The organism is Galenea microaerophila (assembly GCF_054657255.1).
The window spans coordinates 287,556-518,241 of the sequence record NZ_BAAHWZ010000001.1; the positions used below are offsets into that span (position 1 = coordinate 287,556).

Sequence of the window (230,686 nt, forward strand, 5' to 3'; positions counted from 1 at the left end):
GCAGGGGGAATATAGGGCTCAGGCACTTTAAACAGTTCAAAGCCATATTTATTGTTATAGCGATTGGCCAAATCTCGCGTCAGCTCTAAATGCTGCTTTTGATCAGCGCCCACCGGTACCATTTCTGTTTGATAAAGCAGGATATCGGCCGCCATTAAGACTGGGTAATCGAATAGGCCAACATTAATATTCTGTGCATGTTTTTGTGATTTATCTTTAAATTGCGTCATTCGACTGAGTTCCCCCATATAGGTGCCGCAATTGAGCACCCATTGCAGTTCTGCATGTTGGGGGACATGAGATTGGATAAAGACGGTGCTTTTTTCAGGGTCAATGCCTGCCGCCAAATAGAGGGCGACAAAATCCAAGCTACGGCGGGCAAGTTCTGCTGGGTCTTGCTCGACGGTAATGGCGTGCATATTGACTAAAGAGAAGAGGCACTCATAGTCATCTTGCATGGTGACCCAATTTTTAATGGAACCAATATAGTTGCCAATCATTAGATCGCCAGAAGGTTGAATGCCGCTAAAAAGAATCGGTTTGCTCATGGGAAGTCTCATTTCGTTTAAGTTGGCGCCTATTTTCGCATTTTACGCTTAGAAAATAAATGGCACGATTTTGGCTGTGCGCTGTTGATAGTCTCGATAACAGGGGATTTTGTCGACCAATAGCCGTTCTTCATAGTGTAATTTAAGCAGCATATTGACTGTTAACAACAGCATTAAGAGCCAGACAATAGAGGTGAGCGGTTGTGTGTAAACCATAGGCCAAAAAAAGAGTAAGATGGAGGTGTACATCGGGTGCCGAATCCAGCGATAAGGTCCATGATCCACTAGCTGACACGCTTCGTGCGGATCAGGGATCACATTAAAGCCAACCTTTCTCATAGTCCATACCCCCCAGAGCCCTAAGCCAATAGCGGCTACCATAAAGAGGAGCGTTGCGAGCGTTAAACGTTGCCAATCCATAAATAGCATCAAAAGTGTAGCCAATAAAAACTGGAAAAAGACCAAACTACGAGACAGAAGAGGCGAACGAATAGCGGTTTTGCGGTTTATTTTCATCAGTGTAGCTGTTCTTTAGAGAAAAAGCGGTTAAAATATCCCTCTATTTTAACAACCTAATGTATCTATGCAGCGAATAATTCGAAAGGTCACGTCTCTTTTTTCCAAACGAACCGGCCAGAATGAAAATTTAGAGCTGGCAGAATCCGGTTCAGAATCCCAACACCATACCCCTATGATTATTCCCAGACGGGAACACGGCATTTCCCGCAAAGAGATCGATAAGAGTGCTTTAGATGTCTTATATGGTTTGAAGCGCGGAGGCTATGAAGCGTATCTGGTCGGTGGCGCCATTCGCGATTTACTCCTTGGTATCTCTCCTAAAGATTTTGATGTGGTGACCGATGCGAGACCGGAAGAGGTTAAAAAAATCTTCAAAGCGCGCTGTCGTTTAATTGGACGCCGCTTTCGATTGGCGCATGTTCGCTTTGGACGGGAGATTATCGAGGTCGCCACTTTCAGAGGCCAAGCTGAAGCCAATACGAAGCAGGATGAAAAGTTAAAACTGCCCTTTGCGCGCCGCAAAAAAAACCGTTCCATTGAGGGACGAGAGGTAGATGAGCATGGGCGCCTGATTCGGGATAATGTCTATGGCACTATTGATGAAGACGTTTGGCGTCGAGATTTTACCATTAATGCCCTTTACTACAATATTCGGAATTTCTCGATTGTCGATTATGTCGGCGGTGTGGCAGATATTCAAGCGCGGTTGATCTGTTTGATTGGAGAGCCTGAGCAGCGTTATCGAGAAGATCCGGTGCGCATGATTCGCGCCATCCGTTTTTCAGCGAAATTAGATTTTGAAATTGAGGAAGAGACCAAGGCACCGATTGCAAAATTGGCCCCTTTGCTGCAAGAAGTGTCACATGCTCGCATGTTTGAAGAGGTGTTGAAACTTTTTCATAGTGGGGTGGCGGTGAAGATTTATCATCAGCTACAAACCTATGGTCTGTTTCCCTATCTTTTCCCTTTAACGGCGGCGTTGATCGAAGCGGAAAAATCGGGTGAAGCAAACGAGGCGGTGACGGAAAAAATTGTATTGGAAGCGTTAAAAAGCACCGATGTGCGTATTAAAGAAGGGAAACCGGTAAATCCCGCCTTTTTGTTTACCGCCATGCTTTATCAGCCAATGTTGATGCGGCAAGCCCTTCTGCAGGAGGAGGGCGTCACTCCGCAAGATGCTTTTTATGCGGCGGCGAATGAGGTGCTAGAGAAACAGAATATTGCCACAGCGATTCCTAAGCGTTTCCAAGGACAGATTAAAGAGATTTGGAACTTACAACATCGTTTGCATAATCGTCGGGGGGAACGCGCCCATCGGTTGCGTGAGCATCCGCGTTTTCGTGCAGCTTATGACTTTTTGGGGATTCGTGTCGCTGCGGGGGATGAATCGGTTAAGGCGCTTTTTGATTGGTGGACCCATTATCAAACTTTAGAACCGTTGGATCAGGTCGCTTTTGCCAATGAAGTGACGAATACCAAGTCGCGTAAACGGCGCAAGCCAAGAAAAAACCGCAACTTCTATCGTCGTAAGGCCCAACAATCAGCGCAGAACAGCGAATCGTGACGCTTGAGTTAACGCACAAAACCGCCTATATCGGCTTGGGCAGTAATTTAGAGGAGCCGGTCAAAAAACTGCAACAGAGCTTAGCATTATTGGATTCTGAGACAACGCAGTTAAGAGCAGTGTCTACTTTTTATGTGTCAAAACCACAAGGTCCGCAAGATCAGCCGGACTATGTGAATGCGGTGGCGAAAATTGAAACACAACGTTCACCTGAAGCATTGCTACTCTATTTGCAGGAAATAGAGCAGCAGCTGGGTAAGGTCAAAAAGCGCCATTGGGGAGAGCGTTGCATTGATTTAGATCTTTTACTGTACGGGGATGAAACGCCAGCCGGGTTTAAAGAACAGTCGCTGAATTTACCTCATCTTCAACTGCCCCATCCGATGATGACTCAGCGAGATTTTGTCCTCTTACCTTTGCAAGAACTGGCGCCGACGATAGAATTGAGTGATTCTTCAGGTAAACGGCAACCCATTACCGGATGGCTTGAACAGCTCACAGAACGCTTTGTCGAATTTTCGGAATAAGGAAGTAGGGATGATCTCACTGTCACAACTGCAAAAGATGAAACAAAAGGGCGAAAAGATTGCCTGTTTAACTGCCTATGATGCCACCCTAGCGCACTGGGTTGCCGAAGCGGGATGTGAAGTGATTTTAGTCGGTGACTCCTTAGGGATGGTGGTGCAGGGGCATTGCACCACGCTACCGGTGACTGTCGACGAGATGGTTTATCACACGCAGATGGTGCAAAGAGGCAATAGTCATGCTTGGTGTATCGCCGATCTCCCTTTTATGTCAGATGCAGATTTACCCACACTGCTGCAAAGTGCCAGCCGTTTGTTGAAAGAGGGCGGCGCAAATATGGTCAAACTTGAAGGCGCGGAGCGTGTGCTGCCAATGATTGTGGCACTATCTGATCTAGGGGTGCCTGTTTGTGGTCATTTGGGACTTCTGCCGCAATCGGTATTAAAAAATGGTTATAGAGTCACTGGACGAGATGAAGCGTCTGCACAAATTTTATTGGAGCAAGCGTTGGCGGTTGAAGCTGCAGGCGCAGAGATGTTGGTGTTGGAGTGCGTGCCATCGGCTTTAGCCGCTAAAATTACAGAAGCGCTCAGCATTCCCGTTATTGGCATTGGTTCTGGTGCGCAAACCGATGGACAAGTCTTAGTCTTGACAGATATGTTGGGGTTGACGGTGGGCAAAGCGCCCAAATTCAGTAAAAATTTCCTTGCTGAAGCTAATTCTATTCAAGACGCGCTGCAAGCCTATGTTTCTGCTGTGAAAGATGTCAAATTTCCCAGTCCTGAATACGAGGTTTAGGCGTTATGCTACACTTTTCGGAGATTTTACCGTTGCAGCAGCAGGTTTTGGCCTGGAAAAAACAGGGGGCTAAGGTCGGATTTGTACCGACCATGGGGAATTTGCATGAGGGGCATCTCAGTTTAGTGGAAAGGGCAAAACAGCAGGCCGATAAAATAGTGGCCAGTGTGTTTGTGAATCCTTTGCAGTTCGGACCTAATGAAGATTTTGACCAATATCCGCGAACGCTCGATGCGGATGCGGAAAAGCTGCAGCAAATCGGTTGTGATGCACTGTTTGCCCCGAGTGTGCAAGAGATGTATCCCGAAGGTGATTTGCAAACGCGTGTTTGTGCCGCACCGAGCTTGGCCAATCGATTAGAGGGGGCGCTACGCCCAGGGCATTTTGATGGCGTGACCACTGTGGTGGCCAAGCTGTTTCATATTGTGCAGCCAGATTTAGCCGTGTTTGGACAGAAAGATTTCCAACAGTATTTAGTGATTGAGAAGATGGTGTCCGATTTAAGTTTTCCCATCCAATTGATCAGGGCGCCGATTGCAAGAGCAGCAGATGGCTTGGCCTTAAGTTCGCGTAATCAATATTTAACACCGGAGCAGAGAGCCATCGCGCCGAAGCTGTATCAAACTTTGCAAGCCTTAAGCGCGCGTTTAAAGGGATTGAAATCTTTTGACGAAGACATGATCGAAAAGCAGCTGCAAGCTGCACAGCAAGCTTTATTAACAGCCGGTTTTGATCAGGTTGATTATCTTCAGCTATTAGATGCAAAAACCTTAGAACCCTGTGAATCGCTTACTCAAGGCGCCGTTTTGCTCGCGGTAGCGCGTCTTGGAAAGACGCGGTTGTTAGATAATATTTTGATTAATATTGATTAGCTGACTTCTTTCAGTTGCGTAGCAATGGTGTTGCGTGTATGCGTAATTTGGTTTTGTGCATTAAAGTAGAGCAGCGTCGGCTTGAAGTTTTCCGCCTCTTTTTCATCCATACTGGCATAGGTAGCGATAATCAGTAGATCACCAGGATTCGCTTTATGTGCTGCTGCGCCATTAACAGAAATAATGCCGCTGTGATCTTCGGCACGAATCGCATAGGTGGTGAAACGTTCACCATTATTGATATTATAAATGTGAATCTGTTCGTACTCACGAATGCCAGCCGTGTCCAGCAGGTGTCCATCGATTGCACAAGAACCTTCATAGTCGAGTTCTGAATGCGTTGTCGTGACACGATGTAATTTTGATTTGAGAAGAGTGATTTGCATAAGCAGCTTTTCCTGGTACTAAAAGAGACCTTTGCACGAGATGGTTCTACGGCTAAAAATGGCTAAAATTTCCCCTATCGTCGTTGGAAAATTTGGCAATAGCTGGCTATTCCCTGCATTTTCCGCCTAGATATGGAAAATTTTTTCTCATTTTTAGCTCGCATCCCACTCATGCAAAGGTCTCTGTAAATCAATAGGGCACTTATTATACGCTTTTTTTATGACTGCCACAAATCGGGCAGTCATAGGTTAACTCGCGCTTTTAGCCTGTATTACGCATCCCAGCCGCAATTGCATTAATGCTATTGAGAAGGGGCGGTAACCATTTTTCGCGCTCTTCTTCAGGCAGATCGCTATTTTTGTAGCGCTTGAGTAAGACAATCTGGATATTGTTTAAAGGCTCCAAATATGGATTGCGTCGAGAAAGCGATAGGGCTAAAGTCGGTGTATCTTGCATCAGATACTCATTACCGCTTATTTCTAAGCTGCCATCCACCGTGCGATGGTATTCAGTCGCAATCATATTGTAAATCTTTTCGGCGACCTCTTTATTTTTGGCCAATTGGGCATAGCTATGGCCAATTTTTAGGTCGGTTTTATAGAGAGCCATCTGTATGTTGCTGATTAAGGCGCGGAAGAAGGGCCAGTTTTGGTACATCTCTTTTAAGGCTTCATCACTGTGCGCTTCAATCCATTTTTGCAGTGCATAACCTGTCCCGTACCAAGCGGGGAAGGTGAGACGTGCTTGTGCCCAGCCAAACACCCAAGGGATGGCACGAATTGAGGATTTTGAGAGGTTGCCCACTTTGCGATGAGAAGGACGAGAACCAATATTGAGCAAACCAATCTCGGTCACAGGGGTTGCTTGATAGAAGAAATCAAAGAATCCAGGTGTGTGGTCGGTCAAGCGACGGTATTCATATTCACCATCTTTGGCCAACACTTTCATGGTTTCTAGGTATTCTTCTTTGTCCTTAGGCACCTCTTTAATTAAGCATAGGCTGGCTTTCATTAAACCGGTCACGCCCAAAGAGAGTTCGTAAGCAGCTGTTTCAGCATTGCTATATTTATAAGAGAGCACCTCACCTTGTTCGGTAAATTTAATGGAACCGCGTACAGTGCCGGTGGGTTGAGAAAGAATGGCAAAGTGGGTAGGACCGCCCCCACGACCGACGGTTCCACCACGACCATGGAAGAGGCGCACTTCAATGCCATAATCATCGGCCAGTTTCATAATGTTTTCTTGTGCTTGATAGAGGCTCCAAGCTGAAGAGAGGTTACCCCCATCCTTAGCAGAGTCAGAATAACCCAGCATAATTTCTTGTAAGTTGCCCGCAGATTTTAATAGGGCATGATAGGTTGGGTTATCAAATAGCGCAGTGGTAACAGGAACAATATGTTCTAAATCTTCAATGGTTTCAAATAGGGGAGAGACACTGATGTCGCAGTAGGGTTCTCCAGCATTGTAGCCTGCCAAACCGGTTTGATGCGCTAAGAAGAGCACTTCTAAAATATGGCTCGCCTGGTGTGTCATCGAGATGACATAGTTATTGAAGGCTTTAGGGCTAATCTCTTTGCGCATTTCGCGAATGACATTAAATACTTCCAGCACTTCTCGTGTCATTTTATCCAGTGCGAGATGCTGAGTATCGATAATGGTGGCGCTGGAGATGTGTTGTGAGAGTAATTCTAAGCGCTCTTGTTCATTCAGTGCATGGTAATCAATATTAATATGGCGTAATAAATCCGCTACAGCATCGGTGTGTACAGTGGATTCTTGACGAATGTCTAAGCGCATGAGATAAAAACCAAAAGTTTCCACCAGCTTGAGTAAGTCTTTGAGATCTGCATCGGCCACATTTTTATCCCCATGGCCGCAGAGTGAATCGTAGATTAGCTGTAAGTCAGCTTTAAGTTCATCTTCAGATTGATAAGCAAAACGGCTTTTTTCAATGGGGTTGTCATAGAGCTGAGCTTCTATGTAGTTAATGTTTTGCTGTAAACGGCCATGGATGAGATATAAAAAACGACGGTAGGGTTCATCTTTAAATCGCTCAGAGCGTTTATGGAACACTTTTTCCAGTAGGTCTGCATCGACAATGGTGACCTTATTGATCAACTCTTGTTTGATGTCACATAAATGACGTGAGTGGGTGAGAATGCTGGAGAGTTCAAAAATACGCTTTTGATATTCATAAAGCACTGCGCGAGATTGAAGATAGAGCGCATGAACCGTGGTGTCATGGGTGACAAATGGGTTGCCATCTCGGTCGCCGCCAATCCAGGAGCCAAAAGTAAAGAAGTTTGGCGTTTCAATCTCAGCTTCAGGGTAATGGCGCGCTAAAGCGCGTTCCATATAGCGATAGACGGTGGGCACTGCTTTGAATAGGGATTGACGGAAATAGTAGATCCCATTGCGGATCTCGTCTTCGACCGTCGGTTTTTGGCGACGGACTTCATCCGTTTTCCATAGCACTTGAATTTGATAGCGCAGTTTCTTCAGAATAACCTCTTGAGAATAAGGGTTATTATAGGCTTCTGCTTCATTCAGTTCATCCAGCGTCAAGAAAATACGACGCAAGTTTTCCATTACTGCACGGCGCTTGGATTCTGTCGGGTGTGCGGTGAAAACGGGGATATAGTTGAGTTTTTGTAATAGGGTTTCAACCTGTTCAGCAGAAAGCCCTTCTTTTTTGAATTCTTTAATGGTATCTAGCACAGAGCCGGTCCACAGAGGGCCATCTGATCGGAGTTGACTTTGACGTTCGTGATGTTGATGCTCTTCTTCGGCCAGGTTGACTAAGCTGAAATAGAGATTAAAAGCACGGATAATCAGGGTCAGTTCATCAGCGTTAAGGGACTCAATATATTGAAGGAGTTCTTGTCGGAGTTGTGGGTCTTCTTCTTTACGCAGTTTGATATAACCTTTTCTCAACTTCTCCACGCCATCGTAAATCTCTTTTCCTGCTTGAGATTCTATGACTTCTCCAAGAATATTGCCTAATAATTTCACTCGACTACGAAGCTTCTTATCTCTTTTTTCCATCGACATCATTGGGTCTCTATAAAAATAAATGAGGTGTATTATAGCAGAGACCTTTGCATGAGTGGGATGCGAGCTAAAAATGAGGAAAAATTTTCCATATCTAGACGGGAAATGCAGTCAATAGCCAGCTATTGCCAAGTTTTCCAATGACGATTAGGGGAATTTTAGCCATTTTGAGCCGTAGAACCATCTCATGCAAAGCTCTCATAGATTTTATGCCGCCATAAAAAAGCACAGCGAGTGCTGTGCTTCTTTTTTGGGCTCAATAATGAGCTCTGCTTATTTTTGGTAGGCTTTTACACCATTTAAAATTTCTTCTCGTGCTGCATCCGCATCGCCCCAGCCTTCAACTTTCACCCACTTACCGGGTTCAATATCTTTGTAGTGGCTGAAGAAAAGTTCAATTTGTTCTTTCAATAGAGGAATATCTTCCACTTTTTCAATGTTTTTATAGATGGGCGTTAATTTATCAACCGGTACAGCGATCACTTTTGCATCTTTACCGCCATCATCTTCCATATAGAAAATGCCAATTGGACGGCAGCGAATAACAGAGCCAGTTAATAAAGGATGAGGGGTTACAACTAAGACGTCGACAGGGTCTCCATCATCGGAAAGTGTCTGGTTAATATAGCCATAGTTGGCTGGATAAGACATGGTTGCGCCTTGAAGACGGTCTACCCAGATAAGATCGGTCTCTTTATCGACTTCATATTTAATTGGGGGTGCAAAAGCGGGGATTTCAATAATGACATTGACATCATTGGGTACTTCTTTACCTGCAGGTACAGCGTTATATCCCATGGTTATTTTCCTCAAATTTAAATTTATAATGAAAAACACCCGCTGAGGGCGGGCGTTTATTGATGTTAATTGTGTAAGTGATTAGTTTTCATAGTAGGCCATCATTGTGGCCACTTCTTTTTTAGAACCAAGCACAACCGGTACGCGGTCATGAATGCCTTTAGGCTCAACATCTAAAATGTGCTCACGACCATTTGTGGCCAAACCACCGGCTTGTTCAACAATCATCGCCATCGGGTTACCTTCATACATGAGACGAAGTTTACCAGCGCGTTCAGGTTCGCGACTATCCCATGGGTACATAAAGATGCCTCCACGCACTAAAATACGGTGAACTTCAGCCACCATAGAGGCAACCCAACGCATATTGTAACGCTTGCCTAGAGGACCTTCTTCTCCAAGTAGGCAGTCATCGATATATTGACGTACTTCAGGTTCCCAGAAGCGTCGGTTTGACATATTGATGGCAAATTCAGAGGTTTCTTCTGGAATTTTAACCTGTTCTTTAGTCAGAATGTATTCACCAATGTGGCGATCAAGCGTAAAGAAGTTGACCCCTTTACCGGTGGTCAAAACTAAAATCGTAGAAGGTCCGTAGAGAACATAACCTGCAGCGACTTGATTGCGTCCAGTTTGCAAGAATAACGCTTGATTATCTCCAGAACCGGGTTCTTTGGCTTCTAGGATTGAGAAGATGGTTCCGACAGAAAGGTTGACATCGATATTGGATGAACCATCTAATGGATCAAAAGTGACTAGATATTTACCATCTTCAAATCCAGCAACGGTGTAATCTTCTTCTTCAGAACCAATACCACGTACATTTTTGTCTTCGGTCAGGATCTTTTTCAAAAGTTCATTTGAGATGACATCCAACTGTTTTTGGGTTTCACCTTGCACATTTTCTGCTTCAGTGGAACCTAGGATTCCTGCCAATTCCCCTTGCCCAAGTTTATGGGATATATCTTTACAGGCGACTAAAGTATGGTTAATCACTTGTTGAAGATCAAAAGGAACTTCATCTCTGACTAAGACATCATGCAATCTTTTCATAAGCGTACTCTCATTTTGTTAGAGACCTTTGCATGAGTGGGATGCGAACTAAAAATTTTAGCCATTTTTAGCCGTAGAATCTCCTCATGCAAAGGTCTCTGTTAGTTAAAATAAAATTTCTTTTGGAATGATAACACGCAGAGAAAGCCTTAACCAAGTATTACAGCGGAAAAAAGTCTAATCCGTTAAAATGAGCCCCACAACAAACGCTTGGAAAAGGATAAAAATGAAATTTGTGGTTAAGTTATTCCCAGAAATTATGGTCAAGGGCAATGCGGTTAAGAAAAAAATGGTGGCCCAATTGCATCATAACTTGCGCACTTTACTCAATCGAGTGGATGAGCAGATTGAGGTCAAGCGCTTCTGGGATAAGATTGAAGTCCAGTGTGACGCCTCTTTTCACGCCCCCGTTGCAAAAGTGTTGCGGCAGACCCCCGGTGTGGATCAGGTGTTAGAGGTGTTGGAATTTCCTTTTACCACTCAAGAAGAGATTGCAGAGATTGTGGTGCAACAGATGGTGGAGCGCATTGAAGATAAAACCTTTGTGGTGCGTGTTAAGCGTTCAGGTGAGCATGATTTTACCTCTAATGAGTTGGAGCGTTTTGTGGGAGCAGCCCTTTATCGAGCTGGCAATCCCAAAGGCGTGGATATTAAACATGCGGAGGTGGTTGTGCAGTTGGAGGTGACCCATCAGCAGCTGTATATTGTTACTGATCGTTATCCTGGATTGGGGGGGTTCCCTTTAGGGATGCAAGGAGATGTGCTGTCACTGATGTCCGGCGGTTTTGATTCAACGGTGGCGAGCTTTTTGACGATTAAACGCGGTATGAAAACTCATTTTATTTTCTTTAACTTAGGCGGTGATGCGCATGAGATTGGGGTAAAGCAGGTGGCGTTTTATCTGTGGCGTCAATATGCAGCTTCACACCGGGTACAGTTTATTACCCTTCCTTTTGAAAAAGTGATTGCAGAGATGTTTAACAGCATTCATGAGAGTTACTTGGGGGTGATGCTCAAGCGTTTAATGCTTAAGGCGGCAGAACAAGTCGCGGATGAAATGGGGATTGATGCTTTAGTGACCGGAGAGAGTGTCGCTCAGGTCTCCAGTCAAACCTTACGCAATTTGGCTTTAATAGATGAGGCGACTTCCAAGCTGGTATTACGTCCGCTGGTGACAATGAATAAAAATGAGATTATTCAGATTGCAGAGGAGATCGGTACACGCCATTTTGCGGAAAATATGCCGGAGTATTGCGGCGTGATCTCTAAAAACCCGGTGACCCATGGCTCTTTTAAACGTTTGCCACGAGAGGAAGCGCGGTTTGATTTTTCAGTGCTGGAAGAGGCGGTGGCGAACCGCTCTGTGGTTCCGGTAGATCAAATTATCACAGAGATTAATCAAAAAGCGGCCGTTCCGATTGTCAATCAAGTAACGGATGAGGTGGTGATTGATATTCGTTCGGAATCGGAAAAAGCGCAATCCCCTTTGGACTTAGCGTCTGAAACCATCGAGATCCCTTTTTATGAGCTAAACCAAAAATTTAAACAGTTGGATCAGGATAAACAATATCTACTTTACTGTGAAAAAGGGGTGATGAGTCAATTGCATGCACAGTATTTGATTGATCAAGGATTCAACAACCTTAAGGTTTATAGGCCTGAAGCGTAGTCAGCGCTTTTTTCATCAGGGATAGACGTACGTTTCATTTTGGCCAAAGCTTTTTTCATTTCAATGCTACGAGACATTTGCAGCGCAATCTGAAATTTGCGAATATTGGCGACATAATTGACGGTTTCCAGGCCAATTTTTTGTCGGGCAATGAGTTCCACATTGTAGAACCATTTATAAGGATTTAACCCCCGTTTTTTGGCCAAGCGTTGATAGTAGCGGATTTTCGTAATGCCGGCATTGTAAGCAGCTAAGGCAAAGTTGATTTGATCTTCTGGTGTGTAAAGTTTTGGATCGGAAAAGTAATGATCCCGCAAGTAAGCCAAATATTTCACACCCGCTTCAATATTGTTTTCGAGTTTTTTGATATGATGGATGTTGATCGGTTTGTGTCGAGCCGTTTCCGGCTTGATTTGCATAATCCCCATCGCGCCTTTAGGACTGACTTTTTTATTGTTGAAGCGAGATTCTTGATAGGCTTGAGCCGCGATCAGCGTCCAATCAATGTCATATAGATCCCCATAAATTTGAAAATAGTATATTAAGCAGGGAATGCGCTTGAGTAAGGAGTAGTTAGGCTGCTGGATCCAGTAATCATCCTTAAAATATTTTTTAAACAAGCTGTTGCCGAGCAGTTTTCCGGGTTTTGCCTGAGTGTGGATAAAATGATTTAAAGAGCGCTTTAATTCGGGGGTGTTGTGACGAAGGCCCCAAGCGATTTTACCATTGTGATGAAAGATCATTTTAGATTGAAGCTGAAGATGCGTGAATTTGGTTTGCCAAAGTTGCGCAATATGGCTGTCTGCTACTGTATAGTCAATAATGCTATCATTGACCATTTCTAATAAATCTTCAATGCCGATGAGTCCTGGCGCTTGGCGAATTTCCATCGGCGGCAGTCCCAGTTTTCCAAGGGTTTGGTTGATTTTGATCAGATGGATTATGTAGCTGCTATTGGCAACGACCACTAAGGTTTTTCCAGAAAGGTCTTCCATTCTTTGAATCGGTTCAGCCCCTTGATGGCTGATCAGGATTTCATTGATGTCGGTGATATAGGGATCGGTAAAGTCAATCAGCGCTTTGCGTTCAGGCGTCACCGTCAGTCCAGCTGCGGCAATGTCCCCATAGCCTAAACGGAGTTTGGGGATGATTTCTTTAAAAGGGTTAGGTAAAAAAATCAGCTGGGTTTGATAGCGCTCTTTGCGCGGACCTCGATTGAGATAGTGCTCATAAGCTTTCAGTAGCTCATATTCAATGCCTCGGAACCCTTTATGCGTGATAAAGTAGTTTGTCCGGCTATAGGTGGTTAACACACGAATGACACGCCGTTTTCTCAGCGCTTCTAAATCGCCAAAAAAAGGTTGGTAGATTCGAATCAGAAGAGAGGTAGGAATTTTTTCTTTGGACGCATTTTGGGCTTGAGAAAAAGGGGTTGGAAGAAAAAATAATAAGAGTAGCAGCAGACACCCGAGAGCGTATCCATAGGCTCTAAAAAGGAGTGAGGAACAATAAACGCTACAAAACAAAAGCCATCCCCATATTATAAATGTCACAAAAATGACTCGTTATTTTACTGTGAAAAAAATAAAATAGGAACAAAGAACTAAGTGAGGAGAAAGAAAATGAGAAAAATTAAAGTCGCCATTTTAGGCGCTGGAACGGCCGGATTAACCGCGATGAGTCAGATAAGAAAGCAGACAGAGGATTTTGTTATCATTGATGGCGGCACCTTAGGCACGACTTGCGCGCGCATTGGTTGTATGCCTTCAAAGGCTTTAATTCATTCGGCCAATCACTATTTTGAACGCAACCATTTTGCAGACATTGGCATTCATGGTGCGGAGCAGCTCTCTGTGAATCAAGGTGAAGTCTTACAGCGTGTACGCGCCTTAAGAGATCGTTTTGCCGGCGGTGTCGCGCAAAATATGTTGGACAGTCTTAAGCCAGAACAGTTTATCAAAGGTTATGCGAAATTTCTCTCTCCCAATCAATTAGAGGTGAATGGGGAGAAGATCGAGGCGGAGCGAATCATTATTGCGACCGGCTCACGCCCTGTGGTGCCAGCATCATGGCAGGCATTCGGTCAGCAGGTTTTGACCAGTGATGAGATTTTTGAGTTAGAACAGTTTCCAGCATCGGTGGCGGTAGTGGGTTTAGGCGCGATCGGTATTGAATTAGGGCAAGCGATGGCGCGCTTGGGCGTTAAGGTGATTGGCTTTGAAATGCTGAATACGGTCGCTGGTTTGTCTTCACCCAAAGCTATTGAGTCAATGGTGAGCCTGATCTCAAAAGAGTTTCCGCTCTATCTGGGTGAGGCGGCCAATGTTGAAGAAGGCAGTGCAGGGAAATTGCGCATTTCTAATTCAGCGGGCTCTTTTGAAGTGGATGCCGTGCTGGCCGCATTGGGGCGTCGCCCGAATGTTGATCAGCTTGGTTTAGAGAATCTTGGTGTAGAACTGGATCGTTTCGGACTGCCACAATTTGATCCTGAAACCTTACAAATTGAGAACCTTCCTATCTTTATCGCTGGCGATGCCAACCGCTACCGTCCAATTTTGCATGAAGCGGGCTATGAGGGCAAAATTGCAGGGGTAAATGCGATGCAGTATCCACAAGTCCACCGTTATCATCGGGTCTCCCCAATGGGGATTGTCTTTACCGATCCACAGGTGGCTGTTTTTGGTCAACGCTACAGTGAGTTGGATTTGGACAAAACAGAGGTGGTCAGTTTCAATTTAGAACGCAATAACGGACGCGCCATTGTAGAGCAGGTGGATAAAGGGATGATCAGCTTGTATGCGGATAAGCAGAGCAAACAATTGCTAGGCGGCGAGTTGGTGATGGCGGAAGCAGAACATCTGGCACATCTTTTAAACTGGGCGGTTGAAGAAGGCTTGACGGTTGAAAGGTTGTTGCAGATGCCGTTTTATCATCCTGTCTTAGAAGAGGCGGTCGATTCAGCTTTAAAAGGATTGGCGAAAAAGTTAAAGATTGAAATGATCGGATTACAGCGAATCGAATAAGGTTTGAAAACAGATGATTGGAAAAGTGGTCGGAGTGACAGGATTTGAACCTGCGACCACCACACCCCCAGTGTGGTGCGCTACCAGACTGCGCTACACCCCGATTAAATTTAGAGCGCTATTATAGGCGTTTCTCACTCAATTGCAAGACTAAACTAACCGTTCTTGTCTTTCTCTTTTTTCGCTTCAATTTGATCCCGATGGCGGCGTTGTATCTTAAATAGGCCATGGAAGATAAAATGTGCGATCAGCAGTGCGACTAAAACCCCAATCATAATTTCGCCAATATGATGAATCCACATAGTTAATCTTTAAGTAGTTAATCTTTAAGTTTGTGTACATTTTCAACTATAATACTCGGTTTTATTTTTTGGTAAAAGGATTTTCGCATGCGAACGGTGAATGTTTCCGCTTCAGGATGGGAGCGTTATAAAAATGATGTACTTTCTGGAATTACCGTTTCATTGGCATTGGTGCCGGAAGCTGTCGCTTTTTCCTTTGTTGCAGGCGTCAATCCCTTGGTGGGCATGTTTGCGGCCATTATTGTTGGTTTAATTACCTCTGCTTTTGGCGGTCGTCCGGGCATGATTTCTGCCGCCGCTGGCTCGTTGGCGGTGGTAATGGTGAGTTTGGTGGCAGAGCATGGGACAGAGTATCTCTTTGCAGCCGTCATTTTGATGGGGGTATTTCAAGTCATTATTGGCGTCATGAAGTGGGGGCGCTTTATTCGCATGGTGCCGCAGCCGGTGATGATTGGTTTTGTGAATGGTTTGGCGATTATTATCTTTTTAGCCCAGTTGAAGCAGTTTAAAACCTCTGATGGTCATTGGTTAAGTGGTGAGCCCTTACAGATCATGTTGGCCTTGGTAGCGGCCAGTATGGCGATTATCTATATTTTGCCTAAATTTACAAAGGCGATTCCATCCGCTTTAGCCTCAATTATTCTGATTACTTTGGCGGTCATCTTTCTGGATATCCATACCGTGACAGTTGGGGATAAGGCGGTGGTTTCAGCTTCCTTAGAAACCTTGTTTTTCGGTGACCCACGGGATCCACAGTTAAATGGCTTTCATATACCCATGGTGCCTTTCACTTGGGAGACCTTATGGATTATTTTGCCTTACGCCTTGATTTTAACGGTTGTGGGGACGACAGAGTCGCTGCTCACCATGACTTTGATTGATGATATTACGCAGACGCGTGGTCAAGCGAATCGTGAATGTATCGCATTGGGGTGTGCCAATGTGACATCTGGACTCTTTAGTACCATGGGAGGGTGTGCCTTGATTGGACAATCCCTGATTAATATTCGTTCGGGTGGATTGGGACGACTGTCGGGAATCACGGCCGCATTGATGTTGTTATTGATTGTATTGGCTTTATCAGACTATATCGCCAAAATTCCGGTCGCAGCCTTAGTGGGGCTTATGTTTGTGGTGGTGATTGCCACTTTCGATTGGTCTAGCTGGAATATTATGCGCGGCATGAGTAAAGCCGATGCGGCGGTGATGATTTTGGTAACCGTTTTGACCGTGGTGTTTGACTTGGCTGTGGCCGTGGTTGCAGGCGTCATAGTGTCAGCCTTGGTGTTTGCTTGGCAGCATGCACAAAGAGTAATGGTCGAGGCTGAAGAGACTGAGATCGATGGTAAAAAAGTCAAAATCTATACGGTTTATGGTCCGCTGTTTTTTGCTTCCGCACAAAATTTTGTGGACTTGTTTGACCCTAAAAATGATCCAGATTGTGTGAAGATTGACTTTAAATATTCTCGGGTTTATGACTATACCGGAGTAGAGGCGATTGATAAACTGACAAAGCGTTATAAAGAACAAGGAAAAAAACTGGTGCTTAAACACTTAAGTCCCGAGTGTCGTCAGCTATTACATGATGCACGGGATTTAGTGGAAGTCAATATTTCTGAAGATCCGCATTATCATGTTTCACTAGGAAAATAAAATGAGAAAGCTTTCAATCCATAAAACCATTCCTTTCACTCTGTTACTTGGATCTTTGCTGGTAACTAGCCGTGCATCGGCTATTGTGAATATCGAAGATCTTCGATTGGATGACTCTGTTCAAGGGGTAAGTGGCAGCTTTACAGTCAATTTTAATGGTAAGTCTGGGAATACGGATAACTTGGCTGGCAGTACCAATATAGGACTCCAGTATGTGCACCATCAGCAAGTCGAGTTGCTATTAGCCAGTTATGAATACAGTGAGGTCAATGGTAAGGGGAATGATGAAAGCAAGTTTTTACATTTGCGTCATACAGATTGGTTTAAGCCCCACTGGGCTTGGGAGGCGTATACGCAATATGAAGCTCAGCCCTATGTTTTAGATAAAGTACGTACTTTATTGGGGGCGGGTGGTCGCTGGAAAAATCAATTTAAGCAATATAAAGGCATTTTGGGCGGTTCGATCTTTTATGAGAAAGAAGAGGTCGATTTACAGCGACGAGAAACTTTTGAAGTCGGTCGTTTTAACTGGATGGCAGAAGGTCAGTATGCTATATCCAAGCAGGCTAAAATGGGCGTCAGCTTGTTTTTTCAACCGAAAGTGGATGAGTGGAAGAATAACCGCTCCATTGTGAATTGGACGCTTTCTACTCAAGTGGTTTCTACTGTGTCGATGACGATGAGCGTGAATTACCGCCATGATTCTCAACCCTATTTGGATTTAAAAGCGGATGATTGGCAGTATAGTATGGGCATTAATTATCAGTTTAAGTGATGACTAACTTGTTCTGATGTATTTTTTTCACTCATAGATAAAAAAGCGCCCGCATAAAACTTTATGCGGGCGCTTTTTTATTTGCCAAGAAAAGACAGGTTTAGCTTAAGAAATTTTACTTTCTGTTTCAGTCATTGTGCCTGTTTCTTTTGACGCATTTTCAGTAGAGGGCTTCTCCTCGAAAGCAGGTTGAGGCTCATTTGAAACGGATTCAATGGGCTGCTCTGCTTCTGTAGAGGTCTCTGTTTTTGATTCAACCGGTGCAGCAGAAACCGTTTCTACGACCATTGGTACTTTTTTCGACTCATTGGGTGTTTCTGTTGCAGTGGATTCAACGGTCACAGTAGAGGGTGCGCTCTGTTCAAGCGTTGTCGGTGCATTTTCTGTTACCGTATTGGCTTCTAACTCTATGGAGTTTACAGAGAGGGTTTCCGCATTGATCGGTGCCCGACGACGATTATTGTAAGTCCGAGTATTGTTTCGGCTGCGGTGACGGCGGTTGCGAGGCGCTTCTTTGACCTCAGGGGCTGCCGTTTTGCTTTGTTCCGCTACTTCAGGCGCCTGGATCGCTAGCTGATCTTGAGCTTTTTCTTGAAGTTCAGGTGCATTTTTCGCCGCTTGTTGCTTGGATTTCTCTGCAGCTGCTTGCGCCTGATTGAGCGCAATATTTTGTTCACGAATAGAAGGCTGCTTCTCTGTTTGACCGCTCTCATTCGAACGATTGCGATGATTTTTGTCATTACGATTTCGATTGTTTCGGCTATTGCGGTTACGATCATTTTGATTACGATCATTGCGGTTACGCCCATTATTCCGACGACGATTGTTATTGGTGCGCTCGCGTTTGGGTGCCGTCGGCGCTTTAATTTCTTCTACCTCTTCCCCAGCAAAGAACTGCCAAATGCGCTTGATCAAACTGGGTTTGGATTGCGAAGTGGCTTGTTGAGCCGCTTGGGCTTGTTCAATTAAGGGCGCTGGCATTTCGGGTTGAATGCTTTTAATTGCGGGTTCCTCTTTAGGCTGAGCGGTTTTTTCAGCTTCAATCTCCTCAAGCATCGGACTTGGAAGCTCTTTCGCTTGATAGCTTACCTGCTCTGGCACTTCCTCATTGAGACGTGTCCGTTCAATTAAGTATTGTGGCGTCTCTAAATGTTCATTCGGCACAATCAAAATATGCAGATGATGGCGATCTTCTAAATGGGTCAAATGATGGCGTTTTTCATTCAGTAAGAAGGTGGCGACATCTACAGGCAGTTGAACCATAATGCGTTTGGTATTCTCTTTGAGCGCCTCTTCTTCCAATAAGCGAAGAATAGAGAGACCTAGGGATTCGACGCCACGAATCACACCGACGCCTTTGCAGCGTGGACAGACAATTTGCGTGGATTCTTCAATGGAAGGACGTAAGCGCTGACGAGACATTTCCAGCAGACCAAAACGGGAGATTTTGCCGATCTGAACCCGTGCACGGTCAGATTTCACTGCCTCGCGCATCGCATTTTCCACTTCTCTTTGATGACGGTTGGAGTGCATATCGATAAAGTCGATGACAATTAAGCCTCCCAAATCTCTTAAACGCAATTGGCGGGCAATTTCTTGAGCCGCTTCCATATTGGTATTAAAAGCGGTCTCTTCTATATCGCCCCCTTTGGTTGCACGTGAGGAGTTGATATCAATGGCGGTTAACGCTTCGGTCATATCGATTACGATGACCCCACCAGAGGGGAGGACGACTTCGCGTTGATAGGCAGTCTCGATTTGCGATTCAATTTGATAGCGTGTAAATAGGGGGATTTTTTCATCTTGGTAGGGCTTGACCTTATGCACCTGTTGCGGCATGACATGTTGAATAAAATCCCGAGCTTTGTGAAAGGTCGGCATGTCATCAATAATGATTTCACTGATGTCTTGGCGCAAGTAGTCGCGAATGGCCAGAATCACAATATCAGATTCTTCATGGATGAGGAAGGGCGCTGGCTTTTCCTGCGCTGCCTTTTTAATGGCTTCCCATAGGTGAACGAGATAGTTGACGCCCCATTGTAGCTCTTCAGGGGTTTTACCCACACCTGCCGTACGAATGATGAGTCCCATCCCTTCAGGGAGGTCAATCTCTTTTAACGTATCTCGGATTTCTGAACGATCCCCGCCTTCAATACGGCGCGAAATGCCGCCCGCTTTAGGGTTGTTGGGCATCATGACCACATAAGGGCCCGCCAAAGTAATTTGTGTGGTTAAGGCCGCACCTTTATTACCACGTTCTTCTTTTTGAACTTGGACAATAATCTCTTGTCCTTCGGTCAGGACGTCTTTGATGGAAAGGTTATGAGGATTGGTTTCGCCTTCTGGGTAATACTCTTCAGCGACTTCTTTAAAGGGTAAAAAACCGTGGCGTTCTGCGCCATAATCCACAAATGCCGCCTCTAGACTGGGCTCAATGCGGGTGACGATGCCTTTGTAAATATTGGCCTTTTTCTTTTGTTGTTGGGGCGTTTCAATGTCTAGATCATAGAGTTTTTGTCCATCAACTAGGGCTATACGCACCTCTTCGGGCTGCGTAGCATTAATCAGCATTCTTTTCATGCGTGTCTCTTTTTAGGTTGAGGCGTCAACCGGAGGCAGGAATAATAACGGAAAGTTCTTGAGAACAGAGCGGCGCGAGGCTTCTTATGCAAGGTGAGACAGTTTTTCGGTCATCAATTTCAGCTGCCTTTTATATAGGCTGTGGCGTTTGTCTCATTTCTTGATTTTATTGGTGTCTCTTTTAATCACCAAGGAATCTTTTAAAATCAAATACTTCTTTTTTCTTCGCATTTTTTTGTCGAGCAGTGTTTTTTCACAGCTCTTAGCCAATTAAACGACAGGGCATCTTTTCTTTTTATCGTGAGCGACGCCCGCTGATTGCTTAATTTATTTTGTCCGGTCTGTCTTGTCAGAATCCCGTGTCATTCAATCAAATGTCTTATGACTACCTTTTGGGTTATTAGCCTGCATTGATGAATTTCTTAATCCTGTTCAAAATTGACGCTGGGTTAATTTCATTACTTAAAGCTAAACACTGAGGGTTTTAAATGCTTTAAGCGCCAAAGGTCTTTAAATTCTGTTGATTGAATCATCAATCGTATCTCTATATCATCCATAATAAAATATGGAAAATCGTGGGTAAATATATCACCATCGACCAAGCAACGCAATCGATAAATGGTATCTCTCATTAAATCACGGTACACTACGCTCCAATTTAAGGAGAAAGATAAGCGTTATGAGTCAAGGCGTGCAATTTGTTGAAGCTCACTCAGAAGATGAGGGGCAAAGAATTGATAATTTTTTAATGCGTCATCTGCGTAAGGTCCCTAAATCTATGATTTATCGGGTTATTCGAAAAGGGGAAGTGCGGGTCAATAAAGGGCGGATCAAACAGAATTATCGGCTTAAGGCGGGCGATATCGTGCGTATTCCGCCGGTAAAAGTGCCCGAAAAGACCGAGGTGATGCTGCCTACAAGGCAGATGGCATGGGTGGAATCGGCGATTTTGTATGAAGATTCCGATCTGATGGTGATTAATAAACCCAGCGGCATTGCTGTTCACGGTGGCAGCGGCATTCAATGGGGGTTGATCGAGTTAGTGCGAGGCTTGCGTCCTCTGGCGAAACGCATCGAACTGGTGCACCGTTTAGATCGAGATACCTCTGGATGTATTTTGCTGGCAAAAAAAGCGTCTGTATTAAAAGCACTGCACGCCCAGGTTCGAGAGGATCAGCTTAAAAAACAGTATTTGGCTTTAGTTGAGGGACATTGGCCTCAAAGTAAACAGAAAATTGATCTGCCGTTGAAAAAAAATACCCTTCAATCAGGAGAGCGGGTGGTGCGTGTAGATCAAACCGGAAAAGCCTCAATCAGCTATTTTCAGGTTGAACGCCAGTTTGCGAATTGCAGCTTGCTGCGTGTCAGACTTAAAACGGGGCGCACGCATCAAATTCGCGTTCATGCGCAGGCCAATGGTCATCCGATTATTGGAGATGAGAAATACGGCAATAAGGCTGTAAATCAACAGTTTCGACAAATGGGGTTTAAACGCTTAGCCTTGCATGCGCATAAATTGGGGTTTACCCATCCCGTCACAGAGCAGTGGCTGGAGATTGAGGCGCCGTTGGAGGCGAGTTGGCAAACGTTATTCAAACAATTAGAGGATAATCGAGAGGGCAAATAAGATGAACCAAGAGAAATCACGACCGAAAAATCAATGTTATGAATTGGTAATTTTTGATTGGGATGGCACCTTAATGAATTCTGAAGCGCGTATTGTGTCGGCTATACAGCATGCCGCAGAGGAAGTGGGGTTGCCTGTGCTTTCAGATGAAGAGAGTAAGCAAATTATTGGATTAAGTTTACAGCATGCTATTTTGGGGCTGTATCCAGATGCGTCACCTGAACAGGTGGAGAGGATGTCTGCCGCTTATACTCAGCATTTTTTAGAGGATTCGGATGTGCCTATGCAGCCCTTCGAAGGCGCAGAAGACCTATTAAAATCTTTAAAACAGGCGGGGGCAAAGTTGGCGGTGGCCACGGGAAAAAGTCGGCGCGGCTTGGATCGGGTGTTGGCGGATGTAGGCTTTGAAAGCTATTTTGACATGACGCGCACCCCTGTGGAAGCGGCGTCAAAGCCGGATCCATTAATGTTACATCAGATTCTAGACACTCTGCAGGTGCCTTTGGAGAAAGCGGTGATGGTCGGGGATACAGAGTTTGATCTGCTGATGGCACAAAATATTGGCATGGACAGTATTGCTGTGACCCATGGTGTGCACAGTCTGGAACAGTTGCAGCAATTTTATCCTATAGCTTGGGTAGACGATTTGGCCGAACTCAAATCATGGTTACTGCCACGCGTCGGAGACAATTGCCGTTAGTCTTTAAGTGGCAGTTCGTATCCCATTTGCTGAAAAATGGTGGTGAGTTCAATTAAAGGTAAGCCGATTAATGCATTTGGATCACAGGTTTCAATGGCTTTAAAGAGGGTAATGCCTAATCCTTCCGATTTAAAGCTACCGGCACAATTAAAAGGTTGCTCCAACTCAAGATAACGGGTGAGTGCTTGGTCACTGAGCTGGCGAAAATGGACGCGTGTGATATCCATGGCTTGAAACTGCTGCTGTGTTTGCGTATTGATCACGCAGAGCCCAGTATAAAAAATTATGATCTTGCCTTGCATAGATTGCAGTTGGGTGAGCGCCTTTTCAAAAGTGTGCGGCTTACCCAACGGCTGTCCTGCTAAGGAGGCACTTTGATCAGAACCGATAATAATGGCTGGTTCGTCAGTGGTTTGAGCAACCGCTTGGGCTTTGAGTTGACTCAATCTTTCCACCATGGCTTCAACCGATTCGCCCGCAATGGGCGTTTCATCCACTTCTGGTCTGGCCGTGGAAAAAGGCAATTTTAATTTCTGTAGAAGCTGCTGTCGAAAAGGGGAAGTAGAAGCCAAAATCAGTTTTGGCAATGGCAGGACTGGGGAATTTGGCATAAATCTTTCGCTTTTCCGTTGGATATTTTTGTTTGTGGCTCAAAGTGTTGCGTTTTTTAAATCAGACTGTCCGTTGCGTTACACTTATCTGGATAAACTCAAATAAAAATAAAGGGTTGCAGTCTATAAAAGGGAAGTATATTAAGGATTAAAAACCCAAATTTTCTTTGACATTCACCCTTAAAATGCGTATGATGCGCCGCTATGTTAGACAAGCTTCCGAATTTGATTGATCCTATTGATTTTGTCAATCATCATAAGCAAATTAAAGCGCGTGTCAACCAGTCTGAGTTTCCTCGTCTGGTGGCCCAGTTGGTGGATGGTGGACAAAACAATCGGTCGGTCGAAGTAGAAATGCGTTTTTTTTATGATAAAACGCTGAAGTTTCCTGCTTTTGAAATGCAGGTGAAGTCCTGTTTGTCCGTTGAGTGTCAGCGCTCATTGCAACCTTTTGATATTGAGGTCAATAGTCAAGTCAAAGGTATTTTTACAGAGTCGATGACGTTGGCTGAAGATCTGCCTTCAGAGGTAGAAATCTATGAGATCGGGGATGAGCGCATTTCTTTATTGGAACTGATTGAGGATGAGCTTCTGCTTTCCATTCCGCTTTCGCCGATTAATGAGCAGGCGCCGATGGCTTGGCAAGAGGCGTCTGATGAAACTGTAGAACAGGAGGCGGAGCAGAAGCCGAATCCGTTTGCAGCATTGGAAGCCTTAAAGTCGAAGAAATAGGCTAAGATTTTACAAATTGAATTTTTAACAAGGAGAACATTATGGCTGTTCAACAAAACCGTAAAACCCCATCAAAGCGTGGTATGCGTCGCTCTCACGATGCATTGAACGGACCGACTTTAACTGTTGATGAAACAACAGGTGAAGTTCACCGTCGTCACCATGTGACTGCTGATGGTTACTACAAAGGCAAAAAAGTCGTTCAAGATAAGTAAGAGAGGCTATCTTGAGTATAACGATTGCTGTCGATGCAATGGGGGGAGATCATGGCTTGTCCGTGACTCTACCCGCTTCTATAGATGCACTAAACCGACATTCCGACCTTCATATTCATTTGGTGGGTCAAAAACCTCTGATTGAAGAGGCGCTGAAAAATTATCAATATGATGCTCACCGATTGAGCATTACCCATGCTGAAGAAGTCATCGAAATGGATGATAAACCTTCAGTCGCCCTGCGAAATAAACGTAAATCCTCAATGCGCATCGCTCTGAATCTGGTAAAAGAGGAACAAGCGCAAGCCTGTGTCAGTGCCGGAAATACAGGGGCATTGATGGCGGTTTCCAAATTTGTTCTAAAAACCTTGCCAGGTATTGAACGCCCTGCGATTTGTACGGCAATGCCTACCATGACCGGGCATGTTTATGTGTTGGACTTGGGGGCCAATATCGGATCAGATGGGGAAAACTTAGCGCAATTTGCGGTGATGGGCGCGGTGCTCGCTCAAGCATTGGATGATAATCCTCATCCTCGTGTTGGTTTGCTGAATATTGGTGAAGAAGAGATTAAAGGGCACCAGCGGATTAAAGATGCGAATGCGATCCTAAAACGCACATCTATTAATTATCAAGGGTATGCGGAAGGGGATGACATTTTTAAAGGTAATTTTGATGTCATATCCTGTGATGGCTTTGATGGCAATGTGGCCTTAAAGGCGAGTGAAGGGGTGGCCAAAATGATTGCGTTTTATTTGAAAAAAGCTTTTAATCGTAACCTCTTCACCAAAATGGCCGGCTTGATTGCATACCCTGTGCTAAAGTCTTTTCAAGAAGAAGTCGATCCACGCAAGTATAATGGGGCTTCTCTATTAGGCTTGAGAAAAATTGTGGTGAAAAGTCATGGGGGGGCAGATGCCTATGGCTTTAGACGCGCCATTGAAGAAGCACGCAAAGAGGTCATAAAGAATGTGCCCAGTTTGATTGCGTCAGAAGTTGAACAGATTTTAACACCGGAGGTCACCGTGTTGGACGCCTCCGATTTAGAGCAAAAAGCATAAATGAGCCAGAATACAAAAACTTATAGTCGCATTGTCGGTACCGGCGGTTATTTACCTGAAAAAGTACTGACCAATTTAGACTTAGAAAAAATGGTGGAGACCAGTGACGAATGGATTAGAGAGCGCACTGGCATTACGCAACGTCATATTGCTACTGAAAATGAAACCACCTGTGACCTTGCAGAGCAAGCTGCTCGTCAAGCCTTAGAAGCTGCACAGATGTCGGCAGAAGAGCTTGATTTGATTATTTTAGCCACCACCACGCCGGATAAAATTTTTCCTTCCACAGCGACCATGTTACAAGCGCGCTTGGGGAATCATGGTGCCCCTGCATTTGATGTTCAGGCCGTGTGTGCGGGTTTTATTTATGCTTTATCCATTGCGGATCAATTTATTCGCGCCGGTTCAGCGAAGAAAGTGTTAGTGGTGGGCTCAGAAACCATTTCTCGGATTATTAACTGGCAAGATCGTAATACGTGTGTCTTATTTGGAGATGGTGCAGGGGCTGTGATCTTAGAAGCTTCAGATGAACCTGGTATCCTTTCTGTGCCGATTCATGCCGACGGTCAGTATGAAGAACTGCTGCATGTGCCCTCTGGACCTTCTCGACTGCCTAAGACGGATGATGTCTCTGAAAGAACCATGCAGATGAAAGGCAATGAAGTTTTTAAGGTGGCGGTCAATACCTTGAGCCGTGTGGCGCAAGAAACCTTAGATGCTGCTGGGATCAAGAGAGAAGAACTGGATTGGCTGGTCCCTCATCAGGCCAACTTAAGAATTATTAAAGCCACAGCCAAAAAACTCGGGTTGCGAGAGGATCAGACCGTCATAACGGTGGATCGCCATGCCAATACATCAAGTGCCTCTGTACCCCTCGCGCTCAATGAAGCGGTACGAGATGGCCGCATTCAGCGCGGAGATACGCTTTTATTAGAAGCATTCGGGGGTGGTTTTACTTGGGGTGCCGCTTTAATTAAATATTAAGGTTACGTATTAAGGTTGCATATTCGCCTGTTACGAATAAAATGGATTTGGCAAAATCCAATCACAAAGGATAGAAGATGTCATACGGTTTTATTTTTCCCGGCCAAGGTTCACAATCTGTGGGTATGATGGCAGATTTAGCCCAAAATTTCCCTATTGTTAAGACCCTTTATGAAGAAGCCTCTCATATTTTGGGTTATGACTTGTGGCAAATCGTTCAAGAGGGGCCAGAATCTAAATTGAATCAAACCCATATTACGCAACCTGCTTTATTAACAGCCGGTTATGCGGCCTATAAAGTTCTGGCTTCTGAAGTGGAGACACATCCGGCTTATATGGCGGGTCACTCGTTGGGTGAGTATACAGCGCTCGTAGCTGCAGAATCCATTAATTTTGCCCAAGGTGTTGAGCTGGTGGCAGAACGTGGTCGCCTGATGGAATTGGCAGTTGATGAAGGGGATGGCGCAATGGCCGCTGTCATCGGTCTTGAAGATGAAAAAGTCGCTGAGATTTGTCAGAAAGTGGCGGGTATTGTAGAACCCGCTAACTTTAATTCGCCCGGTCAGGTTGTGATTGCTGGTTACAAAGATGCAGTGGAAAAAGCCATTCCCTTGATGCAAGAAGCCGGCGCGAAAAAAGTGGTGATGCTGGCAGTCAGTGTGCCTTCACATTGCTCTTTAATGAAGCCTGCAGCCGATAATTTAGCCAAGTTTATGGCCTCTTTTACTTTCCAAGCACCTAAAGTTCCGGTGATTCATAATGCAGACGTGCAGACGCATACAGAGGATGCAGAGATTAAACAAGCTTTGGTAGAGCAGCTTTATCGACCTGTTCAGTGGGTGAAGACCGTACAATTAATGGCGAAAGAGGGGGTGGAAACCCTTTATGAGTTAGGGCCAGGTAAAGTTTTAATGGGCTTAAACCGTCGTATTGATCGTAAAGTGAAAACCTTGCCAGTTTATGATACAGAGTCTATGAAAAAAGCGATTGAAACATTAGGAGACGCGTCATGTTAACAGGGAAAATTGCATTAGTCACTGGCGCAAGCCGGGGGATTGGTCAAGCCATCGCCCTGGATTTGGCTAAAAATGGCGCGACGGTGATTGGGACTGCCACCTCCGATAAAGGTGCGCAGGCCATCTCGGACTATCTGGCTGAAGCTGGCCTTAAAGGCGAAGGGCGCTGCTTAAATGTCACCGATAAAACACAAATTAAAACGGTGGTGGAAGAGGTGAGTCAAACCTTTGGTGTGCCGACCATTTTGGTCAATAACGCTGGCATTACCCGTGATAATCTTCTTATGCGTATGAAAGACGAAGAGTGGGAAGAGATTATTGAGACCAATTTAAGTTCAGTCTATCGGATGAGTAAAGCCTGTTTACGCGGCATGATGAAAGCCCGTCAAGGTGCCATTATTAATATTGCTTCGGTTGTGGGAGCAATGGGGAATGCCGGTCAAACCAACTATGCGGCGGCTAAGGCGGGAATTATGGGCTTTTCTAAATCTTTGGCGCGAGAAGTTGGTGCGCGGGGGATTACGGTCAATACCGTTGCCCCAGGCTTTATTGCCACTGATATGACCAATGCCTTACCGGAAGCGCAAAAAGAGGCCTTAACCCAACAAATTCCATTACAGCGTTTAGGTCAACCAGAGGATATTGCACGAATGGTGACTTTTCTTGCTTCTGAAGGCGGCGCCTACATTACGGGGCAAACCCTTCATGTAAATGGTGGCATGTATATGATCTAATGATCAGTGCCTTAGAGATCTTTGTATCAACCCTTGTATCTCGCATACAAAGATCTCTTTAAAAAATTTCTTGATATTTTTTCTGGATACGGAGAAAATACCCGAATATTAAAAAGACTTTTTATTAACAAAAACTGGAGTAAATCCTAATGAGTAGTATTGAAGATCGCGTCAAAAAAATCGTTGTTGAGCAATTGGGTGTAGAAGAAGATCAAGTGACCCCTGATGCTTCATTTGTAGATGATTTAGGAGCGGATTCACTAGACACCGTTGAATTGGTTATGGCGCTAGAAGAAGAGTTTGATACCGAAATTCCTGATGAAGAAGCTGAAAAAATAGGAACTTTGGCGCAAGCGGTTGCCTATATTGAGGAGCATCTAGACTAAACGCTAGAGTAGCTTCTATCATAAAGCCGTTTAAAACGGCTTTTTTTTTATCATATTGAAGGAGTTTATTTTGAGTAAGCGTCGTGTTGTGGTGACAGGTTTAGGTGTGGTTTCACCTGTGGGCTTAACGGTCGAGGAGAACTGGGAAGCCATTAAATCGGGTCAGAATGGGATTGGCTACTTGACTGGATTTGATACTGAGAAGTTTTCAGTCAAAATTGGTGGCGAAGTGAGAGGGTTTGATCCAACGGAATATATCGCGGCCAAAGATGTGAAGAAAATGGACAAGTTTATCCAGTATGGCATTGCCGCGGGCACGCAAGCGATCAAAGACTCTGGACTCGAAGTGACAGAAGAAAATGCTGAACGCATAGGCGTTTCCATGGGTTCAGGTATTGGTGGCATTCAGACCATTGAAAATCAGACGGAAACCCTTTTGAAATCGGGTCCACGTCGGGTTTCCCCCTTCTTTGTGCCGAGCTCAATTATTAATATGACTTCAGGCAACCTTTCTATTCAGTTTGGGCTCAAAGGCCCCAATTTAGCGATTTCCACCGCTTGTGCGACCGGTTCACACAGTATTGGTGATGCTGCACGTTTGATTGAATACGGCGATGCGGATGTGATGATCGCCGGTGGTTCAGAGTTTGCCACCTGTCAATTGGGCGTTGCCGGATTTGCTGCAGCGCGCGCGCTTTCTACACGTAATGATGACCCTAAAACCGCCAGTCGTCCCTGGGATAAGGATCGGGATGGCTTTGTGTTAAGCGATGGGGCCGGTGCTTTGGTTCTAGAAGCGTATGAGCACGCCAAAGCTCGAGGCGCCCATATTTATGGAGAGCTACTGGGCTTTGGGATGAGTGGGGATGCCTATCATATCACCCTGCCAGCGGCTGGGGGTGAAGGCGGTGCACGCTGTATGAAAAATGCCTTGCGTAATGCAGGGATCAACCCAGAGCAAATTGGCTATATTAATGCGCATGGCACTTCCACGCCAGGGGGAGATTTGTGTGAAACGCAAGCGGTCAAATCTGTGTTTGGTGATCATGCGTATAAATTGGCCATGAGTTCGACCAAGTCGATGACAGGTCATACATTGGGGGCCGCTGGCGCCATAGAGGCGGTCTTTACGCTGTTAGCCTTGCAAGATCAACTGTTACCTCCAACCATCAATCTGCAAAATCCGGATGAGGGATGTGATTTAGATTATGTGCAAGGGAGTGAAGCACGTCCTGCTCAATTTGATTACGCACTGTCTAACTCTTTAGGGTTTGGCGGAACCAATGCGGCACTTGTCTTTGGACGTGTCTAACGCCCAACAGGCTGAGACTTATCAAGCGGTTATGCTTTCGTCAACCAACGGAAGTATGATCGCTGAAGATCTATTGCGACTGCATCAAGCCTTTCCAGAAAAGTATCCCTATCTTTTAGAAAGCGTCGCCACCACAGCCGATCATCGCTTTTCCATTCTGTTTGCCTATCCACAAGCGCAACAGACACTTCGACAATTTTCAGACGCCGCTGCCTTTCAACAGCAGTTTGCCGAGCAATTTGCTCAATTGCAACTGCCCCCAAGTGAACAGCCGACCCCCTATCCGTTTACGGGCGGCTGGTTTGTCTATTTAAGCTATGAGTATGGCCAAGTGGTGGAGCCAGTACTTTCGCTGCCAGAGAGTGATTTGCCTTTGGCTATTTTGACACGTGTGCCGGCTGCGGTGATTTTGGATCATCAGCAGAACCAGATTGTGGCTTTAGTGGAAAAGGATTTTGAAGCGCTTTTACCGCAAATTGAGCAGGATTGGCAGCAGGTGCAAAATCAAGCGCTCTTGAGCGAACCGCTCAGGTTGTTATCGCAATCCCAAGAGCCTGCAGAGAAATTTTTGCAAGGGGTGGCGCGTATCAAAGACTATATCTTGGCAGGAGATGTGTTTCAGGTGAATCTCTCTCGCCAATGGTCCATGCAGTTGGCAGCTGAAAATGATGCAGTGGCGGTCTATCAAGCCTTAAGAGCCCATAATCCAGCGCCCTTTGCCGCTTTGGCTCAATTTGATAATTGGGCGATTATTAGCTCATCCCCTGAACGTTTGGTCAGAACACGCTGGCAGTCTCAAGGTGTACAGACTCAGATGCAAGTCGAAACCCGCCCCATTGCAGGCACGCGAAAACGCGCGACGACTGCCGCAGAAGACCAGGCTTTACGTGAGGAGCTGATTGCGCATTCCAAAGAGCGAGCAGAGCATATTATGCTGATCGACTTAGAGCGCAATGATTTAGGGCGGATTTGTCAGCCAGGAAGCGTGCAGGTCAATGAGCTGATGACCATCGAAAGCTATCAACATGTCCATCATATCGTGTCCAATGTACAAGGTCATCTCAAATTGGATCTGAATCCCTTGCAAGTCTTAAATGCAGTGTTTCCCGGCGGCACCATCACCGGCTGCCCGAAAATTCGCTGTATGGAAATTATTGCGGAATTGGAGCAGATGCCGAGACAAGCCTATACTGGCAGCTTAGGCTATATCAATCGTGATGGTTCTATGGATACCAATATTTTGATTCGTAGCTTTATTCATCGTCCCCCCTTTGACAATCAATTGATGGTTCGTGCGGGTGCGGGGATTGTGGCCGACTCAATTGCAGAACGCGAGTTGGAAGAGACACGTCACAAAGCACGAGGATTATTACGTGCTTTAGGGGCGGTGGAGCATGAATGATGTCTGCGACCTGGGTTAATGGTCAGCCAGCTAAAAAGGTGCTGGCTTGTGACCGTGGCTTACATTATGGTGATGGCTTTTTCACCACCTGTTTAATTGGGCACGGGACTTTGCTGAATGCGCAAGCGCATTGGCAGCGATTGCAAGCGTCTGCTCAGCGTTTGTATTTTGTCCAATTCTCACTATCAGAGGTTCAGCAGCAAGTAAAGCAGGTTGTGGCTGAAACGCAACCTGAGTTGGCGGTGTTAAAAATTTTGGTGACACGCAGCTGTGGCGGCAGAGGGTATGCGCCCCCCATTGAAGAAAAAAATACGGTGGTCATACAGATTTTGCCCTTTCCCTTGGAGATGGATTTGCAGGCCTTTTGGGCATGGTTAGCGCATAAGCCTGCAATAGAGGCGCCCGTTTTACAAAGCAAATGGGGGTGTCATGCCCAGTTGGCAGGCGTCAAACATCTCAATCGCTTAGAAAATGTAATGGCACGTCAAGAGTTGCAACAGTTGGGAAATTTAAAGGCCTTAGAGGAAGGGGTGATGTTGAATGAGAACGCTGAAGTCATTTCTGGCACTCAGTCAAATCTAGTGGCCTCTATTTCAGGACGTTGGGTGACGCCTAAACTGCATCACAGCGGCGTGATGGGAACGACTTTACGGCGGCTGTCAGCAGGGATGGAAATTGAAGCGCGAACGCTCTCCTTACAAGCGCTGCAGCAAGCGGAGGCACTGTTTTTTTGCAATGCGGTGCGTGGGGTGATTCCGGTTCGACGTTTAATTTTAAATGCTGAGCAAGCGGTTGATTTTTCAATTGAAAAAGTGTTGCCTGTGCAGCGCTATTGGCGTGACTGCTTGCAAAAGGATTTAATCGGATCAAAGGGAAGTTGTGCATGACTGAAGCAAAAACAGAAGGGCAGAAAAAGGTCTCTCCACATCGACCAATAGGGAGCTTTATTAAGCTCTCGCTGTTCAGTCTGTTATTTATTTGGCTGGTGGTGACCGCTTGGGAGGTCTATCGTTTTCTGACTTCCCCCATTGGCACCCATGCGAAAGCACAGCCGACTGTGATCGAAATTTCTCCCAATCAAACCCCTAAAGGATTGGCGGCTGAATTAGCGAAAAAAGGGCTCATGCCACACCCTGATTGGCTCGTTTACTGGATGCGATGGCAAGGTCTGGATCGTAAGTTACGGCTCGGTGAATATCGGGTGAATCCTCAGTGGACAGTTTCTGAGTTGATGATGCATCTCTTGCAGGATGCGCCAGTGCAATATGAGTTTACCTTGGTGCCTGGGATGACTTTTAAGACTTTATGGCAAAAGATTCGTCAGCTACCGAAATTGCAGCATGTTCCAGACTTAACCCCTGAAAAATTAGCGGCACAGTTGAAATTGATCGGCAATCCAAAGGTTTCAGGGGCAGCGCGATTGGAAGGGCAATTTTTGCCGGAAACCTATGCCTATGTGAAATGGGGAGATTCTGATTTACAGCTATTGAAGCGGATGCATCAGGCGATGCAGCAATTTTTAATGCAGCAGTGGTCGCAAAGAGCCCCCAATTTGCCACTTAAGACGCCTTATGAAGCATTGATTTTGGCGTCCATTGTAGAAAAAGAGACCGGCAAAGCGTCTGAACGACCTTTAATTGCCGGTGTTTTTATCAATCGACTGAAAAAACGAATGCGTTTGCAGTCAGACCCAACGGTGATTTACGGTATGGGCGATGCTTATAATGGCAATATCCGTAAAAAAGATTTACGCACCAAAACCGCTTATAATACCTATCGGATGCGAGGATTGCCGCCAACACCGATTTGTATGCCGAGTAAAGCCGCTATTCTAGCCGTGTTGCATCCTGCGAAAACCCAGGCGCTCTATTTTGTGGGCAAAGGCAATGGCGAACATCAATTTTCTAATACGCTCAAACAGCATAATCGTGCCGTTTATCGTTATCAAAAAAGGCCAAACTGATGCAGGCAAAATTTATCACCCTAGAGGGTTCAGAAGGCGCGGGGAAATCGACCAATCTCAAGTTTATTGCTCAATGGTTGCAGCAAAGGCAATTGTCTGTGGTCACCACGCGTGAACCGGGCGGTACCGAGATTGGTGAAGCGATACGGGAGATTTTATTAAATCCCCGTTTTTCTGAGATGACGCCAGAAACTGAACTGTTATTGATGTTTGCCGCCCGCAGTCAACATATTCAGCAAAAGATTCAACCGGCTCTGGCTGAAGGCAAATGGGTAATTTCAGACCGCTTTACCGATGCCTCTTATGCTTATCAAGGGGCTGCACGAGGCTTGGCTTTTGAGCGCATTGCGCAGATTGAAAATTGGGTACAGCAAGGTTTTTTTCCCGATTTGGTGTTTGTGTTTGATTTACCGGTGGAGGTCGGCATGCAGCGTGTGCAAAGCCGTGGTGAAGCCAGCGACCGCTTTGAGCAAGAGCAGAAGGCGTTTTTTGAAAAGGTGCGGCAAGCCTATCTACAACGAGCCGCTCAGCATCCTGAGCGCTATTGTATCCTAGATGCCAGTCAGCCTTTAGCCGAGGTGCAGCAGCAGATAGTGCAAAAATTAGAAACGCTGATGCAGTAAACAGTCATGATCCTATACCCTTGGCAACAGACCCAATGGCAGCAATGGCAGCAGCAAGTGGCTCAGCAGCGGATTGCGCATGCCTATCTCTTATCGGGAATGGCGGGTTTAGGGTTAACCGATTTTGCCCTGCAGATGGCCGTAGATCTGTTATGCACAGCTTCCAGCGCTGAACCTTGTCAGCAGTGTGCAAGTTGCCATCTCTTGCAAACCCAGCAGCATCCAGATCTCTTTCAGATAAATGTTGCCGAGGATAAAAAGGAGATCACCATTGCTCAGGTGCGGGCGCTAACGGAAAAACTTTATGAAACTGCGCATCAGGGTGGCTATAAGGTAGCAATTATTGAAGCGGCAGAAACATTGAATGTATCCGCCTTTAATGCGCTGTTAAAAACCTTAGAAGAGCCGCCGGCACAGACGGTTTTGATCTTAACCACCCATGCAGTCAGTCAACTGCCGGCAACGATTTTAAGTCGCTGCCAAAAGCTCAATTTTACCTCACCCGCATTTGAAGAAGGTCTGCAGTGGTGTCAACAGGCGTGTCCCCAAGCGGATGAGCCTTTAATTAAACGGGCGTTACGCTTACATTATGGTGCGCCTTTGGCAGCAAAATCGTGGATAGAAAGCGGGGAGTTTCAGCAATATCAACAGTGGCAGCAGGATTGTCAAGCTTTGCAAAAACAGCAAAAATGGGTGCCTGAGGTGGTTGCGGAATGGTTAAAATGGGAGAAACCTGAAGTGATTTTAGATTATTTTTATCATTGGTCGGTTTCAGCCTTGCGCCAGGCGTTGTATCAACAGAAGCGCCCCTATCATGAAGACTTACTTTTGTTTCAAAAAGTAGTCTTGTCTGCTAAACAGTTGTGGCTAGGTAATGTCAATCAAGCCCTTTTATTGGAAAATGTATTATTGATTTGGTTAGCGCGGCAAACCGAAAATTTCAAATCGCTTGCGGAACCTTTGAGTAGGAGTCTGAACAGAGAATGATTATTGATTCACACTGTCATTTAAATCTTTTGCCAGAAGAGAAAGTGGGGACGGTCGATGAGGTGATTGCCCATGCGAAAGAAAATGGGGTCGAGCGCATGATGTGCGTCGCCATTCATCCCGATCAGTGGCCTGAAGTGTTGGCTTTGGCTGATCAGCATCCGGAAGTCTATGCGACCATCGGTATTCATCCCTGTGAAGATCCAGAACTTGTGCTGGATGAGGCTGCGATGATAGAAGCGGCTTCTCATCCAAAGGTGTTGGCCATTGGTGAGATCGGTTTAGATTACTACCATTTTGAGGCTGACAGCGATATGACTTGGCAACATCAACGTTTACGTCAACAAGTGCAGATTGCCAAGCAGTTACAAAAACCGGTGGTGATTCATACCCGAAATTCCACGCCTGATTGTTTGCGTATTTTGCAAGAAGAGGGGGCGGAAGCTGTGGGGGGCATTATGCACTGCTTTGTAGAAGATTTAGCCACTGCGGAACAGGCGATGGCGATGGGGTTTTATATCTCATTTTCCGGCATTGTCACCTTTAAAAATGCCAAAGCGCTAAAAGCCGTCGCCAAAGCGATCCCCTTGGAAAAAATGCTGGTCGAGACCGATTCGCCCTATTTAGCGCCGGTGCCCTATCGCGGGAAAACCAATCAACCCGCCTATACGCGGTATGTGGTAGAGGAGATCGCACACCTAAAAGGGCTTTCCCCTGAACAAGTGGCGCAAGCAACCACAGAAAACTTTAAACGCTTAATGAAATTAGAAAGTTGATTTAAAATTGAACGCAAAAACTGAAACGAATGCCAAAATTCCCAGTCCTGCTGCTGTACAGGGAGAAGAAAACTTAGCTTCTAAAGCCTCAATCACCTCAGGGCAGTATTCTTGGCAGCGTATCTGGCAGCTGGTGAAACGGCATAGAGCCCGTTTAGTCAAAGCGAATATCATTGCCTTTTTGGCCATGATCGTGACGGTACCACTGCCCCTGTTGTTACCGCTTTTGGTGGATGAGGTCCTATTGAACAAGCCTGGTTGGGTGGTTGAAAGCCTGAATCACTGGTTACCTCAAGACTGGCAGACGGCTGCCGGTTATATTATCACCGTCAGTGTGATCACCATTCTCTTGCGCATATTTGGGGTCGGCTTTGGTGTTTGGCAGTCACAGCAATTTACAGTGATCTCTAAAGAGGTTGCCTATCAGATTCGCCGAGACCTTTTGCAGCGTGTGCAAGGGGTTTCGATGGCGAAATATGAGCAGATGGGCTCAGGCAGTGTAGCGGCGACCTTAGTGAATGATGTCAATACCATTGATACCTTTTTAGGCACGACAATTGGTAAGGTCATTATTGCGGTTTTAACGTTAATCGGCGTCACCCTGGTGCTGATTTGGCTGCATTGGCAGATGGCGCTGTTTATACTGCTGCTCAATCCAGTGGTGGTCTACTTCACCATGCGCATGGGGCGTGCTGTAAAACATCTGAAAAAAGAAGAAAACAGTGCTCTGGAGGCTTTTCAACAGGCGTTAACAGAAACATTGGATGCTTTACAGCAGGTGCGTGCTGCCAATCAAGATCGTCCCTTTTTTGAGCGTATTAACCAATTAGCCTATCAAATTAAGCAACATTCGGAAGCTTTTACCTGGAAAAGCGATGCAGCCAGTCGCCTCTCATTTCTGATTTTTCTGATCGGTTTTGACCTGTTTCGAGGGGTGGCCATGCTGATGGTCGTTTTTTCAGGGTTGACCATCGGGGAGATGATGGCCGTATTGGGTTATCTGTGGTTTATGATGGGTCCGGTGCAAGAGATTTTAGCCATTCAGTACAGTTATAGTGCAGCAGATGGCGCTTTACAGCGGATCAATCAGGTCTTGGATTTAGAGCAAGAGCCACAATACCCTTGTGAAGTGAATCCTTTTACGCAAACGCCCGTGAAAGTGAGTGTTCGCCATTTGCAATTTAGCTATCCAGATCAAGCGCAGCCGGTGCTAAAAGATGTCTCTTTTGAAATCCAGCCTGGCGAGAAATTAGCCCTGGTGGGTGCGAGTGGTGGTGGTAAAACCACGCTGGTGCAACTGTTGCTCGGATTTTATCAACCGCAATCAGGCTGTATCTGTTACAACGAAGTGCCCTTTGAAAAAATTGGTCAGCAGGTCGTGCGCGAAAATGTGGCCACCGTTTTACAACATCCCGTGCTGTTTCATACCACCATTCGCTTTAATTTAGATTTAGGTCGCAATCTGCCTGATGCGCAGTTATGGCAAGCGTTGGAAATGGCGCAAATGGCAGAGACGGTACGTCAATTGCCAGATCAGTTAGACAGCATTGTCGGTCGCAATGGCATTAAACTCTCAGGGGGGCAGCGACAGCGTCTGGCGATTGCACGAATGATTTTACAAGATCCTAAAGTGGTGATTATGGATGAAGCCACTTCGGCATTGGATATGGAGACTGAGCGCCAGCTATATCAAGATTTAGCGCCTTTCTTTGAAGATCGCACCACGCTCATTGTTGCGCACCGTCTCAGTTCCATTAAACAGGCGGATCGCATTATGGTATTTGAGGATGGACATATTATTGAATCGGGCTCCCATGAAGAGTTGATTAAACAGGGCGGCACTTATCAACGACTTTATCGATAATATCAGCATAAAACCATATCCTTAAATAATCTTTGCTTATGGATTTAACCCTTTGTAATAAATAATCTTAATAAGTGTTTATGAAAAACTCTGTTATCCTACCCCCTGTTTACGGTTCTGGATCAGAATCTTTTTTTGGAAAATATAACTAGAGGAATAAGTATGGCAGAAAAACAAGATGACAGCTTTGACAGCTATGCCTACTGGAGAAGCAACTTAAAACTTTTAGCAGTCTGTTTGACTATTTGGTTTTTGGTCTCATTTGGCTTTGGTATTTTATTGGTCGATCAAATGAATATGATTAAGATCGGTGGCTACCCATTAGGCTTCTGGTTTGCGCAACAAGGATCGATTATCACCTTTATTATTTTGGTTTTTTGCTATGCAGCCAAAATGAATAAGCTGGATCGACATCATGATGTTCACGAAGAGTAAGGGGTGAGTTAATAATGGATTTAAATACTTTAACCTACCTGGTGGTAGGGGCAACCTTTGTACTCTATATTGGGATTGCCATTTGGGCGCGTGCACAAAGCACGGGAGATTTTTATGTGGCTGGGGGGAATATTCACCCAGTGGCCAATGGGATGGCGACAGCAGCGGACTGGATGTCAGCCGCATCGTTTATCTCAATGGCGGGTCTGATTGCGTTTAATGGTTACGGCGCCTCGGTCTTCTTAATGGGATGGACCGGTGGTTATGTACTTTTGGCCATGTTGCTTGCGCCTTATCTGCGTAAGTTCGGTAAATTTACCGTGCCGGAGTTTATTGGTGAGCGTTACTACTCTGATACCGCACGCGTCATTGCGGTGATCTGTTTGGTTTTGGCCTCCATCACCTATGTCATTGGACAGATGAAAGGGATCGGGGTGGCCTTCTCTCGCTTTTTGGAAACCGATTATGATACCGGTCTCTATATCGGGATGGGGATCGTCTTTTTCTATGCCGTTGTCGGTGGGATGAAAGGGATCACCTATACGCAGATTGCGCAATATGTGGTATTAATTACCGCTTATACGGTGCCTGCTGTTTTTATCTCCTTGCATTTGACTGGGAACCCGATTCCGCCTATTGGTTTGGGTAGCCAGATGTTGTCAGATGGCACCTATCTTTTGGATAAACTGGATCAAACTTTGGTTGATTTAGGTTTCCATCAATACACCACGCAGGTGATGGGCAGTAAGCTCAATATGTTTGTCTATACCTTGACATTGATGATTGGAACCGCAGGTTTGCCTCATGTTATTATGCGATTCTTTACGGTGCGCACCGTTAAAGATGCGCGCAGTTCTGCCGGTTGGGCATTGGTGTTTATTTCAGCACTATACTTAGTTGCCCCTGCAGTGGGTGGGATGGCTCGCATGAATCTGATGGATACCATTCAAACTGGACCCGTGGGTCAGCCTGACAGTAATTTGGAATATGCACAACGACCTGATTGGTTTAAAAAGTGGGAAACCACAGGACTGTTGAAGTTTGAAGATAAAAACGGCGATGGTCGAATTCAATACTATAATGACAAAAACCCAGAGTTTGCGCAAAAAGCAGAACAAGAATGGGGATGGAAAGGGTCTGAGCTGAAAGTGGACCGCGATATTATGGTATTAGCGAATCCAGAAATTGCAGATTTGCCGAATTGGGTCATCGCCATTGTGGTTGCCGGTGGTTTAGCGGCGGCTCTGTCGACAGCGGCAGGTCTTCTTTTGGCGATTGCTTCAGCCATTTCGCATGACCTGTTAAAAGGGTTGATGATGCGGAATATGTCAGAAAAATCTGAGCTGCGTGCCAGTCGAATTGCGATGGCAGCGACAGTGCTGGTGGCCGGTTACTTAGGGCTCAACCCACCTGATTTTGCAGCAGGGACCGTGGCGATTGCCTTTGGATTGGCAGCCGCCTCTTTATTCCCAGCCTTGATCATGGGGATCTTCTTTAAGCATATCAATAAAGAAGGCGCCATTGCGGGGATGGTAGCAGGGATTTCTATCACCTTGTTATATGTGTTCCAGCATAAAGGGATTATGTTTATCCCTGGCACAGCGTTCTTAGGGGATATGCCGGCTAACTGGTTCTTTGGCATTAGTCCGAATGCCTTTGGTGCAGTGGGAGCGGTGATTAACTTTATCGTTGCCTTTATCGTGACCAAAATGACTTCACCTACCCCGGTCCATATTCAGGATTTGGTTGAAGACATTCGAGTACCGAAAGGTTCAAAAGCCACCGTTTCTGGCGCACATTAAGTGTCCCTCTAGAAGGGTTTATTGTAAGCCCCGCTTTAGGCGGGGTTTTTCTTTGATAAGCAGCGTTTTAATAGAGACGCTGCTTATCAAAGAAACAAATGAAGGGAAGAGATGAGTAAACATTTTTGGTTAGCCATTGTGATGGTGCCCTTTTTGGGATATGTGGGTTATGCTTTGACAGATTGGTATCTCAAAAAAGAGACGCCGCATACCGAATTGAAAATAATGAAACCGGTCCACTCTGACTGCGCATTAACGCAAGGGTGTCAATTTTATGCAGGCGATTTTGTAATCACGGTTAAGCAAACAGCTCAGGCCATTCAGTTTACCGGCAATCAGCGACTTAAAGGCTTAATGGTGGAAGTGGTTAAGGTGGCACCTCCCCAACGAGCAGAAAAAGTAGATGAGGCGGGTTATCAATGGCGATTGTCCATTCCTAAAGCTTTGCCAAAAGGGGTACAATTACGCTGGGTAGCCCAAGGGTATTGGGGCAACTATATTGGAGAAACGCCTTAGTTTCATTCATCAGCCATAAAGGTAAAATGTGCTCAAGGAGGTTACTGTGGAGATAGAGCAAACGGCGCTTTTGGACTTTTTAAAACAGACGCCTCCTTTAGATACTCTGTCTGAGTCATCGGTTTTAAACTGGTTAGCGCAAGTTGAAATTGAATACTTCCGACAGGGTGAGACTATTTTACAAGCAGGTGAGACCAATCACTGGCTCTATCTGCTGCGTTCGGGTTCTGTTCAGGTGTTAGACAGCCAAGGCGAGCAGGTAAATGTGGTGGCCGAAGGGGAGTGGTTTGGTTACCGATCGCTTTTAGAAAAAGGCAAAATCCAATTTACCGTCAAAGCTCAAGAAGATTGCCTAGTCTATCTGTTTCCAAAGGCGCTGTTTTTACAAGCTTATCGAGATTACCCCATTTTTCAGCAATTTTTTGCACGCCATAAACCTGAACGCATTCGTTTGGCCTTGCAGCAATGGCAGCAGACGATGCCCCATCTTCCCTTAGATCAACCAGTGCAAAAGTTTATTCGTCCCATTGAAATTTTGCCTTTGGATATGACATTACAGCAAGCCGCGCAAAAGTTACAACAGGCAGAAAAAAATCCGCAAATCGCTTGGCCCGTTCTGGTGGCTGATGAGCGTTTTACGAAAATAGCGGGCAAATTATTAGTATCTGCGGTGGCAAAGGGGGTCGAAAAGCTGCATCAATTATTGCCACTTAAAGCCAGTCAGATTTTGCAGCCGGTGATGGAAAATACCCCAGTCGGAGAAGTCCTCTCCCTATTGGTTAAAAATGAGACGGTGTTAGTGGTTTCAGAACAGAACGCTAGGCCGTTGGGTATTTTTAGTTTGCATCAACTGCCTCCTGCATTAGACTTTTCAGCTTTAACCCATCACATTGCTCAAGCGCAAAGTTTTGACGCTTTGGCGTCTGTTTCTGAAGCGCTACCGACCTATTTTCAGCAGTTGGTGATGCAGAAGTTGCCACCGAAAAAAGTCAGTCGCTTAATCAGTGCCTTGGGCGAGGCGTTGACACAAAAAGTGGTCAGATTAACACTGTCGCAACAGCAATCACAAACGCCAGAATTGGCGAATTTACAGTGCACCTTTTTAGTCGCGGGCTCGATGGCGAGAGGTGAGCAGACACTGAAAACCGATCAAGACAATGCGATGCTGCTGCCTGATGGCCCAATCAATATAGAAGAATCGGTTTTACAAACTTTCAGTCAAACCATTGTTGATCAGCTCAATCAGCTAGGGTATGAATATTGTCCAGGTGAGATGATGGCCTCTAATTCAAAATGGCGACAGCCCGTTAGTCAATGGCAGCGCTATTTCCGGCAGTGGACAGAAACGCCAACCGCCGAAGCGGTTTTATTAGCGGCCACCTTTTATGATTTGAAGCCGGTGTGTGGTGCCAATGAACTGTTTGAACCTCTGCATCAACAGGCCTTAGACATGGCAAAGCACAGTGGGCATTTTTTATACCATTTGGCTGCAAATGCCTTAAGTTTTAAGCCCCCAATTGGTTTTTTTCGCAATTTTATGATTGAAAAATCCAAAGATGCGACGCTTAAGCAGTCTGGTTTAGATCTAAAAAAACGCGGTATTACCCCTATTGTGGAGCTGGCAAGAGTCTATGCATTAAGTGAAGGTTTGCCCGCCTTAAATACTTGGGATCGATTGCAGCAAGCGCAACAAGCGGGCATCATTTCTCAGCAAGGTTATGAAGATTTACGAGATGCTCTGGATTTGATCGCTCAAATCCGCCAACATCATCAAGCACAGTGTATTGAACAGAATCTGCCTGCAGATAATATCGTCTCCCCAGAAACGCTCTCACATCTTGAACAGCGGCATCTGAAGGATGCTTTTACGGTAGTACGAGAGATGCAGGATGCTTTGGCCTTAAAGTTTAACCTATGAATATTTGGCAGAGAGTTGGCTTTCAATGGCGGCTGCGGCAAGCTTTAGCCGTTTGTCCAGAAGCGGTCAAAAATTGGCTACAAGCCTTACCGCCTTTGGGCACGCCACTTTCAAAAGTCGATTTTTTGGCGCTAGATTTTGAAACGACAGGTCTTAATCCTAAAAAGGATGCCATTTTATCTATGGGCTGGGTACCGTTGATGGGGGGTCGCATTAAAGTCGGGCAGGGCGCCCATTATATTGTGCATACTGACCAAACATTGCCTGAAGCGACCATTAAGGTGCATGGCATTACGCATCAAGCCGTGCAGCAAGGCGAAGATTTGGCTGAGGTTTTAACTTTACTATGGAAAGCATTGAGAGGTGAGGAGGCATATAGCCGGATACCCCTAGTGCATTTTGCGCGCATAGAGAAACAGTTTTTGGCGGCAGCCTGTCAAGCTGAATATGGTTGCGCCCCTCCTTTGGCAATGGTGGATACTTTTGACCTCGCTGTTCGTCAATTCCCGCCACATACTTCGATAGAGGCTTCCCAGTTTCGCTTGGCTAATTTAAGGCGGCAGTATCATTTACCGGATGCCCCGCCGCATAATGCACTGGAAGATGCGATTGCTACAGCGGAGTTATTTCAGGCACAGATGAAGTTCCGGAGTGATTTCGAGCAATTGCGTTTACAGGATCTATTGATTTAGGACTACCTGACCGAGGTTTAAAGAGGTAAATTTTTAAACAGAAATTAGGGATGTTTGGGGTCAAAGACAAAGCTTTCTTAAGATAAATTGGCACTTTATTTGCTTTAAATATTATTAGATTTATTTACAAGTTGTGTTCCAACAAAAGTTACGTGAGGTAATAATGAAACTATTTTCCTGCAAAGAACCACAGTATGATTTTGGTTTTTTGGATAAAGAGGTGGAAGCTATTTTATCAAATGACAAAATAGTGGTCTTTGACAAAGAGAAAGTGGCTTTGCAGGGGAAGAATCTTGAGGAAAAAATCAAAACCCTCTTTACGATTAAAAACCGAGAGATGTTTTATTGGGAAGAGTTTAAACGCACCTATCCTGTCGGTATGTTTAGCATCTTACCGGATAGAAAATTCGTTGAATGGAATGAAAGTTTTAAGTCTCTTGTAAAATGGGATGATCATGAATTAAAACATGTCTCGAGCGCAGCAAAGGTGCTGTGGCCGAGTAATCCAGATGAGTGTCGAGTCTGTAAAATTGTTAAACGTTTTGATATGGATGAAAAACGTCCTGGCTATGGTTCTGCAACTCTGGAGGATAAAAATGGGGAAATGATTCCTGTTTTTGTGTATGTGATCCCTGTTTTTATCAATGGGACACTTGATCGAACATTTGTCATCCTTCGGGATATGAGAGATGAAATTGAAAAAAGGAAAGCCTTTTTACAAGAACAGATTGCTCCCATCATAGAAAGATTTGAAAAATTGCGTAATCGAGATATTTCTGAACTTATTAATTTAGATGAAAATTCAGAATTAAAGGCGCTCGAAGAACCAATTAATGCCATTATTACAACCTTGAAAGAGATCATCGGTGGAACTCAAAAATTGATGACAGAGGTTGATAATGAGGCGACGAAGACCAAAATGGTGGTTAGAAAGTCTGTTGAATGGGCAGGCAGTGAGTTCAAAAAGGCTCAAGAAGAGTTGGTTGAAAAAGCAAAATCATATGAATCCTCTACAAATGAAATTGAAAATATGGTCGGATTGATTAAAGATATTGCCGATCAAACCAATTTACTTGCTTTGAATGCCGCGATAGAAGCTGCTCGTGCTGGGGAACATGGACGAGGCTTTGCGGTGGTAGCAGATCAAGTTAGAAAACTTGCAGAACGCAGTCAGACGGCGACTTCAGAGATTACCATGACGATCTCGGATATTAAAGAGACAAGCCTTTTCATGATTTCTGGTATTGAGAAATCAAATGAAGATGGTGAAAAGTTGGTGAACGATTTAACGCAAATCGATAAGAATGTCGATTCGATCGAAGAGCATGTGCATGAGCTAAAAGATTCTATTAGTGGATTTAAACTCTAATCAGATGTTTGCATGAGAGCGTGTTGTAGTCAAAATTGACTAAAACTTTCCTACGCTTTGTTGAAAAACAAGGCAATAGTTCATGTCTCTCTCGTGCAAAGTGCACTTGTAATTGCATTGCAGCAGGCTTTAACCTCTGTCAAAAGTGTCAAGCGTCGATTTGGTTTTTGGATCCTCTATTGACTAGGCGTTGATGAGAGAGGGGGATGAATTTTTAAACAGAGATTGGGAAGATTGAGAATCAGACGCGCAGTTGGGCGTTGATAGAGGTCAGCATTGAGCGGAATCACGCGGTGTGTTCTAACAGCGGTGATCATTGGATAGTGCTGCCACTGCTTGCGCCACTGCAGCTGACGGTTTTGATCCCCACCCAATAGAATCACTTCTGGGTTGCGCAAAATGACCGCTTCTAGGCTCACTTCACCTGCAATGGGTTTTAGATCGGAAAAAATATTTTGCCCTTTGCAAATTGTCATGGCTTGGCTGATAAAGTGTTGGCCATTAATTGTCATTAAAGGGTGATCCCAAATCTGATAAAAAGTTTTCATCCATCTGATGTTAGGATTTTTTTGATAAGCTTTCTGTTGTTGTTGAAGGCGTTGTTGCAGTTTTTTCGCTTCCAGTTGGGCAATGGTTTCAGTGCCTGCCAATTGGCCAATTGCCATAATCTCTTTGGGAATATCGGTCAACTTTTGTGGATGAGAGAGAAAAAGTTTAAAGCCAAACTGTTTGGACAGTTGTTGCAAGCGCACCAAATCTTGCATGCGATTGCCACCTTCCCAAGCCAATATAATGTCAGGCTTTAATTGCAAAATTTTTTCAAAATTCAAAGCGTTGTAGTGACCGACAATCGGCAGTTTCGTCACCGCTTGCGGATAGTCACTATAGCTGACCACGCCTACCAGTTGATTTAAAGCCCCGGCAGAAGCTGCCATTTCCGCCAAATGCGGTGAAAGCGCAATGATGCGGGGTTTCTGAGGCTGGCTGTTGGCAGAAAGCGCCCAAAAACTCAAAAAAATCAGACAAAATTTTTGAAAAAAGTTCAAAATCCCCAGTCCTGTATGATGGGTAAGTTAAAAATCGATCCCTTTTTGCGCCTTAATCCCTGCTTTATAGGCGTGTTTAATCTCTTTGATTTCTGAAACCGTATCTGCGAGCTCAATCAGATTGGCCGAGGCAGAGCGGCCGGTAATGACTACATGCTGGTGGGGTGGACGGTTTTTAAGGGCTTGTAAAATGCGATCTTCCTCTAAATATTGATAAAGAATCAGATAGGTCAGTTCATCAAGCACCACCAAATCGATTTCAGGATTGGTGAGCATCTGTTCCGCTACAGCCCAACCTTTTTGGGAGGTGGCGATGTCCTGTTGGCGATCTTGGGTGTCCCAAGTGAACCCATCGCCTAATACCTGCCAATCACAATTTGCATCTTTTCCAAAATAGGCCTCTTCACCGGTATCGGTGCGGCTTTTAATAAATTGACAGACGCCTACCGTCATACCATGCCCCAAAGCACGTCCTACCATACCAAAAGCGGAGGTCGATTTGCCTTTACCGTGGCCTGTGATCACCAAAATCAGCCCCTTTTCATCGGTTGCTTTGGCCATAGATGCTTCAATCTGCGCTTTTTTACGCTGCATCTTAATTTTATGATAATGCTGTTGCTTTTCGCTCATTTAAAGATTCCATTGAATTTATGGTATTTTACCGTGAATGCTTTTTTGATGTTTTCTTAAACAACAAAGCCCTGACAAGCAGGGCGAGTGTTTTAAATAACCATTTGATCGGGACTAGAATTTACCGTCAATCCCTACAAAGATTTGTGTGCCGCCATTATTGTAGACATATTTCGGTGTATCGCTATTGCCGACATAACTGGCAACAGCATCGGTATAGTCTTCATTAAACAGATTTTTAACTTTGGCTTTTAGATTGACCGCACGGGTGAGTGCATAGTTGGCAAATAGATCGGTGACAAAATAGTTACCAATATTGGCGCCTTTTTTATCGCTCTTATCGTACTTATCGCCGACATAGGAGGTGTCGATACCGATGGTTGCTTTATTAAAACCAAAATAAGAGAGTTGAACATTGGCGGTTTCATCTGGACGGAGAGCGAGCCAGTCCCCCTCTTTATTGGTGACCGTTTGTGTTAAATAGCTGAGTTTAAGGTCTGTAGAAATGGCCTCAAAGGTGCGTTGATAACTGAATTCAATGCCTTCGGCTGTATTTCTTCCATCTGCATTGTAGTATTTATCATAGGTGTTATAGTCAAAAGTAATGGCATCTTCCGTTACTTGTTTAAAGTAAGTAATGGTTGCTCCAAATTTGGAAAGGGTTAAGTCATAGCCCGTCGAGCTTTCTGGTTTTAGGTTTTGTGTAGATTTATAGGTGGCTTGGTATAGGGTAGGGGCATTATAGGCGGTGCCGTAGTTAGCACTGATATAGCCTTCTTGAGGTAAAAGATATTTGGCGCCGACTTTACCCGTCGTAGCGTCTTTGAATCGATTAAAGTCATCTTGTCGAATGGCCTCAGTGATGACAAATTGTCCAAAGCGATTGGTATTGTTGGCACTATAACTGGTATCGTTGTAACTTTTACTAGAATAAAGTTGATGAAGATTTTTATTTTGAATTTCAAGATTTAAAAAATCGGAGTCATTGTAGCTGAAATGCAGCCTGCCGCCAGTTTGTGTGGTAAGCCCTTCATTCCCATAATGGGTGAGTTGATTGTCTTGCGCATACAGTTCACTGCTTAGATGCTCGTTTATTACGCTTTTTAATCCAATTCGACGCAGAGTATCAGTAAAGTCCGTTTTATCATAAGAGCCATTTGCGTTCGGGGGTGTGGTAGGAGGAGTGACATAGGTTGAATCGTACTCGGAATACGCTTGGGTATTTTTTATAAAGACGGAAAATTGATGATTTTTAACCGGCTTAAAATGGAATGAAAATGAGAGGTCACTCTGTTGAAAAGCATCATTTTCATAACCATCATTGGAATGATGGTAAGCTTTAATACGTGAGTAACCGTCTGTAGAGAGGCTGCTTAAATTCACTCGGAAGCCTGATTTAGGAGTCTGTGCGCCAAAGCTGGTGGAAATTTGTTTGAAACCATAAGAGCCAAATTCTGCGCTGGCTGTATTTGCGCCTGATTTTTTAGTAATAATATTAATCACGCCTGCGGCACCTGAGCCCCAGACCCCAGATTGGGGACCTTGAATAATTTCAATGCGTTGAATATCGGCAACGGGAATCATTTCTATACGAGCGCCACCGGTGCCTAAGGGGTTGGTCATCTCGATGCCATCTATAAGTACTAAGGTGCCTTGGTTACCTTGTCCGCGCATGAAAATAGTGCTGGCTGTTCCAGGTCCACCATTGCTTTTAATGGTAATGCCGGGAACGCCTCGTAGGACTTCTACCAGAGAGTGAGCCTGTTTTTCTTTAATCTCTTCTTCGGTAATAATGGTCGTCGGACTGGTGACCGTCTTTAGGCTTTGTTCTGAATTACTGGCAGTTACGACGACTTGAGGCAACTCGGTTTCGGCAAAAACCGGCGCGGTAACCGCGGCGAGTGCAAGAATAAGAGCTGTTTTTTTCATATGGATTCCTTTGTAATTAACCTGATTTTAAAATTACAAAGGCAAAACGGAACCTGCAGTGGTGTGAACTGAATCTGCAGGATAGGATAAATTGAGCGCTTGGTCGCTTTGGCTTATCCTCCGTATTGCCCTCCGCAATAGGGGATGTGCTAAAAATACACTTTCTACAGGCCGGTCTCCGGGCTTAAAAGCAATTTGTTGATCGCCTTCTCAAAGCAGCGCTTCAATGGCGATTAAGACCTTGGCCTCATGATCAACGCTTCTTTATTACCGTTGCGGGGGCAGCACTTGATTTGCACAAGTTTCCCGTTTAACCCAAATACTTTTCTTATCTAAGTATCGGGCACCTGTAGAAAAGGCGAATATTATACGGATTTTGTAGGGTGAGTCCAGTGCTCTAGACTGACTTTTGTGCCAGTTCTAACATCTCTTGCGCATGCTTACGCGTTTGCGGTGTGATTTTGAGTCCACCAAGCATACGAGCCAGCTCGTCAATCCGTTCTGGTTTTGAGAGTTTTTGAACTTGGGTCGTGGTCTGCTGGGCATCACTGTTTTTGGAGACGCGGTAGTGTTGATGTCCATGGGCTGCGACCTGTGCAAGGTGGGTAATGGAGAGGATTTGTCTTTGTTGACCCAGTTGTTGCATTTTTTGTCCGACGACTTCGGCGATGCCACCACCAATACCAACATCCACTTCATCAAAAATCAGGGTGGGCAGGCTGGCGACTTCTGCTGTAGCGACTTGAATGGAAAGGCTGATGCGGGAGAGCTCTCCACCGGAGGCGACTTTGGTTAAGGGTTGCAAGGGCTGTCCTTTATTGGCAGTCACTTGGAAGGTGACCTTGTCTAATCCGCTGGCAGCTGAGGCCTCAAGCGGTTGGAATTCAATGGCAAATTGACCATTTTCCATGCCCAGTGTTTGCATGCTGAGGGTCACCTGTTCAGCGAGTTGTTGTGCGGCGGTTTGCCGCTGCTGGCTTAATTTTAAAGCGGCTTGCAAATAGGCTTCTTCTGCTTCGCTAACGGCTTGTTGGAGTTGCTCTAAAGATGCGTCGGCGTGTTCAATGGCCTTTAATTCCGCTTCAATCTTTTGCTGCTTTTGTATCAGTTCTTCGGGTGAAATGAGATACTTTTTGGCGAGACCATGGAGTTCAGCTAAGCGCGCTTCAACTTGTTCAAGCCTTTGCGGATCCAGTTCAATGTTTTGGCTAAAATGGTGAATATCACTTGCGGTTTCTTGCAGTTCAATTAAGGCTTGATTAAGCTGTTCTATTTGGGTTTGTAAGGCAGGTTGATAGTCGGCAATCTGCTCAAGCGCTTCAATCGCATTGAGTACTTGTGCCGTGGCTGATTCAGTACTGTTGTGTTCATCCCCTTCCAGAGCCGTATAGGCGGTTTGGGAGGCGGTCAGTATTTCGCTGGCATGAGAGAGCGTGTTTTGTTCTTCGGAGAGCTCGGTAAATTCATTCTCTTGCGGTGCGACCTTAGCAAATTCTTCCAGTTGAAATTGTAAGAGGGCTAAACGGCTTTGTTGATCACTCTGCACATCGAGTTGCGTTTGATATTGCTGCTTAAGGGTTTGCCACTGTTTAAACAGTTGGCTGACCTGTTGCTGTTCGGCTTGTAAACCACCATAAGCATCGACGAGTTTGAGTTGTTGTGCGGGCTTCATTAAGCTTTGATGCTCATGTTGGCCATGAATATCAATCAGCTGTGCTGCAAGGGTTTTGAGTTGCGCAACGGGAACGGCAATGCCGTTAATATAGGCTTTAGAGCGCCCTTCAGCGGTGACGGTGCGACGCATTAAGCACTGCTCGGGCTCGTCATTTTCGAGATCATTTTCTTCTAACCAAGCTTGCACTTGAGGCAATTGCTTCAGGTCATATTCAGCAGTAATGTCCGCTTTTTTAGCACCATGCCGCACCAGGCTGGCATCGGCTCGATTGCCCAATGTCAGCCCTAAAGCGTCAAGTAGAATCGATTTACCCGCTCCAGTTTCTCCAGTTAAGGCGGTAAAACCGTTTGCAAAGGGGAGCTGAAGTTCTTCAATCAGCGCAAGGTTTTTAATGTGCAGGTGTTTGAGCATTAGCCTTTATTTCCCCAATTTAGTTTATCGCGTAAAATCGCGAAATGGTCATGACCCTTAGGGTGCAGCATTTTAATAAACTTTGGGTGGCGTGTCACATGGGTGATGTGGTTAGCGTTGGTGTTGTAGCCCACTTGGCCATCACAGATAATCTGTGCCTCTCCGCGACAGTTTTTAGAAGGGTGGAGTTGGATTTGGCTGTCGCCTGAAATAATGACTGGGCGGTTGGTAATGGTATGCGGACAGATAGAGACTAAGGCAATGGCATTTATTTCTGGGGTGAGAATGGGGCCTCCAGCGGAGAGCGCATAAGCCGTAGATCCAGTGGGGGTGGAGATAATTAAGCCATCGGCTCGTTCATGATTAAAAAATCGTTTATTGATATAGATGTCGAACTCAATCATGCGAGGAGAGTTATTTTTATGCAACACCACATCATTAAAGGCGATTTCACGATAGACGGTTTGCGCACCTTCTTTAACTTCTACACTGAGTAAATTACGTTCTTCACAGTCATATTTTCCCTGAAAAATGGCTTCAAGTGTCGGAAGCATATGCTCTGGTGTGACATCGGTGAGAAAACCAACGCGTCCTAGATTAATGCCTAAAATAGGAATTTCTGCATCGACCATACTGCGTGCGACATTTAAAAAGGTGCCATCACCACCGACCACAATCGCTAGCTCGATTTGTTGAGCCAGTTTTTCGCGAGGCAAAATTTCCACGCCATAGCGTTCAGCAGGAAAATCTGACAGAGAGTCTTGATCTAACCAGAAAGTTTTTTCCAGGGGTTGAAAGTGTTCAATTAATTTGACAATGTGCTCCCAGGATTGGATACCGTTGAGCTTGCCGAAAATACCGATTTTTTGAAACATCATGATGCTAAATCCTTATTTGAGCCCCTTTGATATGCAAAGGCTCCATTTCTCTTTATTGACTATTTTACTTGAAAATGTAAACTTTGAGGCCTATAAAAATTAGCACTCTTGGATATTGAGTGCTAGTTGTCGTCAGGAGGCAGAGCAGAATGAAACCGTTAAATGAACGAAAATTAATGCTATTTCAAAATCTGATGACTTTGTATTTAGCAGAGGGGCGCCCAATTGGTTCATCACACCTAGCTGAGGTCGCCAATTTGGGGGTGAGTTCTGCCACCATTCGCAATGCGATGGCGGATTTGGAAAAAATGGGATTGCTCTATTCACCACATACTTCAGCTGGACGCGTGCCAACTGAAGCAGGGTTGCGTTTTTTTGTGGATACGATGCTGCATATCCCAAGCCAAGATCAGCAATTAGAAGCGGGCATTGAACAGCAACTGAAATCGATCGAATCTCAGGATGAGGCCTTAAACCGAGCAGCTAATTTGATTTCAGACCTGACCGGTTTGGCCGGAGTTGTGATGTTACCCAATAAGGCGGAAGAGCGACTTGAGCATATTGAGTTTGTGCGTTTAAATGAAAATCGGGTTTTGGTGGTGCTGTTATTTACGGGTCAGGATATTCAGAATCGAGTGATTGAGTTGGAAAAGCCCGTTTCTGCCAGCCAATTGCAGGAGATTTCAAATTATCTGAATCGGCATTTTGCCGGCTTTACTTTAAAAGAGGTGCAGCAACAGATTGTGCAACAGATGCAACAGATACAGCAGCACTTGAATCATGCGATGCAGCAGATGATGCGGGTAACGGAGCGGGTGCTCAATGATCAGCTCAATTTAACGGAACCCTATATTATTAGCGGCAAAACCAAATTATTAAATTATCGAGAGTTGGGAGATGCGGAACGCTTAAAGGCATTGTTTGAAGCGTTTCAAGAGCATTCAGCCGTTTTAAATCTCTTAGATAAGAGTTTACAACAAAAAGGCTTACAAATTTTTATTGGTCGAGAGTGTGGGGCAGAGGCCTATGCCGATTGTAGTGTGGTGACTTCTCCTTATGAGATAGAGGGAGAGTTGATGGGGGTGATCGGAGTGGTGGGGCCAACTCGTATGCCTTATGCCCAAGTGGCCGCTCGTGTCATGGTGACCGCCAACACTTTAAGCAAAATTTTATCGAAGCACGCTTGAAAATTTTATCACTGACCCCATAAAAGTGAGCAACTGTTAAGCATTCAAATATTAGGAGAGGATGATGAGCGATAAACAACACGAAACTGAGCAAGAAAAAGTGCAAGAAGAAACTGTAGAACAAGCTGAGCAAAAAGTCGAAGAAGATATACAAGCTCTGCTTGAAGAGGCGCAAAAAGAGGCGCAAAATCAAAAAGAGTTGGCGTTACGTACTTTAGCCGATATGGAAAACTTACGTCGCCGCACACGTATTGATGTGGAAAATGCCCATAAATATGCCTTAGAGAAATTTGTCAATGAATTGATCCCAGTGGTTGACAGTATGGAAATGGGGATTGAGGCTGCGGCGAAAGAGGATGTGGACATTAAGAGCATTCAAGAAGGGATGGAAATGACCCTCAAGCAGATGCTCGATGTGTTGCAAAAATTTGAGGTGGAGAGAGTCAATCCTCAAAATGAAGCCTTTAATCCAGAGTTGCATGAGGCAATGACCATGGTGCCTAATGCTGAATTAGCGCCTAATACCGTAATGGATGTTATTCAGAAAGGGTATACCTTAAATGGTCGTGTTGTTCGACCTGCACGCGTGATTGTGTCAAAGGAAGCATAAAATTTACCAAGAGGGGTTGAAAGGAAAAAAAGCGCCCCTATTAATGGATTAGCGAAAATTACTGAATTTAAACGAGGAGAAAAGAAGATGTCAAAAATTATTGGTATTGATTTAGGGACCACCAACTCTTGTGTGGCGGTGATGGAAGGAAAAGATGTCAAAGTGATTCCAAATGCAGAAGGACATCGTACAACGCCATCTGTGGTTGCCTATACAAAAGATAATGAAATTTTGGTCGGTGAACCAGCGAAACGTCAGGCGGTCACCAACCCCCATAACACTTTATTTGCCATTAAACGTTTGATTGGTCGTAAATATGACGATCCTGTTGTGCAAAAAGATAAGGAGATGGTGCCTTATAAAATTGTGCCAGCAGACAATGGTGATGCATGGGTAGAAGTAAATGGCAAAAAATTATCACCACAAGAAGTGTCTGCAGAAATTTTACGTAAAATGAAGCGCACTGCAGAAGATTACCTGGGTTCAGATGTAAAAGAAGCCGTTATTACGGTGCCAGCTTACTTTAATGATGCTCAGCGTCAAGCCACTAAAGATGCAGGGCGCATTGCTGGGTTGGATGTGAAGCGTATTATCAACGAACCGACTGCGGCTGCTTTGGCTTATGGAATGGATAAGGCTAAAGGCGATAGCAAGATTGCGGTTTATGACTTAGGTGGGGGTACATTTGATATTTCCATCATTGAAGTTGCCGACCTTGATGGCGAGAAACAGATCGAAGTGCTTTCAACCAATGGTGATACTTTCCTCGGTGGTGAAGATTTTGATAAGCAAATCATCGACTATGTGGTAGAAGAGTTTAAAAAAGAACAAGGCGTTGACCTGAAATCCGATCCGCTTGCATTACAGCGTTTGAAAGAGGCTGCTGAAAAAGCAAAAATTGAGTTGTCTTCTACAGAACAGACAGACATTAACTTGCCATATATTACTGCGGATGCCTCAGGGCCTAAGCACTTAAATGTACGCTTAACTCGTGCGAAGTTTGAATCTTTGATTGAAGACTTAGTACAGCGTTCAATCGAGCCTTGTAAGTTGGCGATGAAAGATGCAGGCTTGTCTGCTTCAGATATCGATGATGTGATTTTAGTTGGGGGCTCAACACGTGTACCTTTAGTTCAACGCAAAGTAAAAGAGTTCTTTGGTAAAGAGCCTCGTAAAGACATTAACCCTGATGAAGCTGTTGCGATTGGTGCAGCCATTCAAGGTGGGGTATTGTCAGGTGATGTGAATGATGTCCTGCTATTGGATGTGACACCTCTCTCATTGGGTATTGAAACCATGGGCGGTGTAATGACTAAGTTGATTGAGAAGAATACAACGATTCCAACACGTAAATCGCAAATCTTCTCAACAGCTGAAGATAACCAGCAAGCAGTGACCATCCATGTGTTGCAAGGTGAGCGTGAAATGGCTTCGGCTAACAAATCTTTAGGTCAATTTAACCTAGAAGATATTCCACCTGCACCACGTGGTGTGCCTCAAATTGAGGTGACATTTGATATCGATGCGAACGGTATCTTGAATGTTTCTGCAAAAGATAAGGCTTCTGGTAAGGAGCAGAAAATTACCATTCAAGCTTCTTCTGGTTTAAGTGAAGAAGAAATCGAAAAAATGATTAAAGATGCAGAAGCACACGCAGAAGAAGATCGCAAGTTGAAAGAGCTTGTGGATGCGCGTAACCAAGCGGATGCAATGATTCACACTGTGAAGAAATCATTGGAAGAAGCGGGTGACAAAGTCGTTTCTACCGTGAAAGAGAAAGTCCAAGGCTTGATTAAGGAGCTCGAAGAGTTGATCAAAGGTGATGACAAAACTGCGATCGAATCTAAGACTCAAGAGCTGGCCGCGGCTTCTCAAGAAGTGGTTCAAGCTCAGCAAGCCGGTGAAGGTGCGGGTGCTGCAGGTGCAGCAGGTGCCGGAGCGGCAGGCGGTGCTTCTGCAGCAGATGATGATGTCGTTGATGCTGAATTTGAAGAAGTTGACGACGACAAAAAATAATATGATGGGTTAGAAACCATTATAATGTACGGGCAGTTCACTCTAGAACTGCCCGTTTTTATTTATAGATGTAAATTTCCGAAAGAAAAATAAAAAATTTAAAAATAACCCCAGTTTGATGGCTTTAAACATGGATCTTAAGGCGTTATTTTTAAATTTTTTAATCGACTTGAATTGTTAAAGTTCAACTCATTCAAATTAGAGTAGATAAGATTTATTATGGCAACCAAAAGATGTTATTACGAAGTTTTGCAGGTGAGCAAAACCGCTTCAGAAGCAGAGATTAAAAAGGCTTACCGTAAGTTGGCGATGAAGTATCATCCCGACCGTAACCCCGATGACCCTGAGGCGGAGGAGAAATTTAAAGAGGTGAACGAAGCCTATGATGTGCTGTCTGACCCTCAAAAACGTTCAGCCTATGATCAATTTGGTCATGCGGGCGTGGATGGCAATGCGGCAGCTGGAAGTGGCGGTTTTGGTGGTTTTGGAGACTTCAGTGATATCTTTAGTGACCTCTTTGGCGGTGGTTTTAGTCGAGGACCTCAGCCCGGGAACGACTTACAATATGAGTTAAGCATTAGTCTGGAAGAAGCGGTCAAAGGTACAACAGTAGAGATTCGCATCCCCACTAAAGAAGTGTGTGATGCTTGTCAGGGCACAGGGGCTGAGCCTGGGTCGCCGGTGGAAACTTGTCCCACTTGTGGTGGACAAGGCCAAGTCCGCATTCAGCAAGGTTTTTTTGCAGTGGCTCAAACTTGCCCAACCTGTCATGGAACTGGGAAACTGGTTAAAAATAAATGTAAAAAATGTCATGGTGAAGGCTATGTACATGATCATAAAACCATATCGGTCAAAATCCCAGCCGGCGTGGATACAGGGGATCGTATTCGTTTAGCAGGGGAAGGCGAAGCGGGAGAACCAGGCGCGCCTCATGGGGACCTTTATGTCAGAATTCGCGTTAAAGAACACCCTATTTTCAAAAGGGAAGGGAATACATTATTCTGTGAGTTGCCAATTTCTTTCACCAAGGTGGCTTTAGGTGGCACGATTGAGGTGCCCACACTAGATGGCGGTGCAGAGTTAAAGATTCCAGCAGGTACACAATCAGGTCAGCGGTTTAAACTGACCGGTAAAGGGATCAGATCTGTTCGTTCTAATCGTGTAGGCGATTTAATTGTGCAAGTGAATGTTGAAACGCCGGTCAAATTGACTTCTGAACAGAAAGCCTTATTAGAAGAGCTGGAAGCCAGTTTGGAGGGTAAAGCGCATAAACACAATCCTCAGTCTCACTCGTTCTTTGATAAAGTGAAAGCGTTTTTTACTGGTGAAGATGAGCAAGAGAGCCAGTCGAAAAAATCTAATGATGAACCGTGGAAGTAGAGAGTAGATAAAATGAGAGTGGCAATTACGGGTGCCTCAGGGCGTATGGGAAAAAATTTAATTCAAGCGGTCAATCAAACAGAAGGACTCACCGTAAGCGCTGCGATTGAACGTCCGGGCTCCTCTTTAATAGGCGTGGATGCAGGTGAAATGGCCGGCATCGGACCTTTGAGGGTGAAAGTGGTGGATGATTTAGCGTCGGTGGTCGATGACTTTGAAGTACTCATTGATTTTACGCGTCCAGAAGTGACCTTGAAGAACTTGGAAATTTGCGTCAATGCTGGAAAAAAAATGGTCATTGGCACCACAGGTTTTGATGAGGCGGGTCTGGCAAAGATTGATGAGGCCGCGCAAAAGATTGCGATTGTGTTTGCACCCAATATGAGTGTTGGCGTCAATTTGTGTTTAAAGCTTTTGCAACAAGCCGCAGCCGTTTTGAATGAAGATTACGATATCGAAGTGATTGAAGCGCACCATCGCCATAAAGTCGATGCACCTTCTGGTACAGCTTTGCGTATGGGGGAAGTGGTGGCCGAAACCTTAGGTTGGGATTTGAAAGAGGTTGCTGTCTATGGTCGAGAAGGGATTACGGGCGAGCGACCTCATAAACAGATTGGTTTTGAGACCATACGAGCCGGCGATATTGTGGGTGAACACACAGTGATGTTTGCCACAGAAGGGGAGCGCGTGGAGATTACGCATAAGGCTTCTAGTCGCATGACTTTTGCCAAAGGGGCGGCCAGAGCCTGTCGCTGGTTAGCAGAGAAAGAGGTCGGGTTGTACGATATGCAAGCTGTGCTTAATTTACGATAAGGAAGGAGCCCCTATGAAAACAGTGATTGGAAAAAAGTGGATGCGTCCAATGGTTAAGGTGGGGCTTATGAGTCTTGCTCTGACCATTGCAGCGACGGGTTTAACGGGGTGTGAAAAACTCTCAAACAGTATGAAAAATGTTCAATCTGACTTAATCGGTCTCAAACGCAAGGTGGAAATTTATTCTTGCCTAGATGGTCATCTCATTAAATCTTTTACTGGAACTGTGCGTTTAAATCCAGAAGATAAATATGGTGCATCGATTCTAATTAATGGTAAAAAATTGCATACCAATCTATGCTACATTATTCAAGAACAGGGTTTACAAGAAGACCCGCTACCAGTGAGGCCTTAAATGCAACCCGTTAAGTATCCGTTTGTTTTTATTTTTAGCCTCCTTATGGTTAGCCTGACCGGTTGCAGTTCGGTGAAGACGCAGCCATTCAATTCAGAAAAAACCTTTTTATTAACGACTACCGTGCAAGACGCGCCGACAGATTATGATTACTACCGCTTGCGTAAAAAAGCAGAGGCGCTTTGTCCGGTAGGCTATGATGTTGAAAGCCAAGTTTTTGGGGCTAAAGGAGAACTGCCAAAAAGTCAGTTACAATGTGTGAGCGGGTGTGATGTCACTTTACAGTGGAAAATCCATTGTACGGACAGAAAGTCAGCACCGTTCTCTATTTTTGGGAACTTTTAAAAGAGACCTGTGCATGAGTGGATGGCTGAATTATAACTTATGCAGTTAAAACACTTTTTTTGGCTTTTACCTCTTACGGGCTTTGCTTTTTGGCAAGCGCCTCATCTCTCTGATTGGCCGATTGCTTGGCAGCAATTGCTGCATGAAGCGCCGATCGTGTTGGCAAGTTTAGGGGCATTTGTCAGCATTTACTTAAATCGCATTCAACCTTTAATGCTGTTTGCCACGCTACTGGTTGCCAGCGTTGGAATGGAGTTCCTGTTTCCGGGGCATCTATTTGGGCATGCCCCTTCACTTTTTTATCCGATTTTTACTTTGTGGTTGCCCCTGGTCTGGTTGTTGTGGACCGTAATGCCAGAAAAAGGCATTAAGCATCTGCCTTATTTGCTTCTGTGCCTACTGCTGTTAATTTTGCCCGCTCTAGGGTTGAAGTGGGCGGTGATTGAACTCAGTGAGTATTGGGCGCGATTAATTAGCCTGCCAATCTCTTCTGAAACAGATTATTGGTTACAGTTGCCGAAGATCAGTGTGATCGTTGTTTTAAGCATTTTTGCGATTTTGTTGGTTCGCTTAAGTTTACTTAAAAGGCCCAAGGTGCTAGATAGCGTGACCTTAGTGGTGTATGTTTTAATTATTTATGGCTTAAATCATCTGTTTCAGCCTCTAATCTTTGATTGGGTGCTGTCCATTTCAGCACTTTTAATTCTGTTGTCTTTGATTTTTGATGCCCATTTTATTGCCTATAATGATCAGTTGACCGGATTAAATGGTCGTCGGGCCTTGTTAGAAGATATTGTAGGTTTAGGACGAAAATACGCTATTGCCATGGTTGATATTGATCATTTTAAAAAATTTAATGATACCTATGGTCATGATGTAGGCGATTTGGCTTTACAGCAGGTGGCTGAAATGCTTTCAGGGGTTAAAGGCGGTGGTCATGTGTATCGTTATGGCGGTGAAGAGTTTACGATTCTTTATCCTAGAAAGACGGCACAGGAGGCACAGGCTTTTTTACAGCAGTTGTGCGAACAGGTCGCCGCGACCCCTTTACGATTCCAGTATAAAGGCGAGTCGGTAGAAAAGAAGATCACCATTAGTATCGGTGTGGCAGATAGCCGTGCGGCAAAGCAACCAGAATCTGTAATGAAATGTGCAGATGAAGCGCTTTATCAAGCGAAGCAAGCGGGGCGCAATCAAGTTAAAGTTTATAATGCATCTTCATCTAAGGTGACGTCTTACTCGAAGCATAAAAAACAACCAAATCTTAAAAAACTGAAAAAGGAAAAAGCATGACGCAGCAAACCGAAACCGATGTAAAACGGGTAGAAGAAGACAGTGTGATTGAAATTCGCTATCAATTAATGTTAATGGACGGCACCTTAGTGGATGAAACAGAAGGTGATGAAACCTTTACCTTAAAACTGGGGGAAGGACAGATGCTGGATAAAATGGAAGCGCTTTTGGTGGGTCTGCCAGTGGGCACTTCTAATACTTTTATGTTGTCGCCAGAGCAAGCCTTTGGTCAGCCCGATCCAAATAATATTCATACAATGGGTCGTTCTGAATTCCCTGAAGAAATGTCGCTTAAAGAAAAAATGGTGATTGGATTTGAAGGTCCTGATGGTGAAGAAGTTCCCGGTTGGATTGTGGGTATTGAAGAGGATGAGGTTGTTGTGGATTTTAATCATCCATTGTCAGGTCAAACCTTAAAATTTGATGTGTCTATCGTAGATATTAAAGATTAGGTTTCTTCGAAAGAATCAAAGCGATTAAGATTTGATTAATCGCTTAATGGTTGCGCGTCTATTAATGAACCGTTGTAGGTGCGTTGACAATAAGTCGCCATTTATTAAGTTTTATCAGCCAATCAATTTCAAACTTATTCAACCTTACCGCCCTTATCAATAAAAATTTGTAAATGTTCTTTACTGCAAAAACAGTGTTTTTGTCCTTTGGCATCCGCGACGCATAGGGCTTCTGCTTCAGGCAGGTGGAGTCGGCAAACTTCGCAGGTGACCATGGGTTCAGCTTGTTTCTTCTGTGTCTTTTTCACTCTTGCATCTTCTCGTAGTTGATCCGTGCGATTGATAATGGTTCGCACTAGAAAAAACAGGCCTATAATGAAAAGTAAAAAAAGTAAAGCGCGCATGTCTAGAAGCCTCTCTATCCGTTAATAGTCGGTGAATAGCATAGCATTTTTGGGTTAAAAAAACTAAAATAGAAATAATTGTACCAAGGAAAAACGACGCTATGAATTTACACGAATATCAATCCAAGCAACTCTTTTCACACTATCAAATCCCGATTCCTAAAAGCCAAGTGGTGACTCAATTGTCTGAGGTGGATTCTGCGCTTGAAGCTATTGGTGGGCAGGCCTGGGTGGTCAAGGCGCAAATTCATGCGGGTGCGCGTGGAAAAGCGGGTGGCGTCAAGATTGTCCACTCGGTTGAAGAGGCGAAAGCGGTCACAGAACAGTTATTAGGTAGCCAATTGGCCACCCCGCAGACGGCGGGCAAAGCATTGCCCGTGAATGCGGTGCTCATTGAGCAGACATTAGAGATTGCAGATGAACTGTATTTGAGCCTGTTAATCGATCGTGCCAGCCGACGACATACGTTTATTATATCGGCTGCAGGGGGGATGGACATTGAAGCGGTGGCTGCAGAAACCCCTGAAAAAATTTTAAAGATTATAGTGGATCCAACGGTGGGTCTCATGCCTTATCAAGCGCGAGAAGTGGGTTTTGCACTAGGCTTAAAAGGAGAGGCCTTTAAGCAGCTGGGGCAGATGATGCAGCAACTGTATCAATTGGCTTTGGATAAAGATACCAGTTTAATAGAAATTAACCCTTTAGTGCGTACTGCGGATAATCAATTGGTGGCATTAGATGCTAAATTGAATATTGATGATAATGCACTCTACCGTCACCCCGACTTGGTCGCTATGCGCGATATCAGTCAGGAAGATGAACGAGAAGCGATCGCCGCTGACCATCAATTGAACTATATTGCATTAGAGGGCAATATAGGGTGTATGGTGAATGGTGCAGGGTTGGCGATGGCCACCATGGATTTGATTAAGCTCAATGGGGGGGCACCGGCGAATTTCTTGGATGTGGGAGGCGGTGCGACTCCAGAAAGAGTGGCAACAGCGTTTAAATTAATTCTTTCTTCAAAAGAGGTGAAGTCGATTCTTGTGAATATTTTTGGCGGCATTGTGCGTTGTGATTTGATTGCGGATGGCATTATTCAAGCGGTACAGGAAGTCGGATTGACGATTCCGGTAGTTGTGCGCCTAGAAGGAACGAATGTAGAGCTGGGACGAAAAAAATTGGCGGAAAGTGGCTTACAAATTATCGCCGTTGAAGATTTGGAAGAGGCGGCGAAAACCGCTGTAGAAGTGGCAAGCGCAGGAGAAGTATCAGCATGAGTATTTTAGTCGATCATTCAACCAAAGTGATTTGCCAAGGGTTTACCGGTAAGCAGGGGACTTTTCATTCAGAACAGGCCATTGCCTATGGTACCCAAATGGTGGGCGGTGTTACCCCTGGAAAAGGGGGGCAGACCCATTTAGGCCTGCCAGTTTTTAATACGGTGAGAGAAGCGGTTGAAGAGACGGGCGCAGAAGCTTCAATGATCTATGTGCCGCCTGCTTTTGCTGCGGATTCGATTATTGAAGCCATTGAAGCTGGGGTGCGCGTGATCACTTGTATTACAGAAGGTATTCCAGTGGCCGATATGCTTAAAGTACGTGCGGTTTTAGAAAATTCCAACAGTTATCTGATTGGCCCTAACTGTCCAGGTTTGATTACGCCAGGCGATAATGGACAGGGGTGTAAAATTGGCATTATGCCTGGTCATATTCATCAGCCGGGTAAAATTGGTGTGGTTTCACGTTCAGGCACCTTGACCTATGAAGCGGTGCACCAGACGACAAAGAATGGTTTGGGGCAGACCACTTGTGTGGGCATTGGCGGTGACCCCATTCATGGTATGAGTTTTGTGGACTGCTTAGAGCTTTTTGAGCAGGATCCACAAACCGAAGGGATTATTATGGTGGGTGAGATTGGCGGCAGCGAAGAAGAGGACGCGGCTGCGTTTATTCAGGCGCATGTCAGTAAACCCGTGGTGGCCTATATTGCTGGTGTCACCGCACCGCCAGGTAAACGCATGGGGCATGCAGGCGCGATTGTGAGTGGCGGGCAAGGGACCGCTGAAGCCAAATTTGCCGCTTTAGAACGAGCAGGCGTCACGGTTGTCCGTTCTCCTGCGAAAATGGGTGAGGCAATGTATGAAGTGTTGCAAAATGCTCAAGGGAGTTAAGGGATGACACATACGGTTCGGGTGGTGATGGCGCAAATTGATCCATTGGTCGGGGATATACAAGGAAATGCACAGCGAATTGTAGAGACCCTTAAACAAGCCAAAGCAGAGCATCAAGCGGACATTGTGGTGTTCCCTGAGATGACTTTAACCGGTTATCCGCCGGAGGATCTATTACTCCGTCCCGGGCTTTATCATCAAGTCAATCAGGCTTTGGATGAATTGTGTCAAGCGCTTGCGGAAGTCGAAGCGGTGGCGGTGATCGGCTATCCGATGCAGGATGAATTAGGAGATCGGTTTAATATGGCGGCTTGGATTGAAAAAGGTCAGATTCAAGCCAGTTATATGAAGCAGCATTTACCCAACTATGGTGTTTTTGATGAGCAGCGCTACTTTAAGCCCGGTAAACAGCCGTGTGTTGTTGAATACCGAGGTATTCAGTTTGGTCTGCTGATTTGTGAGGATATTTGGAAATTTTCTCCTGCGGAGCAGGCGGTTGAAGCTGGAGCAGATGTGCTTTTAACCATGAATGCCTCCCCTTTCTCTGCAGAAAAACATCAAGATCGCATTAAGGTGCTTAAACGTCGAGTCGATGAGGTCAAACGCCCTATTTTATATGTGAATCAAGTGGGCGGACAGGATGAATTGGTATTTGATGGTGGTTCTTTTGCGGTCTGTGCGGATGGCGAGGTGATGGTACAAGCGCCCGAATTTCAAACTGCATTAATGCCAGTGAATATTATGCGGCAGGCTGAGCATGTGGTGGTGTTACCAGGAGAAAAAGCGGCCCTGTTAGATGAAGAAGCGATGCGTTACGAAGCCATTAAGATGGGCATCCGGGATTATGTAGAAAAAAATGGCTTTAAAGGAGTTGTGCTTGGCCTATCAGGTGGCATAGATTCTGCTTTGACTTTGGTATTGGCTGTGGATGCTTTAGGCGCAGATCGCGTGGAGGCGGTGATGATGCCTTTTCGCTATACCGCTGATATGAGTGTTGAAGATGCCAAGGCAGAAGCGGAAGCTTTGGGCGTACGTTATGAGCAGTTGCCAATTGAAGCCATTTATCAGAGTTTTGAACAGACGTTGGCAGAACGTTTTGCTGGCACGGAGACGGATGTCACGGAAGAGAATCTACAAGCGCGCATTCGAGGTGTGCTGTTGATGGCCATTTCTAACAAAGTGGGGGCTTTGGTATTAGCCACCAGTAACAAAAGTGAAGTGGCAGTAGGCTATAGCACTTTGTACGGGGATATGGTCGGTGGGTTTTCCCCTTTAAAGGATCTGCTTAAGACACAGGTTTATCAGTTGGCACTTTATCGAAATCAAATACAACCTGTCATACCTGAACGAGTGATCACCCGAGCACCTTCGGCAGAATTGCGTCCAGAGCAAAAAGACCAAGACAGTTTGCCTGAATATCCAGTATTAGATGCGATTATTCAGGCCTATGTAGAACAGGATAAAACGCCCGATGAGATTGAAGCCTTAGGGTTCGATCGTCAAGTGGTTTTAAAAGTGGTAAACTTAATAAACCGTAATGAATATAAACGTCGTCAAGCGGCACCTGGTGTGCGTCTTACACAGCGTGCCTTTGGTCGAGACCGTCGTTATCCAATAACTCATGGGTATACAGAAAAGCGCTGAATGATTGCTAAATAGATAGAGTGAGGGTAAATATGACTCAAAACAGTACCTTAACTGATGGGCCTGATGGGCAGCTTAAGACAGAAGATGAAAAACTTTTGCTGAAGAGATGCCAGTTAGATCTCGCTTTGTATCACGGTGTACTGAGTACTGAACAGTTTGAGTCTTTATTTGAGTTCTATTCGGAAGTGCTAAATGTCTTAGCAGAGGATTTATCTTTACAAGTGGTATTGGATAAGCTCTGTTTAGCCGCAGAAAAGTTAATCCCCAATGCGAACGCGACCATTATGTTTTTAGATGAGCATGGAAAATTGCAGGTTAAAGCGGCGCCTTCAGCAGCTGAATCTGGTATTCGTGCGCTCAATAATCTTGAGCCAGGTCCCCATAGCGGTTCTTGTGGAAATGTCATTTATCTGCAAGAACCCGTTTTTGTAGAAAATGCTTTAAATGATGACCGCTGTCAAGATATTCGTGAATTGGCGATTAATTTTGATTTAAGAGCCTGTTGGTCCATGCCAATTCAGGTGGGTGATAAAATAATAGGGACTTTTGCGTTAACCAGTTTTGAGCAGCGCATGCCCAATGCATTTCAGCTTAAGTTATTGGAAATGGGGGCGCAAATCGTCAGCATTGCTTATAGACGGTCTAAATTAGAGGAAGACCTTACGTTCTTAGCTTATTATGATCCCTTAACAGGGTTAAAAAATCGAAAGCAGCTTGAGAAAGATATTGAAGCTTATGTTCAAGCGTCGAATGGAGAGCCCTATTCTCTGATATTGATAGGTTTGAACCGATTTAAAGCGATTAATGATACCTATGGGCATGACATGGGCGATCGAGTTTTACAGGCGATGGGGCAATGTATTGATCGATTTGTGAACAACGAATTCCCATTATATCGTATCGGCAGTGATGAGTTTGCGTTAATTTTTAAACGTAAAAATTGTGATGTGTCTATGGTGGAAACCTATGTTGAAAATCTCTCGCGCTGTATTCGTGAGATGATTGAGATCGATCATCACCATTTTTATCTTTCTGCGAGCATTGGCATTGCGTGCGCACTAGGTAAGCAGCACTTTTATCAATTGATGAAAGAAGCGGATATGGCGATGTATGCGGCTAAGGCCAACCCGAACAAGTGTTATGCTTTTTATGAACACAGCATGGCGCAAAAAGTGGTAGATGAAGCGGAACTTGATCGGGATCTGCATCGTGCATTAGAAGATCGTCAATTTGTCATCTACTATCAACCGTTAATGGATGCAATAGACAACAAAGTTCGCTCTTTAGAAGCATTGATTCGCTGGCAGCATCCTGAAAAAGGATTAATTCTGCCATTCAAGTTTATCCCTTTGGCTGAAGAGACGGGGATGATCAGTCAGATTACCCAATGGGTTGTGGATCAAGTCATTTCAGATCTAAAAAATTGGCATCGCCAAGGTTTGGATCAGTTTATGATTTCAATCAATATTTCGGGTCAAGAGTTTAATAAACAGCAGATTAGCTGTATGATTGACAAAATTCAACAAGCCGATTTAGCCCCTTACTTTGAATTTGAACTGACAGAAGGTTACTTTATGGGCTATGAAGACTCTTCTATTGAGCTGTTAGAGATGATTCGTGGTAGCGGTATTAGCATTGCTATAGATGACTTTGGAACGGGCTATTCTTCACTTTCTTATTTGAAACGCTTTCCAGTCGACAAGCTTAAAGTGGATCAGTCCTTAGTGCGTGATATTGTTGTGGATGAGAATGACCAAGCCATTGTGGAGGCAGTGGTGGCCATGAGTCGTGCATTGAAATTAAAAGTGGTCGTAGAAGGTGTAGAAACGCAGGCGCATCAAAAATTATTGGAAAATAAAGGGATTGACTATTTGCAAGGCTATCTCTATGCCAAACCTAAACCTGCCGTATTAGTAGAGAAGTTTCTCCGTCAGCATGTTTAAATCACGCGCGGCTGCTTTAATTTAACTGAGTGAGCACCATTTTCTATTTTTCCAATTAACTTTTTTCAGCAGATTGCTTGTCCTGTTTTAAGTTGTAGCGATAGACCCGCCAAGCATCTTTTGCATTTTTTTCCATTTTCAACTGTTCATAGGATTCGGCTAATAGTTTAAGTGCTTTTAAATTCACGACCGCTGTTGGATAGTTTGTAACCACCTCTTTGGCTCGATTGGCTGCGGCCAAATAGGCACGTCGGCCGTAATAAAATTTGGCGACAAGGTATTGATGACGGGCCAAACGGTTGGTGAGGATGATTAGGCGTTCGCGGGATTTTGCGGCATATTTAGAGTTTGGGAATCGTTTCAATAGGCTTAAATAGTATTGATAAGCTTCTTGAGTCGATTTCATATCCCGTTTGGCTGGATCGGTTACATATTGGTCAAACCAGCTGTGGTTGATCGAGTCTGCTGCAAGTGCACGTAGGTAATAGGCATAAGCCAGTGCTTTATGTTTGGGATAGACGCGAATAAATTCGTTCAGTTCTTGAATGGCCGATTTGGGCTCTTCAAATTTGTAATAGGCATAAGCTAAACTTAAATAGGCCTGCTCGGCAAATTTACCATAAGGGTAATAAGCTTTTAACTTTTCAAAATAATCAATCGCAGCTTCCCACTGTTGAGTATCAAAGGCCTCTTTAGCGTGTTGATAAAAGTCTTGTGCTGTCCATTCACTTTCTGGCTTTTCTACTAGATTGGAGCAGGCTGTGAGCGTTGTCATGAGTGCGAATAAGATCGGGAGCAGGTATTTGTTCATTTCGGTTACAATATCGTTTTGAATTTAGCAAAATATCATAGCATAAATTGGATAGATAAACTTGAGTACGCAAACTTTAACCGCACAAATCCCTGTCGCACAACAAGGGCAACGACTCGATGCCGCCTTGGCTGAACTATTCCCACAATTTTCTCGCAATCGGATTCAAGAGTGGATTAAAAAAGGCCTTGTGCGTTTAGACGGAGAACCGATTAAAAAACCGCGGCAAACGGTATTGGGAGGGGAGCAGGTCATCCTACAGGCTGAAATTGAAGAGACCGTTGAGGTGGTTGCCCAAGAGGTCCCTTTAGAGATTGAGTATGAAGATGCCGATATTATGGTGATTAATAAGCCAGCAGGCTTAGTGGTGCATCCAGGAGCGGGCAACCCTGACCAGACCTTAATGAATGGCCTGCTTTTTTATAACGAGCAGTTACGAGAAGTTCCCAGAGCAGGGATTGTGCACCGTCTGGATAAAGAGACTTCAGGCTTGATGGTGGTGGCGAAAACGGTTGAAGCGCAAACCCACTTAATTGATCAACTGCAGCGCCACGAAGTGGAACGCGTTTACGATGCAGTGACCGTGGGCAATATTATTTCTGGCGGTACCATTGACCAACCCATTGGTCGTCATCCGCATGATCGAAAAAAAATGGCGGTCGTGGTTTCGGGTGGGAAACCGGCGATTTCACATTATCGAGTGATGGAGCGTTTTCGTGCGCACACCTATGTGCGTGTACAGTTAGAGACCGGGCGTACGCATCAGATTCGGGTGCATATGGCCTCGATTGGTCATCCCTTAGTTGGAGATCCGGTCTATGGTCAAAGGCTGCGCATTCCGAAAGGCATGGATGAAGCATTTATTGAGTTTCTACAGAACTTCCGTCGTCAAGCGCTACATGCTGGTCGTTTAAGTCTCATCCATCCTACTAGCGGCAAGCAGATGACATGGCGTGCACCGGTTCCCGATGATTTTTATGCATTACTTGAAGTGCTGCGAGAAGATACTGAGCGTTATGAAGATGCTTGCAGTGCATATGATGAATTTGATTATGATTATGGCGTAGAAGTGGAATGGGTGACGGATCAAGATATTCCGGAATAAGGGAGGTCGATTGCTTTATCCAACCGAATTGGAAGCTATCGACCTCTGGAGAAGGTCGGGTTCAAGCCCTCTGTTCAACGCGCCAAGGTGGCGTGAGTTTACCGCCTTTTGATACCTTTAATTTAGCTTTGCATGTCGGAGATGATGAAAAAGCTGTGCAAAAAAACCGTCAAATTTTGCAAAAAAATGCCAAAATCCCCAGTCCTGTCTGCTGGCTGGATCAACAACATACGATAAAAGGGGTCTATTTTCATGCCCCCCAAGACCCACAGCAGCCACCGCCTGTAGCGGATGCGAGTTGGACGGATCAACCTCATGTCGTTTTGGCGGTGATGACGGCCGACTGTATGCCGATTTTAGTGACCAATCAAGCGCAAACTGTGGTGGCGGCAATTCATGCCGGTTGGAAAGGGTGTCTGAATGGTGTCATTGAAAATACCGTCGCACAGTTACCAGATAAGCCTGAAAATTTAGTGGCTTGGATTGGACCCTGTATTCGGCAATCAAATTTTGAAGTGGGGGAAGAAGTGATGCAGGCTTTCGTCACTCAAGATCCCGCTACCAGCGCCTATTTTTCCGTGCTTGATGCTGGAAAAACCTATGCAGATTTGGCAGGGCTTGGTCAATTGGCTCTGAAACGTGCTGGGGTGCAAACCATTTTTGACAGTGGACTAGACGCTTTTACGCAAGAGACGCTTTTCTACTCCTATCGTCGAGAAGGCCAAACCGGTCGCATGGCCAGTTTGATTTGGCTATCCTCTGATCATTAGATCGGCTGAGTTGCTTAGACCTGATTATCGTGTTTCGTTTTGTTTTGCGCACGCACTTCATCCCGTTTTTTAGGGGCAGGTTTTTTTGAAGCTTGCTGAGGCTGTTTTGGCAGCCAAACAATGAGCTCTTTACCTGGTTGGAGCAGTTGGTTGCGTTTAATGTGGTTCCATTTGGCAAGCTGGGTTGTGGTGGTGCCATAGCGCTTTGCAACAAGCCAGAGACTTTCTCCTTTTTTCAGCTTATGGACAATTTTTTTGCCATAGTTTGCAGAGCGGATTTCTAACTTTTGTCCAACACGTAAGGGGGTGCGAATGCCAATATTATTCCAGCGGCAGAGCGTGCGCGTGGAAATGTTGTAGTAATTGGCAATGCTCCAAAGCGATTCCCCACGTTTGACGGTATGATAGTATTTAGCGCCATTGTATTTTTGTTGTAACTTTTGGGGGAGTTTTTTGGCATAGTGCTGGGGATAAGGAATCAGCAGTATTTTTCCAGCGCGTATCAGATTGGAGTCCAAGTGGTTAATGCGTTTAATTTCACGAATAGACGTATGATATTTATGAGCAATGGTGCTTAAACTTTCGCCAGAACGGACTTTATGTCGTGCCCACTGAACTTTAAATAGGCTCTTATCTTTCGCCATTTTTTCTTTAAAAATTTCAGCGCACGCTTTAGGTAGCACGAGGTGATGATCGCCATGAGGTGGGGTTGTTGGACGCAGATAACAAGGGTTGAGCTGCTTCATTAACTTTTTCGACACCCCTGTAATTTTACGCACTTTTTCCAAACTGACTTGTTGCTTTAATGGAATGACTTCAATAAAGGGTTTATTAGGAATATCTTCTAAAACGATTTGATATTGATCACGGTGTTTGATTAAGTAGGTGATTGCCAGCAGCTGTGGCACATAGTTTTGTGTCTCTTTGGGGAGATATTTACGAATTGCCCAAAAATCGGCTTTCTGCTTAGGATGGTAACGATGGAATTTTTTTTGTGCTTTGAGCACATTGCCATAGCCTGCATTATAAGAGGCTAAGGCCAATAACCAGTCTTGATCGTTCAGTTCATACAATTTTTGCAAATAGTCAAGTGCCGCATCAGTGCTGTGAAGAATGTCCATGCGACCGTCATACCACCAGTTTTTATCTAGATCATAGAGGTGGGCGGTACCAGGAATAAACTGCCAGAGTCCCGCTGCACTTTGATAGGATTTGGCTTTTGGAGAAAAACCACTCTCTACCGCAGGGAGCAGGACCATTTCATAGGGCATATTGCGTTTTTTGACTTCCTGAAAAATATGATAGAGATAAGGCTTAGCTCTTTTTGAAATGCGCGTTAGATAAGATTTGTGGCGTAAATAGTATTTGAGGTAACTTTGATATTGGTTTTTGTATTTATCTGTTAATTGAAAATGATTGCTCAGCTCTTGCCAGATAGAGAGATCAGCCAAGGAGGCTTTGGGTTTAGGTGTGGATTCAACAGCATTTTGTATCGATTTATTTAGAGTTGTCTGATGGATGTTAAGATCAGCACTTTTAGAAGTCGGAGCGGTGACATCATCCTGACTGGAAGGATGAATCTCGGTATGGCTGACAGTTTTTGGCTGTGTAGGCAGGGATTGGCAGCCAGTTAAGAAGACGGCAGCTAACAGGGAGAATGGGATGAAGGGAAAATTTAAGGCTTTGACCATTTCAAATGATTTAAAAAATTGCGGGGATTGACGGAAAAATAAAAGCAGAGGGGTTAAAACAAACACGATTAAGTCGCTATCCTTTCAAGTTCACCCGTGGCATCTAGTTGATCTTTCCATGCTCGAGTAATGGCAAATAATTCGGCTTTGCTTAAGGTTTCTTTAGCTGGGGTAAAACAAAGCGACTGTTTATTATATAAGGTCTGCTTTAAGGGGTCTAGGTCAAAGCGTAAAAAGGGATTGGTGGCTTTTTCAACGGCCAGCGTTTCAGGTACATTGGGTTGGCCTTTGAGCGTACGTTCAATCACCTGTTGTCGACGCTGTTGAATGGCCGGATTTTCTGGTTCTGCAATCGCAGCAAAATTAATATTCGCCAAAGTATATTCATGACCACAATAGATTAAAGTTTGTTCGGGGAGGTGGCGTAAAGTGAGCAATGAATTGGCCATCTGTTCAGCCGTGCCTTCAAACACACGCCCACACCCTGCGGTAAAGAGGGTGTCTCCGCAAAAAAGAATCGGGCTTTTCCCGTCACCTTGATTGAAGAAAGCGATATGATCCAGAGTGTGCCCTGGAATTTCAATCACTTCAAAAAGGGTGCCAGCCACAGCGACTTTATCGCCCTGTTTGAGTTGATGAGAAATCGGCAGTTCTGGCAGTGTCTGGTGTGTTTTCTCAGAAGCGATGACTTCACATTCGGGAAAAGCGTGTTTCAGCTCGGCGATGCCTTGAGTATGATCCCAATGGTGATGGGTGACTAAAATACCTGCTAATTTCGTACCGGTTTTGTGTAAAAACGCCAAAACAGGCTGTGCTTCCCCCGGATCGACGACCCAAAGATGCTCTGCTTGTCGCATGACCCAGATATAATTGTCTTCTAAAGCGCGAAGGCCGGTGATGGGGATGGCAGTGGTTGGCGTCATTTTTCCCTGTCCTTGTCTGTTTACCGTATAATTCTATCAAATCTCATTAAGTTTAGGTTTTCAGATGTCCCTTAAATTTCAGCAGTTTTTGCAAAAGTGGTTCCAGACGACAGCGGGTCGTTCACTTCTAAAGCAAGAACAGCAATTGGTAGAGCGAGCGCTGTCTCATTTATTTGGCTTCTACCTTGTTCAACTTGGGGCGGTTTACCCTTCTCCTCACTCTTTTTTGGAAAAGAGTCGAACGCAAAATAAAATCCTGTTAGATGAAGAACAGACAGTCTATCCGCAACTGCTTTTTATCAAAGGGGATTTGGATTATCTGCCTTTTCAAAAAGAGAGTATTGATGTAGTGTTTATGCCGCATACATTGGAAACGGTGGAAGATCCCTATCATCTGCTGCGCCAAGTGGACCGCATTTTGGTGCCAGAAGGGCACGTGGTGATCACGGGGTTTAATCCTTTAGGGTGTGCGATTTTAAAGCAGCGTTTAGTCAAGCGGGATGTGAATTTCAAAAATGCCCATATTATGAAAATGGACAGAGTGGTGGATTGGCTAAATCTACTCAGCTATGAGATTGAAATCGCGGAATACAGTCAGGTGACCTGCTTGGGATGGGGTGAAAAAGGAGAAGAGAGCTTGTCCTTTAAGATTATGGAGAATTTGGAGCTAGGGCTGGAGAAGGTCGGCCTCAATTTAGGCAATCTTTATTGTGTGGTGGGGCGCAAGCGGGTTGAATCACCCAAACCCGTAGGACTGAATTGGCGTCTGGCAAATTGGCTCCCGGTCAATAAAGGCGTTGCTGTTAACTCGACACGTACCCAGGAACAACGTTATGACAGATCAAAATAAATCATTACCCAAAGTTGAAATTTATACCGATGGGGGTTGTCGTGGCAACCCGGGTCCTGGCGGCTGGGGGGTGATTTTGAAATATGGAGATGTGGTCAAAGAATTAAAGGGGGGATCAGATCACACCACCAACAATCAGATGGAATTGATGGCTGCGATTCAGGCCTTTGAGGCGCTTAATCGTCCCTGTGAAGTTGATTTGACAACGGATTCTCAATATGTCAAAAGTGGCATTACGCAGTGGATTCAAAATTGGAAGAAAAAAAATTGGAGAACAGCGGCGAATAAACCGGTGAAAAATAAAGAACTCTGGCAACGGCTGGATCAGGCCATTGCCCCCCATACCGTCCATTGGCATTGGGTCAAGGGACACAGCGGACACCCAGAAAATGAACGGGTGGATGAATTAGCCAATGAAGCGATGGATGAGAAGGTCGCTCAGTCTAAAGGACAAAAACAGAGATGAAGATGATTCAAAAGGGACTTTTCTTCTGTTTAATGGCTTGGAGTCTGGTGACTCAGGCGGAGATGCAGGTAGAAAAAGGAGCTTTAACCCAGGGGGGCTTTGTGATTTTAAAAACACAACCTGGGCAGGTGTGGCAGTATCATGGCCATCAGTTAAAAGCGGATAAAGAGGGGCATATTTTAATCGGATTTGGTCGGGACGCACAACGTAAACAGGTAATCACTCGATTGCAAGCAGGGCACCCTGTTGAGAAGATTGTCTTAAAGATCCAACCGCGTCATTACACGGTACAACGCATTAATGGCTTGCCTAAGAATAAGGTGACGCCAGATAAAAAAACGCTGAAAAAGATTTGGCAAGACATTCGCTTGGCCAAACAAGCGCGACGCATTGTATTACCCACCCCTTATTTTAACAGTGGTTTCATTTGGCCGACTTCTGGCATTATCAGTGGCATTTATGGCTCTCAGCGTATTTTAAACGGTCATCCACGTCGGCCGCATCTGGGTGTGGATATTGCCGCGCCCGTTGGCCGCTTGGTGGTCGCGCCGGCTGATGGAGAGGTGACACTGGCTAAAAATATGGTACTCAGTGGTCATACTTTAATGGTGGATCACGGTTGGGGGTTACGTTCAACCATGATGCATCTGCATAAAATGTATGTCAAAGAAGGGCAGAAAGTTAAAAAAGGGGAGCCGATTGGCGAAGTGGGGCAGACAGGTCGCGCTACGGGACCGCATGTTCACTGGGGCATGAGCTGGTTTAATACGCGGTTGGATCCTTCTTTAGCGATTTTATCAACGCCAACCTTAAAACCAGGCGATCGGGTTACCAATTCTTGGGTTGACCGCTGATTTCATTAAGTTTTTGTAAATAGGCTTGATGCGCACTGAGCTCTTCAGGCGTGGGTTGAATCACAGGCAAGGGCTCGGAGAAAGTGCGTTGAGTGTGCATTTTGACCCGTTCTGTACTTTCGCTCACGCCATCAAAGAGGGCGGTTTGTCCACCTGTCATGGCGAGATAAACATCGGCTAAAATCTCAGAATCCAGTAAAGCGCCATGCAGTTCACGATGACTGTTATTAATGCCTAAGCGTCGACAGAGCGCATCTAAGGTGTTGCGTTGTCCAGGATAGATTTTTTGCGCCATTTTCAGCGTATCGGTAATGGTGCAGTGGTCTTCAAGTTTGCCCCATGGATTGTGCTGCAGCAGTGAGAGTTCATGATTAATAAAGCCCACATCAAAAGGGGCATTGTGAATCAGCAATTCAGCGCCGCTGACGAAAGCCATAAACTCATCCACGATTTCGGCAAAAGTCGGTTTATCCGCCAAAAATTCTTCGGTAATCCCATGCACTTGCACCACTTCCTGAGGGACATCGCGCTGCGGGTTGATATATTGATGATAGTGTTCACCGGTGAGTTTACGTTTAACGACTTCCACTGCTCCAATTTCTAGGATGCGGTGCCCTTCATGAGGGTGCAGACCAGTTGTTTCCGTATCAAGTACAATTTGACGCATTTTCTTTGCTTTATTCCTTTACAATATTTGAGAGACCTTTGCATGAGACATGAGGTGATTCCACGGCAAAAAATTTTATCGCGTTTTTCGCTCATGTATCACTGATCAAAAGATCGATTACCATTTTAACAAAACAAGGTAAAGCACAATGAGAATTACAAATGGCAGTCACGTTACTTTTCATTATGAATTGAGAGATGAAGAGGGCAACTTAATTGAGTCCACTTTTGAAGGAGAGCCGGTCGATTATATTCATGGCGAAGAGCAGATTATTGAGGGGCTGGAAGCGTTAATGGAAGGCGAAGAGCCTGGCTTTGAAGCTAAGGCCACCATCCCACCCGAAAAAGCCTATGGGGTGGTGAGTGATGATTTGATTGTGTATGCAGGTCCAGAGAATTTTGACGACAATGTTGAAATCAAAGTGGGTGAAACCGTAGAAACGGAAGATCCAGAGGGCGAAACCATCGTTTTCCGTATTATTGAAGTAGAAGAAGATAAGGTTTATCTTGATGGGAATCACCCATTAGCGGGTAAGACCTTGCAATATAAAGTGGAAGTCGTGGATGTGAAGTAGTTTATGGACTTTTCATAAATAAAAAAGCCATGCACAAGCATGGCTTTTTATTATTGATGCAAAATAAACAGCGTTGCCAATCCTAAGAAGGAGAGGAAGCCGGCAACATCCGTAATGGTGGTTAAGATCACCGCACCCGAGAGGGCTGGATCAATCCCCATTTTTTTGAGTAAAAGTGGAATCGCGATCCCTGAGAGATTAGCGATGGTCATATTGATGATAATCGCTAGAAAGATCACGAGACTAATCATCGTATTGTTAAACCATAACTGTGCAATAACGGCAACCACAATGGCCCAAATGACGCCATTAATTAAGCCCACCCACAGTTCTTTGTTAAATAACCACCAGCGGTTATTCCCACCAATTTGTCCCAAAGCTAAACCGCGAATCACAACGGCCAATGTTTGCGAGCCGGCAATCCCCCCCATACTGGCCACCACGGGCATTAATACAGCCAGTGCCACCACTTTGGACAAAACATCCTCAAACTGACCGATGACAAATGAGGCTAAAAATGCGGTCGCCAGATTAATCCCTAACCAAACAGCACGACTTTTAGCCGTTTCTGGAATGGGGGCAAATAGATCATCCTCTTCACTCACCCCAGACATATTCATCATGGTGGCTTCATCATCTTCACTGATGATTTCCATAATATCATCAATATTTAACTGCCCGACCAGCTTGCCTTCCTCATTTACCACAGGCGCAAAGTGCAACCCTTTGGCACGCAGAATAGAGGCGGCGTCTCGAATATCCATCGTATCAATCAACGCGACGGGTTGACGCATATGCGCTTTGACCAGATCTTCTTGCGGATATTTAATTAAATCCACCAGACTGATCGTGCCCACTAGATGTCCTGCCTTATCGACCACCAGAATTTCTTGGGTTTCGTCGTCGAGCAGATCTTTCATGCGCACAAAGCGCTGAACGGTTTCAAGGGTGACATCTTCTTTGACATTGACCGTTTCGGGGTCCATATAGTGACCCACGACATCCTTATCATAGGATTGTAGTTTTTCAACCTGCTCTTTAGTCTCTTCATCGAGCTGATTGATCACATCTTCTTTAATCTCTTCATCCACCGTATCTAGGATTTCAGAGATCTCTTGAGCATCCAAATCTTTGGTGACTTCGGTCACATCTTCCGAATCCATCTGCTCCATTAAAGTGGTTCGGACGTCATCACTGAGCTCGGCCAGTACTTCGCCTCGTTCCTCTTCAGGAATGCATTGCCAAAGCTTTAGACGCGTTTCAATTGGAAAAGATTCCAGTAGGTTGGCAATTTCAGCTGGGGTGTGTTCTTTGAAAAAAGCACACACCTCAGAAGGTTTGTTCTGTTCAAGCAGCGCCTGTAGTTCAAGTAGCTGCTTTTCTCTAGAGCGTAAAATTTCTTCTTGTTGCATGGTGTGTTCCTTTTCTCTTGGGTACTGCGATGTGTTAATTAGTTGGTTTCTTCAGAAGTTTGCTGTTCAGCCTCAGTCAGTCTTTTGACGAACACTTTTTCTGGTCGGTGGTTTTGTATTTCCAGCACCTTAAAAAACCAACCGTCATACTCAATGGTATCGCCAACATTGGCCAGTCCATTGAGCTTTAGCATAATCAGTCCTGAAAGGGTACTGACATCTAAAGGTTCACTAAATTTGGTATGGGTCAATTTTTCAAATTCATGAATTGGCGTTAACCCATCGACTTCGAAACCTTGGTAAATATCAACTTTTTCATTTTCTTGATGCACATGAACCACTTCATCATCCAGTTCATCGGCAATTTCTCCAACAATTTCCTCAATCAAGTCTTCCATGGTAATTAAGCCGGAGAAAGCCCCATGTTCATCAATAACAAAAGCCATATGTGCATTTTTACAGCGCATTTCATCAAAGGCTTTTTGTAACCCCATCAATTCAGGGATAATCAATGGCTCCCGTGCGATTTTTCTCAGTAATTCATGGGTCACCTCTTTGTGATCCAATATTTGACTGGTCAAATCTTTGACCAATAGGACGCCAATAGGATTTTCTAAGCCCCCATCAGTCAGTGGAAAGCGAGAATGTCCTTTGCTTTTGATGCGATTTAAAATATCTTCAAGTGGTTGCTGTAAATCCACATAGTCCACTTGATTGCGCGGCACCATAATATCGCGCACAATGCGATTATCAAATTCAAACATGTTTTGAATCATATCGGCTTTAGAGTCATCCACCGTACCGTGTTCTGAGGCGGTTTCAATCAACTCGCTCAACTCTTCCGCACTGAAGATCTCTTCATGAGAGGCTTCTTTAATTCCCATTGCACGCAGGATAGACCCTGAAGCCCAGTGAAGCGCTTTCGTTAAGGGGTAACTTATCCAATAAAAGCCTTCAAGCGGAAGTGTCACCCAAAGTGAAACCGAATCCGGTTTGCGAATGGCAAAAGTTTTCGGTACTTGCTCACCTATGACAATATGCAAAGAAGAAAAGAGAATAAAGCCGATTAGAAAGGCGGTCGGATGCAAGATTTCTTCCGGCATACCGATGCTGTGAAACAACGGCTCTAGAAGTTTGGCAACAGCGGGCTCTCCGACCCATCCTAAGCCAAGAGAGGCCATGGTAATCCCAAGCTGACAGGCTGCCAGATAGGATTCCAAATTGTTTTTAATCTTTAGGAGGAGTTTGCCCGTTAAGCCACCTTCTTTAGCAAAAGTTTCCGCCTTTCCCATTCGCACTTTAACCAGGGCGAATTCTGCGGCAACAAAAAAGCCATTGGTGATCAACAATAAAACAATAATAATTAAGCTAGTGGTTGTATCCATGGTTTTCCTAAAAAGTGTGTTGTTAAAAATGGATGAATAGAAAATATTACTATTGTGTCAATTCCTGCATTTTCAAGATCTCCCGTAATTTGTCATCATATTTTTTCAGTTTATTATGACGAATCATGGATTTCAGTGTTCGTACATAGACCTCTTTTCGTTGAGAGTAGTTAATCAGCCCTTCTACTAAATAGATGCCATAGGGGAATTTATGCGCTTGTTTGATCAGGTCCCAGCGAATATCTCTCACGGGTTTGTATGCGCGATGTGAATTAATGTTTAACATATAGCTGCGAACTGAATCGAGAATAGAATCAAACTTTTTGACAGCGTGGTAACGTTTAGGATCCATCTGTCTGGGTTCAATACCGCAGCCTTTTTTAAAACACCACTGACCAAAGTAGTTGTTGCCTTGTTTTGCAAAACGTGAGGTGCCCCAAGCGGTTTCGTTTGCCGCTTGAGCTAAAGCCATTGAGGGCGCAATAAGCAGCACTTTATAGAGTAAAGCTTGTTTTATTTCATCGGTACTTTTGCCTTGAGTTTTTACGGCATAAGACTGAATCAACCGCTGCCATTTTGGATGGTTCTCTTCATAGGGATGTGACGCAATCCAAGCTCTATCTTGCATAATCTCAAGATTGGCCTGTTCAATTTTGGGATACATCAACTCAAAAAACTTTTGTTTTTTTAGCTGAATAGGGGTCAGTGGTTTTTGCGTTACCTTTTGAGTAGTCGTCTTTTTCGGCAATTCTGTAGGCTGATTTGCTTGAGAATGTGGTGCTGTTGTTTGCGCTACCTTTTGCACGGGTGCGTTTTTCGACAAATCTGTAGGCTGATTTGTCTGAATGGCAGGCGCAGCTGTTTGCGCTACCTTTTGCACGGGTGCTTTTTCCGGTAAATCTGTAGGCTGATTTGTCTGAGTGGTAGGCGCAGGCGGAATGAACCAGTATAGCCCAAAGACCAGGAAAATAATCAGGAGGAATAAAAGATTTGTTAAGCGTATTTTCATAAGTACTCCATAAGTAAAATCAAAAATAATAAAAAACCCGGATAAACCGGGCTAAGGTTTTATCTTATGATTAATAGAGGTTAATCAATATTGCCGCATTTTAAATTGCCCGGAACGGATATATCAATAAGGCGTGGCCGTGGCAGATTGAGATTGTCCATAATGGCTTCAAACTCCTCATAAGATCGGTTATTGCCAATGCGTACATTAAATTTTTTCTCTTCCCCGATGGTACTTTGCGTAAAACCTTGATAATCATGAGCAGGGAAAACCCGTGTCTCATCCGGTAGGTCATTAAAAAGACGATGTAAAGAAGCATACATCGCTTGAGTGCTGCCTAATTGAAAATCCGTACGACCACAATCACGGACAAAGAGCGTATCTCCCGTAAAAGCTGCGCCATCAATGACATAGGTAATATCATTATTGGTATGGCCAGGCGTATGCCATACAGTAATCACCTGATCGCCTAATTTAAAAGTATCACCTTCATCTGCTAGAATGTCCGCACATTCCGCCCCTGAATTTTTATGCACGACAATTTTGGCCCCTGTTGCTTCTCTTAAAGGGCCGGCACCGGTAATATGATCGGCATGGATATGGGTTTCCAATAGGTATTTTACATTTAACCCCAATTCCTTAATATGTTGTAGATCTCGCTCAACTTGTTCGTGCACAGTGTCGATAATGGCTGCTTCTTTGGTGACTTCATCCCATATAATGTAGGTGTAGGTCCAGGTGTCATAATCAAACAGTTGACGGATTTTCATATTACAATACCTCTCTTTAAGCAATTCCAGATGGTCCAATCGACAAATTATCACTTTTAATACACTAAAAATCAACTAAATTTATGTCCTTAGAAAATATTTTTATGCTTGAGGCGTTGCAATCTCCAGAACACTTAGAAGCCTTATTAAAAAGGTGTCAAATTCGGGATCGGCATCGTCTCAAATATCAGTTTCAGCGCCTAGTGCAGCAGAAAAAGCGCATTAAAAACCCTGAGCAACAAGCCAAATGGCAGCAGGACTGGGAAATTTGGCAACAAAAAGTCAAACAATCCATAGCGTTGACGGAGCAACGTCAGCAAAAGGTCCCACAACCCATTGTTTATGACGAAAATCTACCGGTGGCGCAAAGGCGTGAAGCGCTAATTCAACTGATAAAAAATCATCAGGTTGTGGTGATTGCCGGAGAGACGGGATCAGGTAAAACCACACAGATTCCGAAAATGTGCTTAGAGGCCGGACAAGGTGTGGCTGGGCGTATTGGCTGTACTCAGCCACGTCGTCTCGCTGCGCGCAGTGTGGCTGAGCGGGTTGCGGAAGAGCTCGGTTCGCAGTTGGGCGAATTAGTGGGCTATCAAGTGCGATTTCATGATCAGGTGAAGTCTGACAGCTTAATCAAAGTGATGACCGATGGGATTTTATTGGCTGAAGTGCAGAATGATCCTTATCTCAATCAGTATGACACCATTATTATTGATGAAGCCCATGAGCGCAGCATCAATATCGACTTTTTATTGGGCATTTTAAAGAAGCTGCTCCCCAAGCGCCCAGATTTAAAGGTGGTCATCACTTCGGCCACCATTGATGTCAATCGATTTGCCGAGTTTTTTCAGGAGGAAGTTCCCAATCAAAAAGTACCGGTGGTTGAAGTTTCCGGACGTACCTATCCAGTGGAAGTGCGCTATCGTCCCTTAGCCACCTATACCGATGATGAAGGGAATGAGTTTGAGCAGGACATGACCACCGGTATTTTACATGCGTTGGATGAATTGCAACAGATAGATCCTTTTGGGGATGTGTTGGTCTTTCAGGTGGGGGAGCGGGACATTAAAGAGACCGCCGAAGCGCTGCGTAAGCAAAATTTAAAAGATACGGAAGTCATTCCCCTCTATGCGCGCTTGTCTATGAGTGAGCAGAATAAAGTCTTTCAAACGTCACAAAAGCGGCGCATTATTTTGGCGACCAATGTGGCGGAAACTTCGCTCACGGTGCCAGGTATTAAGTTTGTGATAGACCCTGGACTTAGTCGCATCAGCCGTTACAGTGTGCGTTCTAAAGTGCAGCGGTTGCCGGTGGAGAAAATTTCACAAGCCTCCGCCAACCAACGAAAAGGTCGTTGCGGACGGGTGAGCTCGGGAGTTTGTATTCGACTCTACAGTGAAGAAGATTTTCAGTCCCGTCCGCCTTTTACCGATCCAGAAATAAAGCGTACTGCGCTTTCGACCGTGCTGTTACAGATGGCGCAATTGAAGTTGGGCGATGTGAAACGTTTTCCTTTTATTGAGCCCCCTGAAGAGAAGGCGGTGAATGATGGTTATCGTCATCTGCAAGCCTTAGGCGCCATGGATGCACACCGTAAACTGACGCCACAAGGGCGGCAGATTGCCAAGCTGCCGGTAGACCCTTCTATTGCCAAAATGGTGTTGGAAGCAGAAAAGCGTGGCGTATTGACAGAAGTATTGGTGATTGCATCGGTGTTGAGTATGCAAGACCCAAGGGATCTCAATGAAAGCAATATGCAAGCCGCACGACAGGCGCATAAAAAATGGGAAGATCCGCGTTCGGATTTTCTATTTTTTCTCAATCTTTGGCACTTTTATGAAGAGAAAAGACGCCATCTAAGTCAAAATAAACTGCGTAAGCTGTGTAAAACCAATTACCTGAATTATTTACGCATGCGTGAATGGCATGATTTGTTTTTCCAATTGGAAACCAGTTTAAAACGCATTGGGTTGCATCCGAAACCGCTGCATCTTTTAGAAGAGGTCAAAGATCCCAAAACCGGCGTGGTGCATGATCGATTATCCGACCTGCACAGCATTGCGGTTCATCAATCACTGATGGCTGGATTGTTGGACAATATCGCCATGCGCGGGGATGAAAAGGACAAAAGCTATACGGGTGCGCGCAATACCAAGCTGTTTATTCATCCCGGTTCTGTACTGTTTAAAAAGCGGCCAAAGTGGTTATTGTCTGCCGAGTTGGTGGAGACCACAAAACTCTATGCGCGTACCAATGCCGAAATTGATGTGCGTTGGGTGGAAGCTTTGGCCAAACATTTGATCAAACGCAGTTACCAAGATCCACATTGGGAGAAAAAGCGCGGGCAGGTCGGCGCCTATGAGTCGGTGACCCTCTACGGATTACCAATTATCAATCGCCGAAAAATTAATTACGGTCCGATTGATCCCAAAGAGTCACACAAAATCTTCTTGTTAGCTCTGGCGCAAGGGGAAGTGAATACACGTCTGCCTTTTTATCGTCACAATCAACAGCTGATTCAGCAGGTTGAAGCGTTGGAGCATAAGCTACGGCGTCCGGATTACTTGGTCGATGAATCGGTTTTATATGAATTTTATGCAGAAAAAATTCCCGAGACGATTTACAGTCAGCCGGCATTTGAAAAGTGGGTAAAAAATGCGCCGCCTGAAGTCGAACAATCGCTCTATTTAAGCGAAGCAGATCTGCTAAAACAACAGGTATCTGAAGAGGTACTGAAAGCCTATCCCAATCAGGTGACGTTGAAAAACCAGCTGCAGCTTAAGGTGGATTATCACTTTGATCCACGTAAAGCTGAGGATGGGGTAATTTTTCACTTAAAAGTCAGTAACTTAAATTTGGTGCAGCCGCAACAGTTTGAGTGGCTTACGCCGGGGTTTATTAAGGAGAAAATTGCCTTTTATATTAAAAGTCTGCCTAAAGGTTTACGTAAACAGTTTGTACCCGTACCGCAAACGGCAGAACGGGTGTGGCAGCAGATGGCGCCAGAAAATCCTAAGCGCGGTAATTTTTTAGAGCAACTTGTTTGGGCACTGAATCGAATCGGCCAGCAACCGGTGAAGGCAGAGGACTTTGCACAGGTCAAACTGCCAAATCATCTCAAACCTTTCTTTATTCTCCAATCCGATGATGGCAAAAAGGTGCTGGCAAAAAGTGAAGATCTACAGCAATTGAAAGCGGATTATCAACATCTGGTCGATCAAAAAATAGCGCAGCATTCGGTGAGCCAGTTTGCGCAAAAAACTGTGACTATCTGGGATTTTGGCGACTTAGCCGACTCCGAAACCCTGCAAACGAAAGGCGGACAAATCAAAGCTTATCCCACTTTAAAAGTGGAAGCGGATCAAGTGGTATTGACCTTAATGTCAGACCCAGCATTGGCTGCTGAAGCGCATGCCCAAGCCGTGTTAAAACTGATTCAGCAGCAGTTGCCAGATAAGGTGAAATACCTACAAAGGCAACTGCCTCTACAAAAAGCCTGTCTCTGTTTTGCCCCTTATGGGAGCTGCGAACATTTAACCCAACAAGTGGTACAGCGCGCTTTGCGGCAATTAGTTCCCGAGCCGGGGCAGATCCGCACGCAACAAGCCTTTGAACAGGCGGTGGAACAGGTACGCAGTCACTGGGTGGCGGAATCGCAAAAATTAGCAAAGTTGGTCAGTGAGATTTTAACGGAACATCAAAAATTGGCCAAACAGCTGAAAGGCAAAATCAATCCCCGCTGGCTCGCTGCATTAGAGAGTTTAGAAGATATTCGCCATCAGCTGGAGACATTAATTTCTCCTAATTTTGTCGCTGAAACCCCCGATCCTTGGTTGGCACAACTGCCGCGTTATCTAAAAGGGTTGCAAAAACGGCTGGAGAAATTAGATTTAGATCCGAACAAAGACCTACAAACATTGCGTACTCTAAAACCGTTATTAGCGCAGTTTGAACAGAGGCAAGCTGAACCGACTTATGCCAAAAATCCTGAGTTTATTGAGTTGCGTTGGCAGTTGGAGGAGTTAAGAATTAGCCTATTTGCGCAGCCGATGAAAACACTTAAACCGGTTTCGATTCAACGCTTAGAAAAAGCGCTTAAAGCACTTTAAATGTGATTATAATCCACTTGTTAATATGGACAATTTAAAGGAGGAAAAGATGGTTGAAGAGCATCAAAAAGAAGTGGTGATTAAGGGTTTAGATATTCCCTTTTGGGATCTGGTGGTTTTTTTGATTAAACTGTCGCTGGCTTCAATTCCTGCGCTGTTTATCTTAGGCGTGGTGTATATGGTTCTCGGCATGATTTTTGGTGCAGTATTTTTGCCAATGATGCCACGTTAAGTTTTTCAAAGGAGAGCGCATCATGCAAAAAGAGAAAGCCTTTGGCCTTTGGAGTGCGGTCTTTTTAGGGATTGGCTCAATGGTTGGCGCGGGCATTTTTGTTTTGCTGGGGGAAGCGGGGGCTATTGCGGGTAATTTAGTCTGGCTCTCTTTTATTTTTGGCGGCCTGATTGCACTGCTTAGCGGCTACTCTTTAGCCAAATTGGCGGCGACTTTTCCCAGTCGCGGTGGGATTGTAGAATATTTGGTACAATGCTACGGGGAAGGGGTTTTTTCTGGTTCTGTCTCTGTGCTGTTTTATCTATCGGCCATTGTCGCTTTGGCGATGGTCACCAAAACCTTTGGAACCTATGCATCAATGATGTTACCCGCTCATAATGAAGACTATGCAGATATTTTTGCGTTAATCATTCTCTGTTGTTTTGTGGTGATTAATTTAGCAGGCAGCACACTGATTGCACGCAGTGAAAATGTCATTGTGATTTTTAAACTTTCTATTATCTTGATCTTTACCGTTGCTGTCTCTTTTTACATTCATACGGATTACCTCTCATTAAAAGATGCCCCGCCGGTGTTAAATGTATTTTCGGCCATTGCACTAACCTTTTTTGCTTATGAAGGCTTTCGAGTCATTACCAATACGGCAGAGGATATGGCTAATCCTGCTAAGTTGATGATGAAGGCGATGATGCTTGCGATAGTGTTGGTGATGGCACTCTATGTGGCGGTGACTTTTGCAGTGTTCGGTAATTTAACATTAGATGAAATTATTGCCGCGCAGGACTATGCTTTGGCAGAAGCTGCCAAGCCGGTGTTTGGTGAGGTAGGCTTTGTTCTGATGGCAGTGGCTGCTTTGATTTCAACCGCCTCATCCATTAATGCCAATCTCTATGCGGTCACTAATGTGACCTATGATATGGCGAAAAATGGTGAGCTGCCAGAAGAGTATAAAAGGAATGTTTACCACTCCACCGAAGGGTTGTTGATCAGTGCAGCGCTAATTGCATTTTTAATACTCTTTTTTGAGCTGAAAGAGATTGCCGCCATTGGATCGATCTCCATGTTGTTTGTGCATGCTTTGGTGCATACCGGGCATCTATTTAAACGCAAACAGACAGGGGCTTCGACCACTTTATTGGTTTTGGCCATCTTCACCATGTTGGCAGCGATTGGTTTGGCTCTGCACTATACCAATCAACATATTCCAGGTGTCGGAGAATATGTCGCTTTAGGCTTCTTGCTTGCCTTTATGATTGAAGTTTTATTGCGCCTGTTTACTCACAGAACCATTAAACCGCAAATAAAAACCAACTTCCCTTACAATTTTTTAAGGTTACTTAAATAATAGAAAGAGGCGATTTCGCCAAAAAAGGGGCCAAAGATATTAAAGAGAGGTAAAAAGTTAAACAGGGCTGCAATGCCACTAATGACATAGAGCCCCCATTTATGTTTAGCCAGTTCTCCTCTCTTTTCTTTGGGAATGACCAGTTTGGCACTATCGTTAATGAAAGTATCTTTAATCAACCATATCCATAATCCAAGCAGAAACACAATATTAATAATGGGAATAAACAGGATAGGGAAGGCGAGAATGGAAATAACAGCATAAATCAGAATGTCCCGCAGCCGGTTTTCTGTCGCTTTAATTTTATTCTCTTCCAGAAAAAATTCATCAGGGAAGTATTTTTCGCGAACATATTCCAATATTTGTTGACTGAAAAAGCTGGTAATAAACAGCATGGTGACGACGATACCTGAATAGAGAATATAAACAGCCATTAAATCAGCCAGCGTCTCTTTAACGGTCTCAAATGGAAACCAATTAAGCATTTTGACAATTTGTTGATGAATCAATGCCCCTTCAGTGAACCAAATAAATAACCAAAATAGCGCACTGGCAAATACAATTAACAGGGAAATGGTGCTGAATTGCTTTTTGGAAACTCGCTCTAAAATCATATTGCCAAAAAAAGTGACAATCAGGGAGAAGGTGATGAGCACCAAACTAAACCATAAAAAGGATGAGACAATCCAGGCGCCATTGTAGCGCAGCATCGCAAATGGCACGAGGTTGATAAAAAATTGGGTAATGGCAATCAGCGGATCCCAGATCAGATAGCCGAAAAAGATCCAAGCCAGTATGACCCCTAAACCAATGAGCAAGGCGCGCTTGATGAGTTGATAATCTAGAATGGCTCTAAATCCAAAAAATATTGCTTCGATGACTGTAGGCATTTTTAAATCTCTTTGCAGTTTTGGGCATTGGTTTTGATGAGTTTTAAGCGTTTGAGAATGTGCGCTAACTCTGCATCATCTTCTTCAAATTTTTTACGAATTTCAGCTCTTTTCGCTTCGATAATCTGAATCTGCTGATCAATTTCTTCAGGATCAATCGCACAGTTTCGCGCCGCTTCTGCTTCTTTGGTTAATGCCCAGTTCATGGCTTTTTTTAAAAATTCGACCATTTTGATTTCCTCTGATAGCTTGAATTTAGGTATTCTAAATAAACATTCTAAGCGGAACTGGCGTGTCAGTTTTGTATTTTTAACCAGGAAATTTTCACTTTCAGTGACATTTGTTAAGTATATAATCAATATATAAACTTTTTAAACCGCATTTTTAAGCCTTCAAGTATAGGTGACCCTCATGAGTAATACGTTGGATGACCATTTAACTGGATTGACCGAAAAAGAGGTGCAAGCCCGCCTGAAAAAATTTGGCTATAACGAAATCAATGAAAAGGAAGAGAGTTGGCTGCATCGACTTTTCCGGCGTTTTTGGGGCCCAATTCCCTGGATGATTGAGACGGCCGCTGTTCTGTCTGCCATTGCGCAGAGATGGGAGGATTTTGCGGTCATTATCTTCATGTTGTTGGTCAATGCGTTTGTGGACTTTTATCAGGAGTCCAAGGCGTTGAGTGCCATTGCAGTATTGAAAAAGAAATTGGCTCGTAAAGCTTTGGTGTTGCGTGAAGGGAGATGGCAGACCATTGATGCCAAAGAAGTGGTGCCTGACGATATTATCAAATTAAAAATTGGGGATGTTGTCCCAGCCGATTGTCAGCTCATAGGAGGGGGAGACTTTTTACAAGTGGATCAGTCGGCTTTGACGGGAGAGTCACTGCCGGTCAATAAGCGCCCGGGTGATGCCCTCTATGCCAATGCCATTATTAAACAAGGAGAGATGGTCGCCAAAGTGACGGCTACGGGCAAAAATACCTATTTTGGACGAACGGTCGGTTTGGTCGCCCAGGCGGAGAAACAAGAGCAGGGACACTTCCAAAAGATGGTGATCAAAGTCGGGGACTTTTTGATTTTGATTACCCTTGTATTGATTGCTGTGATTATCTGGCATGGTGTCAGCAATCATGAACCGGTATTGGAGTTGCTGGTTTTTGCGCTAATTTTGACCATTTCTGCCATTCCTGTGGCGATGCCTGCCGTATTGACAGTGACGATGGCGCTTGGCGCGCGGGTATTGGCGGCCAAACAGGCGATTGTGACCAAGCTGTCAGCCATTGAAGAGGCGGCTGGGATGGACATACTCTGCTCAGATAAAACCGGTACCTTGACTCAAAACCGGATGAGTCTATCTGACCCCTATGTGGTACAACCGTATAGCGAACAGGATTTAATGCTTTATGCGGCCTATGCCAGTAAAAAAGAGAATGAAGATCCCATTGAAAAACCGATTTTTGAGTATATCGAACAGCATGGTTTAGCGGATCAATTGCAACAGGTGAAATTGAAAAAATTTATTCCTTTTGATCCGGTGCATAAAAAAACAGAAGCGATTTATGAAAATGATCGCATTTATACCAAAGGGGCACCGCAGGTCATTATTGCGTTATGTGATCCGAGTGAGTTTGATGAAGAAGCGGCTTATCAGCAGGTAGAGGCCTTTGCTAATAAAGGGTTTCGGACGCTCGGGGTCGCCTATAAAAATTGCGAAGAAGAGCATTATCATTTTGTGGGCTTAATTCCGCTTTTTGATCCGCCGCGAGAAGACTCCAAACAGGCGATTGCCGAAGCTAATGCCAAAGGCGTCTCGGTGAAAATGGTCACTGGAGACAATATTGCGGTGGCTAAATACATTGCAGGTATATTAGGCATTGGACAAGATATTCGAAATATTAAAGAGCTGAAGGGGCAAAGCACCCAAGAGTATCTTTTCTTATCAGAAGTCATTTCTAAAGCCATACTTAAAACCTTGCAAAAAGAGGTGGATGAAACTCGTTTGCAACAGCAGGTGGAAGAAATTGTTTCCAATGTACAAAAAGAGCTGGATTCTCGAGCCTTGCCTAAGGGCAGCGTCAAGCAGCACGAAAGTGAGATTATTGAAATTATTGAAAAGGCCAATGGATTTGCACAGGTTTTCCCAGAAGATAAATACTTTATTGTGGATGAGTTGCAGAAAGCGAATCACATTGTAGGGATGACAGGAGATGGGGTGAATGATGCCCCCGCCTTGAAAAAAGCGGATTGTGGGTTTGCCGTCAGCGGTGCAACCGATGCTGCGCGTGCAGCGGCGGATATTGTGTTGATGGCACCCGGTTTGAGTGTCATAGTGGATGCGATTAAACAGGCGCGGATAGTGTTTGAACGCATGAAAAGTTATGTGGTTTATCGCATCGCAGAAACCATCCGCATTTTAATGTTTATGACATTGGCTATTGTGGTGTTTGATTTTTATCCCATTACAGCCATTATGATTATTTTATTGGCACTGTTAAACGATATTCCCATTATGGCCATCGCCTATGATAATACAAAGGTAGAAGAGAAACCGGTGCGCTGGGATATGAAACAGATTTTTGTGCTCTCCAGCTGGCTGGGGATAGCGGGCGTTCTCAGTTCTTTTTTACTGTTTTATCTCGCCATGGTTTACCTCAAAACGCACCCGGAGTCAGCTGGCTTTTTACCCGATGTCCCCACTTGGGTGGATATGAATAATGAAGAAGCGTTTTTGGGATTTGTGCAGACACTGTTTTTCCTTAAGCTGATTTTGGCAGGGCATTTGACCATTTTTACCACCCGGATTGCGGATTGGTTTTTTAAACGTCCTTTTCCATCGTGGCAGCTGTTTAGTGCCACCATGGTAACTGCGGTGATTGGGACGGTGATTGCTGTTTATCCGTTTGGTTTAATGACACCCGTCAATTGGCAGTGGGCGCTCTTTTTGTGGGGGTATGTGACGGTTTGGTTTGTGTTCAATGATGCCGTGAAGCGTCTGGTGATTCGATATTATGAACGGCGTTATGGTGAGGAAATACTTTAAGGGGACTGAATGGATAAAAAAACTTATAAAGAAACGCTTTATGACTTGCAAGTGGAATTGGTCAAGTTCCAAAAAGAGGTAATTGCCAAGGAGCTGAAAGTCTGTGTCATTTTTGAAGGGCGAGATGCGGCGGGAAAAGACAGCACCATAAAGCGTTTTATTGAACATTTAAGTCCTCGAGAGGCGCGTGTCGTGGCTTTGGGGAAACCCAGTGATCGAGATCAAAAATCTTGGTACTTCCAGCGCTATGTTGAAGAGTTGCCGGTAGGGGGTGAAATGGCTTTTTTTAACCGCAGTTGGTATAACCGTGCGGGTGTTGAAAAGGTGATGCATTTTTGCAGCCCAAAAGAGTACAAAGCCTTTATGCGCGATGTTGGAGATTTTGAACATCTCTTGGTCAATTCCGAGATGATTTTTATTAAATACTACCTCGATATCTCAAAAGAAGAGCAAGCCAGACGATTAGAAGCGCGCAAAAAGGATCCGCTCAAACAGTGGAAAATCAGTCCCATTGATGAGCAGGCGCAAAAATATTGGCAAGCCTACTCAGAAGCGAGGGATAAGATGTTTAATCACACCTCATTTGTGTTTGCGCCTTGGTATATTGTGCATACCGATGATAAAAAAACGGCTCGCATCAATGTCATTAAGCACTTTTTATCTCAAGTAGATTATCCCGATAAAAACCATGAATTATTAGCCTATGACCACATGGTCGTGTGTCAATTTGATCAAGTTTGCTATGAAAAAGGGTTGATTTATCCATGAATTTGGATATGAATTTTATTCATTTTTTAGTGGTTGTCGCTTTTAGCTTTCTGGTGGGATTGGAAGTCAAATCTTATCGGGCTCATCACTTGCATGACTCTAGAAAAACGTTCTTTTTTTTCGGAGATGTTCGCACCTTTAGTTTTATCGGTGTGTTGGGCTTCGTACTGTTTGAAATAGATGTTAAGTATCACCTGCTCTACGGTTTGGGATTGCTTGCGATTACCCTTCTTTATGCGCTGCTCTATCAACAACTGCTAAAACAGAATCAGCACAGTATTGTGCTCTTTGTGGTCATGGTTCTGGTCTATACATTTGGTCCGATTATTCAAATGCAATCTTTGTGGATGACGGCGCTTTTGTTTGTCACGATTGTGTTTATTTTGAATGTCGATAAACGGGCAGATAAATTTGCCAAAAAAGTGAATACGGAAGAGTTTGAGACGTTAAGCAAAATGATTTTACTCTCGGCGGTGATTTTACCGCTGTTACCAGACAGTAAAATCATTCCTTATATCCCTCTTTCACCCTTTAAAATCTGGCTGGCGGTGGTTTTGATTTCTGGCATTAGCTATGCCGGCTATCTCATGCAAAAATATTTTTTCCCCTCCAAAGGGTATTATTTGACAGGGATTCTAGGGGGCTCATATTCTTCAACTGCTACCACAGTGGTGTTGGCAAGAAAAGCAAGGGAGTTGCAAGGCGACTCAGTGATTGATGCGGCAATTATTGCCGCCACTTCAGTGATGTATTTAAGGTTATTGATTATCGCATGGGTATTCAATGTCGAGGTGGGTAAAATGTTGTTTATCCCCTTTCTGACTTTTGCTGGAGTGGGGTTGTTAATTTCATTTTTTTATTTAAAGAAAGAGCAGAACGCTCATGACACCTTAAAAGTTTCAGACCAAAACCCTTTAGAGCTGACAACGGCCTTTATTTTTGCATTCATATTTGTGGTAATGATGGCGTTGACTCATTTTGTCACCCAATATTATGGATTAGAAGGACTGGAGCTGCTCGCTTTTGTTATTGGTTTAACGGATACAGACCCTTTTATTCTTTCAGTTTTGACCGGACACTATTCAATCACTGAATCCTATATTTTGGCAGCGATTATGATTGCTACGGGTAGTAATAATTTATCAAAAGCGATGTATGCACTCTGGTTTGGGCAGCCCAAGAACACCTATCACTCTGCACTGTGGGTGGCTCTTTTAGGGATCGCCACGATTGTTGTTGGGATGAAGTTTATCGATTTTTAGATCAGGTTTAGCCGTACAAAAGATTTTGAGCGCTTCACGCATTCCGAGAGAAAAGAAATTTTTGAAAAGGGGATAAAAAAGATTAGGGGAAGTTGATATAAAAATAGTTTGATATTATGAAATTCTTATATATAATTATTTCCAAGTTGTTTTGCTTTTTAAGTATAACAACCTCCTTTTGAAGAGCTTATGTTGTTCCAGTTTGGTTTTATTGGGAAAGCCCGTATCTTATGGTACGGGCTTTTTTATAGGCTTTTTCGCTTATTTTGTCTCTTTTTTCTCAGGGTTTTCAACGGTGAGCAGCTCAACTTTAAAGATAAGCGGTTCGTTAGGCCCAATCACTTTACCAGCGCCCTTTTCACCATAGGCAAGCTTGGATGGGATGTAGATTTCCCAAATGCTGCCTGGACGCATCATTTTAATTGCCTCTTTCCAGCCCAGAATCACATTGTCTAACTGAAACTTAAGGGGGGTGCCGCGCTTATAAGAGCTGTCGAAAACGGTACCATCTAACAAACGACCTTCATAGTGTACAATCACGGTGCTGTCATCAGTAGGATGAGGCCCTTTGCCTTCTTTGATAATTTTATACTGTAAGCCACTGGCGGTGGTGTGAATGCCAGGTTTTCCCTTATTTTCGGCGAAGAAGGCAGCTTCTTTGACCTTATTGGCTTCGGAGAGTGCTTTAAAAGCAGCCATTTTTTGCGCCATAATTTTCTTTTTAAAGGCTTCAATAGCGTCATTCATCTCTTGTTGCGTGAGCTTTAAAGGGCGACCTTTCAGGGCGTCTTCAAACCCCATTAGCAACGCATCATTATCGATATCGATTCCTTGCTGAATAAAGTTCTTCGCGAGATCTGCTCCGAGGGTGTAACTGGCTTTTTGTTCAACCGTTTTCAGTTCTGTATTGTCTGCCAAAGCGGTGGTTGAGCTGAGGAGAAGGATTGAAAAGGCAATTAAAGTTTTTTTCATGATATATCCTTTGGAGACCTTTGCACGAGATGGTTCTACGGCTAAAAATGGCTAAAATTTCCCCTATCGTTGTTGGAAAACTTGGCAATAGCTGGCTATTGCCTGCGTTTCCCGCCTAGATATGGAAAATTTTATCTCATTTTTAGCTCGCATCCCACTCATACAAAGGTCTCTTTGAGTTAAAAAACCCAGCGTAACGCTGGGTGAGAGGGTGAAAAGATTGGATTAAAGTTCATCCAGAAATTTTTCGGCATCTAAGGCCGCCATACAGCCAGTGCCTGAAGAAGTAATGGCTTGCTTATAGACCTGATCCATCACATCACCGGCTGCAAAAACGCCTTTTTTAGAAGTTTGGGTGGCATTGCCTTCCAATCCACTTTTCACTTTAATGTAGCCATTAATCATTTCTAATTGACCTTCAAAAATTTGAGTGTTAGGCGTATGACCGATGGCGATAAAGACCCCTGCAACATCAAGTGTTTTTTCTTCTCCAGTTTTCACATTTTTAATGCGAATACCGGTAACCCCCATATCATCTCCTAACACTTCTTCCAGTACCGAATCGAATTCGATATTGACATTGCCTTTTTCGGCTTTTTCCATCAGGTGTTTGGCTAAGATTTTTTCTGAAGAGAAGGTGTCTCGACGATGGACAATGGTCACTTCTGAAGCGATATTGGACAGATAGAGGGCTTCTTCAACGGCCGTATTACCGCCGCCGATCACCGCCACTTTTTGGTTTCGATAGAAGAAACCATCACAGGTTGCACAAGCAGACACCCCTTTACCTTTATATTTTTCTTCTGATTCTAAACCGAGGTATTTTGCAGAAGCGCCAGTGGCCACAATCAGTGCATCACAGCTATATTCTCCAGAGTCACCATAGAGTTTAAAAGGATAGCCTTCTAAATCGACTTTATTAATATGGTCAAAGATAATTTCAGTGCCAAAGCGTTCGGCATGTTCACGCATATCTTCCATTAATTGTGGACCCGTCAGTCCTGCTTTGCCACCTGGCCAGTTATCCACTTCTGTGGTGGTGGTCAGTTGTCCGCCTTGTTGCAGACCCGTGATTAAGACAGGTTCAAGATTGGCGCGAGCAGCATAGACTGCAGCGGTATAGCCAGCTGGGCCAGAACCGAGAATAATCAATTTGCTGTGTTTTGTACTCATTTTAGCTTCCTTCTCTTAAGCAAATGGCTAATGATAAAAAGATCATCGGGTTAAATATGTTAAAATTCTAGCACTTTTAAGACTGCAATAGACACAAAAATCCTCTAGCCGACGAAGCCATTGATGATACCTGTGAAAAAAATCAAACAATCCCCATCAGAAACTCCCTCTAAAACTGACACGCTAAGTGGTGAGGATCAGTTAACTGAAAAATCAGCTGAACAGACGGCTAAAGCATCGATGTTTTCGCTGCATTGGATCTTTAAAGACGGTTTATTATTGACCAGTATTGCGACAGCGATTTTTCTGTTTCTAATCTTGTTTAGTTATGACGGGCGAGACCCCGCCTTTAATAGTGCCGGCATGGTACAGACCATTCATAATTATGGGGGGAGAACCGGGGCCTGGTTGGCTTCAATGCTGCTTTATATTGTGGGCGTATTTGCCTTTATTTTACCTTTCGGTCTGATGATCGCCTCTTCACTGGCTTTATGGGCGAACCAAAATTTAAGCCCAGAAGCTGAACGGGATTATTCGCGTTATTTTACCAGTTTGATTGGCTTGCTACTATTGGTCATTTCCGGCAGTGCTTTGGCGACCCTTTTTATCCCCTCCAATTTTTGGGGGATCGCTTATCCCTATTCATCTGGGGGTGTTTTGGGTTATGAATTGAGCCATCGGTTGGTGGCAGCGGTCGATCTATTAGGGGCGACTTTGATCTTGCTGGTGGTGTTTGCTTGGGCGATCAGTATGATATTGAATCTGTCTTGGTTACAAATTTTTGAATATACCGGGCAGGCGTCTGAATGGCTTTATCATCAAGCCAAGCCTGTGTTGAAAAAAGTTCAAGATTACGCTATTAAAGTCATTAAACAGGTGAAACAAAAAAAGAAAAACGTTGATGACGATCAGAGTGAAAAAGAAAAGAACCTTGAGATACAAGGAGAAAGTCGTAACAAAAATTTAAAGGTTAAATTAGCCATTCCGACTCTGAAATCTTCATCTGTTTTTACTGACCTTAAAGACAAGGGGGCACTCAAAAAGGATGCGTCTAATGGATCGACTGCCTCTACCGCCAGTGAGGTGAAAGTCGGTAGTCGAGAACCAACCATTTCAGAGTTCAATGCCCCTCAAGGCAGTGCAGAGCTTCCCTCTTTGGCGTTATTAGATGAACCCCCGATCTATGAAGAGGGGTATAGTGAAGAGCAGCTGCGCGATCTCTCTAGCTTATTAGAGCAGAAGCTGGAAGAGTTTGGGATTAAGGTCAAGGTGGAATCTGTTCAACCAGGACCGGTGGTGACCCGTTTTGAAATTTTGCCTGCACCGGGCGTCAAAGTGAGCCAAATTAATAATTTATCGAAAGATTTGGCGCGCGTGTTGTCGGTGAAGTCAGTACGTGTGGTGGATATTATTCCCGGCAAAACCGTGATTGGGATAGAGATTCCTAATGAAGAGCGGGAGTTGGTGAGTTTTCGTGAAATTTTGGCTTCAGACGCATTTCAAAACGCATCCAGTAAACTGACGGTAGCGCTGGGTAAAGATATTGCCGGCAAGCCGGTGGTGGCGGATATTGCCAAAATGCCCCATCTATTGGTGGCAGGGACCACGGGATCCGGGAAGTCGGTGGGTGTCAATAGCATGATTTTAAGTTTACTGTATAAGGCGACACCCGAAGAGGTGCGGCTGATTATGGTAGATCCGAAGATGTTGGAACTGTCAGTCTATGATGATATTCCGCATCTGTTAACGCCTGTGGTCACCGATATGAGTGAGGCGGCCAATGCTTTGCGTTGGTGCGTCTTTGAAATGGATCGTCGTTATCAATTGATGGCCAAACTCGGGGTGCGCAATATTGCCGGCTTTAATGCCAAAGTGCAGGGGGCGATTGATAAGGGGAATCCGATTATTGATCCGCTTTATCAGCAAAAAGCCAGTTTTGGTTTAGAAAAAGGGGAAAAGCCGCCGACTCTAGAGCCCTTGCCATTTATCGTAGTCGTGGTTGATGAGTTTGCCGATATGATTATGGTGGTCGGTAAAGAGGTGGAGCAGTTGATTGCGCGCATTGCGCAAAAAGCGCGGGCAGCAGGGATTCACTTGATTTTGGCCACTCAACGGCCTTCGGTCAATGTCATCACCGGATTGATTAAAGCCAATATCCCCACGCGGATTTCATTTATGGTGAACACCAAAATTGATTCGCGTACGATTTTGGACCAAGGGGGCGCTGAGCAGCTCCTCGGAATGGGGGATATGCTCTATTTGCCGCCAGGGACTGGGACGCCGAAACGGGTTCATGGCGCTTTTGTGTCTGATGAAGAGGTGCATCGGGTGGTTGATTTTGTTAAATCTCAAGGCAAGCCGCAATATTTAGAAGTTATCACCAAAATGAACAGTGCAGAAGAAGCACAAGGCGCTGGCAGTGCCGATGCTGAGCAAGATCCCATTTATGATGAAGCCGTCGCCTTTGTAGCGGAAAAACGTCGTGTTTCCATCTCACTGATTCAACGTCAATTTAAAATTGGCTATAACCGAGCCGCCAGAATCGTCGAAGCCATGGAATCAGCGGGTTTGATTTCTAAACCGGGTTCGAATGGCAATCGAGAAATTTTAATTCCAGAGCATAATTAAATGAGACAATTTTTAAAAATCCTCCCACTCTTTCTAATTTTTTTAAGCAGTTTCCCTCACTTTGTGCAGGCAAAAAGCCAAGCCGAATTGGTGAAGCCGCTGCAAGACTATGTGGATCAGCTGCAAACCTTTTCGGCAGATTTTATCCAGGTGCAACCGGATGAAGAGACCTTCTCGATGAACCAATCTACCGGTCATTTTGATCTAAAACGTCCTGGGAAAATTTATTGGCACTATGATACGCCGACCCCGCAAACCATTGTGATTGATGGGGTCAATTTATGGGTCTATGATGAAGATTTGGATCAAGTGACAGTGCAACCCGTCAGTCAAGTTAAAAAAGATATTCCCTTAGGTTGGCTATTGTTTAATGATCCGATTGCGAAAAAGTTCGACATTATTTACAGCAAAGAGTCAGATGGGGTGCAGTGGTTTAATTTAACCCCCAAAGCGGCGACCTATTTTCAAAGTTTGGATGTGGGCATGAAAAATGGTCATATGGTATCGGTGGTGATGTATCAGAGCACGGACAATGTGACCAAAGTGACTTTTCAAAATATTCGAGAAAACCTGCCGATTACCGACAGTTATTTTCAATTTGAACCGCCCATCGGGGTTGATGTGATAGGAACGCCGCAGTAATGTCGAAGCATTATCAGCCGCTCTCTGATCGTTTACGTCCGAAAACGCTTGATGAGTATGTGGGGCAACGTCACCTACTGGGGCCTAAGCGCGCTTTAACCAAAGTCTTTGAATCGGGGCATTTGCACTCGATGATTTTTTGGGGACCGCCCGGCACGGGTAAAACCACTCTGGCGCGCCTGATCGCGCAGCAATCGGGTTTACAGTTTCTGAGCTTGTCCGCAGTACTGGATGGGGTTAAACAGGTACGTGAAGCGGTCGAGCAGGCAAAATTGCACCGTCAGCAATTTAATGAAGGTACGCTGTTATTTGTGGATGAGGTGCACCGTTTTAATAAGGCACAGCAAGATGCCTTTTTGCCTTTTGTGGAAGATGGCACCTTTGTCTTTATTGGTGCGACAACCGAAAATCCCTCTTTTGAGCTCAATAATGCGCTACTGTCTCGCGCTCGGGTCTATGTCTTACGGGCTTTGGAGGTGGAAGAGTTGCAGCAAGTTTTGCAACGGGGCATAGTGGAGTTGCAAGCCGAGTTAGGACAGACGTTACATATTGAGCCCAAAGCGGAACAACAGCTGATTCAAGCGGCGGATGGGGATGCGCGTCGCTTGTTGAATACATTGGAGCAAGCGGTCGATTTTGCAGAACCCTGTGCACAGGGTTTGTGTTTAACGGTGGCGCACTGCCAAGAGGTCATTCAAGGCGGCATGCGCCGATTTGATAAGGGGGGCGAGGCGTTTTACGATCAGATCTCTGCCCTTCATAAATCGGTGCGGGGTTCCAATCCGGATGCGGCGCTTTATTGGCTCACACGGATGTTAGAAGGAGGCGCGGATCCGCGTTATTTGGCACGCCGTATGATTCGCATTGCCAGTGAAGATATTGGCAATGCCGATATCAAAGCTTTACAATTAGCGCTCAACGCCGCTGAGGCCTATGAAAGACTTGGTTCGCCAGAAGGGGAGCTGGCTCTGGCACAAGCGGTCATCTATTTAGCCGTCGCGCCGAAATCCAATGCGGTCTATAGCGCCTATAAGCAGGCAATGAAAACGGTTAAAGCCAGTGGTTCATTAGAGGTGCCGCTGCATTTAAGAAATGCGCCGACAGAGTTAATGGCGGAGCTGGGCTATGGCGAAGGTTATCGCTATGCGCACGATGAGCCTGAGGCGTATGCGGCAGGGGAGGACTATTTTCCAGAAGAGATGCCGCCACAAAATTTTTATCAACCGGTACCGAGAGGGTTAGAAATCAAAATTGGGCAAAAACTGGACTATTTAAAACAGTTGGATGCACAAGCGATTCATAAAAGGAGAAAGCGCTAATGCAGTGGTTAGCAGTTGCCCTAGGGGGCGCTTTGGGGGCAATGTCCCGTTTTTGGGTGTCGCACCAAGTTTATCAAATCATGGGACGTAACTTTGCGTGGGGAACCTTATCGGTCAATGTGTTGGGTTCCTTTATTATGGGGGTGGCAGCGATTCTCTTAATCGATAAATTTGCCACTTCGAATGAAGTGCGCAGTTTTATTATGGTCGGATTTTTGGGGGCTTTTACCACCTTTTCCACGTTCTCTTTTGAGACCATGCAGTATATTGAAGTCGGAGAAATCAATAAGGCATTGATCAATATTGCCATCAGTGTGGTGGCGTGTTTGGTGGCAGTGGGTGCAGGCCTGTGGGTTGGCCGTCAATTTTTGGTAGAGTGAGAGACAGATGTTAGAGACAAAATTATTAAGAACACAACTTCATGAAGTGGCAGAGCGTTTAAAAACACGCGGATTTGATTTGGATGTCGCCAAAATTGAGGCGTTGGAAGCGGAACGCAAAAAACGCCAGGTTGAGATGCAAGAGTTACAAGCTTTGCGTAACAGCCGTTCTAAAGTCATTGGCCAAGCGAAAGCCAAGGGTGAGGACATTCAACCCATTCTCGCTGAAGTGGCAGATTTAAAAGAGAAATTGGAAGCTGCCAAAGCAGCCGAAGAGCAGGTGCAAGCAGAATTGGAAGCGATTTATGCCAGCATTCCCAATTTGCCGCATGAAAGTGTGCCTGTGGGCAGTAGCGAAGCGGATAATGTGGAGATGCGACGTTGGGGTACGCCGCGCACCTTTGAATTTGAAGTCAAAGATCATGTGGATTTAGCGGAAATGCGCGGTTGGTATGACAATGACGCTGCCGTAAAAATTGCCGCTTCCCGTTTTGCAGTGCTCAAGGGTCCGATGGCGCGATTGCAACGTGCTTTAACGCAGTTTATGTTGGATACCCATACCTTAGAGCATGGCTATGAAGAGGTCTATGTGCCTTATTTGGTCAATCAAGACAGTCTGCGCGGGACTGGACAGCTCCCTAAATTTGAAGAAGATCTTTATAAGATCGCGAAACATGAAGCGCATGACACCCAAGATCGCGACCTCTATTTGATTCCAACAGCAGAAGTGCCGGTGACCAATTTGGTTCGTGGAGAGATTCTGGACGAGGCGCAGCTCCCCTTGAAAATGACAGCGCATACTCCCTGTTTTCGTTCAGAAGCCGGCTCTTATGGGCGTGATACTAAAGGGTTGATTCGCCAACACCAGTTTGAAAAAGTGGAGATGGTGCAAGTGGTGCATCCTGACACCTCCTATGAAGTGCTTGAGCAATTGACTGCACATGCGGAGGCGATTTTACAGAAATTAGAGTTGCCTTATCGCGTGATGAACCTTTGCACAGGAGATATCGGTTTCTCTGCGGCGAAAACCTATGATTTAGAAGTTTGGTTGCCTGGGCAGAACGCCTATCGCGAAATTTCCTCTTGCTCCAATTTTGAAGATTTTCAGGCGCGTCGTTTACAAGCGCGTTTCCGTTCTGGACAAGAAAAACCTCAACTGGTACATACGTTAAATGGTTCAGGCTTAGCGGTCGGGCGCACCCTAGTGGCCATTATTGAAAATTACCAAAATGCAGATGGCACGGTGACCGTGCCGGAAGCGCTACGCCCTTATTTAGGCGGCATCGAAACCCTTTAAATTTGAAGTCAATTTGCCAAAATCCCCAGTCCTGCCCTTGTTTTTGAGCAGCAGGACTGGGGATTTTGGCATTTTTTTTTGTGTGTGAGTGCTATTTTCGCTCCATTTTCTTATGGAGTGGTTAAGGGCACTGTTTGACTGACGGCATGGCTTTGGTAAAGCGGCAGTTGTTCAGGCTTGAGGCGTTTAATTTGCATGAGAATGCCAAAGAGCGGATGGTCGATATAGTGTAACTGACCTGGTTTAATTTTTCTGGCTTGCTGGAGCTGAAAGGTCCAGTAGTCCGGCATTTGATCTGCATCGATGTCTTCATGTTGCGCAAATTTTTCTCGAATAGGTGTCGGGATAAAGCGCTCGAGATTGAAGTGGGTTTCAATATGTGCATAGCGGGTTTTATACAGTTTCACAGTGCCGGTTAAAGCTGATTGATATTCTGATTGCGGTTCATTTTCAAAATAGATGGGCTGCGCTTGGCTGGGCGGAAGGCCTTCTTGCACCCAGCTTTGATGCAGCAGGATTCGATAGCCTTTAGAGGGCACCAGTTTACTGGCTTCTGTATTAAGCAGCCATAAAGATGGGGTCTGCGTATTGTCGCTGTTGCTGTCATCAGGTGCGAGAAGAAAGGCGTGAGTGCGGTTTTCAACCGTATCTGCGGTACGCTCATTCAAGTCAGCTGCGGTATCTTTATCGGTATCTTGAGTAGTGTCTAAAGATTCTGCTTGTAAGGTTTCGGTTTGCACGCCGATCACTTGCACCTGTGAATCGGATTCGATTTGAATGGGCGTTTGATCGGCAGGGGGGACTAAAACTACACCGGGTTGGATGGGATAAGCGTTATCTGTTGGAATCTCAGGGACTTGATGCGGCCAGAACTCTTCGGTCCAGCCCCGTAGTGCAGTGGTTTCAAAGACAATGATCTCTACCTGATACAGTGGCGGTTGTTCTGACGGATCTTGAGGTGCGGATTGAGCATTAAAGGCAAAAGCTGACAGGCTCAGTGCGATCAAAGTAGCAGTAAAAGATTTCATCGATGGGCATCCTGTTTCAGTGCATTAAGCATAAATTGTATCATTTGAATCCGTTCTTCCACCGTTTTTAAGGTGTCGAAATATTTGAGTTCATCTTGACCTTTTAGTTGGTATTTTTGCGGCTGACTTTGAATCAATTGAATCAATTTTAACGGGTCGATATTGGGCTGTTTGCCAAATTGAATGCGAATCATCGCTTCATTGGCTTCCACTTTTTGCAGATGGTAAGGCTCTGCTTCCAATTTAACTCGTGTGACCGCAAATAGCGTCTGCGCTTGCACAGGCAGCAGGCCAAAGCGGTCGATCATTTCTACTTCTAATTCGTGTAATGCCTCTAAATTTTTGGCATTGGCAATGCGTTTATAGAGGACTAAACGCGTTTGCACATCGGGTAGATAGTCTTCAGGAATCAGTGCGGGAGCACCTAGATCCACTTCCAACCCTTGATGTAGGTCGGTGGCCAGTTCCGGCTGTTTGCCCGATTTAAGCGCATTGACGGCACGTTCTAATAGCTCCGCATAGAGTGAAAAACCGATCTCTTGAATTTGCCCAGATTGCCCTTCGCCTAGCAGCTCACCGGCACCGCGAATTTCTAAGTCTTGGCTGGCCAACATAAAGCCGGCGCCCAAGGTATCATGTTTAGCGATGGCTTCCAGCCGTTTTTTAGCATCAGCTGTCATCAGGGCTGGTTCAGGGGTAAAGAGATAGGCATAGGCTTTATGGTGAGAACGACCGACGCGTCCACGCAGTTGATGCAATTGCGCCAAGCCAAATTTATCAGCTCGATGAATCAAAATGGTGTTGGCGGTGGGAATGTCAATCCCAGTTTCAATAATGGTGGTGCAGACCAGAATATTGAACCGACGGTGGTAAAAATCTTGCATCACCTGTTCGAGTTCTTTTTCCGGCATCTGGCCATGCGCCACTTCCACCTTGGCATCCGGCAGGAGATCGCGAATCTCATCGGCTATGGTTTCAATGCGTTTGACATCATTAAACAGCACATAGACTTGGCCGCCACGGCGAATTTCACGTAAACACGCCTCCTTGACCGTCTCTTCATTCCAGGGTTGGACAAAAGTTTGTACCGCAAGCCGTTTATCTGGCGGGGTGGCAATAATGGAGAGATCGCGTAAGTCATTCATTGCCATATTGAGGGTTCGTGGAATGGGGGTGGCGGTCATGGTGAGCGTATCAACGGTGGCGCGATATTTTTTGAGCACCTCTTTTTGCCGTACCCCAAAGCGGTGCTCTTCATCGATAATAATTAACCCCAAGTCGTGAAACTGCATCGTTTTTTGCAGCAATTTATGGGTGCCAATAATAATGTCGATTTTACCGTCGGCCACGGCTTGCAGCACCTCTTTTTGCTGTTTAGCCGTTTGAAAGCGCGAGAGCAGTCCAATCCGGATCGGCCAATCGGCAAAACGGTCTTGAAAGTTTTCATAGTGTTGTTGGGCGAGTAGGGTGGTGGGAACCAAAATGGCCACCTGTTTACCGCTGTAGGCAACGGTAAAGGCGGCACGCATTGCCACTTCTGTTTTCCCAAAACCGACATCCCCGCACACCAAGCGATCCATCGGTTTGTCCGATTTTAAGTCGTTGAGAACCGCTTCAATCGCAAGCTGCTGATCCGGTGTCTCTTCAAATGGAAAAGCGGCGCAAAAACGCAGGTAAGCCTCTTCTGGGGTTTCGAAAGCTTCCCCTTTTTGCGCTTCTCGTTGTGCATAAATATCCAGCAGCTCGGCGGCCACATCATAGGCTTTCTCGGCTGCTTTTTTCTTCGCTTTTTCCCATTTGTCACTGCCAAGTTTATGCAAAGGCGCTTGTTCTGGGTGTGTGCCCGCATAGCGGCTGACTAAATGCAAAGAGGTGACCGGGACATAAAGTTTGTCGCCGCCTGCATATTCTATGGTAAGAAATTCTCGAGTCTGACCTTGTAGCTCTATGGTTTGTAGCCCTTGATAGCGACCGACACCATGATCAATATGGACAATCGGTTGCCCGATTTCAAGCTCAATCAGCGACTGAATGCCATCACTGAAGTTTTCATGTGTCTTTTTACGGCGCCGTTTTTGTAGCGTGGTCTTGCCTAGGATTTGACTTTCGGTAATCAGACAAAATTCATCGGTATAAAGCGGCTCTTCAAGCGGCACAACGGTGATGTTTTCATGGGCGGTGCCCTCTAAAAAGGCTTGCCAGCTGTCGACGGTTTTTGGCGTGTGTTGGCTCTTTTTCAGTAAATTGATTAAGGTTTCGCGACGTCCAGTGGTTTCGGCACAGAAGAGCACGCGTCCCTTGCCTTGATGATAGTGGTCAAGAAAGGCGTTGAGTTTGGCTAAAGGGTAATCGCTTTTGGCTTCTAGGGTGAGGTCGGGCAGCGGTTTGTGATCCACAACCGTTGTGGCGGCTGTGCTCGGCTCTTTAAGGAGTTGAATCCGATGCCACTGTTTGAGATGGTGCATCACTTCGGATTCAGGCAAAATCAATTGTGCCGGTTCCAACACGGGAAAGTCGGGGTTGTGTTGCGCAATCTCATAACGCTCTTGGTAATCTGACCAAGTGGTTTGGATTGCTTGTAGTGCCTGATCGACTTCAAAAAAGAGCGCGTCTTTGGCTAAATAATCAAATAGCGTTGCGGTCTGTTCGTGAAAAAGTGGGAGATAATACTCCAGCCCCCCTTGTGTCTGCTGTTGGCTAACCGATTGGTAGAGGGTGCTTTGTTGCGCTTTTTCGCCAAATAGGGTGCGAAATTGGGTGCGAAAACGGGCAATGCCCGCTTCGTCTAATGGGTATTCTTTTGCTGGCAGGAGCTCAATGCGATCTAATTTCTCGGTGGAGCGCTGGGTTTCAGGGTCGAATTGACGAATGGTCTCAATTTCATTATCAAATAGATCAATGCGAAAAGGGTGGTGACTGCCCATGGGAAAAAGGTCAATAATGGCGCCGCGAATGGCAAATTCACCATGAGCCATCACTTGACTGACACGTTCATAGCCCGCTTGTTGTAATCTGGCAGTAAACTCAGCCACTTCTATAGTATCGCCCACATTCAGTAGTAGCGTTTGACGGTCAATATAGTCATGGGGGGCGAGGCGTTGAATCAAATTCGGCACCGGAAGCATCAAAATGCCGGATTGGAGTGTGGGTAATTGATAAAGCGTGCGCAGACGTGCTGAAATGATCTCTTGGTGCGGAGAAAATTGATCATAAGGCAAGGTTTCCCATTCAGGGAAGTGGTAGATTGGGAGGTTTGGATTGAAAAATTGAATGGCTTCTTCCAATCGGCTGGCCAGCACGCTGTTTTCTACCAGCACCACATGAAGTCGCTGCTGTTCCGTCGCTTTTTGTGCGATGGCATAGGCTTTTTCTGTTAAATTAAGCGGCGACCAGATAGACTTATGGCCTTTTAATGGGATTTGATTCAGTTGGGCGAGTGGCGTTTTGGTTGCCATAAGCAGCTTTATTCTTTATCTAGGTGGTTAAAAACGGCTATTTTACAAAATAGGATGGATTTATGCAGAATCAATGGGCATTTCATTGGATTTTATGGTTATTGCATAATCAGAAAAGCATGGGCGTGGCCTTTGCACTGGTAACGGGCGGGATGTTGCTGGGCAATCTATTTTTACCGCTGTCGCCGATGTTGAATTCTGACCTACAATGGTTGGGGATGAGTCTTTTGGTGATGGTTACGCTTGCGGCGTGGTTGCTCTCTTCTGTACGCACGGCGATACTGATGGGCGTGTTGAGTGTATTGGTGCTCACTATGGTGACAGGAGCTTTAGGTTGGGCGCACAGTGGTCAATTTGAAAAAGTATCGGCCTTGAGCAGCTTGGCACTTCTGGTGGTGGTGAGCATGATGATGAGCAACTTTGTGCATCTGTTGACCGCTTTGCATCGAGAAATGGCGAGAGGTCAATTTCAGCATGATGCGCTGTCTGAAGCCCTGAAAATGAATATGCAGCCAATTCTCTTATCAAATGTGACCACCGCGGTCAGTTTTGCGGTGGCGGCTGGGTTTGATCCTGAACTGAAAACGATTGCATGGATTGTGGGGGTGGGCGCCTTATTCAGCCTCTGGGTCAGTTTCACTTGGCTGCCATGGCTTCTATTCAACTGGTTCATTGAGTGCCGAGTCGGGGAGCCCAAAGATCGTTATGGGTTAGTAGCGGTTGTCGAATGGCTGCAGCAACATGCAACGTTAAGACGTTTGCTGGCAATGGGAGGCGCAGGACTGGGCATTTTGTCTTTGTGGATGGTTTTCATCCAAATGGAAATGGTTGAAAGCCTATGGGTGCAGATCGGGGGCGCATTTTTCGGCTTAACCCTTCTGCTAGCCCTTGTTTGGCAGAGTTTGAAATACGCTGTATTGAACACTTTTCTGGGGCTATACAGTGTGTTGGTGGTGGCTGCCGTTATCCTTGTCTGGACAGAGAAACCACTTGCTGCATGGATGTTAGTGGTGCCTTTGGGGTTGATTATTGATGATGGCATTCATTTTTTTGTGCGTTTTTTACGCGCCAAAAGAGGTTTTTTTCAGCAAAATGAACAAGCCATTCGCTTTACTTTAGTCAGTATTGGCCGTCCGATTTGGGTGACTTCGCTTTTATTGCTAGCAGGTATGTCGGTGTTGGCATTGAGTAGTAACCCAATGATTCAACTAGAAAGTTGGGTAGTGATATTATCTATTTTGGTGATGACCTTTGCGGTGCTCTATTGGCTGCCGGCTTGGGTCATAAGTAGATTATGATATTATTCTATAATTTTATTTTATGATCCCATATAAAGAATACCAATTTCCTATTTGACAGTATTAAGTTCATTATAATGTAAGAAGATTTTTATAGAGTCATGAAGTGAAAGCGCTGACTCTTATCATTTTTATCAATTTTAATAGGACTGATGGCGTTAGTCATCCTCAGTGCGATCAGTCTGAATGTTCAGAGGAGTAAATAAATGGCGACAATTGTCATTGTAGGATCGAGTACAGGTGGTATGCCGATGGCTTACGATATTCGTAAGCATCTTGGAAAAGAACACACGATTAAGGTTGTGAATGCGGTTGAAGATTTTACTTTCGTCCCTTCGAATCCTTGGGTAGCGGTCGGCTGGCGTAAACCAGAAGATATCTCATTTAAAATTGAGCCCCATTTGAAGCGTAAGGGCATCGAATTCTATCATGATGTGGTCACGGCTTTGGATGCGGATAATAATAAGCTGACCTTACAAAGCGGCGCGGAGATGGCATATGATTATCTCATTTTGGCAACTGGCCCAGCTTTAGCGTTTGAAGAAGTCGAAGGTTTTGGTCCGAAGAGTGAAGGTGGACATACGGTTTCAGTTTGTACCACACCTCACGCAGCTGAAGCGCATGAACAATGGGAAGAGTTTTGCGTGAATCCTGGTCCAATCGTGGTCGGTGCCATGCAAGGTGCCTCATGTTTTGGACCGGCCTATGAATTTGCAATGATTATGGATACGGATTTGCGTAAGCGTAAAATTCGTGATCAGGTCCCAATGACATTTGTCACTTCTGAACCTTATATCGGACACTTAGGTTTAGGGGGGGTCGGCGATTCAAAAGGCTTGCTTGAATCAGAAATGCGTAATCGTCACATCTCTTGGATCTGTAATGCCAAGGTTGAGAAAATTGAAGATGGAAAAATGACTGTCCTTGAGCACAATATGCAAGGGGAAGTGATTAATACGCATGAACTGCCTTTTAAATACAGCATGATGCTTCCAGCTTTTAAAGGTTCAAAATTCTTGCAAGAGTGTGTAGATCCTGAGGGGAATATGGGAGGGCCTTTAGTGAATCCACGCGGATTTGTTAAAGTAGATCAATACAGCCGTAACCCAACTTATCATAATATTTACGCCTTAGGTGTCGGTATTGCGATTCCTCCGGTTGAAGCAACGCCTGTCCCAACAGGTACGCCTAAAACGGGATTGATGATTGAATCGATGGTGACCGCCATTTGCCATAATATTGAAGCCAACTTGGAAGGTCGGGAGCCTGATGCTGAACCGACTTGGAATACCATCTGTTTGGCAGATATGGGGGATACAGGAGCGGCTTTTGTGGCGTTACCACAAATTCCACCTCGTAACCTGACTTGGGCAAAAAAAGGGAAATGGGTGCACTTAGCCAAGATCGCCTTTGAAAAATACTTTATTCGTAATATGAAGTCTGGTAACTCTGAGCCGATTTATCAGAAATACATTATGAAGATGTTAGGCATTGCTCGACTCAAAAATAAATAATTTGTAATCCTAATATTCCTCCTTGCTGTATTGGCAAGGAGGATACTTAAAAAGCCCATATCAGTGACTTGATATGGGCTTTTTTATATGTGCCAAAAACCGAGATCCGTGATGATCTCGGCCTTTTTGAAGGGATGTGGTTAGGTTGAAGCAGTAATGTTGTAACCACCATCCACATAGGTGATTTCACCAGTAATACCTGAAGCTAAATCAGAGCATAGGAAGGCGGCAGTATTTCCCACTTCTTCAATGGTGACATTACGGCGTAAAGGGGTGGCTGCAGCGGATTTATCCAGCATGGTGCGGAAATCTTTAATACCTGCAGCGGCTAAGGTACGAATAGGACCGGCGGAAACCGCATTCACACGCACACCTTCTTGCCCTAAATCTGCCGCTAAGTAACGGACTGAGGCTTCTAAAGAAGCTTTGGCAATCCCCATAACATTGTAGTTTGGCACTGCGCGCTCAGCGCCTAAATAGGTCACGGTCACCACAGCACCATTACGGGCTTTTAACAGTTCATAGCCCGCTTGGGTTAATGCGATGAGGCTGTAAGCACTAATTTCATGAGCCATCAAGAAACCTTGACGCGTAGAGGCTTCAATAATGCGTCCATCGAGCTCTTCACGAGGTGCGAATGCGACAGAGTGTACCAAAATATCCAATCCATCAGGCCATTCGGTTTTTAGAGAGGCAAAAACGGCTTCAATCTGTTCATCACTGGTCACATCCAGTGGCAGCACAATTTTTGAATCCAATTCTTCAGCGATTTTTTCCACGCGACCTTTTAATTTGTCATTTTGATAGGTCAAGGCAATCTCTGCCCCTTGTGCATGCATCTGCTTGGCGATGCCGTAAGCAATTGATTTGTTATTGGCAACGCCAACAATCAGAGCACGTTTTCCAGTTAAAAATCCCATTGTTTTCTCCTTCTTAGTATTGAGCGGTATATTCATTTTGCACCATACGATGCATGTCCATCAACTGTTCACTCTGTTTCTGTTGAATGGTATGCACATAACGGATAATGCTACACAGGACGTGATAGGTCAAAATTGGCTGCTGTTCCACAAAGGCTTCAAATTCATCTTTTTCTAGAACCAAGAGTTCACTGTCTTTGAGTGCAGTGGCTTTGATGCTATGAGGCTTGCCATCAATAAAGGCCATTTCGCCTAACATGCTGCCCGGCTTAAGGGTCGCAATGTGCATCTCTTTGCCCATGCCCATGTTTTTGGTCAGTTCCAGCTTGCCTTCGACTAAGAGGTATAAGCAATGGTCTCGGTCACCTGCATCAAATAGGATTTCGCCAGCAGGAATCGATCTATGTTTAATAATCTCAGAAAGTTGTTCACACTCTTCTTGCGTTAAGGTCTCTCCAAGAACGGAGTCGCAAATCATTTGTGTTTCAGCGGGTTTTGCCATGTTGGCTCCTTTTAGTGATCTAAACGTTCTACAGGGAAAAATGTATCAAAAAAGTAAGCAATGCCAAATACAAGCAGGAATATCAGGATGAAAACGATGAGCAAGGAGAAGGCCTGCTTATTATGAATAAATTTTTCTTTCCATTCTTCATTTTTGATGTGCGGCCAAATGACAAATAAAAATACCACGAAGATTACAATTTCGGCAATTATGCTTAGGGTTTCCATTAAATGATCCTAAAGCAGTAGATTTTCTAAAGTGGCTTGATAGATGCGCACCAGTTTTTCCAGATCAGCCGTGCTCACGCATTCATCCACTTTGTGAATGGTTGCGTTCAATGGGCCTAACTCAATCACTTGTGCACCTGTTGTCGCGATAAAGCGTCCATCTGAGGTACCGCCCCCAGTGGAAAGCTCGGGCTCATAGCCCATCACCGCCTGCGTTGCTTTTTTGACCGCTTGAATCAATTCGCCCTCTGCAGGGGTGATAAAGGGAAGACCAGAAAGCGTCCACTCAATGTCATAGTTCAGGTTGTGCTGTTTCAAGATGGCTTCAACCTCTTGTTGCAAGCGCTCAGGGGTCTGTTCAGTTGAGAAACGAAAGTTAAAGTCGAGCGTACAGGTTCCAGGAATAACATTGGTCGCACCGGTGCCAGCGTGGATATTGGAAACTTGAAAAGAGGTGGGGGGGAAATAATCATTTCCATGATCCCAAACTTTCTGAGTCAATTCCACCAAGGCGGGGGCCATTCGATGAATGGGGTTTTCAGCCAATTCCGGATAGGCAATATGACCTTGAATGCCTTTAACGGCTAGATGACCGCTTAAAGACCCTCTGCGTCCATTTTTAATGGAGTCGCCCAATTTATCAGAGGAAGAGGGTTCTCCAACTAAGCAGTATTCAAACTTTTCATTGCGCGCTTCAAGGGTCTCAATGACTTTGACCGTCCCATCAATTGCAGGGCCTTCTTCATCACTGGTGATCAAAAAAGCGATGCTCCCCGCATGATCAGGATGCGCTTCAATAAAACGTTTAGTTGCGACCATGAAACAGGCGATAGAGCTTTTCATATCTGCCGCCCCACGCCCATAAAGCATGCCATCGACAATGGTGGCTGAAAAAGGAGGGTAGGTCCATGCTTCTTCAGGACCGGTGGGCACCACATCGGTATGACCGGCAAACACAAAAGTCGGCTTGCTCTTGCCTTTGCGCGCCCAGAGGTTGTCCACTTCACCAAAACGCATCTCTTCGATTTGAAAGCCGAGAGGCGCTAAATATTCAGCAATCAGTTTTTGACACCCTTTATCGTGTGGGGTCACCGAATCGATTTGAATCAGTTGTTGCGCCAATTCAATGGCTTCTGTTGTGGGTGTGGACATAAAAGACTCTATCTATTCATTGAAAAGGTGTTCATAATCCGCTTCTTTAAAACCAATGAGAATATTGTGCGTGTTGACCAGAACAGGGCGCTTAATTAAAGTGGGATGTTGCAGTAGGATTTCGAGATTTTGATTGTCCAGCAAATCCTGTTTTTCTGCTTCACTCAATTGACGCCAGCTGGTGCTGCGTTTATTCACCAGTTTTTCTAAGGAGAGGTGTTGCAACCACTGTTGCAGGGTCTCTTTAGAAAGTCCCTCTTTGCGAAAATCGTGAAAATGGTAGGGCACTTGATGAGCCTCTAACCATTTTCTCGCTTTGCGTACAGTGTCGCAGTTTGCGATGCCATATAAGGTAATCATTGTGAATGAAACTTAGATATTGCGTAGCAGTTCGTTAATGCCAACTTTGCCGCGCGTTCTTTCATCGACCTTTTTCACAATGACTGCACAATAGAGACTGTGTGAACCATCTTTTGCAGGCAAATTACCCGAGACCACAACAGAGCCTGCAGGGACACGTCCATAATGAATTTCACCAGTTTCACGGTCATAAATACGCGTAGATTGACTGATATAAACGCCCATTGAGATCACCGAACCTTCTTCAACAATCACGCCTTCAACAATCTCAGAACGCGCACCGATAAAGCAGTTGTCTTCAATAATGGTCGGAGACGCTTGAAGCGGTTCCAAAACCCCACCAATGCCTACGCCGCCGGAAAGGTGAACATTTTTACCGATTTGCGCACAAGAACCCACGGTTACCCAAGTATCGACCATGGTTCCAGAATCCACATAAGCACCAATATTGACATAAGAGGGCATTAAAACCGTACTGGGAGCGATATAAGCGCCACGACGCGCCATTGCAGGAGGCGCCACACGGATGCCCGCTTGTTTAAAGTCTTCTTCACTCCAGTTGGCAAACTTTGAAGGCACCTTATCGAAATAACGCGTTTCATCGGTGGTCATAAGTTGATTTTCTTCTGTACGGAAAGAGAGCAGGACCGCTTTTTTCAGCCACTCATTCACTTTCCATTGGCCGACGCCCTCTTGTTCAGCAACGCGTAATTCGCCAGAGTCAATTAGGTTAATGGCTTCATCTACAGCAGCTTTAACCTCTGGGGTGACAGTTGATGGCGTAATATTGGCACGATCTTCAAATGCGGTTTCAATGATTTTTTGGAGTTTTGCAGTCATTGTTTTTCCTGTATTAAATGTTGATATAATCCATAAATTATACACGATTTAAGGGGAAGAAGATGTCAAAAGTACTCGGTTTTGACCATGTGAGTATTTTGGTAAAAGATGCGGAAAAGAGCTTACAGTTTTATCAGGAGTTGCTCGGATTACCCCTATTAGAACGTCCGCAATTGGGGTTTCCAGGGTATTGGTTGGATCTGGCTCAGGGGCAGAGTTTGCATATTATGCAGTTAGAAAACCCCTATGCAGAGGTCGAGCGCCCAGCACATGGGGGGCGAGATGCGCATTTTGCTTTGCGCGTTGATTCTATCGAGGGCTTTAAAACAAAATTACAGCAAAAAGGCATTGCATTTACGCAAAGCCGATCAGGACGTAAGGCCATTTTTATTAGAGACCCTGATCAAAATGCGTTTGAGCTATTTGAAGTCTCTTTTATGGTACGCGGTGATTCATAATTTGCATCTAGCTTATTCAGGAGTGTCTTATGACGCCAAAATGTATGGGGTTTCCGCCGATTATTGGGCAACATCCTAAGGTGTTGATTTTGGGCACCATGCCGAGTGTAGCGAGCTTGGAGGCGGAGTTTTATTACAGTCATCCACGTAATGCCTTTTGGCCGATTCTCTCGACATTGTTGCAGAAGCCGGCAGAAACGGAGGCTGAAAAAAGGCAGTTGATTGTGCAGTCGCCTTTTATTTTATGGGATGTACTGCAAAGTTGTGAGCGTCAGGGCAGTTTAGACAGTGCTATTCAGTCGCCTAAAGCCAATGATTTTTCTACATTGGCGACTCAATTCCCCACACTGCAAGCCGTTGCCTTTAATGGTCAGAAGGCGTTTCAGCTGTTTCAAACCCATGTATTGAAAAAACAGCAGTTGCAAGAAAAAGTTGTGGAAAATTGGACATTGATTCAATTGCCCTCCACCAGTCCGGCCAATGCTCGAATGAATTTGCAACAAAAAACAGAGACTTGGCGAGCAAAGTTGGCAAAATTCCTTTAAAATACACTGTCCAATTACACAATCATAAAATAAGAAAAAGACAATGAAAAAACCAGAACTCCTTTCTCCAGCGGGCACTTATAAAAATATGGAGTATGCATTTGCCTATGGTGCAGATGCCGTTTATGCGGGACAGCCGCGTTACAGTTTGCGCGTGCGCAATAATGAATTTGATGAAGAGACGCTTGCCAAAGGGATTGCGCGAGCACATGAACTGGGCAAAAAGTTTTATGTGGTCAGCAATATTCAAGCGCACAATGGCAAAATAGAAAGCTTTATGCAAGATATTGAGCCGGTGATTCAGATGGGACCGGATGCTTTGATTATGTCTGATCCAGGTCTGATTGCTTTGGTGCGAGAACATTTCCCTGAGCAAGAGATTCATCTGTCAGTGCAAGCGAATGCGGTTAACTGGGCGGCGGTTAAATTTTGGCAAAGCATTGGAATTAGCCGCGTGGTGCTGTCTCGCGAGCTCTCTTTAAAAGAGATTGCAGAGATTCGTGAAAAAGTGCCCGATATGGAGCTGGAAGTGTTTGTGCATGGAGCTTTGTGTATGGCCTATTCTGGCCGTTGTTTGCTGTCAGGTTATATTAATAAACGTGATGCGAACCAAGGCACCTGTACTAATGCGTGTCGTTGGAATTACAACACCTATGAAGGGACAGAAACGGAGACAGGGGAAATGGTGCCGGTGACCAAACCGGTTGAAGTCTCTCCGGAGCAGATTACCGACCTGTCGGGGACAACAGATCGAGCATCGACGCATCGGGAGCCGGATTTAGGGATTGGTGAGCCTACGGATCGCGTTTTTTTATTAGAAGAGCAGGGGCGTCCTGGTGAATTGATGCCTGCGTTTGAAGATCAGCATGGCACCTATATTATGAATTCTAAGGATTTGCGCGCTGTGGAGTTGGTGCCGGATTTGGTCAATATTGGGGTTCACTCCTTGAAGATCGAAGGACGCACCAAGTCGCACTATTATGTGGCACGCACCGCGCAAGTTTATCGTAAAGCGATTGATGATGCGGCCGCTGGGCGCGAGTTTGATCCGAATTTATTGGTGGATTTGGAGAGTCTGGCCAGCCGCGGTTATACGGTGGGCTTTTTGCAGCGCCATGTGCATTCTGAATATCAAAATTATGAGTATGGGGTTTCAAAGTCAGAACATCAACGCTTTGTTGGTGAGGTGTTGGGCGTTGCGGGTGAAAAGAGCCAGCATCCGGATTATTTAGAAATTGAGGTCAAAAATAAGTTTGGTGTGGGCGATTCCATTGAAATTATGACCCCTAAAGGCAATGTGAACCTTGAGGTGAAAGAGATGTTTAATCATCATGATGAACCGATTGAGGCCGCTTTGGGATCAGGCTGGATTGCGCGCATTCCGAATCCCTTTAAGGACTTGGATTTAGAAACCTTAAAATTTGCTTTGGTGATGCGCAATGAGTCGTGGGGTGGGGATGCCACGCGCGATAAACAGGCAAAAGTAGGGTAAACTGTGGCACTGAAGATTCTTCCAGAGTGTACCAACTGTGACATGTGTCTGCCGGAGTGTCCGAATGAGGCGATCAGCTATACGGGCAAGACTTATGTGATTAATCCAGACCTATGCACAGAGTGTGTCGGCTATTATGAGACGCAAACCTGTGTCAGTGTCTGCCCAGTGGATTGCATTATTACCGACCCAGAGCATATTGAGAGCCAAGAAGCACTTCAGAAAAAGTTTGAGCGTTTGGTCTTAGAGAACAAAATATAGTGTCTGAAGGAGAGCGGGGATGAAAAAAATGGAATTGGTCAGTTTTAAGTTGTGTCCTTTTGTGCAGCGCGCAGTAATTACCTTGAAGTATAAAAAAGTCGATTTTGATATCACCTATATTGATTTAAAGGCGCCCCCCGCTTGGTTTAAAGAGATTTCACCTCTAGGGCAAGTGCCGCTGTTAAAGGTAGGAGATGAGGTGTTGTTTGAATCCTCGGTGATTCAAGAGTATGTGGATGAAGTGACCCCTCCCAGCTTGCATCCTAAAGACCCTTTAATCAAAGCGAAAAACCGTGCTTGGATCGCCTTTGGCGATGACCTGTTTATGCTGTCCTATCAATTGATTCATGCGTCCGATGAAGAAGTTTATGCGCAAAAGCTAGCCACTTTGGCTGAGCGATTGGCTCGAATTGAAGCGGTGCACAGTGGTGAAGCTTATTTTAACGGTAATGCATTCAATCTAATCGATGCGGCCTATGCGCCTTTACTGATGCGAGTGGATTTGATTTTACAAAACACCGGTGTAGACCTGCTTTCAGCATGTCCTAAGCTTAAGCAGTGGTCAGATAATTTGTTGAAAATTAAAGCGATAGAAGATTCGGTGGTTGAGGAATTTGCTGAGCTTTATTTAGCCATGCTAAAAGGTTCCAATGGACATTTGATGACGCTTTTGAAGTAAGCAAAGATGTGTTATCAATGTAAAAAATGTGCGCACTTTTTGATGGGCATTTTTTTATGGATTGGACTGGCTGGGATGAGTCCAGTGCAAGCAAAAGCCGATCTAGAACAAAACTTAGCCGCCTTACTCTTTCAAAATGAGTGTGGCGGTAAAATGGAAAATTTGGTCTATTGGTCTCCTAAAGAACCTTTTCCATCCTTAGGGATTGCCCATTTTATTTGGTTGCCCTCCACACAAAAATCGTTACCTTTTAAAGAAACGTTTCCGGATTTTATTCATTTTTATCGACAAAAAGCGGCGAAAAATCCAGATTTCCCAGTCCTGCCCCTTTTTTTGCAAACGGAATCTTTGATTTTACCTTGGCAGAGCCGAGAAGATTTTTTGCAGGCTGACCATTCACCCCAAAGGTTGGCCTTACAGCAGTTTTTGTGGCAAACTCGAAGGCAGCAGGCTGAGTTTGTAGTGGCCAGGTTTTGGCAACAGTGGCAAAAAACGATACAAAACGACACTGAAATGCGCCAGCAGAAATTCACTGACCTGCTTAAGCGGATCATGGCCTCTGAAAAGGGGATACTGCTGATTTTAGACTATGCAAACTTTAAAGGGCTTGGACATAATTCAAAAGAACAGTATCATGGACAAGGATGGGGCGTATTTGAGGTTTTGCAAGGGATGCTTAAGAGCGGGGCGCAATTAACGGACGATCCTTGGTCATTAGCGGTTCAATTTATTCAAGTGGCAAAACAGCTGCTCAAACAACGCGTTCATAACGCCCCCAAATTAACCAATGGAATGTCCAGCGAGCAGCATTGGCAACAAGGATGGTTTGCAAGATTGGATAAGATGCGACAGATTGTTGAGAGAGAATAATGGTGATAGATACTCAGAAAAAACGTAAAAATCTGAAACACTATCGCTTGTTGGGATGGATGATTATCGGCACCATGCGCCCGTTTTTTTTGGTGCTCACTTTGGCGGTTGTGCATTTAGGGATTGCCTTAGCAGTTTATGAAGGTGCGTCCTTTTCCTATAGACTTTATTTCTTGACCCTCATGGCTGCGCTATCGGCGCATGCCAGTGTCAATATGTTGAATGAGTATGAAGATTATCTCTCTGGTTTGGATAATTTAACCCAAAGAACCCCTTTTAGTGGCGGTAGTGGACGTTTGCAGGCCTATCCCGACTTGGCTAAGCAAGCGGCATATTGGGTGCGGCATATCGCTTATGGATTACTTGGGATTTCGATTACCATTGGGATCTATTTTGTGTTCCTGCGCGGTTGGCAGCTGTTACCTTTAGGGGTAGTGGGCGTTATCTTGATTGTGGCTTATACGCGTAAAATTACGCGTCAACCTTGGCTCTGTTTAGTGGCGCCCGGCATCGCCTTTGGTCCGATTATGGTGATGGGCAGCTATTTTGTCTTTGCTGGACATTACAGCTGGAGCAGTTTTGCAGTCTCATTAATTCCCTTTTTCTTAGTCAATAATCTGCTGCTGCTCAATCAGATTCCAGATGAAGAGGCCGATCGTAAGGTAGGGCGTTATAATCTGATTATGCTATTGGGACGAGCACGAAGCTTGTCTATTTTTCAGTTTTTTCTGTTGGGCAGCTATTTGCTCTTACTGCTGTTGGTCGCCATTCAGTGGTTGCCGACTTGGGCATTGCTCGGGTTATTGACCTTAGTTTTGGCAGTCCCTTTATTTTTTAAAATTCACCATGCGCATCAAGATATTGAACAGCTGTTGCCTCTATTGGCTTGGAATGTGATCATCAATATTGTCACGCCGCTGTTGATTGCGCTAGGGCTTTATTTACACGGTCACAGTTAAGGATTCTGATTCAATGAGAGATAAAACATTAATGGATACCGTCGGCAATACGCCTATGGTCAAGTTACAAAGGTTGCCAAAGTTGGAAAATGGCAGTGAAATTTGGGTGAAACTGGAAGGGAATAATCCTGCCGGCTCGGTTAAAGACCGTCCTGCTTTAAATATGGTGCTACAAGCACAGAAGCGCGGTGAGATTCAGCCAGGGGATACGCTGATTGAGGCCACGAGCGGCAATACGGGCATTGCGCTCGCGATGGTGGCGGCCATGTTAAACTATAAAATGAAACTGATTATGCCGGATAATATGTCATTTGAGCGTAAAGCTGCCATGACCGCTTATGGGGCGGAGCTGGTTTTGGTATCAGAAGAATCAGGAATGGAAGGCGCACGGGATTTAGCCTTTAAAATGGCGGCAGAGGGGCAAGGTTATTTGTTAAACCAGTTTGCCAACCCAGATAATCCCATGGCACATTATCATTCGACAGGGCCAGAAATTTGGCGGGACAGTGAAGGGGAGATTACCCATTTTGTCAGCGCCATGGGCACCACCGGCACCATTATGGGGGTGTCGATGTATTTAAAAGCGCAGTCAGAGCGGGTGCAGGTTGTCGGTGTTCAACCGACAGAAGGCAGCTCAATTCCAGGCATTCGTCGTTGGCCCAAAGCCTATTTACCCGAAATTTATGATGATCGCCGTGTTGATCAGATTATTGATATGGAGCAGTCGGTGGCAGAAGAGACCACGCGTCAATTAGCCAAGCAAGAGGGGATTTTTGCTGGTGTTTCTTCAGGCGGCGCAGTGGCTGCTGCGATTCATGTGGCGCAAGCGCAACCCAATGCTAAAGTGGTGGCAATTATTTGTGATCGGGGAGATCGCTACTTATCAACCGGCCTTTTCCCAGTATAGGAAGAAGAGATGGCAAGAGAGATAGAACGCAAATTTTTGGTGAAAGGTGAGGCGTGGAAGCAGCAAGCCTATGCGCAAAAGCAATATGCCCAGGGTTACTTAAATGATATTCATCAGCCTGGCAGTAAATCTTCTATTCGCGTACGTATAGAAGATGACAAAGGGATGCTCAATATTAAAAGTCTGGAAATTGGTTTAAGTCGTGATGAGTATGAGTATGAAATCCCTTTGCACGATGCAGAAAAAATGTTGCGGACTTTAGCGGTTGGGCCCATTGTGGAAAAAGTGCGTTATTTTGTCAAAGTGGGGCAACATACATGGGAAGTCGATGAGTTTTTAGGCGATAATCAAGATTTGGTGATTGCTGAAGTAGAGATTGAATCTGAAAATGAGCAGATTGAATTGCCGGAGTGGGTGGGAGAAGAGGTGACGCATCTGCCACGCTACTATAATGTGAGTTTAAGTCAAACCCCTTATAATCAATGGAGTGAGGATGAAAAGAGTAATTATGAAACCGCTTAATCTGTTATTCGTCGGATTATTAGGTACGACAAGCTTGACGGTCCAAGCGGGCACGGTAGGACTGAGCCAAGTTTATCAAATGGCGGCCGAACACGATGCGACCTTGGCTAAAGCGCGTGCGCAATATGAAGCTGATCAAAAAATTGAACGCCTAGCTCAGGCGCCTTTAATGCCTCAAGTTTCAGCGGGGGGGGCTTGGCAGTCACAAAACAGTTCAATCAAGACGCAATATGATAGAACGAGCAGTGTGAATTTGACTGTCAATCAGTCGCTGTATCAACGTGGAAATTGGCTTAAGGTGGAACAGGCTAAACATCAAGTCCTCAGTGCAAAATATGCTTATCAAAATGCGGAGCAAGATCTCATTGAGCGTGTGGTAGATGCTTATTTTCAGGTGTTAATTGCCCAGCAAGATTTGGCGCTCGCGAAAACTAAAGAGTTGGCTGATAAAACACAGTGGGATAAGGTGCAAACGTCTGCCAATGTCGGCTTAGCCAGCAATACGGATGTTTTGCAAGCCAAATCCAGCTATGATCTCTCTAAATCGGACCGGATTAATGCTCAGGCGGGGTTGGACATTGCGGTAGAAAATTTAGCGAAACTGACCGGTCAGCCATTGACCGATTTAAAAACCTTAAGATCGGATATTTCATTGAGACAATTTGATACCCGGTTGGATCCATGGTTGAATTTAGTGGAAACACAAAATTTTTCTGTGTTGCAGCTGAAAAATCAGGTCGTCTCCGCACAAAAACAGATTCAGATCGAGAAATCAAATCACTTCTGGCCACAAGTCGGGCTGCAAGCGAGCCTTCAGAGAAGTTGGACGCATTACGACTCGCCCTCAAATGATGTCAATGCTGATAATGCATCGGTGAGTGTTTCGGTCACAGTACCGCTTTATGAAGGGGGGGCAGTGCTGACGCAGGTGGATCAAGCGCGTGCAAAATTAAAGGTTGCACAGCAAGCCTTAAGAGAAACTGAAGAGAGCATAAAGCTGCAAACTCGCAATTTGGTGCACAGTATTCAGCGCGGACAAGCTTTAGTGGTCGCGTTGCGGGAAGCGGTGAAGTCTAATGATGCCTTTTTTGAATCCGCAGAAGAGGGGTATCGCGTCGGAACGCAAAGTTTGTTAGAGGTGCTCACTGCCAGAACGGGTCAATTTAAAGCGCGTCGAGATTTGACCAGTGCCCTGCACAGCTTGGTATTGAATCAGCTGAAATTAAAAGCGGTGGTGGGGCAATTAACCCCTGAAGTCTTGGCAAAATATGATGCGTTGTTTGCAGAAGAAGAGTGAAGTTTAGTCGTCGTCACGGATTAAAGGTAACGGCTGCCTTAACGTTAGGCAGCAGTTTTTCTTTATTGTCAGGTTGCCAATCTGAGGCGGGTGCCCAATCCAATCTTATTCGCATGGGGGTGACCAGCCGTCCCCGCATGTTGGACCCTAGAAAAGCAACGGATGCCCTGTCTAGTCGTATTAACCGCTTAATTTATCAAGCGTTGATCGATTTCGATGACGCTTTTCAACCCATCCCCAGTCTTGCTACATGGCAACAGCTTTCAGACCTCCATTATCGTTTTACGCTGCAAAAAACCTCCCATTTTCACCATGGAAAGCCATTAACAGCAGAAGATGTGGTGGCCACTTATCGGGCTATATTAGATGAGGCATTTGCTTCCCCTTTAAGGGGCTCTTTAAAAAATATTGTGCATATCCAAGCGGTGAATGCTCAGCAGGTGGATTTTAAGCTCAAACAGCCAGATGCGCTGTTTGTGGGGCGTTTAAATGTCGGCATCTGTCCAGCCGATTTGATCGCTCAGCATCACCGTTTTCAAGATCATCCGATCGGCAGTGGGGCGGCAAAATTTATAGAGATGGATGCTCAGCAGCTCACCTTGCAGCGGCTTTCGGATGGGGTGCAGTTGCAATTTATTCCTGTTAAAGATGCCACCGTTCGTGTTTTGAAACTGCGCAAAGGGGAGTTGGATCTGATTCAAAATGATCTCTCACCGGAGATGGTCGCCTACTGCCAACAGCGTTCAGATTTAAGAGTGCAGTGGCACAATGGCACCAACTTTGCCTATCTCGGTTTTAATTTTGAAGATCCTGTTTTAGCGCTGCCTGAAATTCGACAAGCGATCGCTTATGGTATTGATCGTTCAGCCATTATTCATGCGATGTTTCAGGGGCATGCGCGCTTGGCAGGTGGGTTATTGGTGCCTAATCACTGGGCAGGCAATCCAGATTTAACCGGCTATCCCTACCAACCGCAGCTGGCACAAACTAAATTACAACAAGGACTCGCCAAGCTGGAAAATCAAGCGCAAAAACAGAGCAAAAAAATGGCAAAAAGTGCGCATTTCCCCAGTCCTGTTTCCCAAGACAACGATTTTTTAAAGGCGAGCTTGGCAAATTGGGGGGTGAAAATGGGTGAGAATGGCGAAAAAAGGCTGCAACTGAGCTACAAAACCTCTTCGAATCCAACCCGCATCCGTTTGGCGACCATTTACCAGTCACAGTTACGGAAAATTGGCATTGATTTGAAGATTCAAAGTTATGATTGGGGCACTTTTTATCATGATATTAAACAGGGACGGTTCCAGCTGTATAGCTTGGCTTGGGTTGGGATTAAAAGCCCAGATATTTTTAAGTATGTGTTTGACAGTTCAGCCATTCCGCCGAATGGTGCTAACCGTGGACGCTATCGAGATCCCGTGGCAGATCAGTTGATTCGACAAGCTGAAAAAGAACAAGATTTAAAAAAAGCAGCCGCACTTTACCGCCAACTCCAAGCACATCTTCAACAAACCTTAGCCTGTTTGCCTCTCTGGTATGAAGATCAATATGCCGTGATGCGTCAAAATCTCAGCGACTATCCGCTCTATGCTGATGGTCGCTATGATGGGCTGCTTACAGTTAAAAAAATTTAATGTTTTAAATAAACGGGTATCCGTTTACTGCCCCAGTTGCCAGGTGCCTCTTCAAAGACCCCCGCAATTTCACCACCACAGTTGGCGCAGTGATTCGTGTCGGTCAGATGCCAGCCATTAATGGTGTAGCCGGTTCGATCAATCACTTTTTCACCACAGTGTGGACAGTAAGTGGCTTGCCCTTCTGGATCGAATACATTGCCTGTATAAACATAGTTTAAACCAACTTCTAACGCAATCTCTCTTGCCTGACGCAGTGTTTCAAAAGGCGTCGGCGGGAGATCTTTCATCAGATAGTCAGGGTGAAAAGCGGTAAAGTGGAGCGGCACATTTGGTCCAACTTTTTCTAAAATCCACTCACACATGGCGCGTATTTCATTAGGGTCATCATTGTTGTCTGGAATGAGTAAGGTGGTTAACTCAAGCCAAGTATCGGTTTCATTGGCGACATATTCAATGGTATCCAAGACCGGTTGTAAATGGCCGCCTGTTAATTTTTTGTAAAAAGTCTCATCAAATGATTTGAGGTCAATATTGGCCGCATCCATCCATTGATAGAATTCAGCTCTGGGTTCTGGATTGACATACCCTGCAGTGACGGCGACATTCTTAATACCTTTTTCTCGACAGGCTTTGGCGACATCAATCGCATATTCATGAAAGATAACCGGGTCATTGTAGGTGTAAGCCATGGAACGAGAACCGGTTTCCAATGCGGCTAAGGCCAAATTTTCCGGACTGGCTTGGTCGAGTAGGCGATCAGTTTCTCTCGCTTTGGAAATATCCCAGTTTTGGCAATATTTACATGCCAAATTACAACCAGCCGTTCCAAATGAGAGCACGGGCGTGCCGGGCAGAAAGTGGTTGAGCGGTTTTTTCTCTATGGGATCAATCACAAATCCACTGGAGCGACCATAGGAAGTCATCACCATTTCATTATTAATGCGACCGCGAATAAAACAGAAGCCTCTTTGACCTTCATGCAGTTTACATTCACGCGGACAGAGATCACATTGAATGAGGTCATTGTCCAGTTTATGCCAATAGCCGACTTTCACGGTACTGGGATCATTTATATCGATGGCGTCCATCTGCTTCTCCTTTACCCTAAAATATTGAATTTAGGATTGAAAATTAAGTTTTTATCCTTATCTATAATGAGGCTGATAAAATAAATTTCAATAGTCATGATAAGGTTTTTGTGATTTCTGGCAGAGTCCTGAGAGGTTCTGTTTCATTTCACGACAGAGGAGGAGAAAATGAACCATCAACATACCATTCGTCCCGCGGCTGTGGCCGGGATGTTTTACCCAGCGGATCCCATTACGCTTGAACAGATGTTTGCGCAATGGATGCCAGAAGCAGAAATTGAGCGGTTATCGCCTGAAGAGGTAAAGCGCTTAAAGGCGTTGATTGTGCCGCATGCAGGCTATGTGTATTCGGGTGAAGTAGCGGCAAAGGCTTATGAACAGTTGGTATTACTAAAAGATGAGGTGGATACCATTGTCATCTTTGGTCCAGCACATCGCTTCTATTTTGAGGGCATTGCCACCATCAGCAATGATGCCGTGGAGACGCCATTTGGGGCGTTAGAAGTAGATACACAGCTGCGTAATGAACTGGTCGGCATGTTTCCGAAAGTCGGTTTTTCGGATGAAGTCAATGCGCCAGAACACAGCATTGAAGTGCAGTTCCCATTTATTAAATACTTGGCTCCAGAAGTCAAAGTCTTGCCTCTATTAATTGGCGATGTGGATACTCAAACCGTGGCCCAGCTGATGGAAGTTTTGTGGCATCGACCCAGAACTTTGATGGTGATCAGTAGTGATCTGAGCCATTATCATCCCTATGAAGAGGCCAAACAAATTGACAGCGAAACGGCTGAATTGATTGAGTACCGGCATCCTGAGCAGTTGAATGGTGAGCGGGCGTGTGGTTTTAAGGGTATTCAAGGCATTTTGAGTCTTCCTGAAAAGTTCAAAATTAAACGGTTGGCCTTTAAGAATTCAGGCGATACGGCCGGTGATAAAGATCGTGTGGTGGGTTATGGTGCTTGGGCCATTTTGGCAGAGGATTAGAAGATGAAGTTAACGCGAGAACAAGAGCATACGCTCCTTAAATTAGCGAAATTGAGTATTTTGCATGGATTTGAGACTGGGAGACCTTTGCCATTAACGCATCCCGAAGTAGAAGCGGTAACGGATGCACTGCTGTGGCAAGAAGGGGCTGCATTTGTGACCTTAAATAAACGGCAGAGTCTTAGAGGCTGTATTGGCTCTATCCAAGCATATCGACCATTGATAGAGGATGTGATTCATCACGCTTTTGATGCGGCTTTTAAAGATCCACGTTTTCCACCGCTTTTGCCTGAAGAGGTCTCCGATTTAACCATTGAAACCTCAGTGTTGACACCGCCGGTACGTATGGAAAATTGCCAGACGTATGAAGACCTTTTGCAGCAATTGCAGCCAGGAAAAGATGGGCTGATTCTGACGGATGGCGTGCATCAGGCGACTTTTTTACCCACGGTTTGGGAGCAGTTGCCAGATAAAACACAGTTTGTTTTGCATTTAATGCAAAAGGCAGGCATGCAAAGCTGGTCACCTCATATGCAGTGTTATCGTTATCATACACTCAGTTTTGAAGCCGAGTGGGATGAGATTGAATAATTTGGGCTAAGTTGCGGCTAAAAAGAAAATACGAAAACCTAAATTAAAAACGGTTAAAAACGGCAAATTGACACCGTCGATTCCGTTTGGTTGAGGATTTAATCTCATAGTAACCGTCATTGGTTGCAATTAAGAAGTGTAAGGTATCATAATACATGTTCTAACCCTAACCAATATGATACCCATTGATCTCGATTGAAAATTTTAATCTCGATTCCGCAACAAGCCTTATGGCTATTCACACCTTCTGAAGTTTTGCTGCAGTTTCCTGTGAGCACGGCAAGTGTTGGCGTGAGCTGTATTAAAGGATCAGGCGGCACGCCTGTAGGCCGCCATCAAATACGCGCTAAAATTGGAGAAGGGTTGCCGATCAACTCGGTTTTGGTGGGGCGTCGTCCCACCGGTGAAATCTACTCTGAAACTTTGGCACAGCAATTTCCACAGCGAGACTGGATTCTTACCCGTATATTATGGCTTTCAGGACTGGAAAGGGGCGTGAATCGCTTGGGAGATGTGGATTCAATGCAACGCTATATCTATATCCATGGCACGCCTGACAGTGAGCCGATGGGAGTGCCGCAATCGCATGGCTGTATTCGCATGCGCAATTCAGACCTTGTCTGCCTATTTGATCAAGTGGCAGTTGGCACAGAGGTAGAGATTGTGAATCACCCTGTATCGCTTGAATTACCGATAAGGCAGGCTCAATGATAGGTTATCTTTTGCGTCTAATGGGTTCAATTTTATTGACGACCTGGGCAGTCAGTAGCTTGGTGTTTTTATTGATTCATTTGGTGCCGGGTGATCCCGTAGCCGTGATGTTAGGCGATTGGGCATCTCCCAGTGATGAGGCAGCATTGCGTCATCAGCTTCAATTAGATTTGCCCTTATGGCAGCAGTATCTCAACTATTTTTCAGCTCTTTTGCATGGAGATTTAGGGCAGTCGCTTTTTTATCAACAGCCGGTTTCTGAAATCTTAAACCATCGCTTCCCTTATACGTTACAACTGGCCATTTTGGCGCTTGCGGTCGCTTTAATCATCGCGATGCCCATGGGGATTTGGTCCGCTTTGCGCGCTGGAAAATGGCCAGATCGATTGGCAATGACCCTTTCATTGATTGGCGTGTCGATTCCTAATTTTTGGTTAGGTCCGATGTTGATTCTGTTTTTTTCCATTTGGTTGGGTTGGCTACCGGTGAGTGGGGCGGCCGCTTCGTGGAGCTGGGTGCTGCCAGCAGTCACCCTGGGGACTGCCTTAGCCGCTATCTTAGCAAGAATGCTTAGAGCTTCACTATTGGAAGTGATGCATGAGGATTTTATTCGCACTGCGCGGGCAAAAGGGTTGTCAGAAAAACAGACGATTTTACGCCATGCCTTGAGCAATGCCTTATTACCTGTGGTGACGATTTTAGGGTTGCAGTTAGGGACGCTGTTGGGCGGTGCAGTGATTACCGAAGTGGTGTTTGATTGGCCGGGATTGGGACAGTTGTTGGTTGATTCGATTCAGCGTAGAGATTATCCCGTCGTGCAAGCGTGTATTTTGGTGATCAGTGTGGCTTATATAGGCGTCAATGGCTTGACTGAGTTGGTCTACGGCTGGATTGATCCGCGTATTCGAGTGGGGAGATAAGGATGTTTCGGATGCCCTCGATTTGGATTTTATTGCTGTGGGGCGGCATGGCGCTGGTGGCAAATTGGATGGGGAGCCAAGCGATAGAAGTGCAGCTAGATCACATCTTGCACCCGCCAACCCTAGATAGCTGGCACGGGATTTTGGGCTATGATGAATTGGGGCGTCCTTTATTGGATCGCTTGGTGATGGGGGCGCAAACTTCATTTCTGGTCGCTATCGGTGTGGTGATGCTTTCTGCGTTGCTGGGTACGGCCATTGGTTTATATAGTGGCTATAAAGGCGGGTGGGTGGATGCCCTGATTGTCAAAATCATTGATGTTTTTCTGGCTTTCCCTGGGCTTTTATTGGCCATTGCATTGGCGGCTATTTTAGGACCGGGGATTGAGAATGTGGTGTTTGCATTGGTTGTGGTTGGCTGGGTTTCTTATGCGCGTTTGGCACGTGCGCAAACTTTAAGTATTAAACATCGGGCGCATATTTTAGCGGCCAAAGCGTTTGCCACACCTCAATGGCGGATTATGGGGCGTCATATTTTGCCGCTCATTTTAGCCCCCTTAGGGGTGGAAGCGACCTTTGGCATCGCCGGAGCAGTGATTTCGGAAGCGGGTCTTTCTTTTTTGGGGCTGGGGGTGCAAGCGCCTGATGCTTCATGGGGAAGCATGATCCGAGAAGGGACGCGCTATTTATTGGTGGCCCCCCATTTGGTGATTGTGCCAGGTGTGGCCTTAATGGCAGTGGTGTTAGCGGTGAATCTACTGGGTGACCGTTGGCGTGATGCTTTAGATGTTCGACAAGTAAATAAAACTTGACAATTAAGGTAAAAATCCGTATATTTCAGGCAAATTAAAAATCCGCTTCAGCAGGTTTTTAACAAGAGTTTCTATGGGAGTGGGATCTATGTTGGCTTTTTGCAAAATAATCCGGCTTCCTCACTGAGAAACCCCGTCTTTACGGGGTTTTTTCGTTCTAAGAGGATAGAATGCGTTTAGAAGATAAAATAAAAACCATGATTAAACCTTCCATTGATGCCTTAGGGTTTGATTTATGGGGGATCGAGTATTTGCCTGCCGGTAATCATTCGACTTTGCGTATTTATATTGATAAGCCAGGTGGGATTACGGTTGATGATTGCGCGGATGCGAGTTATCAGATCAGTGCTGTTTTGGAGGTAGAAGATCCTATCAGTAACGCCTATCGTTTAGAAGTGTCTTCGCCCGGTTTAGATCGTCAATTGTTCGAACCTGAGCAATTTGCGACCTATCAGAATGAGGAATTACAGATCAGAACCAGTGAACCCGTTTTGGGTCGTCGCAAATTTAAGGGCAAGGTGGCAGAGCTATTGGATAATGGGGTGGTATTAGATGTGGACGGTGAAATGTATGAGGTCCCGTTTGATATCATCGAGAAAGCGAATGTGGTGCCGAAGTTTGAAAAAGGCAGTAAACGGTAAGAATTAATCAGTATTTAAAGATTAAAGAGAGACAGAAGAATGAGTAAAGAAATTTTAGCAGTTGCAGAGATTATGGCCAATGAGAAGGGCGTAGATAAGGAAATTATCTTTGAAGCAATTGAGTCAGCATTAGCGACTGCCACGCGTAAAACTTATGATGATGAAATTGATGTGCGCGTTGAAATCGATCGTAAAACTGGGGATTACAAAACCTTTAAGCGCATGGAAGTGATTGAAGATGATGTTGCGATTGAAGAGCACCCAGAGTGGTATATTCGAATGATGGATGCGGTAGAACTGGATCCTCATGCAGAGCCGGGAGACTTTATAGAAGAAGAGATTGAGTCTATTGAATTTGGTCGCATTGGTGCGCAAACGGCTAAGCAGGTCATTTTGCAAAAAATTCGTGAAGCGGAGCGCAAAAAGGTTGTTGAGGATTATGCGAATCGCGTCGGTGAAATTATGACGGGTCAAGTTAAACGCATAGATAAAGGCGATGTCATTTTGGATATGGGGGAAAATGTCGATGGCATTATTCCGCGCAATGCCTTAATTAATCGCGAAAACTTCCGCATGGGGGATCGTGTGCGCGCCTATCTAAAAGAGGTGGAATATAAGCCGAAAGGACCTTTGTTGACGTTCTGTCGTAACTGCAAAGAGATGTTGATCGAACTGTTTAAAATTGAAGTCCCTGAAATTGGTGATGATTTGATTGACATTATGAGTGCTGCCCGTGATCCAGGTTATCGTGCTAAGGTGGCAGTAAGAGCCAATGATTCTCGTTTAGATCCAATTGGCGCTTGTGTCGGTATTCGCGGCAGTCGTGTCCAAGCAGTAACCGATGAATTAAATGGGGAACGCATTGATATTGTCTTGTGGGATCCAAATGATGCTCAGTTTGTGATTAATGCGATGGCGCCTGCTGAGGTTAAATCGATTTTAGTCGATGAAGACAAACACTCAATGGATATTGCCGTAGAAGATGAGAAACTCTCACAAGCCATTGGTAAGAATGGACAAAATGTGCGTTTGGCCAGTGAACTGACAGGTTGGGAACTGAATGTGATGAGTGAGTCTGAGATGGCGGCGAAGCATCAGGCTGAAAATGCAGGCATTATCGAAACGTTTATGACGGCATTGGATATTGACCAAGATTTAGCAGAAGTTTTGGCAGAAGAAGGGTTTACCTCTTTAGAAGAGGTGGCCTACGTTCCGACTTCAGAAATGTTGGAAATTGACGGTTTCGATGAAGAGATTGTTGAAGAGTTGAAAAATCGAGCAAAAGATGCCCTTTTAACGCAAGCTTTAGTGGCAGAAGAGCAGGTGGAAACCGCTGAGCCGGCAGAAGATTTATTAAGCTTGGAAGGCATGACTGAAGCGTGGGCAAAAAAACTTGCTCAAAAAGGTATCCGCACCCAAGAGGATTTGGCGGAATTAGGGACAGATGAATTGTTAGATATTTTAGATGATATAGATGAAAAGACCGCAGGTGACTTGATTATGAAAGCTCGCGCCCCATGGTTTGAATAGGAAGGAGTGTTTCAATGGCAGATATTACAATTAAAAAATTCTCAGAAACGCTGGGTCTTTCAACGGATAAATTATTAACGCAACTAGAAGAAGCGGGTGTTAAAGGCAAAAATGCTGAAGACAGCTTGACCGATGATGAAAAGCAAGCGCTGCTGACTTATCTAAAAAGCAAGCATGGTGGCAGTGCGAATGTGCAGCCACAAAAAATTACGCTGAAGCGTAAAAAAGTGAAAACCTTGAAAACAGGTTCAGGTTCGGTGAACCTTGAGGTGCGGAAAAAACGCACCTATGTGAAAAAGACTGATTTAGAACTGAAACAGGAAGCAGAAGAGAAAGCGCGTAAAGAGGCGGAAGAGGCTGCACGTAAAGAAGAAGAGGCGCGTTTGGCAGCTGAAGCAGCGAAGCGAGAAGAGGAAGCACGCTTAGCGGCAGAAGCCGAGGCGCGAGCCGCGGAAGAAAAAGCGAAACAGGCGGCGATAGAACAAGCGCAAAGTGCTTCACCTGAAGCGGTTAAACCTGAAGCTGATAAATCGAAAAAGGTTAAGAAAAAAGAGAAAAAACACCCGCCTAAAAACAAAGAAGCGTCTGAACAAAAAGAGATCAAATCTGCAGGCCGTAAAAGAAAGAGCAATCGTCCTACCGTGGATGAAGAGCGTAGCAGGAAAGCTAAAGGAAAAGGGAAGTCTAAAAAACCGATTAAGGTCGAAAATGAGCACACCTTTACCAAGCCTGCTGAGAAGGTAGTTCGTGAAGTTAAAATTCCAGAAACCATTCAAGTGGCTGAATTGGCCGATAAAATGGCAGTTAAATCAACCGAGGTCATTAAAACGCTAATGATGATGGGCGTGATGGCGACCATTAATCAGATATTGGACCAAGAAACCGCGCAACTGGTGGTTGAGGAAATGGGGCATAAAGCCATTCTACTGAATGAAAATGCCTTGGAAGAAGAGGTGACCCAACAAGCCTTTGAGGGTGAAACCGTACAGCGTGCGCCCGTGGTGACGATTATGGGACATGTTGACCATGGTAAAACCTCTCTGTTGGATTATATTCGTCAGGCCAAAGTGGCAAAAGGCGAAGCGGGAGGGATTACCCAGCACATTGGAGCTTATCATGTGGAGACCCCCAATGGTGGGATTACCTTTATTGACACCCCAGGCCACGAAGCCTTTACCGCCATGCGTGCCCGTGGGGCTAAAGTGACCGATATTGTTGTCATAGTGGTGGCAGCGGATGATGGCGTTATGCCACAAACTAAAGAAGCGGTTGAACATGCTAGGGCTTCAGGTGTGGAGATGGTGGTTGCGATCAATAAAATCGATAAAGAAACGGCCAATCCAGATCGCGTGATGCAAGAGCTGTCTGCGATGGAAGTCATTCCAGAGGCATGGGGCGGTGATGTCCCTTTTATTCCCGTCTCTGCGAAAACAGGCCAAGGTATTGATGAGCTGTTAGAAACCATTCTGTTACAGTCTGAGATTCTTGAGTTGGAAGCGCCGATTGAAGGCCCCGCTAAAGGCGCCGTGATTGAGTCTCGCTTGGATAAAGGGCGCGGGCCTGTAGCGACGGTGCTGGTTCAAGCTGGTACGCTGAAAAAAGGGGATATTGCGCTTTGTGGCATGGAATATGGCCGTGTGCGGGCATTAATTAATGAAAGAGGGCAGCAGGTTGACAGTGCAGGCCCCTCTATGCCTGTTGAGGTATTAGGTTTGTCCGGTGTACCTGTGGCTGGGGATGAGATGATTACCGTCCCGAATGAGCGTAAAGCGCGTGAAGTCGCACTATTCCGTCAAGGTAAATATAAAGAGATGAAGGTAGCACGTCAGCAGAAGGCGAAACTGGATAATATGTTTAGCCAAATGCAAGAAGGTGAAGTGCAACATGTGAATATTATTCTTAAGGCCGATGTACAAGGCTCTATTGAGGCTTTGTCAGATGCATTAGTTAAACTCTCTACCGATGAGATTCAAGTGAAAATTGTCTCTTCAGGGGTTGGAGGGATTACTGAAACCGATGCCAACTTGGCGATGGCTTCAGATGCAATGATTTTTGGTTTTAATGTGCGTGCAGACGCTAAAGCCAAGCGCATTATCGATAATGAAGGCATCGGTCTGAAGTACTATTCGGTTATTTATGAAGCTGTGGATGAAGTGAAGCGCGCCATTGAAGGTAAAATGGCGCCTGACTTTAAAGAAGAGATCGTGGGAATTGCCGAAGTGCGTGATGTGTTTAGAGCACCGAAGATTGGCGCGATCGCCGGCTGTATGGTCACAGAAGGGGTTGTAAAACGTAATAACCCGATTCGTGTTTTGCGCGAAAATGTGGTGATCTATCAAGGACAGTTGGAATCGCTTCGTCGCTTTAAAGAGGATGTGCAAGAAGTGCGTCAAGGCATGGAGTGCGGAATTGGTGTGAAAGACTACAATGATGTGCGCGTCGGTGACCAGATCGAAGTCTATGAACGCGTGGAAGTTAAACGCAGTTTGGATTAAAGGTCAAAAGGGAAGATTTAAAGCCAAAACTGTGCCTTTCCTTTTGCTACTGTGGCACACGCCTCTAAAAGCCCCGTTTTCGGGGTTTTTTAACTTAAGAGACCTTTGCACGAGATGGTTCTACGGCTAAAAATGGCTAAAATTTCCCCTATCGTTGTTGGAAAACTTGGCAATAGCTGGCTATTGCCTGCGTTTCCCGCCTAGATATGGAAAATTTTTTCTCATTTTTAGCTCGCATCCCACTCATGCAAAGGTCTCTCAAAAAAATTTAAAGGAAGCAATGATGAATAAACAACAAACAGGTGTCAGTCGTCCTGATCGTGTGGCTGAAGAGATTCGACGCACCTTATCAGAATTGATTGTCAAAGAGGTGAAAGATCCTAGGCTCAAAAAAGTGACCTTTACCGATTGTAAAGTCACTCGAGATCTTGGTATTGCAAAGCTCTATTTTACTTATATTGGTGCTCAAGAATCAGATCCCGAAGTGGCTGAAGCGAAAAAAGCCTTAGAAAAAGCAAAGGGCTTTTTCCGCAGTGAGATCGGTAAACAGATTAAATTAAGAACCGTCCCTGAAGTGCGTTTTTACTATGATAATGCGGCAGAGAATGCCAGTCATATTGAAGCCTTAATTCAAAAAGCGTTGTATAGTCGAGATTAATCGAGATGGCAAGAAAGCGAAGAGCGGATCGAGATGCCGTTCATGGCATAGTGTTAGTCAATAAACCTAAAGGTCTGACCTCTAATGGGGTTTTACAGCGCGTGATGAGATTATTGAATGCCCAAAAAGGAGGGCACACGGGCGCTTTGGATCCTTTTGCCACTGGATTGCTACCGATCTGCTTGGGTGAGGCGACAAAAGTTTCGGGGTTGTTATTAGACTCAGACAAACGCTATATTGCGACCCTGGCGCTCGGTACGGCGACCACCACCGGTGACTTGGAAGGCGAAGTGATCTTAGAAAAGCCAGTGCCGGAATTGACTGCTGAAAGGTTAAATCAAGTGTTTCAACAGTTTTTAGGTGCGGGTGAACAAGTGCCTCCGATGTTTTCAGCGCTTAAACATCAAGGTAAACCTCTCTATGAGTACGCGCGCCAGGGCATAGAGATTGAACGCCCAGCACGACCGATTTATATTGATGCCCTCCATCTGCTGAAAGTGGAAGGCAATCAGGTGCAATTTGAAGTGCACTGCTCCAAAGGCACCTATGTACGTACATTGGGAGAAGACATTGCGAAAGCACTCAATACGGTTGGACATTTAGTCGCTTTGCACCGGACGCAAACAGGTGTGTTTACCGAAGAGGGGATGCGTTCGCTTGAGCAATTAGCGCAGGCTTTAGAAGCTCAGGCGTCTCCTTTATTGCCGATTGATGCCGCTTTGACTCAGTATGAAGCGTTGATATTGGATGACGCACAAGTTATTTGGATTCGCCAAGGGGGTATGTTGAAGCTGCCAAAACCTCAAACAGAGTATGTGCGCCTCTATGATCCTCAAGGTACGATAGTCGCGCTGGGTGAGTGGCATGAAAAAAGCGAACAACTCAAAGCAAAACGGGTGTTCCAATATTGAGAGAGCAAAGGTCTCATTTGAATATATTGGATACACGCTCTGAAGAGGCATTTGTTGCGGGGCACCTAAAGGGCAGTGTGAACCTACCTTGGCCGCAACTTAAAACACTGCAAAATCAGCTGCCGCCTCCTGGTGCGGTGTTGCAATTGGTGACTGACCCCACAGATTCAGAGAGGGTCATTGAGTGGTTAATCTCTAAAGGTTATCACATTGAGCGCCTCTTATCTTGGCCGCTGCCTTCTTTTCTTCCTCTTGAAACTGGTAAAAGTACCCATTTTTTATGGCAGCCTAACTCTTTATTAAAAGCTTTTTTGCATTGGCCTGAGGTTCAGGAGCAGTCGCCGCTTAAAATATTAGATTTAGGGTGCGGCGGCGGTCGTGAGGCGGTCTATGCGGCCATGCTCGGTCATCAGGTGACCGCTATTGAACATAAGCCTATGGTTTTACAGCGCGCGCAACAGTTAGCAGAGGCACATCAAGTTTTAATTGAATTTAAGCATTGTGATCTACTCACCCAAGGCTGTTTTCCACAGGCGAAATTTGATGTCATTATGGGGTTTCGATTTTTAGAGCGGGCGCTGTTTCCGAACATTAAACAAGCGCTGAAGCCAGGTGGTTGGGTTTTGTGGCAAACTTTTTCTCAAGGTGTAGAGCAATTTGGCAGCCCTAAAAATCCGCGTTTTATCTTGAAATCGGGGGAACTCGCACAAATATTCTCTGATTTTCAGGTCATAATTGATAGAATAGAGACATTAGACGATGGGCGCCCTATCGCCAGTTTTGTCGCCCAAAAGCAGAAAGGAGTAAATAATGGAGAACATTAACAGCAAGGATCTGTTTAAGTTTTTTCAAGAAAACTTAATTTGCGAATCCTTAACCCATAAGGAAGTTGAAACTTTAGCTGAATATCTACAAGTCAAGCACTTTAAAAAAGGAGAAATTATTTCGGACTTTGGCGAAGTGGGCGATTATTTAGGCTTTATTATTGAAGGAAAAGTGGTCTTTACCGCACCTGATGGGGTTGATGAAGCGGAAATTGGTACGCAAGGCGTCGGCACTTTGATTGGTGAGATGTCATTCTTTGATCGGAAACCTCGTCAGTTGAGAATTCGAGCGAAAAAAGAGGTGAAGATGTTTATCTTAACGCGTTGCATGTATGATCGAATTAAAGTGGAGCATCCTTATATTGCAGTGAATATTGTCGAAAATGCCATTGTGAGCTTAGATCGTTTGGTGCGTCATATGGGACAAGACATTTCTGCATTTGAGCATTATGTGCATGGGGTTGGCAAACGTTAGAAAGTTGAGTATAATTCCCTTTTTCAAATCCCTGCTATCGGTTGCGGAGATTTGTTTTTTTTATTCATAACCGATCAAGGAGAAATCTATGCTATCAGCCGAAGATAAAGCTGCCATTGTTAAAGAATATGCCACCTCTGAAGGGGATACCGGTTCACCAGAAGTCCAAGTGGCTTTGTTGACTGCGCGTATTGAGTATTTAACAGAACACTTTAAAGAGCACAAGCATGACAACCATTCGCGTACAGGTCTATTGCGTTTGGTCAGTCGTCGCCGTAAGCTTTTGGATTATCTACACCGTAAAGATGCGGATAGATATTTCAATTTGATTAAGCGTCTTGGCTTGCGTAAATAATCCTGTCATTTTTGATGGTATTTGTAAAAACCCAGTAGAAGTTCGCTTTTACTGGGTTTTTTGTTTTTTGTTTTTTAATGTAATAGAATCATTGTAAAATAAAAACTGAAAAAGTCTTTAGATGTGTGAAATCCCCCTCTGCAAAGGAAGGGAGATGGACACATTTATATTCAGTGATTCAGTATTTTTCTGGCATAACCATGAGCCTGAATCTCATAGTGAATTTTTTAAAATTGATTATGAGATTCAGGTTTTACCAGCCACTTGAGAGTTTTAAGGAAAGTAGAGATGTTAAAAATTAGTAAAAAATTCCAATATGGCAAACATGAAGTCATTTTAGAAACGGGTGAAATTGCACGTCAAGCAGATGGTGCAGTCATGATTGGAATGGGGGAGACTCGTGTTTTAGTGACGGTTGTGGCGGCTAAAAGTGTGAAAGAAGGGCAAGATTTTTTCCCCTTAACCGTTAATTATCAAGAAAAAGCCTATGCAGCTGGGAAAATTCCAGGAGGGTTTCTAAAACGTGAAGGGCGTCCTTCTGAAAAAGAGACCTTGATTTCGCGTTTGATTGACCGTCCCATTCGCCCACTGTTCCCCAAAGGGTTTATGAATGAAGTCCAAGTAATTGCCACCGTCCTCTCTTTAGATCCAGAAGTGAGCACAGAAGTGCCCGCCATGTTAGGGACTTCGGCTGCACTTATGATCTCAGGCGTGCCTTTCCAAGGACCGATTGGTGCAGCCATTGTTGGCTTTAAGGATGGTGAGTATCTGTTAAATCCGAGTGAATTTGAATTGGATGAATCAGATTTGGAATTAAGTGTCGCTGGGACGGAAGACGCGGTATTGATGGTGGAATCTGAAGCGTCTGAATTAACGGAAGATGAGATGTTAGGGGCGGTGATGTTCGGTCATCAGCAGATGCAAGTCGCCATTCAAGAGATTCAAGCGTTTGCGGATGAAGTTGCGAAGCCACCCATGGAGTGGACGCCACCTGAAGAAGATGAGGCTTTGATTGACGCGGTTTATACCCTTATCAAACCAGATGTTGAAGCGGCTTATCATATTGCAGATAAAATGGAGCGATATGCGGCCTTAAATGCAGCCAAAGAGAAGGCGATTGAAGCGTTGGCTTCTGAAGATGAAAATGAGGAAGGCTGCTTTACGGTTGCTGAGATTGAGAATGCTTTTAGTAAGCTCCAGAAAGAGATTGTCCGCGGTCGTATTATCCGTGGGGAACCGCGCATTGATGGACGCGATAATGAAACCATCCGTCCCATTGTGGCTAAGGTAGGAATTTTGCCCCAAGTGCATGGTTCTGCATTGTTTACCCGTGGTGAAACCCAAGCCTTAGTGGTGACCACTTTGGGGACTGAAAAAGATGCGAAAATGGTTGAAGACCTTTCAGGCTCTTATAATGACCGTTTTATGCTTCATTATAACTTCCCACCCTACTCGGTGGGAGAAACAGGACGCGTGGGCACCCCAGGTCGTCGTGAAATTGGTCACGGCATGTTAGCACGTCGGGCTGTATCGGCGATGCTGCCTACTGAAGAAGAGTTTCCTTACACCATTCGTGTGGTATCAGAAATTACTGAATCGAATGGTTCCAGCTCTATGGCGACTGTTTGCGGAACTTCAATGTCCTTAATGCATGCCGGTGTGCCAATTGCTGCGCCGGTTGCTGGGATTGCGATGGGGTTGATTAAAGAGGGAGAGGATTTTGCGGTTCTGTCTGATATCTTAGGTGATGAAGATCATTTAGGCGATATGGACTTCAAAGTGGCTGGAACCGATCAAGGGATTACCGCCTTGCAAATGGATATTAAAATCACCGGGATCACCGAAGAGATTATGAAGATCGCCTTAGCGCAAGCCAAAGCGGGTCGTTTGCATATCTTGGGTGAAATGGCCAAAGTGATTTCTGCTCCGAACCAGCAAGTGGCGGCAACCGCACCTCGCTTCTTTACCTTGAAAGTGAAGCCGCAAAAGGTACGGGAAATTATTGGTAAAGGGGGAGCGGTGATTCGCGCCTTAACCGAAGAAACAGGGGTCGTCATTGAAATTGATGATGATGGCAATGTGAAGATTGCGGCTTCAGATGATGCCTCCGCACAGGAAGCGATTCGCCGCATTAATGAAATTGTCGCTGAGCCTGAGATTGGTAAAACCTATGATGCAGAAGTGAAAAAGATTGTAGATTTTGGCGCTTTTGTTTCCTATATGCCGGGCAGAGAAGGGCTGGTGCATGTCTCTCAAATTGCAGATGAACGTGTAGAAGATGTCAATGACTATCTGAAAGAGGGACAAAAAATCAAAGTGAAATTAATTGATATTGATAAGCAAGGGCGTGTAAAACTTTCAATGAAAGAAGCGCAGCAAGATTAAGCACTTTATCTAGAGGCATGCTGAGCATGAGACAGGGATTTTTAGCCATTTGTGCTATGGAACCCTCTCATGTGAAGGTCTCTTTAGATGAGTAAGCTTCCAACGTAATGAATAAAAGCCCATCCTATTTTAGTTTGGGCTTTTTTTATGGAGAAAAAAATGAGTGATTTAACGCAACCTTATACCACTTTTGAACACCTTTCAACTCAGCATATTGACTCTTTGAATATTGATGTGGCGCACTATCGTCATAAAGTCACCGGTGCTGAGCATTATCATCTTCAAGCCGATGACCCACAAAATGTCTTTTTTGTCGGTTTCCGAACGGTCCCTATGGATGATACCGGGGTGGCGCATATTCTAGAGCACACTACGCTATGCGGCAGTGAAAAATATCCGGTACGCGATCCTTTCTTTATGATGATTCGTCGTTCCTTGAATACTTTTATGAATGCCTTTACTTCCAGTGATTGGACGGCCTACCCCTTTGCCACAGAAAATAGAAAAGATTTTCAAAATCTTTTACAAGTCTATCTCGATGCTGTCTTTTTTCCGCTTTTGCATCCATTGGATTTTGCCCAAGAGGGTTGGCGCTATGAGTTTTCCGAAATCGATAATCCTGACTCGGATTTGGAATATAAAGGGGTGGTGTTTAATGAGATGAAGGGGGCGATGAGTAATCCCATCTCAACGCTGTGGCAGTCACTGTCTCGTGCCCTCTATCCGACGACCACCTATCACTATAATAGTGGCGGTGACCCTAAACATATTCCAGAACTCACGCATGCTCAACTCGTCGAGTTTCACCGCTCACACTACCACCCCTCCAATACCGTTTTTATGACCTATGGTGAGATGACTGCAGCAGAACATCAAGCGCAGTTTGAAACCCTTGCTTTAGCACGATTTAAAGAGCAGAAAGAGAAGATTTTGGTTGGGAAAGAGCAGCGCTATTCTGAGCCCCAAAAAGTCTCGGGCGTTTACGCTTTAGATGAACAAGAGACGGCTCAAAAAACCCATATTGTGACCGCTTGGTTATTGGGGGAAAACAAAGACCCTAAAACGGTTTTGCGTGCCCATCTGCTGTCAGCGGTTCTTTTGGATAACAGCGCTTGCCCTATGCGTCAGGCCTTAGAATCGACCGACTTGGCCACAGCACCTTCGCCACTGTGTGGCTTGGAAGAGGACAATCGAGAGATGGCGTTTGTCATCGGTGTGCAAGGCTCTGAACCGGAACATACGCAAGCCATTGAACAGCTGATATTAGACACTTTGCAAAAAGTGGTGAAAGAGGGCGTTGAATCTAGCTTGGTGGAGGCCATGTTGCATCAGTTAGAGCTTTCACAACGTGAAATCACGGGTGACAGCTATCCTTATGGCTTACAGCTGATGTTACGTGCACTACCTGGCGCGATGCATGAAGGCGATCCGATTGCCTTATTAAATACGGATGCACTGCTTGAGGCATTGCGTGAAGAAGTGATGCAGCCCGATTTTATCCCAAACTTGATTCAAGAATGGCTATTGGAAAACCCACACCGCGTCACTCTGACCTTGGCGCCAGACGCGACTTTGGCCGAGAAAGAAGCTGAAGAAGAGAAGCAGAAGCTGGCCAAAATCAAAGCCCAACTGACAGATGCTGAAAAACAGCAGATTATTGAGCAAGCCTTAGCTTTACAAGCGCGTCAGCAACAAGAGGATGATCCGAGCTTGTTACCAGAGGTGACAAAAGCCGATATTCCCAAAGAGATTAAAACGGTAGAGGGTCAAAAGACGGCCATTAAAAATTTACCATTGACCCATTATGAACAGGGCACCAATGGGATTGTCTATCAGCAATTGGTGGTGGAGCTTCCTGGTTTGAGTGCTGAACAGGCGCAAACCTTGCCACTGTTTAACAGCTGTTTAACAGAGCTCGGTAGTGGTGATCGGGATTATCTGCAAACACAAGCCTTGCAAGCTGCTGTGACTGGGGGGCTTTCAGCCAGCAGCACTTTGCATTCGCACTTAATGGAGGAACAAAATTTCTATCACTATTTTGTACTCTCGGGTAAAGCGCTTAACCGGAATCAGACGGTTTTATCAGAATTGATGCAAGAGACTTTTTTACAGCCGCGTTTTGATGAAACACAGCGTATTAAAGAGCTGTTGGCGCAGATTCGCAGCAGTGTAGAGCATCGCATTACTGGCAATGGTCATGGTTTGGCAATGAATGCCGCGGTGCAAAATTTTACCCCTGTGGCGCGTTGGAATTTTGAACGTAATGGTTTTAAAGGCATTCAGCAGATTAAAGGTTTGGATGCTATTTTGGAAGATGAGACGAAAATTACCGCGATAGGGGAGACCTTCCAACAGATTGCTGAGCAGTTAGTGAATGCGCCTAAACAGGGGCTATTGATCGATGATCCTGCCGGCACGCCAAAAGCGTTAAAAGGGTTAGAAACGGCTTGGCAGTCGATTATTGAAGCGCCCCAACAGCCGACAGCATTCACCTTATCGGCCAGCCATCAGCCTGTGAAGCAAGCTTGGACCACCAGTACGCAGGTCAATTTCTGCGCGATGGCCTATCCAGCTGTGCCAGCAGGACATCCAGATGCGCCTAAATTGGCGGTGTTGGGTGCCTGTTTGCGGAATGGCTATCTGCATACCGCCATTCGCGAGCAAGGCGGCGCTTATGGTGGTGGTGCGACCTATAATGCAGAAGCGAGTGCATTTTGTTTCTTCTCTTACCGTGATCCACGTTTATTAGAGACCATTGAGGACTTTAAGCAGGCTAAAGCGTGGCTATTTAGCGAACAAGCGAAGCAAACGCATGTGGATGAAGCGATTTTGAATGTCATCAGTGCCATGGATAAACCCGGCTCGCCTGCGGGAGAGGCGCGTAAAGCATTTTATTTAGAGCTCTATGGGCGCACACCTGAGTATCGTAAGGCCTATCGCGAAGGGGTGTTGTCAACCACACTCGAAGAGTTGAGAGCGGTGGCAGAGCGATATTTCCAGGATGAACAAGCCTCCTATGCGATCTTAACCCATGCGGGCACAGCGTCAGTGCTGCAGGAGAATGGGTATGAAATCTTGGCAATTTAAGGATGTTAGTTTTGAGTCTTGAATAAAAGGAGGCAGAAGATGCGTTTTCGGTTATTGGTTTTAGGTTTGATGCTTTTTTCCAACCTAGCGAGCGCATCCTATGCCACCGATTATTATGAAAAATACAATCCTAAGGTGCCAAAGCTTGCCAATACCCCTTTGGCTCAACACCGACCTTTTATCATTCAAAGTGGTCAGTTGTATGCGGATGGCGGGGTCTTCACGCTGCAAAAGGCTGCGGATATTCAGTTAACGCCCAAGGCGTTAAAAGCCTATGATTTAGAAACTGTGATCATCCAGATTGGGGGTAAGCCTTATAAGGCGACCCCTCAATTTAAAAAACTTACCTTTATACAAAAAGGTCAGCAAGGGGTGTTTGGCTATACCTTGGGTAGAGAATTGACACTGGTTTATGTGCCTTATCAGGATAAAATAAGGGTGCTTGGGGTTATTTCTCAAGGGCAATATATTCAAGAAAACCGCTATCAAACCTATGATATCAATGTGGCTCATACGGCTAAAAAGCAGGTGTTCACCCAACTGCTCAATTTATTGGGTTGTCATCAGGTAGAGGATTGTCAGGTTAAAAGTGATTCAGTTGGTAACAGCTATTTTTATCGTCATGGTCAATTGATGGCAGTTTTGCAAGATTTTGGCCCCGAAAAAATCCTGATTCAAAAGCGGAGCGATGGAGAAAGGCGTCTTGCAACGCTCAGGCAGTATGGCCAGAAAATCTTATTGGAAGATCAAGCTGGCCATATTCTCTACCAAAGTCTAGGACAGCAGACACTGGATATCCGATTAGAGACGCTCAATTATAGAATGCGTCTGAAGATTACGAATCCATAGCCTGTTGCAGGTACTGTTGCTGCCAAAAATGACGGATGAGCGGGCGGTTCTCTGCTCTTTGCCACAGTTGATAAAGGTGGTCATCATGATAAAAGCGCCGGCTGGCCAGGGTACGAATACAGTCAGAAGTGGCCTCGAGTGTTGGCACCACTTCACCATTGACAAACAGTACGGTTTCTTTGCCTTGTGGCGTTTCAATTTCCGTAAAAGCAAACCGACAAACAGGGTCTCTGATAATATCTGGCGCTTCGGCTAAAAAGCATTCAAAACTTTCATCATCAGGGATTTCGGCTTCTTCTAAAGGCTCTGGCAATAAGGGGAGAGCCGCTTGATCAAGCTGGGTGGCAAAACGCCCAAACCAGAGTTGCAAGTCTATCGGGTTGTTGTGCAGCGCCTGTTCGAGTAGCGCTTTTGCTTGTTGCGCACTGTCAGCGGTCACTTCAGCTGCATTTTGCAGGGATGACCAGTCAGGGTCTTGATAAAGTGTCTGAAACAACTGATTTTCTGATAGATAGTCACCATAGCTGTCCCACAATTCCTGTCCACGGTAGCTGCGATAGCCGATGGAGTAGGTCATGCAATCATCGGTTTCGCCAATCCCATAATGTCCCCATTTGGGGGGAATATAGAGCACATCGCCCGGTTCACAGGTAAAGGTTTCTTCGATGATATATTTTTCCATTAAACGCAGAGGCGTATTCGGGAGATAGTTGTCTAGGGTGCAGTTTTGCGCGGTTAAGTGCCAAGTGCGGCGGCCTTTGCCCTGTAATAAGAACACATCATAATGGTCAAAATGGGGACCCACATTGCCGCCTTCGGTGGCATAGCTGATCATAATATCATCGACACGCCATTGTGGAATAAAGTTAAATTCATCTAGCAAGGCGGTGACTTCAGGCACAATGCGATCCACGCCCTGCACTAACAGTGTCCAATTTTTTTCCGGCAGAGATTGATAAGTGCTCTCTGTAAATGGACCTGTGAGCAGTTCATAGTCTTGAGGCCCATTTTGAATGACAATACGGCTCTCAATGTCAGATTCTAAGGAAAGCCCTGCCAGCTCTTCGGGGGTTAAGGGAGAGATAAAGTTAGGCAAGGCTTGCTTAATCAATAGCGGCTTTTTTTGCCAATAGTCCTGTAGAAAGGTTTTGACATCAATTTGTTGAAATTGGATCATTTTTTACTCCAAAAGCAAAAATCCCCAGTCCTGTCAGGCGATGAGGGCATGCAGGACTGGGGATTTTGACAAGTTCATCGAGCTTTTAACGATTTTTAATCATATTGGCCGCAAGCTCTATATTTTCTGCCTGTTGTTTGGCGTTTCCGGTGTAGCTTGCCGGGGTCATCGCTTTTAATTTTTCTTTTTCTGCATCCGGCAGATCAAGGGTATCCACAAAATCTTGCATGATCTGTTTATTTACGCGACGACCGCGTGTCAGCTCTTTAAGTTTTTCATAGGGCTTTTCGATGCCAAAGCGGCGCATGACCGTTTGAATGGCTTCGGCCAACACTTCCCAATTATGGTCTAAATCATCAGCCATCGCTTGGGCATTGACTTCCAGTTTGTTTAAACCTTTCAGTGTGGCTTGCAGTGAGATGATTGTGTGTGCAACGCCAACGCCTAAATTACGCAACACCGTAGAGTCTGTCAGGTCGCGCTGCCAACGAGAAATTGGGAGTTTTTGCGCGAGGTGATCAAAGATCGCATTGGCCATACCGAGGTTGCCTTCGGAGTTTTCAAAGTCAATGGGGTTCACTTTATGCGGCATGGTGGATGAACCAATTTCACCGGCAATGGTTCTCTGTTTAAAGAAGCCAAGTGAGATATAGCCCCAGACATCGCGGTCAAAGTCGATCAGAATGGTGTTAAACCGCATCATGGCATGGAAAAATTCGGCCACATAATCATGTGGTTCAATTTGAATGGTGTAAGGGTTCCAAGCTAAACCGAGGCTTTTAACAAATTGTTCGGAAAGCTCATACCAATTGACTTCAGGGTAGGCGGCTAGATGCGCATTGTAGTTCCCTACAGCCCCATTGATTTTACCCATAATCTGCACATCCATTAGCTGCTTCTCTTGGCGCTGTAGACGATAGGCAACATTGGCAAACTCTTTCCCCATGGTTGTCGGAGAGGCAGGCTGACCATGGGTACGGGACATCATCGGGATATCGGCCATTTCCATGCCCATTTCAGTGATTTTGGCAATGACCTTGTCCATTTCCGGCACAATCACTTCTTGACGTGCGTCTTTGAGCATTAAAGCGTAGGCGAGGTTATTGATGTCTTCAGAGGTACAAGCAAAATGCACAAATTCACTGATCTTTTCGAGTTCTTGGTTTCCCTGAAAATGCTCTTTAATAAGATATTCAACCGCCTTGACATCATGGTTAGTGGTTTTCTCAATCTCTTTGATTCTTTGTGCCATCTCTAATGAGAATTCATCCACCAATTGCATTAAATGCGCTTCCGCTTCAGCACTCAATTTAGGCACTTCGGTAATGGCAGGGTGGTTGGCCAACATGCGAAGCCAGAAAACTTCTACCTTGACGCGATTCTTAATTAAGCCGTATTCGCTAAAAATGGCTTTTAAGTTGTCTAAACGTGCGCCGTAGCGACCATCAATTGGGGAAATGGCAGTGAGTTCAGTCAATTGCATGGATGGAGTCCTTTTACTATTAAAATCATGACGCAATATTATACCGAATCTCAAGCGGTGCTCACTTGATTAATTCAAACCTAAGGATGCAATGAGCTGTGGTCGCTTGTGTTAAAATATGCCAATTATCAACTTTGGACGGAGAAACTTATGTTGCTTGAAGCCTATCGTCAACACACTGAAGAACGCGCGGAACAAGGATTGCCGCCTCTGCCGTTAGATGCTAAACAGACTGCAGAGCTGGTGGAATTGATTAAAAATCCACCTGAAGGTGAAGAAGCGTATCTATTGGATTTATTGACTAATCATATTCCCCCTGGTGTGGATGAGGCTTCCTATGTTAAAGCGAGCTTTTTGGCCGATGTGGCTAAAGAAAATACGCAAGTTTCTTTGATTTCCCCTGAACATGCCACTTTCCTTTTAGGCACGATGTTAGGTGGCTACAATGTGCAGCCTTTGATCGATTTGCTGGACAGTCAGAATCCAGCCGTGGTTGAAAAGGCGATTGAAGCTTTATCGAAGACGTTATTGGTGTATGATGCTTATCACGATGTGATGGAAAAAGCGAAAACCAATGCCAATGCGCAAAAAGTGGTGGATGCTTGGGCAGACGCGGAGTGGTTTGAAGCCAAACCCAAATTGCCAGAACAGATTACGGTGACAGTCTTTAAGGTGGAAGGGGAGACCAATACCGATGACCTATCACCTGCAACAGCTGCTTGGTCGCGTCCTGATATCCCATTGCATGCAAAAGAGATGTTAAAAGCCAAAATGCCTGAGGCGGAAACGGTGATTGCTGAGTTGAAAGCCAAAGGGCATCCGGTCGCGTTTGTGGGCGATGTTGTGGGGACAGGCTCTTCGCGTAAATCGGCAATGAATTCGGTGATGTGGCACTTTGGTCAGGATATTCCCTATGTGCCCAATAAGCGTCAAGGTGGGGTGGTGCTAGGCGGTAAAATTGCACCAATTTTCTTTAATACCGCAGAAGATTCAGGCGCCTTGCCGATTGAGTGTGATGTGACCCAGATGAACATGGGCGATGTCATTACGATCTACCCTTATGAAGGTAAGATCACCAATGAAGCGGGGGAGACCATTTCAACATTTGAGTTGTCACCAGAAACCATGCCGGATGAAGTGCGTGCTGGTGGGCGGGTGCCTTTAATTATTGGTCGTGGTTTAACCGATAAGGTGCGTCGTGAACTGGGCTTGCTGGTTTCCGATAAATTTATTCGTCCTTCTGATAAGGATGACAGCGGCAAAGGTTACACCCTTGCGCAAAAAATGGTCGGTAAAGCGTGTGGCGTGGAAGGTGTTCGACCTGGCACCTACTGTGAGCCGCATATGACCACAGTCGGTTCTCAAGATACCACTGGCGCGATGACACGAGATGAGATGAAAGAGTTAGCTTGCTTAGGCTTTAGTGCTGATTTGGTGATGCAGTCTTTCTGTCATACTGCGGCCTATCCTAAGCCTGTCGATATTAAGTTGCAGCATGAACTGCCTGAATTTATGACCTCTCGCGGCGGGGTGGCGTTACGTCCAGGGGACGGAGTGATTCACTCATGGTTGAATCGACTGTTGTTGCCGGATACAGTGGGAACCGGGGGGGATTCTCATACGCGTTTTCCGATTGGGATCTCTTTCCCAGCTGGCTCCGGGTTAGTGGCCTTTGCCGCAACCTTAGGGGTGATGCCGCTCGATATGCCGGAATCCGTATTGGTGCGCTTTAAAGGCGAAATGCAGCCAGGAGTGACTTTGCGTGATCTAGTGAATGCCATTCCTTATCAAGCGATTCAAGAAGGGCTATTGACAGTAGAGAAAAAAGGTAAGAAAAATGTTTTTAATGGTCGTATTTTAGAGATTGAAGGCTTACCTGATTTAAAAGTGGAACAAGCTTTTGAACTGTCGGATGCGTCAGCAGAACGCTCTGCCAATGGATGCGTGGTTAGATTGAATAAAGAGCCAATTATTGAATATTTAAAATCCAATATTCGTTTGATTGAGTGGATGGTGGAAAATGGCTATCAAGATGCCCGCACCTTATTACGCCGTCGCGATGCGATGCAAGCTTGGATTGACAATCCAGAGCTGTTAGAGCCCGATGCGGATGCAGAATATGCAGAGGTGATTGAAATCGACTTAAATGAAATTAAAGAGCCGATAGTAGCCTGTCCAAATGATCCAGATGATGTCAAACTGCTGTCCGAAGTAGAAGGTGCCAAAATTGATGAAGTCTTTATCGGTTCATGTATGACCAATATCGGTCACTATCGAGCTGCAGGTAAGGTGTTGGAAAATGTTTCTCATGTGCCAACCTGTCTATGGATTGCGCCGCCGACTAAAATGGATGAGCGTGAATTGATTGAAGAAGGCTACTACAGCATTTTTGGACGCGTCGGTGCACGTACAGAGATGCCAGGTTGTTCGCTTTGTATGGGGAATCAGGCACGTGTTGCACCGGGTGCAACCGTATTCTCAACTTCGACACGTAATTTCCCTAACCGTCTTGGCGATGGGGCAAATGTCTATCTTGGTTCGGCCGAGTTGGCGGCAGTGACTGCAGCCTTGGGAAGAATTCCAACTGTTGAAGAGTATATGCAACACGTGGCTGAATTGAATACGATGGCGGGTGAAATTTACCGTTACCTGCAATTTGATCAGATGCCTGATTATGAGATTAAGTCGCCTGAAAAGCTGAATGAGATTGCAGTCGCCGTCGGCTAATGCGCTTGAAAAATCCTGAACGCAAAGCCATTCATCCGCTTCCCAGCCACTTAGCAGACCAGATTGCTGCCGGTGAGGTGGTTGAGCGGCCGGCTTCTGTGGTGAAGGAGTTGCTGGAAAATGCACTGGATTCAGGCGCCACTTCGATTGATATTGAGATTGAAGCGGGCGGGCAAAAAAAGATTCAGGTAAAGGACAATGGTTGTGGCATTCCACAATCAGAGCTGCTGTTAGCGGTCAGTCGTCATGCGACCAGCAAAATTCAAACCTTAGAAGATTTGGCGGCGGTAAGCTCATTGGGCTTTCGTGGTGAAGCCTTGGCCAGTATTAGCTCGGTTTCCCGCTTTTCATTAATCAGTCGTACCGCAGAGGCTGAAGCGGCATGGCAACTGCAGGGAGAAGGCGGAGATTGGCAGCCGATTCAACCGACAGCCGCTTCTGTCGGCACGACGGTTACGGTGCAAGATCTCTTTTTTAATACGCCCGCGCGTAAAAAATTTTTAAAAAGCGAACGGGCGGAATTTATGCAGATTGACCAGCTGGTGAAGCGGGTGATTTTAAGTCGTCCTGAAGTCAGCTTTAAACTCACGCATAATGGACGTACGGTGCGTCAACTGCCTGTGGCCAGCAGTGAGCAGTTACAAGAGAAACGGCTGGCACAAATCCTGTCTAAAACTTTTGTAGAACAGAGCTTAAACATTCACTTTAGCGCGCAAGATATCGCGCTTAAAGGCTGGGTCGGTTTGCCCACTTTCAACCGCCGACAAGGTGATATGCAGTATCTGTTTGTAAATGGTCGCATTGTGCGTGACCGTTTATTGAGTTATGCGGTCAAACAAGCCTATGCCGATGTGCTCTACCATGGTCGTCATCCCGCCTATGTTCTATTTATTGAAGTGCCACCGCAGTTGGTGGATGTGAATGTGCATCCCGCTAAATATGAGGTGCGATTTGCCAATGGCGGTTGGGTGTACGATTTTGTGCGCCGTTCTGTGCGTGAAGCGGTGACCCAACCTTTGGGCAAAACCACTCCCAATCCACCAGAGGCAACCCCTCGCCAACCGGCTCCGGCGACGAACTTTCAGCAAAAACTCGGCAACACCTTTTCTCAAGCCGATATGCAGTTTCAAGCGCCTTTAGAGGCTGAAAAACCGGCATTTTTAGTTCAGGAGCCGTTAGATGCCTATTTTGCACAGGAAAAGACGCAAGATGTTTCAAAAAATGTGCAAAATCCCCAGTCCTGCTCTGCAGAATTGAATGAAGGGCAGCCGCAAGTTGGTTTTTTAGGGTATGCCAAAATGCAGTTGCATGGCATTTTTATTTTGGCGGAGAATGCGCAAGGGCTGGTTTTGGTGGATATGCATGCTGCGCATGAAAGAGTGGTGTATGAACGCTTTAAGCGACAGTGGCAAGCGCATAAGGTGGTGAGTCAACCGCTTTTGGTGCCAATGAGTGTTGCCTTGACCGAAACCTTGGTGCAGACTTGGGAGGCGCATCAGTCTCTGTTTTCGGACTTAGGGTTTGAGATTGAGCCATTGGGCGCGCAACATCTGAAAGTGATGGCGGTGCCGGCGCTCTTGGCAAAATCGCAAGTGGCGAAACTGATTGAAGATATGTTGGCTGACCTCGCAGAGTTTGGTCAAAGTGAAGTGGTGGAAGAGAAAATCAATGCCATTTTGTCCACCATGGCTTGTCATGGGGCTATCCGAGCGAACCGTCAGTTGACTTTGGACGAGATGAACGCCTTGTTAAGAGAGATGGAGCAAACCCCCGCTTCTAATCAATGCAATCATGGACGACCCACTTGGGTTCAGTTAACGGTTGAGCAGTTGGATGCACTGTTTATGAGAGGGCAGTAGAGGATTTTAATGGGTTTAGAACAGTATGCGGAACAGCTGATTGAAAATAAGCAGGTGGTGACCTTGATGGGGCCGACGGCTTCAGGAAAGAGCGCCTTGGCGATGGCATTGGCAGAGCGAAGTGAAGTGCCGGTTGAATTGGTCAGTGTTGATTCGGCGCTGATCTATCAAGATATGGATATTGGGACCGCTAAACCTACGGCCGATGAGCAGCAGCGAATTGCGCATCATTTAATCGATATTCGTACACCAGAACAGAGTTATTCAGCTGCGGATTTTTTGCAGGATGTGAAGGCAGCGGTGGCTGAGATTTTCCAAAAAGGCCACTTGCCCATTCTTGTTGGCGGCACCATGATGTATTTTAATGCCTTGCAGAAAGGGCTTTCTGTTTTACCAGAAGCGGATGACTCTATTCGCGAAAAATGGTTGGAAATTTGGGAAAAAACGCCTGAAAAATTGCACCAACGGTTGTCAGAGGTTGATCCGAACGCTGCACAACGCATTCATCCCAATGACTCCCAAAGATTGGTGCGCGCATTAGAGGTGTTTGAAGTCAGTGGGCAGACATTAACTGCACTCCAGCAAGCAGGTGTGCAGCCATTAACCGAGTTTTCACTGATAAAGTTTGCATTATTGCCTGCTGATCGTAGCCGTTTGCATCAGCAGATTGCCAAACGCTTTATGCAGATGGTGGAAGCCGGGCTATTAGATGAGGTGAAGACCTTACAAGCCAAATATCCGCAATTACATGCCGACTTGCCCAGTATTCGCAGTGTCGGTTATCGACAAGCGTGGGCGTATTTAGCGGGTGACTATGATGAGGAAACTTTTTATCATAAGGGAATCGTAGCCACCCGGCAGCTGGCGAAAAGACAGATTACTTGGCTGCGAAAAGAGGCCGATTTGAATCTTATAGACCCTTTTGCACACTCAATGGAGGGGCAAATCGCTCATATTGAACAAGTACTTTCACAGAGATGAAAAAACAATCAGATGCAAACTCAATTTTGATATGTTATTCTAATAATTTAAAAATAAATTTAAAAATAGATCATTGAGGATCTGTATGGAGACCATAAATACAATGGCAAAAGCAATTCCGATTCAAGACCCCTATTTAAATGCCCTACGCAAAGAACGCATCAGCGTTTCAATCTATTTAGTCAATGGTGTTAAATTGCAAGGACGCATCGATTCTTTCGATCAATTTGTTGTGTTATTACGTAGCAGTGTGACGCAAATGGTTTATAAACATGCGATTTCAACCATTGTTCCAGCCAGCGAGCCTAAAGAGTATCAGCATCCCGGTGAAGTGCTAGCGGACACTCAAACTGAAGCTTAATTGAATCGTTTTACATTTTTTCAGAAAGCATAAATCCAATCTGGATTTGTGCTTTTTGTGTTTTCTAGGAGTAAAATTTTTTGTCAACAGAGTTATTTGGACGATTAGAACAGCAGTCATTAGATCGTGCCATTTTAGTGCATATCGATTTTCAACAGGAAGCCGAGCGAGAAGCGTTAGATGAGTTCATCGAACTGGTCGATTCAGCCGGCGCAGAAGTGTGTGAATTGATCACCGCCAAAAGACAGAATATTGATCCCAAATATTTTGTGGGAAAAGGGAAAGCCGAAGAGATTCAACAAGCGGTGGCGGCGCATGAAGCAGATGTGGTCATTGTTAATCATGCACTTTCCCCTGCGCAAGAACGCAATTTAGAGCGATTGGTTGAGTGTCGAGTATTAGACCGCGTCGGATTGATTTTAGATATTTTTGCACAGCGTGCGCGCTCCCATGAAGGAAAAATGCAGGTAGAGTTGGCGCAGTTACGCCATATGTCGACCCGGTTAGTTCGCGGTTGGAGTCACTTGGATAAACAAAAAGGGGGCGTGGGGATGCGCGGCCCAGGGGAGACGCAGTTAGAGTCGGATAAACGACTAATTCAGCAAAGAATCAAAGCCTTAGAAGCAAGAATTGATAAAGCACGTCAACAGCGAAATCTAGGGCGTCGCAGTCGTAAAAAATCTGAAACACCAACGGTGACCATTGTGGGTTATACCAATGCCGGTAAGTCGACACTGTTTAATCAGCTCACAGCTGCGGATGTTTATGCTGAGGATCGTCTATTTGCAACCTTGGATGCGACCTTAAGAAAAGTCCGTTTGCCCGGCGCAGGTGAGATTGTTTTAGCCGATACGGTGGGCTTTATCCGCCATATTCCGCATGATTTAGTTGCTGCTTTTCGTTCAACTTTAGAAGAGACTTCCGAAGCGGATCTGCTGATTCATTTAGTGGATGCTTCCGACCCCTTACGAGATGAAAAAATAGCCGATGTTCAGTCGGTGATTGAAGAGGTGGGTGCGCAAGCAGTTCCTCAACTGTTAGTGATGAATAAGATAGATGCCATGCAGCCGCCTAAATCCCCAGCCTTAGAAAAAGATGAAGAGGGGATGCCGACACGGGTTTGGGTCTCCGCGCAACAAAAACTCGGTATGCCGTTGCTGTTAGAAGCGATCGGGGCTTTTTTTAAAGGCAGGTTTTTAACAGTCTCTTTAGTCTTAGAGGTTTCAGCGGCAAAAAAACGCGCAGAACTGTATCAACTCGGACGCGTATTAAATGAAACCTACGATGAACAAGGTCACTATCAATTTACTTTACAGTTATCCCAGCAAGCTTGGGCCTGTGTTCAACAGTGGCCAGAAGTGTTACACTGCCAAGAACTAGAAGCCTAGTTAAAATACTGATACTTTCCTTTAAGGATCTTATAAAGTCGTTTTATCAGGTGACTTTTCGAAAGAATACCACTAAAATATGAAACTCAATTTTGCGAATGGAGCATAGCATATATGGCTTGGAATGAACCCGGTAAGCCGGATCAAGATCCTTGGGGCTCAAAGGGGCCATCTAAAGGGCCTGATAAAGGTCAGTCTAATAATGATCGTCAACCTTCAGCAGGCAATGAGCCTGATTTGGATGCCTTATTAAAAAAAGCGCAATCCATTTTGGGCGGGAAAGGCAGTGGAAATGGTAATGGCAATGGCCCTCAAGGAGGGGGATCAGACTTTGCAGGTAAAGTTGGCGTTGGCGTTATCTTACTCATCGCACTCACTGTTTGGTTACTCTCTGGTATCTATATTGTCGATCCGGCAGAACGAGGCGTTGTTTTACGCTTTGGCGCTTATCAATATGAAACAACTGCTGGACCGCATTGGCATCTTCCTTATCCGATTGAGACCGTTAAGGTGGTGAATGTCGATCAAATCCGAACCGTGGATATTGGCGGTAAAGGCGGCGATGAATCCTTGATGCTCACACAAGATGAAAATATTGTGGATATTGAAATTGCCACACAATATAAAATTCAAAGTGCGCATCAATATCTGTTTAGTGTAGCCGATCCTGATGAAACGCTTCGTGCGATCGTTGAAAGTGCTTTACGCGAAGTTGTGGGTCACAATAAGATGGACTTTGTGCTGACAGAAGGGCGTAACGAGGTGGTTGCACGCGTAAAAAAATTATCGCAGAAAAAACTGAATGATTATCAGACAGGTTTAATCATTACCAGCGTTAACCTTCAAGATGCGCAACCCCCAGAGCAGGTGCAAGCCGCCTTTGCGGATGTAGTGAAAGCACGTGAAGATAGAGAACGCTTGATCAATGAAGCGCAAGCTTATGCCAATGGGGTCATTCCTGTTGCGCGAGGTAAGGCCGCACGTGAATTGGAGGAGGCCAGAGCTTATCATGATCAGGTGATTGCGCGAGCCCAAGGGGAAGCGGATCGTTTTACCAGTATTGTGACCGCTTATGCACAAGCGCCTGAGGTGACTCGAGAACGGATGTATATTGAAGCCATTACCAATGTACTCAGTAAAACCAGTAAAGTCTTGATGGCGTCAGAAGGGAATAACATTATGTATCTGCCGCTTGATAAGATGATGGGGAATACAAATCAAGCGAATGTGCCTTTTATACCGGCATCTAAACCTAATCAAGCGCCTACTGCGATGTCTCGTCAGAGTCAGCAAAGCGAAACGAATAAGCAGCCAGCACAAAGCAGTATTCGTGACTATTTAAGAAGCAGGGAGCTACGCTAATATGAAATCGACAATCGGTATTTTTCTTGCTGTACTGCTTTTTATTTTAGGCAGCTCAGTTTATACAGTCCAACAATGGGAAACAGCGATTCTGTTCCGCTTAGGGGAAATTGTTAAGGCGAATGTGAAACCCGGTTTGCATTTTAAAACGCCTTTTGTGAACAATGTCAAAACTTTTGATATACGTTTACAGTCGCTAGATGCAGCGCCGGAGCGTTATCTTACGAGAGAAAAGAAAAACCTTATTGTGGACTCTTTTGTAAAATGGCGCGTCGTCGATGCGAAGAAATTTTATACCACCATGGGTGGGGATTACCGTATGGCCAATTTGCGTTTGTCGCAAATTGTCAAAGATGATTTGCGCGCCGCCTTTGGTGAGCGTACGGTTCAAGAGTTGGTTTCGGGTGATCGCGATCAATTGGTGAAGAAGATTAATCATGATGCCAATGAACAAGCGAAAAGCTTCGGGATTGAAATTGCCGATATTCGTATTAAGCGTATTGATTTACCGGCGGATGTCAGTGATTCTGTTTTCCGTCGAATGGAAGCCGAGCGTAACCGAGTGGCTAAAGATTTGCGTTCTCAAGGGGCGGAAGCTGCAGAGAAAATTCGCGCCGATGCGGATCGTCAGCGTGTCGTCATTTTGGCTGAAGCCTATCGTAAAGCTGAAAAAATTCGCGGGCAGGGGGATGCTCAAGCGTCAAAAATTTATGCACAAGCCTATTCTAAAGATAAGCCATTTTTCGCTTTCTATCAGAGTTTAAATGCATACCAGCAAGCCTTTAAGGACAAGTCTGATATGATTGTGGTCGATCCTAAATCAGAGTACTTTAAGTATTTTGAAAAAGCAGGAAAATAATTTTTTTGCAATCCGATTAAAGGTGGGGTTTCCCACCTTTTTTATGGGTGAGTTCTTGAAACATCAGGGGGTCTAAAGCGTGTTAGAACAGATACTGCTTGCCGCATTTGGCATGATGTTGGTTCTTGAAGGGCTACTGCCTTTTATGTTTCCAGAATTTTGGCGAAAAATGATGCTGCAAGTCACGCAATTGCCTGAAAATCAGTTAAGATTAATGGGCTTGACCAGTATTATTATTGGTACTTTTATCATTTTGATTTTAAATTAAGATATTTTTATGATGCAACAGATGATTTGGTTTACACCGGATGGGATAGAAGACCTACTGCCTTCTCAAGCCTATAAATTAGAACACTACCGTCGTAGTTTGGTTGATGAATTTCAAATGGCCGGCTATGGACTGATTTTAACACCAATTGCTGAATTTACGGATTCACTACTCACAGGGACAGGACAGCACCAAGCGACTGAATTATGCCGCTTTACTGATCAAGAGAGTGGCAAAATGATGGGGGTTAGAGCAGATGTGACGCCGCAGGTGGCACGCATTGTCAGTAACCGAATCAAACCCACTGAATCTGAATTGCCCGTTCGCCTTTGTTATGTAGCTGAAGTGTTGCGCACACGTAATAATAAAGCCAAAGGGTCACGCAGTCCTATCCAAGCGGGGGTAGAACTATTTGGCATTGATGATGTGACTGCAGATATTGAAGTGATCGAATTGATGATCGATGCTTTACAAAATATTGGCATTGAAGACTTAACGCTGAGTTTAGGGCATGTCGGGATCTTTAATGAATTGATTCAGCTTGCAGAATTGGGTGACATTGAAAAGCAGCAATTAGTCGATATTTTGCAACGCAAAGCAGTGCCTGAATATGAAACTTTTCTTGCAGAGAAAGCGTTTAATGAGCCGCTTAAAACAGCGTTTAGCCAATTTTTAAATTTAACAGGTGAGCCCAAGGAGGCGCTGTTACGAGCGGCCAAAAGCTTGAGCGGATTATCACCGAACATTGATCAGTTTATTGAGCGCTTAGCGACCATTGTTGCGCACTTTTCGGAAACACCCGATGTTAATCTGTTTGTCGATTTAGCTGAATTGCGCGGTTTTCACTATCACACAGGCGTGATTTTTGGCTGCTACGCTTCATCAAAACCCCTTTATCTGTTGGCTAAAGGGGGACGCTATAACGGTGTCGGGGTGCAGTTTGGACAAGACTTACCTGCAACCGGATTCAGTATGGACTTGCGCGGTGCCTTAGACCTTTTACCAGAAGTGATGCCCGATTTTCCAGATGCGGTCTATGCACCAGTGCATGCCAGTGGTCAACTGAAGCAAAAGATTAAGGATTTAAAATCACAAGGGATTCAGGTAATTAAATGCGCGGATATCACCCAGCTGCCAGAGGGAAGCCAATACCTTGCGCAACAGGATGATGAGTGGATGATTGAAACCATAAAGAGTGAAAAATGAGCAAAAGAAATATTGTTGTCGTTGGAACCCAATGGGGAGATGAAGGTAAAGGTAAGATTGTTGACCTTTTAACCGATCGTGTCGCAGCTGTGGTGCGCTTTCAAGGCGGACATAATGCCGGGCATACTTTGGTGATTGATGGCAAAAAGACGGTTTTACATCTGATTCCTTCAGGCATTTTAAGAGAAGAGGTACAGTGTTTAATTGGAAACGGTGTGGTTGTGGCTCCAGATGCCCTACAAAAAGAGGTAGAGCAGTTAGAAGCGACCGGATTGCCTGTCAGAAATCGACTTAAAATCAGTGAAGCCTGTCCTTTGATCTTGGATTACCATGTGGCTTTAGACCAAGCAAGAGAAAAAGCGCGCGGGAATAAAGCGATTGGCACCACTGGCCGAGGCATCGGCCCAGCTTATGAAGACAAGGTGGCACGTCGAGGATTGCGTGCAGGGGATTTGAAAAACCTTGAGGCGACTCGTCACAAATTGAAAGAAGTGTGTGATTATCACAACTATATGTTGGAAAATTACTATCAGTGTGAGCCGGTTAGCTTTGAGAATTTATGGGAGAAAGTTCAAGGCTATGCAGAAATGGTGGTACCAATGTTGGCGGATATTCCAAGCCTCATTGATACGCTCAATCAATCCGGTCAGAATCTGATGTTTGAAGGAGCGCAAGGGACCCTGTTGGATATCGACCAAGGTACCTATCCTTATGTCACATCATCCAATACTACGGCGGGTGGTGTTTCAGCTGGATCAGGTATTGGTCCGTGCAACATTGATTATGTATTAGGGATTACCAAGGCGTATGCTACGCGGGTCGGTAGCGGCCCTTTCCCGACAGAATTGGTCTATGATGTCGAAAAAGATGAAGGGGATCCCATTGGTAAAATTTTGGGGACACGCGGTGCCGAGTTCGGCGCTACAACCGGTCGTCAACGCCGTTGTGGATGGTTTGATGCGGTCGCCTTGCGCCGTTCTGCGCAAGTCAATGGACTAAGTGGCCTCTGTTTAACCAAACTGGATGTTTTGGATACCTTAGCCGAAATTAAGGTATGTACCCATTATTTAGTAGAGGGTGAGCGTGTCGATTTACCGCCTTACAGTGCAGATGAGTATGAAAAGGTGATCCCTCAATATGAAACCCTTCCAGGTTGGCAGACGAATACCGTTGGTATTCAAAGTTGGGAAGCCCTCCCCGAAGCGGCTAAAAACTATATCCAGTTTTTAGAGCAGCAGGTTGGGGTGAAGGTCTCTATTATCTCAACTGGGCCTGATCGTGCTCAAACCTTGGTGTTAGAAGATCCATTTGTTTAATTTGAGACCTTTATAGCTTTATTTATGTCCCAACTCTTTTGAGATTGGGATATAAAATTTCTGAAGATAATCTTTCATCATCCGTCTCGCACTGAAAGCGGGTGGAATGGTCATAATGGCTGTTTTCATTTTCTGGACCCATTGATGGGGAATCCCTTTAGAATCCATATCATAATAGAGCGGGACGATCTCATTTTCGAGCAGTGCATATAACTTCTCCGCATCTTTGGCATTGTCAGAAGGTTCCACACCAAATGCCCAGCCATTTTCACCATTATAAGCTTCAGGCCACCAACCATCTAAAACCGATAGATGAAGGGTGCCATTGAGAGAAGCTTTCATACCACTGGTGCCACAGGCTTCAAGTGGAATTTGAGGGTTATTCAGCCAAATATCAACCCCATGCAGCAGATATTTAGCCACACTTTCACCATAATCTTCTACAAAAGCGATGCGTCCTCTAAAACGGCTGTCTTGAGCGGTTTTAAAGATATGTTGCAGAATTCTTTTCCCTTCCAGATCAGAAGGGTGGGCTTTGCCGGCAAAAATAATTTGAACCGGTTTTTCGCTATGATTTAAGATTTGGTTGAGTCTCTCCAGATCGTGCAGAATCAAATCAGGTCGCTTATAGGCAGTCATTCTGCGCGCAAATCCAATGGTTAAAATATCCGGATCTAAGAGAACACCTTCCGCCATGGCAACAGTAGGATCGACACCTTCATCTGCATATTTCATGCGGACACGTTCACGGATAAAGTTGACCATAAGGGTTTTATTTTTTTGAGAAATGTCCCAGAGGATTTGATCGTCAATCTCTTGAATAAAGCCCCATAAATCCTGTTTATCTTGTACAAGTTGCCACTTCTCTCCCAATGAATCATTAAGCAGTTCACTTAAATCATCATTAAGCCAAGTGGGAAGGTGGACGCCATTGGTGACATAATCGATTGCCGGTTGTGGGGTCTTAGGTAAAACATGAGCCCAAATTTTAGCAGCGACCGCTTGATGTTTTTGACTGACGGCATTTCGGTGCTGACACATATTGAGTCCAAAGATGGTCATATTAAAGCCGGCATTGGGGTTGTCAGGATTGAGTCCAAAGTTCATAAATTGCTCTTTATCCATCCCTAAAGCTTCCCAGTAGTCTTTAAAGGATGCGCTGATCATGTCAAAATCATAGACATCCGTTGCCGCTTGTAAGGGGGTATGCGTCGTAAATACAGAGGTTTTCTTCACTTTTTCTATGGCCGCATCTAGGCTTAATTGATCATTTTCCATAAAGCTACGAACACGTTCGAAAAGTGCGAAAGCAGGGTGACCTTCATTCAGATGCAAGATGGAGTATTGAATCCCAAGCGCTTCCAAAACACGATACCCCCCAATGCCGAGCACAATTTGTTGGCGCAACCGCTGATTGATATCCGGCGTATACAAACGAGATGAGATCTGCCGATCCCAAGGATCATTCTGTTCGATATCGGTATCTAAAAGATAAAGGGTGACGCGACCAACATTTATTTTCCAAACGCTGGCATAAACCGGCGGATCAATAAAGGGCACTTGAATGGTAAAGTGGTTGTTATCTTCATCTAAGACACGCTCAATGGGGGCCACATCTTTGTCGATGGGTTCTTCCGTGCCATTTTGCCAACCATCGGTTCCAATAATTTGACGGACATAGCCTTGAGGATACATAAAGCCAATACCAACCATCGGTAACCCCATATCACTGGACTCTTTTAAAATATCACCGGCTAAAAAACCTAATCCGCCAGAATAGATGGGCACTGAATGGTGTAAGCCATATTCTGCACAAAAATAAGCGATGGGCAGGGGTTCTTCAGCATAAATATTGGTATCGTTAATATAAGCTTTAAATAGATCATAAACATAGTGATACTCACGCATAAAATACTCATCTGAGCAGGCCTGTTCTAACTCTTCTTGAGAGAGGCGATTAAGCATCAGAATGGGATTATGGTTGCTTTCCTTCCATAAATAAGCGTTGAGCAGTTTAAAAAGGTGCTTACCGCGAGGATGCCAGGTCCACCATAAATTTAAAGCGATCTCTTTCAGTCCAGCAATCTTTTCAGGCAGCTGCGGAATGGCGATATTAATAGAAGGGTCTTTGTTTATCATGACTTTAAATCCTTAAATGGAAAAGGTGTGTTAAAAACGCCTGCAGGGTCATAGCAACATTTCAATAGAGACTGATACAGAATCATAAATGGATTTAGGGAGAATGTCTAACACTGAGTCGGCATTGTTTATTTTTGGGGCGTCGCACGAGTATTCAAAATTTTTTGGCCACTCTTCTACAAAAAAATTGACAGGCGAATAAAGAACCGTATAATACGCATCACCTTTTCACGACAGCCTACGTTTAGCGGTGTCAAAGGTACAATCCAAAGCATTATTCCATTTAATGCGGGGGTGGCGAAATTGGTAAACGCACGGGACTTAAAATCCCGCGCCCGTTAAGGGCTTGAGGGTTCGATTCCCTCCCTCCGCACCATTGTTTATTTTTTGATCCCTTCTGATTTCGCAACCTTTTTATAAAAAGGTCTATCGCATTTTAACTCATCCTTTTAGGCTTGTATTAACGCTTTTGTCTAAAAATCTTAAAAGTATATGGGCAAGGTGCTAATATTACCAATGAAGTTGCAATGGGATTCTGAATCGACTTGAATGCCAATGCAGACTTCCAAAGATATTCAACCGAATAGAGGAAGAGATTCATGAAAAAGTCAGTCTTATTGAAAACATTCAATCCAGTGCTTTTGGGAGCAATTGTTACCCTGGGTTTAGTGGGATGTTCAGGCAGTAATAATCAGAGCGAGCCAGCGCAATCTACACATTCATCTGCGGATTCTGTTGAGAAAAAAGAGGCGCCTAAAGCGACTCAAGAAACTCAAAAAATTCAGCAATCCCATTCAGCCCCCAGAGAGCTTGTGACGCCTGCACAATCACAAGCCACTCAGCAAAGCACGGCAGATGTTAAACAACCCATGGCTGAAGCGTCGGCAACGCCAGAGAATCCAGGTAAGAAAATATATGATTCGACTTGTGTTGGCTGTCATGGCGTGACAGCTGAAGGCGGTGTGGGCCCTAAGCTCCGTGGAAAATCAAAAGTGGATTTAGTGCAAAAGCTTAAAGGCTATCGTGATGGTCAGCAGTTTGGCCCGATGACATCGATGATGGCACCCAATGTGGCCAATTTTTCTGATCAACAGATTGAAGAGGTTGCAGAGTATCTTGCTAAGATGTAATGTCGGTGAGGGCGTCTTTAACCAGGCGCCTTCACTAGGTTGACTCTATTTAAGAGGTCAGTTTGAAAGAGGGATGAAAAAATGAAAAATGTAATATTAACGATGGTCTTTTTTATGACGTTAAATTTTTTAAATGTCAGTCAAGCCAGTGTGGCAGATGATATTGTCGATTCTGTTAAACAGGGGGCTGAAGTGGTGAAAGAAAAAACATATGAAGGCCTTGAATACCTCGATAAAAAAACACAACCTTTGCAAGAAAAATCTAAAACGGCGATAGAGTCTTTAAAGAAAAAGTGGAATGATGCAAAGGATAAAGATAAAACCCAGGATGAACAGCTGCGAGAAGTTGATTTGATTTGATTTGATTTTAGAGAGATTGATACAGCCAAGTTTTCTCAATTGATAAAAGTTCTTCAATGCGCATTTGCTTATAGCATTGCTATAGAGTTGGCATACAAGAAAAAGATGGACGGGAAAAATCGAAAAATGCTTGAGATTTTTGTTTCAATCTGTATAATTCCGCCCTGTTCTTAACACTTTCAAAGAATACATTCATAAATAGATGGGTCGTTAGCTCAGCTGGTAGAGCAGTTGGCTTTTAACCAATTGGTCGCGCGTTCGAATCGCGCACGACCCACCATTTCTTTTCAGTGATCTACCTTTCAATCTGTTTATAATAACACTATTTCCAATTATCCCTTTTTATGATGCAAAAAATTCTAGGTCAAGCCATGTCTCTTGGCAGCGTGATGGTGGGCATTGAGGGCTGTACCTTAACCTCTAATGACCGCAAACGCTTAATGCACCCACTGGTCGCTGGGGTCATCCTGTTTTCTCGTAATTTTGCATCTCCCGAGCAGCTAGAAACGCTTACCCGTGAAATTCATGCCTTGCGTCATCCTAAACTATTGATTGGCGTTGATCATGAAGGGGGAAGGGTACAACGATTTAAGCAAGGGTTTACCCACTTACCGCCCGCTCGAGTTTTGGGGCAGCACTATGATGAAAACCCCAAACAAGGTTTGGCTTTGGCGGAACAACTGGGTTGGCTGTTGGCAACCGAATTGTTAAGTGTGGGGGTAGATTTTAGTTTTGCGCCGGTGTTAGATTTAGATTATGGGCAAAGCAGTGTGATTGGCGATCGTGCTCTGCACCGTTCTCCCCAAGCTGTAGCGCAGCTTGGGGTTGCCATAATGCAGGGCATGCATCAGGCGGGCATGCCGGCAGTGGCTAAACATTTCCCAGGGCATGGTTATATTCAAGCGGATACCCATCTAGAAGTGGCGGTCGATAAGCGGAATTTGGATGAAATCCGTCATCACGACCTTCAGCCGTTTTTAAGTTTTATTGAAAATGGGGGGGAAGCGATCATGCCGGCCCATGTGATTTATCCGCAGGTGGATTCTTTGCCGGCAGACTTTTCGTCTCGTTGGTTACAGCAGATTTTACGCAAACAGTCTTATTTTGAGGGCTGTATTATCAGCGATGATTTGGGAATGGCGGCAGCAAAAGCCATCGGCAGTCCTTCTGAACGAACGCTTAAAGCGCTACAAGCCGGCTGTGACTTGGTATTACTGTGTAATGATTTTGAAGAGATGGAACAGGTGCTGCATGAGGTGGATTTCCATGCAGATCCTCTCTCTCACGCACGCTTAATTCGGATGCATGGCCATCCACAAATGCGTTATTCTAAACTTCCCTATGACCCTTTATGGCAAGCCGCACATCAAAAAATGATGGCTTTGACTGAGGCAACAGAACAACAGGAGCTGCTGTAATGCAGAAAGAATCGGTTGAATTTATGAATTTTTTAACCCCACTGATCCATTTTTTTGGTCAAATTTGGGGGGATTTAGTGGCCTTATTTGGTGGGCAAGTTTGGTTATTGTTAGTCGTGTTAACGCTGACCACAACTTTGATTGTGGACATCTTGGTGCGCTGGTTTATTTATCGACTGCATCGACATTTGGTGGCCAAGCATTTTATGATGTGGGATGCTTTTGTGTCTGCAGCGACGGGACCGGTCAGTCTCGCAATTTGGGTTACAGGCGTCACTTGGGCCGTGACCACGCTGATGATGCGTTTTCAATTATGGACTGAAACGATACCCTATATCCAAAATACTAAGTCAACACTCTTAGTTTTATTAGTGGGTTGGTATGCCATTCGCGTTGCCGGACGGTTAGAACAGGAGTTGAAAAAGGTCGAGAAAAAGGATTCAAGGTTTGATGCGGCGACGGTTGAAGCGCTTTCTAAACTAATTAAATTGATTGCGTTTATTATTACCGTCATTATTGTGCTCAGTGCTTGGGGCGTGGATCCGACAGGGTTGTTAGCCTTTGGGGGCATGAGTGGGATAGTGGTTGGTTTTGCCGCTAAGGATCTCTTAGGGAATGTTTTTGGGGGTCTGGTGCTCTATATTGATAAGCCTTTTGTGGTTGGAGACTGGATTCGCTCTCCGGATAGAGAAATTGAGGGGACAGTGGAAAAAATTGGTTGGCGGATGACAGTGGTTCGCACCTTTGATAAGCGGCCGCTATATATTCCTAACGGAATTTTCTCTAATATTGCCATTGAAAACCCCTCTCGAATGACGAATCGGCGCATTAAAGAAGTGATCGGGGTGCGTTATTGTGATGTACGTAAAATGGCGCAAATCACCGCAGATATCCGGAATATGTTACAAAATCATCCTGATATTGACCAAAATCAGGTGATTATTGTGAATTTTTTAGAGTTTTCTGAATCTTCTTTAAACTTTTTACTCTATACGTTTACGCGCACCACAGATTGGGTCACTTATCATCATGTGAAAGAGCGTATATTGCTTGAGATCAATCAGATCATTGATTCACATCAAGCTGAAATGGCCTTTCCAACACGTACGCTTTATATTGAAGACAAAGTGAATTTAGCCATTAGTGAATCGCAACAAGCCTCGGCAGCTTCGGAGTTTAAATAATGGTGACTTCGGGTTCTAGGTAAATACCGAATTTTTGGTTCACATCTTCTTGAATCATATGGGCGAGCTCTAAGATTTCTTTACCTGTCGCCCCCCCTAAATTAATCAACACCAGTGCATGCTGTTCCGAAACGGCCGCCTGTCCATGTCGTTTGCCTTTCCAACCCGCTTGCTCAATGAGCCAACCCGCCGGAATTTTGTAGGTACGGTCCAATAGCTGGTGATGCGGCATTTGTGGAAATTTTTCGATAAGGCGTTCAAAATATTCAGCCGAGACAATAGGGTTTTTAAAAAAACTGCCTGCATTTCCATGTACATTGGGATCGGGTAAGCGCTGTTTTCGAATGTTTACCACGGCATCAAAAATTTTTTGCGGGGTGAGTGCTTCTTTGGGAATGTCACTGAGTGCTGCTTGTAAAGGCTCATAAGTGAGATCAGGGTGACCAAATGGTAATTTTTTAAGCTTGAAGGTCACCCGATGCACAAGCAACTGATTGCGATAGGTTTGTTTAAAAATACTGGTTCGATAGCCAAATTGACAGTCGGCATTACGGAATTCCTGCCGTTCGCCCGTCATGAGATTTAAGGTTTGAACACGGGTAATGGTGTCACGCGCTTCTGCTCCATAAGCACCAATATTTTGCACGGGTGCGGCACCGACCGTACCAGGAATTAACGCCAGGTTTTCTAAGCCCCAATAGCCATTTTCAACCGTATGGCGAACGAATTCATGCCAGGATATGCCTGCCCCGACTGAGAGCCAAACGCTCTCATTGTCTTCTTTCATGATACGGATTTTACGATAGCCACAACGAACGGTAACGCCTTGAATATCATGGGTAAATAAGACATTACTGCCATCTCCCAGCACAAACCAAGGCAGTGAGGCCAACTTAATATCCGAACGGAGAGTCGGAATATCACTCTGCTTGCTGATTTCAACAAGGTATTGCGTTTTTACATCAATATGAAAGGTATTGTAGGGTTGCAGAGATTGGTTGGCCTGGATATGCATAATAGTTTGCTATAATGTAAAAATAATAGAATTATTATAGAGGAAAATCATGGCAAAACTTAAACTTTCCACACAATCTTGGTCTTCTCAAACCGCTTTTATTCTCGCTGCAGTCGGTTCAGCCGTAGGTTTGGGGAATATCTGGAAATTTCCTTATATTACGGGTGAAAACGGTGGCGGGGCTTTTGTACTCGTCTATTTAGCTTGTGTACTTGCCATCGGTATTCCGGTATTAATTACTGAAATTGCGCTCGGTCGAATGGGAAAAGCCAACCCCGTTCAGGCGATGGCCAATTTGGCTCGTGAAAATGGCGCTTCTAAATATTGGGCGCTGCTAGGGGTCAATGGGATGTTGGCGGGCGTTTTAATTCTCTCTTTCTATACGGTGATTGCCGGTTGGGCATTGGCCTATTTCTTTGAAAGTGTGATGGGGCAATTTAGTGGGATTACCGCACCGCAGGTACAAAACCATTTTTCAGCCTTGTTAGCCAGTCCCGGCCAGCTTATTTTTTGGCACAGTTTGGTCATCCTCTATACCATTTTGACGGTGGCAAGAGGGGTAAAAAGTGGTTTAGAAAAGGCGATTAACTTTATGATGCCAGGTTTATTTTTGATTCTATTGGTGTTGATCGGCTATGCAGCAACGACCTCTGGTTTTAGTCAAAGTGTGCATTTTCTTTTTAATCCCGACTTTTCTAAATTGACGTGGCAAGCTGTATTGATTGCGATGGGCCACGCCTTTTTTACTTTAAGTATTGGTATGGGCACCATGATGGTTTATGGCTCCTATATGAAGCGAGAATATTCAATTGTGAAGGCGGGTATTTGGATTGCTGCAATGGATACTTTGGTGGCTTTAATGGCCGGTGTGGTGATTTTTGCGATTGTCTTTTCGAATGGATTGGAGCCTGGGGCAGGGCCAGGGTTACTTTTCCAAACACTTCCAGTGGCTTTTGGCCAGATGGCAGGTGGATGGTTATTTGGTTCATTGTTTTTTCTGCTGGTGGTGATGGCCGCTTTGAGTTCAGCCATTTCGCTGATTGAGCCTGCAGTGAGCTGGGTAGAACAAAACTGGGGAATCAGTCGGGTTAAAGCCGCTTGGTGGCTGGGAGGCCTTTGTTGGTTGTTAGGGTTGGGTACGGTCTTTTCGTTTAATGATTGGAAAGACATTCATTTCCTAGGGGATCGAACGTTTTTTGATACCCTAGACTTTATCACTGCCAATATTATGTTGCCATTAGGCGGCCTGCTGATGGCGATCTTTATGGGCTGGACGTTGACAGATGAGAAAAGGAATGCGCATCTGCATTTGTCCCCATTTGCATTGAAATTGTTTACTTATGATTTGCGTTATATTGCCTCGGTGGCCGTGATCATTGTGTTTGTTTCCAATCTCGTTGAAGGACAGCATATCTGGATATTGGGGGCATTGACTTTTGCGCTTTATCTATTTTATGTTTGGCAAGTTCAAAAATTGCAAAAATGTCGGATTGATACTTAAGCTCCATGAGAGTCATCGGGTTTTTTCTGACACTGTTTTTTTCTAGCTGGGTACAAGCGCTCGTCCCCTGGAATAGCCCCTATCCAGTTGAGAAAATTCAGCAACCCATTCTTTTCAGTAGTTTTGCAACGCCGCCTAAACATTTAGACCCTGTGGTCTCTTACTCGGCCAATGAGTGGGGGATCATGAGTCAAATTTATGAGCCGCCGTTGCAGTATGCCTATCTTAAGCGCCCTTATCAGCTTGAACCGCTGACCTTAACACAGATGCCGAAGGTGATTTATCTGGATCGCGCAGGGCAAGAGGTGCCGGCTACGAGTCCAGAGGTTGTCTATTCGGAATATCACTTTGCATTGCGTTCCGATATTCGCTATCAGCCTCATCCCGCATTTGTCTATGATCAGCTTTCTGCGCAACAACAGAAAATTTTAGCGGAGGTCACCTCGCCAATGGATTTCCCTAAATTGGGCAGTCGTTCACTGGTGGCAGCAGACTATGTGTATGCTATTAAGCGCATGGCGGTGCGACAAAACCATTCGCCTATTTTAGATACGATGATGCGCTATATCGTGGGTTTAAAAGCTTACTCTGAAAAGGTGACGCAGCTGGCAAAACAGCAAAAAGGGCAGTGGCTCGATTTACGTCCCTATGCCATTTCTGGGGTTCAAGTGCAGGACAGCCGTCATTTTTCCATTCGCATCAAAGGTCGCTATCCACAATTTCTCTATTGGTTGAGTATGAACTTTTTTGCGCCTATTCCTTGGGAAGCGGATCGCTTTTACCATTCAGCTTTTTTACAAAAGAAAAATATTACTTTGGATACCTTTCCAGTTGGCACCGGCCCCTATTATTTGGCAGAAAATAATCCGAATTTGCGCATGCGTTTAGTTAAAAATCCAAATTTTCATTTTGAAGCCTATCCATCGGAAACGGAGGGTTTATCTGAAGCACAACAGCAACACTTATTGAAAGATGCAGGTAAACGATTGCCATTTATTCAAGAGGTGGTTTTCAGTTTGGAAAAAGAGAGTGTGCCTTTGTGGAATAAATTCTTACAAGGCTATTATGACGCTTCTGGTGTCAGTTCAGACAGCTTTGACCAAGCGATTCAGGTGCAACAAAATGGCATGCAATTAACCCCGACGATGGAAAAGAAGGGGATTCAGTTTGTCTCGGCCGTGCAGCCGAGCATTATGTATCTCGCCTTTAATATGCAGGATCCAGTCGTGGGGGGATTGAGTGAGAAGAAACGCAAATTGCGCCAAGCGATTAGCATTGCGCTCAATTATGAAGAGTATATTTCCATCTTTTTAAATGGACGCGGTCAAGCGGCACAAGGCCCTATTCCACCTGGGATCATGGGTGCACAAGTCGAAAAATACAATCCTTTTGTCTATGATTGGAAAAATGGACAGCCAGTGCGAAAATCCCTTGCCGAGGCCAAAAGATTGTTAGCTGAAGCCGGTTATCCGGACGGGGTTTCCGCTAAAACCGGCCAACCACTTAAACTCTATTATGATGCGATTGGCACCGGTGCAGATGCTAAGGCGCAGTTGAATTGGATGATGAAGCAGTTTAAACAGCTTGGGATTGAATTGGTGATTCGGGCGACAGATTACAATCGTTTTCAAGACAAGGTGCGCCAAGGTAAGGTACAGCTGTTTAGTTGGGGCTGGAATGCCGACTATCCCGACCCAGAAAATTTTCTATTTCTACTCTATGGCGGCAATGGGGTGGTCAAGACCGCTGGCAGCGGCATCAATAGTGCAAACTATGATAATCCAGAATTTAATCAACTGTTTCAGCAGATGCAAACCCTGCCCAATGGACCGAGAAGATTAAAGATTATTCAAAAAATGGTTCAAATTGCACAAAAAGATGCGCCTTGGGTGTGGGGGTTCTATCCCAAGTCCCTGACGCTGTATCATCACTGGTATCACAATATCTATCCAAACCTGATGGCAAACAACAGTCTAAAATACCGTCGCATAGACGGACAGAGTCGCTGGCAAGCCGTGCAGCAATGGAATCCGCCGGTACTATGGCCTTTTGCTGCGCTGTTTTTGCTTGGCATCAGTTTGGTTTGGGGCGCTTGGCGACTGTATCAGCAACGACAGCAGAGGAGGGCACTCTAAATGTGGCACTATTTACTTAAGCGCCTGTTCTATGCGGTGCCGATTCTAATAGGGGTCAATTTAATCACCTTTCTGCTGTTTTTCACCGTCAACACCCCTGATGACATGGCGAGGGTGCAGTTGGGGGCGAAACAGGTGACCCCGCAAATGATTGCCGCTTGGAAAGCCGATCATGGCTATGATAAGCCGCTGTTTCTAAATGGAGAGGCTTCAGGTTTGCAGGCCGTTACAGAGACCCTATTTTTTCAGCAATCTTTAAAGCTGTTTACTTTTGATTTTGGACGTTCTGACAGTGGGCGTGAGATTGCTGAAGATATTCAACAGCGCATGTGGCCCAGTTTAGCGATCGCTTTGCCGACTTTTTTGATTGGCTTGGTGACCAATATCAGTTTTGCGTTACTCTTAGTTTTGTTCCGTCATAGCAAACTGGATTTAACGGCGATGGTAGTGGCGGTTATGATTATGTCTATATCGGCACTGTTTTATATTATTGTGGGGCAAGTGTTGTTCAGTAAACTCTTACATTGGGTGCCCATTTCTGGCTATGCCCCAGGTTGGGAGAGTTGGAAGTTTATTATTCTGCCGGTGGTGATTGGCGTTTTTGCGGGATTAGGGGCTGGGGTGCGCTGGTATCGTAGTCTGTTTTTAGAAGAGATTAATAAGGACTATGTGCGCACCGCGTGGGCAAAAGGGCGCTCTGAAATGGGCGTGCTGTTTAAACATGTTTTTCCCAATGGACTGCTGCCAATTTTAACCGGTGTGGTGGTGATTATCCCTTCACTGTTTATGGGCAGTTTAATTATGGAGTCCTTCTTCGGCATTCCGGGGTTGGGTAGCTATACCATTGATGCGATTAATGCGCAGGATTTTGCCATTGTCAAAGTAATGGTGTTTTTAGGGTCGGTGCTCTATATTTTAGGTCTGATTTTGACCGACATTTCCTATACCTTATTTGATCCAAGAGTTAGGTTGGGGTAAGCAGATGAAGCTCACCTTTCTCTGGACGGACTTATTGATTTGGCTGCTGGTGATTGCGCTCTTGCTTTGGGGACGGTTGCTGGCTCGTTCGTCTCAGGTACGCCAGCAGTGGCGACAGATTTTTCAATCCAAAATTGCCTTAAGCAGTGCAATGGTGCTCTTGGTTTATGTTTCCATTGCGTTGCTGGATTCAGTCCATTTTCGTCAAGCCGTATCGCCTGCGAACAGTCAAACTGTGCACTACAGCAGTGAAATGGTCAGTGGACTAGATTTGCTATTTTCCCATTTAAAGCAGAGACAAGAGCGCACCTATTCCGCGCCTTTTGCTACGCATGAGTACAGTCGCTCTGTTATCAAAGACAAAAACGGGCAAGTGGTGCAGCAGTTTTTACCCTTAAAACATGTCAATCCCCATACCTCAATAGCAGGAAAAGGGGTGGAAGCCTTTGCTTTGACGGCTGTTTTTCTGGGCAGCTTATTCGTACTGTTTTTTCATAAACGGCAAACCGCGAAAACATGCCAAAATCCCCAGTCCTGCCAAGCTCATAAGACGCAAATACCTTGGAAAACCGGCTTTTTGACGCTGTGGATCGTGTTAAGTTTGCTACTTTGGGGATATTTATTGAGCTTTAGCTACCATGTCTTTGGCACCGATAAGATTGGACAAGATGTCTTTTTACAGACCTTAAAAAGTATTCGTACCGGTGTATTGATAGGGGTACTCACCACTTTGGTGATGTTGCCTGTGGCCCTGTTTTTAGGGATCAGCGCGGGCTATTTCCGCGGCTGGGTGGACGATGTGATTCAATATCTCTATACCACACTGAATTCTATTCCCGGCGTATTGCTCATCGCCGCGGCCGTGTTGATGATGCAGGTATTTATGGAAACCCATCCACAATGGTTTGAGACCTTGCAGGAACGAGCGGATTTGCGGTTGCTGTTTTTAATTCTGATTTTGGGCATGACCAGCTGGACCACACTGTGCCGATTGGTGCGAGCGGAAACCTTAAAAATCAGTCAGGTCGACTATGTGACAGCAGCGCGCGCTTTTGGTGTCAACCATTTTAAAATACTGTATACCCATATCTTGCCCAATTTAATGCATATCGTGCTCATTTCGGTGGTGTTGGATTTCAGCGGACTGGTGTTGGCGGAAGCGGTGTTGTCCTATGTAGGCGTTGGTGTTGATCCGACGATGAACAGTTGGGGAAATATGATTAATCAAGCCCGCTTGGAGATGGCGCGCGAGCCGATGGTGTGGTGGTCTTTATTGGCTGCTTTTGTATTTATGTTTGTGTTGGTCTTGGCGGCCAATCTCTTTTCTGACCGGATTCAAACCGTTTTAGACCCAAGGAATCAAAAATAATGTCGCACCCTAAACAACCGATTTTAACTGTGGAAAACTTGCAGCTGCAATTGGCCTCAGTGCCGCAGACGACTTTATTAAAAGGGATTTCGTTTGAAATTCAGCGGGGAGAAGTTTTTGCTTTGGTCGGTGAGTCGGGGAGCGGAAAATCGCTCACTTCTCTAGCGATTATGCGCCTACTGCCTGAAGCCTTAAAGGTGACGGCGGGCAAGGTGCTGCTTGAAGGGCAGGATCTATTGCAACTGACGGAAGCGGACATGCAACATTTGCGCGGCAATCGCATGGCGATGATTTTTCAGGAACCGATGACCGCGTTGAATCCGGTGATGACCATTGGAGACCAAGTGGCTGAAGTGATTCAAATCCACCAAAAACTGGGTCGCAAAGCGGTTCAACAAAGGGTGATTCAGCTGTTTAAAGAGGTGGGGATTCCCAATGCCGAAAATCGTTTGCATTGGTATCCGCATCAGCTGTCGGGCGGACAAAAACAGCGGGTTATGATCGCTATGGCGTTGGCGTGTGAACCGGAGCTCTTGATTGCGGACGAGCCGACGACAGCGCTGGATGTGACCATTCAGGCACAAGTGTTGCAGTTATTAAAAAGCATTCAGCAAAAGCGTTCATTATCGATTCTGTTTATCACCCATGATATGGGGGTGGTAGCAGAAATTGCGGATCGTGTGGCAGTGATGCAGCAAGGGCAGATTGTGGAGATGGCAGAGACTGCACACTTTTTTGAATCGCCGCGGCATCCTTATACCCAAACCTTACTAAAAAATGCACTGCCACAATTAGAAGCGAAAATTGAACCAGAGCCGAAAACTTTGTTGGCTGTGGAAAATCTAAAAGTTTGGTTTCCGATTAAAAAAGGTTTGCTGCAAAGAACGGTAGATTACACCCGTGCGGTGGATGGGGTCAGTTTAAAGGTGCAAAAAGGTGAGACTTTGGCGGTGGTCGGTGAATCTGGCAGTGGCAAAAGTACCCTTGGGCAAGCCATTCTGCGTCTGATTCCGATTACGGATGGCTGTATAGCGATTGAAGGGCAGGACATTACCGCATTGAATGAGAAGCAGCTCAAGCCTTTTCGTCGCCGCATTCAGGTGATTTTCCAAGATCCCTTTTCCGCATTAAATCCGCGGATGACGATTCAAGAGATTATTCGTGAAGGTATGGTGAGCTTAAAGGTCGGGCCGCAAGATAAAGCGTGGCAGGAACAGCGGATTATTGAGTTGTTACAGCAGGTGGGATTAGAGGCTGAGCATCGTTTCCGCTATCCGCATGAATTTTCCGGTGGCCAACGCCAACGCATTGGCATTGCGCGAGCCTTAGCCGTCGAGCCGGAGTTGATTATTTGCGACGAACCGACTTCGGCACTGGATGTTACGGTGCGCGCCCAAGTCCTGCAGATTCTAAAGGATTTGCAAAAACGCTATGAAGTCTCATATCTGTTTATTACCCATGATCTTTCAATTGTCCCCAGCCTAGCGCACCGAGTGGCGGTGATGCAGAAAGGAAAAATCGTGGAACAGGGACAAACCGAGCAGGTGCTCTATCAACCACGACACCCCTATACGCAAACGCTGATCAATGCTGCGCCCAAATGGGTACGAGATTTTTATGCCCGCAATCAAAAGCAGGGGCTTTAAAGCGGGCTTAAAATAATGTCAGATGCGCAGCACTCCCCCTTGAGCTGTTGGATAAGCTGTTTGGCAAGCTGTTGCGGTAGAGGCAAGGCTTCAATATTTTCACCGGGGAAAAGACGTGCTCTTAAACTGGATTGAAAAGGGGGTAAATCGGCTTGCCAGAAATCTATCGCCGATTTTTGCTGTTCAGCAGAGAGGGTTTTCAGCAGTTGCGCTAACCCCGCCTTGGCAACGCCATAGGCACCATAATAGGCTGGGTGTTGTTGAACTGCTTGATCACCAATGGACACGACTTGTGCCTTTGAGCTCTTTTTGAGCAAAGGTAACAGCGTTTGCAAAAGGTGGAAACTGGCGTTCAGGTTCACCTGCATCACCTCATACCACTGCATGGGCTCAAAATACTCAATGGGGGTAAAGGCCGGTAAAATGGCGGCATTCAGATAGAGACCGTCTAAATGGCCAAATTGCTGGTTTAAGGTCTCTGCCAACTGTTGGTAGTCTGCGGCGACCGCGCCCTTTAAATCCATAGGATACAGAAAAATTTGATTGGGGAATTGGGCGTCCAGTTCATCATACAGCGCATTTAATGCATTGAGATCATTATCTAGGAGTACCAGTTGGGTATGGGGTGCGATTAAGGTGCGCGCTAAGTCTGCGCCAAATCCATGGGCAGCACCCGTGATGAATAGGGTTGAAGTAGGCTGTTGCATATGTGAGACCTTTTAGAGACCTTGAATAAATTGTGTGATTTCATAAGGCGTATGGAATTGAAAGTCAGCTTGTTGTAGTGTTTGCTGACTATTCGGAAATTGCGCGTCATTGGGCAGATAGCCAAACAGGGCGGCGCCGGTTTTCATCCCAGCCTGAATGCCCGCTTCAATATCACGCGGATGATCACCGAGATAAAGACATTGTTGAGGAGAAACCCCACATTTTTCAGCTGCCAAAAGCAGGGGCTCTGGGTGCGGTTTTCGAACCGGTAAGGTGTCTCCACAAATTAAGACTTGTGGATCGTGTGGCAAGGTGAGTTGGGCCAGTAAACTTTCAGTTAAATGTGTGGGTTTATTGGTCACAATGCCCCAAGGGATCTTTTTTTTCATTAAAGTGGTCAAGGCTGAATCCAAAGTCGCAAAAAGTTGCGTGTGCCGGGCGATATTTTCATGGTAGAGCGCAATAAATTCATCTCGTTTGGCCAATAGGGGATCGCCTTCTAAATCTGGATAAGCCAGTTGGGTCATCGCCAGTCCGCCGGAAGAGACGGTTTCTCGAATTTGATGATAAGGCAAAGGCGCTCGCTGGTCTTGCATCAGCAGTTGATTGAGCGCATAGGCAAAATCCATAGAGGTATCCAGTAAGGTGCCATCGAGATCAAAAAGGAGGCATTGTAGATTCGATTTCATGAGTTCGATCACTTTTAGATTTTTTGAAAAGCCAGTAGATAGTTAATGGATAGGTCATTATTCAGCCGATAACGATTAAGCAAAGGATTAAAGTCAATGCCAGCACTGGCCTTAAGTGTCAGTCCAGCATCTCGTGCCATCGCTGTCAACTCCGCGGGGGTGATAAATTTATTATGGGTATGCGTTCCCTTGGGAACGAGATTTAACAGGTTTTCTGCGACTAAAATGGCCAGAAGATAGGATTTAAAATTCCGGTTAAGGGTTGAAAAAAAGAGCCAACCGCCCGGTTTGGTAGCCAAGGCAGCTGCTTGAATAATGGCGGCTGGATCCGGCACATGTTCCAGCATTTCCATGCAGGTGACCACATCATAGCATTCAGCATTTTCTTGGGCATGTTCTTCCGCCGCTTGGCATTGATAGTTGACGGAAACGCCCGATTCTAAAGCATGCAGTTTGGCAATGGTGAGAACTTCTGTGGCCAAGTCTATGCCGGTGACTTCAGCCCCCGCTTGTGCTAAAGATTCAGATAGAATCCCGCCACCACAACCGATGTCTAAAATTTTTTGCGCTTTAATAGGCTGGAACTGTTGGATAAATTGAAGGCGCAAGGGGTTGATCTGATGCAAAGCGGCAAATTCCCCTTCTGTATCCCACCAGCTATGGGCTTGCTGGTTAAAGTGTTGGAGTTCGCTTGGGTCTTGATTGTTCGCTGTTTGTGGTTCAGTCTGTGATGACATGGATTTAAAAACCCTATTTTTAATTAATAAAAGTATACAAAAATCGCTTCAATCTTGTTGCTGGGATTGAGTATGATCATTCGATTTTTCGGATTCTGCCATTTTTTTCCGAAGACGAGAGGTGTAGCGATAGGCAAAATAGAGACTGGGAAACAGAATAATCTCGGTGTAAATCATGGTCATCATACCGGCTGCAATGGTTTCGCCTTGTAGATGCACCACCAGTCCGACAATGGCCGTGATCAACAGACTATTTTGCAAGGCTTTTTTCAGCGGTGAGGTCATTCGAGTCGTTCCTTAAGGTTGTCTGCCTTGTTTAATGGGCAGATTGGGGTCTAAAGACCACTCTTGCATAGAGCCATCGTAGAGTTTCACTGTTTGAAAGTCTAAACTTTTCAGCAGGGTCCAAAGTCGCGCGGCGCGATGTCCTGTGTGACAGTAGACAATAATCGGTTGCGTTTTATCGGTGATCCCGACTTGAGCGAGGATTTTATGCAGTTGTGCGGGAGAGCGTTGTCTAAAACCATGGTTGGCATCCACGGCGACATCCCAGGGAAATAGGATCGCGGTGGGAATATGCCCGCTACGTTTTTGTTTGGGGTTGCCGATATATTCCGCTTCGGAGCGTGCATCCATCAGATGGATATTGGGATCTTTAATGGCGGCTAACACTTCCGATTTATCAGCGGTGTAGGCATTGGCTAAGTTATCGGTCGGAATCGGGTAGTGCGTTTTTCTTAGGGGTGGGACGGTTTGAGTGACTCTGTTTTGCGCTAAGACCCAACTGATGGAACCGCCATCAAGTAGAGAGACCTTAGGATGCTTCATCTTTGCCAGTTCCCAGAAAAGACGGCTGGAATTCAGTTCGCCCATATCATCATAAATGACCACATAATCGGTCGGTTTAATGCCAAGTTGGCTGAGCGCATTGGCCATATAGACGGTTCCTCCACTCAGTTCTAATCCATCTTGCGGGCGAATCAACCAAGCATAGTTAATCCAAGTGGCATTGGGTAAATGAAATTTTCGGTATTGAAGTTTACTGCTTAAATCGATGATTTTAACTTCATTTTGATGCGCCTTGACCCATTCAGGCGAAACAAAGACAGGCGTTTGTAAGTCTTGTTGTGCTGAGGCGGAAAGACTTATGCCGCTGATAGTTAAAGAAAAAAGGGTAGTGAATAACAATCGAGTTAGTTTTATCATGGGTGAGACCTATTTTTAATCTTTTAATAAATTTTGTAAGCAATCGAGGTAGGCTTGCTCATCGGCGGGTTGCTGCTTTTGTTGTGCTTGCCAGAGGGATTCTGCTAAACAGTCCATCATGAGATGTTCTGTTTGATGAAAATCTTGCGTTTTTTCACTGAGCTTTTCATAGATGGCTTTAATCCCAGCGGGACGATCCGTGACCGCTTGTTCCTGAATGGCCAGATGCATGCCCATATGTAAAAAAGGGTTGGTTTCTCCTAATTCCGGTAGGTACTCATTGGCCAGATGATGAGCGTTATTTAATAAGGCATGGTACTCTGGATGGTCTTCAATAACACGTGCAATAAGCATTTCCAGGGCATCCATAGGCGCATTGGTTTGCGCTTTTTGCCAAACATCTGCATAGACTTGACGGAGTTTATCGCGTTCTTGGGTATAAAACATGGCTACGCTTCTTCCGCATAATGGGCTTTGTCTTCAAATTCACACAAATTATAAATACAGCAAGCGCCACAGGCGGGCTTACGGGCTTTGCACGTATAACGTCCGTGCAGAATCAGTAGGTGATGGGCATCTTTTAGATATTTTTTAGGCACCACTTTCATCAGTTTTTTTTCAACCTCTAAAACCGTTTTGCCAGGGGCGAGTTTGGTGCGGTTCGAGACGCGGAAAATATGCGTATCGACCGCAATTGTGAGGTGTCCGAAGGCGGTATTTAACACTACATTGGCCGTTTTTCGGCCGACACCAGGCAGCGATTCGAGGGCTTTTCGATCTTCTGGGACTTTGCCATCATATTTATCCAGCAAAATCTTACAGGTTAGCATAATATTTTTGGCTTTCGTATTATAGAGCCCGATGGTTTTAATATACTGTTTTAGCCCTTCTTCACCGAGTTCATAAATCGCTTTTGGCGTATTGGCCACTTTAAACAATTTTTCTGTGGCTTTATTCACGCCCACATCCGTTGCTTGTGCAGAGAGAATAACGGCAATCAACAGCTCAAAGGGACTGCTGTAATTGAGCTCTGTCTGCGGATTTGGGATGCATTCGCTGAGTTTTTCAAAAATGGCTTCGCGTTTTTGTTGATTCATAGTCGCATTTAAGTGTTTGTGGGAGAAACTTGTACTTGGATGCCTAAGGCGTTGCGTTTTTTCTGGCGTTGTCTGAGTTCAATGGCGTTTTTGAAGGCCACTAAGAGCCCTAAGCCTAAAAAAGCCCCCGGGGGTAAGATGGCGAGCAGGGCTGGATGATAATCACTGGGCAGATGCAGGGTTAACTGATGTGCCCAGCTGCCTAGGAGCAGATCCGCTTGGTCAAAAAGGGTGCCATTACCGATCAGCTCACGTAGGGCACCTAAAATGACCAAGACCAGTGTAAAGCCTAGCCCGATAAAAAAACCATCCACGATCGCTTTATCCACCGTATTTTTAGAAGCGAAGGCTTCGGCACGTCCAAGAATCGCACAGTTTGTCACAATTAGGGGGACAAAAATGCCGAGAATACCATGCAATGTATGTAAATAAGCATTCATCAATAGGTCAATAATGGTGACCGCACTGGCAATAATGGCGACAAAAACAGGAATGCGAATTTCATCAGGCACATAGTTTCGCATAAGAGAAACCAAAATATTGGAAATGATTAAAACACTCATGGTCGCAATGCCTAATCCAAGGCCATTGATGGTGTTATTGGTGACCGCCAGTAAAGGACAGAGCCCCAACAGGGCAACGAGCGCTTGGTTATTGTCCCATAAGCCTTTTTGCGCGATTTCACGATAGTCTGCAAAACGATCATTCATAAAGCTTGTCTCCCATTTGGTTGACGAAAATCAGCGCATGTTTGATCGCTTTTACGACCGCGCGAGGGGTAATGGTGGCGCCGGTAAATTGATCAAACATCCCATGGTCTTTTTTAACCGCCCAACGACTCTCATTTTCTGGTGTTAATCTTCGTCCGTTAAAACTTAAAATCCAGGGGGATTTCTTCAGCTCAATCTTATCCCCTAATCCCGGCGTTTCGCGCTCTTCTAAAACGCGAACCCCCGCAATACGACCATCTCTATAGACGCCGATTAAAAGTTTAATCGGGCCACTGTAGCCATCAGGTGCAGTGATGGGAAAAATAACCGCAACCGAGCGTCCATTTTTACGTAGACGGTAAAACGTGACAGGTGTACGAGTCCCCAGTAAGGCTAAACTTTTGGGGTTTTTAATAATCAGTGTATCATTCAATGGATCATTGTCATATTCGCTGTGTGGAATAATTTGGTTAAAAGTTTTGATAAGGTTGTCTTTTTGCGCCTGTTCTATTTTAGGTTGGGTGATGTGTGCCACCCAGAGCAGTAAGCCAATCCCCATCAGCATAAAGAGGCTGAGCAAGGTGGCTGATTTTACCATTTGTCGAATGACTGGATTTTGTATCGCCATTAGACCTTCTCCCTTTGGTAGCCAAAGACGCGCGGTTGCGTATATTGGTCAATTAGAGGCACAAACATATTCATAATGAGAATAGCGAAGGCGATGCCATCTGGGAAGGCGCCCCAATTCCGGATGATATAGAGTAAGACACCAATGCTAAAGGCAAAAAAGAGACGACCGCGAGGTGTCGTGGGACCACTTACCGGGTCAGTAATAATAAAGAAAGCCGCGAGCATCGTGCCTCCGGACAGTAAGTGAACCGATAAGGGGGCATAGGTTTGGGGGTCAATTGCGTGGAAAATGAGCGCCATGAGGGTTAATCCAGCCAAAAAACCAATAGGGAATTGCCAACGAATGGCGCGTGTGAGCAGTAGATAAATCCCCCCTAAAATAAAAGCAATATTGACCCAGACCCAACCGATCCCCACTTGGGAATTGGAAAATAGTTGGGACTTGAGGCTTTCGGTCACTGGAATATGTTGAGTTAAATTGGTTTTGATTTCACCTAATGGCGTCGCCCCTGTGATCTGGTCGAGGGTGACGCCTTGACTGTGTCCAAAGAAAATGAGGTCAAGTGACTGTAAAAAAGAGGGCTTATGACCGGATACATCAATGGGCGTGGTCCATAAAGTCATTTGCGCCGGAAAGGAGACGATTAAAAAGGCAAAGCCCATCATGGCGGGGTTAAACGGATTGTAACCCAGACCCCCATAAAGATGTTTACCAAAAATTAAGGCAAAACTGACCCCTGTGACCATAAGCCACCACGGTGCATCAGGGGGGATGGAAAATGTAATACCTGTGACGGTAATCAGTGCACTAAAGTCTGTCAGGTAGGGTAGGATGGGACGATTCCGTAAGTAAAGCATAGCAGCTTCGACAATGATGGCGGTGAGCACGCCTAAAGTCCACTGAATGGTGATGCCATAACCAAAAAAGTAAAAATAGATAAAGAGTGCAGGAATGCTTGCCAATTGGACATGAAACATGGTCTTACGCACTGAAGTATCAGCATGTACAAAAGGGGAAGAGAGAATCGGCCAGCGTTGGTTCATCAGTTAGACTCCTGCTCTGGATTGGATGAGGCAGCGTTTGCTTGGGCTTTCTTTTTGCGTAAAGCTTCCGCCCTTGCTTTAGCAGCTGCCATGGCTGCCGTCCGCTTGTCTTCTGGAGATTGTGTTGACTTGTCTGGTTTTGAGGAAGTCGCTTTCTGCTCAGCTTGGGAGGCGTGAGCTGAGGCGGATTTTTTTGCAGCAGCGCGTGCTTTAGCGGCTTGAATGGCTTTTTCACGGGCAGAAAGTGCTGGCTTTTCCGCGCCTTCTGAATGCGCGCCGGAGGCCTGTTTTTTTACCGCATCCTTTTTAGCTTTAAGACGTGCTTCTCGTTCCTGTTTCTCTTTTTCAAGACGTGCTAAACGCTGTTCATGACGCTGTTTTGCTTTTGCGGCAAAGGCTTCTTCAGCTTTTTTGACTTTAATTTCGGATTTGGCATGTCGATAATATTGCACCAGTGGAATATTACTGGGGCAGACATAGCTACAGCAGCCACACTCAATGCAGTCCCATATATGATGTTTTTCAACCTTATCCCACTCTTCAGAGCGACTATACCAGTAAAGCTGCTGAGGCAATAAGTTAACTGGGCAGGCGTCCATACACTCCCCGCAACGAATACAGGGTAGCACCACTTCTGGGATATAGGGACGATTGGTCAAAATACAGTTGGTCGTTTTGATCACGGGGACTTGATTGTTTTGCACTTCAAATCCCATCATAGGCCCTCCCATGATCAATGGAAAATCAAGGGGCTGTTTGGGTTTGGCTAGATTAACCAGACTGTCAAAAGGCGTGCCGAGTAAGGCATGAATATTAAATGGATTTTCCACGCCTTCACCGGTCACTGTCACCATCCGAGAGACTAAAGGATTCCCGTTCTCAACGGCATTTTCAATGGCAGCAAAAGTGGCCACATTCATCATTAATAGACCAATATCCACCGCATGTGCATTTGCAGGGACCTCAACCCCCGTGAGTTCATAGGTGAGTTGTTTTTGCCCGCCCATTGGATAAACGGTTGGTACTGAAATGATTTCAATCTCTATTTCAGGGTGCAGTTGTTGCAGCTGATTGGCCGCTTTTTGCATGGCTCGAGTGGCCTTCTGTTTGTTGTCTTCAATGCCACACAAGATTTTTTTGACCCCTAAGGCTTTACCGACAATCAGGGCACCGGTCAAAATCTGTTGTGGCTGGGTTTGCATCAGTAAATCGTCGCAGGTGATATAGGGTTCACACTCTGCACCATTGATCAGTAGGGTGTGAATACGGCCAGATTGATTGGGGATTTTTGCGTAGGTCGGGAACCCAGCGCCTCCCATGCCCACAATCCCGGCTTCTAGAATGATTTGCTTGAGTTTAGCGGGGGTTTCTGGCCAACGACCATCGGTGTTTAAGACATTTTCAATGGCTTTATCTTGACCATCAGGTTTAATCACAATACAGACATCTTCTAATCCTGATGGATGCGGAAGTGTGCGATTTTCAATGGCAATGACGGTGCCAGAGGTGGGGGCATGAATCGGGGCACCTAATCCTTTGTGCATATCAGCAATTTTTTGGTTTTTGTGGACGATATCCCCCGGCTTCACAATTGGTTTGGCGGTTTGTCCAACATGCTGTTGTAAAGGGAGCACCAACTCAGTTGGGATAAAAGGCGGATAAATGGGGTGCCGGCTGGAGAGCTCTTTTCGATAGTTAGGGAATACGCCCCCATGAAAACGGTAGAGCACACGCTTAATATAGGGAAAAATAGGGGCTAACTTAAGAACCCAAGGCTTAAGCGTGGAAGCCAGGGGGCTCATAAAACCTCCTTAATTGGATGATGAAAGCTCTTAGGGCTTTCAAATTCTGGATCCACATGCAGTGCTTTAAGTGTCTCCTTAGGGTCGGGCCAGATCCAATTTTTAGGCGTTTCCGTAATTGGACGCATTTCAATACAATCTACGGGGCAGACAGGGATGCACTTCTCACAACCTGTGCATTCATCTGCAATGACGGTATGCATCATTTTAGTGGTGCCGACAATGGCATCGACAGGGCACTCTTTAATGCAGTGCATACAGCCAATGCATAGATCTTCGTGTATGTAAGCGACCATCCGACCTTCATGTTGGTTTTCCGGCTCGGCTACAGCTTTCGGTTCTTTACCGGTTAACTCTGCAATTTTAAGCATGACCTCTTCTCCCCCAGGTATGCAGAGATTAATCTCTGCTTCGCCTTTGGCGACCGCTTCTGCATAGGGGCGGCAGCCTGGGTAACCGCACTGGCCACACTGTGTTTGGGGTAAAATTTTATCGATTTGATCGACCAGGGGATTGCCTTCCACTTTAAATTTAACTGCGGCATAACCGAGTAAAAGGCCAAATAGAAGGGATAAACCAAGAAAAATTAAGAGGGCGGTGAGCATTAAACCAGACCTCCAAAGCCCATAAAGGCGATAGACATCAGTCCTGCGGTTATCAGCGCGATGGGCGCCCCTTTAAAGGGTTCAGGCACATCGGCATGCTCTACACGCTCACGAATAGAGGCAAAGAGGACGAGCACCAGTGAAAAACCAACCGCTGCGCCAAAGCCATAAAAGGCCGATTCAATAAAGTCGTTTTGTTCCCCGACATTGAGTAAAGCCACCCCGAGTACGGCGCAGTTAGTGGTAATGAGGGGCAGATAAATGCCCAACACTTGATAGAGGACAGGGCTGGTTTTATGGATGGCCATTTCCGTGAAGCCGACGACCGTGGCAATGGCGACAATAAAGGCAATGGTTTTGAGGTATTCCAAACCATAGGGGATTAGAAGATAGGTGTAGATTAAATAACTGAGGACCGAGGAGAGCGTGAGCACAAAAGTGGTGGCTAAAGCCATCCCCATCGCGACATCAGATTTTTTAGAGGTCCCCATAAAGGGGCAGAGACCTAAAAATTTGACCAGCACAAAATTGTTAACAAGCACGGTGCTGATAATAATCAGAATGTACTCCATGGGGAACTCCTGGTTTCGGCTATAGTCTATAAATTATTTGACTCTCATGCCAGGTTTAGCGCCTTCATCTGGAGAGAGAATATAGAGCTCTGAACCACCAGATCCGGCAGCTAAAACCATACCTTCTGAAACACCGAAGCGCATCTTTCGTGGTTTAAGGTTGGCGACCATCACGGTGAGCTTACCGATCAGCTGCTCAGGTTCATAGGCAGATTTAATCCCAGCAAACACTTGTCGCTGTTCAAGGCCAATATCTAAAGTCAGTTTGAGCAGTTTATTGGCCTCAGGTACCGCTTCAGCATCGATGATTTTTGCAACTCGCAAATCGACTTTCATAAAGTCTTCAATGGTGATCTCTTCAGCAATCGGTTCTAGATCTGTTGCTTGTTCGCTCACTTTAGATTTTCCTGTGTTGGTTTGTTGATGTTGTGCTAAATCTTTTTGAGTATCTGCCAACATTTGTTGAATTTTTTCTGGTTCTACACGCGTCATGAGCGGCTTGAATTTTTGAATCGCATGACCGAGGAGTGGTTTTTCGATAGCATCCCATTGCCAGTGATCAATATTTAAAAAGGTCTGTGCTTTATATGCCGTTGCAGGAATAACGGGTGCGAGATAAGTCATGAGCACTCTAAATAGATTAATCCCAGTAGACACGGAATCATGTAGTTCAGCTTCCTTGTCAGCTTCTTTAGCTAAAACCCAGGGCGCTGTTTGGTCAATAAATTCATTTGCCATATCGGCTATGGCCATGATTTCGCGCATAGCGTGTGCATATTCACGCTTTTCATAGAGCTCAGCAATAAGCGCGTTGGCTTCTACAGCTTTTTGATAGAGGGCAGCGCCTTCTGCAGAAAGCGTATCTGCGAGTTTTCCATCAAAACGTTTGTTGATAAACCCTGCACAGCGGCTGGCAATATTGACGACTTTACCGACTAAGTCTGCATTGACCCTTTGGGCAAAGTCTTCTAAATTGAGGTCAATATCATCAATGCCACTGCTCAATTTGGCGGCAAAGTAGTAGCGTAAATACTCAGGATTGAGATGGTTGAGATACGTCCGAGCCATAATAAAAGTGCCTCGGGATTTAGACATCTTTTGCCCGTCGACAGTGAGGAAACCATGCGCAAAAATTGCATTGGGGGTTCTAAATCCGGCACCGCTGAGCATGGCAGGCCAAAAAAGGGCGTGGAAATAGATAATGTCTTTACCAATAAAATGATACAGTTCGGCTTTTGAGTCCGGTTTCCAGAAGGCGTCAAAATCCGTCCCTGTACGCTCACAATAGGCTTTAAAACTGGCCATATAACCGACGGGGGCATCAAGCCAAACATAGAAATATTTTCCTGGTTCGCCAGGGATTTCAAAGCCAAAATAGGGGGCATCACGTGTAATATCCCACGCGCGCAAACCTGTTTCAAACCATTCGCTCAGTTTGTTGGCAATTTGAGGTTGTAGGTGTCCAGGTGTTTGCGTCCACGTTTTGAGGAGGTCTGCAAAATCGGCCAATTCAAAGAAAAGATGCTCAGTCTCTTTTTCAATAGGGGTGGCGCCTGAAACAGCAGATTTGGGATGAATGAGTTCGGTAGGGCTATAGGTCGCCCCACACACTTCACAATTATCGCCATATTGATCTTCTGCATGACATTTAGGGCAGGTGCCCTTAATAAAACGATCTGGTAAGAACATCTGTTTTTCTGGGTCATACAGCTGTTTGATTTTTTTGCGGCTAATATGACCCTTTGCTTTGAGTTGGGTATAGATGTAACTGGCGAGTTCTTTGTTTTCGGGTGAGTGGGTACTGTGATATTGGTCAAAGCTGATATGAAAATCTGCAAAATCTGCCTGGTGTTCTTTGGCAATACGTGCGATCAGTTCTTCAGGCGTTATCCCTTCGTTTTGAGCACGTAACATAATCGGGGTGCCATGTGCATCATCTGCACACACATAGATACATTGATGACCTTGTGCTTTTTGAAAACGGGTCCAAATATCGGTTTGAATATACTCTACCATATGGCCCAAATGAATAGGGCCGTTGGCATAGGGAAGCGCACTGGTAACTAAAATTTGACGCTGCGACATTCGTTATTTCCTATCCTAAATTGTTAAGCAAGCCATTATACAATTTAATAGGCTAAGTTGCACATTGTGAGGAAACGATGCTTGAAAAAGGGGGCTGTCGCTAAGTCAAGTAAACTGCTAAAAATAGTTAGGACTCACTGCTTGATGATGCACGCATTTTTTGGGCAGCCTCAATCTCTTTTTGCTGCAAGAAATAGATGAGTTTGCGGCGATCATCTTCTGAAATATATTGATATTTTAGGGCGACCCAATAGCAGTCATCACAATTAGGTTGTTTTTTAATATTGACCACATCACAGCGGACAATTACAGGTTCTTCATCTTCTAAAGGTTTGATTAAGAGGTCAACGACATGTTCTTTAGTAATCGGCTCATCAATTTGGATGGCTAAGCCATTACCACTAATATTGACCATTCGGCTGGGAATCATTTGAGTCAATTGTTTGGTATCAATCGCTTCGAGGGCGAAATCAATTTTTGAATTCAGAGCTCTGAGAACGGTTCCAATTAAGGCACTCTTGTTGCTGACTTGAACTAATAGCTCGGAGATTTGTTCATTTAGCTCTTGGAGGTTGTTCATAAAGTAGTGTTCAATAAACTCCGGTGTGGGCTTATCTGGCAGAGGGTGTTTTTCCGCCTCTTCTCGGGTTAATACCCGATAACTGCAGGGCAATATGACATCTAGGCGAAAAAAATTTCGGTTTTCAGCTCCCATGGTGCATTCTCTCTATTGATTTTAAGATTTGTTTTTATATTTTAAACATTGAAACCGCTTAGGTTAACTTTATTTTCACTTGATCAGCATAAAGTAAGCAAGTGTTATACCAGGGAATCGTCGATTAAGCTTTACCTAGAGATGTGCTTTGAGTAGTGGGACGTTGTTGGGTACCTTGAGCCGTATAGCCAGAATATAGATTGTCTGCGCCCTTGAGCACCATCAGTGCTTGCTGGTTGATATTGCTCAACGATTGAATCATCATGCCATTACGCAAGTTTTTTTGATAAACCGATTCAGACTGCTTTAGGGCTTCTTTTAATTGTTGCTGTTCTAATGGAGAGAGCGGGAGAGAGAGAAGTTGTTGAAGGTTGGCTTCAGAGAGGTTGAGTTGTACATTGTAGGTTTGCGCAGCTGTCTTTAGAATCGCTTGCGTGAGTTGCTGGATACGCTCTGAAGATTGGTTTTTTTGATCTAGAAGATCGGTCAAAATATTAAGGGCTTCAGATGTGAACTGAGTGAGCGTTGTATGTTCTTGATCAAGTAATTGAGCAAAGTTGAGAACTTCTTCATTTAATTGAGACAGCAGAGTTGGGAGAGAGGCGGCTCCCCCCTCTGCATAGGTTGTCTCTGGCGTTTTTTGCTCATTAGGCATACTAAGCGAACGCTATCTTATTACTGCACAGATTTTTGCATAAATGCAAATTCCGTTTGGATGAGTTTTTTGGCAACCGCCTCTGTATCCACTTCATAGTCACCGTTTTCGATGGCTAACTTTAGGGCTTTGATTTTTTCGCTGTTGTCCACACGCGCCTCTTCCATTTTCTTTTCAAGTGATTTCACTTGTTGAGAAGTGGCGGTTAAAGTTACTTTATCTCCCTGAGTAGTGGCTTTTGTTGCTTCACTGGCAGAGGAAGGATTTTTAGCTTGCTGAGCCCGAGCTTCATCTGCCTTGCGGGCGGCATCATTTTGTGCCGCATTCGCAATATTTTGAGAAATATTTTTAATGTTCATCTTCGCCTCTCTTACATTTACCTTTCAAACATTATATCGGCAGTACTCAAAATTCTTTAGTAAAAATGAATAATAATAATAGATAAAACGTTCACTTAAGGGACCTCAACCAAATCTCTTCCAGTCACAATAGCATTAATAATTTTGCCTGATCGGCGATTTTTGACCGGGATCTGCTCTCCATAAACACCATTTTTTAAAGCAATGCCTTTAGTGCTAATGTAAAGGGAGCCCAGTTTTGTCATGATTGTGACTTCATTTTTAGCCTTTACTAAATAAGGGGGTATGACGTCATTAACCGTTAGCACCTTTCCAGGTGGAATCGGGCGTTTAGCTCGCATGCCGATCACGGTTTTTAGGTGAATCAGCCGTCTGGAATTGACTCGCCGAGCATCTTGCCAAACCTGTTTTACCATAACCTCTGTTATAACGGCGTTTTTTATAATTCCTTGAGTGGAAATTATAGCAGGGAGTGTGCCATGAATAATAATGGATGTGTAAAATTTCCATTTAGGGTTTTGACAAGAAATTTTAACTGTATGACGACCGGCAAATTTTGCAGGGTCTTGCAGTTGTTTGTCTTCAAATAAAATAGGTTGTTCGCAGCGAGGCAGTTTTAAGTTTGGACTAAAAGGGCGGATGATAATTTTGATGTCATGTAGCTTTTGTTCCTGCGCTTTTTGAAGATAAACTTGCATAAGTTGTTGCTTAATAGGTTCAAACGCTTGTATATCCGAGGCGACGGCTAAGCTAAATGATGTAAAAAGGGTAAAAATAAGCGTACCGATCAGTAAAAATAATTTTTTCAGTTTAAACTGGCATATAGTTTGCATAATTTTCCATAAGTATGTTTTTTGAACGCTGTAACGCTTTATAGCATACAGACAATGTTTTTAAGGTGAAAAGTTTTTGCGTACAATAGGAAGGCCGAACGTAATAGATATGATTATAAAAACAGATAAGGAAGGTGGCAACGATGTCTAGTTTTTTAAAAGGGGTGGATCAACGAACTTCTTTGGCTGGGATGAATAGAATGGAACTGTTACTGTTCCGTATTCATGGGCCTCAGTTGTTTGGGATTAATGTGTTTAAAGTGCGAGAGGTGATTCAAACGCCTCACATTTCTCCCGTACCTAAAGCCGATGATCGTATTCTAGGGGTCGCAGATATTCGATCCCAGACGATGCCCATGATCGATTTAGCGAAAGCGCTCGATATGCCACCAATTCCTAAAGACAAATGGGAAGAGAGTTTAACCATTGTCACGGAGTTTAACCGTACAATACAAGGGTTTTTGGTAGAAAGTGTCGATCGCATTGTACATATGAAATGGGAAGACATTATGCCGCCACCGGAAACATTCCATAATGTTAACTACTTAACGGGTGTGACACGTATCAATGATGAGATCGTGGAAATTGTGGATGTCGAAAAAGTGCTGGCAGAAATTGCCGGCATTGATAATGAGATTCAGCCTGAGTTCTTGGAAAAAGTGAAGAGCAAGACTGAAGGGTTGGATATGATGGCTGTGATTGCCGATGACTCCAGTGTGGCGCGTAATCAGTTGAAAGGTATTTTGGAAAAATTGGGCATCACTGTGAAAATGGCAGCCAATGGCCGCGAAGCTTGGGAGATGCTGCGTAAGATGGCAGATGAGTATGACAAAGGTTATGCTGCGAAGCCTTCAGAGCGCATCTTAATGGTTATTTCAGATATTGAAATGCCGGAAATGGATGGTTATACATTGACTACCAATATTCGTAAGGATCCAAGATTGGCGGATCTCTATGTATTGTTGAGTTCTTCATTAAGCGGCGGATTTAATGAAACGCTCACGGCCAAAGTTGGGGCGAATAAGTTTATCTCTAAATGGCAGCCGGATATGTTAGCGCAAATCGTGGTGGATCGAATTGATGAGATACAGAAAATACGCAAAGAGCGTGAAATGGAAGAGGCGCAGATGGCTGCGGAATAACTGTGTCTTGAGTGAATATTGAGAATATTGTGAATATTAAAGAGCTGAATAAATTAAGTGTGCAAGGGAAAATAAAAGCTGGCATTTGGCTGGCTTTTTTATTTTTAATCACAGCTTCTTCAGGGGTTGTGGCGGAAGCAGAAATTGTGATTCATACACAGTCTCAGCAGCAAAACCCCAATCAGCCGCCAAGCACGCAACCACCGAAAAAAGCGTCATCCCAGCTGATACCTAAAAAACAAGAAAATCTGCCTTCACCCACTTTTTTTGATACCTTAAAGCCGATTTCAAGGATGCAAGATGTCCCCGCCAATGCTTCATGCATTCAAGTCCTAGGGGAAGCGGATTTTTCTTTAGGAGATCAAGCCTTTATGAGACAGATGGCGATTCGAAATGCTCTGAAAAATGCCAGTATTTATCGCAACACAACGGTGACCTCTAAAGAAAAAGTGCAAGCGTTTCAGCTTAAGCAATCGCAAACGCATTTTACTTCCCATAGTCGTATTGTCGGCTTTTCGATTTTGCGCGAAGGGGAGAACCTTGTGCAAACAACGAAACCTTGTCGATTTTGTGATGAGGCGGAACAAGAAAAATTAAACCCACCCACTTACCAGGTGGTGTTGAAAGTGTGTTTAACGGATGAGAAAGCAGGGTGTCCTAATTTACCGGTTAATTTTTATCAAGTCCCCATTGTGATCGCACAACCTTTAGTTCAATTTCCTGAGCAAGCAAGAGACTTAAGTAACTTGGTGCGTGGTGTACAAAGTGAACTCATTCGCCGTTTACATCAGCAGAAATATTTGAACGCCAAGCCCTTAAATCATGCTTTAGGCATCCAAAAAGGGCAATTGATCCAGCCGAATTTAGATCCTGATTTATTGGATGAGCTTCGCGCTTCTACGCAAGCACAGCTGGTGTTGTTGCCTGTGATTCGTTCTACTGCTTTGGTCACCGAGCCCGGTTCTCTTTTGAACCGGGTAAAACAATTCTATCTCTATGATGCTGAGCCTGATAAGCGTCATCTAGAGGTGGATTACTTTTGGGTAGATCTTTATCGTCAAAAAGTCGTCGCGCAACATCGGCTGGGTTTTGATATTGAAGGCGATGTGGTCGTGGGTCGAGATAAACCGGTGGGCACAAGTGCATTTTTTTCCACTGATACGGGCAAAGTTTTTGACCTGTTATTAGATCAAATGGTAGAGCAAGCGCAAAACTTCTTAAAATGTCAAAATTTAGTGTCAGAAGTTGTGGAAAAAAGGGATCAAGAGGTAATCGTGCCCATCTCTCAAGAGACCGGCATTCAAGTCGGAGATTATTTGGCAGTTTATCATAAAGACGGCGCTGCCTTAAATGTCCAGAATTACAATTTAGGTTTTGATTTACGTCCTTCAGGCTTTATTCAAGTCACCCGAGTGATGCCAAATTTCATTGTGGCAAAGGTTTCTGGCGAATCTAAATATGCAATTTCTGTGGGAGATTGGGTCAAAGCCTGGTAGCAGGACTGGGAAAATTGGGCTATTTTTGAATTTCTTTTGCTTTTTTGTCAAAGCACTCTCATTTTCTGAAGAACATAACACCTTACCGTTTGATATCGGCCATTTTTTAATAACTTTAATGTTATTTTTAATAAATTGGCACTCTGATTGCTAGTCTCTTGTTAAGCATTATGATCGAGGTGTCTAAAGGTTGACACTTCTAATAAGCATAGATTGACAAGGGAGTTTTCTCATGGAATCCATTTTTGGTATTCATGAACAAGCACTAAGAGTGCGCACAATGCGTTCAGAACTATTGGCGAATAATTTGGCCAATGCAGACACCCCCAACTATAAAGCCAGGGATATTGATTGGCGTCAGATGTTGAACCAGTCTAAAGATGAATTGCAGATGGTGCCTAGTGGCAAGCCTGATCTGGTACGAACTGATGCTCGTCATATTGCTGCTTCAGCAGATTTTACCACCAGTGATTTTTTAAAGTATCGCATGCCGACGCAGCCAGCACTGGATGGCAATACCGTAGAGACACATATTGAAAAAGCACAATTTATGGAGAACGCCATGCAGCAGCAAGCCACTTTAAATTTTATCGATGGCAAAATTAAAGGCATTCGTGGTGCTTTAAGAGGGGAGTAATGAATTATGTCAATGTTTAATGTATTAGATATTTCAGCCACCGGCATGCATGTGCAAACGGTGCGGTTGAATACCATCGCTTCCAATATGGCCAATGTGGACAGTATCAGCTCTAATGCCAAAGAGACCTATCGTGCGAAAGAGCCCGTCTTTCAGGCGATTATGGATGAAGAGAGTGGACGGCCTACCGGCGGCGTGAAAATTAAAGAGATTGTAGAGAATAAAGCGCCCTTAAAGATGGAGTATAACCCCAATCATCCGATGGCCAATAAGGAGGGGTATATCTTCCGACCGAATGTGAATGTGGTGGAAGAGATGGCCAATATGTTGGATGCTTCCCGTACTTATGAAACCAATATTGAGGTGATGAACACTTCAAAACAATTGTTACTCAGAACCTTACAGCTCGGTAAGTAACCTAGGAGAGAGAGATGGCTGTTCAATTACCCAATATCAACCCAAGCAGTAAAGATTATATGGCTGCTTTGCAGCAAGGGAGTAACCCTAAAGCCACTGCGCCTCAACAGTCGCTGGGTCAGGCTGATTTTTTAAGGTTGCTTACCACGCAGCTCAAAAACCAGGACCCAAATCAGCCAATGGATCCGACAAAGTTTGTCACCGATTTAACACAAATGAGTCAGTTGCAAGCGACTGAAAGCATGAATAAATCGGTTCAATCGATGACTAAAGGATTCCAGAGTTTACAAACGTTACAAGCCGCTAGCTTGATAGGTAAGGCGGTGCAATCCATTGGTGATCAACTTAGTCATACTCAAGGTGATCCGAGTCAGTTTAGATTAAAGCTGGATCAGCCTTTAAAGGATGTCAAGGTGGTGGTCACGAATGATAATGGGCCCGTCACCGAGTTGAGTATGGGGGATTTGAATACAGGTGAAAAAACAGTGAGTTGGGATGGCACGGATGAACAAGGTAACGCTATGCCCTCTGGTGAATACACCTTAACGGTGTATGGCACAGATGAAAATGGAGCGCTACAGTCCATTAAAACCGTAGTGCCTTCACGCGTAAATAGCGTCGGTGTGAATGATGATGGCAGCATGACATTGACTTTGGCAACCGGTGAACGTGTTTCACTCAGTGATGTCCGAGAAATTACACAATAATTTAAAAACAACAAACAGAAAGACAAGGGAGATAGAGAGATGGGATTTCCATATGATTTAAATGCATTAAGTGGCGTGAATGCAGCATCAACAGGGTTAGGGGTGATTTCAAATAACCTCGCTAATGCGCAAACCGTTGGTTTTAAAGGATCGAGAGCTGAATTTTCAGACCTTTTCTCTGGTGCACAAAAGTCACCCGGAAATGGGGTGAAGGTAGGAGCGATTACCCAAAACTTTACCCAGGGAACGATCGTGGATACTGGACGAGATTTGGATACGGCCATTGATGGTGAAGGCTTTTTTATTTTGAAAGATCAATCAGGTAAGTATGATAATATTTATACACGTAATGGTTCATTTAAGCTGGACAAAAATGGTTATATTACTGCTCAAGATGGCAATCAGGTGCAAGGGTATCTGTTAAATGAGACACTATCGACCGAAACGTCACCTGTTTTTGATACCACTCTAAGCTCTATTAATTTGGATGCATTGAATAAAGTGCCTAAAGCCACCGATGAAATGACCTTTAATATTAATTTGGATGGTGAGGAAGCCGATAATGTGGATGCAAATGGCAATGGTGTCGCACAGACTAACACCTCAAATGTCAATAATTTACAATATCTAGTAGACAAGGACGCGGGAACTTACACAGGGTTTCCAGACTTCTCTACTAATAAAATCATTCATGACAGTTTGGGTGGCGAGCACCGCATGACCGCGAATTACTATAAAAGGGATGTGGTTCCCGCAGCCAATTCCACCTTAACAGACAGCAGTGGGAATAACATAAAATATACCAGTTGGATTGCGCAATACACCATTGAGGATAAAGATCCATCAACAGGGGAATGGGTAACCAGTGGCCATCGCTATGATGGAACAGCAGCAACAGGGGATGAAGGGATTATTTATGAGTTAAGGTTTGATACCAATGGAAACTTGGTCGATGTCCGAGAGCCCAATGATAATTCTAACCCAGTGGGCCAAGATAACCCAAATCAAGAGCTACCATCGACAGACTGGACATCTATTGGAGAGCAGCCCTCTATGCAGTGGATTATTGATAATCCATTGACTGGCGCTAATGATCCTTTAGGGAACCCAAATGCGTTGACCGTAGCGATCAATGCGGATATGTCAGAGATGAGCCAATATGCGGGCAGTTATAACTTGCGTGGGGTGACGCAAAATGGTTATAAAATTGGGGATTTAGTGGGGGTGACGACAGGATCTGATGGTGTAATTACCGCCCGCTATTCTAATGGTCGTTCGGTACCGGTAGCGCGTCTCGGTTTAGCGGATTTTAATGATAAAAATGCTTTGGAAAAATTGGGCGGGCAATATTATGCGGAAAGCTATCAATCCGGTACTGTACAGATGTCAGCACCGCAAACAAATGGTTTTGGCGCGATTAATTCAGGGTCACTAGAATACTCCAATGTTGATACAGCAGGAGAATTGGTCAATATGATTCAAACGCAACGGATGTATCAAGCTTCCACGCAAGTGATTTCGACTTCTAATACCCTCTTTAATCGAATTTTACAGCTCTAACAATAAATGAATTGTTTTTCTGGTCTTGCCGGCAATTTTTGCCGGCTTTTTTGTTTAATCTTGCCGTAAACAGTTTATCGGCCAAAATCTCAAACCTTTAATGCGAAATTTTTAAAAATTGGCATGCTTCTCGCTATAAGTTCAATGAATGACAGAATTGTCAAAAAACGAACACTTAATCATCTAAAGGAACCGTTATGAACCGTATGTTGTATATCGCCATGAGTGGCGCCAAAGAGGCGATGCTTTCACAAGCGAATACTGCGAATAATTTGGCCAATGCGAATACAGATGGTTTTAAAAAGGATTTTAATGAGTTTCGGGCTCAGCATGTTGAAGGGCCAGGTTGGAACTCAAGAGCCTATTCAATGAATGAACGCCCAGCGACCGATTTTTCAGCCGGTCCGATTAAGGTGACTGGGCGAGAGTTGGATGTGGTCACCAAAGAAGATGGTTTTATGATGATTCAGACGCCAGAGGGTGGGCAAGCGCTGACGCGGACTGCCAGCATGCAGATTACAGCCAATGGGGATCTGGTGGATGTGCATGGTAATCCGATTTTAAATGAAGGCGGGACGCCGATTAATATCCCACCGGCAAGAGGTATTCATCTTGGCGATGATGGCACCATTTCCTTTATCCCTGCGGATGCGCCCAGTAATGAGTTAGTAGTATTGGATCGTTTGCGTTTGGTTAAGCCAGATATTAAGCAGTTAGAAAAAGGGTTAGATGGGTTTATCCGCACAAAAGAGCAGGATTTACCACAAGCCAATGTCAAGGTGGTGAGTGGCGCTTTAGAAGGCAGTAATGTTAATACGATCGAAGCCTTAACCAATATGATCGAGCTGTCACGTAAGTATGAGATGCAGATTAAGATGATGCAGACCACTAAAAGGCATGCACAAGTTTCTGACAAATTATTGTCAATGAGATAAACATAAAGAACCATAGACCAGAGTTTAACAAGGGGAAATTGTCATGAACAGAGCACTCTATGTCGCCAAAACAGGCTTGGAAGCACAAACATTTCGTTTAGCCGCAATCTCTAACAACCTCGCCAATGCTAATACCTATGGGTATAAAACTGGACGCGCTGAATTTGATGATCTACTTTATCAAAATGTGCGTCAGCCCGGTGCACAAGCGACGCAAGATGAGAGTAATACTTTACCTTCAGGCTTACAGTTGGGAGTTGGTGTTAAAGCGGTTGGGGTGCAAAAGCTCTTTTCTCAAGGGAATCTGATGATCACGGATAACCAGCTAGATTTGGCGATTAATGGAAAAGGGTTTTTTCAGGTCTTAGACCAAGATGGCAATATTATGTATACCCGTGATGGCTCATTTCAGGTCAATCAAAATGGTGATTTGGTGACTTCATCAGGTTATTTAGTGGAGCCCAATATCAATATTCCCCAAGATGCGACGGAAATTGTGGTCTCACGTGATGGGATTGTTTCTGCAAAAGAGCCTGGCAATACAGAATTGACCCAGCTTGGGCAATTGCAACTTGCCACATTTATTAATCCAGCAGGTCTAGAAGCTAAAGGTCAGAATTTTTTTGTGGAAACTACCGCTTCAGGTACACCGACGGTGAACAATCCCGATAATGCAGATGCTGGGGCGATTGAACAAGGCGCTTTGGAAGCCTCAAATGTGAATACCGTTAATGAGTTGATCGGCATGATTGAAGCGCAACGCACCTATGAAATGAACTCTAAAGCAATTAAGGCGGCGGATGGCATGATGCAGTATTTAAATAATAATATTTAATAATGGGTAATGGCAGGAGAATTGAGATGAAACCTTTAAAAATCCTCCAATGGCTAGTGGTGAGCAGTGTCATTTTGCAGTTGATGGGTTGCTCATCACCGGTGCCTAAACGGATGGAAAAGTTTGATTATTCACCGGCTTATCCAACCAATATTCCACAACAGACGCCCCCTAAAAATGGTTCACTTTTTCAAGCAGGGGGCATGACGCTGTTTGATGATTCGCGTGCACATAAGGTTGGAGATATTATTACGATCAAACTGCAAGAGAGTTTTGATGCAAAAAAGAAAGATGAGGCCAAGTATAACAAATCTAACAGTCAAGATTTTGGCGTTTCAACGCCCTTGAATCTTTTTGGTCGCAGTTCAAGCCAGGTTTTAAAAGAGGCAGGGACCTTTGGAATAGGTTATGGTTCATCAGGACAATTTAATGGAAAAAGTGATGTAAAACAGGGGTCTAGTTTGAATGGATCGATTGCGGTTACGGTGGTTAAGGTGATTCCAAATGGTAATTTGGTGGTGCGTGGCGAAAAATGGATTACCATTCATGATGGGGATGAAGTGGTTCGTTTTGCAGGCATTATTCGTCCACAAGATATTGCGCCTGATAACACCATTGTCTCTACAAAAGTAGCAGATGTGCGCTTAATCTATCAAGATCACGGTATGGCGGGCGATACTGCACGTCCAGGTGCGGCCACTAAATTCTTAAATAAATATTGGCCACTTTAAGGGGTAAGGGTTTGATATTTAATTAAAATTCTTCTATAATAACTTTACCTGAAACTTTAAATTGCCTTCAAATATTTATCGTTTCTTTTTTCACCGGCTTGTTTTTCTAATCTCCTTTTTGCAAGCCGGTTTTTTCATGCCTAAATATCCCCCTTATCCCTCTATATCGACCATTATTTAGATTCTTGAGGTCTGAATCATTATTGTTGGCATAACCTATGCTAACGTGTCTGTATCCTATGATAAAAATAACATAATTTTGACAGATTGAACGCATAAGGGAGTTTGTCATGAAAACCAGAAAAATCCACATTTTTATTTTGGCAACGCTGATATTATGGATGCAAGCCAGCTGGGCAGAGCGAGTAAAAGACTTAGCCAATGTGGCAGGGGTTCGCTCTAACCATCTGGTGGGCTATGGTTTAGTGGTCGGTTTGAATGGCTCAGGGGATAAGACGCCTTTTTCAGAGCAGAGTTTGCGCAGCATGCTGAATAAATTTGGGATTCATATTCCAGATGGTCAGAAAACCAATACTAAAAATATTGCCGCTGTGGCGGTGCATGCCACCTTACCTGCTTTTGCCAAACCGGGACAAAAAATTGATGTCACCGTTTCCTCTTTAGGTAATGCCAAAAGTTTAAGAGGAGGTACCTTATTAATGACCCCTTTAAAAGGGGTGGATGGAAATGTTTACGCCCTGGCACAAGGGAATTTAATTGTGGGGGGATTAGATGCCTCAGGTAAGGACGGTTCTAAGATCACCATTAATGTGCCCAGTGTGGGGCGTATTCCAGATGGTGCGATGGTTGAGCGCTCTGTCAACACCGGCTTTGATTTAGGGAATACCATCACTTTGAATTTAAAAAATCCCGACTTTACGACAGCGACCAATTTGGTGAATGCGATCAATGCTAAATTAGGCGCGGGGACTGCACGTGCGAATGATGGGGATTCGGTTGAAGTGATGGCGCCGCGTTCGAAAAACCAACGTGTGGCGTTTTTATCCCTGATTGAAAATATTGAAGTTAATCCCGGATCACCCGCAGCACGTGTGATTGTGAATTCACGCACTGGCACTGTAGTCATTGGCCAGAATGTGACTGTTGGGCCTGCCGCAGTGACGCATGGCGGCATGGTGGTAAAAATTCAAGAATCGAATCAAGTCTCACAGCCCAACCCTTTTGCCGGTGGAAATACGCAGGTGACGCCTAATACTCAAGTGTCAGTGGAAAATCAGGGGAAGGATAGAATGTTTGAATTTCCTAAAGGCACATCTTTGAATGATATTGTGCAAGCAGTGAATAAAGTTGGCGCAGCGCCTGGGGACTTGGTGGCAATTTTGGAAGCTTTGAAACAAGCAGGTGCCTTAAAAGCGGACTTAATGGTCATTTAGGAGGTTTAGATGTTAGCACCAGTTAATCCACAACAGAAAGATTATCAACTGGTTACCGATGTTCAAGCCTTGAATGGTTTAAAACAGACGGCCAGACAGGATCAGGCAAAAGCGTTGCGCCCTGTTGCAGAACAGTTTGAAGCTTTGTTTATTGATCAAATTATGAAAGAGGCGCGAAAAGTCAAGTTTGATGATGGCTGGCTGGATGGTGGTCAATCGGACTTTTATCAACAGTGGCACGATCAACAGCTTTCTCAAGAGCTGTCCACTAAAGGTTCATTAGGCTTGGCCGATTTAATTGTTAAGCAGCTTGCCCCGACTCTACCGCATGGAGAAGGGGATAAGGGAACGCAAGATGCGCCTATCATAGAAAAAAAGAAAGTGCCGAATACAGCCACTCATTTGAGTTTACGTGCGCTACAACAAAAATAAGCATCGTGCAATTGACCAGAATCAAAGGATAAGATCATGGCAGACCTACTTGGGATTGGAAGTTTAGCTTCCATGAGTTATAAGAAAGCGATTGAGGTGACAAGCCATAATGTCGCCAATGTGGGAACGGAGGGTTACCACCGTCAACGCGCAGAGATTGTGAGTAATACGCCGCAAGTTGTAGGGAATAGTTTTTTAGGAGGGGGGTCACGTGTTGACAGTGTGACGCGTGTGTATGAGGATTATATTCAAAATCAGCTCATTTCTGCTAATGCTTTAAATGAACGTTATGATCAACAATTGAAACTCTCAAAGCAGATAGAAGGTGTGGTAGCCTCTAATGATCAGGGCGTACAGCAATTTATGCAGCGCTTTTTTGATTCAATGCAAAACCTAGCCAATGATCCGACCTCTAATACCAATCGTCGTTTAGTATTAAATGAATCTATTAATTTAGAAAGCCATATAGGAAATTTATCCTTTATTTTGAATGAAAATAAGCAAGAAACCAATAATCAGATTAAAGATACCGTTGAAAAGATTAACCAAAATTTGCAGATGATTCAGAAAATTAATACACAAGTGGCGCGAGCTTTAGCCAGCAGTCAGCAACCGCCCAATGATTTATTAGATAAGCGAGAAGAAGCGATTAAAGACTTAAGTACAAATTTGGATATTAAGCCTTTTCGACACAAGGATGGAAGCATTGATATTCATACGGCCAATGGACGTATTCCGTTAATTAGTGATAATTCCATTACCCCATTATCTGCTCACTTCAGTGACTTTACCAATGAGGGGCGGATTGAAGTGTTTGCCAATATTGGTGGGCAAGAGAAGAAAATCTCTGATCAAATAGTTGGCGGGCAATTAGGTGGGATTTTAGATTTTCGTAAGACAATGTCAGATAAAGCGCAAAATGAATTGGGGGTTTCTATCAATGGATTGGTGGCGGCTGTCAATTGGCAGCATAAGCAAGGCTGGGACATTAATGGAAATCCGGGCGGAGATTTCTTTGTGCCTTTGGATGCTCAAGCCGTGAAAGATAAAAATAATACCGGAACAGAAGATGGTTCCAATATTCATGTGACATTTAGTCCAACACCTGCCACGGTAAACCAAGCTTTTACCGAAATAGGGAATTTCCAAGCAAGAGAGTATGAGTTAAAGTATAACGCAGGTGGTACTTTTACAGTTTATGATCATAAGAGTGGACAGCAGTTATATACCAGTTCTGGAAACACTTTTGATTTAGAAGGCTTGCATTTTGATGCTTCGTCAGCGGGTTCAATGAATGATGGTGATCGCTTTTTGGTGAAGCCGCATCAAGCCATTTTGGAACAGTTTAAAACTCAGATAACCGATACAGACGAAATTGCAACGCGTGGAGAAGACCCTAATAATCCAGGCAATCCTGCAGGTGTGGGCGATAATGTGAATATTGCTAATATAGCGAGTCTTGCAGATAAATCGCTTCTGTATGCGGATGGAACAGGCAATCCCAGTGAGACACTATTCGGGGGCTACTCAAAAATGGCTGTCAATGTGGGGATGTATGTACAGGGGACCCAAGTGCAATATGATGCACAAAAGAGCGTTTTACAACAAGTTACAGAGCGTAGCGAGTCACTATCGGGTGTGAATTTAGATGAAGAAGCTGCAAATTTAATGCGCTTTCAACAAGCTTATCAAGCCTCAGCACAGATTATTCAAACTTCTCAGTCTATGTTTGCCACTATCTTGGGTGCTTTAAGGGGGTAAAAAATGAGAATTTCAACCAATCAATTTCATAATCAAGGGATAGATGCGATTAGTAAGCATCAAGCCGATATCTTAGATATCCAAGAAAAAATGAGCACAGGCAAGCGTATTAATAAGCCAGGTGATGATCCAGTGGGATTACATCAAGTGCATAATTTGAAAAAAAGTATGTCACAGATCGAGACCTTTAAAAAGAATGGTGAATATGCCAGCGCTCAATTGAGTTTAGAAGAGACTCAGATTCAAACAGTTATTGACAGTGTTCAACGCGCGCGTGAATTGACAATTCAGATGATGAATGACTCTTACACGCCGGAAAATCGTCAAGCGGCGGCTGCAGAAATTGGGCAGTTAATCGAGCATGTGCGTAATGTGATGAACAGTAAAAATCCTGATAAAGAGTTGTTATTTGCCGGCTCTGATGTCCATGCCAATGCCGCTTTTGTACAAGATACCACCACAGCACCCAATGGTGACCCTTATTATAAATATAATGGCAGTAATGACGGTGGACGTTTTGTTCAAATCGCTTTTGATGTGGACAATCATATTAATTCAAACGATCTAGGGGACCCTTCTCGAGTTCGCATTACGGATAGAGGGAATAAAGTCTTTGATGTACCGGGTGCCTCGTCCTTACCAGCTGGGGTAGAACCAAATGTGCTAAATATTATGGTTCAGCTTAAAAGTGATCTGGATCAAGGTTTGCAACCCTCACCTCAAATTGGAGAAGATTTTTTAAAAGCTTTGGATAAGATGTCAAATGTGATGGCTGAAATTGGGGGACGTCAAAATCGGATTGAGACGCAGAAGGATGCGGGGGAATCTTTCCGCATGGCTTTGGAAGAGCGCCGAATGAATATTGAAGAGATGGATGTGGTGCAAGGCATTTCCGATTTTACCCAAAAACAGAATGCCTTACAGATGGCTCAGCAGATTTTTTCTAAAGTACAAAACATGTCTTTATTTAATTATTTCCGCTAGTGTCATTTTCTTGACAAAGAAGTTGGCATTGCCTTTGCTGATTGCTATTTATCTTAAGAATAGGATGCATAAGGGAAAATATGTCAGCACAGCGCTTTTTTTACAGCCTATTGGCAGCGATGGCTTTATTGATGGCTTTCAGTATTGGTATGATGGGCACGGCTGCAGTGCTACAAAAAAAAGCTTCCTTGTCCCCACCGTCATACTTAGAGCCAATGGAAGCGTTGAGCCAAACGACTCACTTTGAGCCGAAGATGGTAAATAGCGAGGCGGAGCAAACAGGGACTATTCGTCTTCCGAAATCGCATTTAAAATTTGAAAAAAACACTCAGATACAAGCCAAGTCTGAGTCGCAGCCATTACAAAAAGCAACGGATTTACACACTACAACGCCCCATCTACAACCATCTCAGCTTCAACAAGTCAAACAATCTAAACAAGCCAGCGCCGTTTTCCCTCATTATGAAATTGATGGAGGGGTTCTAAAACTTTATCTGCCTAAGCAAGCGGTCAGCTATCAAACCGTAAAACGGGCTTTAACGCGCTTATTGTTAAGCGATCAATTGCTACCTGCTTCTGAGTTACTGTCCACGCAATCATTTTCCACGCGTAAAGTGCCTTTTTTCTATGACAAAGTGCTTGATCAACAGCAGCAACCGATGCGTTATCCTGCGGATGTCTATCGTTTTGTGAATTATGTATTGACGCACCCCGATCAATATTTACAAGAAGGATTACAGAGCTTAACAATTGCTTTACCCTTAAAACCTCATGCCATTAGCGAGCCGGTTCATAAATATCAACAGTGGGTGGCGCGCTATGCGAAGCAGTTTTCCGTCAAGCCGGCATTGGTTTTTGCCATTATGGAAACGGAAAGTGGGTTTAACCCAAAAGCGGTTAGCCGCTCTCAAGCATTAGGGTTAATGCAATTGAAACCTCATGCGGCAGGTCAAGATGTTTACCAATATATTGATCTAAAGCGTGGTAAGCCATCAGCAGAAAAACTGTTTGATGCGGAAAATAATATTCGTATGGGGACCGCTTATATTGGTCTGTTGCAAAATGAGTATTTAGCCCAGGTTCGTAATAAACTCAGTAAGAAAATTTTGGCAATTGCTGCCTATAATGGGGGGCTATCGACCGTGCTTAAGGTGTTTGGCAATACAAAAGCACAGGCCATTCAAAATATAAATCGATTGAATCCAAAGCAAATTTATCGTAAGTTACGCTTACAACATCAATCTGCGGAAACCCGTGCCTATATCGACAAGGTGCTGAAAGCAGAATTAAAATATCAGAAAATCCTCTCTTAGGAGTCTACCGTTGGTACAACTGAAAAATAAACAGCAGAGTGGCCTCTCTTATTGGCAAGATAAACAAGTTTTAGTCACGGGTGCAGATGGTTTTATTGGCTCGCATCTGGCGGAGCAATTGGTGCAGGCCGGCGCCAAAGTGCGCGCTTTGGTACTGTATAACTCATTTAACCATTGGGGATGGCTAGATCATTCTCCTTTTGTGGATCAGATGGAAATTGTCAGCGGTGATGTACGCGATCCTTTCTTCTGTCAGCAAATCAGTGAAGGGATACATACCGTTTTCCATTTGGCTGCGTTAATCGCCATTCCTTACTCTTATATTGCCCCTAACTCTTATGTTGAAACCAATGTTAATGGCACCTTAAATATGGTGCAAGCTGCGAAAGATCAGCAGGTGCAGCGTTTTATGCATACCTCCACTTCCGAAGTCTATGGTACTGCACAATATGTCCCCATTGATGAGCAGCATCCTCTGCAACCCCAATCGCCTTACAGTGCCAGCAAAATTGGTGCGGATGCAATGGCGATGAGCTATTTCAATGCATTTGAAACGCCGGTTACCATTGCTCGACCTTTTAATACCTATGGCCCCAGACAATCGGCGCGAGCGGTGATTCCAACCATTATCACCCAAATTGCTAAGGGTATGAAGCAGATAAAACTGGGCGATACTTCTCCGACCCGAGACTTTAACTATGTGTTGGATACCTGTCACGGCATTATGGCATTGATGGCTTCAGAGAACACCATTGGCGAGACAGTCAATATCAGCTCCAATTATGAGATTTCCGTACAAGAAACCTTAGAGTTGATTAAGCAGTTAATGGATTCAGATGTGGCGTTTATTACTGATCAGCAACGGTTGCGTCCCAAAGGCTCAGAAGTGTTTCGTTTGTGGGGGGACAATCAGAAGATCCAGAAATTGACAGGTTGGCAACCACAATACACTTTAGAAAAAGGTCTGAAAGAGACGATTGAATGGTTTACTCAACCGGAACATCTTAAACAATATAAGGCCAATCAATACAATGTCTAATGACATCGTCTGTTCACTGGCTAAGACCCTTCGTGATTATTATGGTGTGGCAGAGGGTATGATTCCTTTGCATGCGCCCTGTTTTGATGCACAAGAAAAAGCGCTGGTGGCGGCCTGTATTGATTCCACTTTTGTCTCTTCGGTAGGCGAATATGTTGCTCAATTTGAACAACAGGTAGCGGATTTTGTCGGTGCCCCCTATGGGGTGGCTGTAGTCAATGGTACGGCCGGACTTATGCTGGCTTTGCGGGTTGCGGGGGTGCAGCCCGATGAGTTAGTGATTACCCAGTCGCTGACCTTTGTGGCAACGGCCAATGCCATTTCCCAGCTCTGTGCGACGCCACTGTTTCTTGATGTGGACAGAGAAACCATGGGATTAAGTACACAAGCGCTTAAAACCTATTTAGAAACGCAAACGGTGCAAAAACAGGGACACTGTTACGATAAAAGCACGGGTAAAAGGATTGCCGCTTGTCTGCCGATGCACACTTTAGGCATGCCGTGTGAGATTGAGCAGATTGTTGCGCTCTGCCGTGCTTATCACATACTGGTGATTGAGGATGCGGCAGAAAGTTTAGGCTCAAAAGTGTGCGATCGTTATACCGGAACTTTCGGTGATATGGGGGTGTTTAGTTTTAATGGCAATAAGATCTTAACGACAGGTGGGGGCGGTGTGCTGGTGACGCATAATAAAATGCTCGCTCAGCAAGCCAAACATTTAAGCACCACCGCTAAAAAACCTCATTCATGGGCATTTGAACATGATGCCATCGCCTACAATCTGCGACTGCCCAATCTCAATGCCGCTTTAGGCGTTGCGCAAATGCAAAAACTGCCCCGCTTCTTAGAAGAAAAACAGAAGATACATCAGTTGTATCAAAACTGGGTGCAAAATTTGCAGAAAATGCCAAAATCCCCAGTCCTGCCAGGTGATTTTCAGCTAATTTCCGCGCCTCATCATACCCGACCGAACTACTGGTTGAATGGATTTCTGCTCTCTGATCAAACAGAAAGAGATGCCTGGTTGCAAGCTTTGAATGAAGCTCAGGTCCAAGCGCGTCCTTTATGGACACCTCTGCACCAGCAGTCGATTTACCAAGGCGCACCTCGTCAAGCCTTACCCAATACCGAATGGTTGGCAGAGCGAGTAATTAACCTGCCCAGTGGCGTGAGGTGTATACAATGAACAAACTGCTGTTAATCGGCGGCGGTGGTCACTGCCGAAGCTGTGTGGAGGTCATTCAGGCAGAGCGCAAGTGGCAGATTGCCGGCATTGTCGAAGCGGATGCTCAGCAAGAAGTTTCGCATTGTTTAGGGGTTAGAGTGGTTGGATATGATCGTGATTTGCCTCAACTGCTAATGCAAACGCCACACTGTTTGCTCACCGTCGGCCAAGTCAAATCGGCCACACTGAGGAAACAGCTGTTTCAAACATTGCAAGACTTAGGGGCACAGTTTCCGGTCATCTACTCTCCTTTGGCCTATGTCGCCGCTTCGGCAAAAGTGGGCGAGGGCTCTATTGTGATGCATCAGGCATTGGTAAATGCTCAAGCGAAAATTGGGATGAATTGTATTATTAATTCGCAAGCTTTGGTTGAGCATGATGTCGTTATTGGCAATCATACCCACGTCTCAACGGGCGCAAAAGTAAATGGTGGCGTGCAGATTGGAGAGGACTGTTTAATTGGCAGTGGCACCGTGATTAAGCAGGGCGTAAAGATTGCTGATAAGGTGATTGTGGGGGCGGGCAGTTTGGTGTTGCAGCATATTTTACAGCCGGGCATTTACACAGGAGTCGTGAAATGAGTCAGACATTTATCATTGCAGAGGCGGGCGTTAACCATAATGGAGAGCTACGACAAGCGATTAAATTAGTGGATATTGCTGTGGCGGCGGGTGCTGATGCGGTCAAATTCCAGACCTTTAAGGCCGATAAGTTGGTTACAGAAAACGCGCAGCAGGCGGATTACCAAACAGAAAATACTGGGACAGAACAGAGCCAATATGCATTGCTTAAACAGCTCGAATTAAGTGAGATAGATCACAAAATGGTGTTGAATTACTGTCAGCAAGAAGGCATAGAGTTTATGTCCACCCCTTTTGACAGTGAAAGTATAGAGTTTTTGCACCATTTAGGCGTTCAGCGTTGGAAAATTCCTTCAGGTGAGTTGCTGTCTATTCCTTATTTGCAGCAGATCGCTCAATTTAATCAGCCAACCTATCTTTCAACGGGTATGGCGACTTTAGAAGAGGTGGGTTTAGCCGTTGAAACTCTATTCCAAGCTGGTTTGGCACGAGAAAATTTGACGTTACTCCATGCCAACAGCGCTTATCCAACCCCTTATCAAGATGTCAATTTACGCGCCATGCAAACGCTGCAAAAACAGTTTGGTTTACCAGTGGGTTTATCTGATCACAGCTTGGGGATAGAGGTGCCCATTGCTGCGGTGGCGATGGGGGCGAGTGTCATTGAAAAACACTTTACACTGGATCGGCAGCTACCAGGCCCTGACCATCAAGCCAGTCTAGAAGCGGATGAATTGCAACAGATGGTACAGAGTATCCGTCACATTGAGCAGGCCTTAGGCAGTGGTGAAAAAGCCCCGACAGATTCTGAAAAAGCCAATATTGCGATTGTGCGTAAGCGCATGGTTGCCAGTCAGCCGATTGCCGAAGGGGAAATTTTGACTGCAGAGAATGTCACCTTAAAACGCAGTGACAACGGCTTTTATGCGGATGTTTGGTGTGAAGTGATAGGTCAACCCGCTCCCAGAGCCTTTACAGAGGGCGAGGGGATTCAGTGGTAGATTCGCTCAAAAAGATTGCAGTGGTGACGGCCACTCGTGCCGAATATGGTCTATTGTCACATCTGATTCAGCAACTGCATCACCATCCTAAAGTGGCCTTGCAACTGTTTGTAACCGGTGCCCACCTTTTACCTGAACAGGGGGATACCGTTGAGGCGATTCGTCAAAGTGGTGTGCCAATTACAGCAGAAATTCCGATTATAAATGAGGCAACCCAGCCGGCACAAAATGCGATGGCGCAAATTACGTCTGAGGCTGTGGCCAAGTTTTCCGAAGCTTTTTTACACGATCAACCCGATTGTGTGGTGATCTTAGGCGATCGCTATGAAATTTTAGGGGTGGCGACAGCGGCACTGCTTAATCAAATCCCCATTGCCCATCTGCATGGTGGAGAGATCACGCTTGGCGCGGTGGATGACGCCATTCGTCATGCAATTACCAAAATGGCCAGTTTACACTTTGTAGCAGCAGAACCCTATCGGCAAAGAGTAATCCAGATGGGCGAGCTGCCTGAACGCGTTTTGAATGTGGGCGCTATGGGATTGGATGTCATTCAGCAAACAGCGTTTTTATCGCAATCGGAGCTGGAAAAGCATTTGGGCTTGCGTTTGACGCATCCACTGCTGTTAGTCACTTATCACCCCGAAACCTGGACAGGTCAATCGCCAGAAACCAGTTTGAATGAACTGTTTGCGGCTATGGAAACCTTTTCTAAAAAGTATGGGCAGATCACTGTGATTTGGACCGGGGCAAATTTAGATGCCGCAGGTGAACAGATTAACCAAAAGGTGCAGCAGCAGATTCAGCAGTGGCAGAGCCATGCACACATCCATGCGTTATATACCCCTTCACTGGGCTCTCAACGTTATTTAAGTCTGATGAAGCTGGCTGATTTAGTGATTGGGAATTCCAGTAGTGGCATTATTGAAGCGCCAGCCCTGCAAACGGCGACAGTGAACATCGGGCAACGACAAGCGGGTCGATTGATGGCCAACTCTATTTTTCAAGCAAATCCATCGCTAGATTCCATTCTGCAAGCGATGGAAAATGGGATAAACTTTAATTTTTCGGGCGGTGAAAGTCTTTATGGACAAGGTGAGAGTGCGCAAAAAGTGGTCGAAACCTTAGTTGAACAAGATTTTTCTCAATTGTTGCCGAAGCCTTTTGTAGATTTGAATTGTAGGTGAGCGTGTGTATGAAATTGTTTGCTTGGCAAAATATTGCCGTTTTTCCTCAGACCAGCGTTAAAGAAACCTTATCCGTAATGGATAAGGCGGCCTTGCAAATTGCATTAGTGGTTGATAAAGAGAATCATCTTTTGGGGACGGTTACTGATGGGGATATTCGTCGTGGGCTGTTAGCAGGCAAAATGCTTTCGAGCCCCATTGGTGAAGTGATGAATCTCACACCAAAAGTCGGTCAAGATTCCGAGCAGCCCACCTTGTGGCAGAAACGGATGCAGCAGTTTCAATTGCGTCATTTGCCTATTGTGGATGCCCAAGGCAAGATGGTGGGACTCTATTATGAAAAACCCGAACTCAAATCTTTAAAAAATCCAGTGATATTAATGTTAGGCGGTTTAGGGACTCGTTTACGACCTTTAACAGAAAATGTACCCAAGCCTTTGTTGCCGGTGGGCAATCAACCTATTTTAGAAACCATTATTAAACATATTGCTGAGCAGGGATTTGAACGTTTCTATTTTTGTATCAATTACTTGGGTGAGCAAATTCGGGCGTATTTTGGGAATGGTCAAGCTTATGGCATTGAGATTGAATACATAGAAGAGTCAGAGCGTATGGGGACTGCGGGGGCATTGAGTTTGTTATCCCAAAGACCCGAAGAAGACTTTATTGTGATGAATGGAGATCTGCTAACCAAAATTGATTTAAAAGCGCTATTGGATTTTCATCAACAGCACCAAAACTTGGTGACAGCTTGCGTCCGAGAGTATGCGCAGCAGGTGCCTTATGGTGTTGTGGAAATGGATGGACATCAGGTGACGCAATTGGTGGAAAAACCGGTCTATCGCTATTTTGTTAATGGTGGAATTTATGCGCTCTCACCTGAAGCCTTGGATTATGTACCGCAAAATCAGTTTTATGATATGCCCACCTTAATAGAGCATGCATTGGCAGAGCAAAAACCTGTCGGCGGCTTTCCCATTACCGAATATTGGATGGATATTGGACAGATGCCAGACTATTTGCAAGCTCAAGCAGATTATGATATTCACTTTTCAAAAACAGAGGGCGCAAAATGAGTCAATCTCAAGCAAAAGTTACTGCACTGATCCCAGCTCGAGGCGGTTCAAAAGGCATTCCGAAAAAAAACCTATTCCCGATTATGGCAAAGCCACTGTTGCAATATACCTTTGAAGCGGCACAAGCATCAAAGTATCTTACGAATATTATGCTTTCAACAGAAGATGAAGAGATTTTACATTTTGCGAATCTGCATAATATTGACACTCGCTACCGGCGTCCAACGCATTTAAGTTCTGATCAAGCACAGACCAATGATGTGGTGAAAGATTTTTTAATGTGGTTGCAACTGCAAGGGGAAATGCCAGATATTTTGGTTTTATTACAACCGACTTCTCCGTTGCGATCGGCAGAAGATATTGACAGAGCCATCACCCAGTTTCAAGAAAATCATTTAGATTCACTGGTCAGTGTCCATAAGATGACGGAACATCCTTATAAAAGCTTGGAAGTGAGTGCTGATGGGCAATGGCACTTCTTAGCGAAGCCCGAAAAGGATACGACACGACGACAAGATTATGATGATCGTTTTTATACCATTAATGGTGCTCTATATTTGGTTAAACCTGAATGGTTTTTACAAGAAGGTCGTCTAGTTGTAGAAGGGAAAACCCAGTTATTTGAAATGAATCCGATTTCGGGGATGGATGTGGATGAGTTGGTAGATGTATTCAAAGTAGAAGCTTATTTAAAGATGTTAGCTTAAAAAACTCTGGTCGAAGTCATTCAACCAGAGCAAAGCTTGTTAGCCATAAAACCATTTCTAATAATATTTAATGATTTGGATTTGAAATCTCTGATAGAAGCTTTGAAGCGGTATTGTTTTCTGGATCGAGTTTGAGGACTTGATTTAAAGCTTCTTTGGCATCTTCATTATTGCCTGTGGCGATGAGCTGTTTTGCAAGTTTTATCCAAGCCGTCGTATCTTTCGGATGCTTGCTTAAATAATTACTATAGGCCTGTAAAGCTTGATCAAACTGCCCCAGTGCAGAGGCGAGGTCTGCGAAGGAGAGCCAATATTCATCAGAAAAGTCTGTCAACACTTCTAAAGCATTTAAAGCGCTTTGATAATCTTTTTCATCAAGCGTTAACTGCACAATGCGTTTTAATGCGATATGCAGCAGTCTTTGGTCTTCAATTTGAGTGTAATAAGTATAAGCATCGGAGAGTTGACCTTTTAAGTCAGCAATGTAGCCCAGTGTGAGTTTAAGCAGCTCTTTTGCTTTATAACTCTCTTTAGTTTGAAGGTGATTGGCAATTTTTTCCAACGCTTCGACTTTACCTTGTTCAAAATATTCATGAGTTAAGGTAAAGATGGTCGTTAAGTTTTCGGCATTGTTTTTTAATTTCTTCGCCAGTTTAGAGTCTTCAGTTTGTTGAATTTTTTGTTTAAATTGAGCAATTAAGTTTTCGACTTGTTGTTGATGTTCTGGACTAAAATCATTCGGGTCAAGTGCATATTGTTTCAACCAAACTAAAACTCGACCCTCTTCATTATGCTGTTTCCAGAAGTTAATCAGTGATTCAATTTTGCGTTCACCTTGCGCTTCTTCTTTACGGTTGTTGATATGTTTGATCCCTTGATCGAGATTGAGCAAAATATCTACAGAAGTTTCGGTAATCGCGGTAAAAAAGTTGATCAGATTGTTTTTGATCTCTTCATTTGACATCTCGTCATCTGATATGGAAGGATCCATAAATTTCGCATAGGCATCATTCGCATAGTGATAGATAAATTCCATGGTTTCTAAATGCTTTTTACTGAGCTTAGATTTGATTTGTGTTATTTTTTGGGTCAGGTGATCCAGTTGTTGTTCATTTTCAAAGAGCTGTTTTGCAGCGTCTAGTCCCGACTGTGCCAGTTTCTGCGTGGCTTTGATTTCTTTGCGGAATTTTTGCAACTGCATTTTCATTTTGTCATAATGCTTTTGCACAACTGTTGGAGAAAAATCCAACGCTTGTACCATCTCTTGCAACGCTTGTTCTTTTTGTCCTGAATCCCCGAGTTGAATCTCTTCTAATTCTATAAAAGGAACATTTTCCATTGCGGCAGATTCATAACCAAGATTATAAAATGCAATGCCTTTTTGTTTGGCAATGTGGGCGACACGATCCATTTCTTTCATCGCATTGGCAAAGGCGTCATTGGTTTCCGCTAAACGCCCTGAGTTAGTGCGAACTTTTTGTCCTACAGTATGCACAAACATTTCGCCAAGTTGATTTTCTAAACTTGAGGATTCATGAGTTTGTCCTTCTGCACCATAACAGAAATCTACGCCAAGAAGATAAATTTGCGGGCAACCGAGAAAAGTGGCGATAGAAGCCATTGTATTGGTTACAGTCGGGCCTGAAGTGGCTAAATTGTCAGGCTGATCACTTTCAGCCCATGGAAAAAGGCGGTCGGTAAAAGTGTGTACACCACGCCATTCGGCTAATAAACTATGATGAGCATAATTGGTATGAATGAGCACAGACTTTTCACTAAAAGCTTCCATTTGTTTAGTATTGTCATAACTGACGTCATTGGGGTCAACCGTCACAATAAAATCCGGATCTATCCCTTCTTTAAGCAGGCGGGCGCTGATCCGGCCTGCAGCCAAAATTAAAATTTGTTCTTTATTTTGCTTAATCCATTCTATTCCCGCATCTAATGTAGGCCCACCACCGAGAAGGAGGGCAGGTGTTTGTGAAAACTGTTTCTGAAACTGAGCAATGGGATAAATATTATCGACACAGTTATATATTTGACCATTAATAAAGACATTTAAGGTACGCAAGCCGACATTGATCTGTTGAAAGCTACGAAACTCTGACAGTTTGTATTCCCAAGCTGCGGTGTAGTATTCAGAACGTTTGTCTAAAACGGATAGAGAACGAATGAGTTGCATTCGATTATGTGAAATATAGTGAGGGTAATGCAGCTCTAATTCTTCAAAAGGAGTCGTAATGGGATAGAGATCTACCTTTGGGTAGTTTTGTTCTGTCTGTTTTAGATAGTCAATGACTTCAGGTGCTTCAAAAACCACAAAATGTTTACTGGGATCTTGCTCCGCTTCTTTTTGTAATAGGGGAAGCAGTAATCCAGAATCGGATCCAACAACAAAATAAAGCGTTTTTTCTTGGTTAAATGCGTCGGCAAAAGTTTTAGAAAGGGTGGCTTGAGCACCGATGTTATCAAATGCTTTCTGGTTAATGCTTTCGAAGTAGGTATCACCAAATGGGTTTGTTTTCGGTGTGCCCAGTTCTAATTTTGGGAGTGCATCAATAGTGTTATCGAGTTGTGTCATGGAAATGTCCTTGTATGTCAATCTTGTGTCAATTTATAGATGATTTTAAGGACTGAGCAGAGGTTATGCCATTTTTTTGAAAAAAATTCATTATTTTCACTAAAGTTATATAAATGATGGCCGTTACAGACAGTGAAGGGAAATATTTTTGATTAAAGATATAACAAGAAATAATCTAATTTTCAATGATTTAAAAGGGGATATGTTATGTCAATGGTAATTAACACCAATATGGGATCAGAAAATGCGGTGCGTTTATTAGACCAAACATCAAGATCTCAAAAAACCTCAATGGAGCGTTTGACTTCTGGTTTACGCATTAATCACACTGCAGATGATGCGGCGGGTAAAGCGGTTGTAACGCGTATGGATTCTCAAGTGATTGGGACGGATATGGCGATTCGAAATACCCAAGACGGAATCAATATTATTCAAACCATAGATGGTGCGACAGAAGAAGTCGTGAATATGTTGCAGCGTATTCGTGAGCTAGGGATTCAAGCCGCTAACGATACTTATACAAGTGTGCAAAGAGCACAAATGAACCAAGAAGTGACACAATTAAAAAGCGAAATTGACCGTGTAGCGTCGACCACTAAATTTAATGGTATTGCTCTAATGAATGGCTCAAATGCTCAATTAAGTATCCATGCGGGTTGGGAGACAGCATCGGTAAATGAAATTAAAATAAGCTTAATCAGTATGCAAGCTTCTGCATTAGGGGTTGCTGCAGCGAATACTATTTCAACGCAATCAAAAGCGCTGTTAACGGTATCGCAAGTAGATAAAGCCATTTCTCAAATCAACACCATTCGGGCGAAATGGGGTGCGACGCAGAACCGTTTTGAACATACGATTGCTAACTTGCAAAATGTAAATGAAAACATTAAGAATTCACGTAGCCAGATCCAAGATGCGGATTTTGCGAGAGAGAGTGCAAACTTGGCGAGAACGCAAGTATTGCAACAAGCAGGGATGAGCATGTTGTCACAAGCGAATCAGCAACCTCAAAATGTGCTTTCACTTTTAAGGTAAGCGTTCAAAGTTAAACAATGGAGGGGTGAATTATGAATCCTGTCGATTCTAAACCATTAAATCCTTTACAAGACATGAAATTAACTCAACCTGTAGGTGAAGTTTTATCAAGTCAACAGGGCGCCCCTTCTACAAAATTACCGAAATTAGAGGGAAAAGAAAAATCCTCCTCTTTAAGCGTTGATGCTGAAAAACAGTCTCACGCAAAAGAAAAATTAGATAAAGAGATCCTTCAATTAAATCGTAAGTTAGCTCAGAGTCAAAGTACTTTGCATTTTGAAAAAGACGACAAAAGTGGGCGAACAGTGATTAAGGTAATTGATAGAGGGACCTATGAAGTGATCAAACAAATTCCTTCAGATGCTTTTCTTGAACAATCAGCACGAATTAAGGCGTTTTTAGAGCAAAAACAAACTTCGTCCTATGCTTATTCAGAGTATGGGGAGACGTCTCATGCTGTTTTAGGATTGTTGTTGAATAAAAAAGTCTAAAAAGACTTAAGTCTTTCTGTCTTGTGTCGATATAAACATTGAAGGCAATTTAAACACACAAGACTAGATAAAAAGGAGATATATCATGTCAATGGTAATCAACACCAATATGGGATCAGAAAATGCGGTGCGTTTATTAGACCAAACATCAAGATCTCAAAAAACCTCAATGGAGCGTTTGACTTCTGGTTTACGCATTAATCACACTGCAGATGATGCGGCGGGTAAAGCGGTTGTAACGCGTATGGATTCCCAAGTGAGGGGAACCGATATGGCGATTCGTAACTCACAAGATGGAATTAACTTGATTCAGACTGTGGATGGTGCAACTGAAGAAGTGGTGAATATGTTGCAGCGTATTCGTGAGCTAGGGATTCAAGCCGCTAACGATACTTATACAAGTGTGCAAAGAGCACAAATGAACCAAGAAGTGACACAATTAAAAAGCGAAATTGACCGTGTAGCGTCGACCACTAAATTTAAGGGTATCAATTTAATGAATGTGAGTGGTTCCACTGCTAAGTTAAGTATCCATGCGGGTTGGGAGACGGATTCAGTGAACCAAATTAACATAAGTTTAATCAATATGCGAACGTCTGCCTTAGGGATTTCTGCAGGGAATACTATTTCAACGCAATCAAAAGCGCTGTTAACGGTATCGCAAGTAGATAAAGCCATTTCAAAAATTAACACCAGTCGGGCGAAATGGGGTGCGACGCAGAACCGTTTTGAACATACGATTGCCAACTTGCAAAATGTGAATGAAAACATTAAGAATTCACGTAGCCAGATCCAAGATGCGGATTTTGCGAGAGAGAGTGCAAACTTGGCGAGAACGCAAGTATTGCAACAAGCAGGGATGAGCATGTTGTCACAATCGAATCAACAAGCTCAGCAAGTCTTGCAATTACTAAGATAAATACTAGTTATTTCATTTGTTTTTTTAAACCCGCCCTATGGCGGGTTTTTTGTTGTTGTTAGATTTAAGTTGACTTTCACTTTGTCCTTAACGATTACCATTTTCTTGAATGAGATTTTGTTAAAAAAGAGCCCAATTTTGCTAAAGAATTTGCAATATGACCGATAACTTAATTGAAGGCAACAAAGAGTGCCTAAGAAGAGAAAAACACAAGGCTGGCTCGATAAGAACCGTAAAGGCCAAAAGAGCAAAACACAAGGGAGAAGTATTATGTCAATGGTAATCAATACAAATATGGCATCAGAGAATGCCGTTCGTTTACTCGATCAAAGCAGTCGATCTCAAAAAACCTCAATGGAGCGTTTGACTTCTGGTTTACGCATTAATCACACTGCAGATGATGCGGCGGGTAAAGCGGTTGTAACGCGTATGGATTCTCAAGTGATTGGGACGGATATGGCGATTCGAAATACCCAAGACGGAATCAATATTATTCAAACCATAGATGGTGCGACAGAAGAAGTCGTGAATATGTTGCAGCGTATTCGTGAGCTAGGGATTCAAGCCGCTAACGATACTTATACAAGTGTGCAAAGAGCACAAATGAACCAAGAAGTAACACAATTAAAAAGCGAAATTGACCGTGTAGCGTCAACCACTAAATTTAATGGTATTGCTCTAATGAATGGCTCAAATGCTCAATTAAGTATCCATGCGGGTTGGGAGACAGCATCGGTAAATGAAATTAAAATAAGCTTAATCAGTATGCAAGCTTCTGCATTAGGGGTTGCTGCAGCGAATACTATTTCAACGCAATCAAAGGCGCTGTTAACGGTATCGCAAGTAGATAAAGCCATTTCTCAAATCAATACCATTCGGGCGAAATGGGGTGCGACGCAGAATCGTTTTGAACATACGATTGCTAACTTGCAAAATGTAAATGAAAACATTAAGAATTCACGTAGTCAGATCCAAGATGCGGATTTTGCGAGAGAGAGTGCAAACTTGGCGAGAACGCAAGTATTGCAACAAGCAGGGATGAGCATGTTGTCACAAGCGAATCAGCAGGCACAGAATATTATGCAGCTGTTAAAGTAGGATAAACTGCTTCTAAATAGGTAAAAGCCGTTAAGTGAAAACTTGGCGGCTTTTTTGCTTTCTAAAGATTTTAGATGACAGTCGTTAACATAATTAGACTTATAATAAAATGATAAAAGACCAGAAGAGAGGGATTAAAGATGGCTGACAATACAATTGGATTGGACATTCTCAATAGCATGGGGGCAACGACCTTTGATGTGAAAAGTATGGCAAAGGTGTTAGCAAATGCTGATGTTGCAGCCTTACAGTCAAATTTGGAGACTAAGCAAAAACGTCATGATACTTTATTGAGTGGCTTTGATTTGCTTAAGAAAGCGTTTGAGGGCTTTAAGTCCCAAATTCAGGATTTGACTACCCAAGAAACCTTTAAAAAAATGAGTATCACCTCATCTGATCCTTCGGTTATTGATGCACAAATCACCGGAGATGCGCTGTCAGGTACCTATAATGTGGAAGTACAAAGTATTGCGACCGCTCAAACCTTGGCAACGAATAACAGTTTCAATAGCTTAACTGATACCGTTGGGACTGGAGATTTAACGATTAATGTCGGTGGCGTTGTACATACGATTACTATTGACAGTACCAATAATACCCTTGCAGGTATTCAACAAGCGATTCAATCAGCTGATATCGGCGTAATTGCAACCACTGTAAATACAGGCAGTGGCTATAAGTTGATGTTAACATCAAATGAAACTGGCGCGAACAATCAGATCCAGGTTTCGGTTGCTAATGATGGAGATGGTAATGATACCGATAATGCTGGGTTATCACAGCTTGTAACCGCTAATATGACTGAAACGGTTGCGGCCCAAGATGCTACGGTTGTCGTCAATGGTTTAACAATTAATAGTTCGCAAAATTCATTGGATGAAGTTATTCCAGGAGTTGAGCTGACCTTAAACAGTGCAGATGCGGGGACAGCTAAACGGATTGATATTCGTCGAGATACCTCTGAGATTGGACAAAAAGTACAAGATTTTGTCGATCTTTATAATTCAATGAATGACATTTTTAAGACCGTTCAGTCTTATGAAAAAGATGATCCTAATAGTGATGATTATGATCCTACGAAAGGGGCGCTTTCTGGAAATTCCAATGTCCGTTTAATGAAGGATCAGATGAAAGCCGTTTTACAAGAACAAATTGCAGGCTTAACAGGTACGGTTCAATCCTTAGCAGATGTCGGCATTAAAACAAAATTGGATGGTAGCCTAGAGTTGGATACAACGGCTTTAAATAATGCCATTGCTGCGGATCCAGATGCAGTGGGCCGTCTCTTTGCAGCCAGTGGCATAACAACAGATCCTTTGGTTAAATTTACAGGCTCTAATTCTAATACAGTTGAGGGAACTTATCAGATAGATGTGACGACAGCAGCGGAGCAAGCCACTTTAACAGGCAGTGTGACGGGAAATGCTGACAGCTTTACCATTACCAGTGGCAGTAATGATACTTTGACTTTAAAGTTAGATGGTGAGGCCTCTGGCACCCTTACGCTTGCTGCCGGAACCTATACTGGGGCAGATTTAGCTAAAGAGCTACAAACAAAAATTAATAATGATCCAACATTTAAAGCAAAAAACTCTAGTATTGTCGTAAGTTATGACTCAGCTAATGATCAATTTACGTTTACTTCCAGTAAGTTTGGCTCCGCTTCCAGTGTTGAATTTACCGGTGGAACGGTTTTAGGTGATTTGGGCTTAAACTCTGGTGACAGTGATACGGGTGTAGATGTCGGTGGAACACTCACCAATTCGGAGACAGGGACACAGTATTTCTTTACCGGCCAAGGGCAGCATGTCACGGTGAGTAATTATGCCGCAGATGATATGCCCAAAGGATTAGAGTTTGATATTGGTAGCAGTGCTATTGGATCGCGTGGCACGATTACTTTTACACGAGGCTATGCGGATAAATTAACCCAACTTTTTGATCAATTTAATTCTGATGATGGGTTGGTGGGCTCACAAATCGACAAATTAAATAAAGAAACATCAGAATTGGCCGATGAAAAGGCTGCGATTGAAGAGCGCTATAATCAATTGGAGTTGAAATATAGAATTCAATTTGGGGCCTTGCAATCGGTTTTAAAATCAATGAGAAGTACCCAGGAATATTTAGCCGCAAGCTTAAACCAATCGACATCTACAGATAACTAAAAGTCAAATCATGAGGGAATCACAATGAATGCACAGCTTAAGCAGAAGTTTTTACAGCAGTATCAGAACACAGGGTTGGAAACCTCTGCGAGTGAAGCGACGCCTCACAAGTTGGTTTCTATGCTCTATGAGGGAGCTTTAACGAAGATAGCACGTGCAAAAGGGTTTATGCAACGTAAGCAGTTTAAGGATAAAGCGGCGGAAATTGCCAAAATCAATGCCATTTTAATGAATTTACGCTCTAATTTAGATTTTGAAACGGGTGCAGAGGTGGCTTTAAATTTGGATGCGCTTTATGAATATATGAATCGTCGCATTTTAGAGGCAGGGCGTGAGAATAGTATTGAAAAGTTGGATGAAGTGGCTGATTTGATTCGCACCATTAAAGAGGGATGGGATCAAATGCCAGAAGAGTTTAAAAATGCCCCTCGGGAAAAAATAGAGAAAGTGAGACAACTTAAGGCGCTGAACAAGTGACCATTTCCACTGAACTGCTTAATTTACTCAATGAAATGGCCAGAATGCAGCAACTGGCAAAGCAGGGTGATTGGACACAGTTCCAATCCCTAGAAGCCGGCTGGTTAAAACGTTTCCAACAGCAGCTAAAAGAAGCGTCTCAATTAGATGAGCAGGAGAAGGAGGCAATTCTAAGCACCTTGCTGCAACAAGTCGAAGAGATTCAGCAATTGACAGAACAAGCCATGCTTGAACTAAAACAAACGCATCAAAAAGAGCAGCACCAGCATAAAGCCATTACTCAATATCTTAACTTATAACGCATTTAAACAAATAAGCACTTTAATACGCGAAGTCATCGTTTTACCTCCAAGCTTTCATCTTTTTAATCTGCATCACTTTTTAAATTTGCCAAAATTTTGACATTTTCTGTCAAACCCGATATAAACATGTTTATTGTGTTGAAAATGGCAAAAAAGATGTCTCAATCTACAGAGCATGTATTAAATTCTATTGTTGGCTCGAGTTCAGCAATGCAAAAAGTCAAACAATTGATTCAGCAGGTGGCGTCAACTGAGGCTTCGGTATTGATTCTAGGAGAATCGGGGACCGGGAAAGAAGTGGTGGCGCAGGCGCTTCATTCCCTATCTAACCGATCCGATAAACCTTTTGTGCCGATTAATTGTGGTGCCATTCCTTCTGAATTATTGGAAAGCGAACTTTTTGGCCATGAGAAAGGCGCTTTTACCGGTGCGATCACTGCGCGAAAAGGGCGTTTTGAGTTGGCAGAAAAAGGCAGTATCTTTTTAGATGAAATTGGGGATATGCCGCTGCCAATGCAGGTTAAGCTTTTACGCGTGTTGCAAGAACGGACTTTTGAACGGGTGGGCGGTAATAAAAGCTTTCAGTGTGATGTTCGCGTCATCGCCGCGACGCATCGTAATTTAGAGGATCAGATTGAGGAAGGCCATTTTCGAGAAGATCTATTCTACCGTTTGAATGTTTTCCCCATTGAAATACCTGCCTTGAGAGAAAGGGTGGAAGACATTCCAGATCTATTGGATTTTATGTTTCAAAAAATTGAGCAAAGCGGTCGTGCTATTCCCAAATTAACGGAAGAAGCGATGATCGTATTGCAACATTATCCATGGCCAGGCAATGTGCGCGAATTAGGTAATTTAGCGGAGCGTCTCTCTATTCTTTATCCTGGAAATGAAGTGGGGGTAGAGCAACTCCCTGAAAAATATCAAGTGGAAGTTGCAGAAGATGCTCAGTTAGTGCGACCATCTGCTCATACAGAGATCAAAACGGAGACTTTACCGCAGAATGAAGAAAAAGAGAAAAAAGATCAGCAGGGACTAGAATCAGAGCCCCCTTCGGCTTTACAAGGGTTTAATGTCGGTATGCCGGATCTTAATCAAGGTGTAGATTTAAAGTCCTACTTAGTGGAGATGGAAATTCAACTGATTCAGCAGGCATTGAATCAAACTAAAGGAAATGTCTCTCAGGCGGCCAAGCTTTTGAAAACCAATCGCACTACTCTGGTCGAGAAAATTCGTAAATATCAATTGACTTAAAAAAGAATAGAGTCGGGTGTAGAAGAGCAAATGGATGAGCAGGGCGAAACACAAAAGCTAAATACATTAGAGCAACAAAGGCTGCAAGAGTTGGAGCAAGCTTTTGCCCTATTTAATCAAACCTCTTTACAACTCACCCAAGCCTATGAGTCTCTGCAAGAGCAAGTGGCCGAGTTGCAAAAGCAGTTAGAGGAGAGTGACCGAGCGCGACTTCGAGTCGCAGAGCGCTTAGAGCGATTACTGACTCTGTTGCCAGCAGGCGTCGTGGTGCTGGATGCGGATAATCGCATCATTGAAATGAATCAGAGTGCGCAGCAAATTTTAGGGCATGATGCGCTTGAGCGCTATTGGTCAGTAGTGGTGCGAAATGTCTTTTTATATGTGACGGATGCGCAAGAGTTGATTAAGCACGATAAAACGGTTTATCAACTCTCTGAAAAAGCATTAGATGAAGATCAAGGCAAAATTATATTATTGCAAGATGTGACGGCCGCTAGAGAGTTACAAAACCATATGAGTCGTCATCAGCGTTTAGAGTCCTTAGGGGAGATGGCTGCGTCACTGGCTCACCAAATCCGCACGCCTTTGTCTTCGGCATTGCTTTATCTGTCTCAAATGAATAGTCAGCAACTTGAAGAAACGCAGCGACAAAAGTTCGTGGCAAAATCTTTGACCAGCTTACGACATCTAGAGTCTTTGGTGAATGATATGTTGCAATATGCCAAAGGTGGTCGGACACAAAATAAGGTGATAGAGGTGAATCATCTTATCCAATCTCTGGCGCACAGTTTAGAACACCAAGAAGTCAAGGAAGGGGTGACAATGGTGTTTCAGCCCATAGTGACTGGAGAGAATGAGTTACCTGTTAAAGTTTTAGGGGATTTTGATGCGCTGATTACCGCCCTACAAAATTTAGTCTTAAATGCGGTATCTATTGCGCAAGAGGGCATTCATATAGAGGTGAGTGTCGCGCAAAATAAAACGGGTTTTATCGATTTGATTGTCAATGACAATGGCCCTGGGATTGAAGAAGCGTTACATGAGAAAATTTTTGAGCCTTTTTATACCAATCGGGCAAAAGGTACCGGTTTAGGATTGGCTGTGGTTCGTGCGGTAGCTGAAGCCCATGGTGGAGAGGCTTGGGTCTATTCTGTACCACCCAATGGTGCTAGATTTGTTATTCGCTTGCCACGCTATGATGAGCGTCAAGCTCATGATAAAAATGGGTTACCTTTTTTGGTTTCTCGTTCAGGTATGGAAAACGTCATGGGAACAAGTGAAAACAGTTTAAATTATGAAGTTGATTTAGAATCCCCTTTAAAATAGGTCGATTATGTCCATAGCAAAGATTTTAGTGGTTGAAGATGATGAAGAGCTTAGAGAAGCTTTGACGGATACATTGGCTTTAAACGCTTTTGAGGTGGTTGCCGTTTCCAATGCGGAAGATGCTTTAGTCGCACTGGATGATGAAATTGGGATGGTTTTTACCGATATTCGCATGGACGGGATGGATGGCTATCAATTGATGAAGCGTATCCGAGCGATTAAACCCTATCTACCAGTTGTGTTGATGACGGCCTATGGCACCATTGAGCAAGCGGTTGAATCGATGAAGGCGGGGGCAGTGGATTATATTGTTAAGCCATTTGAAGCAAGCGTATTGGTAGAAAAAGCCCAAGCCTATTTTAATCGGGATGCTTCTTCTGATGAAGATTTTGTGGTCGCTGAACCACAGATGCACCAGTTGAAAGCGATGGCGCTCAAGGTGGCACAAAGTGATGCGTCTGTCATGATTTTGGGAGAAAGTGGTACAGGGAAAGAGGTGTTAGCCCGTTATATTCATGCACATTCTCAACGTTCTAAACAGCCTTTTGTCGCTATTAACTGTGCGGCCATTCCCGAGTCTATGTTAGAAGCGGTTTTATTTGGTTATGAAAAAGGGGCTTTTACGGGAGCAATGAAATCCATGCCTGGTAAATTTGAACAGGCACAAAATGGCACCCTATTTTTAGATGAAATCGGAGAAATGAACCCCGATTTACAAGCTAAATTATTGCGTGTTTTGCAGGAAAAAGAAGTTGAACGGCTAGGGAGTACGAAAAGCATTGAATTAAATGTTCGGATTTTAAGTGCTTCGAATATTGATATGAAAAAGGCAATAGAGGAGGGAAAATTCCGGGAGGATCTCTACTATCGTTTAAATGTATTCCCAATGCAGCTGCCGCCGTTACGAGAACGTAAAAAGGATATTGCGGCTATTGCTGAGAAATTACTGAACCGTCATTGTGATCACAGTCGAGTTGAGCCCATGATCAGCGCACCGGCAATGCGCAAGTTGTTGCAATACGATTGGCCTGGAAATATTCGAGAGTTGGATAATGTGATTCAGCGCGCTTTGGTGATGATGTCAGGAACCACCATTAATGAACAAGATATTCTTTTAGAAAATGATTTTACCTTTAAGCAAGCCGAGACTACCAAAGAAAAGCAAGAGGATTTGACCACAGAGAGTGTGGCTGATGCAAAGAGTCCCGAGGAAACGTTTGAAGTGATGGATTTGAAAACTCAGGAAGCTGAGCTTATCCTAGCAACCTTAAAACGATTTAAGGGCCAGAGACAAAAAACAGCTGAGGCGCTTAAATTAAGTCCACGCACTTTGCGTTATAAGCTCTCTAAATTGAAGGAGCAGGGGTATGAAATCCCTTAAAATATCTTAGATAAAAGGGCAGGACTGGGAAAATTGGAATTTATTAAAGCTTTTGGCATATGGTTTGCTATCTTTTTTACAAATAGACTAAAATATCCTAAAGAATGATAGGATTTTGACGATAACTTTCCCTTAAATGTTTTAGAAGAGTAAATGCTGTGACGATGAAACCGATTGATACTCAAAGTTTGATGCTACAAATGCGTTCGCTTTCTGCGCAAGCAGCTTCCAAGCCTGCTGAACCACAAACCATTAAAACTGGCGTGGAGAGTGCAGAAAGTTTTGCGGATTTACTTTCTGAATCTGTCGAAGCGGTCAATCATGAACAGCATCAAGCTGGGGCGTTAAAAGAAGCCTTCGAAAGAGGAGAGGATGGGGTGGAACTTTCAGAAGTGATGCTTCAAGTGCAAAAAGCCAGCCTCTCTTTTCAAGCCATGACTCAAGTTCGTAATAAATTGGTTGAAGCCTATAAAGATGTGATGAATATGCCAATTTAATACTTATTTACTAGAGAGCGCTTGGCGTAGATAATGTTTCAGCTAAAAATAGAATTTAAGTTTAGCGAAGTTTTTTCTTGCGCCAAGATCTTAAAATAATTAACACTCTAAAAAGAACCCCTTATGCCAGATTCTTCAGCGACAACGACTTCAACCCCCGACTCGGTAAACAGTCTGCAAAATTTTATTAATAAAGTCGCTTCTCTTTCTGTGGCCAAGCAGGTGAGTTTGGTTATCGCACTTGCTGCTACGATCGCTTTAACCATTAGTGTGATTCTTTGGTCTCAATCAGAAGATTATGCACTGCTTTTTGGCGAATTAAAGCCAAAAGATGTGAATGAAGTCATACAGGTTTTAGATAAAGAGAAAGTCCCTTATAAGTTGGATGAAAAAACAGGTGCGATTCTGGTGCCCGCCGATCAGGTTTATCCTTTACGCATTAAATTGGCGGCTGCTGGATTCCCTAAAGAGACACCCACTGGCTATCAACTCCTAGATAAAGACCAAGGATTTGGGATTTCTCAATTTAAGGAGACGACACAGTACCATCGAGCATTAGAAGGTGAGTTGGCAAAATCTGTAGCATCAATTAATGCGGTTAAGTCTGCACGCGTGATGTTGGGTTTGCCAAAGCGAAGTGTTTTTGTACGCAAGCAAAAACCTGCGACCGCTTCAGTGGTCGTTCAACTTTATCCTGGTCGTTCTTTGAGTGAAGAACAGGTCAGTGCCATTGTGCACTTGGTTTCTTCGAGTGTGCCCAATCTTGATCCCAAAAATGTCACCGTTGTGGATCAAAACGGAAATTTACTCACAGACAATAGTCAAACTGGCAGCATGCGCATGAGCATGAAGCAACTGGAATATACACGTGATATTGAGTCTACCCTTTCGCGTCGGATTATCCAATTACTTTCTCCCATCGTTGGGGGTGAGGATAAAGTTCGAGCCCAGGTAACCGCTGAGTTGGATTTTACTCAGCAAGAGCAGACAAGAGAAAATTATGAGCCGGATCCAGAGGCTGTTCGTTCTGAACAGACTGTCAAAGAGATTAATCGCGAACAAGGACCGACAGGCATTCCAGGCGCCTTAACCAATCAGCCGCCTAGAGCTGGGATTGCGCCGGAAGAAGGGTATTCACCCGAAAAAGATCCTAACTTAAAAAGTTCAAAGGAAAAGACGACCAAAAACTTTGAACTCAATCGAATGGTCAGCCATGTTAAAAACTCTGTAGGCAATATTAAACGACTCTCTGTGGCTGTTGTGGTTGATAATAAAACGACCCTTGATAAAGATGGAAATGTGGTGAGTCAACCACGTAGTGATGGAGAGTTGCAAAGTTATCGTCGTCTGGTAAGTGATGCGGTGGGATTAGATGAAACCCGTGGAGATACTTTAAGTGTTGTGAATGCGCCTTTTGCTCAGCCTATGACAGAGGAAGACGTCACCCCAATTTGGCAGCAAGGGTGGTTTATTAACCTCATCAAACAAGTGTTAGCAGGTCTTGCGATCTTCTTGATTATTTTTGGTGTCATTCGACCGATGTTGAAGGATCTTTCTAAACCAGATGAGTTTGAATTGGAGTATCAAGAGGGTATACCTGAAGAAGATGAAGAAGATCTGGAAAATGCAGAAGAAATTTCTCAAGCGCTAGAGCAGATGAATCAAGAGATTGATAATGCAGAAGGGCAAGTTGAAGAAGAGATGAAAGAAGAAGAAGATCTGGTGAATAAAGTAAAAGAAATTGTTGAATCAGATCCTAAGGCCGCGGCTTATATTATTCGTGAATGGTTGAAGGAATCCTAAATGGCAGAGGAAATAGAAGAAGTTGAGGAGCGGGGATCCAGAAATGGGGTTGAGCGTTCAGCCTTGTTATTATTATCTTTAGGGAAAGAGTTATCTGCAAAGGTGCTCGCTCATTTGAATCCCCGAGAGGTGCAGCAAATTGCCAATGCCATGGCTCAATTAGAAAATGTGCGTCATCAAGATATCAAAGAAGCTTTACAAGCCTTTATGGATGAACAGGGTGAGGAAGCTTTAGGCGTTGACCCAAGTGAGTTTGCACAAAGTTTGATTAGTGAAGCTTTGGGCGAAAGCGCTGGACAAAGCATGGATGTTTCCATGCTAGCCGATCAAATTAAAGGTCTAGAAGCTTTGAAATGGATGCACCCTTCGTCGATTGCGAATATGTTGAAAAATGAACACCCTCAGGTGATTGCAGTGATATTGTCCTACTTTGAACCTGATATTGCTGCGCAAGTGCTCGAAGGGATTCCTGAAAGATTTCAGGCAGAAGTTATCTATCGTATTGCAACATTAACAACGGTCCAACCAAGAGCGCTGTTTGATTTGAATGATGTGATTCAAAATCAAGCCAGTGGAGATGGCGGTAAATTGGTCGTGGTTGGCGGTGAGAAAAAAGCCGCAGAAATTCTCAATTTGATTGGGGGCGGTAAAGATACCAAAATTCTGGATGAGATTGCGACAGAACATGAAGATATAAGTAAAGCGATTCAAGATAAGATGTTTGTCTTTGAAGATCTTATTGAACTGGATGATCGTGCTATGCAAACCGTTGCTAGTGAGGTGCCAATGGACGTTTTGAAAGTGGCTCTGAAAGGTGCCGATCAGAAACTCATCGACAAGTTCTTGAACAATATGTCCAAGCGTCAAGCCGAGATGCTGCGTGAAGAGATTGAGATGATGGGGCCAGTCAAGCTTTCAGATGTAGAAGATGCGCAACGTCAAGTAATTCAAACGGTCCGTCGTCTTGCCGATGAAGAGAAGATTATGATGCCAGGTGCGGGTGAAGAGTTTGTATAAAAATGCCAATGACTGAAGAGCCAAAAAAAACGCGTGTCTTGTCAGCGTCTAAAGAGAAGATTGAATCGGCGGTCTCACCATGGAATTTTGACCAATTTCAAACGTCTGAAGAAGAGGAAGCGAATCAAAAAGAGGCAGAAGCACAAGCCATTGAACAAGTTCGTCTCCAGCAAGAGGAGGAAGAGCAGCTTCGCCAACAAGCACGAGAAGAGGGATATGCTGAAGGATATCAAAAAGGTTATGAAGAAGGGTTGGCTAAAGGCCTAGAAGAGGGACAGAAAAAGCAAGCTGTCCTGTTGCAACAAACCGCCCAGCAGATGGATGAATTGATGCAATCTTTTGTGGAGCCTTATGCACAATTAGAAAATGTAGTATTTGAACAGATGGCTGCCCTGTCTCTAGCTGTGAGTGAAAAAATTGTGCAACAAACCATTGAGCAAACGCCTGAATGGACGATTTCGGTCTTTAAAAAAACGTTGGCACAACTCCCGGAGATTAAGGAGTTCATAGAGGTTTATATCCATCCAGAACTGGAAGCGACCTTGACGCCCTATTTAGAACAGGAATCTGAACATTTCCCTCAAGGTTGGCGGCTTATCGCAGAAAAAACGTTGCCTAAAGGGTCAGTTAAAATTAAACATCAAAACTCAACACTGATATCAGATTGGCCGCAACAACTTAAAACGGTCATAGACCAAGTGTGGCAAAATGCAATCACCTCTTCTCAAGCCGATTCGGAGTCATGATGAATCGTCTTTCACAATTTGTGAGTCAACAATTAGAACAACTCCGGCAGACACTGCCACCTGATCCTCAACCTATTATTGCTGGTCGCTTAGTGCGCATGGTGGGGATGGCCATTGAAGCCGTGGGTACCTATGCGGCCATTGGCGCTCGCTGTGAAATTAGGCAGCCCAATCAACCGCCTATCGTGGCTGAAGTGGTCGGTTTTAATCAGGATACGCTCTATTTAATGCCCATTGGTCGGGTCCAAGGGTTGGCCCCCAATGCGCAAGTTGTCCCCTTAAATGGTGGGATAGAAGTGCCAGTTGGTAAAGAGATGTTGGGGCGTGTTATAGACGGAACCGGTCATCCATTAGATGGCAAGGGCACCATTCCGACTGACTCCCATTGGCCTTTAGAGGGTGTACCTCTCAACCCTTTACAACGTAACCCTATTATGGCGCCCTTAGATGTGGGTATTAAAGCGATAAATGGTCTGCTCACCTTAGGCAAGGGACAAAGGGTTGGGCTTATGGCTGGAACAGGGGTCGGAAAAAGTGTCCTTTTGGGGATGATGACTCGTTATACAGATGCAGATGTCGTTGTCGTTGGGCTCATTGGCGAGCGCGGTCGAGAAGTGAATGACTTTGTGCGCAATAATTTAGGGGAAGAGGGGTTAAAACGTTCAGTGGTGGTGGCGACACCGGCAGATGATCCGCCTTTAATGCGTCTGCATGGCGCGATGATGGCAACGTCTATTGCTGAATATTTCCGTTCTTTAGGATTGAATGTTTTATTGTTAATGGATTCTTTAACCCGATTTGCACAAGCTCAGCGGGAAATTGCGCTCGCAGTAGGTGAACCGCCCGCAACCAAAGGTTATCCACCTTCGGTTTTTGCAACATTACCCCGGTTGGTTGAAAGAGCAGGAAATAGCGATCAAGGAGAAGGCTCTATTACTGCCATTTATACTGTTTTGGCGGAAGGAGATGATCAATCGGATCCTGTCGTAGATTCCGCACGAGGCGTTTTGGATGGCCATATTGTCTTATCACGGCACATTGCCGAATCGGGTCGTTATCCTGCTATAGATATCGAAGCTTCTGTAAGTCGAGTGATGGTGGATATTGCTTCAGAACGTCACTTGCAGTTAGCCAATCGTTTTAAAAGACTCTATTCGCTCTATGAACAAAATAAAGACCTGATTACGGTTGGTGCTTATAAAAAAGGGACCGATCCACAAATTGATTTAGCGATTGAGAAACACCCAGCATTAGAATCTTACTTAATGCAAGGGATTAAAGAAGCTTTTACGTTAGCGCAGAGCGTGAAAGCATTGGAAAAGTGTCTGTTGTCATAGCCATTAAGAAATGAAACAAAATATTAAGCAGTTGCAAACCGTTGTTGGGCTAGCAGAACGTGAGTTAGAGGAGGCGGGACAAGTGCTGTCCGCCATTCAGTCACAGATAGAGCAGAACGAGTTTCAGATCAACTCTTTACAACAGTATTTGCAAGAAATTTCTAACTCACCGACAACGATAGACAACGCAGTAACTTTTCAAGCCTTCCATTTTAAAAATACACAAGCCTTTATTAATAAAATTCAAGAAGCCCTTCTGCAAGAAAAAAACAAAGCAGGGCAGCTTTCTGCATCCTTGGAGCAGGCTCAAAAAATCTGGTTGGAGAAGCGTGCTCGTTTGAAAGGGTTAAAAAAAGTTTTGCAAACTCGACGCCAGGAACAAGAAAAACAGCATCAACGTCAGGAACAAAGGATGCTAGATGATTTAACCCACCGAAGAAACCCCATCAATTGAATGGACGTATTTTTTTCACTATTTCTGATTTTTCATTTTCCTAATTTAAAAACAGGCATGGAATTTGCTTATTTCTTTGCGAGACGATTTTGACAGTGTTTAGATTTAAATCTGAATAGTAAAGAAAATAATAAGAGATAAAAAAATGTTACAGCACACAAGTGAACTCTCAGAAACCCATGTTATGGCTAAGGTCTCTACAACTCAGCTTTCTAAGAATGAAGTGGTTACGTTACCGATTTCTGGAGAAAGCCAACCTAATTCGCAAACTTCTGAAGCTTCAGAGGAGGCATTAGATTTTGGTGCACTGTTAAAAGCTTCTACAGAAGAGGGGGCTACACCTCAATCTATGCAAACAAAACCGTCTGCGGAAAAGGCAGTGAGTCAATCCTTGGGAGATATCTCTGAGCTTATAGCGCCTTCTAAACAGTCAAATGACAAGGAAAATATGAGTGGCCAACTGACTCAAGAGATTGAGAATGCAATATTTTCTCCAGGGGGAGAAGAGAATGGGCTTTCTGAAATAGTTACTGTCCCTTCTTCTTTGCAGAATCAGAAAGTGGCCTCAGATCAAGAGGGAGGGGCTCTCAATACACCGATTACATCGATGATGAAGGCAGAGCCTATAAAAGACACTGCTTCAAAAATTAAGAATTCTAATACTGAAGTTAATGTCTCTGATGCAAAAAATATCTCAATAAAGCCATCCCAAACGGTTGAAGAAATAATTATAGATAAGCAAACTGCTGAAACCGTTATTCCATCTGTAGAGATGGTGGCACAGACAGCAGGCCATACGACACAAAACACAACTGCGATGGCTCAGGCAGGTGAGCATGTCAAAAACACTGCTTCAAAAATAAAGGATTCTGATACTGAAGTTAATGCTTCTGATGCAAAAAATCTCTCAAAAGAGCTATCCCAAACAGTTGAAGAAATAACTTTAGATATTCAAACTGCTGAAACCTTTATTCCATCTGTTCAGATGGCAGGTCATACGCCACAAAACATAACTGCGATGACTAAAGCAGGCAAGATGTCTAATACGCAAAATAATTTAAATAGTCTTGGGTCTAATTTGAATCAAAGTGATTCTTCTCATGAGACAGTTGAAGAGGAGACTTTGCAAACCTCCCTTTTATCTAAAGATCAAAAAATCGGCTTACAAAATGCTGTTTCAGGGCAACCGGTGAATGGATTGCAGCCAGGACAGCAGCCATCTCTGTCTGCAGGTATGACAGCAGATGCACTTAAATCACAAGCCATTATGGAGCAGTTTCGTCAGCATCAAACAGTCCTTAAACAGCAGAAGGCACTGCAGATAGCGCAGGCTAAGGAAGAGGGATTAACAGATCTAGGTGTTCAGAATATTAAAACCGATTCTGCCAATAATTTGACAGGTATATCGGATAAAATGAGTCAACTTCCAATGAGTTATCAGACCATTCCTCATAGCATCCACTCTCAAAAGTGGGGAGAGGCTTTAGGGAAGCATTTGATCATGGCGGTCAGTCGTGGTCTTCAAAAAATGCAGATTACACTGAATCCTGAAAAACTTGGACCGATTCAGGTACGTTTACATATGGACAAAGATAAACAGCTGCATATCAACCTTCAGGCTCATCATGCGCTGACGCGTGAAGCAATGATGGACGCGATGCCTCGATTGAGAGAGATGTTAGAGAGTAATGGTGCTCAGTTAGCAAACTTAGATGTGGCAGAGCATGGTTTTGAGCAAGGCGCTTATGCTGAAGAAAATGGAAGGCAAACGGGTAAAAATACGCAAAATGTAGGGTTGAACGGGGAGGATGAAGAACTTCAAATTATTCCCAATACTCAATTAAGCACCTTATCGGATTCGATGGTTGATTATTATGCCTAAGAAATTAATGAGTTTTTGTTCTCATTTTTCAATTGGTTTTGGCTGGATGATTTTTCTTCAGCCCGAGCTGGCTTGGGCTGCAGGAGAGAAAGACTCATTCAGTTTTTTATGGGTAGGCATTTTATTTTTAGCTTTTATTGTATTAATTTCTATTGGCTATTTAATTTGGTTAAGACAACGCATTCAACAAGAAGAACACTATTTGACTGAACTGGTAGAGGAGCAGATTCAGCGTAATGAAACCCAATGGCGTACCAGTCTTTTGTCTTCTTTAGATCCTCGTCGTTATGCATGGCTAAAGAAGTTATTGCAATTTTTCAACCAAAAAATTCAAGATAAAGAGGGTGAGCTGAAACAAGCACAAAAGCGAATAGATGATTTGATGCGGCAATTTGACGAGGTAGAAAATAAATTGATGCTTTTACGACAAAATGATGAAAAGTTTGAACAGGCGGTGGAAGAGGTCAAACAGTGTCGTCAAGAGCTCCAAATGCGCTGTGATGAAATGTTAGACAATGTGCAAGAGATGGACAATCAGGTGTTAGAAAGTCAGGGAGCTTTAAATCAGGTGAATGAAGAAATTTATGCGCTGGCAGAAGAGGCGGCTTCAGCAACGCATATCATTAATGATTTGCACATTGAAAGTGAAAATATTGATAACATTTTGATTCTAATTCAGGATATTGCTAAACAAACTAATCTGTTGGCACTCAATGCTGCCATTGAAGCGGCAAGAGCAGGAGAGCATGGTCGAGGATTTGCGGTGGTGGCGGATGAGGTACGAAATTTAGCGTCAAGAACACAAGAGGCAACCGAAGATATTCAAGCACAAGTAGAGTCTTTACAATCGAAAACAGAAAGTGCGGTGCAAGCACTGGAGCAGAGCGATCATCGTGTAGAATCGTCTGTTTCAAAAGCCAAAGAAGTAGAAGAGATGCTGATAAAAGTGCATGATGGATTTGAGGCATTACAGCAAACGCACCAAAAAATGGAAAGAACACTTTCTCGAGTATAATAGTTTTAATTTTTTATTGAACGCTCCTTGGATGGAGGCTTAAGGATAGGATATGAAGGGTATTGTTGGAACACTGGTCGTGATTGGTTGTGTGCTCGGGGGGTATTTACCTCATGGTAGCATTGGAATTCTCATCCAACCGTTGGAAGTACTCATTATTATTGGTTCAGCGATTGGTGCCTATATTACTGCTAACCCTGGTTGGGTTGTTAAAGCAGGGTTTACCAATGCGATTGCGCTTTTTAAGCCTAATCCTTATAACAAAGAAATGTATTTAGAGCTGTTGGGTCTTATGTTCCGTATTTTTAATAAGGCGCGTCGAGAAGGACTGATGGCCATCGAGGCAGATGTAGAAGATCCACACTCAAGTGAATTATTTAATGCGTCCCCTAAGGTTGCGGCTGATCATCATGCCGTTGATTTTATTTGTGATTATTTGCGTTTAATGATCAGTGGAGCCAGTAACCCATATCAGTTAGAAGATTTGATGATTTTAGAATTAGACATTCATCACCATGAAGCTACAATGCCTTCGGAAGCAGTGGGGAAGGTAGCTGAAGCCTTGCCAGGTTTTGGTATTGTCGCAGCAGTTTTAGGGATTATTGTAACCATGAGTTATTTAGATGCAGGTCCACTTGAAATTGCACACCATATGTCTGTGGCATTGGTGGGAACATTTTTGGGGATTTTAGCCGCTTATGGTTTTGTGGCCCCTATCTCTTCTGATATGGCAAACCGTGCCAATGACAGCAGTGCATTTTTTAGTACGATCAAAACATGTTTGATGGCAAATTTAAATGGCTATGCCCCGCAAATTGCGGTAGAGTTTGGCCGTAAAGCCATTCCAGGGGCTGAACGGCCGACTTTCCAAGAGCTCGATGAATATCTACAAACACAAAAATAGAAGTTAGCCATAATGAGTGATGAACAATCCATAATCATTAAGCGTATCGCCAAATGTCCTCACTGTGCACACGGGGGGGCATGGAAGGTCGCATTTGCAGACTTTATGACCGCTGCAATGGCTTTCTTTTTAATGCTCTGGGTACTCGGCGGTGAAAATGATGAGGAAATGAAAGCCATGGCTGAATACTTCCGTAATCCGACGGTGATAGAAGGCTCTCCCCAAGTATTAATTGAGTCAAAAAGTGCCGGTCGTCCGAATGATGCAGTGATTGATATGGGCGGGTTTAAATCTTCGCCAAAAGGAAATGGAGAGAAGGTCGGTGGCACTTCAGCTCAAGATAAAGAGCAAGAAAAACAAGAGATGATAAAGCTCAAACAGCAGTTAGAAAAGCAAATTGAAAGCTCGCCTCAGTTGAACAAATTGAAGGATCAGTTAAAAATTGATGTAACGCCAAACGGGCTTCAGGTGCAAGTATTGGATGATCGTAAACGACCCATGTTTGAAGCGGGGGTTGATTTGCCAAAAGATTATGCTGCTAAGTTATTAGAAGAAGTGGGTAAAATCTTATCACAAACAAAAAATCGTATTAGCATTGCCGGTCATACAGATTCCTCCCGTTTCCGTAATAGTCCAGACTATACCAACTGGGAGCTTTCAGCAGATCGAGCCAATGCAGCGAGACGCCTCTTAATTAAAGGGGGGGTAGATCCAAAAAAAATTGCCCAGGTGGTAGGATTAGCGGATACGGTACCTTTTGATAAAAATAATCCCTATAACCCCAGAAATCGTCGAATCAGTATTATTGTCTTAAATAAAGAAGCTGAGCAGCGTTTAAAAAGTTTGAGTGAAGCGCCGACAACAGAACAACTAGAAAAGGAAATGACAAACACCTCAGGTGAGCATTAGAATATAGCAGCTCATTGAATTTTTAGTTTAATTGTATTTTAAAAGGGAGGTCAGCATGGCTGAAGAAGTGGAAGAAAAGAAAAGCAGTGGTGGAGGTAAAGGCCTGATCATTGTATTGATTGTTTTAATTGTATTGATGATGGTGGGAATGGGCGTTTTAGCTTTCTTGCTCCTCAGCCAGGGTAAACACAACGACAAAGGGGAAGAAAAAGCAGTGGCGGAAGCGAGTGCTGAAGCTGAACATGAGAATCCCCATGCGAAACATTATTCACCTAAATTTAAGCAGTATCCTGCACCACCTGAAGATGCTGAACCTTTATATTTTGAGATGAAACCTTTTGTGGTGAACTTTAAAGGAGAAGGGAAGGCTAAGTATTTGGCAGTGACATTGAAATTTATGTCTTATTACCCACAGCTTGTGGGCGAGCATGGTGATATGGAACATCTTCGTCCTATCTTGCGCGATAAAATTACTGAGATATTGCGAAAGCAGACCTATACAGAGATGAGCAAAGATAACGCTCAAGAGATCTTACGTGAGCGCATTTTAGAAGCCGCACGTGAGGTACTTAAGGAGCATGGGATTTATCCAGATTTGCTTGAAGGGGTTTATTTTGAACGCTTTGTCATGCAGTAATAATTAAATAAAGCAGATTTTTTATGGATGATATTCTAAGCCAGGATGAAGTCGATGCTTTGTTAAAAGGCATGGGCGGAGGTGATGTCGAAGTTGAAAATGACGATACCGCTGATAATGCTGGGGTTAAGGTCTATGACTTCACTAATCAGGAACGCATTGTTCGAGGACGCCTGCCTGCCTTAGATATCATTAATGAGCGATTTGCGAGGGGGTTTCAACGTCATTTTAATAAAATGTTGATGGCATCTGTTGAAGTGACCGCTAGCGAAGTCAAGATTATTAAAATGATTGACTATTTGAGAAACCTTTTTGTACCCACTAGTCTAAACATTTATCGTCTTAATCCTTTAAATGGTGTTGCACTTTTTACGTTAGATTCAAAATTGATTTTTACAGCGGTCGATATCTATTTTGGTGGAACAGGGCTATTACCTTTCAAGATAGAAGGGCGAGAGTACACACCGGTCGAAATGAGTATGATTCGTTCCATTTTGGATATTGTGAACGAAAATCTTCATAAGGCTTGGGCACCCGTTCTGGATATTGATATCGAATATATACATTCAGAAATGAATCCAAAATTTGCTGGGATTGTCGATCCAACTGATATGGTGGTCATTAGTCCTATAAATATACGTTTTGAAGGGGTTGAGGGACGGATTGATATTGTCATTCCTTATGCCACACTTGAACCCATTCGAGATAAATTGGAAGAGGGGGTACAAAATCTTCAGGGTGAAAGTGATAATCGTTGGTCTCGCACCTTTAAAGAAGAGGTTAAGAATGTTGAGATTGAACTGGTCGCAGATTTACCGGGTATTTCTTTAAGTATGGAAGATATTATGCATATGGAGGCAGGCGATATTATTCCGATAGATAAGCCTGACATAGTGCGGGTTCGTACTGGAGAAATACCCCTCTTTAATGGTAAGCTAGGAATCAGCAAGAATAAAAAAGCGGTTAAGATAGAAGAAATCATTCGCCATCCAGCTTACCCTGAAAAACCTATTGAAAATACAAAGGATTGGAGCAATGAGTGAAGAAGATGATTTAAGTGCATGGGGGGATGCTCTGAATGAGCAAGCGGCTGCAAAAGAGAATGCAGATGAACCTGAAGCTATTGAAGAGGAAGATCCTTGGGGCGCTGCTTTAAATGAACAGGCAGAAGCGACGCAAGATGAGTTAAGTCAGGAAACTTTTGATGCAATTAAAGCAGAAAGAGGAGAGGAGGGTGACAAGGTAGATTTAGATGTGGTTTTGGACATTCCGGTCACCTTACAGTTGGAAATTGGACGCACTAAGGCAACTATTCGTAATTTACTCTCTTATACGCAAGGTTCTGTCATTGAGATGGATCGATTAGCTGGAGAGCCGCTCGATCTTTTAGTGAATGGGACTTTGATAGCGCATGGTGAAGTGGTCGTGATTAATGATAAGTTTGGGGTTCGTCTAACAGATGTGGTCAGTCCTCAAGAGCGGATAAAAAATCTTAAATAATGAAACAGTATTCCTTAAGGCGATGGCCAGATCTATTACAGAGAGGGCTATTTATTGGCTTGATGAGCTCGCCATTAATGGTTATGGCTGAAAACTCAGCAGAAGAAACAGCAGAAAAAGTAAAAATTGCCGCTACGGTTCAACCTAGTGATTATTTTTTGCAAATTTTACTGTCGTTGATTTTAATTCTGCTGATTATCTTTTTTGCGGCTTGGCTTCTAAAGCGTTATGCACATGTTAATGGTGCAGCAAATGGTCAATTAAAAGTCTTAGGAGGCATTGCTTTAGGGCAGCGTGAAAAAGTGGTATTATTGCAAATTGGTGAAGAGCAGATTGTTATTGGTGTGACACCTAGTCAAATTACCCACTTATATACTTTAACGGAACCGATAAAAATAGAAGAAGGGGACGTGACTGCTAATCGATTTTCGGCAAAATTACAGGAAGCTTTACAAGCGTCAAAAAGCATGCATGATAAAAAAAGGCCATCATCAAACCCGTGAAAAAACTGTTTCTTTTAATTCTTATCGGTTGTCTGCTTCCATTAGGGGCGTTTGCTGAACCTGGCATTCCGGCTTTTACAGTGCAAACGGATGCACAGGGTAATCAAGATTATACGCTGACCATTCAAATTTTATTGTTAATGACAGGGTTGACGCTTTTGCCAGCCTTGTTAATTGCAACCACCTCTTTTTTACGCATTATTGTGGTGTTGGCACTTTTGCGACAAGCTCTAGGGACTATGCAAACACCTTCGACCCGTGTGTTAATCTCGTTGGCACTGTTTCTGACGCTGTTTATCATGTCACCTATTTTGGATAAGATTTATGATCAAGCCGTAAAACCCTATTTAAACGAACAAATTAA

General features: G+C 44.5%; 214 protein-coding genes, 3 tRNA genes, 1 pseudogene and 1 riboswitch (2 of these 219 only partly in view). Of the genes and pseudogenes, 157 read left to right on the forward strand and 61 right to left on the reverse strand.

Going from position 1 to position 230,686, the window contains the following annotated elements:
• Positions 1 to 548, reverse strand: partial view of a tryptophan--tRNA ligase gene (gene trpS / locus ACYQ05_RS01400; protein ID WP_459817667.1) — the 5' portion only. It extends 457 nt beyond the left edge of the window; 548 of the gene's 1,005 nt are visible here — the first part of the coding sequence; the start codon lies at positions 546 to 548; the stop codon falls past the left edge of the window.
• 48 nt (positions 549 to 596) lie between these two features.
• Positions 597 to 1,064, reverse strand: a complete 468-nt coding sequence (locus tag ACYQ05_RS01405; RefSeq protein WP_459817668.1) for a methyltransferase family protein — start codon at positions 1,062 to 1,064, stop codon at positions 597 to 599.
• Positions 1,065 to 1,131: 67 nt separating this feature from the next.
• Between ACYQ05_RS01405 and pcnB the strand changes: the two genes are divergently transcribed.
• From pcnB to panC, 4 genes are read left to right on the forward strand one after another with little or no spacing between them, the layout of a single operon-like run.
• Positions 1,132 to 2,631: a polynucleotide adenylyltransferase PcnB gene (gene pcnB, locus ACYQ05_RS01410; RefSeq protein WP_459817669.1), complete on the forward strand. Its 1,500-nt coding sequence runs from the start codon at positions 1,132 to 1,134 to the stop codon at positions 2,629 to 2,631.
• The gene (folK, locus tag ACYQ05_RS01415) at positions 2,628 to 3,158 is read left to right on the forward strand and encodes a 2-amino-4-hydroxy-6-hydroxymethyldihydropteridine diphosphokinase (protein WP_459817670.1); all 531 of its coding nucleotides are present in this window, start codon (positions 2,628 to 2,630) and stop codon (positions 3,156 to 3,158) included. The genes pcnB and folK overlap by 4 nt, the downstream gene beginning before the upstream one ends.
• A gap of 10 nt (positions 3,159 to 3,168) precedes the next feature.
• Positions 3,169 to 3,954: a 3-methyl-2-oxobutanoate hydroxymethyltransferase gene (gene panB, locus ACYQ05_RS01420; RefSeq protein WP_459817671.1), complete on the forward strand. Its 786-nt coding sequence runs from the start codon at positions 3,169 to 3,171 to the stop codon at positions 3,952 to 3,954.
• 5 nt (positions 3,955 to 3,959) lie between these two features.
• Positions 3,960 to 4,826, forward strand: a complete 867-nt coding sequence (gene panC, locus ACYQ05_RS01425; RefSeq protein ID WP_459817672.1) for a pantoate--beta-alanine ligase — start codon at positions 3,960 to 3,962, stop codon at positions 4,824 to 4,826.
• Here the strand turns inward: panC and panD are convergent.
• From panD to ACYQ05_RS01445, 4 genes are all read right to left on the reverse strand, one after another.
• A complete protein-coding gene (panD, locus tag ACYQ05_RS01430) occupies positions 4,823 to 5,212 on the reverse strand; it encodes an aspartate 1-decarboxylase (RefSeq protein ID WP_459817673.1) in 390 nt (129 codons plus the stop codon). The genes panC and panD overlap by 4 nt on opposite strands.
• Before the next feature lie 262 nt (positions 5,213 to 5,474).
• Positions 5,475 to 8,264 carry a phosphoenolpyruvate carboxylase gene (ppc, locus tag ACYQ05_RS01435; RefSeq protein WP_459819021.1) on the reverse strand — a complete coding sequence of 930 codons (2,790 nt, stop codon included), beginning with the start codon at positions 8,262 to 8,264 and terminating at the stop codon, positions 5,475 to 5,477.
• A 273-nt stretch (positions 8,265 to 8,537) separates the two neighbouring features.
• On the reverse strand, positions 8,538 to 9,062 hold the full coding sequence (gene ppa / locus ACYQ05_RS01440; protein WP_459817674.1) for an inorganic diphosphatase: 525 nt from the start codon (positions 9,060 to 9,062) through the stop codon (positions 8,538 to 8,540).
• 81 nt (positions 9,063 to 9,143) lie between these two features.
• Positions 9,144 to 10,115: a class 1 fructose-bisphosphatase gene (locus ACYQ05_RS01445; protein WP_459817675.1), complete on the reverse strand. Its 972-nt coding sequence runs from the start codon at positions 10,113 to 10,115 to the stop codon at positions 9,144 to 9,146.
• Positions 10,116 to 10,341: 226 nt separating this feature from the next.
• On the opposite strand from ACYQ05_RS01445, the gene thiI reads away from it, so the two are divergent.
• The gene (thiI, locus tag ACYQ05_RS01450) at positions 10,342 to 11,784 is read left to right on the forward strand and encodes a tRNA uracil 4-sulfurtransferase ThiI (protein WP_459817676.1); all 1,443 of its coding nucleotides are present in this window, start codon (positions 10,342 to 10,344) and stop codon (positions 11,782 to 11,784) included.
• Here the strand turns inward: thiI and ACYQ05_RS01455 are convergent.
• Positions 11,766 to 13,097 (reverse strand): MltF family protein, encoded by a 1,332-nt coding sequence (locus ACYQ05_RS01455; protein WP_459817677.1) that lies wholly within the window; start codon positions 13,095 to 13,097, stop codon positions 11,766 to 11,768. The genes thiI and ACYQ05_RS01455 overlap by 19 nt on opposite strands.
• Before the next feature lie 309 nt (positions 13,098 to 13,406).
• On the opposite strand from ACYQ05_RS01455, the gene ACYQ05_RS01460 reads away from it, so the two are divergent.
• The gene (locus tag ACYQ05_RS01460) at positions 13,407 to 14,807 is read left to right on the forward strand and encodes a dihydrolipoyl dehydrogenase (RefSeq protein WP_459817678.1); all 1,401 of its coding nucleotides are present in this window, start codon (positions 13,407 to 13,409) and stop codon (positions 14,805 to 14,807) included.
• Between the two features lie 26 nt (positions 14,808 to 14,833).
• Here the strand turns inward: ACYQ05_RS01460 and ACYQ05_RS01465 are convergent.
• Positions 14,834 to 14,910, reverse strand: a tRNA-Pro gene (locus ACYQ05_RS01465).
• Between the two features lie 52 nt (positions 14,911 to 14,962).
• Positions 14,963 to 15,109, reverse strand: a complete 147-nt coding sequence (locus ACYQ05_RS01470; protein WP_459817679.1) for a hypothetical protein — start codon at positions 15,107 to 15,109, stop codon at positions 14,963 to 14,965.
• 87 nt (positions 15,110 to 15,196) lie between these two features.
• Here ACYQ05_RS01470 and ACYQ05_RS01475 point away from each other — a divergent pair, with 87 nt between their 5' ends.
• Positions 15,197 to 16,762 (forward strand): SulP family inorganic anion transporter, encoded by a 1,566-nt coding sequence (locus ACYQ05_RS01475; RefSeq protein ID WP_459817680.1) that lies wholly within the window; start codon positions 15,197 to 15,199, stop codon positions 16,760 to 16,762.
• A 1-nt stretch (position 16,763) separates the two neighbouring features.
• Positions 16,764 to 17,537 (forward strand): DUF481 domain-containing protein, encoded by a 774-nt coding sequence (locus ACYQ05_RS01480; protein WP_459817681.1) that lies wholly within the window; start codon positions 16,764 to 16,766, stop codon positions 17,535 to 17,537.
• A gap of 105 nt (positions 17,538 to 17,642) precedes the next feature.
• Here the strand turns inward: ACYQ05_RS01480 and rne are convergent, their stop codons facing one another.
• Complete coding sequence (gene rne, locus ACYQ05_RS01485; RefSeq protein ID WP_459817682.1) at positions 17,643 to 20,117, reverse strand: ribonuclease E; 2,475 nt, start codon at positions 20,115 to 20,117, stop codon at positions 17,643 to 17,645.
• Between the two features lie 679 nt (positions 20,118 to 20,796).
• Here rne and rluC point away from each other — a divergent pair.
• Together rluC and ACYQ05_RS01495 are read left to right on the forward strand one after the other, a co-directional pair.
• On the forward strand, positions 20,797 to 21,744 hold the full coding sequence (gene rluC, locus ACYQ05_RS01490) for a 23S rRNA pseudouridine(955/2504/2580) synthase RluC (RefSeq protein ID WP_459817683.1): 948 nt from the start codon (positions 20,797 to 20,799) through the stop codon (positions 21,742 to 21,744).
• Between the two features lies 1 nt (position 21,745).
• Positions 21,746 to 22,444, forward strand: coding sequence for an HAD family hydrolase (locus ACYQ05_RS01495; RefSeq protein WP_459817684.1), 699 nt, complete (start codon positions 21,746 to 21,748; stop codon positions 22,442 to 22,444).
• On the opposite strand, the gene ACYQ05_RS01500 is transcribed toward ACYQ05_RS01495, so the two are convergent.
• Entirely contained in the window at positions 22,441 to 23,055 is a 615-nt protein-coding gene (locus ACYQ05_RS01500; protein ID WP_459817685.1) for a Maf family protein, read from the reverse strand. The two genes, ACYQ05_RS01495 and ACYQ05_RS01500, sit on opposite strands and share 4 nt — an antisense overlap.
• A 204-nt stretch (positions 23,056 to 23,259) precedes the next feature.
• Here ACYQ05_RS01500 and ACYQ05_RS01505 point away from each other — a divergent pair, with 204 nt between their 5' ends.
• The 21 genes from ACYQ05_RS01505 (at position 23,260) to ACYQ05_RS01605 (ending at position 43,842) form a co-directional block, all read left to right on the forward strand.
• Positions 23,260 to 23,787, forward strand: coding sequence for a YceD family protein (locus tag ACYQ05_RS01505; RefSeq protein ID WP_459817686.1), 528 nt, complete (start codon positions 23,260 to 23,262; stop codon positions 23,785 to 23,787).
• Between the two features lie 41 nt (positions 23,788 to 23,828).
• Positions 23,829 to 24,002 (forward strand): 50S ribosomal protein L32, encoded by a 174-nt coding sequence (gene rpmF, locus ACYQ05_RS01510; RefSeq protein WP_459817687.1) that lies wholly within the window; start codon positions 23,829 to 23,831, stop codon positions 24,000 to 24,002.
• A gap of 11 nt (positions 24,003 to 24,013) precedes the next feature.
• Complete coding sequence (plsX, locus tag ACYQ05_RS01515; protein ID WP_459817688.1) at positions 24,014 to 25,063, forward strand: phosphate acyltransferase PlsX; 1,050 nt, start codon at positions 24,014 to 24,016, stop codon at positions 25,061 to 25,063.
• Entirely contained in the window at positions 25,064 to 26,047 is a 984-nt protein-coding gene (locus ACYQ05_RS01520) for a beta-ketoacyl-ACP synthase III (protein ID WP_459817689.1), read from the forward strand. It abuts the gene before it with no gap.
• A 77-nt stretch (positions 26,048 to 26,124) separates the two neighbouring features.
• Entirely contained in the window at positions 26,125 to 27,063 is a 939-nt protein-coding gene (gene fabD, locus ACYQ05_RS01525) for an ACP S-malonyltransferase (protein WP_459817690.1), read from the forward strand.
• Positions 27,057 to 27,797 (forward strand): 3-oxoacyl-ACP reductase FabG, encoded by a 741-nt coding sequence (fabG, locus tag ACYQ05_RS01530; RefSeq protein WP_459817691.1) that lies wholly within the window; start codon positions 27,057 to 27,059, stop codon positions 27,795 to 27,797. Before fabD ends, fabG begins: the two co-directional genes overlap by 7 nt.
• 149 nt (positions 27,798 to 27,946) lie before the next feature.
• Entirely contained in the window at positions 27,947 to 28,183 is a 237-nt protein-coding gene (acpP, locus tag ACYQ05_RS01535; protein WP_459817692.1) for an acyl carrier protein, read from the forward strand.
• Between the two features lie 70 nt (positions 28,184 to 28,253).
• Entirely contained in the window at positions 28,254 to 29,495 is a 1,242-nt protein-coding gene (gene fabF, locus ACYQ05_RS01540; RefSeq protein ID WP_459817693.1) for a beta-ketoacyl-ACP synthase II, read from the forward strand.
• Entirely contained in the window at positions 29,467 to 30,897 is a 1,431-nt protein-coding gene (locus tag ACYQ05_RS01545; protein ID WP_459817694.1) for an aminodeoxychorismate synthase component I, read from the forward strand. Before fabF ends, ACYQ05_RS01545 begins: the two co-directional genes overlap by 29 nt.
• Positions 30,894 to 31,784 (forward strand): aminodeoxychorismate lyase, encoded by an 891-nt coding sequence (gene pabC / locus ACYQ05_RS01550; RefSeq protein WP_459817695.1) that lies wholly within the window; start codon positions 30,894 to 30,896, stop codon positions 31,782 to 31,784. The genes ACYQ05_RS01545 and pabC overlap by 4 nt, the downstream gene beginning before the upstream one ends.
• A complete protein-coding gene (gene mltG / locus ACYQ05_RS01555; protein ID WP_459817696.1) occupies positions 31,781 to 32,860 on the forward strand; it encodes an endolytic transglycosylase MltG in 1,080 nt (359 codons plus the stop codon). The genes pabC and mltG overlap by 4 nt, the downstream gene beginning before the upstream one ends.
• Positions 32,860 to 33,483 carry a dTMP kinase gene (gene tmk / locus ACYQ05_RS01560; RefSeq protein WP_459817697.1) on the forward strand — a complete coding sequence of 208 codons (624 nt, stop codon included), beginning with the start codon at positions 32,860 to 32,862 and terminating at the stop codon, positions 33,481 to 33,483. Before mltG ends, tmk begins: the two co-directional genes overlap by 1 nt.
• A 6-nt stretch (positions 33,484 to 33,489) precedes the next feature.
• Positions 33,490 to 34,470 carry a DNA polymerase III subunit delta' gene (gene holB, locus ACYQ05_RS01565; protein ID WP_459817698.1) on the forward strand — a complete coding sequence of 327 codons (981 nt, stop codon included), beginning with the start codon at positions 33,490 to 33,492 and terminating at the stop codon, positions 34,468 to 34,470.
• Positions 34,467 to 35,246: a TatD family hydrolase gene (locus ACYQ05_RS01570; RefSeq protein ID WP_459817699.1), complete on the forward strand. Its 780-nt coding sequence runs from the start codon at positions 34,467 to 34,469 to the stop codon at positions 35,244 to 35,246. The genes holB and ACYQ05_RS01570 overlap by 4 nt, the downstream gene beginning before the upstream one ends.
• A 187-nt stretch (positions 35,247 to 35,433) precedes the next feature.
• A complete protein-coding gene (locus ACYQ05_RS01575; protein ID WP_459819022.1) occupies positions 35,434 to 37,110 on the forward strand; it encodes an ABC transporter ATP-binding protein in 1,677 nt (558 codons plus the stop codon).
• Positions 37,111 to 37,272: 162 nt separating this feature from the next.
• Positions 37,273 to 37,545, forward strand: a complete 273-nt coding sequence (locus ACYQ05_RS01580; protein WP_459817700.1) for a DUF4212 domain-containing protein — start codon at positions 37,273 to 37,275, stop codon at positions 37,543 to 37,545.
• A gap of 14 nt (positions 37,546 to 37,559) precedes the next feature.
• Positions 37,560 to 39,347 (forward strand): sodium:solute symporter family protein, encoded by a 1,788-nt coding sequence (locus tag ACYQ05_RS01585; RefSeq protein ID WP_459817701.1) that lies wholly within the window; start codon positions 37,560 to 37,562, stop codon positions 39,345 to 39,347.
• 111 nt (positions 39,348 to 39,458) lie between these two features.
• The gene (locus ACYQ05_RS01590; protein ID WP_459817702.1) at positions 39,459 to 39,863 is read left to right on the forward strand and encodes a hypothetical protein; all 405 of its coding nucleotides are present in this window, start codon (positions 39,459 to 39,461) and stop codon (positions 39,861 to 39,863) included.
• A gap of 46 nt (positions 39,864 to 39,909) precedes the next feature.
• Entirely contained in the window at positions 39,910 to 41,781 is a 1,872-nt protein-coding gene (locus tag ACYQ05_RS01595; RefSeq protein WP_459817703.1) for a putative nucleotidyltransferase substrate binding domain-containing protein, read from the forward strand.
• Positions 41,778 to 42,473, forward strand: coding sequence for an exonuclease domain-containing protein (locus ACYQ05_RS01600; protein WP_459817704.1), 696 nt, complete (start codon positions 41,778 to 41,780; stop codon positions 42,471 to 42,473). Before ACYQ05_RS01595 ends, ACYQ05_RS01600 begins: the two co-directional genes overlap by 4 nt.
• A gap of 919 nt (positions 42,474 to 43,392) precedes the next feature.
• Positions 43,393 to 43,842, forward strand: coding sequence for a methyl-accepting chemotaxis protein (locus ACYQ05_RS01605; protein ID WP_459819024.1), 450 nt, complete (start codon positions 43,393 to 43,395; stop codon positions 43,840 to 43,842).
• Positions 43,843 to 44,018: 176 nt separating this feature from the next.
• Here the strand turns inward: ACYQ05_RS01605 and ACYQ05_RS01610 are convergent, their stop codons facing one another.
• The 5 genes from ACYQ05_RS01610 to ACYQ05_RS01630 form a co-directional block, all read right to left on the reverse strand.
• On the reverse strand, positions 44,019 to 44,888 hold the full coding sequence (locus ACYQ05_RS01610; RefSeq protein WP_459817705.1) for a cobalamin-binding protein: 870 nt from the start codon (positions 44,886 to 44,888) through the stop codon (positions 44,019 to 44,021).
• A 27-nt stretch (positions 44,889 to 44,915) separates the two neighbouring features.
• Entirely contained in the window at positions 44,916 to 45,518 is a 603-nt protein-coding gene (gene cobO / locus ACYQ05_RS01615; protein ID WP_459817706.1) for a cob(I)yrinic acid a,c-diamide adenosyltransferase, read from the reverse strand.
• A gap of 114 nt (positions 45,519 to 45,632) precedes the next feature.
• A complete protein-coding gene (locus ACYQ05_RS01620; RefSeq protein ID WP_459817707.1) occupies positions 45,633 to 47,447 on the reverse strand; it encodes a TonB-dependent receptor plug domain-containing protein in 1,815 nt (604 codons plus the stop codon).
• Positions 47,448 to 47,599: 152 nt separating this feature from the next.
• Positions 47,600 to 47,813: riboswitch (cobalamin riboswitch) on the reverse strand.
• 31 nt (positions 47,814 to 47,844) lie between these two features.
• Positions 47,845 to 49,533 (reverse strand): DNA repair protein RecN, encoded by a 1,689-nt coding sequence (gene recN, locus ACYQ05_RS01625; RefSeq protein WP_459817708.1) that lies wholly within the window; start codon positions 49,531 to 49,533, stop codon positions 47,845 to 47,847.
• Complete coding sequence (locus tag ACYQ05_RS01630; protein WP_459817709.1) at positions 49,533 to 50,411, reverse strand: NAD(+) kinase; 879 nt, start codon at positions 50,409 to 50,411, stop codon at positions 49,533 to 49,535. The genes recN and ACYQ05_RS01630 overlap by 1 nt, the downstream gene beginning before the upstream one ends.
• Positions 50,412 to 50,560: 149 nt before the next feature.
• On the opposite strand from ACYQ05_RS01630, the gene hrcA reads away from it, so the two are divergent.
• The 9 genes from hrcA (at position 50,561) to ACYQ05_RS01675 (ending at position 58,862) form a co-directional block, all read left to right on the forward strand.
• Positions 50,561 to 51,598 carry a heat-inducible transcriptional repressor HrcA gene (gene hrcA, locus ACYQ05_RS01635; protein ID WP_459817710.1) on the forward strand — a complete coding sequence of 346 codons (1,038 nt, stop codon included), beginning with the start codon at positions 50,561 to 50,563 and terminating at the stop codon, positions 51,596 to 51,598.
• Between the two features lie 64 nt (positions 51,599 to 51,662).
• Complete coding sequence (gene grpE / locus ACYQ05_RS01640) at positions 51,663 to 52,208, forward strand: nucleotide exchange factor GrpE (protein WP_459817711.1); 546 nt, start codon at positions 51,663 to 51,665, stop codon at positions 52,206 to 52,208.
• 87 nt (positions 52,209 to 52,295) lie between these two features.
• Positions 52,296 to 54,224, forward strand: coding sequence for a molecular chaperone DnaK (gene dnaK / locus ACYQ05_RS01645; RefSeq protein ID WP_459817712.1), 1,929 nt, complete (start codon positions 52,296 to 52,298; stop codon positions 54,222 to 54,224).
• A gap of 219 nt (positions 54,225 to 54,443) precedes the next feature.
• Positions 54,444 to 55,604 carry a molecular chaperone DnaJ gene (gene dnaJ, locus ACYQ05_RS01650; RefSeq protein WP_459817713.1) on the forward strand — a complete coding sequence of 387 codons (1,161 nt, stop codon included), beginning with the start codon at positions 54,444 to 54,446 and terminating at the stop codon, positions 55,602 to 55,604.
• Positions 55,605 to 55,616: 12 nt separating this feature from the next.
• Positions 55,617 to 56,417, forward strand: a complete 801-nt coding sequence (gene dapB / locus ACYQ05_RS01655; protein ID WP_459817715.1) for a 4-hydroxy-tetrahydrodipicolinate reductase — start codon at positions 55,617 to 55,619, stop codon at positions 56,415 to 56,417.
• Between the two features lie 13 nt (positions 56,418 to 56,430).
• Positions 56,431 to 56,772 carry a hypothetical protein gene (locus ACYQ05_RS01660; protein WP_459817717.1) on the forward strand — a complete coding sequence of 114 codons (342 nt, stop codon included), beginning with the start codon at positions 56,431 to 56,433 and terminating at the stop codon, positions 56,770 to 56,772.
• Positions 56,773 to 57,117: a hypothetical protein gene (locus ACYQ05_RS01665; RefSeq protein WP_459817719.1), complete on the forward strand. Its 345-nt coding sequence runs from the start codon at positions 56,773 to 56,775 to the stop codon at positions 57,115 to 57,117.
• Between the two features lie 39 nt (positions 57,118 to 57,156).
• Complete coding sequence (locus ACYQ05_RS01670; RefSeq protein ID WP_459817720.1) at positions 57,157 to 58,410, forward strand: GGDEF domain-containing protein; 1,254 nt, start codon at positions 57,157 to 57,159, stop codon at positions 58,408 to 58,410.
• Positions 58,407 to 58,862, forward strand: a complete 456-nt coding sequence (locus tag ACYQ05_RS01675; protein ID WP_459817722.1) for an FKBP-type peptidyl-prolyl cis-trans isomerase — start codon at positions 58,407 to 58,409, stop codon at positions 58,860 to 58,862. Before ACYQ05_RS01670 ends, ACYQ05_RS01675 begins: the two co-directional genes overlap by 4 nt.
• 134 nt (positions 58,863 to 58,996) lie before the next feature.
• Here ACYQ05_RS01675 and ACYQ05_RS01680 read toward each other — a convergent pair whose 3' ends face one another.
• Entirely contained in the window at positions 58,997 to 59,266 is a 270-nt protein-coding gene (locus tag ACYQ05_RS01680) for a PP0621 family protein (protein WP_459817724.1), read from the reverse strand.
• Between the two features lie 101 nt (positions 59,267 to 59,367).
• On the opposite strand from ACYQ05_RS01680, the gene sucC reads away from it, so the two are divergent.
• Genes sucC through ACYQ05_RS01700 form a run of 4 tightly spaced genes read left to right on the forward strand, consistent with a single transcriptional unit; the run spans position 59,368 to position 65,029 of the window.
• Entirely contained in the window at positions 59,368 to 60,546 is a 1,179-nt protein-coding gene (gene sucC, locus ACYQ05_RS01685; protein ID WP_459817726.1) for an ADP-forming succinate--CoA ligase subunit beta, read from the forward strand.
• Entirely contained in the window at positions 60,543 to 61,439 is an 897-nt protein-coding gene (gene sucD, locus ACYQ05_RS01690) for a succinate--CoA ligase subunit alpha (RefSeq protein ID WP_459817728.1), read from the forward strand. The genes sucC and sucD overlap by 4 nt, the downstream gene beginning before the upstream one ends.
• 3 nt (positions 61,440 to 61,442) lie before the next feature.
• On the forward strand, positions 61,443 to 63,083 hold the full coding sequence (locus tag ACYQ05_RS01695; protein WP_459817730.1) for an NAD+ synthase: 1,641 nt from the start codon (positions 61,443 to 61,445) through the stop codon (positions 63,081 to 63,083).
• Positions 63,084 to 63,115: 32 nt separating this feature from the next.
• Complete coding sequence (locus ACYQ05_RS01700; protein WP_459817732.1) at positions 63,116 to 65,029, forward strand: sensor domain-containing phosphodiesterase; 1,914 nt, start codon at positions 63,116 to 63,118, stop codon at positions 65,027 to 65,029.
• A gap of 55 nt (positions 65,030 to 65,084) precedes the next feature.
• Here ACYQ05_RS01700 and ACYQ05_RS01705 read toward each other — a convergent pair whose 3' ends face one another.
• Positions 65,085 to 65,840, reverse strand: a complete 756-nt coding sequence (locus tag ACYQ05_RS01705) for an outer membrane protein assembly factor BamD (protein WP_459817734.1) — start codon at positions 65,838 to 65,840, stop codon at positions 65,085 to 65,087.
• A 61-nt stretch (positions 65,841 to 65,901) separates the two neighbouring features.
• Here ACYQ05_RS01705 and rluD point away from each other — a divergent pair, with 61 nt between their 5' ends.
• Both rluD and pgeF read left to right on the forward strand, forming a co-directional pair.
• A complete protein-coding gene (gene rluD / locus ACYQ05_RS01710; protein WP_459817736.1) occupies positions 65,902 to 66,945 on the forward strand; it encodes a 23S rRNA pseudouridine(1911/1915/1917) synthase RluD in 1,044 nt (347 codons plus the stop codon).
• Entirely contained in the window at positions 66,915 to 67,715 is an 801-nt protein-coding gene (gene pgeF / locus ACYQ05_RS01715; protein ID WP_459817738.1) for a peptidoglycan editing factor PgeF, read from the forward strand. Before rluD ends, pgeF begins: the two co-directional genes overlap by 31 nt.
• A gap of 14 nt (positions 67,716 to 67,729) precedes the next feature.
• On the opposite strand, the gene ACYQ05_RS01720 is transcribed toward pgeF, so the two are convergent.
• Together ACYQ05_RS01720 and gloB are read right to left on the reverse strand one after the other, a co-directional pair.
• Entirely contained in the window at positions 67,730 to 69,472 is a 1,743-nt protein-coding gene (locus ACYQ05_RS01720) for a LysM peptidoglycan-binding domain-containing protein (protein ID WP_459817740.1), read from the reverse strand.
• Between the two features lie 2 nt (positions 69,473 to 69,474).
• Positions 69,475 to 70,329 carry a hydroxyacylglutathione hydrolase gene (gene gloB, locus ACYQ05_RS01725; protein ID WP_459817742.1) on the reverse strand — a complete coding sequence of 285 codons (855 nt, stop codon included), beginning with the start codon at positions 70,327 to 70,329 and terminating at the stop codon, positions 69,475 to 69,477.
• Positions 70,330 to 70,393: 64 nt separating this feature from the next.
• Here gloB and ACYQ05_RS01730 point away from each other — a divergent pair, with 64 nt between their 5' ends.
• The 3 genes from ACYQ05_RS01730 to ACYQ05_RS01740 are packed head-to-tail and all read left to right on the forward strand — an operon-like array spanning position 70,394 to position 72,499.
• Entirely contained in the window at positions 70,394 to 71,179 is a 786-nt protein-coding gene (locus ACYQ05_RS01730) for a class I SAM-dependent methyltransferase (protein WP_459817744.1), read from the forward strand.
• On the forward strand, positions 71,163 to 71,645 hold the full coding sequence (gene rnhA / locus ACYQ05_RS01735) for a ribonuclease HI (protein ID WP_459817746.1): 483 nt from the start codon (positions 71,163 to 71,165) through the stop codon (positions 71,643 to 71,645). Before ACYQ05_RS01730 ends, rnhA begins: the two co-directional genes overlap by 17 nt.
• Positions 71,642 to 72,499 carry a M23 family metallopeptidase gene (locus ACYQ05_RS01740; protein WP_459817748.1) on the forward strand — a complete coding sequence of 286 codons (858 nt, stop codon included), beginning with the start codon at positions 71,642 to 71,644 and terminating at the stop codon, positions 72,497 to 72,499. The genes rnhA and ACYQ05_RS01740 overlap by 4 nt, the downstream gene beginning before the upstream one ends.
• Here ACYQ05_RS01740 and dnaQ read toward each other — a convergent pair.
• Positions 72,474 to 73,166, reverse strand: a complete 693-nt coding sequence (dnaQ, locus tag ACYQ05_RS01745) for a DNA polymerase III subunit epsilon (protein ID WP_459817750.1) — start codon at positions 73,164 to 73,166, stop codon at positions 72,474 to 72,476. The two genes, ACYQ05_RS01740 and dnaQ, sit on opposite strands and share 26 nt — an antisense overlap.
• A gap of 148 nt (positions 73,167 to 73,314) precedes the next feature.
• Here dnaQ and ACYQ05_RS01750 point away from each other — a divergent pair, with 148 nt between their 5' ends.
• Entirely contained in the window at positions 73,315 to 73,740 is a 426-nt protein-coding gene (locus ACYQ05_RS01750; RefSeq protein ID WP_459817752.1) for an FKBP-type peptidyl-prolyl cis-trans isomerase, read from the forward strand.
• 50 nt (positions 73,741 to 73,790) lie between these two features.
• Here ACYQ05_RS01750 and mgtE read toward each other — a convergent pair whose 3' ends face one another.
• The 4 genes from mgtE to ACYQ05_RS01770 all read right to left on the reverse strand — a co-directional run bounded on the left by mgtE (position 73,791) and on the right by ACYQ05_RS01770 (position 78,316).
• Positions 73,791 to 75,152: a magnesium transporter gene (mgtE, locus tag ACYQ05_RS01755; RefSeq protein WP_459817754.1), complete on the reverse strand. Its 1,362-nt coding sequence runs from the start codon at positions 75,150 to 75,152 to the stop codon at positions 73,791 to 73,793.
• A 38-nt stretch (positions 75,153 to 75,190) separates the two neighbouring features.
• Positions 75,191 to 76,537, reverse strand: coding sequence for a hemolysin family protein (locus ACYQ05_RS01760; protein ID WP_459817756.1), 1,347 nt, complete (start codon positions 76,535 to 76,537; stop codon positions 75,191 to 75,193).
• Positions 76,538 to 76,586: 49 nt separating this feature from the next.
• Entirely contained in the window at positions 76,587 to 77,546 is a 960-nt protein-coding gene (locus ACYQ05_RS01765; RefSeq protein ID WP_459817758.1) for a glucosaminidase domain-containing protein, read from the reverse strand.
• Between the two features lie 80 nt (positions 77,547 to 77,626).
• Positions 77,627 to 78,316 carry an MBL fold metallo-hydrolase gene (locus tag ACYQ05_RS01770; RefSeq protein WP_459817759.1) on the reverse strand — a complete coding sequence of 230 codons (690 nt, stop codon included), beginning with the start codon at positions 78,314 to 78,316 and terminating at the stop codon, positions 77,627 to 77,629.
• An 83-nt stretch (positions 78,317 to 78,399) separates the two neighbouring features.
• On the opposite strand from ACYQ05_RS01770, the gene hrpA reads away from it, so the two are divergent.
• Genes hrpA through ACYQ05_RS01785 form a run of 3 tightly spaced genes read left to right on the forward strand, consistent with a single transcriptional unit; the run spans position 78,400 to position 84,002 of the window.
• The gene (hrpA, locus tag ACYQ05_RS01775; protein ID WP_459817761.1) at positions 78,400 to 82,425 is read left to right on the forward strand and encodes an ATP-dependent RNA helicase HrpA; all 4,026 of its coding nucleotides are present in this window, start codon (positions 78,400 to 78,402) and stop codon (positions 82,423 to 82,425) included.
• Between the two features lie 49 nt (positions 82,426 to 82,474).
• Positions 82,475 to 82,657 carry a hypothetical protein gene (locus ACYQ05_RS01780; RefSeq protein WP_459817763.1) on the forward strand — a complete coding sequence of 61 codons (183 nt, stop codon included), beginning with the start codon at positions 82,475 to 82,477 and terminating at the stop codon, positions 82,655 to 82,657.
• A 22-nt stretch (positions 82,658 to 82,679) separates the two neighbouring features.
• The gene (locus ACYQ05_RS01785) at positions 82,680 to 84,002 is read left to right on the forward strand and encodes an APC family permease (RefSeq protein ID WP_459817765.1); all 1,323 of its coding nucleotides are present in this window, start codon (positions 82,680 to 82,682) and stop codon (positions 84,000 to 84,002) included.
• Here ACYQ05_RS01785 and ACYQ05_RS01790 read toward each other — a convergent pair.
• Positions 83,975 to 84,892: an EI24 domain-containing protein gene (locus ACYQ05_RS01790; protein WP_459817767.1), complete on the reverse strand. Its 918-nt coding sequence runs from the start codon at positions 84,890 to 84,892 to the stop codon at positions 83,975 to 83,977. The genes ACYQ05_RS01785 and ACYQ05_RS01790 overlap by 28 nt on opposite strands.
• Positions 84,893 to 84,894: 2 nt before the next feature.
• Entirely contained in the window at positions 84,895 to 85,122 is a 228-nt protein-coding gene (locus ACYQ05_RS01795) for a hypothetical protein (RefSeq protein WP_459817769.1), read from the reverse strand.
• A 181-nt stretch (positions 85,123 to 85,303) separates the two neighbouring features.
• Between ACYQ05_RS01795 and ACYQ05_RS01800 the strand changes: the two genes are divergently transcribed.
• From ACYQ05_RS01800 to ACYQ05_RS01810, 3 genes are read left to right on the forward strand one after another with little or no spacing between them, the layout of a single operon-like run.
• On the forward strand, positions 85,304 to 87,934 hold the full coding sequence (locus tag ACYQ05_RS01800) for a plasma-membrane proton-efflux P-type ATPase (RefSeq protein WP_459817771.1): 2,631 nt from the start codon (positions 85,304 to 85,306) through the stop codon (positions 87,932 to 87,934).
• A gap of 9 nt (positions 87,935 to 87,943) precedes the next feature.
• On the forward strand, positions 87,944 to 88,702 hold the full coding sequence (gene ppk2, locus ACYQ05_RS01805) for a polyphosphate kinase 2 (RefSeq protein WP_459817773.1): 759 nt from the start codon (positions 87,944 to 87,946) through the stop codon (positions 88,700 to 88,702).
• Positions 88,703 to 88,710: 8 nt separating this feature from the next.
• Complete coding sequence (locus tag ACYQ05_RS01810; protein ID WP_459817775.1) at positions 88,711 to 89,964, forward strand: MgtC/SapB family protein; 1,254 nt, start codon at positions 88,711 to 88,713, stop codon at positions 89,962 to 89,964.
• A gap of 261 nt (positions 89,965 to 90,225) precedes the next feature.
• Here ACYQ05_RS01810 and ACYQ05_RS01815 read toward each other — a convergent pair whose 3' ends face one another.
• The gene (locus ACYQ05_RS01815; protein WP_459817777.1) at positions 90,226 to 90,936 is read right to left on the reverse strand and encodes an FKBP-type peptidyl-prolyl cis-trans isomerase; all 711 of its coding nucleotides are present in this window, start codon (positions 90,934 to 90,936) and stop codon (positions 90,226 to 90,228) included.
• 225 nt (positions 90,937 to 91,161) lie between these two features.
• A complete protein-coding gene (gene trxB / locus ACYQ05_RS01820; protein WP_459817779.1) occupies positions 91,162 to 92,109 on the reverse strand; it encodes a thioredoxin-disulfide reductase in 948 nt (315 codons plus the stop codon).
• A gap of 123 nt (positions 92,110 to 92,232) precedes the next feature.
• On the opposite strand from trxB, the gene ACYQ05_RS01825 reads away from it, so the two are divergent.
• From ACYQ05_RS01825 to serS, 5 genes are read left to right on the forward strand one after another with little or no spacing between them, the layout of a single operon-like run.
• A complete protein-coding gene (locus ACYQ05_RS01825) occupies positions 92,233 to 94,737 on the forward strand; it encodes a DNA translocase FtsK (RefSeq protein ID WP_459817780.1) in 2,505 nt (834 codons plus the stop codon).
• Complete coding sequence (gene lolA / locus ACYQ05_RS01830; RefSeq protein WP_488193207.1) at positions 94,738 to 95,379, forward strand: outer membrane lipoprotein periplasmic chaperone LolA; 642 nt, start codon at positions 94,738 to 94,740, stop codon at positions 95,377 to 95,379.
• A complete protein-coding gene (locus ACYQ05_RS01835; protein ID WP_459817784.1) occupies positions 95,379 to 96,698 on the forward strand; it encodes a replication-associated recombination protein A in 1,320 nt (439 codons plus the stop codon). Before lolA ends, ACYQ05_RS01835 begins: the two co-directional genes overlap by 1 nt.
• Positions 96,698 to 97,078 (forward strand): fluoride efflux transporter CrcB, encoded by a 381-nt coding sequence (gene crcB / locus ACYQ05_RS01840; RefSeq protein ID WP_459817785.1) that lies wholly within the window; start codon positions 96,698 to 96,700, stop codon positions 97,076 to 97,078. The genes ACYQ05_RS01835 and crcB overlap by 1 nt, the downstream gene beginning before the upstream one ends.
• 7 nt (positions 97,079 to 97,085) lie before the next feature.
• Positions 97,086 to 98,375 carry a serine--tRNA ligase gene (serS, locus tag ACYQ05_RS01845; RefSeq protein WP_459817787.1) on the forward strand — a complete coding sequence of 430 codons (1,290 nt, stop codon included), beginning with the start codon at positions 97,086 to 97,088 and terminating at the stop codon, positions 98,373 to 98,375.
• A 110-nt stretch (positions 98,376 to 98,485) separates the two neighbouring features.
• Here the strand turns inward: serS and ACYQ05_RS01850 are convergent, their stop codons facing one another.
• Both ACYQ05_RS01850 and mfd read right to left on the reverse strand, forming a co-directional pair.
• Positions 98,486 to 99,403, reverse strand: coding sequence for a CsiV family protein (locus ACYQ05_RS01850; RefSeq protein ID WP_459817789.1), 918 nt, complete (start codon positions 99,401 to 99,403; stop codon positions 98,486 to 98,488).
• Complete coding sequence (gene mfd, locus ACYQ05_RS01855; RefSeq protein ID WP_459817791.1) at positions 99,400 to 102,858, reverse strand: transcription-repair coupling factor; 3,459 nt, start codon at positions 102,856 to 102,858, stop codon at positions 99,400 to 99,402. Before mfd ends, ACYQ05_RS01850 begins: the two co-directional genes overlap by 4 nt.
• Before the next feature lie 62 nt (positions 102,859 to 102,920).
• Between mfd and ACYQ05_RS01860 the strand changes: the two genes are divergently transcribed.
• Together ACYQ05_RS01860 and ACYQ05_RS01865 are read left to right on the forward strand one after the other, a co-directional pair.
• A complete protein-coding gene (locus ACYQ05_RS01860) occupies positions 102,921 to 104,156 on the forward strand; it encodes a hypothetical protein (protein WP_459817793.1) in 1,236 nt (411 codons plus the stop codon).
• Positions 104,157 to 104,362: 206 nt separating this feature from the next.
• Positions 104,363 to 105,670 carry an NAD(P)/FAD-dependent oxidoreductase gene (locus ACYQ05_RS01865; protein WP_459817795.1) on the forward strand — a complete coding sequence of 436 codons (1,308 nt, stop codon included), beginning with the start codon at positions 104,363 to 104,365 and terminating at the stop codon, positions 105,668 to 105,670.
• A gap of 140 nt (positions 105,671 to 105,810) precedes the next feature.
• On the opposite strand, the gene ACYQ05_RS01870 is transcribed toward ACYQ05_RS01865, so the two are convergent.
• Genes ACYQ05_RS01870 through dapD form a run of 6 tightly spaced genes read right to left on the reverse strand, consistent with a single transcriptional unit; the run spans position 105,811 to position 109,671 of the window.
• Positions 105,811 to 106,590: an enoyl-ACP reductase FabI gene (locus ACYQ05_RS01870; protein ID WP_459817797.1), complete on the reverse strand. Its 780-nt coding sequence runs from the start codon at positions 106,588 to 106,590 to the stop codon at positions 105,811 to 105,813.
• 13 nt (positions 106,591 to 106,603) lie between these two features.
• On the reverse strand, positions 106,604 to 107,092 hold the full coding sequence (locus tag ACYQ05_RS01875; RefSeq protein ID WP_459817799.1) for a Crp/Fnr family transcriptional regulator: 489 nt from the start codon (positions 107,090 to 107,092) through the stop codon (positions 106,604 to 106,606).
• An 11-nt stretch (positions 107,093 to 107,103) separates the two neighbouring features.
• A complete protein-coding gene (locus ACYQ05_RS01880) occupies positions 107,104 to 107,319 on the reverse strand; it encodes a hypothetical protein (protein ID WP_459817801.1) in 216 nt (71 codons plus the stop codon).
• Positions 107,320 to 107,328: 9 nt separating this feature from the next.
• Positions 107,329 to 108,471 (reverse strand): succinyl-diaminopimelate desuccinylase, encoded by a 1,143-nt coding sequence (dapE, locus tag ACYQ05_RS01885; RefSeq protein ID WP_459817803.1) that lies wholly within the window; start codon positions 108,469 to 108,471, stop codon positions 107,329 to 107,331.
• A 12-nt stretch (positions 108,472 to 108,483) separates the two neighbouring features.
• Positions 108,484 to 108,831: an ArsC family reductase gene (locus tag ACYQ05_RS01890; protein ID WP_459817805.1), complete on the reverse strand. Its 348-nt coding sequence runs from the start codon at positions 108,829 to 108,831 to the stop codon at positions 108,484 to 108,486.
• Between the two features lie 12 nt (positions 108,832 to 108,843).
• On the reverse strand, positions 108,844 to 109,671 hold the full coding sequence (dapD, locus tag ACYQ05_RS01895) for a 2,3,4,5-tetrahydropyridine-2,6-dicarboxylate N-succinyltransferase (RefSeq protein ID WP_459817807.1): 828 nt from the start codon (positions 109,669 to 109,671) through the stop codon (positions 108,844 to 108,846).
• 62 nt (positions 109,672 to 109,733) lie between these two features.
• On the opposite strand from dapD, the gene ACYQ05_RS01900 reads away from it, so the two are divergent.
• From ACYQ05_RS01900 to ACYQ05_RS01950, 11 genes are read left to right on the forward strand one after another with little or no spacing between them, the layout of a single operon-like run.
• Positions 109,734 to 110,129: a VOC family protein gene (locus tag ACYQ05_RS01900; protein WP_459817809.1), complete on the forward strand. Its 396-nt coding sequence runs from the start codon at positions 109,734 to 109,736 to the stop codon at positions 110,127 to 110,129.
• A 29-nt stretch (positions 110,130 to 110,158) separates the two neighbouring features.
• Entirely contained in the window at positions 110,159 to 110,674 is a 516-nt protein-coding gene (locus tag ACYQ05_RS01905; RefSeq protein ID WP_459817811.1) for a DNA-deoxyinosine glycosylase, read from the forward strand.
• 43 nt (positions 110,675 to 110,717) lie between these two features.
• Positions 110,718 to 112,166 carry a prephenate-dependent tRNA uridine(34) hydroxylase TrhP gene (gene trhP, locus ACYQ05_RS01910; protein ID WP_459817813.1) on the forward strand — a complete coding sequence of 483 codons (1,449 nt, stop codon included), beginning with the start codon at positions 110,718 to 110,720 and terminating at the stop codon, positions 112,164 to 112,166.
• A gap of 3 nt (positions 112,167 to 112,169) precedes the next feature.
• Positions 112,170 to 112,427, forward strand: coding sequence for a YfhL family 4Fe-4S dicluster ferredoxin (locus ACYQ05_RS01915; protein ID WP_459817815.1), 258 nt, complete (start codon positions 112,170 to 112,172; stop codon positions 112,425 to 112,427).
• Between the two features lie 19 nt (positions 112,428 to 112,446).
• Entirely contained in the window at positions 112,447 to 113,106 is a 660-nt protein-coding gene (locus ACYQ05_RS01920; protein ID WP_459817817.1) for a glutathione S-transferase family protein, read from the forward strand.
• A 6-nt stretch (positions 113,107 to 113,112) separates the two neighbouring features.
• Positions 113,113 to 113,976 (forward strand): hypothetical protein, encoded by an 864-nt coding sequence (locus tag ACYQ05_RS01925; RefSeq protein WP_459817819.1) that lies wholly within the window; start codon positions 113,113 to 113,115, stop codon positions 113,974 to 113,976.
• Entirely contained in the window at positions 113,976 to 114,935 is a 960-nt protein-coding gene (locus ACYQ05_RS01930) for a prenyltransferase (RefSeq protein ID WP_459817820.1), read from the forward strand. Before ACYQ05_RS01925 ends, ACYQ05_RS01930 begins: the two co-directional genes overlap by 1 nt.
• A gap of 13 nt (positions 114,936 to 114,948) precedes the next feature.
• Positions 114,949 to 115,842 carry a cysteine synthase CysM gene (gene cysM, locus ACYQ05_RS01935; RefSeq protein WP_459817822.1) on the forward strand — a complete coding sequence of 298 codons (894 nt, stop codon included), beginning with the start codon at positions 114,949 to 114,951 and terminating at the stop codon, positions 115,840 to 115,842.
• A gap of 9 nt (positions 115,843 to 115,851) precedes the next feature.
• Entirely contained in the window at positions 115,852 to 116,364 is a 513-nt protein-coding gene (locus ACYQ05_RS01940; protein WP_459817824.1) for a CYTH domain-containing protein, read from the forward strand.
• On the forward strand, positions 116,336 to 117,661 hold the full coding sequence (locus ACYQ05_RS01945; RefSeq protein ID WP_459817826.1) for a TolC family outer membrane protein: 1,326 nt from the start codon (positions 116,336 to 116,338) through the stop codon (positions 117,659 to 117,661). The genes ACYQ05_RS01940 and ACYQ05_RS01945 overlap by 29 nt, the downstream gene beginning before the upstream one ends.
• Positions 117,658 to 119,295 (forward strand): ABC transporter substrate-binding protein, encoded by a 1,638-nt coding sequence (locus ACYQ05_RS01950; RefSeq protein ID WP_459817828.1) that lies wholly within the window; start codon positions 117,658 to 117,660, stop codon positions 119,293 to 119,295. The genes ACYQ05_RS01945 and ACYQ05_RS01950 overlap by 4 nt, the downstream gene beginning before the upstream one ends.
• Here the strand turns inward: ACYQ05_RS01950 and amrS are convergent.
• Positions 119,292 to 120,386, reverse strand: a complete 1,095-nt coding sequence (amrS, locus tag ACYQ05_RS01955; RefSeq protein ID WP_459817830.1) for an AmmeMemoRadiSam system radical SAM enzyme — start codon at positions 120,384 to 120,386, stop codon at positions 119,292 to 119,294. The genes ACYQ05_RS01950 and amrS overlap by 4 nt on opposite strands.
• Positions 120,387 to 120,554: 168 nt before the next feature.
• Here amrS and amrB point away from each other — a divergent pair, with 168 nt between their 5' ends.
• From amrB to ACYQ05_RS02035, 16 genes are all read left to right on the forward strand, one after another.
• Positions 120,555 to 121,373: an AmmeMemoRadiSam system protein B gene (gene amrB, locus ACYQ05_RS01960; RefSeq protein ID WP_459817832.1), complete on the forward strand. Its 819-nt coding sequence runs from the start codon at positions 120,555 to 120,557 to the stop codon at positions 121,371 to 121,373.
• A 3-nt stretch (positions 121,374 to 121,376) separates the two neighbouring features.
• Positions 121,377 to 121,964, forward strand: coding sequence for an AmmeMemoRadiSam system protein A (gene amrA, locus ACYQ05_RS01965; protein WP_459817834.1), 588 nt, complete (start codon positions 121,377 to 121,379; stop codon positions 121,962 to 121,964).
• A 195-nt stretch (positions 121,965 to 122,159) separates the two neighbouring features.
• Positions 122,160 to 122,675: a L,D-transpeptidase family protein gene (locus ACYQ05_RS01970; protein ID WP_459817835.1), complete on the forward strand. Its 516-nt coding sequence runs from the start codon at positions 122,160 to 122,162 to the stop codon at positions 122,673 to 122,675.
• Positions 122,672 to 123,595, forward strand: a complete 924-nt coding sequence (gene nikB, locus ACYQ05_RS01975; protein ID WP_459817837.1) for a nickel ABC transporter permease — start codon at positions 122,672 to 122,674, stop codon at positions 123,593 to 123,595. The genes ACYQ05_RS01970 and nikB overlap by 4 nt, the downstream gene beginning before the upstream one ends.
• Positions 123,596 to 123,606: 11 nt before the next feature.
• Entirely contained in the window at positions 123,607 to 124,407 is an 801-nt protein-coding gene (locus ACYQ05_RS01980; RefSeq protein WP_459817839.1) for an ABC transporter permease, read from the forward strand.
• A 170-nt stretch (positions 124,408 to 124,577) separates the two neighbouring features.
• The gene (gene rimP, locus ACYQ05_RS01985; protein WP_459817841.1) at positions 124,578 to 125,048 is read left to right on the forward strand and encodes a ribosome maturation factor RimP; all 471 of its coding nucleotides are present in this window, start codon (positions 124,578 to 124,580) and stop codon (positions 125,046 to 125,048) included.
• A gap of 39 nt (positions 125,049 to 125,087) precedes the next feature.
• Positions 125,088 to 126,578: a transcription termination factor NusA gene (gene nusA, locus ACYQ05_RS01990; protein WP_459817842.1), complete on the forward strand. Its 1,491-nt coding sequence runs from the start codon at positions 125,088 to 125,090 to the stop codon at positions 126,576 to 126,578.
• Between the two features lie 14 nt (positions 126,579 to 126,592).
• Positions 126,593 to 129,073, forward strand: coding sequence for a translation initiation factor IF-2 (gene infB, locus ACYQ05_RS01995; RefSeq protein WP_459817844.1), 2,481 nt, complete (start codon positions 126,593 to 126,595; stop codon positions 129,071 to 129,073).
• 283 nt (positions 129,074 to 129,356) lie between these two features.
• Positions 129,357 to 129,731 (forward strand): 30S ribosome-binding factor RbfA, encoded by a 375-nt coding sequence (gene rbfA, locus ACYQ05_RS02000; protein WP_459817845.1) that lies wholly within the window; start codon positions 129,357 to 129,359, stop codon positions 129,729 to 129,731.
• A 5-nt stretch (positions 129,732 to 129,736) separates the two neighbouring features.
• Entirely contained in the window at positions 129,737 to 130,642 is a 906-nt protein-coding gene (gene truB / locus ACYQ05_RS02005) for a tRNA pseudouridine(55) synthase TruB (protein WP_459817847.1), read from the forward strand.
• 17 nt (positions 130,643 to 130,659) lie between these two features.
• Positions 130,660 to 131,466, forward strand: a complete 807-nt coding sequence (locus tag ACYQ05_RS02010) for a methyltransferase domain-containing protein (RefSeq protein ID WP_488193208.1) — start codon at positions 130,660 to 130,662, stop codon at positions 131,464 to 131,466.
• On the forward strand, positions 131,453 to 131,941 hold the full coding sequence (locus ACYQ05_RS02015; RefSeq protein ID WP_459817850.1) for a Crp/Fnr family transcriptional regulator: 489 nt from the start codon (positions 131,453 to 131,455) through the stop codon (positions 131,939 to 131,941). The genes ACYQ05_RS02010 and ACYQ05_RS02015 overlap by 14 nt, the downstream gene beginning before the upstream one ends.
• An 88-nt stretch (positions 131,942 to 132,029) precedes the next feature.
• Positions 132,030 to 132,296 (forward strand): 30S ribosomal protein S15, encoded by a 267-nt coding sequence (rpsO, locus tag ACYQ05_RS02020; RefSeq protein WP_459817851.1) that lies wholly within the window; start codon positions 132,030 to 132,032, stop codon positions 132,294 to 132,296.
• Between the two features lie 288 nt (positions 132,297 to 132,584).
• Positions 132,585 to 134,681 (forward strand): polyribonucleotide nucleotidyltransferase, encoded by a 2,097-nt coding sequence (gene pnp / locus ACYQ05_RS02025; protein ID WP_459817853.1) that lies wholly within the window; start codon positions 132,585 to 132,587, stop codon positions 134,679 to 134,681.
• Between the two features lie 159 nt (positions 134,682 to 134,840).
• Positions 134,841 to 137,768 (forward strand): insulinase family protein, encoded by a 2,928-nt coding sequence (locus ACYQ05_RS02030; RefSeq protein WP_459817854.1) that lies wholly within the window; start codon positions 134,841 to 134,843, stop codon positions 137,766 to 137,768.
• A gap of 39 nt (positions 137,769 to 137,807) precedes the next feature.
• A complete protein-coding gene (locus ACYQ05_RS02035; RefSeq protein ID WP_459817856.1) occupies positions 137,808 to 138,617 on the forward strand; it encodes a hypothetical protein in 810 nt (269 codons plus the stop codon).
• Here ACYQ05_RS02035 and ACYQ05_RS02040 read toward each other — a convergent pair.
• Positions 138,604 to 139,794 (reverse strand): cupin domain-containing protein, encoded by a 1,191-nt coding sequence (locus ACYQ05_RS02040; protein WP_459817858.1) that lies wholly within the window; start codon positions 139,792 to 139,794, stop codon positions 138,604 to 138,606. The genes ACYQ05_RS02035 and ACYQ05_RS02040 overlap by 14 nt on opposite strands.
• A gap of 85 nt (positions 139,795 to 139,879) precedes the next feature.
• On the reverse strand, positions 139,880 to 141,277 hold the full coding sequence (gene purB / locus ACYQ05_RS02045; RefSeq protein WP_459817860.1) for an adenylosuccinate lyase: 1,398 nt from the start codon (positions 141,275 to 141,277) through the stop codon (positions 139,880 to 139,882).
• Between the two features lie 153 nt (positions 141,278 to 141,430).
• On the opposite strand from purB, the gene acnB reads away from it, so the two are divergent.
• From acnB to ACYQ05_RS02095, 10 genes are all read left to right on the forward strand, one after another.
• Positions 141,431 to 144,004, forward strand: coding sequence for a bifunctional aconitate hydratase 2/2-methylisocitrate dehydratase (gene acnB / locus ACYQ05_RS02050; RefSeq protein ID WP_459819026.1), 2,574 nt, complete (start codon positions 141,431 to 141,433; stop codon positions 144,002 to 144,004).
• Positions 144,004 to 145,863, forward strand: a complete 1,860-nt coding sequence (gene mutL, locus ACYQ05_RS02055) for a DNA mismatch repair endonuclease MutL (protein WP_459817861.1) — start codon at positions 144,004 to 144,006, stop codon at positions 145,861 to 145,863. Before acnB ends, mutL begins: the two co-directional genes overlap by 1 nt.
• 9 nt (positions 145,864 to 145,872) lie before the next feature.
• On the forward strand, positions 145,873 to 146,844 hold the full coding sequence (miaA, locus tag ACYQ05_RS02060; protein ID WP_459817862.1) for a tRNA (adenosine(37)-N6)-dimethylallyltransferase MiaA: 972 nt from the start codon (positions 145,873 to 145,875) through the stop codon (positions 146,842 to 146,844).
• Positions 146,845 to 146,947: 103 nt separating this feature from the next.
• Complete coding sequence (hfq, locus tag ACYQ05_RS02065; protein ID WP_459817863.1) at positions 146,948 to 147,205, forward strand: RNA chaperone Hfq; 258 nt, start codon at positions 146,948 to 146,950, stop codon at positions 147,203 to 147,205.
• 80 nt (positions 147,206 to 147,285) lie between these two features.
• Positions 147,286 to 148,593: a ribosome rescue GTPase HflX gene (gene hflX / locus ACYQ05_RS02070; RefSeq protein WP_459817865.1), complete on the forward strand. Its 1,308-nt coding sequence runs from the start codon at positions 147,286 to 147,288 to the stop codon at positions 148,591 to 148,593.
• Positions 148,594 to 148,707: 114 nt separating this feature from the next.
• On the forward strand, positions 148,708 to 149,955 hold the full coding sequence (hflK, locus tag ACYQ05_RS02075; RefSeq protein ID WP_459817867.1) for an FtsH protease activity modulator HflK: 1,248 nt from the start codon (positions 148,708 to 148,710) through the stop codon (positions 149,953 to 149,955).
• Between the two features lies 1 nt (position 149,956).
• Positions 149,957 to 150,814, forward strand: coding sequence for a protease modulator HflC (gene hflC / locus ACYQ05_RS02080; RefSeq protein ID WP_459817869.1), 858 nt, complete (start codon positions 149,957 to 149,959; stop codon positions 150,812 to 150,814).
• 79 nt (positions 150,815 to 150,893) lie between these two features.
• Positions 150,894 to 151,082 (forward strand): DUF2065 domain-containing protein, encoded by a 189-nt coding sequence (locus tag ACYQ05_RS02085; protein WP_459817871.1) that lies wholly within the window; start codon positions 150,894 to 150,896, stop codon positions 151,080 to 151,082.
• A 9-nt stretch (positions 151,083 to 151,091) separates the two neighbouring features.
• Complete coding sequence (locus tag ACYQ05_RS02090; RefSeq protein ID WP_459817873.1) at positions 151,092 to 152,288, forward strand: ATP phosphoribosyltransferase regulatory subunit; 1,197 nt, start codon at positions 151,092 to 151,094, stop codon at positions 152,286 to 152,288.
• Positions 152,285 to 153,604, forward strand: coding sequence for an adenylosuccinate synthase (locus ACYQ05_RS02095; RefSeq protein WP_459817875.1), 1,320 nt, complete (start codon positions 152,285 to 152,287; stop codon positions 153,602 to 153,604). The genes ACYQ05_RS02090 and ACYQ05_RS02095 overlap by 4 nt, the downstream gene beginning before the upstream one ends.
• Before the next feature lie 18 nt (positions 153,605 to 153,622).
• Here the strand turns inward: ACYQ05_RS02095 and glgP are convergent, their stop codons facing one another.
• A complete protein-coding gene (glgP, locus tag ACYQ05_RS02100) occupies positions 153,623 to 155,743 on the reverse strand; it encodes an alpha-glucan family phosphorylase (RefSeq protein WP_459817877.1) in 2,121 nt (706 codons plus the stop codon).
• Between the two features lie 288 nt (positions 155,744 to 156,031).
• On the opposite strand from glgP, the gene ACYQ05_RS02105 reads away from it, so the two are divergent.
• From ACYQ05_RS02105 to ACYQ05_RS02130, 6 genes are all read left to right on the forward strand, one after another.
• Positions 156,032 to 156,119: transfer RNA gene (locus tag ACYQ05_RS02105), tRNA-Leu, on the forward strand.
• Positions 156,120 to 156,342: 223 nt separating this feature from the next.
• Positions 156,343 to 156,873, forward strand: a complete 531-nt coding sequence (locus ACYQ05_RS02110; RefSeq protein WP_459817878.1) for a c-type cytochrome — start codon at positions 156,343 to 156,345, stop codon at positions 156,871 to 156,873.
• A gap of 114 nt (positions 156,874 to 156,987) precedes the next feature.
• Positions 156,988 to 157,233 carry a hypothetical protein gene (locus ACYQ05_RS02115; protein WP_459817879.1) on the forward strand — a complete coding sequence of 82 codons (246 nt, stop codon included), beginning with the start codon at positions 156,988 to 156,990 and terminating at the stop codon, positions 157,231 to 157,233.
• A gap of 204 nt (positions 157,234 to 157,437) precedes the next feature.
• A tRNA-Lys gene (locus tag ACYQ05_RS02120) sits at positions 157,438 to 157,513 on the forward strand.
• A gap of 64 nt (positions 157,514 to 157,577) precedes the next feature.
• Complete coding sequence (gene nagZ, locus ACYQ05_RS02125) at positions 157,578 to 158,651, forward strand: beta-N-acetylhexosaminidase (RefSeq protein ID WP_459817881.1); 1,074 nt, start codon at positions 157,578 to 157,580, stop codon at positions 158,649 to 158,651.
• Positions 158,651 to 159,835, forward strand: coding sequence for a mechanosensitive ion channel family protein (locus ACYQ05_RS02130; protein ID WP_459817883.1), 1,185 nt, complete (start codon positions 158,651 to 158,653; stop codon positions 159,833 to 159,835). Before nagZ ends, ACYQ05_RS02130 begins: the two co-directional genes overlap by 1 nt.
• Here the strand turns inward: ACYQ05_RS02130 and murB are convergent.
• A complete protein-coding gene (gene murB / locus ACYQ05_RS02135; protein WP_459817885.1) occupies positions 159,828 to 160,850 on the reverse strand; it encodes a UDP-N-acetylmuramate dehydrogenase in 1,023 nt (340 codons plus the stop codon). The two genes, ACYQ05_RS02130 and murB, sit on opposite strands and share 8 nt — an antisense overlap.
• Before the next feature lie 49 nt (positions 160,851 to 160,899).
• Between murB and ACYQ05_RS02140 the strand changes: the two genes are divergently transcribed.
• Genes ACYQ05_RS02140 through ACYQ05_RS02160 form a run of 5 tightly spaced genes read left to right on the forward strand, consistent with a single transcriptional unit; the run spans position 160,900 to position 168,479 of the window.
• Complete coding sequence (locus tag ACYQ05_RS02140) at positions 160,900 to 162,351, forward strand: sodium-dependent transporter (protein WP_459817887.1); 1,452 nt, start codon at positions 160,900 to 160,902, stop codon at positions 162,349 to 162,351.
• 5 nt (positions 162,352 to 162,356) lie between these two features.
• Positions 162,357 to 164,486, forward strand: a complete 2,130-nt coding sequence (locus ACYQ05_RS02145) for an ABC transporter substrate-binding protein (RefSeq protein WP_459817889.1) — start codon at positions 162,357 to 162,359, stop codon at positions 164,484 to 164,486.
• On the forward strand, positions 164,487 to 165,464 hold the full coding sequence (locus ACYQ05_RS02150) for an ABC transporter permease (protein ID WP_459817891.1): 978 nt from the start codon (positions 164,487 to 164,489) through the stop codon (positions 165,462 to 165,464).
• 4 nt (positions 165,465 to 165,468) lie between these two features.
• The gene (locus ACYQ05_RS02155; protein ID WP_459817892.1) at positions 165,469 to 166,833 is read left to right on the forward strand and encodes an ABC transporter permease; all 1,365 of its coding nucleotides are present in this window, start codon (positions 165,469 to 165,471) and stop codon (positions 166,831 to 166,833) included.
• Positions 166,833 to 168,479: an ABC transporter ATP-binding protein gene (locus tag ACYQ05_RS02160; protein ID WP_459817894.1), complete on the forward strand. Its 1,647-nt coding sequence runs from the start codon at positions 166,833 to 166,835 to the stop codon at positions 168,477 to 168,479. The genes ACYQ05_RS02155 and ACYQ05_RS02160 overlap by 1 nt, the downstream gene beginning before the upstream one ends.
• Here ACYQ05_RS02160 and ACYQ05_RS02165 read toward each other — a convergent pair.
• The 18 genes from ACYQ05_RS02165 to flgA form a co-directional block, all read right to left on the reverse strand.
• Positions 168,476 to 169,186 carry an SDR family NAD(P)-dependent oxidoreductase gene (locus ACYQ05_RS02165; protein ID WP_459817896.1) on the reverse strand — a complete coding sequence of 237 codons (711 nt, stop codon included), beginning with the start codon at positions 169,184 to 169,186 and terminating at the stop codon, positions 168,476 to 168,478. The genes ACYQ05_RS02160 and ACYQ05_RS02165 overlap by 4 nt on opposite strands.
• Before the next feature lie 12 nt (positions 169,187 to 169,198).
• Positions 169,199 to 169,876, reverse strand: coding sequence for an HAD family hydrolase (locus tag ACYQ05_RS02170; RefSeq protein ID WP_459817898.1), 678 nt, complete (start codon positions 169,874 to 169,876; stop codon positions 169,199 to 169,201).
• 14 nt (positions 169,877 to 169,890) lie between these two features.
• The gene (gene ubiG, locus ACYQ05_RS02175) at positions 169,891 to 170,613 is read right to left on the reverse strand and encodes a bifunctional 2-polyprenyl-6-hydroxyphenol methylase/3-demethylubiquinol 3-O-methyltransferase UbiG (protein ID WP_459817900.1); all 723 of its coding nucleotides are present in this window, start codon (positions 170,611 to 170,613) and stop codon (positions 169,891 to 169,893) included.
• A 48-nt stretch (positions 170,614 to 170,661) separates the two neighbouring features.
• Entirely contained in the window at positions 170,662 to 170,898 is a 237-nt protein-coding gene (locus tag ACYQ05_RS02180) for a hypothetical protein (RefSeq protein WP_459817902.1), read from the reverse strand.
• Between the two features lie 12 nt (positions 170,899 to 170,910).
• The gene (locus ACYQ05_RS02185) at positions 170,911 to 171,819 is read right to left on the reverse strand and encodes a sulfurtransferase (RefSeq protein WP_459817904.1); all 909 of its coding nucleotides are present in this window, start codon (positions 171,817 to 171,819) and stop codon (positions 170,911 to 170,913) included.
• Positions 171,820 to 171,834: 15 nt separating this feature from the next.
• Positions 171,835 to 172,266: a DUF1841 family protein gene (locus ACYQ05_RS02190; RefSeq protein WP_459817906.1), complete on the reverse strand. Its 432-nt coding sequence runs from the start codon at positions 172,264 to 172,266 to the stop codon at positions 171,835 to 171,837.
• Positions 172,267 to 172,268: 2 nt separating this feature from the next.
• On the reverse strand, positions 172,269 to 172,916 hold the full coding sequence (gene nth, locus ACYQ05_RS02195) for an endonuclease III (protein WP_459817908.1): 648 nt from the start codon (positions 172,914 to 172,916) through the stop codon (positions 172,269 to 172,271).
• Between the two features lie 8 nt (positions 172,917 to 172,924).
• Positions 172,925 to 173,626: an electron transport complex subunit E gene (locus ACYQ05_RS02200; protein ID WP_459817910.1), complete on the reverse strand. Its 702-nt coding sequence runs from the start codon at positions 173,624 to 173,626 to the stop codon at positions 172,925 to 172,927.
• Positions 173,619 to 174,254, reverse strand: a complete 636-nt coding sequence (gene rsxG / locus ACYQ05_RS02205) for an electron transport complex subunit RsxG (RefSeq protein WP_459817912.1) — start codon at positions 174,252 to 174,254, stop codon at positions 173,619 to 173,621. The genes ACYQ05_RS02200 and rsxG overlap by 8 nt, the downstream gene beginning before the upstream one ends.
• Positions 174,254 to 175,300: an electron transport complex subunit RsxD gene (rsxD, locus tag ACYQ05_RS02210; protein WP_459817914.1), complete on the reverse strand. Its 1,047-nt coding sequence runs from the start codon at positions 175,298 to 175,300 to the stop codon at positions 174,254 to 174,256. Before rsxD ends, rsxG begins: the two co-directional genes overlap by 1 nt.
• On the reverse strand, positions 175,300 to 177,102 hold the full coding sequence (gene rsxC, locus ACYQ05_RS02215; protein WP_459817916.1) for an electron transport complex subunit RsxC: 1,803 nt from the start codon (positions 177,100 to 177,102) through the stop codon (positions 175,300 to 175,302). The genes rsxD and rsxC overlap by 1 nt, the downstream gene beginning before the upstream one ends.
• Complete coding sequence (rsxB, locus tag ACYQ05_RS02220) at positions 177,099 to 177,707, reverse strand: electron transport complex subunit RsxB (protein ID WP_459817918.1); 609 nt, start codon at positions 177,705 to 177,707, stop codon at positions 177,099 to 177,101. The genes rsxC and rsxB overlap by 4 nt, the downstream gene beginning before the upstream one ends.
• Entirely contained in the window at positions 177,707 to 178,279 is a 573-nt protein-coding gene (gene rsxA, locus ACYQ05_RS02225; RefSeq protein WP_459817920.1) for an electron transport complex subunit RsxA, read from the reverse strand. The genes rsxB and rsxA overlap by 1 nt, the downstream gene beginning before the upstream one ends.
• Positions 178,280 to 178,312: 33 nt before the next feature.
• Positions 178,313 to 180,364, reverse strand: a complete 2,052-nt coding sequence (gene metG, locus ACYQ05_RS02230; protein WP_459817922.1) for a methionine--tRNA ligase — start codon at positions 180,362 to 180,364, stop codon at positions 178,313 to 178,315.
• Between the two features lie 127 nt (positions 180,365 to 180,491).
• The gene (locus tag ACYQ05_RS02235; RefSeq protein ID WP_459817924.1) at positions 180,492 to 181,079 is read right to left on the reverse strand and encodes a PilZ domain-containing protein; all 588 of its coding nucleotides are present in this window, start codon (positions 181,077 to 181,079) and stop codon (positions 180,492 to 180,494) included.
• A 124-nt stretch (positions 181,080 to 181,203) separates the two neighbouring features.
• On the reverse strand, positions 181,204 to 181,734 hold the full coding sequence (locus tag ACYQ05_RS02240) for a hypothetical protein (RefSeq protein WP_459817926.1): 531 nt from the start codon (positions 181,732 to 181,734) through the stop codon (positions 181,204 to 181,206).
• Positions 181,735 to 181,754: 20 nt separating this feature from the next.
• Positions 181,755 to 182,093, reverse strand: coding sequence for a flagellar biosynthesis anti-sigma factor FlgM (flgM, locus tag ACYQ05_RS02245; RefSeq protein WP_459817927.1), 339 nt, complete (start codon positions 182,091 to 182,093; stop codon positions 181,755 to 181,757).
• Positions 182,094 to 182,188: 95 nt separating this feature from the next.
• Positions 182,189 to 182,926 (reverse strand): flagellar basal body P-ring formation chaperone FlgA, encoded by a 738-nt coding sequence (gene flgA / locus ACYQ05_RS02250; RefSeq protein ID WP_459817928.1) that lies wholly within the window; start codon positions 182,924 to 182,926, stop codon positions 182,189 to 182,191.
• A 143-nt stretch (positions 182,927 to 183,069) separates the two neighbouring features.
• Here flgA and ACYQ05_RS02255 point away from each other — a divergent pair, with 143 nt between their 5' ends.
• The 21 genes from ACYQ05_RS02255 to ACYQ05_RS02355 all read left to right on the forward strand — a co-directional run bounded on the left by ACYQ05_RS02255 (position 183,070) and on the right by ACYQ05_RS02355 (position 204,086).
• On the forward strand, positions 183,070 to 184,068 hold the full coding sequence (locus tag ACYQ05_RS02255) for a chemotaxis protein (protein ID WP_459817930.1): 999 nt from the start codon (positions 183,070 to 183,072) through the stop codon (positions 184,066 to 184,068).
• 11 nt (positions 184,069 to 184,079) lie between these two features.
• Positions 184,080 to 185,564, forward strand: coding sequence for a hypothetical protein (locus ACYQ05_RS02260; RefSeq protein ID WP_459817932.1), 1,485 nt, complete (start codon positions 184,080 to 184,082; stop codon positions 185,562 to 185,564).
• A 232-nt stretch (positions 185,565 to 185,796) separates the two neighbouring features.
• Complete coding sequence (gene flgB, locus ACYQ05_RS02265; protein WP_459817934.1) at positions 185,797 to 186,201, forward strand: flagellar basal body rod protein FlgB; 405 nt, start codon at positions 185,797 to 185,799, stop codon at positions 186,199 to 186,201.
• Between the two features lie 6 nt (positions 186,202 to 186,207).
• Positions 186,208 to 186,618 carry a flagellar basal body rod protein FlgC gene (flgC, locus tag ACYQ05_RS02270; RefSeq protein WP_459817936.1) on the forward strand — a complete coding sequence of 137 codons (411 nt, stop codon included), beginning with the start codon at positions 186,208 to 186,210 and terminating at the stop codon, positions 186,616 to 186,618.
• Between the two features lie 14 nt (positions 186,619 to 186,632).
• On the forward strand, positions 186,633 to 187,325 hold the full coding sequence (locus tag ACYQ05_RS02275) for a flagellar hook assembly protein FlgD (protein WP_459817938.1): 693 nt from the start codon (positions 186,633 to 186,635) through the stop codon (positions 187,323 to 187,325).
• A 39-nt stretch (positions 187,326 to 187,364) separates the two neighbouring features.
• A complete protein-coding gene (locus ACYQ05_RS02280) occupies positions 187,365 to 188,885 on the forward strand; it encodes a flagellar hook protein FlgE (protein ID WP_459817940.1) in 1,521 nt (506 codons plus the stop codon).
• Between the two features lie 197 nt (positions 188,886 to 189,082).
• Complete coding sequence (locus ACYQ05_RS02285) at positions 189,083 to 189,820, forward strand: flagellar basal body rod protein FlgF (RefSeq protein ID WP_459817942.1); 738 nt, start codon at positions 189,083 to 189,085, stop codon at positions 189,818 to 189,820.
• Between the two features lie 43 nt (positions 189,821 to 189,863).
• Entirely contained in the window at positions 189,864 to 190,655 is a 792-nt protein-coding gene (gene flgG, locus ACYQ05_RS02290) for a flagellar basal-body rod protein FlgG (protein ID WP_459817944.1), read from the forward strand.
• 26 nt (positions 190,656 to 190,681) lie between these two features.
• On the forward strand, positions 190,682 to 191,386 hold the full coding sequence (locus tag ACYQ05_RS02295; RefSeq protein WP_459817946.1) for a flagellar basal body L-ring protein FlgH: 705 nt from the start codon (positions 190,682 to 190,684) through the stop codon (positions 191,384 to 191,386).
• 290 nt (positions 191,387 to 191,676) lie between these two features.
• Positions 191,677 to 192,780 (forward strand): flagellar basal body P-ring protein FlgI, encoded by a 1,104-nt coding sequence (locus tag ACYQ05_RS02300; RefSeq protein WP_459817948.1) that lies wholly within the window; start codon positions 191,677 to 191,679, stop codon positions 192,778 to 192,780.
• Positions 192,781 to 192,789: 9 nt separating this feature from the next.
• Positions 192,790 to 193,212: a rod-binding protein gene (locus ACYQ05_RS02305; RefSeq protein WP_459817950.1), complete on the forward strand. Its 423-nt coding sequence runs from the start codon at positions 192,790 to 192,792 to the stop codon at positions 193,210 to 193,212.
• 36 nt (positions 193,213 to 193,248) lie between these two features.
• On the forward strand, positions 193,249 to 194,973 hold the full coding sequence (gene flgK, locus ACYQ05_RS02310) for a flagellar hook-associated protein FlgK (RefSeq protein WP_459817952.1): 1,725 nt from the start codon (positions 193,249 to 193,251) through the stop codon (positions 194,971 to 194,973).
• 3 nt (positions 194,974 to 194,976) lie between these two features.
• Complete coding sequence (gene flgL / locus ACYQ05_RS02315; protein WP_459817954.1) at positions 194,977 to 195,957, forward strand: flagellar hook-associated protein FlgL; 981 nt, start codon at positions 194,977 to 194,979, stop codon at positions 195,955 to 195,957.
• Between the two features lie 80 nt (positions 195,958 to 196,037).
• On the forward strand, positions 196,038 to 197,270 hold the full coding sequence (locus tag ACYQ05_RS02320) for a murein transglycosylase domain-containing protein (RefSeq protein ID WP_459817956.1): 1,233 nt from the start codon (positions 196,038 to 196,040) through the stop codon (positions 197,268 to 197,270).
• Positions 197,271 to 197,280: 10 nt separating this feature from the next.
• Entirely contained in the window at positions 197,281 to 198,309 is a 1,029-nt protein-coding gene (locus ACYQ05_RS02325; RefSeq protein ID WP_459817958.1) for an NAD-dependent 4,6-dehydratase LegB, read from the forward strand.
• The gene (locus ACYQ05_RS02330; protein WP_459817960.1) at positions 198,302 to 199,495 is read left to right on the forward strand and encodes a LegC family aminotransferase; all 1,194 of its coding nucleotides are present in this window, start codon (positions 198,302 to 198,304) and stop codon (positions 199,493 to 199,495) included. The genes ACYQ05_RS02325 and ACYQ05_RS02330 overlap by 8 nt, the downstream gene beginning before the upstream one ends.
• Complete coding sequence (locus ACYQ05_RS02335; protein WP_459817962.1) at positions 199,492 to 200,115, forward strand: acetyltransferase; 624 nt, start codon at positions 199,492 to 199,494, stop codon at positions 200,113 to 200,115. Before ACYQ05_RS02330 ends, ACYQ05_RS02335 begins: the two co-directional genes overlap by 4 nt.
• On the forward strand, positions 200,112 to 201,116 hold the full coding sequence (gene neuB, locus ACYQ05_RS02340; protein ID WP_459817964.1) for an N-acetylneuraminate synthase: 1,005 nt from the start codon (positions 200,112 to 200,114) through the stop codon (positions 201,114 to 201,116). The genes ACYQ05_RS02335 and neuB overlap by 4 nt, the downstream gene beginning before the upstream one ends.
• A complete protein-coding gene (gene neuC, locus ACYQ05_RS02345) occupies positions 201,110 to 202,303 on the forward strand; it encodes a UDP-N-acetylglucosamine 2-epimerase (protein ID WP_459817966.1) in 1,194 nt (397 codons plus the stop codon). The genes neuB and neuC overlap by 7 nt, the downstream gene beginning before the upstream one ends.
• 8 nt (positions 202,304 to 202,311) lie before the next feature.
• Positions 202,312 to 203,379 (forward strand): nucleotidyltransferase family protein, encoded by a 1,068-nt coding sequence (locus ACYQ05_RS02350; RefSeq protein WP_459817968.1) that lies wholly within the window; start codon positions 202,312 to 202,314, stop codon positions 203,377 to 203,379.
• Positions 203,376 to 204,086 (forward strand): acylneuraminate cytidylyltransferase family protein, encoded by a 711-nt coding sequence (locus ACYQ05_RS02355; RefSeq protein WP_459817970.1) that lies wholly within the window; start codon positions 203,376 to 203,378, stop codon positions 204,084 to 204,086. Before ACYQ05_RS02350 ends, ACYQ05_RS02355 begins: the two co-directional genes overlap by 4 nt.
• 67 nt (positions 204,087 to 204,153) lie before the next feature.
• Here ACYQ05_RS02355 and ACYQ05_RS02360 read toward each other — a convergent pair whose 3' ends face one another.
• Entirely contained in the window at positions 204,154 to 206,667 is a 2,514-nt protein-coding gene (locus ACYQ05_RS02360; protein WP_459817972.1) for a 6-hydroxymethylpterin diphosphokinase MptE-like protein, read from the reverse strand.
• A 207-nt stretch (positions 206,668 to 206,874) separates the two neighbouring features.
• Here ACYQ05_RS02360 and ACYQ05_RS02365 point away from each other — a divergent pair, with 207 nt between their 5' ends.
• The 25 genes and pseudogenes from ACYQ05_RS02365 to fliP all read left to right on the forward strand — a co-directional run.
• Complete coding sequence (locus ACYQ05_RS02365; protein ID WP_459817974.1) at positions 206,875 to 207,702, forward strand: flagellin N-terminal helical domain-containing protein; 828 nt, start codon at positions 206,875 to 206,877, stop codon at positions 207,700 to 207,702.
• Positions 207,703 to 207,734: 32 nt separating this feature from the next.
• Positions 207,735 to 208,193 carry a flagellar protein FlaG gene (locus tag ACYQ05_RS02370; protein WP_459817976.1) on the forward strand — a complete coding sequence of 153 codons (459 nt, stop codon included), beginning with the start codon at positions 207,735 to 207,737 and terminating at the stop codon, positions 208,191 to 208,193.
• An 85-nt stretch (positions 208,194 to 208,278) separates the two neighbouring features.
• On the forward strand, positions 208,279 to 209,112 hold the full coding sequence (locus ACYQ05_RS02375; RefSeq protein ID WP_459817978.1) for a flagellin N-terminal helical domain-containing protein: 834 nt from the start codon (positions 208,279 to 208,281) through the stop codon (positions 209,110 to 209,112).
• A gap of 270 nt (positions 209,113 to 209,382) precedes the next feature.
• The gene (locus ACYQ05_RS02380) at positions 209,383 to 210,210 is read left to right on the forward strand and encodes a flagellin N-terminal helical domain-containing protein (RefSeq protein ID WP_459817980.1); all 828 of its coding nucleotides are present in this window, start codon (positions 209,383 to 209,385) and stop codon (positions 210,208 to 210,210) included.
• 140 nt (positions 210,211 to 210,350) lie between these two features.
• Entirely contained in the window at positions 210,351 to 212,378 is a 2,028-nt protein-coding gene (fliD, locus tag ACYQ05_RS02385; RefSeq protein ID WP_459817982.1) for a flagellar filament capping protein FliD, read from the forward strand.
• Between the two features lie 24 nt (positions 212,379 to 212,402).
• Complete coding sequence (gene fliS / locus ACYQ05_RS02390) at positions 212,403 to 212,855, forward strand: flagellar export chaperone FliS (RefSeq protein WP_459817983.1); 453 nt, start codon at positions 212,403 to 212,405, stop codon at positions 212,853 to 212,855.
• Positions 212,852 to 213,154, forward strand: coding sequence for a flagellar protein FliT (gene fliT, locus ACYQ05_RS02395; RefSeq protein ID WP_459817985.1), 303 nt, complete (start codon positions 212,852 to 212,854; stop codon positions 213,152 to 213,154). Before fliS ends, fliT begins: the two co-directional genes overlap by 4 nt.
• Before the next feature lie 147 nt (positions 213,155 to 213,301).
• On the forward strand, positions 213,302 to 214,411 hold the full coding sequence (locus ACYQ05_RS02400) for a sigma-54 interaction domain-containing protein (RefSeq protein ID WP_459817987.1): 1,110 nt from the start codon (positions 213,302 to 213,304) through the stop codon (positions 214,409 to 214,411).
• A 30-nt stretch (positions 214,412 to 214,441) separates the two neighbouring features.
• On the forward strand, positions 214,442 to 215,737 hold the full coding sequence (locus ACYQ05_RS02405) for a sensor histidine kinase (protein ID WP_459817989.1): 1,296 nt from the start codon (positions 214,442 to 214,444) through the stop codon (positions 215,735 to 215,737).
• Between the two features lie 7 nt (positions 215,738 to 215,744).
• Positions 215,745 to 217,118, forward strand: a complete 1,374-nt coding sequence (locus ACYQ05_RS02410; protein WP_459817991.1) for a sigma-54-dependent transcriptional regulator — start codon at positions 215,745 to 215,747, stop codon at positions 217,116 to 217,118.
• A 164-nt stretch (positions 217,119 to 217,282) separates the two neighbouring features.
• Positions 217,283 to 217,615, forward strand: a complete 333-nt coding sequence (gene fliE, locus ACYQ05_RS02415; protein ID WP_459819028.1) for a flagellar hook-basal body complex protein FliE — start codon at positions 217,283 to 217,285, stop codon at positions 217,613 to 217,615.
• Positions 217,616 to 217,738: 123 nt separating this feature from the next.
• Positions 217,739 to 219,418: a flagellar basal-body MS-ring/collar protein FliF gene (fliF, locus tag ACYQ05_RS02420; protein ID WP_459817993.1), complete on the forward strand. Its 1,680-nt coding sequence runs from the start codon at positions 217,739 to 217,741 to the stop codon at positions 219,416 to 219,418.
• Complete coding sequence (gene fliG / locus ACYQ05_RS02425) at positions 219,419 to 220,435, forward strand: flagellar motor switch protein FliG (RefSeq protein ID WP_459817995.1); 1,017 nt, start codon at positions 219,419 to 219,421, stop codon at positions 220,433 to 220,435. It begins immediately after the preceding gene.
• 2 nt (positions 220,436 to 220,437) lie between these two features.
• Positions 220,438 to 221,181, forward strand: coding sequence for a FliH/SctL family protein (locus ACYQ05_RS02430; RefSeq protein ID WP_459817997.1), 744 nt, complete (start codon positions 220,438 to 220,440; stop codon positions 221,179 to 221,181).
• Positions 221,181 to 222,518, forward strand: coding sequence for a flagellar protein export ATPase FliI (fliI, locus tag ACYQ05_RS02435; RefSeq protein WP_459819030.1), 1,338 nt, complete (start codon positions 221,181 to 221,183; stop codon positions 222,516 to 222,518). The genes ACYQ05_RS02430 and fliI overlap by 1 nt, the downstream gene beginning before the upstream one ends.
• A gap of 10 nt (positions 222,519 to 222,528) precedes the next feature.
• Positions 222,529 to 222,972, forward strand: a complete 444-nt coding sequence (fliJ, locus tag ACYQ05_RS02440) for a flagellar export protein FliJ (protein WP_459817999.1) — start codon at positions 222,529 to 222,531, stop codon at positions 222,970 to 222,972.
• Between the two features lie 145 nt (positions 222,973 to 223,117).
• Positions 223,118 to 224,854, forward strand: a complete 1,737-nt coding sequence (locus ACYQ05_RS02445; protein ID WP_459818001.1) for a flagellar hook-length control protein FliK — start codon at positions 223,118 to 223,120, stop codon at positions 224,852 to 224,854.
• A 661-nt stretch (positions 224,855 to 225,515) separates the two neighbouring features.
• Positions 225,516 to 225,869: pseudogene (locus tag ACYQ05_RS02450) on the forward strand (methyl-accepting chemotaxis protein); the annotation flags it as partial.
• Positions 225,870 to 225,921: 52 nt separating this feature from the next.
• Positions 225,922 to 226,773, forward strand: a complete 852-nt coding sequence (gene motA, locus ACYQ05_RS02455) for a flagellar motor stator protein MotA (RefSeq protein ID WP_459818003.1) — start codon at positions 225,922 to 225,924, stop codon at positions 226,771 to 226,773.
• Between the two features lie 12 nt (positions 226,774 to 226,785).
• Positions 226,786 to 227,682, forward strand: a complete 897-nt coding sequence (motB, locus tag ACYQ05_RS02460) for a flagellar motor protein MotB (protein ID WP_459818005.1) — start codon at positions 226,786 to 226,788, stop codon at positions 227,680 to 227,682.
• 55 nt (positions 227,683 to 227,737) lie between these two features.
• Positions 227,738 to 228,319 carry a flagellar basal body-associated FliL family protein gene (locus ACYQ05_RS02465; protein WP_459818007.1) on the forward strand — a complete coding sequence of 194 codons (582 nt, stop codon included), beginning with the start codon at positions 227,738 to 227,740 and terminating at the stop codon, positions 228,317 to 228,319.
• A gap of 23 nt (positions 228,320 to 228,342) precedes the next feature.
• Positions 228,343 to 229,362 (forward strand): flagellar motor switch protein FliM, encoded by a 1,020-nt coding sequence (gene fliM / locus ACYQ05_RS02470; protein WP_459818009.1) that lies wholly within the window; start codon positions 228,343 to 228,345, stop codon positions 229,360 to 229,362.
• Positions 229,355 to 229,819, forward strand: coding sequence for a flagellar motor switch protein FliN (gene fliN / locus ACYQ05_RS02475; protein WP_459818011.1), 465 nt, complete (start codon positions 229,355 to 229,357; stop codon positions 229,817 to 229,819). Before fliM ends, fliN begins: the two co-directional genes overlap by 8 nt.
• 77 nt (positions 229,820 to 229,896) lie before the next feature.
• On the forward strand, positions 229,897 to 230,322 hold the full coding sequence (gene fliO, locus ACYQ05_RS02480; RefSeq protein ID WP_459818012.1) for a flagellar biosynthetic protein FliO: 426 nt from the start codon (positions 229,897 to 229,899) through the stop codon (positions 230,320 to 230,322).
• On the forward strand, positions 230,319 to 230,686 hold the 5' end (the start) of the coding sequence (fliP, locus tag ACYQ05_RS02485; RefSeq protein WP_459818014.1) for a flagellar type III secretion system pore protein FliP. Its footprint extends 382 nt past the window's final position; 368 of the gene's 750 nt are visible here — the first part of the coding sequence; its start codon is at positions 230,319 to 230,321; the stop codon falls past the right edge of the window. Before fliO ends, fliP begins: the two co-directional genes overlap by 4 nt.

Bases quoted from the DNA above. Each gene is read 5' to 3' on its own strand.
- ACYQ05_RS01980 (WP_459817839.1), top strand. From the start codon at position 123,607: ATGCCCTCGATTTGGATTTTATTGCTGTGGGGCGGCATGGCGCTGGTG.
- ACYQ05_RS02200 (WP_459817910.1), bottom strand. From the start codon at position 173,626: ATGAATGATCGTTTTGCAGACTATCGTGAAATCGCGCAAAAAGGCTTA.
- mutL (WP_459817861.1), top strand. From the start codon at position 144,004: ATGCGCTTGAAAAATCCTGAACGCAAAGCCATTCATCCGCTTCCCAGC.
- ACYQ05_RS02330 (WP_459817960.1), top strand. From the start codon at position 198,302: ATGTCTAATGACATCGTCTGTTCACTGGCTAAGACCCTTCGTGATTAT.
- ACYQ05_RS02150 (WP_459817891.1), top strand. From the start codon at position 164,487: ATGTGGCACTATTTACTTAAGCGCCTGTTCTATGCGGTGCCGATTCTA.
- ACYQ05_RS02360 (WP_459817972.1), bottom strand. From the start codon at position 206,667: ATGACACAACTCGATAACACTATTGATGCACTCCCAAAATTAGAACTG.
- ppc (WP_459819021.1), bottom strand. From the start codon at position 8,264: ATGTCGATGGAAAAAAGAGATAAGAAGCTTCGTAGTCGAGTGAAATTA.
- ACYQ05_RS01925 (WP_459817819.1), top strand. From the start codon at position 113,113: ATGTGTTATCAATGTAAAAAATGTGCGCACTTTTTGATGGGCATTTTT.
- ACYQ05_RS02365 (WP_459817974.1), top strand. From the start codon at position 206,875: ATGTCAATGGTAATTAACACCAATATGGGATCAGAAAATGCGGTGCGT.
- ACYQ05_RS02140 (WP_459817887.1), top strand. From the start codon at position 160,900: ATGGCAAAACTTAAACTTTCCACACAATCTTGGTCTTCTCAAACCGCT.
- ACYQ05_RS01695 (WP_459817730.1), top strand. From the start codon at position 61,443: ATGACACATACGGTTCGGGTGGTGATGGCGCAAATTGATCCATTGGTC.
- ACYQ05_RS02445 (WP_459818001.1), top strand. From the start codon at position 223,118: ATGTTACAGCACACAAGTGAACTCTCAGAAACCCATGTTATGGCTAAG.
- ACYQ05_RS01700 (WP_459817732.1), top strand. From the start codon at position 63,116: ATGACTCAAAACAGTACCTTAACTGATGGGCCTGATGGGCAGCTTAAG.
- ACYQ05_RS01705 (WP_459817734.1), bottom strand. From the start codon at position 65,840: ATGAACAAATACCTGCTCCCGATCTTATTCGCACTCATGACAACGCTC.
- ACYQ05_RS01865 (WP_459817795.1), top strand. From the start codon at position 104,363: ATGGCGACAATTGTCATTGTAGGATCGAGTACAGGTGGTATGCCGATG.
- ACYQ05_RS01475 (WP_459817680.1), top strand. From the start codon at position 15,197: ATGCGAACGGTGAATGTTTCCGCTTCAGGATGGGAGCGTTATAAAAAT.
- mfd (WP_459817791.1), bottom strand. From the start codon at position 102,858: ATGGCAACCAAAACGCCACTCGCCCAACTGAATCAAATCCCATTAAAA.
- flgA (WP_459817928.1), bottom strand. From the start codon at position 182,926: ATGCAAACTATATGCCAGTTTAAACTGAAAAAATTATTTTTACTGATC.
- panD (WP_459817673.1), bottom strand. From the start codon at position 5,212: ATGCAAATCACTCTTCTCAAATCAAAATTACATCGTGTCACGACAACG.
- ACYQ05_RS01930 (WP_459817820.1), top strand. From the start codon at position 113,976: ATGGTGATAGATACTCAGAAAAAACGTAAAAATCTGAAACACTATCGC.
- fliD (WP_459817982.1), top strand. From the start codon at position 210,351: ATGGCTGACAATACAATTGGATTGGACATTCTCAATAGCATGGGGGCA.
- ACYQ05_RS01835 (WP_459817784.1), top strand. From the start codon at position 95,379: ATGTCGAAGCATTATCAGCCGCTCTCTGATCGTTTACGTCCGAAAACG.
- ACYQ05_RS01480 (WP_459817681.1), top strand. From the start codon at position 16,764: ATGAGAAAGCTTTCAATCCATAAAACCATTCCTTTCACTCTGTTACTT.
- trxB (WP_459817779.1), bottom strand. From the start codon at position 92,109: ATGAGTACAAAACACAGCAAATTGATTATTCTCGGTTCTGGCCCAGCT.
- ACYQ05_RS01505 (WP_459817686.1), top strand. From the start codon at position 23,260: ATGTTAGACAAGCTTCCGAATTTGATTGATCCTATTGATTTTGTCAAT.
- rnhA (WP_459817746.1), top strand. From the start codon at position 71,163: ATGACAGATCAAAATAAATCATTACCCAAAGTTGAAATTTATACCGAT.
- flgM (WP_459817927.1), bottom strand. From the start codon at position 182,093: ATGAACATTAAAAATATTTCTCAAAATATTGCGAATGCGGCACAAAAT.
- crcB (WP_459817785.1), top strand. From the start codon at position 96,698: ATGCAGTGGTTAGCAGTTGCCCTAGGGGGCGCTTTGGGGGCAATGTCC.
- amrB (WP_459817832.1), top strand. From the start codon at position 120,555: ATGAACCATCAACATACCATTCGTCCCGCGGCTGTGGCCGGGATGTTT.
- rsxB (WP_459817918.1), bottom strand. From the start codon at position 177,707: ATGCTCACCGCCCTCTTAATTTTTCTTGGTTTATCCCTTCTATTTGGC.
- ACYQ05_RS01575 (WP_459819022.1), top strand. From the start codon at position 35,434: ATGATCGTGACGGTACCACTGCCCCTGTTGTTACCGCTTTTGGTGGAT.
- ACYQ05_RS02110 (WP_459817878.1), top strand. From the start codon at position 156,343: ATGAAAAAGTCAGTCTTATTGAAAACATTCAATCCAGTGCTTTTGGGA.
- truB (WP_459817847.1), top strand. From the start codon at position 129,737: ATGGCAAGAAAGCGAAGAGCGGATCGAGATGCCGTTCATGGCATAGTG.
- ACYQ05_RS01740 (WP_459817748.1), top strand. From the start codon at position 71,642: ATGAAGATGATTCAAAAGGGACTTTTCTTCTGTTTAATGGCTTGGAGT.
- fliS (WP_459817983.1), top strand. From the start codon at position 212,403: ATGAATGCACAGCTTAAGCAGAAGTTTTTACAGCAGTATCAGAACACA.
- hrcA (WP_459817710.1), top strand. From the start codon at position 50,561: ATGAAACCGTTAAATGAACGAAAATTAATGCTATTTCAAAATCTGATG.
- ACYQ05_RS01880 (WP_459817801.1), bottom strand. From the start codon at position 107,319: ATGGAAACCCTAAGCATAATTGCCGAAATTGTAATCTTCGTGGTATTT.
- tmk (WP_459817697.1), top strand. From the start codon at position 32,860: ATGCAGGCAAAATTTATCACCCTAGAGGGTTCAGAAGGCGCGGGGAAA.
- ACYQ05_RS02170 (WP_459817898.1), bottom strand. From the start codon at position 169,876: ATGAAATCGAATCTACAATGCCTCCTTTTTGATCTCGATGGCACCTTA.
- rsxG (WP_459817912.1), bottom strand. From the start codon at position 174,254: ATGGCGATACAAAATCCAGTCATTCGACAAATGGTAAAATCAGCCACC.
- ACYQ05_RS01590 (WP_459817702.1), top strand. From the start codon at position 39,459: ATGAGTAAACATTTTTGGTTAGCCATTGTGATGGTGCCCTTTTTGGGA.
- miaA (WP_459817862.1), top strand. From the start codon at position 145,873: ATGGGTTTAGAACAGTATGCGGAACAGCTGATTGAAAATAAGCAGGTG.
- ACYQ05_RS02190 (WP_459817906.1), bottom strand. From the start codon at position 172,266: ATGTTTTATACCCAAGAACGCGATAAACTCCGTCAAGTCTATGCAGAT.
- recN (WP_459817708.1), bottom strand. From the start codon at position 49,533: ATGCTCAAACACCTGCACATTAAAAACCTTGCGCTGATTGAAGAACTT.
- rluC (WP_459817683.1), top strand. From the start codon at position 20,797: ATGAGTCAAGGCGTGCAATTTGTTGAAGCTCACTCAGAAGATGAGGGG.
- murB (WP_459817885.1), bottom strand. From the start codon at position 160,850: ATGCATATCCAGGCCAACCAATCTCTGCAACCCTACAATACCTTTCAT.
- ACYQ05_RS01445 (WP_459817675.1), bottom strand. From the start codon at position 10,115: ATGAAAAGATTGCATGATGTCTTAGTCAGAGATGAAGTTCCTTTTGAT.
- flgG (WP_459817944.1), top strand. From the start codon at position 189,864: ATGAACAGAGCACTCTATGTCGCCAAAACAGGCTTGGAAGCACAAACA.
- ACYQ05_RS02300 (WP_459817948.1), top strand. From the start codon at position 191,677: ATGAAAACCAGAAAAATCCACATTTTTATTTTGGCAACGCTGATATTA.
- fliJ (WP_459817999.1), top strand. From the start codon at position 222,529: ATGAAACAAAATATTAAGCAGTTGCAAACCGTTGTTGGGCTAGCAGAA.
- fliE (WP_459819028.1), top strand. From the start codon at position 217,283: ATGAAACCGATTGATACTCAAAGTTTGATGCTACAAATGCGTTCGCTT.
- fliO (WP_459818012.1), top strand. From the start codon at position 229,897: ATGGTTATGGCTGAAAACTCAGCAGAAGAAACAGCAGAAAAAGTAAAA.
- ACYQ05_RS01630 (WP_459817709.1), bottom strand. From the start codon at position 50,411: ATGATGTTTCAAAAAATCGGTATTTTCGGCAAGCTCAACGGTATCCAA.
- pnp (WP_459817853.1), top strand. From the start codon at position 132,585: ATGTTAAAAATTAGTAAAAAATTCCAATATGGCAAACATGAAGTCATT.
- ACYQ05_RS01585 (WP_459817701.1), top strand. From the start codon at position 37,560: ATGGATTTAAATACTTTAACCTACCTGGTGGTAGGGGCAACCTTTGTA.
- ACYQ05_RS02295 (WP_459817946.1), top strand. From the start codon at position 190,682: ATGAAACCTTTAAAAATCCTCCAATGGCTAGTGGTGAGCAGTGTCATT.
- ACYQ05_RS01825 (WP_459817780.1), top strand. From the start codon at position 92,233: ATGATACCTGTGAAAAAAATCAAACAATCCCCATCAGAAACTCCCTCT.
- rsxC (WP_459817916.1), bottom strand. From the start codon at position 177,102: ATGAGCCCCCTGGCTTCCACGCTTAAGCCTTGGGTTCTTAAGTTAGCC.
- ACYQ05_RS01860 (WP_459817793.1), top strand. From the start codon at position 102,921: ATGCAGAATCAATGGGCATTTCATTGGATTTTATGGTTATTGCATAAT.
- ACYQ05_RS01605 (WP_459819024.1), top strand. From the start codon at position 43,393: ATGGTGGTTAGAAAGTCTGTTGAATGGGCAGGCAGTGAGTTCAAAAAG.
- ACYQ05_RS01815 (WP_459817777.1), bottom strand. From the start codon at position 90,936: ATGAAAAAAACTTTAATTGCCTTTTCAATCCTTCTCCTCAGCTCAACC.
- ACYQ05_RS02375 (WP_459817978.1), top strand. From the start codon at position 208,279: ATGTCAATGGTAATCAACACCAATATGGGATCAGAAAATGCGGTGCGT.
- sucD (WP_459817728.1), top strand. From the start codon at position 60,543: ATGAGTATTTTAGTCGATCATTCAACCAAAGTGATTTGCCAAGGGTTT.
- dapE (WP_459817803.1), bottom strand. From the start codon at position 108,471: ATGTCCACACCCACAACAGAAGCCATTGAATTGGCGCAACAACTGATT.
- amrS (WP_459817830.1), bottom strand. From the start codon at position 120,386: ATGGACGCCATCGATATAAATGATCCCAGTACCGTGAAAGTCGGCTAT.
- pgeF (WP_459817738.1), top strand. From the start codon at position 66,915: ATGGGTGACGGATCAAGATATTCCGGAATAAGGGAGGTCGATTGCTTT.
- cobO (WP_459817706.1), bottom strand. From the start codon at position 45,518: ATGAGCGAAAAGCAACAGCATTATCATAAAATTAAGATGCAGCGTAAA.
- ACYQ05_RS01810 (WP_459817775.1), top strand. From the start codon at position 88,711: ATGAATTTTATTCATTTTTTAGTGGTTGTCGCTTTTAGCTTTCTGGTG.
- ACYQ05_RS02305 (WP_459817950.1), top strand. From the start codon at position 192,790: ATGTTAGCACCAGTTAATCCACAACAGAAAGATTATCAACTGGTTACC.
- ACYQ05_RS01675 (WP_459817722.1), top strand. From the start codon at position 58,407: ATGACGCAGCAAACCGAAACCGATGTAAAACGGGTAGAAGAAGACAGT.
- ACYQ05_RS01900 (WP_459817809.1), top strand. From the start codon at position 109,734: ATGTCAAAAGTACTCGGTTTTGACCATGTGAGTATTTTGGTAAAAGAT.
- flgK (WP_459817952.1), top strand. From the start codon at position 193,249: ATGGCAGACCTACTTGGGATTGGAAGTTTAGCTTCCATGAGTTATAAG.
- ACYQ05_RS02400 (WP_459817987.1), top strand. From the start codon at position 213,302: ATGGCAAAAAAGATGTCTCAATCTACAGAGCATGTATTAAATTCTATT.
- ACYQ05_RS02280 (WP_459817940.1), top strand. From the start codon at position 187,365: ATGGGATTTCCATATGATTTAAATGCATTAAGTGGCGTGAATGCAGCA.
- ppk2 (WP_459817773.1), top strand. From the start codon at position 87,944: ATGGATAAAAAAACTTATAAAGAAACGCTTTATGACTTGCAAGTGGAA.
- ACYQ05_RS02130 (WP_459817883.1), top strand. From the start codon at position 158,651: ATGCAGAAAGAATCGGTTGAATTTATGAATTTTTTAACCCCACTGATC.
- ACYQ05_RS01500 (WP_459817685.1), bottom strand. From the start codon at position 23,055: ATGCCAAATTCCCCAGTCCTGCCATTGCCAAAACTGATTTTGGCTTCT.
- rpsO (WP_459817851.1), top strand. From the start codon at position 132,030: ATGCTATCAGCCGAAGATAAAGCTGCCATTGTTAAAGAATATGCCACC.
- rpmF (WP_459817687.1), top strand. From the start codon at position 23,829: ATGGCTGTTCAACAAAACCGTAAAACCCCATCAAAGCGTGGTATGCGT.
- ACYQ05_RS01570 (WP_459817699.1), top strand. From the start codon at position 34,467: ATGATTATTGATTCACACTGTCATTTAAATCTTTTGCCAGAAGAGAAA.
- ubiG (WP_459817900.1), bottom strand. From the start codon at position 170,613: ATGTCATCACAGACTGAACCACAAACAGCGAACAATCAAGACCCAAGC.
- motA (WP_459818003.1), top strand. From the start codon at position 225,922: ATGAAGGGTATTGTTGGAACACTGGTCGTGATTGGTTGTGTGCTCGGG.
- mltG (WP_459817696.1), top strand. From the start codon at position 31,781: ATGACTGAAGCAAAAACAGAAGGGCAGAAAAAGGTCTCTCCACATCGA.
- lolA (WP_488193207.1), top strand. From the start codon at position 94,738: ATGAGACAATTTTTAAAAATCCTCCCACTCTTTCTAATTTTTTTAAGC.
- ACYQ05_RS02465 (WP_459818007.1), top strand. From the start codon at position 227,738: ATGGCTGAAGAAGTGGAAGAAAAGAAAAGCAGTGGTGGAGGTAAAGGC.
- ACYQ05_RS02410 (WP_459817991.1), top strand. From the start codon at position 215,745: ATGTCCATAGCAAAGATTTTAGTGGTTGAAGATGATGAAGAGCTTAGA.
- grpE (WP_459817711.1), top strand. From the start codon at position 51,663: ATGAGCGATAAACAACACGAAACTGAGCAAGAAAAAGTGCAAGAAGAA.
- ACYQ05_RS01545 (WP_459817694.1), top strand. From the start codon at position 29,467: ATGCGGCACTTGTCTTTGGACGTGTCTAACGCCCAACAGGCTGAGACT.
- ACYQ05_RS01470 (WP_459817679.1), bottom strand. From the start codon at position 15,109: ATGTGGATTCATCATATTGGCGAAATTATGATTGGGGTTTTAGTCGCA.
- ACYQ05_RS02285 (WP_459817942.1), top strand. From the start codon at position 189,083: ATGAACCGTATGTTGTATATCGCCATGAGTGGCGCCAAAGAGGCGATG.
- ACYQ05_RS02320 (WP_459817956.1), top strand. From the start codon at position 196,038: ATGTCAGCACAGCGCTTTTTTTACAGCCTATTGGCAGCGATGGCTTTA.
- holB (WP_459817698.1), top strand. From the start codon at position 33,490: ATGATCCTATACCCTTGGCAACAGACCCAATGGCAGCAATGGCAGCAG.
- mgtE (WP_459817754.1), bottom strand. From the start codon at position 75,152: ATGCAACAAGAAGAAATTTTACGCTCTAGAGAAAAGCAGCTACTTGAA.
- nusA (WP_459817842.1), top strand. From the start codon at position 125,088: ATGAGTAAAGAAATTTTAGCAGTTGCAGAGATTATGGCCAATGAGAAG.
- ACYQ05_RS02430 (WP_459817997.1), top strand. From the start codon at position 220,438: ATGCCAATGACTGAAGAGCCAAAAAAAACGCGTGTCTTGTCAGCGTCT.
- purB (WP_459817860.1), bottom strand. From the start codon at position 141,277: ATGCAATTGACTGAACTCACTGCCATTTCCCCAATTGATGGTCGCTAC.
- fabD (WP_459817690.1), top strand. From the start codon at position 26,125: ATGTCATACGGTTTTATTTTTCCCGGCCAAGGTTCACAATCTGTGGGT.
- ACYQ05_RS01665 (WP_459817719.1), top strand. From the start codon at position 56,773: ATGCAACCCGTTAAGTATCCGTTTGTTTTTATTTTTAGCCTCCTTATG.
- ACYQ05_RS02185 (WP_459817904.1), bottom strand. From the start codon at position 171,819: ATGATAAAACTAACTCGATTGTTATTCACTACCCTTTTTTCTTTAACT.
- ACYQ05_RS01520 (WP_459817689.1), top strand. From the start codon at position 25,064: ATGAGCCAGAATACAAAAACTTATAGTCGCATTGTCGGTACCGGCGGT.
- ACYQ05_RS02145 (WP_459817889.1), top strand. From the start codon at position 162,357: ATGAGAGTCATCGGGTTTTTTCTGACACTGTTTTTTTCTAGCTGGGTA.
- fliF (WP_459817993.1), top strand. From the start codon at position 217,739: ATGCCAGATTCTTCAGCGACAACGACTTCAACCCCCGACTCGGTAAAC.
- rbfA (WP_459817845.1), top strand. From the start codon at position 129,357: ATGAATAAACAACAAACAGGTGTCAGTCGTCCTGATCGTGTGGCTGAA.
- dnaJ (WP_459817713.1), top strand. From the start codon at position 54,444: ATGGCAACCAAAAGATGTTATTACGAAGTTTTGCAGGTGAGCAAAACC.
- gloB (WP_459817742.1), bottom strand. From the start codon at position 70,329: ATGACGCCAACCACTGCCATCCCCATCACCGGCCTTCGCGCTTTAGAA.
- panB (WP_459817671.1), top strand. From the start codon at position 3,169: ATGATCTCACTGTCACAACTGCAAAAGATGAAACAAAAGGGCGAAAAG.
- flgB (WP_459817934.1), top strand. From the start codon at position 185,797: ATGGAATCCATTTTTGGTATTCATGAACAAGCACTAAGAGTGCGCACA.
- cysM (WP_459817822.1), top strand. From the start codon at position 114,949: ATGAGAGATAAAACATTAATGGATACCGTCGGCAATACGCCTATGGTC.
- ACYQ05_RS01660 (WP_459817717.1), top strand. From the start codon at position 56,431: ATGAAAACAGTGATTGGAAAAAAGTGGATGCGTCCAATGGTTAAGGTG.
- ACYQ05_RS02155 (WP_459817892.1), top strand. From the start codon at position 165,469: ATGAAGCTCACCTTTCTCTGGACGGACTTATTGATTTGGCTGCTGGTG.
- hflC (WP_459817869.1), top strand. From the start codon at position 149,957: ATGAAATCGACAATCGGTATTTTTCTTGCTGTACTGCTTTTTATTTTA.
- nth (WP_459817908.1), bottom strand. From the start codon at position 172,916: ATGAATCAACAAAAACGCGAAGCCATTTTTGAAAAACTCAGCGAATGC.
- flgC (WP_459817936.1), top strand. From the start codon at position 186,208: ATGTCAATGTTTAATGTATTAGATATTTCAGCCACCGGCATGCATGTG.
- ACYQ05_RS02095 (WP_459817875.1), top strand. From the start codon at position 152,285: ATGAGCAAAAGAAATATTGTTGTCGTTGGAACCCAATGGGGAGATGAA.
- amrA (WP_459817834.1), top strand. From the start codon at position 121,377: ATGAAGTTAACGCGAGAACAAGAGCATACGCTCCTTAAATTAGCGAAA.
- ACYQ05_RS01580 (WP_459817700.1), top strand. From the start codon at position 37,273: ATGGCAGAAAAACAAGATGACAGCTTTGACAGCTATGCCTACTGGAGA.
- ACYQ05_RS01940 (WP_459817824.1), top strand. From the start codon at position 115,852: ATGGCAAGAGAGATAGAACGCAAATTTTTGGTGAAAGGTGAGGCGTGG.
- ACYQ05_RS01750 (WP_459817752.1), top strand. From the start codon at position 73,315: ATGAGAATTACAAATGGCAGTCACGTTACTTTTCATTATGAATTGAGA.
- pcnB (WP_459817669.1), top strand. From the start codon at position 1,132: ATGCAGCGAATAATTCGAAAGGTCACGTCTCTTTTTTCCAAACGAACC.
- ACYQ05_RS02350 (WP_459817968.1), top strand. From the start codon at position 202,312: ATGAAATTGTTTGCTTGGCAAAATATTGCCGTTTTTCCTCAGACCAGC.
- ACYQ05_RS01875 (WP_459817799.1), bottom strand. From the start codon at position 107,092: ATGGCAAAACCCGCTGAAACACAAATGATTTGCGACTCCGTTCTTGGA.
- ACYQ05_RS02035 (WP_459817856.1), top strand. From the start codon at position 137,808: ATGCGTTTTCGGTTATTGGTTTTAGGTTTGATGCTTTTTTCCAACCTA.
- glgP (WP_459817877.1), bottom strand. From the start codon at position 155,743: ATGATAAACAAAGACCCTTCTATTAATATCGCCATTCCGCAGCTGCCT.
- ACYQ05_RS01905 (WP_459817811.1), top strand. From the start codon at position 110,159: ATGACGCCAAAATGTATGGGGTTTCCGCCGATTATTGGGCAACATCCT.
- motB (WP_459818005.1), top strand. From the start codon at position 226,786: ATGAGTGATGAACAATCCATAATCATTAAGCGTATCGCCAAATGTCCT.
- rimP (WP_459817841.1), top strand. From the start codon at position 124,578: ATGCGTTTAGAAGATAAAATAAAAACCATGATTAAACCTTCCATTGAT.
- rsxD (WP_459817914.1), bottom strand. From the start codon at position 175,300: ATGAACCAACGCTGGCCGATTCTCTCTTCCCCTTTTGTACATGCTGAT.
- ACYQ05_RS01765 (WP_459817758.1), bottom strand. From the start codon at position 77,546: ATGAAAATACGCTTAACAAATCTTTTATTCCTCCTGATTATTTTCCTG.
- ACYQ05_RS01945 (WP_459817826.1), top strand. From the start codon at position 116,336: ATGAAAAGAGTAATTATGAAACCGCTTAATCTGTTATTCGTCGGATTA.
- ACYQ05_RS01405 (WP_459817668.1), bottom strand. From the start codon at position 1,064: ATGAAAATAAACCGCAAAACCGCTATTCGTTCGCCTCTTCTGTCTCGT.
- ACYQ05_RS02015 (WP_459817850.1), top strand. From the start codon at position 131,453: ATGGAGAACATTAACAGCAAGGATCTGTTTAAGTTTTTTCAAGAAAAC.
- trhP (WP_459817813.1), top strand. From the start codon at position 110,718: ATGAAAAAACCAGAACTCCTTTCTCCAGCGGGCACTTATAAAAATATG.
- ACYQ05_RS02380 (WP_459817980.1), top strand. From the start codon at position 209,383: ATGTCAATGGTAATCAATACAAATATGGCATCAGAGAATGCCGTTCGT.
- fabG (WP_459817691.1), top strand. From the start codon at position 27,057: ATGTTAACAGGGAAAATTGCATTAGTCACTGGCGCAAGCCGGGGGATT.
- ACYQ05_RS02275 (WP_459817938.1), top strand. From the start codon at position 186,633: ATGGCTGTTCAATTACCCAATATCAACCCAAGCAGTAAAGATTATATG.
- fliM (WP_459818009.1), top strand. From the start codon at position 228,343: ATGGATGATATTCTAAGCCAGGATGAAGTCGATGCTTTGTTAAAAGGC.
- ACYQ05_RS02355 (WP_459817970.1), top strand. From the start codon at position 203,376: ATGAGTCAATCTCAAGCAAAAGTTACTGCACTGATCCCAGCTCGAGGC.
- ACYQ05_RS01870 (WP_459817797.1), bottom strand. From the start codon at position 106,590: ATGGGATTTTTAACTGGAAAACGTGCTCTGATTGTTGGCGTTGCCAAT.
- ACYQ05_RS02160 (WP_459817894.1), top strand. From the start codon at position 166,833: ATGTCGCACCCTAAACAACCGATTTTAACTGTGGAAAACTTGCAGCTG.
- ACYQ05_RS02240 (WP_459817926.1), bottom strand. From the start codon at position 181,734: ATGCCTAATGAGCAAAAAACGCCAGAGACAACCTATGCAGAGGGGGGA.
- neuB (WP_459817964.1), top strand. From the start codon at position 200,112: ATGAGTCAGACATTTATCATTGCAGAGGCGGGCGTTAACCATAATGGA.
- ACYQ05_RS01790 (WP_459817767.1), bottom strand. From the start codon at position 84,892: ATGCCTACAGTCATCGAAGCAATATTTTTTGGATTTAGAGCCATTCTA.
- ACYQ05_RS02165 (WP_459817896.1), bottom strand. From the start codon at position 169,186: ATGCAACAGCCTACTTCAACCCTATTCATCACGGGTGCTGCCCATGGA.
- ACYQ05_RS01760 (WP_459817756.1), bottom strand. From the start codon at position 76,537: ATGGATACAACCACTAGCTTAATTATTATTGTTTTATTGTTGATCACC.
- metG (WP_459817922.1), bottom strand. From the start codon at position 180,364: ATGTCGCAGCGTCAAATTTTAGTTACCAGTGCGCTTCCCTATGCCAAC.
- ACYQ05_RS02180 (WP_459817902.1), bottom strand. From the start codon at position 170,898: ATGACCTCACCGCTGAAAAAAGCCTTGCAAAATAGTCTGTTGATCACG.
- ACYQ05_RS01770 (WP_459817759.1), bottom strand. From the start codon at position 78,316: ATGAAAATCCGTCAACTGTTTGATTATGACACCTGGACCTACACCTAC.
- ppa (WP_459817674.1), bottom strand. From the start codon at position 9,062: ATGGGATATAACGCTGTACCTGCAGGTAAAGAAGTACCCAATGATGTC.
- infB (WP_459817844.1), top strand. From the start codon at position 126,593: ATGGCAGATATTACAATTAAAAAATTCTCAGAAACGCTGGGTCTTTCA.
- flgL (WP_459817954.1), top strand. From the start codon at position 194,977: ATGAGAATTTCAACCAATCAATTTCATAATCAAGGGATAGATGCGATT.
- ACYQ05_RS01600 (WP_459817704.1), top strand. From the start codon at position 41,778: ATGAATATTTGGCAGAGAGTTGGCTTTCAATGGCGGCTGCGGCAAGCT.
- ACYQ05_RS01495 (WP_459817684.1), top strand. From the start codon at position 21,746: ATGAACCAAGAGAAATCACGACCGAAAAATCAATGTTATGAATTGGTA.
- hrpA (WP_459817761.1), top strand. From the start codon at position 78,400: ATGTCCTTAGAAAATATTTTTATGCTTGAGGCGTTGCAATCTCCAGAA.
- ACYQ05_RS01785 (WP_459817765.1), top strand. From the start codon at position 82,680: ATGCAAAAAGAGAAAGCCTTTGGCCTTTGGAGTGCGGTCTTTTTAGGG.
- ACYQ05_RS02405 (WP_459817989.1), top strand. From the start codon at position 214,442: ATGGATGAGCAGGGCGAAACACAAAAGCTAAATACATTAGAGCAACAA.
- thiI (WP_459817676.1), top strand. From the start codon at position 10,342: ATGAAATTTGTGGTTAAGTTATTCCCAGAAATTATGGTCAAGGGCAAT.
- ACYQ05_RS02040 (WP_459817858.1), bottom strand. From the start codon at position 139,794: ATGATCCAATTTCAACAAATTGATGTCAAAACCTTTCTACAGGACTAT.
- fliG (WP_459817995.1), top strand. From the start codon at position 219,419: ATGGCAGAGGAAATAGAAGAAGTTGAGGAGCGGGGATCCAGAAATGGG.
- ACYQ05_RS02370 (WP_459817976.1), top strand. From the start codon at position 207,735: ATGAATCCTGTCGATTCTAAACCATTAAATCCTTTACAAGACATGAAA.
- ACYQ05_RS01890 (WP_459817805.1), bottom strand. From the start codon at position 108,831: ATGATTACCTTATATGGCATCGCAAACTGCGACACTGTACGCAAAGCG.
- dnaQ (WP_459817750.1), bottom strand. From the start codon at position 73,166: ATGCGTCAAATTGTACTTGATACGGAAACAACTGGTCTGCACCCTCAT.
- ACYQ05_RS01850 (WP_459817789.1), bottom strand. From the start codon at position 99,403: ATGAAATCTTTTACTGCTACTTTGATCGCACTGAGCCTGTCAGCTTTT.
- serS (WP_459817787.1), top strand. From the start codon at position 97,086: ATGTTAGAGACAAAATTATTAAGAACACAACTTCATGAAGTGGCAGAG.
- nikB (WP_459817837.1), top strand. From the start codon at position 122,672: ATGATAGGTTATCTTTTGCGTCTAATGGGTTCAATTTTATTGACGACC.
- ACYQ05_RS01460 (WP_459817678.1), top strand. From the start codon at position 13,407: ATGAGAAAAATTAAAGTCGCCATTTTAGGCGCTGGAACGGCCGGATTA.
- pabC (WP_459817695.1), top strand. From the start codon at position 30,894: ATGATGTCTGCGACCTGGGTTAATGGTCAGCCAGCTAAAAAGGTGCTG.
- ACYQ05_RS01730 (WP_459817744.1), top strand. From the start codon at position 70,394: ATGTCCCTTAAATTTCAGCAGTTTTTGCAAAAGTGGTTCCAGACGACA.
- ACYQ05_RS02235 (WP_459817924.1), bottom strand. From the start codon at position 181,079: ATGGGAGCTGAAAACCGAAATTTTTTTCGCCTAGATGTCATATTGCCC.
- ACYQ05_RS01680 (WP_459817724.1), bottom strand. From the start codon at position 59,266: ATGCGCGCTTTACTTTTTTTACTTTTCATTATAGGCCTGTTTTTTCTA.
- ACYQ05_RS02090 (WP_459817873.1), top strand. From the start codon at position 151,092: ATGATGCAACAGATGATTTGGTTTACACCGGATGGGATAGAAGACCTA.
- ACYQ05_RS01795 (WP_459817769.1), bottom strand. From the start codon at position 85,122: ATGGTCGAATTTTTAAAAAAAGCCATGAACTGGGCATTAACCAAAGAA.
- ACYQ05_RS02335 (WP_459817962.1), top strand. From the start codon at position 199,492: ATGAACAAACTGCTGTTAATCGGCGGCGGTGGTCACTGCCGAAGCTGT.
- ACYQ05_RS02030 (WP_459817854.1), top strand. From the start codon at position 134,841: ATGAGTGATTTAACGCAACCTTATACCACTTTTGAACACCTTTCAACT.
- dapD (WP_459817807.1), bottom strand. From the start codon at position 109,671: ATGACTGCAAAACTCCAAAAAATCATTGAAACCGCATTTGAAGATCGT.
- hflK (WP_459817867.1), top strand. From the start codon at position 148,708: ATGGCTTGGAATGAACCCGGTAAGCCGGATCAAGATCCTTGGGGCTCA.
- nagZ (WP_459817881.1), top strand. From the start codon at position 157,578: ATGATGCAAAAAATTCTAGGTCAAGCCATGTCTCTTGGCAGCGTGATG.
- ACYQ05_RS01920 (WP_459817817.1), top strand. From the start codon at position 112,447: ATGAAAAAAATGGAATTGGTCAGTTTTAAGTTGTGTCCTTTTGTGCAG.
- ACYQ05_RS01780 (WP_459817763.1), top strand. From the start codon at position 82,475: ATGGTTGAAGAGCATCAAAAAGAAGTGGTGATTAAGGGTTTAGATATT.
- fliI (WP_459819030.1), top strand. From the start codon at position 221,181: ATGAATCGTCTTTCACAATTTGTGAGTCAACAATTAGAACAACTCCGG.
- hfq (WP_459817863.1), top strand. From the start codon at position 146,948: ATGGCAAAAGCAATTCCGATTCAAGACCCCTATTTAAATGCCCTACGC.
- ACYQ05_RS01800 (WP_459817771.1), top strand. From the start codon at position 85,304: ATGAGTAATACGTTGGATGACCATTTAACTGGATTGACCGAAAAAGAG.
- fliN (WP_459818011.1), top strand. From the start codon at position 229,355: ATGAGTGAAGAAGATGATTTAAGTGCATGGGGGGATGCTCTGAATGAG.
- rsxA (WP_459817920.1), bottom strand. From the start codon at position 178,279: ATGGAGTACATTCTGATTATTATCAGCACCGTGCTTGTTAACAATTTT.
- ACYQ05_RS01670 (WP_459817720.1), top strand. From the start codon at position 57,157: ATGCAGTTAAAACACTTTTTTTGGCTTTTACCTCTTACGGGCTTTGCT.
- panC (WP_459817672.1), top strand. From the start codon at position 3,960: ATGCTACACTTTTCGGAGATTTTACCGTTGCAGCAGCAGGTTTTGGCC.
- sucC (WP_459817726.1), top strand. From the start codon at position 59,368: ATGAATTTACACGAATATCAATCCAAGCAACTCTTTTCACACTATCAA.
- ACYQ05_RS02115 (WP_459817879.1), top strand. From the start codon at position 156,988: ATGACGTTAAATTTTTTAAATGTCAGTCAAGCCAGTGTGGCAGATGAT.
- ACYQ05_RS01620 (WP_459817707.1), bottom strand. From the start codon at position 47,447: ATGAAAAAAACAGCTCTTATTCTTGCACTCGCCGCGGTTACCGCGCCG.
- dapB (WP_459817715.1), top strand. From the start codon at position 55,617: ATGAGAGTGGCAATTACGGGTGCCTCAGGGCGTATGGGAAAAAATTTA.
- acpP (WP_459817692.1), top strand. From the start codon at position 27,947: ATGAGTAGTATTGAAGATCGCGTCAAAAAAATCGTTGTTGAGCAATTG.
- dnaK (WP_459817712.1), top strand. From the start codon at position 52,296: ATGTCAAAAATTATTGGTATTGATTTAGGGACCACCAACTCTTGTGTG.
- ACYQ05_RS02255 (WP_459817930.1), top strand. From the start codon at position 183,070: ATGTCTAGTTTTTTAAAAGGGGTGGATCAACGAACTTCTTTGGCTGGG.
- rne (WP_459817682.1), bottom strand. From the start codon at position 20,117: ATGAAAAGAATGCTGATTAATGCTACGCAGCCCGAAGAGGTGCGTATA.